195 protein-coding genes, 3 tRNA genes, 1 other RNA gene and 5 pseudogenes are annotated in these 214,674 nt (G+C 48.9%); 173 read left to right on the forward strand and 31 right to left on the reverse strand.

The features are described 5' to 3' along the window. A pseudogene (locus HPT30_RS30715) lies at positions 1-155 on the forward strand (group II intron reverse transcriptase/maturase); the annotation flags it as partial. A gap of 109 nt (positions 156-264) precedes the next feature. Here HPT30_RS30715 and mnmA read toward each other — a convergent pair. Then, positions 265-1,389 (reverse strand): tRNA 2-thiouridine(34) synthase MnmA, encoded by a 1,125-nt coding sequence (gene mnmA / locus HPT30_RS18200; RefSeq protein WP_175372784.1) that lies wholly within the window; start codon positions 1,387-1,389, stop codon positions 265-267. 323 nt (positions 1,390-1,712) lie between these two features. Between mnmA and cymR the strand changes: the two genes are divergently transcribed. Further along, complete coding sequence (gene cymR, locus HPT30_RS18205) at positions 1,713-2,132, forward strand: cysteine metabolism transcriptional regulator CymR (protein WP_175372785.1); 420 nt, start codon at positions 1,713-1,715, stop codon at positions 2,130-2,132. A 150-nt stretch (positions 2,133-2,282) separates the two neighbouring features. Here cymR and HPT30_RS18210 read toward each other — a convergent pair whose 3' ends face one another. Continuing rightward, a complete protein-coding gene (locus tag HPT30_RS18210; protein WP_175372786.1) occupies positions 2,283-2,771 on the reverse strand; it encodes a GNAT family N-acetyltransferase in 489 nt (162 codons plus the stop codon). A gap of 124 nt (positions 2,772-2,895) precedes the next feature. Between HPT30_RS18210 and HPT30_RS18215 the strand changes: the two genes are divergently transcribed. The 8 genes from HPT30_RS18215 (at position 2,896) to leuS (ending at position 12,864) form a co-directional block, all read left to right on the forward strand. Further along, positions 2,896-3,783, forward strand: coding sequence for an AraC family transcriptional regulator (locus HPT30_RS18215; RefSeq protein ID WP_175372787.1), 888 nt, complete (start codon positions 2,896-2,898; stop codon positions 3,781-3,783). Between the two features lie 735 nt (positions 3,784-4,518). Continuing rightward, on the forward strand, positions 4,519-5,793 hold the full coding sequence (locus tag HPT30_RS18220) for an MFS transporter (protein ID WP_175372788.1): 1,275 nt from the start codon (positions 4,519-4,521) through the stop codon (positions 5,791-5,793). Positions 5,794-5,924: 131 nt separating this feature from the next. Next, positions 5,925-6,383, forward strand: a complete 459-nt coding sequence (locus tag HPT30_RS18225) for a 2-thiouracil desulfurase family protein (RefSeq protein ID WP_175372789.1) — start codon at positions 5,925-5,927, stop codon at positions 6,381-6,383. A 131-nt stretch (positions 6,384-6,514) separates the two neighbouring features. Beyond that, complete coding sequence (locus HPT30_RS18230) at positions 6,515-7,666, forward strand: cysteine desulfurase family protein (RefSeq protein ID WP_175372790.1); 1,152 nt, start codon at positions 6,515-6,517, stop codon at positions 7,664-7,666. Positions 7,667-7,762: 96 nt separating this feature from the next. After that, positions 7,763-8,284: a PRC-barrel domain-containing protein gene (locus HPT30_RS18235; RefSeq protein WP_175372791.1), complete on the forward strand. Its 522-nt coding sequence runs from the start codon at positions 7,763-7,765 to the stop codon at positions 8,282-8,284. Positions 8,285-8,298: 14 nt separating this feature from the next. Continuing rightward, a complete protein-coding gene (locus tag HPT30_RS18240; protein WP_066364384.1) occupies positions 8,299-8,508 on the forward strand; it encodes a YrzR-like zinc ribbon domain in 210 nt (69 codons plus the stop codon). Between the two features lie 230 nt (positions 8,509-8,738). Next, positions 8,739-9,806 (forward strand): AI-2E family transporter, encoded by a 1,068-nt coding sequence (locus HPT30_RS18245; protein ID WP_175372792.1) that lies wholly within the window; start codon positions 8,739-8,741, stop codon positions 9,804-9,806. A gap of 610 nt (positions 9,807-10,416) precedes the next feature. After that, a complete protein-coding gene (gene leuS / locus HPT30_RS18250; protein ID WP_175372793.1) occupies positions 10,417-12,864 on the forward strand; it encodes a leucine--tRNA ligase in 2,448 nt (815 codons plus the stop codon). 323 nt (positions 12,865-13,187) lie between these two features. Here leuS and comER read toward each other — a convergent pair whose 3' ends face one another. Continuing rightward, a complete protein-coding gene (gene comER, locus HPT30_RS18255) occupies positions 13,188-14,039 on the reverse strand; it encodes a late competence protein ComER (RefSeq protein WP_175372794.1) in 852 nt (283 codons plus the stop codon). A gap of 186 nt (positions 14,040-14,225) precedes the next feature. Between comER and HPT30_RS30445 the strand changes: the two genes are divergently transcribed. The 8 genes from HPT30_RS30445 to HPT30_RS30455 all read left to right on the forward strand — a co-directional run bounded on the left by HPT30_RS30445 (position 14,226) and on the right by HPT30_RS30455 (position 21,846). Beyond that, positions 14,226-15,047 carry a ComEA family DNA-binding protein gene (locus tag HPT30_RS30445; RefSeq protein WP_217622432.1) on the forward strand — a complete coding sequence of 274 codons (822 nt, stop codon included), beginning with the start codon at positions 14,226-14,228 and terminating at the stop codon, positions 15,045-15,047. A gap of 106 nt (positions 15,048-15,153) precedes the next feature. Next, positions 15,154-15,672 (forward strand): deoxycytidylate deaminase, encoded by a 519-nt coding sequence (locus HPT30_RS18265; RefSeq protein WP_175372795.1) that lies wholly within the window; start codon positions 15,154-15,156, stop codon positions 15,670-15,672. Between the two features lie 215 nt (positions 15,673-15,887). Continuing rightward, complete coding sequence (locus tag HPT30_RS18270) at positions 15,888-18,584, forward strand: ComEC/Rec2 family competence protein (protein ID WP_246317249.1); 2,697 nt, start codon at positions 15,888-15,890, stop codon at positions 18,582-18,584. A gap of 533 nt (positions 18,585-19,117) precedes the next feature. Continuing rightward, positions 19,118-20,374, forward strand: a complete 1,257-nt coding sequence (locus HPT30_RS18275; protein ID WP_175372796.1) for an ISL3 family transposase — start codon at positions 19,118-19,120, stop codon at positions 20,372-20,374. A gap of 8 nt (positions 20,375-20,382) precedes the next feature. Then, entirely contained in the window at positions 20,383-20,865 is a 483-nt protein-coding gene (locus HPT30_RS30995; RefSeq protein ID WP_175372797.1) for a Crp/Fnr family transcriptional regulator, read from the forward strand. A gap of 101 nt (positions 20,866-20,966) precedes the next feature. Beyond that, a complete protein-coding gene (locus HPT30_RS31000) occupies positions 20,967-21,173 on the forward strand; it encodes an aldo/keto reductase (protein WP_217622433.1) in 207 nt (68 codons plus the stop codon). Then, the gene (locus HPT30_RS30450; protein ID WP_217622434.1) at positions 21,170-21,454 is read left to right on the forward strand and encodes an aldo/keto reductase; all 285 of its coding nucleotides are present in this window, start codon (positions 21,170-21,172) and stop codon (positions 21,452-21,454) included. Before HPT30_RS31000 ends, HPT30_RS30450 begins: the two co-directional genes overlap by 4 nt. Before the next feature lie 38 nt (positions 21,455-21,492). Beyond that, positions 21,493-21,846: an aldo/keto reductase gene (locus HPT30_RS30455; RefSeq protein ID WP_281364513.1), complete on the forward strand. Its 354-nt coding sequence runs from the start codon at positions 21,493-21,495 to the stop codon at positions 21,844-21,846. 289 nt (positions 21,847-22,135) lie between these two features. Here the strand turns inward: HPT30_RS30455 and HPT30_RS18290 are convergent, their stop codons facing one another. Next, positions 22,136-22,807: a Crp/Fnr family transcriptional regulator gene (locus HPT30_RS18290; RefSeq protein WP_175372798.1), complete on the reverse strand. Its 672-nt coding sequence runs from the start codon at positions 22,805-22,807 to the stop codon at positions 22,136-22,138. 128 nt (positions 22,808-22,935) lie between these two features. Between HPT30_RS18290 and HPT30_RS18295 the strand changes: the two genes are divergently transcribed. The 13 genes from HPT30_RS18295 (at position 22,936) to HPT30_RS18355 (ending at position 35,816) form a co-directional block, all read left to right on the forward strand. After that, positions 22,936-24,105, forward strand: coding sequence for an adenosylhomocysteinase (locus tag HPT30_RS18295; RefSeq protein WP_246317262.1), 1,170 nt, complete (start codon positions 22,936-22,938; stop codon positions 24,103-24,105). A 41-nt stretch (positions 24,106-24,146) separates the two neighbouring features. Then, on the forward strand, positions 24,147-24,965 hold the full coding sequence (locus HPT30_RS18300) for a purine-nucleoside phosphorylase (RefSeq protein ID WP_175372800.1): 819 nt from the start codon (positions 24,147-24,149) through the stop codon (positions 24,963-24,965). Positions 24,966-25,061: 96 nt separating this feature from the next. After that, positions 25,062-26,339 carry an NCS2 family permease gene (locus tag HPT30_RS18305; RefSeq protein ID WP_066364373.1) on the forward strand — a complete coding sequence of 426 codons (1,278 nt, stop codon included), beginning with the start codon at positions 25,062-25,064 and terminating at the stop codon, positions 26,337-26,339. Between the two features lie 47 nt (positions 26,340-26,386). Then, complete coding sequence (locus HPT30_RS18310) at positions 26,387-27,643, forward strand: nucleoside permease (protein ID WP_066364372.1); 1,257 nt, start codon at positions 26,387-26,389, stop codon at positions 27,641-27,643. A 48-nt stretch (positions 27,644-27,691) separates the two neighbouring features. Further along, positions 27,692-28,684, forward strand: coding sequence for a Gfo/Idh/MocA family protein (locus tag HPT30_RS18315; RefSeq protein WP_175372801.1), 993 nt, complete (start codon positions 27,692-27,694; stop codon positions 28,682-28,684). Positions 28,685-28,731: 47 nt separating this feature from the next. Beyond that, a complete protein-coding gene (locus tag HPT30_RS18320) occupies positions 28,732-29,130 on the forward strand; it encodes a DoxX family protein (RefSeq protein WP_175372932.1) in 399 nt (132 codons plus the stop codon). A gap of 233 nt (positions 29,131-29,363) precedes the next feature. Next, positions 29,364-30,515: a serine hydrolase domain-containing protein gene (locus HPT30_RS18325; protein ID WP_175372802.1), complete on the forward strand. Its 1,152-nt coding sequence runs from the start codon at positions 29,364-29,366 to the stop codon at positions 30,513-30,515. Between the two features lie 685 nt (positions 30,516-31,200). Then, positions 31,201-31,797 (forward strand): helix-turn-helix domain-containing protein, encoded by a 597-nt coding sequence (locus HPT30_RS18330; RefSeq protein WP_175372803.1) that lies wholly within the window; start codon positions 31,201-31,203, stop codon positions 31,795-31,797. Between the two features lie 33 nt (positions 31,798-31,830). Further along, complete coding sequence (locus HPT30_RS18335) at positions 31,831-32,568, forward strand: AzlC family ABC transporter permease (protein ID WP_175372804.1); 738 nt, start codon at positions 31,831-31,833, stop codon at positions 32,566-32,568. Further along, entirely contained in the window at positions 32,559-32,885 is a 327-nt protein-coding gene (locus HPT30_RS18340) for a branched-chain amino acid transport AzlD family protein (RefSeq protein ID WP_175372805.1), read from the forward strand. The genes HPT30_RS18335 and HPT30_RS18340 overlap by 10 nt, the downstream gene beginning before the upstream one ends. Positions 32,886-33,115: 230 nt before the next feature. Continuing rightward, positions 33,116-33,664 carry an RNA polymerase sigma factor gene (locus HPT30_RS18345; protein ID WP_246317250.1) on the forward strand — a complete coding sequence of 183 codons (549 nt, stop codon included), beginning with the start codon at positions 33,116-33,118 and terminating at the stop codon, positions 33,662-33,664. After that, on the forward strand, positions 33,661-34,719 hold the full coding sequence (locus tag HPT30_RS18350; RefSeq protein ID WP_175372806.1) for a hypothetical protein: 1,059 nt from the start codon (positions 33,661-33,663) through the stop codon (positions 34,717-34,719). Before HPT30_RS18345 ends, HPT30_RS18350 begins: the two co-directional genes overlap by 4 nt. Positions 34,720-34,802: 83 nt before the next feature. Continuing rightward, complete coding sequence (locus HPT30_RS18355; protein ID WP_175372807.1) at positions 34,803-35,816, forward strand: LacI family DNA-binding transcriptional regulator; 1,014 nt, start codon at positions 34,803-34,805, stop codon at positions 35,814-35,816. 160 nt (positions 35,817-35,976) lie between these two features. Here the strand turns inward: HPT30_RS18355 and HPT30_RS18360 are convergent, their stop codons facing one another. After that, the gene (locus tag HPT30_RS18360; protein WP_175372808.1) at positions 35,977-36,942 is read right to left on the reverse strand and encodes a sugar kinase; all 966 of its coding nucleotides are present in this window, start codon (positions 36,940-36,942) and stop codon (positions 35,977-35,979) included. A gap of 370 nt (positions 36,943-37,312) precedes the next feature. On the opposite strand from HPT30_RS18360, the gene HPT30_RS18365 reads away from it, so the two are divergent. The 4 genes from HPT30_RS18365 to holA all read left to right on the forward strand — a co-directional run bounded on the left by HPT30_RS18365 (position 37,313) and on the right by holA (position 41,427). Next, entirely contained in the window at positions 37,313-37,954 is a 642-nt protein-coding gene (locus HPT30_RS18365; protein ID WP_175372809.1) for a bifunctional 2-keto-4-hydroxyglutarate aldolase/2-keto-3-deoxy-6-phosphogluconate aldolase, read from the forward strand. A gap of 350 nt (positions 37,955-38,304) precedes the next feature. Further along, on the forward strand, positions 38,305-38,853 hold the full coding sequence (locus HPT30_RS18370) for an RNA polymerase sigma factor (protein WP_175372810.1): 549 nt from the start codon (positions 38,305-38,307) through the stop codon (positions 38,851-38,853). Next, positions 38,850-40,097, forward strand: a complete 1,248-nt coding sequence (locus HPT30_RS18375; RefSeq protein ID WP_175372811.1) for a zf-HC2 domain-containing protein — start codon at positions 38,850-38,852, stop codon at positions 40,095-40,097. The genes HPT30_RS18370 and HPT30_RS18375 overlap by 4 nt, the downstream gene beginning before the upstream one ends. Before the next feature lie 310 nt (positions 40,098-40,407). Further along, the gene (gene holA, locus HPT30_RS18380; protein ID WP_175372812.1) at positions 40,408-41,427 is read left to right on the forward strand and encodes a DNA polymerase III subunit delta; all 1,020 of its coding nucleotides are present in this window, start codon (positions 40,408-40,410) and stop codon (positions 41,425-41,427) included. Positions 41,428-41,590: 163 nt separating this feature from the next. On the opposite strand, the gene rpsT is transcribed toward holA, so the two are convergent. Continuing rightward, positions 41,591-41,863, reverse strand: a complete 273-nt coding sequence (gene rpsT, locus HPT30_RS18385; protein ID WP_066364350.1) for a 30S ribosomal protein S20 — start codon at positions 41,861-41,863, stop codon at positions 41,591-41,593. Between the two features lie 179 nt (positions 41,864-42,042). On the opposite strand from rpsT, the gene gpr reads away from it, so the two are divergent. The 23 genes from gpr (at position 42,043) to HPT30_RS18500 (ending at position 66,761) form a co-directional block, all read left to right on the forward strand. Then, positions 42,043-43,041, forward strand: a complete 999-nt coding sequence (gene gpr / locus HPT30_RS18390; protein ID WP_175372813.1) for a GPR endopeptidase — start codon at positions 42,043-42,045, stop codon at positions 43,039-43,041. Positions 43,042-43,250: 209 nt separating this feature from the next. After that, positions 43,251-44,639, forward strand: coding sequence for a stage II sporulation protein P (locus HPT30_RS18395; protein WP_175372814.1), 1,389 nt, complete (start codon positions 43,251-43,253; stop codon positions 44,637-44,639). A gap of 28 nt (positions 44,640-44,667) precedes the next feature. After that, the gene (locus HPT30_RS18400; RefSeq protein WP_175372815.1) at positions 44,668-45,159 is read left to right on the forward strand and encodes a hypothetical protein; all 492 of its coding nucleotides are present in this window, start codon (positions 44,668-44,670) and stop codon (positions 45,157-45,159) included. 219 nt (positions 45,160-45,378) lie between these two features. Next, positions 45,379-47,193, forward strand: a complete 1,815-nt coding sequence (lepA, locus tag HPT30_RS18405) for a translation elongation factor 4 (RefSeq protein WP_175372816.1) — start codon at positions 45,379-45,381, stop codon at positions 47,191-47,193. A 214-nt stretch (positions 47,194-47,407) separates the two neighbouring features. Beyond that, positions 47,408-48,580 (forward strand): radical SAM family heme chaperone HemW, encoded by a 1,173-nt coding sequence (gene hemW, locus HPT30_RS18410; RefSeq protein ID WP_175372817.1) that lies wholly within the window; start codon positions 47,408-47,410, stop codon positions 48,578-48,580. 95 nt (positions 48,581-48,675) lie between these two features. Beyond that, complete coding sequence (locus HPT30_RS18415; protein ID WP_175372934.1) at positions 48,676-49,164, forward strand: N-acetyltransferase; 489 nt, start codon at positions 48,676-48,678, stop codon at positions 49,162-49,164. A gap of 221 nt (positions 49,165-49,385) precedes the next feature. Continuing rightward, the gene (gene hrcA / locus HPT30_RS18420; protein ID WP_175372818.1) at positions 49,386-50,417 is read left to right on the forward strand and encodes a heat-inducible transcriptional repressor HrcA; all 1,032 of its coding nucleotides are present in this window, start codon (positions 49,386-49,388) and stop codon (positions 50,415-50,417) included. Positions 50,418-50,465: 48 nt separating this feature from the next. Beyond that, on the forward strand, positions 50,466-51,011 hold the full coding sequence (gene grpE, locus HPT30_RS18425) for a nucleotide exchange factor GrpE (protein ID WP_175372819.1): 546 nt from the start codon (positions 50,466-50,468) through the stop codon (positions 51,009-51,011). A 159-nt stretch (positions 51,012-51,170) separates the two neighbouring features. Further along, on the forward strand, positions 51,171-53,015 hold the full coding sequence (gene dnaK, locus HPT30_RS18430) for a molecular chaperone DnaK (RefSeq protein WP_175372820.1): 1,845 nt from the start codon (positions 51,171-51,173) through the stop codon (positions 53,013-53,015). Between the two features lie 162 nt (positions 53,016-53,177). Continuing rightward, entirely contained in the window at positions 53,178-54,302 is a 1,125-nt protein-coding gene (gene dnaJ, locus HPT30_RS18435; RefSeq protein WP_175372821.1) for a molecular chaperone DnaJ, read from the forward strand. Positions 54,303-54,455: 153 nt separating this feature from the next. After that, positions 54,456-54,815, forward strand: coding sequence for a hypothetical protein (locus tag HPT30_RS18440; protein ID WP_175372935.1), 360 nt, complete (start codon positions 54,456-54,458; stop codon positions 54,813-54,815). 45 nt (positions 54,816-54,860) lie between these two features. Then, positions 54,861-55,040 carry a YfhD family protein gene (locus HPT30_RS18445; RefSeq protein ID WP_175372822.1) on the forward strand — a complete coding sequence of 60 codons (180 nt, stop codon included), beginning with the start codon at positions 54,861-54,863 and terminating at the stop codon, positions 55,038-55,040. Positions 55,041-55,143: 103 nt separating this feature from the next. Beyond that, positions 55,144-55,833, forward strand: a complete 690-nt coding sequence (locus tag HPT30_RS18450) for a 4'-phosphopantetheinyl transferase family protein (protein WP_175372823.1) — start codon at positions 55,144-55,146, stop codon at positions 55,831-55,833. 58 nt (positions 55,834-55,891) lie between these two features. Then, on the forward strand, positions 55,892-56,674 hold the full coding sequence (locus HPT30_RS18455; RefSeq protein ID WP_175372824.1) for an N-acetyltransferase: 783 nt from the start codon (positions 55,892-55,894) through the stop codon (positions 56,672-56,674). 54 nt (positions 56,675-56,728) lie between these two features. Next, the gene (locus HPT30_RS18460) at positions 56,729-57,103 is read left to right on the forward strand and encodes a hypothetical protein (RefSeq protein WP_175372825.1); all 375 of its coding nucleotides are present in this window, start codon (positions 56,729-56,731) and stop codon (positions 57,101-57,103) included. Positions 57,104-57,252: 149 nt separating this feature from the next. Further along, positions 57,253-57,813 carry an RNA polymerase sigma factor gene (locus tag HPT30_RS18465; RefSeq protein ID WP_175372826.1) on the forward strand — a complete coding sequence of 187 codons (561 nt, stop codon included), beginning with the start codon at positions 57,253-57,255 and terminating at the stop codon, positions 57,811-57,813. After that, positions 57,773-59,434 carry a DUF4179 domain-containing protein gene (locus HPT30_RS18470; RefSeq protein WP_175372827.1) on the forward strand — a complete coding sequence of 554 codons (1,662 nt, stop codon included), beginning with the start codon at positions 57,773-57,775 and terminating at the stop codon, positions 59,432-59,434. Before HPT30_RS18465 ends, HPT30_RS18470 begins: the two co-directional genes overlap by 41 nt. 157 nt (positions 59,435-59,591) lie before the next feature. Next, the gene (locus HPT30_RS18475; protein WP_175372828.1) at positions 59,592-60,170 is read left to right on the forward strand and encodes a DNA-3-methyladenine glycosylase I; all 579 of its coding nucleotides are present in this window, start codon (positions 59,592-59,594) and stop codon (positions 60,168-60,170) included. Positions 60,171-60,268: 98 nt separating this feature from the next. Next, positions 60,269-61,321, forward strand: coding sequence for a 50S ribosomal protein L11 methyltransferase (gene prmA / locus HPT30_RS18480; RefSeq protein ID WP_175372829.1), 1,053 nt, complete (start codon positions 60,269-60,271; stop codon positions 61,319-61,321). A gap of 2 nt (positions 61,322-61,323) precedes the next feature. Further along, positions 61,324-62,007 carry a site-2 protease family protein gene (locus HPT30_RS18485; RefSeq protein ID WP_175372830.1) on the forward strand — a complete coding sequence of 228 codons (684 nt, stop codon included), beginning with the start codon at positions 61,324-61,326 and terminating at the stop codon, positions 62,005-62,007. A gap of 156 nt (positions 62,008-62,163) precedes the next feature. Beyond that, positions 62,164-62,928, forward strand: a complete 765-nt coding sequence (locus tag HPT30_RS18490; RefSeq protein ID WP_175372831.1) for an RsmE family RNA methyltransferase — start codon at positions 62,164-62,166, stop codon at positions 62,926-62,928. 3 nt (positions 62,929-62,931) lie between these two features. Next, positions 62,932-64,266, forward strand: a complete 1,335-nt coding sequence (gene mtaB / locus HPT30_RS18495) for a tRNA (N(6)-L-threonylcarbamoyladenosine(37)-C(2))-methylthiotransferase MtaB (RefSeq protein WP_066364304.1) — start codon at positions 62,932-62,934, stop codon at positions 64,264-64,266. Positions 64,267-64,538: 272 nt separating this feature from the next. After that, positions 64,539-66,761, forward strand: coding sequence for a translocation/assembly module TamB domain-containing protein (locus HPT30_RS18500; RefSeq protein ID WP_246317251.1), 2,223 nt, complete (start codon positions 64,539-64,541; stop codon positions 66,759-66,761). 184 nt (positions 66,762-66,945) lie between these two features. Here the strand turns inward: HPT30_RS18500 and HPT30_RS18505 are convergent, their stop codons facing one another. Continuing rightward, positions 66,946-67,932 carry a Na/Pi cotransporter family protein gene (locus HPT30_RS18505; RefSeq protein ID WP_175372832.1) on the reverse strand — a complete coding sequence of 329 codons (987 nt, stop codon included), beginning with the start codon at positions 67,930-67,932 and terminating at the stop codon, positions 66,946-66,948. Between the two features lie 93 nt (positions 67,933-68,025). Between HPT30_RS18505 and HPT30_RS18510 the strand changes: the two genes are divergently transcribed. From HPT30_RS18510 to HPT30_RS18565, 12 genes are all read left to right on the forward strand, one after another. Continuing rightward, positions 68,026-69,429 carry a class I SAM-dependent rRNA methyltransferase gene (locus HPT30_RS18510; RefSeq protein WP_175372833.1) on the forward strand — a complete coding sequence of 468 codons (1,404 nt, stop codon included), beginning with the start codon at positions 68,026-68,028 and terminating at the stop codon, positions 69,427-69,429. 690 nt (positions 69,430-70,119) lie between these two features. Beyond that, the gene (locus tag HPT30_RS30080; protein ID WP_175372834.1) at positions 70,120-71,190 is read left to right on the forward strand and encodes a helix-turn-helix domain-containing protein; all 1,071 of its coding nucleotides are present in this window, start codon (positions 70,120-70,122) and stop codon (positions 71,188-71,190) included. A 339-nt stretch (positions 71,191-71,529) separates the two neighbouring features. Beyond that, on the forward strand, positions 71,530-75,057 hold the full coding sequence (gene addB / locus HPT30_RS18520; RefSeq protein WP_175372835.1) for a helicase-exonuclease AddAB subunit AddB: 3,528 nt from the start codon (positions 71,530-71,532) through the stop codon (positions 75,055-75,057). Continuing rightward, entirely contained in the window at positions 75,054-79,319 is a 4,266-nt protein-coding gene (locus HPT30_RS18525) for a UvrD-helicase domain-containing protein (protein WP_175372836.1), read from the forward strand. The genes addB and HPT30_RS18525 overlap by 4 nt, the downstream gene beginning before the upstream one ends. Positions 79,320-79,778: 459 nt before the next feature. Then, complete coding sequence (locus HPT30_RS18530) at positions 79,779-80,960, forward strand: exonuclease SbcCD subunit D (protein ID WP_175372837.1); 1,182 nt, start codon at positions 79,779-79,781, stop codon at positions 80,958-80,960. A gap of 1 nt (position 80,961) precedes the next feature. After that, on the forward strand, positions 80,962-84,390 hold the full coding sequence (locus HPT30_RS18535; protein ID WP_175372838.1) for an AAA family ATPase: 3,429 nt from the start codon (positions 80,962-80,964) through the stop codon (positions 84,388-84,390). A 333-nt stretch (positions 84,391-84,723) separates the two neighbouring features. Then, complete coding sequence (locus tag HPT30_RS18540) at positions 84,724-85,083, forward strand: histidine triad nucleotide-binding protein (protein WP_066364278.1); 360 nt, start codon at positions 84,724-84,726, stop codon at positions 85,081-85,083. Positions 85,084-85,221: 138 nt separating this feature from the next. Continuing rightward, entirely contained in the window at positions 85,222-85,395 is a 174-nt protein-coding gene (rpsU, locus tag HPT30_RS18545) for a 30S ribosomal protein S21 (RefSeq protein WP_005547957.1), read from the forward strand. A 15-nt stretch (positions 85,396-85,410) separates the two neighbouring features. Further along, positions 85,411-85,854 carry a GatB/YqeY domain-containing protein gene (locus HPT30_RS18550; protein ID WP_066364276.1) on the forward strand — a complete coding sequence of 148 codons (444 nt, stop codon included), beginning with the start codon at positions 85,411-85,413 and terminating at the stop codon, positions 85,852-85,854. A gap of 120 nt (positions 85,855-85,974) precedes the next feature. Continuing rightward, positions 85,975-87,360, forward strand: coding sequence for an NfeD family protein (locus HPT30_RS18555; protein ID WP_175372839.1), 1,386 nt, complete (start codon positions 85,975-85,977; stop codon positions 87,358-87,360). Between the two features lie 72 nt (positions 87,361-87,432). Next, on the forward strand, positions 87,433-88,437 hold the full coding sequence (gene floA, locus HPT30_RS18560; protein ID WP_066364272.1) for a flotillin-like protein FloA: 1,005 nt from the start codon (positions 87,433-87,435) through the stop codon (positions 88,435-88,437). A 16-nt stretch (positions 88,438-88,453) separates the two neighbouring features. Beyond that, positions 88,454-89,035: a YqfB family membrane protein gene (locus HPT30_RS18565; protein ID WP_175372840.1), complete on the forward strand. Its 582-nt coding sequence runs from the start codon at positions 88,454-88,456 to the stop codon at positions 89,033-89,035. Between the two features lie 158 nt (positions 89,036-89,193). Here HPT30_RS18565 and HPT30_RS18570 read toward each other — a convergent pair whose 3' ends face one another. Then, positions 89,194-89,394 carry a hypothetical protein gene (locus tag HPT30_RS18570; protein WP_175372841.1) on the reverse strand — a complete coding sequence of 67 codons (201 nt, stop codon included), beginning with the start codon at positions 89,392-89,394 and terminating at the stop codon, positions 89,194-89,196. Between the two features lie 855 nt (positions 89,395-90,249). On the opposite strand from HPT30_RS18570, the gene yqfC reads away from it, so the two are divergent. The 18 genes from yqfC (at position 90,250) to rnpB (ending at position 108,511) form a co-directional block, all read left to right on the forward strand. After that, the gene (gene yqfC, locus HPT30_RS18575) at positions 90,250-90,543 is read left to right on the forward strand and encodes a sporulation protein YqfC (RefSeq protein ID WP_066364263.1); all 294 of its coding nucleotides are present in this window, start codon (positions 90,250-90,252) and stop codon (positions 90,541-90,543) included. Continuing rightward, a complete protein-coding gene (gene yqfD / locus HPT30_RS18580) occupies positions 90,540-91,730 on the forward strand; it encodes a sporulation protein YqfD (RefSeq protein ID WP_175372842.1) in 1,191 nt (396 codons plus the stop codon). Before yqfC ends, yqfD begins: the two co-directional genes overlap by 4 nt. Positions 91,731-91,736: 6 nt before the next feature. After that, on the forward strand, positions 91,737-92,708 hold the full coding sequence (locus HPT30_RS18585) for a PhoH family protein (protein WP_175372843.1): 972 nt from the start codon (positions 91,737-91,739) through the stop codon (positions 92,706-92,708). A gap of 14 nt (positions 92,709-92,722) precedes the next feature. Continuing rightward, positions 92,723-94,978 carry an HD family phosphohydrolase gene (locus tag HPT30_RS18590; RefSeq protein ID WP_175372844.1) on the forward strand — a complete coding sequence of 752 codons (2,256 nt, stop codon included), beginning with the start codon at positions 92,723-92,725 and terminating at the stop codon, positions 94,976-94,978. After that, positions 94,975-95,472 carry an rRNA maturation RNase YbeY gene (gene ybeY, locus HPT30_RS18595; protein ID WP_175372845.1) on the forward strand — a complete coding sequence of 166 codons (498 nt, stop codon included), beginning with the start codon at positions 94,975-94,977 and terminating at the stop codon, positions 95,470-95,472. The genes HPT30_RS18590 and ybeY overlap by 4 nt, the downstream gene beginning before the upstream one ends. Continuing rightward, positions 95,472-95,867: a diacylglycerol kinase gene (locus HPT30_RS18600; RefSeq protein ID WP_175372846.1), complete on the forward strand. Its 396-nt coding sequence runs from the start codon at positions 95,472-95,474 to the stop codon at positions 95,865-95,867. The genes ybeY and HPT30_RS18600 overlap by 1 nt, the downstream gene beginning before the upstream one ends. A gap of 284 nt (positions 95,868-96,151) precedes the next feature. Further along, on the forward strand, positions 96,152-97,048 hold the full coding sequence (era, locus tag HPT30_RS18605) for a GTPase Era (RefSeq protein ID WP_175372847.1): 897 nt from the start codon (positions 96,152-96,154) through the stop codon (positions 97,046-97,048). A 101-nt stretch (positions 97,049-97,149) separates the two neighbouring features. Continuing rightward, positions 97,150-97,293 (forward strand): YqzL family protein, encoded by a 144-nt coding sequence (locus HPT30_RS18610; protein WP_083205032.1) that lies wholly within the window; start codon positions 97,150-97,152, stop codon positions 97,291-97,293. A 36-nt stretch (positions 97,294-97,329) separates the two neighbouring features. Further along, positions 97,330-98,085 carry a DNA repair protein RecO gene (recO, locus tag HPT30_RS18615; protein WP_175372848.1) on the forward strand — a complete coding sequence of 252 codons (756 nt, stop codon included), beginning with the start codon at positions 97,330-97,332 and terminating at the stop codon, positions 98,083-98,085. A gap of 459 nt (positions 98,086-98,544) precedes the next feature. After that, complete coding sequence (gene glyQ, locus HPT30_RS18620) at positions 98,545-99,432, forward strand: glycine--tRNA ligase subunit alpha (RefSeq protein WP_066365582.1); 888 nt, start codon at positions 98,545-98,547, stop codon at positions 99,430-99,432. Continuing rightward, entirely contained in the window at positions 99,425-101,500 is a 2,076-nt protein-coding gene (gene glyS / locus HPT30_RS18625) for a glycine--tRNA ligase subunit beta (RefSeq protein ID WP_175372849.1), read from the forward strand. Before glyQ ends, glyS begins: the two co-directional genes overlap by 8 nt. A 260-nt stretch (positions 101,501-101,760) precedes the next feature. Beyond that, positions 101,761-102,240, forward strand: a complete 480-nt coding sequence (locus tag HPT30_RS18630; RefSeq protein WP_175372850.1) for a YaiI/YqxD family protein — start codon at positions 101,761-101,763, stop codon at positions 102,238-102,240. Positions 102,241-102,279: 39 nt separating this feature from the next. Then, entirely contained in the window at positions 102,280-104,100 is a 1,821-nt protein-coding gene (dnaG, locus tag HPT30_RS18635) for a DNA primase (protein WP_066364231.1), read from the forward strand. 41 nt (positions 104,101-104,141) lie between these two features. Continuing rightward, entirely contained in the window at positions 104,142-105,275 is a 1,134-nt protein-coding gene (rpoD, locus tag HPT30_RS18640; RefSeq protein WP_066364230.1) for an RNA polymerase sigma factor RpoD, read from the forward strand. A gap of 53 nt (positions 105,276-105,328) precedes the next feature. Next, a complete protein-coding gene (locus tag HPT30_RS18645; RefSeq protein ID WP_175372851.1) occupies positions 105,329-106,177 on the forward strand; it encodes a hypothetical protein in 849 nt (282 codons plus the stop codon). Further along, entirely contained in the window at positions 106,174-106,950 is a 777-nt protein-coding gene (locus HPT30_RS18650) for a tRNA (adenine(22)-N(1))-methyltransferase (RefSeq protein WP_175372852.1), read from the forward strand. Before HPT30_RS18645 ends, HPT30_RS18650 begins: the two co-directional genes overlap by 4 nt. Beyond that, on the forward strand, positions 106,926-108,041 hold the full coding sequence (locus tag HPT30_RS18655; RefSeq protein WP_175372853.1) for a Nif3-like dinuclear metal center hexameric protein: 1,116 nt from the start codon (positions 106,926-106,928) through the stop codon (positions 108,039-108,041). The genes HPT30_RS18650 and HPT30_RS18655 overlap by 25 nt, the downstream gene beginning before the upstream one ends. 60 nt (positions 108,042-108,101) lie before the next feature. Continuing rightward, positions 108,102-108,511, forward strand: an RNA gene (rnpB, locus tag HPT30_RS18660) — RNase P RNA component class A. A gap of 131 nt (positions 108,512-108,642) precedes the next feature. Here rnpB and HPT30_RS18665 read toward each other — a convergent pair. Continuing rightward, a complete protein-coding gene (locus tag HPT30_RS18665; protein ID WP_175372854.1) occupies positions 108,643-109,860 on the reverse strand; it encodes an aminotransferase-like domain-containing protein in 1,218 nt (405 codons plus the stop codon). 94 nt (positions 109,861-109,954) lie between these two features. On the opposite strand from HPT30_RS18665, the gene pdxR reads away from it, so the two are divergent. After that, complete coding sequence (gene pdxR, locus HPT30_RS18670; protein ID WP_175372855.1) at positions 109,955-111,412, forward strand: MocR-like pyridoxine biosynthesis transcription factor PdxR; 1,458 nt, start codon at positions 109,955-109,957, stop codon at positions 111,410-111,412. A gap of 89 nt (positions 111,413-111,501) precedes the next feature. On the opposite strand, the gene HPT30_RS18675 is transcribed toward pdxR, so the two are convergent. After that, entirely contained in the window at positions 111,502-113,394 is a 1,893-nt protein-coding gene (locus tag HPT30_RS18675) for a S8 family peptidase (protein WP_175372856.1), read from the reverse strand. A gap of 266 nt (positions 113,395-113,660) precedes the next feature. Between HPT30_RS18675 and HPT30_RS18680 the strand changes: the two genes are divergently transcribed. The 12 genes from HPT30_RS18680 to HPT30_RS18735 all read left to right on the forward strand — a co-directional run bounded on the left by HPT30_RS18680 (position 113,661) and on the right by HPT30_RS18735 (position 124,497). Further along, complete coding sequence (locus HPT30_RS18680; protein WP_066364215.1) at positions 113,661-114,155, forward strand: YpuI family protein; 495 nt, start codon at positions 113,661-113,663, stop codon at positions 114,153-114,155. A gap of 207 nt (positions 114,156-114,362) precedes the next feature. Further along, positions 114,363-114,587 carry a DUF1540 domain-containing protein gene (locus tag HPT30_RS18685; protein ID WP_175372937.1) on the forward strand — a complete coding sequence of 75 codons (225 nt, stop codon included), beginning with the start codon at positions 114,363-114,365 and terminating at the stop codon, positions 114,585-114,587. Between the two features lie 11 nt (positions 114,588-114,598). Further along, the gene (locus tag HPT30_RS18690) at positions 114,599-115,009 is read left to right on the forward strand and encodes a hypothetical protein (protein ID WP_175372857.1); all 411 of its coding nucleotides are present in this window, start codon (positions 114,599-114,601) and stop codon (positions 115,007-115,009) included. Positions 115,010-115,446: 437 nt separating this feature from the next. Beyond that, a complete protein-coding gene (locus HPT30_RS18695) occupies positions 115,447-116,154 on the forward strand; it encodes a lytic transglycosylase domain-containing protein (protein WP_175372858.1) in 708 nt (235 codons plus the stop codon). 207 nt (positions 116,155-116,361) lie between these two features. Beyond that, positions 116,362-117,519, forward strand: a complete 1,158-nt coding sequence (locus HPT30_RS18700; RefSeq protein ID WP_175372859.1) for a cysteine desulfurase family protein — start codon at positions 116,362-116,364, stop codon at positions 117,517-117,519. Continuing rightward, complete coding sequence (thiI, locus tag HPT30_RS18705; protein ID WP_175372860.1) at positions 117,516-118,799, forward strand: tRNA uracil 4-sulfurtransferase ThiI; 1,284 nt, start codon at positions 117,516-117,518, stop codon at positions 118,797-118,799. Before HPT30_RS18700 ends, thiI begins: the two co-directional genes overlap by 4 nt. 98 nt (positions 118,800-118,897) lie before the next feature. Beyond that, complete coding sequence (locus tag HPT30_RS18710) at positions 118,898-119,557, forward strand: TerC family protein (RefSeq protein WP_175372861.1); 660 nt, start codon at positions 118,898-118,900, stop codon at positions 119,555-119,557. A gap of 187 nt (positions 119,558-119,744) precedes the next feature. After that, the gene (locus tag HPT30_RS18715) at positions 119,745-120,278 is read left to right on the forward strand and encodes a hypothetical protein (protein ID WP_312876352.1); all 534 of its coding nucleotides are present in this window, start codon (positions 119,745-119,747) and stop codon (positions 120,276-120,278) included. A gap of 221 nt (positions 120,279-120,499) precedes the next feature. Beyond that, on the forward strand, positions 120,500-122,341 hold the full coding sequence (gene typA / locus HPT30_RS18720) for a translational GTPase TypA (protein WP_175372862.1): 1,842 nt from the start codon (positions 120,500-120,502) through the stop codon (positions 122,339-122,341). Positions 122,342-122,487: 146 nt separating this feature from the next. Beyond that, positions 122,488-122,784, forward strand: a complete 297-nt coding sequence (locus HPT30_RS18725; RefSeq protein WP_175372863.1) for a YlaH-like family protein — start codon at positions 122,488-122,490, stop codon at positions 122,782-122,784. Positions 122,785-122,867: 83 nt separating this feature from the next. Then, on the forward strand, positions 122,868-123,965 hold the full coding sequence (locus HPT30_RS18730; RefSeq protein ID WP_175372864.1) for an LCP family protein: 1,098 nt from the start codon (positions 122,868-122,870) through the stop codon (positions 123,963-123,965). 76 nt (positions 123,966-124,041) lie between these two features. Then, a complete protein-coding gene (locus HPT30_RS18735) occupies positions 124,042-124,497 on the forward strand; it encodes a PNPOx family protein (protein ID WP_066364192.1) in 456 nt (151 codons plus the stop codon). Positions 124,498-124,532: 35 nt separating this feature from the next. On the opposite strand, the gene HPT30_RS18740 is transcribed toward HPT30_RS18735, so the two are convergent. Continuing rightward, a complete protein-coding gene (locus tag HPT30_RS18740; RefSeq protein ID WP_175372865.1) occupies positions 124,533-125,102 on the reverse strand; it encodes a YhcN/YlaJ family sporulation lipoprotein in 570 nt (189 codons plus the stop codon). A gap of 105 nt (positions 125,103-125,207) precedes the next feature. Here HPT30_RS18740 and HPT30_RS18745 point away from each other — a divergent pair, with 105 nt between their 5' ends. Both HPT30_RS18745 and HPT30_RS18750 read left to right on the forward strand, forming a co-directional pair. Further along, complete coding sequence (locus HPT30_RS18745) at positions 125,208-126,539, forward strand: PhoH family protein (RefSeq protein WP_175372866.1); 1,332 nt, start codon at positions 125,208-125,210, stop codon at positions 126,537-126,539. 562 nt (positions 126,540-127,101) lie between these two features. After that, a complete protein-coding gene (locus HPT30_RS18750) occupies positions 127,102-128,325 on the forward strand; it encodes an ABC transporter substrate-binding protein (RefSeq protein ID WP_175372867.1) in 1,224 nt (407 codons plus the stop codon). Here HPT30_RS18750 and HPT30_RS18755 read toward each other — a convergent pair. Both HPT30_RS18755 and HPT30_RS18760 read right to left on the reverse strand, forming a co-directional pair. Continuing rightward, complete coding sequence (locus HPT30_RS18755; protein ID WP_312876353.1) at positions 128,317-129,450, reverse strand: coiled-coil domain-containing protein; 1,134 nt, start codon at positions 129,448-129,450, stop codon at positions 128,317-128,319. The two genes, HPT30_RS18750 and HPT30_RS18755, sit on opposite strands and share 9 nt — an antisense overlap. A 190-nt stretch (positions 129,451-129,640) precedes the next feature. Next, positions 129,641-129,877, reverse strand: coding sequence for a DUF2626 domain-containing protein (locus HPT30_RS18760; protein WP_066364179.1), 237 nt, complete (start codon positions 129,875-129,877; stop codon positions 129,641-129,643). 346 nt (positions 129,878-130,223) lie between these two features. Between HPT30_RS18760 and HPT30_RS18765 the strand changes: the two genes are divergently transcribed. The 34 genes from HPT30_RS18765 (at position 130,224) to HPT30_RS18930 (ending at position 167,303) form a co-directional block, all read left to right on the forward strand. Next, positions 130,224-130,874: an RsfA family transcriptional regulator gene (locus HPT30_RS18765; RefSeq protein WP_175372868.1), complete on the forward strand. Its 651-nt coding sequence runs from the start codon at positions 130,224-130,226 to the stop codon at positions 130,872-130,874. Between the two features lie 133 nt (positions 130,875-131,007). Then, entirely contained in the window at positions 131,008-131,988 is a 981-nt protein-coding gene (locus tag HPT30_RS18770; RefSeq protein WP_246317252.1) for a ketopantoate reductase family protein, read from the forward strand. 7 nt (positions 131,989-131,995) lie between these two features. Continuing rightward, positions 131,996-132,382 carry a DUF3397 domain-containing protein gene (locus HPT30_RS18775; protein ID WP_175372870.1) on the forward strand — a complete coding sequence of 129 codons (387 nt, stop codon included), beginning with the start codon at positions 131,996-131,998 and terminating at the stop codon, positions 132,380-132,382. A gap of 150 nt (positions 132,383-132,532) precedes the next feature. Beyond that, a complete protein-coding gene (locus tag HPT30_RS18780) occupies positions 132,533-134,242 on the forward strand; it encodes a peptide ABC transporter substrate-binding protein (RefSeq protein ID WP_175372871.1) in 1,710 nt (569 codons plus the stop codon). A gap of 216 nt (positions 134,243-134,458) precedes the next feature. Next, positions 134,459-135,391, forward strand: coding sequence for an ABC transporter permease (locus HPT30_RS18785; protein ID WP_066364163.1), 933 nt, complete (start codon positions 134,459-134,461; stop codon positions 135,389-135,391). A 2-nt stretch (positions 135,392-135,393) separates the two neighbouring features. Continuing rightward, complete coding sequence (locus tag HPT30_RS18790) at positions 135,394-136,341, forward strand: ABC transporter permease (RefSeq protein WP_175372872.1); 948 nt, start codon at positions 135,394-135,396, stop codon at positions 136,339-136,341. A gap of 536 nt (positions 136,342-136,877) precedes the next feature. Continuing rightward, on the forward strand, positions 136,878-137,798 hold the full coding sequence (locus tag HPT30_RS18795) for an ABC transporter ATP-binding protein (protein WP_175372873.1): 921 nt from the start codon (positions 136,878-136,880) through the stop codon (positions 137,796-137,798). Between the two features lie 247 nt (positions 137,799-138,045). Next, positions 138,046-139,677 carry a bacillithiol biosynthesis cysteine-adding enzyme BshC gene (gene bshC, locus HPT30_RS18800; RefSeq protein ID WP_175372874.1) on the forward strand — a complete coding sequence of 544 codons (1,632 nt, stop codon included), beginning with the start codon at positions 138,046-138,048 and terminating at the stop codon, positions 139,675-139,677. A gap of 274 nt (positions 139,678-139,951) precedes the next feature. After that, on the forward strand, positions 139,952-140,389 hold the full coding sequence (mraZ, locus tag HPT30_RS18805; protein WP_066364153.1) for a division/cell wall cluster transcriptional repressor MraZ: 438 nt from the start codon (positions 139,952-139,954) through the stop codon (positions 140,387-140,389). 39 nt (positions 140,390-140,428) lie between these two features. Continuing rightward, positions 140,429-141,382 (forward strand): 16S rRNA (cytosine(1402)-N(4))-methyltransferase RsmH, encoded by a 954-nt coding sequence (rsmH, locus tag HPT30_RS18810; RefSeq protein ID WP_175372875.1) that lies wholly within the window; start codon positions 140,429-140,431, stop codon positions 141,380-141,382. Positions 141,383-141,405: 23 nt separating this feature from the next. Continuing rightward, complete coding sequence (locus HPT30_RS18815) at positions 141,406-141,798, forward strand: septum formation initiator family protein (RefSeq protein ID WP_066364151.1); 393 nt, start codon at positions 141,406-141,408, stop codon at positions 141,796-141,798. Between the two features lie 45 nt (positions 141,799-141,843). Next, positions 141,844-144,066, forward strand: coding sequence for a penicillin-binding transpeptidase domain-containing protein (locus HPT30_RS18820; protein ID WP_175372876.1), 2,223 nt, complete (start codon positions 141,844-141,846; stop codon positions 144,064-144,066). 82 nt (positions 144,067-144,148) lie between these two features. After that, a complete protein-coding gene (locus HPT30_RS18825; RefSeq protein ID WP_175372939.1) occupies positions 144,149-146,074 on the forward strand; it encodes a stage V sporulation protein D in 1,926 nt (641 codons plus the stop codon). A 106-nt stretch (positions 146,075-146,180) separates the two neighbouring features. Further along, positions 146,181-147,668, forward strand: a complete 1,488-nt coding sequence (locus HPT30_RS18830) for a UDP-N-acetylmuramoyl-L-alanyl-D-glutamate--2,6-diaminopimelate ligase (protein ID WP_175372877.1) — start codon at positions 146,181-146,183, stop codon at positions 147,666-147,668. After that, on the forward strand, positions 147,665-149,068 hold the full coding sequence (locus HPT30_RS18835; RefSeq protein WP_175372878.1) for a UDP-N-acetylmuramoyl-tripeptide--D-alanyl-D-alanine ligase: 1,404 nt from the start codon (positions 147,665-147,667) through the stop codon (positions 149,066-149,068). Before HPT30_RS18830 ends, HPT30_RS18835 begins: the two co-directional genes overlap by 4 nt. A gap of 21 nt (positions 149,069-149,089) precedes the next feature. Then, positions 149,090-150,055, forward strand: a complete 966-nt coding sequence (gene mraY, locus HPT30_RS18840; protein ID WP_175372879.1) for a phospho-N-acetylmuramoyl-pentapeptide-transferase — start codon at positions 149,090-149,092, stop codon at positions 150,053-150,055. 3 nt (positions 150,056-150,058) lie between these two features. Further along, a complete protein-coding gene (gene murD / locus HPT30_RS18845; protein ID WP_175372880.1) occupies positions 150,059-151,480 on the forward strand; it encodes a UDP-N-acetylmuramoyl-L-alanine--D-glutamate ligase in 1,422 nt (473 codons plus the stop codon). 48 nt (positions 151,481-151,528) lie between these two features. Then, the gene (gene spoVE, locus HPT30_RS18850) at positions 151,529-152,626 is read left to right on the forward strand and encodes a stage V sporulation protein E (protein ID WP_175372881.1); all 1,098 of its coding nucleotides are present in this window, start codon (positions 151,529-151,531) and stop codon (positions 152,624-152,626) included. A gap of 5 nt (positions 152,627-152,631) precedes the next feature. Beyond that, entirely contained in the window at positions 152,632-153,744 is a 1,113-nt protein-coding gene (gene murG, locus HPT30_RS18855; protein ID WP_175372882.1) for an undecaprenyldiphospho-muramoylpentapeptide beta-N-acetylglucosaminyltransferase, read from the forward strand. Between the two features lie 257 nt (positions 153,745-154,001). Continuing rightward, complete coding sequence (gene murA, locus HPT30_RS18860) at positions 154,002-155,285, forward strand: UDP-N-acetylglucosamine 1-carboxyvinyltransferase (protein WP_175372883.1); 1,284 nt, start codon at positions 154,002-154,004, stop codon at positions 155,283-155,285. A 66-nt stretch (positions 155,286-155,351) separates the two neighbouring features. After that, positions 155,352-156,101 (forward strand): cell division protein FtsQ/DivIB, encoded by a 750-nt coding sequence (locus HPT30_RS18865; RefSeq protein WP_175372884.1) that lies wholly within the window; start codon positions 155,352-155,354, stop codon positions 156,099-156,101. Between the two features lie 347 nt (positions 156,102-156,448). After that, complete coding sequence (gene ftsA, locus HPT30_RS18870; protein ID WP_175372885.1) at positions 156,449-157,711, forward strand: cell division protein FtsA; 1,263 nt, start codon at positions 156,449-156,451, stop codon at positions 157,709-157,711. A 63-nt stretch (positions 157,712-157,774) separates the two neighbouring features. After that, complete coding sequence (gene ftsZ, locus HPT30_RS18875; protein ID WP_175372886.1) at positions 157,775-158,896, forward strand: cell division protein FtsZ; 1,122 nt, start codon at positions 157,775-157,777, stop codon at positions 158,894-158,896. A gap of 112 nt (positions 158,897-159,008) precedes the next feature. After that, positions 159,009-159,896, forward strand: a complete 888-nt coding sequence (locus tag HPT30_RS18880) for an Rpn family recombination-promoting nuclease/putative transposase (protein ID WP_175372887.1) — start codon at positions 159,009-159,011, stop codon at positions 159,894-159,896. 258 nt (positions 159,897-160,154) lie between these two features. Next, a complete protein-coding gene (gene spoIIGA / locus HPT30_RS18885) occupies positions 160,155-161,105 on the forward strand; it encodes a sigma-E processing peptidase SpoIIGA (protein WP_175372888.1) in 951 nt (316 codons plus the stop codon). Between the two features lie 82 nt (positions 161,106-161,187). Beyond that, on the forward strand, positions 161,188-161,907 hold the full coding sequence (sigE, locus tag HPT30_RS18890) for an RNA polymerase sporulation sigma factor SigE (protein WP_066364125.1): 720 nt from the start codon (positions 161,188-161,190) through the stop codon (positions 161,905-161,907). A gap of 78 nt (positions 161,908-161,985) precedes the next feature. Beyond that, entirely contained in the window at positions 161,986-162,768 is a 783-nt protein-coding gene (gene sigG, locus HPT30_RS18895) for an RNA polymerase sporulation sigma factor SigG (protein WP_066364124.1), read from the forward strand. Between the two features lie 278 nt (positions 162,769-163,046). Further along, a complete protein-coding gene (locus HPT30_RS18900) occupies positions 163,047-163,391 on the forward strand; it encodes a YlmC/YmxH family sporulation protein (RefSeq protein ID WP_175372889.1) in 345 nt (114 codons plus the stop codon). A gap of 134 nt (positions 163,392-163,525) precedes the next feature. After that, positions 163,526-164,377 carry a peptidoglycan editing factor PgeF gene (gene pgeF, locus HPT30_RS18905; protein ID WP_175372890.1) on the forward strand — a complete coding sequence of 284 codons (852 nt, stop codon included), beginning with the start codon at positions 163,526-163,528 and terminating at the stop codon, positions 164,375-164,377. A 3-nt stretch (positions 164,378-164,380) separates the two neighbouring features. Then, positions 164,381-165,076 carry a YggS family pyridoxal phosphate-dependent enzyme gene (locus HPT30_RS18910; RefSeq protein WP_175372891.1) on the forward strand — a complete coding sequence of 232 codons (696 nt, stop codon included), beginning with the start codon at positions 164,381-164,383 and terminating at the stop codon, positions 165,074-165,076. Between the two features lie 3 nt (positions 165,077-165,079). Then, complete coding sequence (locus HPT30_RS18915) at positions 165,080-165,529, forward strand: cell division protein SepF (protein WP_066364116.1); 450 nt, start codon at positions 165,080-165,082, stop codon at positions 165,527-165,529. A 7-nt stretch (positions 165,530-165,536) separates the two neighbouring features. Further along, positions 165,537-165,806, forward strand: coding sequence for a YggT family protein (locus HPT30_RS18920; RefSeq protein ID WP_139084608.1), 270 nt, complete (start codon positions 165,537-165,539; stop codon positions 165,804-165,806). Positions 165,807-165,812: 6 nt separating this feature from the next. Continuing rightward, positions 165,813-166,595, forward strand: coding sequence for a YlmH family RNA-binding protein (locus HPT30_RS18925; protein WP_175372940.1), 783 nt, complete (start codon positions 165,813-165,815; stop codon positions 166,593-166,595). A gap of 222 nt (positions 166,596-166,817) precedes the next feature. After that, positions 166,818-167,303, forward strand: a complete 486-nt coding sequence (locus HPT30_RS18930) for a DivIVA domain-containing protein (protein ID WP_066364112.1) — start codon at positions 166,818-166,820, stop codon at positions 167,301-167,303. A gap of 404 nt (positions 167,304-167,707) precedes the next feature. Here HPT30_RS18930 and HPT30_RS18935 read toward each other — a convergent pair whose 3' ends face one another. Next, entirely contained in the window at positions 167,708-168,130 is a 423-nt protein-coding gene (locus tag HPT30_RS18935; RefSeq protein WP_175372892.1) for a hypothetical protein, read from the reverse strand. 403 nt (positions 168,131-168,533) lie between these two features. Here HPT30_RS18935 and ileS point away from each other — a divergent pair, with 403 nt between their 5' ends. Then, positions 168,534-171,626, forward strand: a complete 3,093-nt coding sequence (ileS, locus tag HPT30_RS18940; RefSeq protein ID WP_175372893.1) for an isoleucine--tRNA ligase — start codon at positions 168,534-168,536, stop codon at positions 171,624-171,626. A gap of 322 nt (positions 171,627-171,948) precedes the next feature. Beyond that, positions 171,949-172,251 carry a DUF5665 domain-containing protein gene (locus HPT30_RS18945; RefSeq protein WP_175372941.1) on the forward strand — a complete coding sequence of 101 codons (303 nt, stop codon included), beginning with the start codon at positions 171,949-171,951 and terminating at the stop codon, positions 172,249-172,251. Positions 172,252-172,680: 429 nt separating this feature from the next. Here the strand turns inward: HPT30_RS18945 and HPT30_RS18950 are convergent, their stop codons facing one another. Further along, a complete protein-coding gene (locus HPT30_RS18950; RefSeq protein ID WP_175372894.1) occupies positions 172,681-173,415 on the reverse strand; it encodes a TraR/DksA C4-type zinc finger protein in 735 nt (244 codons plus the stop codon). Positions 173,416-173,659: 244 nt separating this feature from the next. Between HPT30_RS18950 and lspA the strand changes: the two genes are divergently transcribed. The 3 genes from lspA (at position 173,660) to HPT30_RS18965 (ending at position 176,477) form a co-directional block, all read left to right on the forward strand. Further along, positions 173,660-174,142 (forward strand): signal peptidase II, encoded by a 483-nt coding sequence (gene lspA / locus HPT30_RS18955; RefSeq protein WP_175372942.1) that lies wholly within the window; start codon positions 173,660-173,662, stop codon positions 174,140-174,142. Between the two features lie 14 nt (positions 174,143-174,156). Next, positions 174,157-175,128, forward strand: a complete 972-nt coding sequence (locus HPT30_RS18960; RefSeq protein WP_175372895.1) for an RluA family pseudouridine synthase — start codon at positions 174,157-174,159, stop codon at positions 175,126-175,128. A gap of 95 nt (positions 175,129-175,223) precedes the next feature. Further along, positions 175,224-176,477 carry an LL-diaminopimelate aminotransferase gene (locus tag HPT30_RS18965; protein WP_175372896.1) on the forward strand — a complete coding sequence of 418 codons (1,254 nt, stop codon included), beginning with the start codon at positions 175,224-175,226 and terminating at the stop codon, positions 176,475-176,477. A gap of 498 nt (positions 176,478-176,975) precedes the next feature. Here HPT30_RS18965 and HPT30_RS18970 read toward each other — a convergent pair whose 3' ends face one another. Continuing rightward, positions 176,976-177,800: a class I SAM-dependent methyltransferase gene (locus tag HPT30_RS18970; protein ID WP_175372897.1), complete on the reverse strand. Its 825-nt coding sequence runs from the start codon at positions 177,798-177,800 to the stop codon at positions 176,976-176,978. Between the two features lie 95 nt (positions 177,801-177,895). Further along, positions 177,896-178,771 (reverse strand): alpha/beta fold hydrolase, encoded by an 876-nt coding sequence (locus tag HPT30_RS18975; protein WP_175372943.1) that lies wholly within the window; start codon positions 178,769-178,771, stop codon positions 177,896-177,898. A gap of 151 nt (positions 178,772-178,922) precedes the next feature. Between HPT30_RS18975 and HPT30_RS18980 the strand changes: the two genes are divergently transcribed. Both HPT30_RS18980 and HPT30_RS18985 read left to right on the forward strand, forming a co-directional pair. Beyond that, complete coding sequence (locus HPT30_RS18980) at positions 178,923-179,630, forward strand: MerR family DNA-binding transcriptional regulator (RefSeq protein WP_175372898.1); 708 nt, start codon at positions 178,923-178,925, stop codon at positions 179,628-179,630. A 247-nt stretch (positions 179,631-179,877) separates the two neighbouring features. Continuing rightward, a pseudogene (locus HPT30_RS18985) lies at positions 179,878-180,036 on the forward strand (NAD(P)H-dependent oxidoreductase); the annotation flags it as partial. A gap of 65 nt (positions 180,037-180,101) precedes the next feature. Here HPT30_RS18985 and HPT30_RS18990 read toward each other — a convergent pair. Further along, positions 180,102-180,449 (reverse strand): winged helix-turn-helix transcriptional regulator, encoded by a 348-nt coding sequence (locus tag HPT30_RS18990; RefSeq protein ID WP_175372899.1) that lies wholly within the window; start codon positions 180,447-180,449, stop codon positions 180,102-180,104. Positions 180,450-180,621: 172 nt separating this feature from the next. Between HPT30_RS18990 and HPT30_RS18995 the strand changes: the two genes are divergently transcribed. From HPT30_RS18995 to HPT30_RS19060, 14 genes and pseudogenes are all read left to right on the forward strand, one after another. After that, positions 180,622-181,626: a sigma-70 family RNA polymerase sigma factor gene (locus tag HPT30_RS18995; RefSeq protein WP_175372900.1), complete on the forward strand. Its 1,005-nt coding sequence runs from the start codon at positions 180,622-180,624 to the stop codon at positions 181,624-181,626. A 148-nt stretch (positions 181,627-181,774) separates the two neighbouring features. Further along, a complete protein-coding gene (locus HPT30_RS19000) occupies positions 181,775-182,908 on the forward strand; it encodes a kanamycin nucleotidyltransferase C-terminal domain-containing protein (RefSeq protein ID WP_175372901.1) in 1,134 nt (377 codons plus the stop codon). Positions 182,909-182,990: 82 nt separating this feature from the next. After that, positions 182,991-183,186 (forward strand): annotated as a pseudogene (locus HPT30_RS19005) (serine/threonine protein kinase); the annotation flags it as partial. A 347-nt stretch (positions 183,187-183,533) separates the two neighbouring features. Beyond that, on the forward strand, positions 183,534-184,118 hold the full coding sequence (pyrR, locus tag HPT30_RS19010; protein WP_175372902.1) for a bifunctional pyr operon transcriptional regulator/uracil phosphoribosyltransferase PyrR: 585 nt from the start codon (positions 183,534-183,536) through the stop codon (positions 184,116-184,118). A 2-nt stretch (positions 184,119-184,120) separates the two neighbouring features. Beyond that, complete coding sequence (locus tag HPT30_RS19015) at positions 184,121-185,029, forward strand: aspartate carbamoyltransferase catalytic subunit (RefSeq protein ID WP_175372903.1); 909 nt, start codon at positions 184,121-184,123, stop codon at positions 185,027-185,029. Between the two features lie 104 nt (positions 185,030-185,133). After that, complete coding sequence (gene pyrC, locus HPT30_RS19020) at positions 185,134-186,417, forward strand: dihydroorotase (RefSeq protein ID WP_175372904.1); 1,284 nt, start codon at positions 185,134-185,136, stop codon at positions 186,415-186,417. A 45-nt stretch (positions 186,418-186,462) separates the two neighbouring features. Beyond that, entirely contained in the window at positions 186,463-187,641 is a 1,179-nt protein-coding gene (carA, locus tag HPT30_RS19025; protein ID WP_175372905.1) for a glutamine-hydrolyzing carbamoyl-phosphate synthase small subunit, read from the forward strand. A gap of 2 nt (positions 187,642-187,643) precedes the next feature. Further along, positions 187,644-190,865 (forward strand): carbamoyl-phosphate synthase large subunit, encoded by a 3,222-nt coding sequence (gene carB, locus HPT30_RS19030; RefSeq protein ID WP_175372906.1) that lies wholly within the window; start codon positions 187,644-187,646, stop codon positions 190,863-190,865. A 138-nt stretch (positions 190,866-191,003) separates the two neighbouring features. Beyond that, on the forward strand, positions 191,004-191,777 hold the full coding sequence (gene pyrF, locus HPT30_RS19035) for an orotidine-5'-phosphate decarboxylase (RefSeq protein WP_175372907.1): 774 nt from the start codon (positions 191,004-191,006) through the stop codon (positions 191,775-191,777). After that, on the forward strand, positions 191,774-192,415 hold the full coding sequence (gene pyrE / locus HPT30_RS19040; RefSeq protein ID WP_175372908.1) for an orotate phosphoribosyltransferase: 642 nt from the start codon (positions 191,774-191,776) through the stop codon (positions 192,413-192,415). The genes pyrF and pyrE overlap by 4 nt, the downstream gene beginning before the upstream one ends. 307 nt (positions 192,416-192,722) lie before the next feature. Continuing rightward, positions 192,723-194,267, forward strand: a complete 1,545-nt coding sequence (locus HPT30_RS19045; RefSeq protein ID WP_175372909.1) for an ABC transporter substrate-binding protein — start codon at positions 192,723-192,725, stop codon at positions 194,265-194,267. Positions 194,268-194,325: 58 nt separating this feature from the next. Then, positions 194,326-194,559, forward strand: coding sequence for a hypothetical protein (locus HPT30_RS19050; RefSeq protein ID WP_175372781.1), 234 nt, complete (start codon positions 194,326-194,328; stop codon positions 194,557-194,559). A gap of 81 nt (positions 194,560-194,640) precedes the next feature. Beyond that, positions 194,641-194,717 (forward strand) — tRNA-Met (locus HPT30_RS19055). Between the two features lie 45 nt (positions 194,718-194,762). Continuing rightward, positions 194,763-194,836 (forward strand) — tRNA-Ile (locus tag HPT30_RS19060). A gap of 298 nt (positions 194,837-195,134) precedes the next feature. Here HPT30_RS19060 and HPT30_RS19065 read toward each other — a convergent pair. Continuing rightward, a complete protein-coding gene (locus HPT30_RS19065; RefSeq protein ID WP_175372910.1) occupies positions 195,135-195,284 on the reverse strand; it encodes a hypothetical protein in 150 nt (49 codons plus the stop codon). Positions 195,285-195,661: 377 nt separating this feature from the next. Here HPT30_RS19065 and HPT30_RS19070 point away from each other — a divergent pair, with 377 nt between their 5' ends. From HPT30_RS19070 to HPT30_RS19080, 3 genes are all read left to right on the forward strand, one after another. After that, a complete protein-coding gene (locus HPT30_RS19070; protein ID WP_175372911.1) occupies positions 195,662-195,946 on the forward strand; it encodes a hypothetical protein in 285 nt (94 codons plus the stop codon). Between the two features lie 90 nt (positions 195,947-196,036). Further along, the gene (locus HPT30_RS19075; RefSeq protein WP_175372912.1) at positions 196,037-196,927 is read left to right on the forward strand and encodes a hypothetical protein; all 891 of its coding nucleotides are present in this window, start codon (positions 196,037-196,039) and stop codon (positions 196,925-196,927) included. Positions 196,928-196,958: 31 nt separating this feature from the next. Beyond that, a complete protein-coding gene (locus tag HPT30_RS19080) occupies positions 196,959-197,207 on the forward strand; it encodes a hypothetical protein (RefSeq protein ID WP_175372913.1) in 249 nt (82 codons plus the stop codon). Positions 197,208-197,353: 146 nt separating this feature from the next. Here the strand turns inward: HPT30_RS19080 and HPT30_RS19085 are convergent. After that, a pseudogene (locus HPT30_RS19085) lies at positions 197,354-197,473 on the reverse strand (YHYH domain-containing protein); the annotation flags it as partial. A 218-nt stretch (positions 197,474-197,691) separates the two neighbouring features. Between HPT30_RS19085 and HPT30_RS19090 the strand changes: the two are divergent. Beyond that, a complete protein-coding gene (locus HPT30_RS19090) occupies positions 197,692-197,937 on the forward strand; it encodes a hypothetical protein (protein ID WP_246317257.1) in 246 nt (81 codons plus the stop codon). Between the two features lie 133 nt (positions 197,938-198,070). Here the strand turns inward: HPT30_RS19090 and HPT30_RS19095 are convergent, their stop codons facing one another. The 4 genes from HPT30_RS19095 to HPT30_RS19110 all read right to left on the reverse strand — a co-directional run bounded on the left by HPT30_RS19095 (position 198,071) and on the right by HPT30_RS19110 (position 199,740). Further along, complete coding sequence (locus HPT30_RS19095; RefSeq protein WP_175372914.1) at positions 198,071-198,433, reverse strand: hypothetical protein; 363 nt, start codon at positions 198,431-198,433, stop codon at positions 198,071-198,073. A 162-nt stretch (positions 198,434-198,595) separates the two neighbouring features. After that, the gene (locus tag HPT30_RS19100) at positions 198,596-198,769 is read right to left on the reverse strand and encodes a hypothetical protein (protein ID WP_175372915.1); all 174 of its coding nucleotides are present in this window, start codon (positions 198,767-198,769) and stop codon (positions 198,596-198,598) included. A gap of 110 nt (positions 198,770-198,879) precedes the next feature. Further along, on the reverse strand, positions 198,880-199,392 hold the full coding sequence (locus HPT30_RS19105) for an ImmA/IrrE family metallo-endopeptidase (RefSeq protein WP_175372916.1): 513 nt from the start codon (positions 199,390-199,392) through the stop codon (positions 198,880-198,882). A 171-nt stretch (positions 199,393-199,563) separates the two neighbouring features. Further along, the gene (locus HPT30_RS19110) at positions 199,564-199,740 is read right to left on the reverse strand and encodes a YjfB family protein (protein WP_175372917.1); all 177 of its coding nucleotides are present in this window, start codon (positions 199,738-199,740) and stop codon (positions 199,564-199,566) included. A gap of 193 nt (positions 199,741-199,933) precedes the next feature. Between HPT30_RS19110 and HPT30_RS19115 the strand changes: the two genes are divergently transcribed. After that, positions 199,934-200,086, forward strand: a complete 153-nt coding sequence (locus HPT30_RS19115; protein ID WP_175372782.1) for a hypothetical protein — start codon at positions 199,934-199,936, stop codon at positions 200,084-200,086. A 46-nt stretch (positions 200,087-200,132) separates the two neighbouring features. On the opposite strand, the gene HPT30_RS30460 is transcribed toward HPT30_RS19115, so the two are convergent. After that, positions 200,133-200,267, reverse strand: a complete 135-nt coding sequence (locus tag HPT30_RS30460; RefSeq protein ID WP_281364515.1) for a hypothetical protein — start codon at positions 200,265-200,267, stop codon at positions 200,133-200,135. Between the two features lie 173 nt (positions 200,268-200,440). Here HPT30_RS30460 and HPT30_RS19120 point away from each other — a divergent pair, with 173 nt between their 5' ends. After that, a complete protein-coding gene (locus tag HPT30_RS19120) occupies positions 200,441-200,776 on the forward strand; it encodes a hypothetical protein (protein WP_175372918.1) in 336 nt (111 codons plus the stop codon). A gap of 36 nt (positions 200,777-200,812) precedes the next feature. Here the strand turns inward: HPT30_RS19120 and HPT30_RS19125 are convergent, their stop codons facing one another. Further along, entirely contained in the window at positions 200,813-201,247 is a 435-nt protein-coding gene (locus HPT30_RS19125) for a NucA/NucB deoxyribonuclease domain-containing protein (protein ID WP_175372919.1), read from the reverse strand. A gap of 136 nt (positions 201,248-201,383) precedes the next feature. Between HPT30_RS19125 and HPT30_RS19130 the strand changes: the two genes are divergently transcribed. Together HPT30_RS19130 and HPT30_RS19135 are read left to right on the forward strand one after the other, a co-directional pair. Continuing rightward, positions 201,384-201,548, forward strand: a complete 165-nt coding sequence (locus HPT30_RS19130) for a hypothetical protein (protein ID WP_175372783.1) — start codon at positions 201,384-201,386, stop codon at positions 201,546-201,548. 89 nt (positions 201,549-201,637) lie between these two features. Further along, a complete protein-coding gene (locus tag HPT30_RS19135) occupies positions 201,638-203,122 on the forward strand; it encodes a glycosyl hydrolase (protein WP_175372920.1) in 1,485 nt (494 codons plus the stop codon). Between the two features lie 96 nt (positions 203,123-203,218). On the opposite strand, the gene HPT30_RS19140 is transcribed toward HPT30_RS19135, so the two are convergent. Next, positions 203,219-203,707, reverse strand: coding sequence for a PH domain-containing protein (locus HPT30_RS19140; protein WP_175372921.1), 489 nt, complete (start codon positions 203,705-203,707; stop codon positions 203,219-203,221). 179 nt (positions 203,708-203,886) lie between these two features. On the opposite strand from HPT30_RS19140, the gene HPT30_RS19145 reads away from it, so the two are divergent. Then, positions 203,887-204,483 (forward strand): hypothetical protein, encoded by a 597-nt coding sequence (locus tag HPT30_RS19145; RefSeq protein WP_175372922.1) that lies wholly within the window; start codon positions 203,887-203,889, stop codon positions 204,481-204,483. 181 nt (positions 204,484-204,664) lie between these two features. After that, positions 204,665-205,000: a YolD-like family protein gene (locus HPT30_RS19150; RefSeq protein WP_175372923.1), complete on the forward strand. Its 336-nt coding sequence runs from the start codon at positions 204,665-204,667 to the stop codon at positions 204,998-205,000. Positions 205,001-205,011: 11 nt separating this feature from the next. Here the strand turns inward: HPT30_RS19150 and HPT30_RS19155 are convergent, their stop codons facing one another. Then, a complete protein-coding gene (locus HPT30_RS19155; protein WP_175372924.1) occupies positions 205,012-205,170 on the reverse strand; it encodes a hypothetical protein in 159 nt (52 codons plus the stop codon). A 279-nt stretch (positions 205,171-205,449) separates the two neighbouring features. On the opposite strand from HPT30_RS19155, the gene HPT30_RS19160 reads away from it, so the two are divergent. Then, positions 205,450-206,133 carry a M15 family metallopeptidase gene (locus tag HPT30_RS19160; protein WP_175372925.1) on the forward strand — a complete coding sequence of 228 codons (684 nt, stop codon included), beginning with the start codon at positions 205,450-205,452 and terminating at the stop codon, positions 206,131-206,133. A 75-nt stretch (positions 206,134-206,208) separates the two neighbouring features. Further along, on the forward strand, positions 206,209-206,604 hold the full coding sequence (locus HPT30_RS19165; protein ID WP_175372926.1) for a WGxxGxxG family protein: 396 nt from the start codon (positions 206,209-206,211) through the stop codon (positions 206,602-206,604). Positions 206,605-207,349: 745 nt separating this feature from the next. Here the strand turns inward: HPT30_RS19165 and HPT30_RS19170 are convergent. Continuing rightward, positions 207,350-207,435, reverse strand: a tRNA-Leu gene (locus tag HPT30_RS19170). Between the two features lie 574 nt (positions 207,436-208,009). Here HPT30_RS19170 and HPT30_RS31195 point away from each other — a divergent pair. Together HPT30_RS31195 and HPT30_RS19175 are read left to right on the forward strand one after the other, a co-directional pair. Further along, positions 208,010-208,265, forward strand: a pseudogene (locus tag HPT30_RS31195) (IS1634 family transposase); the annotation flags it as partial. A gap of 113 nt (positions 208,266-208,378) precedes the next feature. Further along, positions 208,379-210,757, forward strand: coding sequence for a penicillin-binding transpeptidase domain-containing protein (locus HPT30_RS19175; protein ID WP_246317258.1), 2,379 nt, complete (start codon positions 208,379-208,381; stop codon positions 210,755-210,757). 180 nt (positions 210,758-210,937) lie between these two features. On the opposite strand, the gene HPT30_RS19180 is transcribed toward HPT30_RS19175, so the two are convergent. Continuing rightward, the gene (locus HPT30_RS19180) at positions 210,938-212,839 is read right to left on the reverse strand and encodes a winged helix-turn-helix domain-containing protein (RefSeq protein WP_175372927.1); all 1,902 of its coding nucleotides are present in this window, start codon (positions 212,837-212,839) and stop codon (positions 210,938-210,940) included. A 39-nt stretch (positions 212,840-212,878) separates the two neighbouring features. After that, positions 212,879-213,442, reverse strand: a complete 564-nt coding sequence (locus HPT30_RS19185; RefSeq protein WP_175372928.1) for a MalT transcriptional regulator family protein — start codon at positions 213,440-213,442, stop codon at positions 212,879-212,881. Positions 213,443-213,617: 175 nt separating this feature from the next. Here HPT30_RS19185 and HPT30_RS19190 point away from each other — a divergent pair. Next, on the forward strand, positions 213,618-214,674 hold a 1,057-nt coding region (locus tag HPT30_RS19190; protein ID WP_175372929.1), incomplete at its 3' end, for an InlB B-repeat-containing protein.

The raw sequence follows: 214,674 nt of genomic DNA on the forward strand, positions 1-214,674 counted from the left end.
CCCTTGGGGTTCCAGAGTGGGCATGTTTTAAAATGGCTAACTCGAGGCGAGGCGCATGGGAAATGTCCCGGAACACAAATAATGCCCTTCCCACTTCCTATTGGGAAGCGAAAGGGCTGAAGAGTTTGCTTTCACGTTACTTAGAGCTTTGTTAACCTTTTGGAACCGCCGTATGCGGACCCGCATGTACGGTGGTGTGAGAGGACGGGGGTTTACCGCCCCCTCCTACTCGATTCAACACATCTAAAATGTTCTAACTACAAGTTAGGCATTTTGCGCCAAAGGCACAACTTTCTCTGCATATTCAATCGTTCCGCCGCCAAGGCACTCTTCGCCTTGGTAGAAAACAACGGCTTGTCCAGGCGTAATCGCCTTTTGCGGTACGTCAAATGCTACATGCACCGTTCCGTCCTCACGGGCAGTCAATGTTACGCCTTGGTCTGGCTGACGGTAGCGGAACTTCGCTACACATTGCACAGGCTCTGAGCCGAGCTGTGTGCCGTTGATCCAGTTCACTCCGGAGGCTACGAGCCCGGTGGAGTAGAGGCTATGGTGCTTGTCGCCTTGCACTACGTACAGGATGTTGCGGCTCAAGTCCTTCTCAGCCACAAACCATGGCTCGCCATTGCCGGACCCGCCGATGCCAAGTCCTTGGCGTTGCCCCAGTGTGTAGTACATCAGCCCTTCATGACGGCCTTTGACTTCGCCGGTAGCGATGTCGACCATATCGCCCGACTGGGCGGGCAGGTACTGGCTGAGGAATTCACGGAAGTTACGCTCTCCAATGAAGCAAACGCCGGTGCTGTCTTTTTTCTTCGCGGTATATAGACCCGCTTCTTCGGCAATTCTCCGTACTTCCGGCTTCGGCAGATGACCGATCGGGAACATAGCCTTGGAGAGCTGGTATTGATTCAAGGCGTTCAGGAAGTAAGTCTGATCTTTGTTATTGTCGACACCGCGCAGCAGCTTGTACACGCCATCTTCCTCAACCACGCGGGCATAGTGCCCGGTTGCCACATAATCTGCGCCGAGTTGCAGTGCCTTGTTCAGGAATTCCCCGAATTTGATCTCACGGTTGCACATGACATCGGGATTTGGGGTGCGTCCAGCCTTATATTCATCGAGAAAATAGGAAAAGACTTTATCAAAGTATTCCTTCTCGAAGTTTACGGTATAGTAAGGGATATCAATCTGCTCGCAGACGCGGCGAACATCCTCTGCATCCGTTTCTGCCGTGCAAACGCCGAATTCGTCGGTATCGTCCCAGTTCTTCATGAAGATGCCGATGACGTCATAGCCCTGCTGCTTGAGCAGAAGCGCCGTGACGGAGGAATCGACTCCTCCGGACATGCCGACGACGACACGTGTGTCTTGCTTTGCTTTTGTCATCGTAATCACCATTTCTGTGCAAAATATGAAGCGAACGGCCAAAGTATTTATGAAACACCCGGCTCAAATTGTATTATAACATACCTGTCTACCACAGACTGTCCACTTTAGGCTAAATTCAGCCAAAAAAGCCCAAAGTCATGACAATTTGTCCACTGGGAGAGAACATTCTTGCAAAAAGTTACGTTTTGTTCTCCAAATGTGGGCGCAGATATGTTAACATAAACTCATAGGAAACATCGGAATACGTTGAAATGTAAGTTTTGTATTACCCGACTAATGATTATACTATAAACAGCAACTAAACCGAAAGAGGTGCCCCTTTGAAAATATCGACAAAAGGACGTTACGGATTAACAATTATGATGGAGCTTGCCATGAAATTCGGCGAGGGCCCAACATCACTTAAGAGCATTGCTGAGAAAAACGGATTGTCTGAACATTATCTGGAGCAACTGATCGCTCCTCTGCGGAACGCAGGTCTTGTAAAAAGTATTCGCGGAGCTTACGGCGGTTACATTCTGTCCCGCGAAGTTGCTTCCATCACTGCGGGAGATATCATCCGCGTATTGGAAGGTCCTATTTCCCCTGTCGATTTTACGGAAGAAGATGACCCGGCTAAGCGTGACCTGTGGCTTCGTATCCGCGACAGCATTGCCGATGTGCTGGATTCCACCACATTGTCGGATCTGATCAATTTTAAAGAAGAGAATCATGCAGATAACTACATGTTCTATATTTAGAAAAAAATGCAAATTAATTAATTTCAAAGTACTTCACGCATAGCTCTGCTATCCCCTGTTACTGTGGAGCAGATAACCAGCAATAAAAGCCCGTCAACCTTAATTGGTCGGCGGGCTTTTATTCTATTTACATGATAAGCTCTGTGAATATTAACTAAAGTGGAGATACATGATATGCATATCTGAGTACACTCCGCTTTTCAAGCGAAACCCTTCGGGAATGGTTCCTACAGTCTTAAATCCGGCTTTCTGATAAGTGTGAATAGCTGCTGAATTGCCTGAAACTACTGCATTAAATTGCATTCCTCTAAAGCCCAATTCTCTAGCTTGTTCGATCGATTTTTTGACCAGCGGGTCTGCTAATTTACGGCCGCGGTACAATTTGGAGATCGCATAACTCGCGTTTGCTACATGGCTGCATCTGCCAATATTATTAGGGTGCAAAATATAGTAGCCAGCCACTTCATCATCTACCAAGATGCATGTGACAGCAGATTGTTCCTCCAGCATATTTTCGAATTCTTTCTCCTCGTAGTGATCTTCTCCAGGAAATGCGACACCGTCAATTAATATGTCGTTCCAAATATCTTTAAGGAGCGTTATATCTTCTTTTTTATAATCTCGGAATGTAATATGCATTTTACTCTCCTAACTTTAAATGTAATATGGAATTCGGTATGATAATATCATCATTCGTATGGGATATATGCAATTATATTATCGTATAATATAAGAATATCGTCATTTTGAGAGCGGGGGTTATATGAATAAGAATTTGGAGGAAAAGAATGATTATCCAGACACGCTTTTCCCAATCGAAATGTATACGATCACTCGATTGTCGTGTATACCTCGCGGAAGAGGTTTTAATGACTTACACTGGCATGATGAAATTCAACTAACCTTAGTCACTTCCGGTTGGATAAGCATTCAAATTAACGGTGATAATTATAGGCTGAATTCGGGAGAAGCAATTTTTATAAACAAAGGCTTGTTGCATGTAACAACAGAGATGTCCGCTGATGGGCAATATGTAAGTTTCAATTTTCCAGAAAAACTATTATGTTTTTTTTCAGGAAGCCGAATGGAGCTCCAGTATGTCCAACCCTATACAAATAGTTCAGCATTTCCAGCGAAGATTCTCAATAAAGACGTAGATTGGCAAGCCTATTTAATTCAAATGTTATGGGACCTGAAAAAAATATATGAAGAACCCAGATATTTTGGATGGGAGTATGAAGTGGCAAGCAAGATAAACTGTATGTGGCTTAAGTTGATAAGCAATGTTCCCTTACAAAAAAACGAAACAAATAATAAATCCAAGATGCAACAGCTGGAGCGTGTTCAATCCATACTCAGCTTTATCCATCAAAATTACTCGGAAGACATCTCTTTAGCAGATATAGCCAAATCGGCTAGGGTCAGTATCGCAGAATGTGGCAGGTGTTTTCATAAAATTGTTCATACAACTCCGTATAACTACCTTATTGGATATCGGATTAAACGAAGTGTGGAACTACTAGATGCGTCGAGATTCACTATTACTGAAATTGCCACTCGGGTTGGATTCAATCATGTCAATCATTACATTCAATCTTTTAAGAAGTATCATGGAATAACACCTGGAGAATATCGGAAATCTGAACTCTAAAAGTAGACATTACCGACTAAAGAAAATGAACAAAAAGGTAGATGAGCAAACGGGGAACTTTGGAACTGTAAGCGCAAAGTGCGTGCCTGAAGCTTTCTATAGGAAGGCTATTATTGGAACATAGACTATCGCCAATTTCAACTACCAGAACCGTAACAATGAAAATGAGGGGGCATCGCCCCAACTAACGGCATTTTTGTACCTTATTTTTCATTTGAATATATAAATTTAGTAAATAAGGACATTATTGTATCTTGATTATCGAAAAAGCACCCTATAGGGGGCATTCTGGAAGATTTAAGGTACAATATTGCACTTAATCTTCATTAACCCTTAGCTGCAGAGGAATTAAGGTACGAAAATGCCGTTAATTACACTTCGTGACTTCTTAGTAGTGATTCGAATTCTTTTTAAATAATCTACTATATGTGGTTGCAATCGACTCGCCTCCGTAACTCCCATTTCCTATGTTTCTACTATCGGACCCCGCCGGGTACTTTTCAACTATACTCATTCTTTCCCCTGCCTAACTGGTATCCAATGAATATAATTAATCTCAACTAATTTCGGAGGTGTGCTTATATGCGACAGAGAAACTTGGCTGCTTGTTCACTCACAGTACGGAAAGGAAGTACAGACCGGTAGAACTTTCGCACGGCTTAGACTGGAATTCATGAAGCCGGGATGAACGTGTACGGATGATTCTGCCGTGAATAGAGAGGCGGACCCGGTTTAATGAAAAGACAGCTTAATGCAAGACATGTGTATTCCTTTATGGGATTTTGGACATCCCTTGCCAGTGCCACAATGTTTACCACCTATGCGGTGTATCAGGTTATTACTCTCGGTCTGAGTCCGCTGCAGCTGCTGATGGTGGGTGCGGTGCTGGAGCTGACGGTATTGATTTTTGAAGGAATTACCGGTGTGATCGCGGATGTGTACAGCCGCAAATGGTCGGTGATCATCGGTATGTTCATCTTGGGCGTAGGCTTTGTAGTTGAAGGTAGTGTACAGGCACTGGAGAGCAGTGTTCCGTTGCTTTCTGCTTTTGCGTGGCTTTTAGTGTCACAGGTTTTCTTTGGCATTGGTTACACGTTCACGAGCGGTGCTGATATTGCCTGGATTGTAGATGAGGTTGGCGAGCAGGAAGCCGGGCGTGTTTTTCTGACTGCCAAGCGACTGAGCCTGTTCGGAACACTGGCTGGCATCGGCATTAGTGTAGGGCTTTCTACGATCCAGTCAAATCTGCCTTATGTGGCAGCAGGCTTGATGTATTTAGTGCTGGGACTCTTTCTGATCCGCTATATGAGGGAGACGAAGTTTGTCAGACCGGAGAAGAGTGAGGGAACTCCATTTGCACATTTGAAAAATATGAAGGGTGCTTGGCTGTCTGGAGCAGGCATGATTCGCCGTCATCCGGTTCTGCTGATGCTGCTGCTCGTTACCGTGTTTAGTGGTGCAGCCTCGGAAGGGTATGACCGGTTATGGCAGGCGCATCTGATTACAGACATCGGATTTCCTGAAGGGATAACGGCCTCGGTAGCAGTGTGGGTCGGATTGATCGCTTTGCTGTCAACACTGGTCAGTCTGCCGGTTGTCTGGCTCGCGGAGAAAAAGCTGGATATCAACAGCCGGCCGCTGATACTCTTCAGTCTGATAGTGCTGACTGCTTTGCGGATCGGGGCAATCCTGCTCATGGCATTTGCTCCCGGCTTCGGGTGGGCGCTTGCCGCTGTGCTGCTGCACGATACGGTTATGACCCTGAACGGACCGATATACAACACATGGCTCAATCAGCACATCGAGAGTAAGTCACGGGCAACGGTGATTTCGATGATGAGCCAATCCGATGCGCTCGGTCAGTCGGCGGGAGGACCGCTGGTAGGCTGGATCGGCAATCGCTTGTCTGTCCGTGCCTCCATCGTCGCTTCAGCTGTGCTGCTGACACCAGTTCTTGGCCTGTTTGCCAGACAGATTCGGGACCGGGCAGCAGAAAAACAGCGCGAATAAGGCGGTTTTCTGGTATACTTGACAGTATAATGTTACGCAAACAAAACGGGCACCGTCCCTGATGGGGATAGTGCATCCGTTTTTTCTTGTGCCTCGAGGGCATTATAATTTGTGAAGTAGAGGTGTTCCGGGTGATTCTGGTAAGTTCATGTCTGGCAGGAATGAAAGTAAGATATAACGGCACGGATTGCTTGCATGAAAGCATTCAGAAACTTCTGGACGAGGATAAGGCCGTGGCGGTCTGCCCAGAACTTTTGGGCGGTTTTTCTACCCCGCGGGAACCGGCCGAAATCGTTGGCGGAGACGGCTATGATGTGCTGGAAGGAAAGGCCCGGGTGATGGACAGGTCCGGAATCGATGTGACTGAGCTGTACCTTCGTGGCGCGCACATTACGCTGGACAAGGCCCGGGAGATGGGAGCCACCGTGGTTGTACTGAAGGAGAATAGTCCGTCTTGCGGTAGCGCAATGATCTATAACGGCGAGTTTTCAGGTGAAAAGATTACCGGGGATGGCGTCACCTCTGCACTGCTGCGTAAACACGGCATCACCGTGATCTCCGAGGATAATCTAGCCGACATATTGGACTGATTGATAAAACACTAAGTCGAATCTATGCCTTAACATTAATCCATGCAATAACTTTTTTTGGAAAATCAAAGTCTTTGGCGTTATAATCAAATTACCAATTCCCATATCTATAGAAGTGGAGAACTTTAGCTATGAAATCCATCTATTTGGACCATGCTGCCTCAACCCCGATACATCCTGAAGTAGCGAAGGTCATGCTGAATATAATGACAGAAAGCTATGGCAATGCGTCGAGTGTACATCAATTCGGGCGTTCGGCTAAAAGAATTTTGAACGGGGCGCGTGATTCCATCGCGGCCTTTTTAGGCTGTTTCCCCGATGAGTGGGTATTCACTGGCGGAGGGACAGAGAGCGACAATCTGGCACTGTTCGGTGCTGCGGCTGCCTCTACAGACAAAGGTCGTCATATCATTACCACGATGATTGAGCATCATGCTGTGCTGCATACCTGCGAGGAACTGGAGCATCAAGGGTACACGGTTACTTATCTACCCGTTGATGAGACAGGCCTTGTTTCTGTAGCTGATGTAGAGGCCGCTTTGCGTGAAGACACCGTACTGATCAGTGTGATGTACGCCAACAATGAGGTGGGCACTGTTCAGCCGATTACTGAGATCGGCCGTCTGGCTGCGGACCGGGGTATCCTGTTCCACGTCGATGCTGTTCAGGCGCTAGGGGCGCTGCCGATCAAGCTGCATGAGCTTCCTGTGGACTATATGAGCTTCACCGCTCACAAAATAAACGGGCCGCAGGGCATCGGCGGCCTCTATGTACGGCGCGGTGCGCCGGTGCATCCAAGACTGCACGGCGGTCTGCAAGAACGTGGCCGGCGTGCCGGCACAGAGAATCTGGCAGGCGTCGCCGGGTTCGCAAAGGCGGTAGAGCTCGCGGTTCAGGGGCAGGAGCAGCGCAGTGCGACGGCACTGGAACTGCGGAAGCTGCTGCAGGATGAACTGGAGCGTCTGGTTGGGAGCGAGGGATTCTCCGTTAACGGGAACTCTGAGCATTTTTTACCATCGATCTTGAATGCGAGCTTTCCGGGGGTTCGCACCGATGTCATGCTGATGAATCTGGATATGGAGGGAATTGCCGCAGCCAGCGGCTCGGCCTGCACCTCAGGATCACTGGAGATTTCCCATGTGCTGCAAGCGATGAAGCTCTCCGGGAATCTTTTGGACACGGCGATTCGTTTTAGCACGGGTTTGGGTAATACTACTGAAGAAATAGAGTATGTTGCCCAAAAAGTTGCAACCATTTTGAATCGGCTGCGTAATAGAGACTAGGCGCTTTTTCGGTTCTGACATGGAGTGATGGAATTTGGGCATCTGGCTCTTTGGAATTCCAAGTACACTTCACAAGCAGGGGGACCACGAACAGCCATGAAACTTCAGGATATGATCGGCCTCGCTGTATTTGAGGTTGAAGAAGGTCAGGAAGTCGGAAAAATTGTCGATATTCTGGTGGATTCAAACTGGAATATTACGGGTATTGAACTGGAAAGCAAAACTTTTTTCACCAATCATGTGAAAGTTGTGGCATGGAACGAAATAATCGCCTATGGCGAGGATGCTGTCATGATTCGCAGTAAAGAGTCGATTGAAAAGGCAGAAGCTGACCACATACCATATACTTTTCTTCTGGGCAAACGTAAATTGAAGGATTTGCAGGTCATTACTGCAGCCGGAACGATACTGGGCCGGATCTCCGATGTTTATTTTGACCAAAAGATGGGAAACACAATAGTAGCGCTGGAAATCAGTGACGGACTTGTGACTGATTTGATCGAAGGCCGCAAATGGCTGCCTTGTTCTGAAGAGATGTCTATCGGTGAGGATACCGTCATGGTGCCCGCGATGAGCGAAGAACGGCTACAGAAAGCCATTAATATTGTTAACGGATAGGTGGAATATATATTATGAAGTGTCCAAACTGTGGCTCTAAAGATATCGGAAAGATCGGTTCGCATCAATTTTATTGCTGGGGCTGCTTTATTGAACTAACGGTGAACGGGGAGAAAATGTCCGTATACCAGGTGGAGGAAGACGGTACGCTCAGCTCGCTAGACGACCTCTTTCCCGGAGAAGAAATCGCCCAGGATTTCCCCCAGATTCACGCCTCTTCCTGAGTTGTCATTAGGGCCGGTCTGAACAGCGGTACATAGTTTATATAACGTCAATTTCCTTTCAGCAAATCAAAGCTGCAGGGTTATTGGCGTTTTTTGGTTTTGGACACTCCTTTTGGCCGGGCGCGGGAGCCTTATTTTGGCGCTCCTGGAGTAGATGCGATTATTTTACTGCGGTAGAACATATACTTATGTACGTAGCCAGTCCAGTTATACCGCAGGAGGTCACACTCATGGAGCAATGGTCCCAAAGTAAATGGTTTCGCTGGATGATCGGGGTGCTGCTCTCTCTGATCATTTTGTATTTTGTTTGGCTGCTTCGTCCGATGCTGATGGGCATTTGGGTGTTTTTAAAAGCCATTCTGGCGCCTTTTCTGGCAGCCATGATTATATCTTATGTGCTTAATCCCGTAGTCAGCATGCTGGCCGGACGCAAAATGCCGCGAAGTGTCGCTGTTCTGCTTATATATGCCGTATTTCTGACAGCCATTGCCGTCATTGCGATCAATCTGATCCCGATGTTCATCGAGCAGTTGGAAGAATTAAATGAGCATCTGCCGGAAATGACACTCCGTGCCCAGAGCTTAATGAGCGGCATGAACTCCAAGCTGATTCCGCCAGGAGTGGGAATGGGGATGAACAACTGGTTTTTTCAGCTGGAAAATCGTTTGGCCGAAGGGATCTCTAACTTTCTTGATAACATCGGCTCAACTATTAACGTGCTGTTTAATGCCTTTATCGTACCGTTTCTTGTTTTCTATATCCTCAAGGACTTTGAAGTGTTTGAACGGACGATTGTGTCGTGTCTGCCAAGGTCGCGCCGGAAATCGATTGTCACTCTGTTCAAAGATATCGATGAGGCGCTAGGAAACTATATTCGGGGTCAATTTCTGGTCTGTTTAATTATTGGAGTGTTTGCGTATATTGGCTATGCAATCATCGGGATGCCCTATGCGCTGCTGTTCGCCAGTGTCGTTGCGGTATTTAATATCGTGCCTTATATGGGGCCTTTTCTCGGCGCTGCACCGGCCGTTGTGATGGCTTCGACCGTCTCGCTGAAGCTGGTGCTGCTGGTTGCACTGGTGAATACTCTGTGCCAGATTGTGGAGAGCAACATTATTTCTCCTCAGGTCGTAGGGCGGACGCTGCATTTGCATCCACTGCTGATTATTTTTGCCTTGCTGGTCGGGGGCGAGGTTGCCGGGATGCTGGGACTAATTCTGGCAGTGCCGTTTTTCGCGGCGGCAAAGGTCGTCATTCAGCATTTTGTGGCATATTATATTAGAAGAAAGCCGGTGTAGATGTCGTTAATGATTGACTACTGGTGGAGCTATTGTATATAATGTTGTGGAATATTACGATTTACATCGTGAATAGCTGTTCAATGATGAGGAGCATTAGTTCCGGATAGACCGTTATTGCAGAGAGCCGGCACAAGGGTGCGAGCCGGTTGACGGACAGGAATGAACTCACCTCGGAGTAACGATGCAAGCCGCAGAAGAGATGCAATCCCTTGGGAGAACATCACAATGTGTGTGAACCATCGTCGCCTCACCCCCGCTAAAGGGTGCAAAGTGAGTGGCCGGTAAAGCATATCCAGCCGCTAACTAGGGTGGTACCACGGGAATTCAGACCTCTCGTCCCTAGCGATTATACGCTAGGGATGGGAGGTTTTTTTGAAAATATAAGGGTTTATAAGTTTTACGCTTATAAACCATCCTTATATTTCTCGCTGAAACGGATGCCATCCCTTTGAGGACGGATAAGCCGTTTCTACTTGAATATAAGAGTGTATATGCTCTGCGCAGTACATACGGCTTATATTTTTTACGAGAAACGCATGTCTTCCTCTTCCAAGGGGACGGCACAGCCGTTTCTTCTGATTAGTAACACTCCAAGGAGGGGCATAAGATGAGCGATAATAAACCAAACACAGCCACTACAGGCTATCACGCACAAAGCATTGAGCCGAAATGGCAGAAATACTGGGATGAACACAAGACTTTCAAGACTGGTGAAGAACCAGGCAAATCGAAATTTTACGCGCTGGATATGTTCCCGTATCCTTCAGGTGCAGGGCTGCATGTAGGCCATCCGGAAGGCTACACGGCAACAGATATCGTCTCCCGCTACAAGCGTATGCGCGGTTACAATGTACTGCACCCGATGGGCTGGGATGCCTTCGGCCTGCCAGCAGAACAGTACGCGCTGGATACCGGACAGGACCCGCGGGAATTCACTTTCAAGAACATCGACAACTTCCGCCGTCAGATCAAGTCCCTGGGCTTCTCGTATGATTGGGATCGCGAGATCAGCACGACAGATCCGGAATATTACAAATGGACACAGTGGATTTTCATTCAGCTCTACAATCGTGGCCTGGCTTATGTAGCTGAAGTGCCAGTGAACTGGTGTGAGGCGCTGGGAACAGTGCTGGCGAACGAAGAAGTCATCGATGGCAAAAGTGAGCGCGGCGGTCATCCCGTGGTGCGCAAGCCAATGCGTCAGTGGATTCTGAAGATCACCGATTATGCGGAGCGTTTACTTGAGGATTTGGAAGAGCTGGACTGGTCCGAAAGCATCAAGGATATGCAGCGTAACTGGATTGGTAAATCAACTGGTGCGGAAGTGACCTTCGCAATTGAGGGCCATGAGTCCAGCCTGCAGGTATTTACGACCCGTCCGGATACTTTGTTCGGAGCCAGCTACTGCGTATTGGCGCCAGAACATGAACTGGTGGATGTAATTACCACTGACGCACAGCGTGCAGCGATTTCGGAATACCGTGAGAAGGCTTCACGCAAGAGTGACCTGGAACGTACCGATCTGGCAAAAGAGAAGACAGGCGTATTTACCGGAGCTTATGCAGTTAACCCGGTTAATGGTGCGCAAGTGCCAATCTGGATCGCCGACTATGTACTGGCCGGTTATGGAACAGGAGCTATTATGGCCGTGCCGGGTCATGATACACGCGACTGGGAATTTGCGAAGCAATTCGGTCTGAACATCGTAGAAGTCGTGCAAGGTGGCAACATTGAAGAAGAAGCTTACGCTGGAGACGGCCCGCACGTTAATTCCGAGTTCCTGGATGGCCTGAATAATGCAGACGCTATTGCCAAGATGATTTCCTGGCTGGAAGAGCACGGCAAAGGTCAAGGCAAAGTCACATATCGTCTGCGCGACTGGCTGTTCAGCCGTCAGCGGTATTGGGGTGAGCCGATTCCAATTCTGCATTTGGAAGATGGAACGATGAAGACTGTACCGGAAGATCAGCTGCCGCTGATGCTGCCGGATGTTGATGTTATCAAGCCGTCGGGTACAGGCGAATCTCCACTGGCGAACGTGACGGAATGGGTAGAGACTGTAGATCCGGAGACTGGCATGAAGGCGCGCCGCGAGACCAACACCATGCCGCAATGGGCGGGCAGCTGCTGGTACTATCTGCGTTATATTGATCCGCACAATGATGAGGCGCTGTGCTCGCCAGAGAAGCAGAAAGAATGGCTGCCGGTGGACCTGTATATCGGCGGAGCTGAGCATGCGGTACTTCACTTGCTGTATGCCCGTTTCTGGCATAAAGTGCTGTATGATCTGGGTGTAGTACACACCAAGGAGCCGTTCCACAAGCTGGTGAACCAAGGTATGATCTTGGGTAACAACAATGAGAAGATGAGTAAGTCGCGCGGCAATGTTATCAACCCGGATGAGATTGTGGAAGCTTACGGTGCTGATACGCTGCGTGTCTATGAAATGTTCATGGGACCACTGGAAGCCACCAAGCCTTGGAACGAAAAAGGTGTGGAAGGTATCCACCGCTTCTTGTCCCGCGTATGGCGCCTGTTCGTGAACGAGGATGGTAGCCTGACCAGCAAGATTACAGCTGACGGCGGTACTGACGAGTTCAAACGGACTTGGCATAAGACATTGAAGAAGGTTACCGAGGACTTCGAGGCTCTGCGCTTCAATACGGCGATCAGTCAGCTCATGATCTTCATCAACGACGCCTATAAGCAGGAGACGCTGTCTACAGAAGCGGCTGAGAACTTTGTTCAAATGCTGTCTCCTCTGGCGCCTCACCTTGCGGAAGAGCTGTGGCAGCTGTTGGGCCATGAAGGTGGCATCAGTTACGAGGCTTGGCCAGCTTATGATGAAGCATGGACGGTGGATGCCGAGGTTGAGATTGTCGTGCAGGTAAACGGCAAAATCGTACAACGCGCCCTGATCCCGCAGGATATGAACCAAGAAGACATGCAGGCCCACGCGCTTGCGCTCCCGAACGTGAGTGCAGCCGTTGAAGGTAAGACCGTACGCAAGATTATTGCCGTTCCCGGCAAGCTTGTAAATATCGTAGTGGGTTAAGCGAAGAACGCAATTTGCCCGCAGCAACGGAGTGATCCGTGCTGCGGGTTTTGTTTTGCAGAATCAGGGGTGACGCTGTCTGAACGAGGCTTGTTTACGTAGGAGAATTACTAGCTATATAAGCCGAACAAAAGAGAGTAACGAATAGCGAAGAGGAACGAAGGGGGAAGTTTGGAACTGTAGGAGCGAAGCGCTCGCCTTTGTCGCCAGATTTCAACTGCTAAATGGGGTTATAAAGAAGAAATCTGGGGACAACAGCGACCGGAAGTCCAAACATTCCACCGTAGTGACGTCGAGCTTTACGTTCGGTTCTTAAGTTCGTCTTATATATCCAGTGAGTCCTGAGGAGTATCGTTCAATCCGAAAAGCAGATTCAGCTTGTCGACATCCTCATCGTATTTGTCATGGGTTGTAGAGATCAACTTCTCGAAGACACCATCTAAACTGAGGCGCAAATGGTTCAGCGCTTCCGCTGTAATACCGCCGGGAACGGCGACCCGTTCCTGCAGCTCCTGCGGGCTGAAGTTTCCTTCGGTCAGCAGCTTACCTGTGCCAAGTAACATTTCACCGGCCAGGCGACTGATTAAATTTCCGTCAATACCGGTTGCAACGATAGCGGTATTGATCCAGCGCTCTATGAAATAGCTCAGAAAAGCAGGTCCGCAGCTGGAGAAATCAGAAGCAATTCGAGTATGGGCTTCGTTGATCTCTATAGGAACGCCGATAAATGACAGAAGACTGAGCAGCTTCTGCCTGTCTTCCGTATTTAACCGACTGCCAAAGATGCAAAGTGAAGAGCCGCTCTTGACGCTGTGCGTAATGCTGGGAATGACTTTGGCGATTTTGGATGGCAGAACAGTTTCCAGATGATGCAGCTGCACAGGGCTGGTAATGGAGACTACAATTTGCTCTTTCGTCAAGATAGAGCCGATCTCATCCGTTAACGTTTTGAATTCCAGGGGCTTCACGCATATAAAAAGGATATCGCTTCCGCCAGCGGTCTCGCGGTTGCTGCCGCATAGCTCGATACCGGGATGCCGCTCTTGAAGCTGCAACAGCCTGCCCGGGCTGCGGTTGCTGGCCAGTACCTGGCTTGGCTCCAGTGCACCGGAGGAAATGAACGCGTCAATCAATAGACTGCCCATGCTGCCGGTTCCGATAAATCCTATCTTCATCCTAAGGTTCCTCCTTTCCTGTGTTGCTTTTTTGAGGAATGACATGAATTCTCTTCGTTATATGTATGCAGGGTAGCCTTGGACTCATGACAGGTTTTGTATAAAACAACAAGAGTTTATATATCAGAGGTTGTATTAATATTCAAAAAAACGAATAGAAGGATGCAGAGAAAGGAGTGGAGTTAGGTGAATAAAGGAACAATCATTGGTGGAATAGCGGCAGCGCTTATAGGCAGCGCTCTGATCTGGGCTGCGAGTGGCAGTAGTTCCGGTATAGCTGGTTGGGAGACGCTTAACGTAAGCATGGGGGAGGCCATCGGGGTTCCCGTTCATGAGGAAGCAAAAATGCCGGCTGGTGAAAAAGACGGACAGGAGGAGGGGGCTTTGGCGGAGTCTGTTCAGTCAGGGACGGAAGCCGCTGCGGCAAAAGCTCCTGTAACATTGGGGAACGCTGATGCGGCGGGGGCAAACACAGGGGCGGCGCTGCCTGCAGGGGTTGGAAATGCGACAGATGCTGCGAACGTTGCAAATACTGCAAACGCCACAAATGCTATTCCACAGTCAGGGCAGCAGGCTTCGGTCGAGGGACAAGCACAGGGCCAGCCGGGTGCTGTGGGAAGTGCTGGAGCGGGTGCTGGAGTGAATGGTGAAGCAGGTGCTGGAGCAAGTGCTGGAGCGGGTGCTGGAGTGAATGGTGAAGCAGGTGCTGGAGCAAGTGCTGGAGCAAGTGCTGGAGTGAATGGTGAAGCAGGTGCTGGAGCAAGTGCTGGAGTGAGCGCTGGGACAAGCGCAACCGCTCCCCCTGCCCCTGCCTCCGGTCTGATCAATGTCAATATGGCGACTGTAGCGGAATTAATGAATTTACCGGGGATCGGGGAGAAGAAAGCGCAGGCCATTATCGATTATCGTAGCAGCAAAGGTGCTTTCCGGGGTGCGACTGACCTCGGCAAGGTCAAGGGGATCGGCCCCAAGGTACTGGAAAAACTGCGGCCACTGGTGACTTTTTAATGGGAATCTTGAAGCGCAGCAGGCACTTCTTGTTCTAGTGGACACATGCGGTGATGTGTTACAATAGTAAACAAATATTTTGATATAGAGAAGATGGAGATGGAAGATGACTGTAGTCAAACGCAAAAACTGGGATACCTATTTTATGGACATTGCTTGCATGGTCTCGACCCGTTCGCGTTGTAATCGTCGTCATGTCGGTGCCGTGCTGGTGCAGGGCAAGAAGCTGCTGGGTACCGCCTATAATGGCGCACCGATGGGAGTACCGGATTGCTCGGAAGCCGGCTGTATGATCTCGGAGACGGTTGAAATGGAGGTAGTGGACGGTAACGAGAAGATGGTCAAGAAGCAGCGCTGCATTCGCACTATCCATGCGGAGCAGAACCTGCTGCTATTCACCGACCGGATTGACCGTGAAGGCAGTACTGTATATGTCACCGATGAACCTTGCTGGACCTGTGCCAATATGCTGGCCAACAGCGGGATTGTAGAGATCGTGTACTATCGTCCTTACCGGAAGGATATGGAGAAAGTACGGGCCATGATGGCCTCCAAGGGGATTGTTTTCCGTCAGCTGGAGAGCTATGAACCACCGGCGGAGACGATGATTACGGTATCGGAATAGACTGCGAATCAGGAACTAAATAAGTAATGAATCGGGGGAAGAACCTCTGTAGACGCATGAATGGTGCGGATGCAGGGGTCTTTTTTTATTTTTTACGAAAATAGGTGAAGAAGAGGATTCTCGTCTGTTGCCGGTATATTTTTATTGATTCCAATGGCCGAAGGAAGAATTTATTCTTTGCTGCATGATGCAGTGAGGAGAGGGAGGAAGAGAGCTTGAAAGCTAGACCGCTGTTGAGCTTTACCGTATGCTGGGTGATCGGTAGTACTACGGCCCGCTTGTATTCCGGGAATAGATTGCTCCTTGCTGGGGCTGGGTTATTATTGCTGCTCGCGGCCCTGGCCTATATGGGAAGGCTGAGTCTGAAATATGTCACCGTATTGGCAGCAGCCTTGATTTTGTCGGGCGGTTACTGGGAATGGAACGAAGTTCATCATGTCAGTAGGCTCCCCGAAGCCCTTCAGCTGCAGCCTACAGAGACGAGAGAGATCGAGGTGCAGGCAGAGGGGGTCCTGGTTTCTACGGTGGATCGGGACGGAGATCGTGCAGATTTTATAATGAAAGTATCGGAAATTACTCGCAGCGGGGAGGTAGCAGGGCAGGAGGGAGGGGGCGCTAATAGCGGACAGGTCCCTTCTGGATCACAACGCAGTGAGAAGTCTGGCAGCACAGGATCTGGGGAGCAGCTTGCTGTGCAGGTGAAGTTACAGGCTGAATCAGAGATTGAGATAGCTACTGCGTGGAAGCGGGGCGACCTTGTAAAGCTGACAGGTGTGCTGGAGCAGCCCCAGGAAGCCCGGAACTTTGGCGGTTTTGACTATAGAGCCTACCTCCAGACCCGGGATATCTACTGGTTGCTGAAGGTAACGGGAGCAGAGACAGTGGAGACAGCGCCGCCAGCGTCTTGGAGCCTGTCCACGATATTACGCTGGAATGATGGGGTCCGGGCAGCGCTTGGGGCTGAACTGGATCGCTTATTTCAAAAGCTGCATGCGGGGTACATGAAGGGTCTTATTATCGGGATGCAGGATGACCTCGATCCAGAGACGTTCCGGCAATTCTCTCAGCTGGGACTGACGCATATCCTGGCGATTTCAGGAATGCATGTGGCGGTGTACGTGGGGGCTATTCTTTTTATCCTCAAACGCTGCCGCCTGACCCGGGAGACGATGTTAACCATTACGTTCATGCTTGTACCTGTGTATGTGCTCTTGTCAGGGGCAGGGCCTTCGGTGATTCGTGCTGGACTGATGAGTATGATTGCTTTGGCTGCCGCGCGTGCCGGGATTCTGAAAGACGGCCTGAACATTTTATGTGCTTCTGCGCTCGTCATGCTGATCTGGAATCCTTATTTACTCGTAAATGTCAGCTTCCAGTTATCTTTTCTTGTGACGGCTGGGCTGATGATTTATGTGCCTTTGGCTGATGTTTTGCTGCGGAGATTGCCCCAATGGCTCAGGGGTGCTGTATCGGTGACGCTCGTCGCACAGCTCATTTCTTTTCCGTTAACCATTTTTTATTTTAACCAATTCTCACTGATGTCCTTTGTTGCCAATCTTGTACTTGTGCCTTTGATAACCCTTGTTGTTCTGCCGTTAGGGGCTTTCGCTTTGATACTGGGGCGTCTATGGGGGGATGCGGCAAGGTTGCTGGCTACTGTTACAGAGCTTCTGAATAATATCACCTTTGGACTGGTAGAGTGGATCAACGGATTTTTAGGCGGGGTGCTGATTTGGCGTTCACCTTCTCTGGCGTGGATCTGTATCTATTACGCCCTTCTCTTCGGTCTGCTGTACTTCGCTAAGCTGCGAATCGAAGCACGGGATAGAGCAAAGCAGTATACAGAGGATGAAACAAGACCATTGACGGAATTAATGGAGTCTGAGAGAGCCAGAAGTGTAGGTTCAATTAGAGAACTGTCAACAATGTACACCGGATGGAGGTCACCAGCACTGCGCTGGAGTGGAGTAATGCTGTTTACGATGTTTGCAGGATTCAGTTTGCTATTGTATCAGGGCTATCGACCGGAGCAGCTTCCGGGAGGCGGAAGTATTAGTTATCTCGACATTGGACAAGGCGACAGTAGTCTGATTACTACCCCCGGCGGGTCCCACATTCTGGTCGACGGTGGGGGAACAGTCAGTTTTGGAAAAAAAGAGGAGTGGCGTATCCGTCGCAATCCGTTCGAGGTAGGAGCTAAGGTACTGGTCCCGCTCCTTAAAAAGCGCGGCATTCACCGCTTGGACGCGATCATTCTGACCCATGCCGATCAAGATCACGCCGGAGGGTTACAGGCTGTGCTGGAAAATATTCCGGTCTCTGCCTTTTTATTCAACGGGACTATGGCTGAGCAGGATTCTTATAAGAAGCTGATGCGGACCGCACTGGAAGCCGGTGTCCGGCTGTATGCTGTACATCAGGGGATGGAGCTTGCCCCAGATAAGGATACTCGCTTATTTTTCCTGTGGCCGCCGCCGTTAGAGGGAGAAGAGGGCCATCTTCCAGAGACGGATAACCAAAATCATGCCTCCGTAGTCTTTCGCTTGAATATGAATGAGCGGAATTTCCTGTTTACAGGGGATATGGATATGGCAGCGGAAGAAGAGATTGTCGCTCAAGGGGGAGAATTGGGATTACACACTGGACCGCAGATCGATGTACTGAAGGCCGCGCATCATGGCAGCAAGACTTCAACGGGGGAGGATTGGCTGCAATTCTGGCGACCAGCGGCTACCGTCATCTCTGCGGGCGTTAACAACATGTACGGGCATCCAGCGCCAGTGGTGATGGAACGTCTGGCCGACAGCGGTACTGCGGTGTACCGTACGGATCGGCAGGGGGAGATTCAGATGAAGGTTACGAGGGATGAGATCAAGGTGCGGCATAAGCTGGATGGAAAGGCAGGGGAATGAGAAGGAACAGTCACTTTTAGTCATGTTGTCGGACGTGCTAGGGCATTGGCGCTTGCTTGTGGATGTCCAAGTTGAATGAAGCTGTTGGTCATCTCTCTTTCTCGAGCACGCAGCAGTATATAGCATGGTTTCAATTCTTGGACAGCAGGGAGTATGAAAGGACGATGGTGAACAGGGGGAGATATTATTTATTATTAATTAGGAGAAGAAGGCATCATCGAGGATGTGAAGATATTTCTCAACGGGGAGTTACAAAATCATATTAATGGTAAAAAATCTTTTAAAGGCGAAGTCGATATAAAGTGGGAGGAAGTACCTAAAATCCCAAAAAAATTATCTGAATTGGGGCTGCAGTAACTGGGGTTTAATTGATTTTATAATTTTTTTTTAAAAAATATTTTATGTTAATTGGCTCAAAACAGAAATTAGCGGTTGAAGAATTCAAGTGAGCGTAGAACGGAGATAAAAATGGAAAAACATCTGCAAATCCTGTAATGTTGTAAGTCTTACCAAACAACAAAAGGATATGACAGATGCCACTCCAGTATATCAACGAAATGCTCGGATTACCAGAGCTACAACTTCATAAAATTGTCTCCATGGATACCCAGGACATTCATCTGGAGGCATCGCCTATAGCCTACAAACAACCTTGCCCCATCTGCAATTCGGAACAAGATGTGAAGCGTGATGGTCGAAACAAACCACGTAAAATTCGCCATTTAAGTGTCTTTGGTAGAAAGAGCTATTTGCATATCCCATCTCTTCGTTTGGCTTGTACGCGTTGTCGAATCCGCTTCGTTTGGACGTATGGCTTTGTGGGTCCGAAACAGCGGTACAGCCGAGCCTTCCGAGCCCAAACGGTAGAACAAGCGCTTGGCTCCACGTCAGCTCATAGTGCACGAATGCAAGACGCGCCTGCGAGTACGGTACAGCGGATGCATCAAGATGCCCTCCCCATCGAAAGCGAACGCTTGGTGGAGCAGGCTTGGCGAGAAGCCAAGGACAGCAAAGTCCTCGTACTGGGGATCGACGACTTTGCGATCAAAAAGGGCCACACGTACAATACCGGCATTCACAATCTTCGGGGCGAAACGATGCTGGATTTACTGGCTGGCCGCAAGCTCGAAGACCTGCGTGCCTATGCTCGCCAGCATCCCGACTTTCTGGCGCTGAACCCCAAAGCTGTTGCGATGGACTTGGCTCAGGCGTATCATACGTGGATCAGCGAATGCTTTCCGTGTGCCATCCGCATTGCGGATCGATTCCATGTTCACGGCTACGTCATTGAAAGTGTCCAGGAGGTCCGCAAGTCGGTTCAGCAGACCCTATCCCCCAGGGCCAAGGCGATCTTGAAAAGTCACCATCGACTGCTAAATCCACCCGTCGACAGCCTGCCCGAAAAGAACAAAGCTCAGTTAGAAATCCTGCTTGCCTTCTCTCCGCTGTTATGCAGCGTGTGGGAATGGAAGGAAGCCTTTTCTCAGTGGTATGACTGTTCATCGAACGTCTGCATCGCCCGCCTGGGTTTTACACGTTGGCTCAAGCAAGGCGAGAAAATAGACTATAACGCCGTGCGAAGTGCCTTGAAAACCATGCGCAATTGGCAGGATGAGATCGTGAATTACCATCGTTGTCGTTGGACTAACGCAACCGTAGAAGGGCGGCACAATCGTATTAAGGCTTATCAGCGTCGACACTACTTTACTCGTAATCGGGCATGCTACAAAGCTGGCATTTTAATTGAATGTAATCGACCCGTTTACCGAGTTGAAAAGTTCAACCGCTAATTTTTAGATTGAGCCGTGATATTGTAATTCATATTGGCGATGAGCCAACTGAAATTTATTTTGTCGTATCGGGGATATTAAGAAGTTATTACATCAATATTAGCGGAGACGACAAGACACAGTTGTTTATTAACGAAAATTCATTTTATGCAAATGAATACTTCTTGGATATGGAACCTTCAAAATGTTGTGTTGAGGCACTCGAAGATTGTACCGTGTTGGTTGTAGAGTGGAGGGACCTGGTACACCTATTAGAATCCAATGTTTATTGTATGAAGGCTTATATCAAAGCGTTGGAGTATAGTATCAGATATAAAATCGGAAGAGAGAATAGTTTTTTGTTAAAGAGTGCTACGGAACGTTATTTGGATTTTAAAAGGAAATATGTACATTTGGAAAAGCGAGTAAATCAATCTTATATTGCCTCTTATCTTGGAATTACTCCTGTATCGTTAAGTAGAATACGGCGAACAATAAAAGACGAAAATTAAAGATGAAGAAAGCATGGTGACACTTATGAGATATACAAAATTAAAAGACAAAGAAATTCCAGCAATAGCGTTTGGAACATGGTCATGGGGGAACAGGATTTATGGGAGGGAACCGTATTTTTGGGAATGATCTTCAGAAAGATGATCTACTTCCAGTATTTAATAGAGCTTTACAACATGGATTCACATTATGGGATACTGCCCCCATTTACGGTTTGGGGGCATCAGAATCTATCCTCGGCGAATTTATAATGCATGAAAGTGATATCGTTGTCTCCACTAAATTCACGCCTATAGGTATCAATTGAAAAGTAAATTAAGAAAGACTTTAGACAAAAGTTTAATTAGGCTAGGAGTGAGTAGTGCAGACATTTATTGGATTCATAACCCAAAGGATGTGGTCAAATGGACAAAAGAACTTATCCCCTTAATGAAAAGGGGGCTGATCAAACATGCTGGAGTATCTAATCACAATTTGGAAGAAATTAAAGTAGCGGCTAGGATATTAGAAAAAGAAGGTTTGCAACTTTCAGCTGTACAGAACCATTATAGTTTATTATATAGAGCTTCTGAAGAACTGGTATCATAGATTGGTGTCATAGAAACAATGTTGTATTTTTCTCGTACATGACATTGGAACAAGGTGCTTTAACCGGTTGGAATAACGCTAATAATCCATTCAAAAAGAATACCAGAAGAGGAAATGCATTTAATGTAGATGTACTGAAAAAACTTGAAGGTCTGATAAAAACAATGACTGAAATTGGGGATTTATACGGAGTAGAACCAGCTCAGATTGCTATGGCTTGGGCAGTTGCCAAAGGAACGGTACCCATTATTGGTATAACGAAGGTATCTCATGTCGATGGTGCGTTGGCCTCGCTCAATGTAAATCTTAAGCAAACTGAAGTAATTCGTTTAGAGAAAGCTGCAAGAGAAACAGGAATTAACATCAAAGGATTTTGGGAAAAAAGCATGTAGCTAATGTCGTCGGTATCTTCGTGTTGCTGTTCGGAACGAATGGGGGAATAAGGCTACCTGATAATATAGGTAGTTATAAAAGAACTCGAACATTGTGCGAGTTCTTTTTAATTGGAATCAAGTTATTGTCCTGTGCTTTAGTACAAGTATTTGTTTTTTTAAAATGTACAAGGATAAAGCCTTAGTGTTGACTCTTAAACTTAGGGGCTCGACAGTGTAGGGAGCCCTGTTACTTCTTTAAGTTTGTGTGTTTGCGGACGATTCCTTTAGCCAATAAGGTTTTATGATATCAAATAAAAGAGGAATATTTTCTCAATAATTCCATATCCAGGATTGTGAGTTGCTTGCTAATTTTACGAATAATCTCTTCATCTATCAGTTCATTCAGCATTCTCCGTAAGTGTCTCTCCGAGATGCCAATCTCATTAGCTACGTCTTTATGTTTAAAATAAATCGTGTTCGATTTGGAATGCTCAGAAGCTTGAACGATGAATTTACACAGTTTCTGCTGAGGCGGGTAGAGCAGGGATCTTGCATTTTTAATGGAGGATTTCATAAGTTTTTCACTCATGCTTTTGCACATTAATAATAGAAAGTCTGCTGATTTCATCAAGTGGTCATTTACAATTTCAATAGGAATAAGGAGTACACTCGCGGGCTGTGAAGCCATCACCGAATGCACAAAGTTGCTTTTAGTGAAATATTCAAAATCACCCATCATTTCTTTGTTTTCTAAATGCTCTATAAGAGCAAGATCACCTTCCTCTGAAGAATTCATGATTGCTCCTTTCCCTTCAATAACAATATAAAGGTAATTCAGCTTCTCTCCAGAAACAATGATCCATTCATTTTTATTATATTCTTGTACCCTTAAGAAGGGGGTAACTTCTGGTGGCAAAATAGTTGTTAAATCGGCTTTTTTAATCGCTTCTTTAACGTTCAGCAGATTCGATCTCTCCATGACGATATTACCTCCCCATTATATGTAAAAGCAGACAAATGGCCTTATTGTTAGCATTTTAAATTATTATACTGAATGCAGTAACACATAATCAATTTTACATGAATGAGGTGGGTATTTTGAAATCAATGATTGATAATTTTGAATTAGCGGCCATCGGTGAATCTAGAATGCACTGGTTTCGTGAGAGAATGCCTGTTGTAGCAGAAATTAATCAAATTTTCAAAGAGCAGCAGACATTCAAAGGCAAGAAGATTGCTGTGTGTATGCATATTGAGCCCAAAACAGGCTACTGGGTTGAGGGGCTGCTTGGTGGTGGCGCGGAGCATGTTTATCTTGTTGGCTGTCTGGGCACTACAAAAAAAGATACAGCAGCTTATCTGTCTTCGCTTGACAATATTACTGTGTTAGGAAAAGAAGGCGATAGCTATGAAGACCATAAGCACTATTTGAAGCTTGTGATGGAAGATAAAATTGACCTGTTCTTGGATAACGGAGCCAGCTTGATCCTGGCACACAATGAACTAAAGCCAGATTGGACACCAATCGGAGCAAATGAGGAGACACGCACGGGAAAACTGCTCATCGAACAAAAACAGGTACAAACATCCTACCCTATTGTTGTTATTGATGATTCGCCGTTGAAGCAGATTATTGAAAACGCTGTCGGTGTTGGACAGTCTCTGGTTGACGGATTTATGCGGACTACCAGCCTGCTTATTGGGGGGAAAAAGGTTCTGGTTGTTGGTTACGGTTACGTTGGTAGCGGTGTTGCCAAGAAATTCCGTGGCCTGGGAGCTACGACGATGGTATTTGATATTAATCCTATCTATCAATTAAAAGCTAAAGCAGACGGGCATATTGTAGGCGAATTGGAGGAGCTAATTCCTAACGCTGATGTCATCATCACGGTGACGGGAAGATTTAGTGTGATTACAGAAAAGCATATTCCGCTGTTCAAACATAAAGCAATCTTGGCTAACTCCGGACACTACAGATTTGAAATTAATGTTGACGAGATAAAAATGGAAGCGTTATCTGTAGAGCAAGTAAAGGAAGGAATTGAAAAAATCTCTTTCAAGGACAAGAGCATTTACTTGCTTCACCATGCTGACCCGCTGAACTTGGCTGGTGCTGATGGAAATCCGATTGAAGTTATGGATTTGGGTCTTGGTCTGCAATCTTATTCCGCTCTTCGAATTGTAACGGATGCTTCCAGCTTATCTGCTGGTATGCAACCAGTCCCCAATGATATTAATGAGCGTGTCAGTCAATTGTTTATCAAATCCTTAGAGTAGCAGTTTAGTCAGATAGGAACTTATGAAGGGAATTGATTTAAATGAACGTACTGGAAAAAGTAAGAGATACTAAGAAGTATTTAATATCCAAAATGGATCAGTCTCCAACAATCGGCCTTGTGCTTGGTTCCGGGCTTGGTGTGCTGGCAGATGAAATTGAGCAGCCGGTCATTATTCCTTATGATGAAATTCCGCATTTTCCTGTATCTACAGTCACAGGGCATGCAGGGCAATTAGTGATAGGCAGACTCAGAGGTAAAGTTGTCATAGCCATGCAAGGCAGATTTCATTATTACGAGGGGCACTCCATTGAAGCCGTTACCTATCCAATACGGATCATGAAAGCAATTGGCGTAGAACAGCTTATTGTCACAAACGCAGCAGGCGGAATCAATAATAAGTTTCAAGCTGGTGATTTAATGCTGATACAGGATCATCTTAATCTGACAGGTCAAAATCCATTGATTGGTCCTAATCTCGATGAATTCGGTCCAAGGTTTCCTGATATGACAGAGGCATATTCTAAATCGCTGCAGTCACTTGCGAAATCGGTGGCAGTTGAACATGGAGTTAATTTAGTTGAAGGTGTGTACGCCGGAATGCTGGGTCCAAGTTATGAGACGCCTGCTGAAATTCGCTTCTTGAATACTATTGGCGCGAGCGCAGTAGGTATGTCTACTGTACCGGAGGTCATTACTGCACGGCATTCTGGAGTAGAGGTCCTCGGCATTTCATGCATCAGCAATCTTGCGGCGGGTATTTCTCCAAACGTACTAACGCATGATGAAGTGATGGAGACAACAGAAAAAAGCAAACAGCAATTTTTAAAGCTAATAAAAGAAATAATTACTGCTATGTAAGATAGAACCTTGATCTATAGAGCTTTAGATTTGTGATTGTACTAGTTAAATACTAGTGGGTGGCGGCGGGATTGTATTTTGGAGGCAATATTTATTATGTTAAATAAGCTTTTTCAAATAAAGGAGCATGAATCAACATGGCGTAAGGAATTAATGGCAGGCTTAACTTCATTTTTCACATGCTCATACATTATATTGGTAAATCCGCTGATTTTGCGAGATGCTGGAATTCCGATAGAGGCTGGCGTGATTTCATCAATAATCATTTCCATCCTCGGTTGCTTGCTGATGGGGCTTTTTGCTAATGCGCCTATAATCCTTATTCCCGGAATGGGGATTAACGCTTTTTTTAGTTATACAATGGTGCAGTCCATGGGCTTGTCCCCGCAGCAAGGTCTTGCTGTCATAATGGTGTCTGGCCTTGTCTTTTCTGTCATTGCTTTTACTTCATTAAGTACAAAATTGATCAGTGCAGTTCCAAGCTCATTAAAGCATGGGATTACAAGCGGAATTGGGGTATATCTTACTTTTATTGGTTTGCAAAAGGGAGAACTTATTCGGGCAAATCCTTCAACCCTTGTCGAAGTTGGAAATCTGGCCTCCCCCGTAGCTCTTGCAACAATCATCGGCTTAATGGTGACACTTATTCTATTCGCTAGAAATGTTAAAGGCAGCCTATTGATTGGCTTATTGACTACGGCTTGCTTAACAATCATTTCAGGTACTAATTCTGCTCTATCCTCTGAAAGTATTAGTATTGCTACCTATAAAACGATATTTCTGTCCGGTCAATTTAGTTTTAGTACGATCTCATTTTGGATAGCTACTTTTTCAATTACGATGATTGTATTATTTGAAAATGTTGGATTACTTAGCGGGATGCTTCCTGATGTCTCCAAGTTTCCGAAAGCTCTTAAGATAACGGCCATTTCTACTATTTTATCTGGCATTGTAGGAACAAGCCCTACTGTTGCATCAGCAGAAAGCGCTGCTGGAATCGCTGAGGGTGGAAAAACGGGAATTCCGGCACTAGTGACCGCTATCTTGTTTTTAGCATGCATTCCTTTACTGCCTTATGTAGGATATATCCCAGGGAATGCAGTTGCCCCCATCCTCATTCTAATAGGAGCTTTAATGATGAGAAGCTTGGCAGAAATCTCATTTAATGATTTTACAGAGTGGGTCCCTGCTTTTCTGATGGTTGTCTGTATTCCATTGACCTCTAGCATAGCTGAAGGTATTGCATTTGGATTTATTTTCTATCCGATTATGAAGCTGGCTGTCGGCAAATGGAAAGATGTTTCTGTCATCTTATATGTATGCGCTGTCCTTTTTCTATGCAATTTGTTTGCATTACCATTATTCACACATTAACTTGCTTAAAGTGATATTATCAGTTACTCCATAGGGGGAATAGCTAGATGAACATTGTGAATCGGTTAAAAGTGCTATCGTTTTTACAGTATTTTATATGGGGAAGCTGGTTAACAACATTTAGCTCATATATGATAGATACGCTTCACTTTTCTGGAGCGGAAGTAGGGCTTGTTTACAGCGCCAATGGGATTGCCGCATTATTTATGCCAAGTCTTATTGGTATTATTGCCGATAAGTGGATACCGGCCAACCGTGTGTTCATGATATGCCATCTCATTTGTGCAGTGGTTCTTTTCTACACAACTTCGATTTCAGATGCAGGCAGTATGTTCGTATTCATGCTTTTAAATGCTATGCTCTTTATTCCAACAATAGCTTTGTTGAATAGCATCTCTTACTTCTGTCTGGAGCAAAACCATTTTGATACTGTATCAACATTCCCGAAAATTCGCATTTATGGAACAATAGGTTTTATTGTAGCCATGTGGTCAGTTAGCTTGCTCGGTTTCGAGCTTAGCAATATGCAATTGTATTTGGCTGCAGGATCGTCTGTTCTTATTGCTTTATTTTCAATGCTATTACCGAAGGTGTCTTCTAGTAAAAAAGAAAAAAAGAAGAATTGGGCAGAAACGCTTGGACTGGATGCTTTCGTTCTATTTAAACAACCCAAAATGATTGTATTTTTTATATTTGCCATATTACTTGGTGCAACCTTGCAAATTTCGAATACATTCAGCAGCCCCTATTTGCATGATTTTTCCTTACTGCCTGAGTATCAAGATAGTCTGATTGTAAAATATCCTTCTATATTATTATCTGTTTCACAAATGGCAGAGGTGTTCTGTTTATTATTGATCCCTTTTTTCTTAAGAAAATATGGAATCAAACGCATAATGATTATTAGTATGGTGGCATGGTCTCTGCGATTCATACTTCTAGCTTTTGGAGATCCATCACCATTTGGATTTATGCTCTTACTGATAGCGATGCTCGTATACGGTTGTGCATTTGACTTTTTTAATATTTCGGGTTCTCTCTTTATTGAGACAGAAACAAATTCGGATATTCGGGCAAGTGCGCAAGGCCTTTTTATGACAATGGTCAATGGGTTTGGAGCATACTTTGGCTCTGTAATCAGTGGTCATATTGTCGATTATTTCACTGTAAACGGGACAAAAAATTGGACATCCATATGGCTTGTTTTTGCGGTGTATGCCCTAATGCTCGCTGTCATCTTTGTCTTTTCGTTTAAGTATAAACATGAGCCGGAACGTTTCAAAGCTGACATTATAAATCATTAGATTGAAAGGGTTTACTTTTAGATCATAAATGGAATGGAGATAAGTCAAATGGGAACATCTAAACTTTGTTTTATAGGTGCAGGATTTCATGCAACAACGAATATTTATCCTTCAGCTCTTGAAGCTGGAGCAGAAATCGTAGCAATTTCAACACGGAATATAGATCGGACTAAAGCAGCTCTTCAACGATTTGGAAGCAGGGGAAATGCGTATGACAACTATAAGACTATGTTACAAAATGAAGACTGTGACGGAGTAGTGGTCGTAGCTCAACCCCATGATCAGACAGAACTTGTATTGGATTGTATCAAGGCCGGGAAAAATGTGTATGTAGACAAGCCGCTTGGTTGGAATGCTCTGGAAGCTGAACAAGTTGCAAACGCTGCCGAGCAAGCCGGAGTTGTATTAATGGTAGGGTTTATGAAACGTTACGCTCCTGTATATATGAAACTTAAAGAACTGATTGATAGCAGAGCACTCGGCACGGCTCGTTCTTTTGAAGCCAGCTTCGCGGTTGATAGCACACCGTTTTGCAAAAATGATGAAGAATTCATAAAGCTTGCAGCCATTCACATCGTTGATCTGATTCGTTATCTATTCGGGGAAGTAGCTCAAGTAACAGGGTTTAAGAATAGCAACAACGAGTTTATCTCGCAAAGTCTTTCGTTAAAGTTTGACAATGGTATCGTTGGAAGTATTTATTTCTCTGGCATGAGTGCCTGGTCGCGTGAAAGTGAAAATATACGGGTCACTTTTGACGATGGATTTGCGTGCGCGGATGAAATCAATACGCTTACTGTTCATAAATCACTAACGTCAAATCATCCGTCATGGAGATCACTTGGAGAGTCCGATAGCGTTTATACTCCATCTGCCTCAGCGATGTCAGGGTGTTTCAGAGATCTTTATTTGCGCGGCTTTGTAGGTGAAATGGCACATTTTATGGACTGCTGCAGAGATAAAAGCACCCCTGTTACAAGCGGACGTGACAATGTGAATACAATGGATCTCTGCGATCGGATTTTGTCAGCATTACTTTAAATATGTAAAAGGAATTTACATTGTCGAGCGGAAAGGATATGAAATTATTGATAGATTTAGGGTTATTTATGATTCGCGCAGTTATCGGTTTATTGATGATTGGGCATGCAGGAAAAATGCTATTTGGGCTGTTCGGTGGTGGAGGATTGTTAAAGACTGCGGACTTTTTTGAATCCATTGGCATCAGACCGGGTGTGTTCATGGCGATAAGTGCAGGCCTCTTAGAATTGATTGGCGGTTTACTGTTTGCGACTGGTCTTTGGATACAGGTCGGTGCTGTATTGTTGATCATACCGATGGTGGTTGCCATAGCAAAGTTCCATGGAGCAAATGGAATTTGGGGAGAAAAGAACGGATATGAGTATAATTTAGTATTGATTATAACTCTGGTTGGAATTGCTTTTACTGGAGCTGGTGAAATTTCTATTGATGCTTTGTTGAAATAATCTAATTCTTGTAGCGTTACAATGCATACGAAAGTAAGCACTGCCGTTGGAAGTTTGAAATGCTGTAGCCTACAAGATTGTATTACTATTAGGGTTCGCCGAAATGGCGAACCTATTTTTATTGGGAGATAGCCTCCGGCGTATTTTTCAGGTATGTTGTAATCAAAGAATGCTCTATCTTGAATGCGATTTCATAACTTATGCACCTTAACTATCGATTGGAGGAAGGCCAAGTGAATTTCTCAAAACTGGAAGCGTATTTGAATTCATTTTATAAGGAGAAGAATGTCCCTGGTCTGGGGTTTGCGATGTATCACAAGCATCAGCCCGTGTTTGAGCATTATGCCGGGTTTTCTGACGTAGAGAATGGAGTACGGTTTGGACAGGACACGATTTTTCGGTTGTATTCTGCAACGAAGGTAATCACATGTACGGCACTTCTGCAATTGTATGAGGCAGGGAAGTTCCGGTTGGATGATCCATTGTCCGCCTATATCCCGGAATACAAGGATATGACCGTACGGCATACACTTAAGGATGGATCGGAGGAGCTGCGGCCGGCACAACAACCTATCACCATCGAGCATTTGTTCAGTATGACAGCTGGTATCGATCAACGGGATACGAAGGAGACGCTGCGTATTATTGAAGAATCGAACGGGGAAGGCAAGACGCTGGATGTGATCAAGGCGTTAGCTAGTGAACCGCTCATTTTCGAACCGGGTTCACGTTTCAAATACGGTGCTTGTCATGAAGTCATTGGGGCCCTGATTGAAGTGCTGTCGGGACAAACATTCGGGACCTATCTGCAAAATAATATTTTTGATCTGCTTGGGATGAAGGATACTTCTTTCCAGCTAAAGGATGAGAAGCGCTTCTGCAAGCTGTACAATCACTTCAATGGGCAGACGCATACACATGAGAGCATAGGTGAACATTTTAATCTGCAGCCAGGCACTGCTTATGAGAACGGTGGGGGCGGGTTGTATTCGACCGTTCCGGATTATATTTTGTTTGCCGAAGCGCTATGTAATTATGGTCTGGCCTCGAACGGTGAGCGGATTTTGCGCAAAGAGACTGTAAACGAGATGAGAACAAGACGTCTGAACCCGCTGGCGCAGCAGGATTTTGCCCAGTTTGGCGGTGTAAGTAAAAGCGGCTATAGTTACGGTCTTGGTGTACGAACATTGGTCGATCGGGAGGACAACAACTCCCTTAGTTTCAACGGAGAGTTTGGATGGGATGGCGCCCGCGGTTGTTATGTTGTTATAGATCCAGAAGCTGAAGTAGCTTTGTTCTACGCACAGCAAGAGAGTGGTTCTCCGTGGTTCCGTTGGCATGGTACCATTCGCAACTACGCTTATGCAAGTGTGTGGGAAGACTGAGTTTGCTATATAGATAAGGAGCGGGATGAGCGCCTGATCATGCCTAATTCCGCTTCTTGTTGATTGATGTATATCTCCAAAGAGTTCATTTACCCCGTTGTATCATCCTCTGTCCGCATGCCAGCATATATAAGTTAGCAGTTTGCTTCCAGTTTACGGAATTTAATAGAAGCTTTGGCCCCAATAATGTTACTGGCTTGTGCATACGCAAGCGCTCATCCCCCAGCATTTTCAAACCGACTATGATTACAAAAAAAGTTCGGCCTATCATCGTCATCAGTGCTTGCTTAAAGAACCTGGTTAAATCTTCTTAAGAACATACTCCCTTGAGAAGGTTACAGCGTATTTATGCCATCGAACGGACCGTATATCCGCTATTTTCCATAAGAAGTTGTTCTGGGACATGTAGCGGACTCAGATGACGTTATTTCCTACGGAGTAGCGATATTTTAATAGGATCTCTACGCATAAGGTCGCTGGGGTTCGTTAGCTTCTTAAATGGCTGAATTATAGGTAATAAGGTCGCTGGAGCCAGATCCCTGACGAAGAAAGCACTGATTTTGAGATAGGCCCAAAAACTGAACCTAATATTTATATAGCGGCAACTCGCATATTTACCATTGAAGCTGCTTCATCGGCGACAATGGGTATTTACTCATCTCTTTTCGTGCGTTATATTATACAAATGAACGATATAACGACCGGAACCGTAAAGGAGGAAAAAATCATTCATCCGAACAACATCAATATCAGCATAAGCAAGAATGTGTCCAGAATACGCAAGGAACGTAAGCTGAGCCTGGATCAGACTGCGGAACTAACGGGGGTAAGCAAGGCGATGCTTGGTCAAATCGAGCGAGGCGAGACGAATCCTACAGTAACTACGCTGTGGAAAATTGCCAATGGACTGCATGTGTCCTTTTCGTCGCTGATTAAGGAAGAAGCACCGCTTGTAACAGTGGTATCCAAAAAAAATGCCATTACAGAGGATGACGGGAATTACCGTGTCCATTCTTTATTTCCCTTCGACTCCAAGAAGCAGTTTGAAATTTATAGTATTGAGCTTGAGCCGGGCTGTTCTCACGAATCAGAGGCCCATTACGATGGGGTCGAGGAGTATGTGCTGGTCTCTGAGGGGGTATTGGAGCTTTCCATGGAGCGGGAGCAGTACATTATCGAGCCGGAGATGTCGGTTATGTTTCAGGCGAATAGACCGCATACTTACCGGAATGTGGGGACGTCGACGGTCAAGTTTTTTAATATTATTCATTATCCTAACTAGGATATGCCGTACGTAAGAAAGAGAGGTGAGAGCATGAGGGAGAATGTTCAATTACAAGGCACTGGAATAGAGTTAGCCGAATCGGAGGACAGCTTCCTTCAAGGCGTTAAGGATTGCATTCCCACACTGCTAGGGTATTTAAGTATAGGCTTCGCTGCCGGCGTCATTGGTCACACGTCAGGATTGAGCACCGCTGAAATTACATTGATGTCATTACTAATTTATGCAGGCTCGGCACAATTTATTGTGGCCGGGATGATTGCAACTCAAGGCTCGCCCGCAGCGATTATTCTGACTGTATTCATAGTAAACCTTCGCCATCTGCTATTGAGTGCAGCCTTGTCGCCATATTTTCGCCAGCTTACCCCGTTAAAAAATATGCTGATTGGAGCCTTGCTGACCGACGAAAGCTTTGGGGTTGCGATGAACAAGGCGACGAATCGTCAGCACCTCAGTGAACGATGGATGCATGGGCTTAATGTGACGGCATACATCAACTGGATAATCGCCACATTAGCTGGTGCGTACCTGGGCCAGTGGATTGCGAATCCCGAGAAGCTGGGGCTTGATTTTGCCTTGTCTGCGATGTTCATCGGTCTTCTAGTACTACAACTGGTAAGCCGCAGGAAGCTGCTTAAGGATATAATCGTTGTGCTATGCACAGTCGTTAGCGTAATTGGCGCAAGTTATGTATTATCTCCGAGCATGGCTGTAATTGTTGCTACGGTTGTAGCAGCTACGATAGGAATGGTGATTGAAAAGTGGAAATAAGATGGGATGTATTTATGATTATTATAGGGGCTTCCATAGTGACGCTTATTCCCAGGGTACTGCCGATTATGGTGCTTAGCCGTAAGGCTTTGCCGGAATGGCTGATGCGCTGGTTAAGTTATATCCCTGTGGCAGTTATGGCGGCTCTTGTAGCAGAAGAGCTTTTAATATCTGACGGGAAGTTAGCATTTCAATCAAATAACGTTGAGTTGTGGGCGGCGCTGCCTACTTTTTTGACGGCCATTTTTACTAAAAGTCTACTAGGGACGGTTGGAGTTGGCATATTAACGGTTATGGTACTGCGGTTCCTGTTTTAGTGATCTGTATGCATAGCACTTAACTATAAAATAGTTTAAACGCAATACAATGGGCATTCATGCCTGTTGTATTTTTCTTTTTTACGGACGATCGATCTCGTTGCAGCAGAGGAGATATACAGCAAAGAGGGATAACAACGTGTAGATTATTATTTTATAGTATATTTTTATGAGAACAGGGAACTTTTTGCATCCTGAAAAGTCTTATTGGGCAAGAGGTGAGATACATAATGCAAAGTAATGATATGGGATACATGGCCAAATCTAGCTATGCTCCAGCCGTGACGTTGCGGGAAATGATGGAGGAATACGGTTCGGATGTGTGGAACTATGCGTTCTTCCTGACCCGCAGCCGCGAACAGGCGAATGATATCAGTCAGGAGGTATTTCTGAAGGCGTACCGAAACATCGGGAAATTCCGGGGGGACTCTTCGCTCAAAACATGGCTGCTGACGATTACTAGGAACACGGCTTTTAGCTATGGCAAAAGTAACTTTTGGCGCAGATTCATCACACTGGATACGAAGCAGCATCTGCCAAACGAAGTCCGTTCTGCAGAGCAGGAAGCGCTGGGCAATGCGTATGCAAATCGGATTTGGGAGATTATCATGGCGCTTCCGAAGAAGAACAGGGAAGTGCTGGCACTCGATATCCAACATGGATTATCCATTGCTGAAATGGCGAAGCTGCTGGGAGTAGCTGAAGGAACCGTCAAGTCACGCCTGGCGCGAGCCCGGGATAAGGTGCGGATCGCTATAAAGGAGGAGGAGCAGGAATGAAGAGCAAAGCCGACAGTGACATTGTGAAGATTGAAGATACACACTGGTACAGAGATGCAGGGAAGAATCCCTTGCGGGAACAGGGCTTTACGCCGGAACTTATGCTACGAATTGAACAGGCGGCAGTACATCGTAATCCTCAAGATTTTATTAAATTCAACATAGGCAAAAGTAAAGTGCTGACCGGGCTTGCTGCTGCATTGCTGGTTCTCTTTTTATTATGGCCAAAAGATGGAATCCAGCAGGGAGACTTGAACTCGGAATCTACATTAAAGTCCCAGTCAGCCACTGCGTCACAACCGTTCCCATCTCCTGGAGCAACGAAGTATTTGCCTACCTTCAATTCAGCTGACTTTGAATTTAATGGAAAGAACTATTTTATGACTCTTCCCCTTGATCGAGACAGGAATGCTTCCTATGCAGCTGATACCCCGGAAGGGATCCTGTGGTCACCAGCTCCACCGATGAAGAAAAATCAAAAAACAAAGCTTCTGTATCCCACAGAGCCATACACCTTATATCTGAGCTCCAAGGAACAGACGGAGTTGTCGCCCTATTCCGCTCGCAAAGTATATACCTTTCCGCTATACGCTGGGGGGGCTCAGGCCTATAACTTTTTGATAGGTATATATGGTTTTGGAGAGAAGGTATTTTTGGCGACTGGTGCACAAAATGCAAATGAACTTACAGCCTTCCCCTTAAGGATATCTATGCTGAATATGAAGCGAGTGGCGTCCGGGGGATTGGTTGAACCACAGGAATTATTGACATTAGATACTTCGTCTAACGATGAAAGTAAATCGTTTCTCGCCTTTGATCAACAGCATGAGTCCATTTTACTTGTGGATATAGCAACCGGGCAGAATGAGAAGGTTAAAGACAGGGTTAGGCTTTATGACTTGAAGTCTCAAACTATGCGCGAATTGGATACCACGATCCAAATGGGAAAGGAAGGCTCCGTTGCCATAGCACAATATAAATTAGGTGGGGTGAAACGCTCGGCGGAAATCTTCATGAAAATTGGATGGCAATGGTATGCAGACGAAGCTGAGTAATAATCCGGCCTGTAGAAAAATTCCTGAGAAAAAGCTATACTTTTCCTAAAGTGTGTTCTTTAGAGAAGAGTGGAGCGGAATAAATGAAGAAATTAACGATTGATGATGTGGCCCGGAAAGCGGGAGTTTCGAAAAGTACCGTCTCCCAATTTCTAAATCAGCGTTTTAAATATATGAGTGAGGCTACTAAAGACCGGATTGCTGCGGTCATTGAGGAGCTGAACTACCAGCCGAACGGGCTGGCCCGCAGTTTGAAGCAGAACCGGACGCACATGGTCGGCATTATTGTGGCTAATATCGATTATACACTGTCTATTCACTGCATTCGGGCGATCGAAAGCGAACTCCAGCAGCATGGCATACAGGTGATTATTTGCAATGCGGACGAAGATGCTGAAAAAGAAGCGAAGTATGTGGAGACACTGCTTGCACGTCAGGTGGACGGACTGATTATTTTCCCGGCAGGGCAGGACGGGTCCGCTTATGCTCATCTAGTAGATGAAGCCTTCCCGCTTGTCTTTATGGACCGGCTGGTAGAGGGGGTATCCACACAAAGCTTGCTGCTCGACAACGAAATGGCAGTGAAGCTGGCCGTTGGGGAACTCACGCGCCAGCGGCATGAACGAATTGCCCTGCTGACGTTGCCACTGGGTGAACATTCTATCACGCCCCGCAAGGAGCGGCTGGGTGGTTACAAGCGAGCAATGGAGGAAGCCGGACTGGAGCTGCGAGAGGAATACATTGTCAGCGCTGCCCGTGAAAATATCTCTGCCGAGCTGGAGCGTCTTGCAGCACTGCCCCAGCCGCCAACAGCCGTGCTCGCCGCCAATGATATCGTGCTGGCGGAGATTCTGAAATATGCCAACCGGCAGTCTGTTTCCATCCCGGACCAGCTTTCGGTTATCGGGATTGATGATGCAGAATTTGCTCACATCTATAATCCGGTCATTACAACGATTTCCCAGCCTGCTTACGAGATGGGCGTACAGGCTGCCCGGATCATGTTGTCCTGCATAGAAGATAAGGGTGCCAATGTGCCAATTACTTACCGTTTTGTTCCATCTCTGGAGCAAGGGCAGTCGGTCAAGGCGCTGTGAATTGTACGAAACCTTTATAGCTTCATAGGTAAAGCAAGCCCTTGTTGCCAGTTACATTGGTTCGGGGGCTTGCTTTTTTTATAATTTTCGGGCTGGTTCACCAGCGTTTATTGAGTTATCTTCTGAAAAATTCGGTTGTGTAATGACATGTATTTCTGAGCTATCGGGCGTTAGTCTTCACATTCTGCCGCATAAACTGCTCCAGCCTCTCGCGGGTCGGGAGTCCGTCCATGTCCCCCGGGGACAACACGGCCAATGCTCCAATGGCGTTGCCTCGCTTCACGGCTTCAGGGACAGGCAGCTTTTCCAGTAGTCCGCTTATTACACCAACAGCGAACCCATCCCCTGCACCCACGGTATCTATAACCTTATCCACTTTAAAACCCTTCACGTACCCTTCTTCTTGTGCCGACTTATAATATGCGCCTTCTGGTCCCAGCTTAATGACGACGAGTGACACATTGCGCGCCAAATAGTAATCGGCAATCTCTTCGGGTGTATCCAGCCCGGTAAGAATCCGGCCTTCGTTCAGCCCTGGCAGGAACCAGTGACAGCGCGTAGCGAGATCGTTGATTGTGCTAACCATCGTTTCTGTATCTGGCCACAGTGACGGGCGCAGATTGGGATCGAGGGACACAGTTCTGCCCTTGCTTTTCATAAAATCCATAGCGTGCACTGAGAATTCGCGGCAGCTTTGGGACAAAGCAGCTGAAATGCTGGTGGCATGCAGGTGGTCAGCAGCGGCGAAGTAGGACTCATCAAAATCTGTCAGACTGAGCCTGGACGCGGCGGAATGTTTGCGGAAATATTCGACTTTGGGATCGCCGGAGATGACCTTGGACTTGATCAGCATTCCTGTGGATTGTTCCTTAGTAACCGAAATATGGCTCGTATCTATATTTTCTTTGTTTAACGCATCAGCTATAAAAGTGCCAAAGTTATCTTGACCAAGCTTGGTGACGTACCCGGTTGGATGTTCCAGACGGGACAGGCCGACAGCGACATTGCTTTCTGCCCCGGCAAGGCCTTTGGAGAACGAAAATACTTCGTGCAGTGGTCCGGTCTCATTGGCATAGAACATAGCCATCGGTTCACCGAAAGTGACGGCATTTAGATGTTTAGTCATATACTGCTCCTCCTCGGGGGAAGTGGTAAGTTTCTGCAATAACGATTGATAAATTGAAATTATCACATAAATCGGTTTTGTACAATAACTCATTATGTTTAGTCGATTATTTAATAAAGGTATTAGTAATGGGGATTCAATAAAAATCCTTTATTTATAGAGTGTTAAACGAGTATTGTAGTGTCTTTCTAGTTTCCATTCAAAAAAATCATTGACTGTTAGCGCTATTATTATTACTATTTCATTAACGAATTCGGAAAAATATTAGTAAAATTAATAAAATAGTTTATCTAAATGATACTGATTAATTTACTTCTGTAACTGCTGCATTCAGATGCTCTGCTCGCGGAGCAAGGGAGGGAAGTTCGAGATGAAGAAGATCAAAGTGTTGCAGAATATGGCGTCCGTAGGTGTGGTGGCGGTGATTCGGGGTGATCATCCAGAGGATGCTTACAAGATGTCGGCAGCTTGTATCGACGGTGGACTGAACAATATTGAGGTGACGTTCACTACGCCTTCCGCAGATGTTGTCATCAAGAGGCTGGTTGAAGAATACGGAGACCGTGCAGTGATTGGTGCGGGAACGGTGCTGGACCCGCTGACGGCGAGAATCGCGATTTTGGCAGGCGCGGAATTTGTGGTGAGTCCTTCTTTTGAAGAAGAGACGGCGAAAATGTGCAATCTCTACAGCATTCCTTTTATGCCTGGCTGTATGACGCTGAATGAGATGAAGGAAGCGCTGAAGTTTGGTGCGGATGTGCTCAAGCTGTTCCCTGGCAGTGCTTTCGGTCCAGATTATATTAAGGCAGTCAAGGGTCCGATGCCTTATGTGAACATCATGCCGACAGGCGGGGTGGATTTGAATAACATGGACAAATGGATTAACGGTGGCAGTCTCGCTGTTGGTATCGGGGGTAACCTGACGGCTCCAGCGAAGGAAGGGCGCTACGATCTCATTACAGAGCTGGCGGCACAATATGTGGCTAAGTTCAAGGAGATCAAAGGCGCGTAAGCTGTTTTGGAAGATACGCATAACAAGGGGAATCTATCGATAATAAGGCTGGCGGACCGGGTGACGGTGCGGCGGCTTTTTTAATTTTGTTACTTTTGTCCAAGTATGGGGCGTGTTATGGCAACTGGTTTCATTTTTGTAATCGAATTATTGAAAAGAGTATTTGAATGAGGGGCGCTTCCCCTGTATGCTTAGTAAGGATTATCAGATTGTACCGGAAGCAGTAAAGAACGCCGGGTGCAGCATGACGAAGAAAATAAAGTTTGGTATTCTTAAAATAACGATTACAAGGATGCAACATATTCGCAGTCTTGCGCGTCAGTAAGATTGCATAGAGAGGGGGAACCTTCGTGGTGGAGCAGGGACTCATCAGAGCCGCTCAAGCGGGCGATCGCGACGCTCTAATCACCCTATTGCGAGAAATAGAAGGGACTGTATACAAGACAGCCTTTTACATTTTGCATAATGAACAGGATGCGCTGGATGCGTCTCAGGAGGCTTTGATCCGGGTGTATACCAAAATTGGTTCCTACGAGGAAAAAGCCCAGTTCAAAACATGGGTACAGCGTATCGTGACCAATATATGCATTGACAAATTCAGGAGAACCAAGCCTACGGTGTCTATTGATGAGCATGAAATGGTGTTTCAGGATAAGCATAACGTAGAGCGGGAAGTGCTGTCGGGCTATTTAGCCCAGGATATACGTGAAGCGATTGACCAGCTCCCGGAACATCACCGGACGGTCATTGTACTGCGGTATTTGCAGGATTTTTCTTACAACGAGATTGCAGACTGTTTGGACCTGCCTCTGAATACAGTGAAATCCTATCTGTTCAGAGCAAGGCAGCAGCTGCAAAATAGACTTCAGGAGTATCAGAAAGGTGGTGTATCGGGATGAGTTGCGCGGAGGTGATGGAATGGATGCACCGTTATTTGGATCATGATCTCAGTCAGGATGAGATATTAGAGATGTTCCGTCATATCGACAATTGTCCTTCTTGCGCGGAGGTCTTTGACTCACTGTCCACATTGTCCAAGTCACTCGAGCAGATGCCGGATGTGAAGCCTCCTTTCAGTCTAGTGGACTCTATTCTGCCGAAGCTGGCTGAATTGGACCGTGGACTTCATCAGCCAAGCACCATCAAGGCCGAGGATCATCCACGGGATGAACAGGTGGTCGTGCCGTTCTCACGCAAAGTCTCCCATAAGAAGCCCGCAAGGGGTCATTCCATGGCGAGACGGACAGGCATTGGGGCGGCAGCCGCTGCAGTTATATTGGGTATTGCAATTTTTTATGCGCCGCCAAAAATGCCGAGTGCCGAAGTGGACCAGTTATTGAATCGAAGTGCAGATAAGGCTTTAAGTAATAATGCAGCCGTTGGCGATTCTTCCGAATCCTCATTCAAGAGTGCTGAGGTGGGGACCACTGAAGGGGACGATAAGGGAGCCAATTCCAGTGAGAGTGCCAGTACCTTTGGTGCTACGGATGTTACTGCTCAGGATGGAGGCGGTGCCGCTGATCCTTCGCAGGACGCTGCTCCATCCGCTACGCAAAGTGCTACACCGGGGGGTGGCGCTGCACCTGCTCCAGTAAAGACCAAGGAGCCGGTGAGAACAGAAAAACCCAAGAAGAACAGTCGGGTCACTACACCAACCCCGAAGGCCTCTGTTCCGACAGATCAGCTTAAGGTGCAGAGGGATTTGACGAATGACACGGAGGGTTTTGACCAAGGAATGCAAGATTCAGTGAGTTCAGCGGGTGAAGGTGCGCCGTCTCCGGGCGAGGCTGGGGATACTGCGATGGGATTGCTTCCGCCGAGTTCGGCGTTGAACGCCGCGGCACCACAGGCGACCTGGACTTCCCCGGATGGACTTCACAAGGCAGAATTAGCCGGGCAGCAATTGGTTATCTATAGTCTGGCTGCGGGTGAGTCAGGCGGTGAGCAGGCGGTGACTTCCCTGCCGCTGGAAGGAACATGGGTGTCCGGGGAGTGGTCGCCAGATGGTACCCAGTTCACTTATGTGACTTCACAACAAGGAACGAATGTAACCAAGACATTCACTGTGGAGCCTGCTGGCAGTCCTGTTGCTCCTTCGGCTTCACCTACTCCACAGCCGTCTGCGACGCCTACGGGAACCTAAATGTACAAATTGATTCCGGGTTGTCACTTTTTTCAGGGCACTGGAATATACTATGGCAAGAGAGAAGATGGAACCGGAATTTTGCAGGTTCGCAGAACATCGGTATGACCGTCGGCTGTGAGGTTTCTAGGGCCTTGCACACCGTCGTTTATATAGATGCGCCGCTGAAACGGAGGGACTTTGGCACAGGCTGCCAGAGTTCCTCCGTTTTTGCGTTCAGTTTTCATAAAAGGATTTTTTTGTTACAATAAAGCTTCGGGAAAGTTTAAGTGAATGAACGCCAGATGAATGAAGAAAAGGAAGTGGCAAGATGGATGCCAAAGCGGCGGCCAAAGATATCAAACAGGGGAAAATTTCACCGCTGTATGTGCTGTACGGCAGCGAAAAATTCCGGATGAATGAATTTGCGGCCATGCTGGAAGATCAATTGATTGCGAAGGAGGATCGTGACTTCGCGGTCATCCCTTTTGATCTGTCCGAAACGCCGGTGCAGGCGGTGGTGGAAGAGGCGGAGACGGTACCTTTTATGGTGCCGCGCAAACTGCTTCTGGTACGGGACGCCTCGTTATTCACTGCGGGCAAAGAGAATGCAAAGCTCGAGCACAGGGTAGATGTGTTGAATGACTATCTACAGCACCCTGTAGACTATAGTGTGATTGTATTTATGGTTAACAGCGATAAACTCGATGAGCGCAAAAAAATCGTCAAAGCCGTAAAGTCCACCGGAACGGTGCTGGCCTTTAATCCCCTGGGAGCAGAAGAGTTGCTCCGGTGGGTAGAGAAAGGCATTAAGGATCGCGGCTGCATGGCGGCGCCAGGGACAGCTGAAGCGCTGATCGCCAATGCCGGGACCGGGCTGCAGGGCTTGACCGGGGAGATGGACAAGCTCTGCTTGTTCGCTGGTCAAGGTGGAACTGTAGACACGGCGGCCGTGGAGAGCCTTGTACACCGTGGTACAGAGCAGAACGTGTTCACGCTCGTGGAGGATATTGCGAACCTGCGACTTGATAAGGCGCTGAATACATTATACGAGCTGCTGAAGCAGCGGGAGGAGCCGATCAAGATTGCGGCGCTGATCGCCCGGCAGTTCCGGATGATTTTACAAGTGAAGGATTTATCGGCGCTCAGCTATTCGCAGGGGCAGATTGCTTCACAGCTTGGTCTGCATCCTTATGCGGTGAAGATTGCTGGTGAGCAAGCACGCAAGTTCGGCACCGACCGGCTGCGCCAGATCCTCAGCGCCCTCGCTGATCTCGATTACCAAATGAAGACGGGGGCTGTCGATAAGGTGCTTGGGCTTGAAATGTTCATGTTGAAGCTAGGAGCCTGAGTCGTGCGCGTCCGCCTGAACCCAAAAAAGCCTGTCCATTCCTGTTGTTACAGGGCGGACGGGCTTTTTTGGTGTTGAGGAAAAAAGAGTAATGAAGACAAAAAAACCTAACCGTATGCAGCATAACGGTCAGGTTCTTCAATGCTCAATATGAAAGTCGTTCTTAGGCTTGAGCCTTAAGAGCGTTCAATTTCTTCGCCAAGCGGGATTTTTTGCGGGCAGCCGCATTTTTATGAACCAGACCTTTAGTAACGGCCTTGTCCAGCTTTTGAGAAGCAGCTTGGAAAGCAGTTTGAGCATTTTCAACTTCCGTGCCAGTCAGAGCTACATCAGCAGCTTTCACGGCTGTACGAAGCGCGGACTTTTGGGAAGCGTTCAGTGCACGGCGTTTTTCGATCGTTTTTACACGTTTTACCGCGGATTTAATATTTGGCATTGCATTCACCTCCTGTAAGACATTCGAAATCATCAAATGATTCACAACTTAAAATAGTTTAGCATGCTCCATACTAAAATGCAACATAAAAAGCTTTCAAATTAAAGGATGACCTTTGCATAAACGTTGGCTTACACTCGCACACTACCGATAAACGAGCATAGGAGGCTGATATAACAATGGAACTGGATCTGCAACTGTATTCGGTGCGCACGGATTTGGCGCTTGAAGCGAGGGAAATGGCCCAAGGGCCGACAAAATCGCCGATTCCTGGTGTGAACGAGGAAGTCGAAGAATCGGACGGCATTAAAATCACCAGACTTGGTGTAGCGACTCCTGCCGGATCGCAGGCGATCGGACGTGCTATCGGCAATTATGTGACACTGGAAGTTCCGGGTCTGCGCGGCGGGGATACAGGTCTGCAGCAAAAGGTGGCAGAAGCCTTTGCCCGTGAATTTGAGGGTTTTATGACTCGAATCGGCATCGGCAAAGACTCCTCTGCGCTCATTGTCGGCTTGGGGAACTGGAATGTGACACCAGACTCGCTGGGTCCACTGGTGGTCGAGAATGCACTTGTCACACGCCAGTTCTACGAATTGGTCCCGGACCAGGTGTCTCCAGGTTACCGGAAGGTCAGTGCGATTGCCCCGGGTGTACTTGGATTGACGGGAATTGAATCCAGTGAAGTGGTTCAGGGGATTGTGGATCGCACCAAGCCAGATGTTATTATCGCGATTGACGCGCTGGCCTCCCGCTCGCTGGAGCGGATTAATACCACCATCCAGATTGCTGATATTGGGATCCATCCCGGTTCCGGGATTGGCAATAAGCGGCGTGGTCTTACCCGGGAAGTGCTGGGTGTTCCGTGTATCGCCATCGGTGTTCCCACCGTCTGCTATGCCTCAACGATAGTCAACAACGTGCTGGAGATGATGAAAAGTCATTTCGGTCAGGGTGCTCCTACCAAGGAAATTATGGGGATGCTCGATGATATCTCGGAGCAGGATCGGCTTACGCTGGTGAAAGAAGTGCTGGAACCGCTCGGCCATGATCTGATTGTTACACCTAAAGAAATAGATGAGTTCATTGAAGATATCGCCAATATTGTAGCTAGCGGATTGAACGCGGCGCTGCATGAGGCAGTCGATCCCACTAACGTGGGAGCATACACTCACTAGTCCAGAGCAAGACTCGGTGATCTGCTGTGATGGCGGTCCGCCGGGTCCTGTTTTTTTATGCGCCGTATTAATTTCATTCCTATTGATTGGATTTCTATTAAAATGCGGCTCTATTTGTTTGTCTTCTATTTTCGGTTCTAGCAGCACTCTTCTGCTCATAGATTTGAAGTATAAGAGATTACAGAGGGCTGGAGGAGGACATAACAATAATGAATAAAAAATGGTTTCAGCTATGGAACATCGGCCGGCTGCGGGGAAAAGTGCTGGATGTTTTGTCGCTGGGAAGAACGATGCTGCTGCTGGCCGGAGGCTCGCTTGTCTTCTTTATGCTGCTGGGCGCCGGCGGAATTGCCGGACAGAAGTTGAACTCTTCACCCATTCCTTCTATGAAAGGTCTTGCTGCCTCACTATCCAGCGGTTTCTTTATGGAAATCCTGGGGATGGAGGTGCCGCATTTGCCGCAAGGCAAGGAGGCGGAGGAGTTGTCACCTAAAAATGTAACATCATTTGTGTTTCAATTGCTGACCAGTGTGAATCCCGGCGATCCCAAAAGTCTTCTGGCCCGCGAGGTGCCGGGAATGGGCGCGGATGACCCCTTTCTACTACGAAAAGGGTCCGGCGGTGTGGCGGGCGCGCCTGCGGACTATCACCCCGGAACAGATGAGCTAGCCTCAGAAGACGGCGGGCAGGAACATGATCCTCCTGCAATCAACGGGACGGAGGATCCTGGTAGCGACGAAGGCTCTGTGCCAGATGTACCGGTGGCCACCCCGTCGCCGGACACGGGCGGAGACAATGTACCAGAAGACACCTCAATCAAACGTGTCCTGATCTATCACTCGCATCCTCGGGAAGCTTTCAACCCCTTGCTGGGGGCGCAGAGCGATAATCCCAGTTCGTCGCTCCCCTCGAAGAATATTATGCTGGTAGGTTCATATATTGCCAAACGACTCGAAGAGCATGGCGTTGGGACGCTTCATTCCCAGGAGGACTATGCCACCAAGGTGAAGGATTACAAATGGAACTTCTCTTATAAATATTCCCGGATCACGGTTAAGGCGGCACTGGCGGGTAATGATCAGCTGACTGATCTCATTGACATTCACCGTGACTCACAGCGGCATGGCAAAACGACGACAGTCATCGATGGTAAAAGCTATGCCCAGGTTTATTTTATTTTGGGACATGAAAATAAAGATTGGAAGAAAAACGAGGCTTTTGCGAACAAGATTCATCAGGAATTGGAAAAGAGCTACCCTGGCCTTTCAAGAGGCATTTGGGGCAAGACCTCTAGTCAGGGGAACGGGGAATACAACCAGTCGCTTTCCCCCAACAGTGTGCTCATAGAGGTGGGCGGAATTGACAACACCGAGGAGGAGCTGAAACGGACCGCGGAAATTCTCGGGGACATCATTGCGGATGTGTACTGGAAGAATCAGAAGGCGGATAAAGTCGATGCGCCACAGACTGTAACTTCACCTGCCACAACGGCTCCAGCTGCACAGCCTGGGGGTGAACCGTCCGGCGACAGTGCCAAGGCAACAGGTGAAGCTGGTGGCCAAGCGGCAGGTAAAGCCCCAACGAACAAGGCGTCCTAAATTTAACGTAAGGAGAGAAGGTGAGGAAATGTCGCGAGTCGGAAGAAAATTGACAATGGTTGCTATCTGGGCTGGCATTGGTGTTCTGATTGGCATGCAATTCGGAGGGGGCGGGACCAAAATCTCCGATGTGCTTCCGGGCTGGGATTCCGGGACGCAAGCCGCACAGAACATTCCGGCAGCAGCAGGGGCTGGGGGAGTAAGGCAGCAGCCTGCTCCCAGCGCAGGTGCTCCCCAGACCTATGTGTACGTTCCTATGGCGGTCGATCCCGCAACCGGAGCGTACACGCCGCTCCCGGTGCGTACGGAGACGAGCGCGACGGCACAGACACAGAATAATCAGCCGCAGCAGGAGACGGAGGAGTACAACAATACGACTTTGACGCCGGAACAAATCCTGGTCCCGGAGGGGCAGAAGCCCACGGTGGATGTGCTGGCGGACAAGACGGCAGGGCTGCTCCAGGAGGCCTCGCAAAAAGGGATTCGCTGGGTCGTCTCGTTGTTTTCTTCAGCGGAGTGAGGCTCCGATCCGGCATTAGTATTTTTACGCCGCAGGTAAGCTTTCCGCTCGATCTTCACTTACATGGCTCGACTTACGGCAGTGAATGCTCCTTTCAGGGGAGGGCGTTCACTGCTATTTGCACTGTGATTTTATCCCTTGCGTCAGCCCGGGATTGCTGGGGGAAGATTGTACTGTTATAATAAATGGATTAACATAGGCTGTCTGTGGGGGTAAGGAATGACTGACGTACAGAAAAGACAACAACAAATCCGCAATTTCTCGATTATTGCACATATAGACCATGGTAAATCGACCTTGGCTGACCGCATTTTGGAATATACGGGCGCGCTGACCTCCCGTGAAATGCAGGAGCAGGTACTCGATCAGATGGATCTGGAGCGCGAGCGCGGGATTACCATCAAATTGCAGGCCGTTCGTCTGAGCTACAAAGCTGACGACGGTGAGGAATATTTGCTCAATCTGATTGACACACCGGGACACGTCGACTTCACCTATGAGGTCTCCCGCAGTCTTGCCGCCTGTGAAGGTGCGCTGCTGGTTGTGGACGCGGCACAAGGGATTGAGGCTCAGACCCTAGCCAACGTCTATCTGGCGCTGGATAATAATCTCGAGATTCTGCCTGTCATTAACAAGATCGATTTGCCGAGTGCCGACCCTGAGCGGGTCAAGCAGGAAATCGAGGATGTCATCGGCCTGGATGCCAGTGAAGCCGTACTCGCTTCCGCTAAAGCCGGGATCGGTATCAAGGAAATTCTGGAGCAGGTCGTCAAGCAGGTCCCGGCGCCAACAGGCAACTCGGCAGATCCGCTGAAGGCACTGATTTTCGACTCCCATTACGATCCGTACAAAGGCGTTATCGTCTATGTCCGCGTCATTGACGGCAGTATCCGTGCGGGCTCGAAGATCAAGATGATGGCTACCGACAAAACCTTTGAGGTTATTGAGGTGGGCGCGTTTATGCCTCGCATGACTATTGTGAAAGAACTGAATATCGGCGATGTAGGCTTTATCGTGGCTGGTATCAAGCATGTCGGAGATACCCGTGTCGGTGATACGGTAACGGATGCGAAGAATCCGACACCAGAGCCATTACCGGGTTACCGTAGAATCAACCCGATGGTCTATTGCGGTCTTTATCCAATCGAAACATCGGATTACAATGATCTGCGTGAGGCGTTGGAGAAGCTGCAGCTTAATGACGCATCGCTCAGCTTTGAGCCGGAAAGCTCAAGCGCACTTGGCTTCGGCTTCCGTTGCGGCTTCTTGGGTCTGCTCCATATGGAGATCATTCAGGAACGGATTGAGCGCGAGTTCAATCTGCCGCTGATTACGACGGCGCCAAGCGTTATCTACCGGATTATGCTGACAAGCGGGGAAATGATCCAGATTGACAACCCGTCACACTATCCGGAAATTGGCACTATCGATTACGTGGAAGAGCCGTATGTCAAAGCAGCAATCATCGTTCCGAATGATTATGTAGGTACGGTAATGGAGCTTTGCCAGAACAAGCGCGGCGAGTTCGTGAATATGGAGTACCTGGATTCGAATCGGGTTACAATCACTTACCAGATTCCGCTGTCCGAGATTGTATATGACTTCTTCGACCAGCTTAAATCGGGCACGAAGGGTTATGCATCCTTTGACTATGAGATTTCCGGCTACCGCCGTTCGAATCTGGTCAAGATGGATATCCTGCTCAACAACGAGCAAGTCGATGCCTTGTCCTTTATCGTGCACCGCGACCGCGCCTACAACCGCGGACGCATTATCTGTGAGAAGCTGCGCGGCATCATTCCGCGTCAGATGTTCGAGGTGCCGATTCAGGCGACAATCGGAACAAAGGTTGTTGCGCGTGAGACCGTTAAGGCGATGCGTAAGAACGTCCTTGCCAAATGCTACGGCGGTGATATTTCGCGGAAGCGGAAATTGCTGGAGAAGCAGAAGGAAGGTAAGAAGCGCATGAAGCAGGTCGGCAGCGTAGAGGTGCCGCAAGAAGCGTTTATGGCGGTACTCAAGATCGACGAGTAGGCTGCTGTAATCACATCGAAGCTGCTTCATTTATAAGAAAACAATCCTGTAAGGGAAGCCGTCAGGCTTCCCTTTTCTGGAGATTCGAAGGTTTAAACCTATATGAGAAACGGGTACCCACCTCTTCATAGAGGAAGGCGGAGCCGTTTCTTCTTACTTTTTAAGATCAGGCGATCCTGCCCTGACATCATTCGATAGAATAAAGGAGACAGCTATGACAACCCAAACCCACGGCCGTCCCCCTGAGGCTGTATATATTCATATCCCTTTTTGCACGAACAAGTGCTTTTATTGTGATTTCAATTCCTATGTCCTGAAGGACCAGCCCGTAATGGACTATCTTCGTGCACTGGACCAGGAAATGGAGCAGACTGTTGCAATCACTCCGCCCGGCGTGATCCGTTCAATCTTCGTGGGCGGCGGAACGCCGACTGTGCTGAAGCCAGACGAGATGGCTTATTTCCTGGCTTCTGTACGGAGACACTTTCCGAATTGGGCCGATGATATCGAGTTCTCAATGGAAGCCAACCCTGGCACTACCGACATCGACAAGTTAGCCGTGATGAAAGAAGGCGGAGTTAATCGGGTCAGCTTCGGTGTACAGGCTTTCCAGAACGAGCTGCTCACCGGAATCGGCCGCATTCATAATGTAGACGATGTCTATCGCAGTTTGGAGAACGCGCGTGCTGTAGGTCTGAACAATCTTTCCGTAGACCTGATGTTTGGCTTGCCTAACCAAACTGTTGATATGCTGGCTGAAAGTGTCCGCAAAGCACTGGAGCTGAACCTGCCACACTATTCCATCTACAGTCTCAAGGTGGAGGAGAATACGCTTTTCCATACTCTCTTTAACAAGAATAAGCTTCCGCTTCCTAATGAAGAGGATGAGCTGCAAATGTATCTGCTTCTGATGTCGAAGATGGAAGAGGCCGGATACGGGCAGTATGAGATCAGTAACTTTGCTAAGCCGGGTATGGAAAGCCGTCACAATATTACCTACTGGCGTAATCAGGATTACTACGGACTTGGTGCAGGTGCACATGGTTACGTGGGCCGCAACCGGCATATCAACATCAAAGGCGTTAATCCATATGTTGAAGCTGCTAGCAAAGGCCTGCCTCGTCTGGACTCTTATCCGGTAACGCCGGAAGAAGCGATGGAAGACTTTATGATGGTGGGCCTGCGGATGCGCGAAGGAATCTCCGATGCATCATTCCAGGCACAATTTGGGCAATCCATGGAGGACATATTTGCCGGTTCACTGCATAAAATGCTGAATGCAGGTCTGCTTGAGCGAGTGGGCGACGGCTACCGTCTCAGCAAGCAGGGCGTGCTGTTTGGCAACGATGTTTTCGGCGAATTTGTCGGTGCACTGACAGAGGTTTAATTTTAAAATAACTCTTGAATTCAAATTCACCTTGTTGTATATTTATTCATATTATCAACGAGGGGTGAATTAGAGTGCTTGCCAAACCGGAATTAATGCCGAATGTTTCTGCTAAGGCGGAGACAGGGGCTATATGCAGAAGTGCCACAGTGGAAGATGTTGAACCACTGTTTCAGATGATAGAAGAATATGCACAGAGTGGTATTATGCTGCCCCGATCCCGGCAAGCCCTGACCCGCCAGATCGACCAATTCGTCATTGCGGAGATTGATGGCAGATTCGTCGGTTGCGGCTCGCTCTGCAAGCTGGGTAATGACCTCGTGGAGATTCGTTCGCTGGGGCTGCGTCCTGAATGCAAAGGCAAAGGGATCGGTTCCCTGATCGTGGATAAACTGACCGAGGAAGCCAGACGGCAGAAGATTCCCAAGATTATGGCACTGACCTATGCGGTCGATTTCTTCCTGAGAAACGGATTTACCATCGTTGAGAAGGAGATCTTCCCGGAGAAGGTATGGACCGATTGTGTAAATTGTAAAAAGCAGCACGCCTGCGATGAAATAGCCGTTCTTAAAATGCTGAACTGACTTGACTTTTGTCAATGTCGGTTCGGTGTTTTTTTTCAAACCATACATGATCAGTATCATAAAGAAGAATACCATGACGTAGCGAAAAAAAGCGGATGCCCAAGATGCTGAACTGACTTGACAATGTTAATGTCAGTTTGGTATTTTTGTAATAGTGGTTAGCACTCATCTGAGTCGAGTGCTAACGAATCAGAAACCGCAGGCGGACAGGAGGGAATGTCATGTTAACCGATCGCCAGAGAATGATACTGAATGCAATTGTGGACGATTATATCTCTTCGGCTGAGCCGGTAGGCTCACGCAGCATTTCTAAGCGGGGCGATGTAGGATACAGTCCTGCTACCATCCGTAATGAAATGGCCGACCTGGAGGAACTGGGCTATCTTGAACAGCCTCATACATCGGCAGGACGAATTCCATCTCATAAGGGATACCGCTATTATGTGGATCATCTGGTACCTTGGAATTCTGCCGAAATCGCTGAGATGGGGACGATCCGTACATTTTTCGCTGAGAAGCTGAATGCAACGGAACAGGTCATCCAGCATGCGGCTATGATTCTTTCTAATATGACGAATTACACTTCCATCCTTCTGGGACCGGAGGTTTTTCATACTTCACTACGCCATTTTCAATTGCTGCCTCTGGACGACAAGACCGCTGTAGCGATCATTGTCACCAGCACGGGGCAGGTAGAGAACCGTACGGTTAATATTCCGCCGGAGATTTCAATCTCCGAGATCGAGAAGGTCGTTAATCTGCTCAACAGCAAGCTGAAGAATGTGCCGCTTTACAAGCTGAAGACCCAGCTCTACACCGAGCTTGGCCAGGAAATGCAGCGCCATATCTCTCATTATGAAGAGCTGATGAAGATGCTTGATACCGCGCTCGACAGTGAGAATGAGCAGCGGATCTATCTGAGCGGGGCCACGAATATGCTGACCCAGCCAGAATTTAAGGATGTCGACAAGGTTAAGCACATTCTGGATCTGCTGGAGGAGACGCCTACGCTGCTCAAGATGATGTCGCCCGTGCCAGGCGGACCTGGCATTCAAGTGCGGATAGGAACGGAGAACGATCATGAGGCCTTTGCGAATTGCAGTCTTATTACAGCGACTTACTCCCTGGACGGCCAGGCGCTAGGCAGCATTGGTATTCTCGGTCCTACCCGAATGGAATACGCGCGGGTAATGGGCATCTTGGGCATTTTATCCCGAGATTTGACAGCGATGCTGGCACACTGGTATAAGTGAACAGAGCCATATTGATTTTCGTGATGATTTTAAGGAGGTGAAGACAACTTGAAAGAGGAACAAGTTCAAGATCCGAATGAATTGAATGAAGAACAAGCAACTGAGGAAACTGTCTCGGAGGCCGGTACTGTATCGGCAGAAGAAGCCGGGGATGCAGCTCGTCTGCAGACGCTGGCTGATGAATTGCACGGGCGTGTACTTCGTGTACAAGCCGATTTTGACAATTTCCGCCGCCGGACCCTGAAAGAGAAAGAAGAACTGGCTCAGTACGCTACTTCTAAGCTCATCAACGAATTGCTTCCAGTTCTGGACAATTTCGACCGGGCCTTGGCAACAGCACCTACAAGTCCAGAGATTGAGGCGTTCACGAAAGGCGTGAACATGATTTTCCGTCAACTGGATGGGGTATTAAAGTCAGAGGGACTTACAGCGATGGAATCGGTGGGCCAGCCTTTTAACCCTGAATATCATCAAGCTATTATGCAGGTGGAGAGCGAGGAGCACGAAGAGGGTATCGTGACGGAAGAGGTCCAAAAGGGCTATCTCCTGAAGGATAAAGTCCTTCGTCCAGCCATGGTCAAAGTCAGCATGTAGTTTGTCTATATAAGCGGGAAAAGCCTTGGCCCGCGAAGTGAAGCAGCCCGCACCATTTGCGGTCAGCCTGCTTCTTTGAATCAATGGGATTTGGTACACATAAAGAGGAAAATTTAAACGGGGCATAAGCTCCGTTACATTTTGAGGAGGCAAATTACAGTGAGTAAAGTTATCGGTATTGACCTTGGAACCACCAACTCTTGCGTAGCCGTTATGGAAGGCGGCGAAGCCGTTGTTATTCCGAATCCGGAAGGCGCACGCACAACCCCTTCGGTTGTAGGCTTCAAGAAAGACGGCGAGCGTATCGTCGGTGAAACGGCTAAACGCCAAGCGATCACCAACCCTGATCGTACAATCAGTTCGATTAAACGGCATATTGGTACGAACCATAAAGAAAGCATCGATGCTAAAGATTACTCTCCACAAGAAATCTCGGCTATGATTCTGCAAAAGCTGAAATCCGATGCAGAAGCTTATCTTGGCCAAACCGTTACTCAAGCGGTTATCACTGTTCCTGCTTATTTTAATGATAGCCAACGTCAAGCAACCAAAGATGCCGGTAAAATTGCGGGTCTGGAAGTTCTGCGTATCGTGAACGAGCCAACTGCTGCAGCTTTGGCTTATGGCCTGGAGAAATCCGAAGATCAGACAATCCTTGTCTATGACCTTGGTGGTGGTACGTTCGACGTATCTATCCTTGAACTGGGCGATGGTTTCTTCGAAGTAAAAGCTACAAGCGGCGACAACAAGCTTGGTGGCGATGACTTTGACGAAGTAGTTATGAATTACCTCGTAGCTGAATTCAAGAAAGAACAAGGCATCGACCTGAGCAAAGATAAAGCGGCTGTACAACGTCTTAAAGACGCTGCTGAGAAAGCGAAGAAAGAACTGTCCGGCGTACTGACAACTACAGTATCCCTTCCGTTCATCACTGTCGTTGACGGCGTACCTCAGCACTTGGAGGTTAACTTGACCCGTGCTAAGTTCGATGAGTTGACTGCTGGCCTGGTAGAACGTACTTTGGGCCCAACACGTCAAGCATTGAGCGATGCAGGCATGACTCCTGCTGATCTTACAAGAATCGTACTCGTAGGCGGATCTACACGGATTCCTGCCGTACAAGATGCCATTAAGAAACTAACTGGCAAAGAGCCTCACAAAGGCGTTAACCCGGACGAAGTGGTAGCCCTTGGTGCTGCTGTTCAAGCGGGCGTTCTGACAGGTGACGTTAAAGACGTAGTCCTGCTCGACGTAACTCCATTGTCCCTGGGTATCGAAACTGCGGGCGGCGTCTTCACGAAGATGATCGAGCGCAACACAACGATTCCTACAAGCAAATCTCAAGTGTTCTCAACCTTTGCTGACAGCCAGCCAAGCGTAGAAATTCACGTTCTGCAAGGTGAGCGTCAAATGGCGAACGGCAACAAAACACTGGGTCGCTTTACGCTTAACGAGATTCCACCGGCACCACGCGGTGTACCACAAATCGAAGTTACTTTTGACATCGATGCGAACGGTATCGTGAACGTATCGGCTACCGATAAAGGCACCAACAAGAGCCAGAAGATCACCATCACTTCTTCCAGCGGCTTGAGCGATGCTGAAGTTGAACAAATGATGAAGGATGCCGAGCTGCACGCTGAGGAAGACCGTAAGCGTAAGGAACTGGTAGAAGCGAAGAACAACGCTGACCAACTCGTGTACTCCACTGAGAAAGTAATCAAGGATCTTGGTGACAAGGCCGATGCTTCCGAAGTTGAAAAAGCTAATGAAGCTAAAGAAAAGGTAAAAGCGGCTATTCAAACCGACAACCTCGAAGAAATCAATGCAGCTACAGAAGCTTTGAACGAAATCGTTCAACAGTTGTCCGTGAAGCTGTACGAGCAAGCAGCAGCTGAACAAGGCGCTGCCGGCGGAGAAGGTGCTCCTGAAGGCGCGTCTAAGAGAGAAAATGTGGTAGATGCTGATTATGAAGTTGTTGACGACGAGAAGAAACAAGGGTAACCTTAGACGATAAGTGTCGTAAGTGGGGGAAGGTCAAAACCGGGGCATCCCGTGTTTTGGCTTTCCTTTTACATGTAACAGGGATAAGTGTATGCACCGTCTGAAACGATAGAGGAATAGTATGAATTGTCGGGCGGAATTAGAGGTACGGAGGTGAATGCAGTGGCAGATAAACGCGATTATTATGAAGTGCTGGGCCTTGGAAGAGACGCTTCAGACGATGAGGTCAAGAAAGCCTATCGTAAGCTGGCCCGCCAGTATCATCCGGACGTGAACAAAGCCAGCGATGCCGAGGCTAAATTCAAGGAAGTGAAGGAAGCCTATGACGTTCTGAGCGATGGTCAGCAGCGTGCAAGATATGACCAGTACGGCCATATCGATCCTAACCAGGGTATGGGTGGCGGCGGCTTCAGTGGTGGCGGAGACTTCGGAGGCCTGGGCGATATCTTCGATATGTTCTTCGGCGGCGGCGGACGCCGTGATCCTAATGCTCCGCAGCGCGGTAGCGATTTGCAGTATACAATGACCATTGAGTTCAAGGAAGCGGTGTTCGGCAAGGAAACGGATATTACAATTCCACGTACCGAGGACTGCGACACTTGCTTTGGTTCCGGTGCTAAGCCGGGTACGAAGCCTGAGACTTGTTCGGTCTGCCGCGGTAGCGGTCAGCAGGAGTTCGTGCAGAATACCCCACTTGGCCAAATGCGCAACCGTCGTCCATGCTCAAATTGTAGCGGGACCGGTAAAGTCATTAAAGAGAAATGTACCACTTGTGCCGGCAACGGTAAGGTGAAGAAGCAGCGCAAGATTCATGTTCGCATTCCAGCTGGTGTTGATGACGGCGCACAACTGCGTATGACCGGTGAAGGCGAAGGCGGTTTACGGGGCGGCCCTGCGGGCGACCTGTACATTGTCATTCGTGTGAAGCCGCATGATTTCTTTGAGCGCGAGAACGATGATATTCTATGCGAGGTACCGCTTACCTTTGCTCAGGCAGCACTCGGTGACGAGATTGAGATCCCGACTTTGACTGAGAAAGTGAAGCTCAAGATCCCAGCCGGGACGCAAACGGGTACTTTCTTCCGTTTGAAGGGCAAGGGCGTACCACGCTTGCGTGGTAACGGCCAGGGTGATCAGCACGTCAGAGTCATCGTAGTAACGCCAAGCAAGCTGAGCGAAGAGCAGAAAGACTTGCTGCGCCAGTTCGGAGCCCTCAATGGAGAGAATACGCATGAGCAGGAGCAATCTTTCTTTGACCGTGTGAAGCGTGCGTTCCGTGGGGAATAAAGCATATCGTTTCTAATATAAAACAGCAGGCTGGAGGATAACCTCCGGCCTGCTGTTTTTTTGTATTGGAATGGAGGCATAAACTCAAGGGAGTTAAGACAATATAACCTTAGCCGCATGCGGAGCTTGATTACAATGGAAAGCGGGGATATGATGCCGGAACGCTCTATTTTGTCCTATTTTAAAAGCCCGGAGGAAGCTGAGGGGGTCGCCAGAAAGCTACAAGCGCTGCGGGTAATTGAGCTCTCGATCGACCGCTTTAGCAAATATGGCGGGAACGGTCCGGTCCAGAGCATTAATCCGGTCACTGGGAATATTGCCGGCATGGCTTCAATGACTGCCGACCGCAGCCATACCGGCATTCTTGCGGCGGCGGATACCAGCGCCAGCGGGATGAGCCACGGGGGAGATGGCGGCCCCACGGGAAGAGATATTTTATTGACTGTAGTGGTGGATTCGGACTCGTATGACAGGGCGCTGCGTTTGATCGAAGAAGCTGGGGGCTTTATCTAAAACAATAGATAGCACGACTAAACCCGAAAGGATTGTGAGGCCACGATGGATCGAGAGAACTCCAAAATTTTCTCCAAGACAGACAAGCAGAAGATGTTGTACGAAGCTAAATTGGAGGATGTTGAATTCTCAGCCGCAGAAGCAGATCATGATGATTTGGAAGCTCAGGAGCGGTCACTGGAAGCTGATAAACGGCAGCTGCACGAGATTTTGAAGAAAAAGTAAAAGAAAATATTAGAAATTGCCCCACTTGATGGGGCTTTTTTGCGTGTTCGGGGTGTATAATCAAAGGAGTAGTGCTCAATAAACATAAAGCTGGGTGATGATATTGTCGCAAATTGTACTATTGGAAATACCCGGTAAGCTGGACAGTAATACATATGAATTCTGGCAGTCCAAAGTTTCGGTGCAACGCCGTAATGGGATTGGCAGATTTTTACGCCTTGAGGATGCTTACCGCTCCTTGTTCGGAGAAATTCTGGTCCGGACGGTGATTTGCCAGGAACTGGGTATTCCCAATCAGGAAATTCATTTTCAGAAGAATAAGTATGGAAAGCCACATCTGGAAGGCAAAGAGAACTTTTCCTTCAATGTCTCTCATTCGGGCAAGTGGGTGTCCTTAATTTATGGAACAGGCAGGCTTGGAGTAGATATCGAAGAGATCCGGCCTATCGATTTGACGATCGCGGAACGCTTTTTCTCAGACGAGGAATATGAGGATTTAATGCTGCGTCCGGAGGAAGCACGGACAGATTATTTTTACGAGATATGGACGTTGAAGGAGGCGTATGTAAAAGCGCTCGGTAGCGGCTTATCGCATCCCTTGACCTCATTCTCTGTACGTAAGCATCCAGATGGCTCAGTAGGGCTCTCTCCTGACGCTGGAAGCTACTATTTCAAAACCTATGCTATTAACAGTGCTTATAAGTTCTCCGCCTGTTCCAGTCTGGATGATCTGCCGGATCAGTTCGTGCTTCAGGATACCCAGAAACTCCAGCAGTTCTGGTTGAATAATTGAATTCGCTTTCATATTTGGATTTGAAAATCAAGCTATTGTGGGGAGGTGGTTTTTTGAGATGAGTGATACTGCCATTATAACGTTGAATAGTAACAATATTGAGCAGCAGCATATATGCTGTGCGATCTCGGACAAGAAGTGTGCGGAGGGAGTTAGGCTGAAGAAGGAATGGCTACAAGAACGTTTCCAGGAAGGGCTGCGATTCAAAAAACTGGATGTTAGGCAGAAAGTATTTATTGAATATCTTCCGGCGGATTACGCCTGGTGTCCGGTAGAGGCACCTGGTTATTTATTTATCAATTGCTTATGGGTAGCTGGTTCCTTCAAGGGGAAGGGACACGGCGCGCAGTTGCTGGCTGAATGCCTGGAGGAAGCGCAAGGAGCTAACGGCATTGTGGCCGTAACAGGCAGGACGAAGAAGCCGTATCTGTCAGACAAATCCTATTTTCTGCATAACGGTTTTCAGGTTTGTGACCAGGCACCACCTTATTTTGAGCTGGTAGTTCTGAAATTCAACGAGACTGCGCCAACACCGAAATTCAAGGCAACTGTACAGAGTCAAAAGGTGGAATTTTCGGAAGGATTACAACTGTTTTATACCGCACAGTGCCCATATACCAGCTATTATATAGGTGAGCTTGAGACAGGCGCGCAGGAACGCGGAATCCCTCTGCAGGTGCGCCGCATAATGTCTGCAGAAGAAGCGCAGAACGCACCCACTCCATATACCAGCTACAGTCTGTTCTATAAAGGACATTTCATTACGCATGAAATCATGACCCGGAACAAGTTTGAAAAATCGGTGGAGGGCTGGATCGAAAAGTATGGTCTTCCCGGCTAGCGTGCCGTATCCCTTGCTATCAGTGAATTTGTTGCAGAATCTGGAGGAGAGACAATGGACAACATCATATTATGGGGCGGACTCGTGCTGGTGATCGCACTACTCACCTATCTTAATCAAAAGCAGCGCTATTCCTCCAGCGTCAAGTTCGCCTACCGTGAACTGCGTGAGCTGGCGCAAAAGATTGGCGATGGTCAATCCTCTAACACTGATCTCAGCCGCTGGGAAGAGGCTTTGGCGGAGCTGGAGAAGCATCCCAATGAGTTCAACAAGCTGGAAAATGAGCTGGGGCTGCGTAGTACATTCGCTTCTTACCTGGAGCGGCATTATCCGCAAGATACCAGGCTTCCAGCTCTGCAGGAGGCCGCTGCGCACCGCAAGGACAGTGTCTGGGGAATCAGGATCGGCGATTACAATTCCAAGAAATAAGTGGCGGATGCTGTGGCATACATATCCCGGACCGATGGAGGGCAAGCAGACCGCTTGCCCTCTTTATTTTTTCTTTACATATTCTGAATGAACCTTTTGGGCGGCTCAATTGTTATATAGATATCCGAGATCAGAGAGGAGGGGGAACATTGGAGAGCAATCGGGAGCTATTCGAATCCTTTAATAGGGATGTGTATCGAACCTGCTACTACATGGTGCATAATGCGGCAGATGCGGAGGACCTGACACAGGAAGTATTCATTACGGTCTTCCGCAGCAATCGGAAACATATCGAGCATTTACGGGCCTGGATCATGAAAATAACAGTCAACCATTGCCTGAATCATTTGCGGCGGCGGCGCAGCCTGAATGAGAAGGTTGCAGATCATCCGTATATGTTCACTGGTAATGAAGATAAGCCGGTAGACCGGCTGGCGGAGGAACGGGAATCCGCAGTGGAATGGGCAGGGTACATGCGGCGTTTGCCGGATAAAATCAGGGCGGTAGTGACACTGCGTTACATGCATGATTTTAGTCTAGCCGAGATTTCCGGCTTGTTGTCGATCCCCTTGGGAACGACGAAATCCAGACTGCACAAGGGACTGCGATTAATGAAAGGCATTCTGCTGGAAGCAGGGGTGCACATAGAAGACAGGGAGGAAGAATCTTATGGACAAAATAGAGCCTACGCTAAAGCGTCAATTAAATAAGGATGAGAACGTACCTTATCCTGATTTTGAGAACATGTGGAACAGGATGGAAGAAGCCGGGCATACCTCAGTCGCGGTGGATTCTACACCGGCCAGTGTATCCACACGCCGCCACAGAAGCTGGCGCAGAATTGCAATGGCCGCTTCACTCAGTGCACTATTGGCTGCTGCTCCGGTGTATGCCGCCATTCATTACGACTGGGGCAACGTGTTGCGGGATAAAGGGGGACTTCAGGCAGTTCTGGATCAGAATATGGGTCAGCCACTGGGGCAGACAATCAGCAAAGACGGTGTTAAGCTAACGCTACGCACGGCGATTGTGGATGAGAACCGGACGGTCATTTTATACAATCTGGATGTCGGGAAACGTGCGGATACTGAGTTCTGGGATCTTAAGGGCATGAGCTTGAAGGATGAACATGGAAAGAATAGCGAAGGAGAATTTAGCTATTTGCAGTGGGATGAGAAGAATCAGAAATATAACGGTTATTTCGAGAGTGATTGGTCCCCAAAGCAGGATACGGCGAAAGTTAGGCTCACAGCGGATATTCTCCAGTTATACAGCCAGCAGGAAGTGGACTTGCAGCTAGACAGCAGTTCCGAGAAGGCACAGAGCTTCCAGATCGGCAAGGATGGCATGCAAAAAATCGAGGTCAAAGCGTTCAAGCAAGGTGCGGATAAGATCCTTTTCTCCTCGGCGATAATATTCGATCAAGTAGAAGCCAAAACCTGGGCTTATCCGATGATTACGCCGGTTGTGCAAGGAAAGACGCTGCACGCACTGTCTGGAAGTACCTATGGTCAGCCGAATGATAATGGCGATTATACAACCCAGCAATATTTTAAAAGCAGTGACTTGCCTGCGGGGCAGACGACTTACAAACTGCAATATACCAAGGTAGAAAAAAATATAGACGGACCTTGGGCATTTGATCTGCAGTTGAGTAAAAAGCAGATGGAGAGTGGAACGATCAAGACGGCGCTGGATCTTCCGCTAGAGCCTGGCGATGACAATCATATCATTGAGAAAATGGTGGTGACTCCTACCCAAATCCGGGTGGCCGTACGATCTAAGGTTAAAGGGTTCGCGGATATACCATATAAAAAAATGGCTCTTGAAGTAAATGGACGAACGCTTGAGGGCGGGTTGTTCCGTTCGCCCAAGGATGATCCCTATTTGATGAACTACAAGTTCGAGTTACCTTCCGATCTGGTAATCACCAAGGAGACGCCGATTACTTTTGTAGGCAAATATAAAGTTACAACCCATGAAGATGATAAGACACCGGTTCTCTTGACCGACATCTCTACTAAAAAGCAGACGTTGGACAGAGCGGTTGGTGGATATCCTGTTCAGTGGACGTACTATATGCGGGGTAATGACTTGTACGTAGAGACTGGAAGCGAGGATGCCCATTTTGGCGGTATCAACCAGACCCATATTAACCTTGGTAAAGACAGAATTCTTGGCAGACCAGTAACGGTCAACTTCGCCGGTGATGGCAACAACAAGGCTATTGATGTCTATAAGGATTTCAAACAAACAGAAGCCTCGCTATATATGTTCTACTACACGACCGACGAGCCGGACAAAGAGACCCGGGTGCAGCTGCAGCCTTAGTGTATTTAGGGAAAGTAATTCAAAATATTAACCTTATTTTAATGGGGAGAACCTTGTGTTCCTCCCTTTTTTTCGTATACATTAAGAGGACGTTGTCAAGGCAGGGCAAAAGAAGGAGTCTATGAGACACCACGATATTAAAGATAGAGAGGAGGAGATGACGATTAAAAGATGTGATTGGGTCACCGCTGATCCCTTGTATATTGCTTATCACGACACGGAATGGGGACAACCCTTGTATGACGATAGGGCGCTGTTCGAACTGCTGATGCTGGAGGGGATGCAGGCAGGACTAAGCTGGTACACGGTGCTGCAAAAGCGGGAGCGCTTCAGGATCGTGTTCGACGGTTTCGATCCCGAGAAGATTAGTGCTTATGATGAGTCAAAAATTGCCGAACTGATGCAGGATGCCGGGATTATCCGCAATCGGCTGAAGATCCTGTCCGTCATCAATAATGCGCGCGTGTATCAGGAAATTATCCGGGAGGAAGGCAGCTTTTCGAATTATTTATGGAGCTTTGTTGGCGGAACGCCTGTCCTAAATCACTGGAAGAGCAGGGCGGAAGTGCCTGCCAGCACCCCGCAATCTGATGCTATGAGCAGTGCGCTGAAGAAGAAAGGCATGAAATTCGTCGGCACCACCATATGTTATGCCTTTATGCAGGCTTCCGGCATGGTGAATGACCATACCCTGGATTGTTTCTGCAGGAGCCAGGACACGAGCCTACCGTTGTAAAAGTTTAATTCAGCGTCTCTATGCGTGCAGTTTGGCGCTCAGGCAAGGAGAAATGTTATACTGGTAATGTTCGCAAATTTAAGGAGGATTCCAACAAGATGTTATGGCATGAAGTAACGATACATACAACCGAAGAAGCGCAAGAAATGATATCTAATTTTTTATATGAAGCAGGCGCGGGCGGTGTTTCCATCGAGGAATCCGGCATACTGGGCAAAGTGCGGGATACCCGTTACGGCGAACTGTATGATGAGCCGCTGAATGATATCCCCGAAGGGGAAGCAGTAATTAAAGGGTATTACGCTGAGTCTGTGGATATGGATGAAGTGATTGCGGAGCTGACTCCCCGTGTAGAGGAACTGCGGGAATATGGCATTGATCCGGGCAAAGCTCTAATCTCCTGGAAAACTGTGGATGAAGAAGAATGGGCACATGCCTGGAAGCAGTATTTCAAGCCATTGCGCGTATCGGAGCGCTTGACCATCAAGCCGACTTGGGAAGAGTATACGCCGGAAAGTCCGAACGAAAAAATTATCGAGATCGACCCTGGCATGGCCTTTGGTACGGGCACACATCCCACGACAGCTTTATGCTTGCGGGCGCTGGAGAAGAATATCACTGGCGGTGAAGAAGTCATTGATGTCGGCACCGGGTCCGGCATTTTGGCGGTCGGCGCGATGCTGCTGGGCGCAGGTTCTGTGCTGGCGCTGGATCTTGATCCCGTTGCCGTGGAGAGCGCGGTGGAGAATGTGGCGCTAAATCGGCTTGAAGAGTCCATTACTGTAAAAGAAAGTGACCTGCTGTCGCTATTAGGTGGCGAAAAGGCCGCTGATACAGCGGCCGGAGACATGTGGCCATCGGCAAGACCAGAGGCTAATGCTCCTATACAGCCTGAAGTGAATCCTGCCGGGGATAGTCTTGGCGTTACGCTGCCAGTGCAAATTGTGGTGGCTAACATTCTCGCAGAGATTATCGTATTGTTCACAGATGATGTTTACCGGGCGCTGAAGCCGGGCGGCATCTACATTACCTCCGGCATTTACAAGGACAAGGAAGGTCTGGTGTCACAGGCGCTGACGGCGTCCGGCTTTGAGATTATCGAAATTACCCGTGAAGAAGATTGGGTGGCATTTACAGCCGGAAAGAGGTAAAGATGGATTTTTTGCGAAATTTTATTAGTATACCGCTTGAACAGTTACCGTTTTTTTTGATCACACTATTAATCGCATTTACGGTGCATGAATTTGCACATGCTTATTTTGCCAACAAGTTCGGCGATCCCACAGCACGGCTGCTGGGCCGCATGACGCTGAACCCTGCCGTTCATTTTGATTTCCTGGGCGTTATTTTGATGCTGTTGGTCGGTTTCGGTTGGGCGCGGCCCGTTCCGGTTAATCGGGACAACTTCAAAAACCCACGTCTGATGGGGATTATTGTGTCTATTGCAGGACCAATCAGTAACTTGTTGCTGGCGATTCTCGGAACGTTGATCTACGCGGCGCTGCTGGCGACGGGTACGATCGAAGCCATTACCAATGTTCGTTTGCTTCAGGCCGTGTATTTGTTCTTCGGTATGTTCATTCAGTGGAATTTCTTCCTGTTCCTGTTCAACCTGATCCCGCTTCCGCCACTGGACGGCTACCGGATTGTCGAAGATCTGGCCCCGCGTTCGATCCGCGGGCGGCTGCAGCAGTATGAGCAGTGGGGAAGCCTGATTTTCCTGCTGATTCTATTTATTCCGGCATTGAGAGCGTACACCATTACTCCGCTGCATATTTGGGGCGATCAAATGACCCGAAGTTTTCTAAAGATGTTCCTCTGGATGTTCGGCAGCTAAAGCCGGGCAATAAGGCTGGTCACAGCATGGCAAACGTTGTATGATGGTTTTTGGCGTTAAGACGGCTTATCATGTTGCGCCGGATGGCGGGGGCCAGCCTGCAGAGGCAGGACCAATGTCCCCCGGCGCCTGAATAACGGACAGGATGTTGATACGATGCAGCGATATTTTGTGACGCCGGAGCAGTTCAGCGGCGATACCGTAACTATCGGCGGCGAGGATGCTCGCCATATCGCCAAGGTCATGCGCGGCAATGAAGGGGACAAGCTGATTGTCAGCGATGGGTCCTCCCGTGAAGCCTTGGTTGAAATTGTTCATATTGAAATTGGAGAAGTTACAGCGAATGTAGTGGAAGTCCTGGAAATGACGCATGAAGCGCGCGTCAAGATTACAGTAGCCCAAAGCCTTCCTAAAGGTGACAAGATGGAGACTGTGATCCAGAAATGTACTGAGATCGGTGCTGTGTCCTTTCAGCCGTTTCTGTCAGAACGCACCATTGTGCAGTATGACGAACGCAAGGAAGGCAAGCGTCTGGAACGATGGCGCAAAATCTGCAAGGAAGCCGCAGAGCAGGCCCACCGGAACATCATTCCTCCGGTAGAGCCTCCAGTATCCTGGAAGCTTTTGCTGCAATCGTTTGCGGAATATGACGCCGTGTATTTTTGCTATGAGAAGGAAGAGGGTCTGCAATTGCGCAGCGCCGCGGCTCCAAAGCTACAAGCCTTGAAGGACCAGTCTGCTATCAAAATAATGGTGGTGGTTGGACCAGAGGGCGGCTTTACAGTCGAAGAGGCCGCTAAAGCTGAGGCATCCGGTGCCGTGCCTGTGGGTCTTGGACGACGAATCCTGCGCTGCGAGACGGCAGGGATGGTAGCTGCAGCATGCCTGTTATATGAATCCGGAGAAATGGGGGGAGCTTAAGAGATGTCATCCGTAGCGTTTTATACGTTGGGTTGCAAAGTTAATTTCTATGATACCGAAGCCATCTGGCAACTGTTCAAAAATGAAGGTTACGAGCAGGTGGATTTCGAGGGTACCGCCGATGTGTATCTGATCAATACTTGTACTGTTACCAATACTGGTGATAAGAAGAGTCGCCAGATGATCCGCCGCGCTGTACGCCGCAACCCTGAGGCTATCGTAGCCGTTACAGGCTGCTATGCGCAGACGTCCCCAGGGGAGATTCTTGATATTCCGGGTGTCGATCTCGTGATCGGCAACCAGGACAGGGATCAGATCATGACGCATGTGAAGAACATTCAGGAATCGCGCCAGCCGGTGAATGCGGTTCGCAATATCATGAAGACCCGTGAGTTTGAGGAGATGGACGTACCGGCCTTTGCTGACCGGACACGGGCGTTCCTGAAGATTCAAGACGGGTGCAATAACTTCTGCACCTTCTGTATAATTCCCTGGTCGCGCGGACTGTCGCGCAGCCGTGATCCGAAGAGCATTGTGACTCAGGCACATCAGCTTGTGGAATCCGGTTACAAGGAATTCGTTCTGACCGGTATTCATACCGGAGGCTATGGGGATGACCTCGATAACTATCGTCTGTCCGATCTGCTCTGGGAGCTGGACAAGGTGGATGGACTGGAGCGCGTGCGGATTTCTTCCATTGAAGCCAGTCAGATCGATGAGAAGCTGCTAGAAGTGCTGAACCGTTCCTCCAAAATGTGCCGTCATCTGCACATCCCGCTGCAAGCCGGACATAACCATGTGCTGAAGACGATGCGCCGGAAGTATACAACCGAAGAATACTACGCCAAAATGCAGCTGATTCGTCAGGCCATGCCGGATGTCGGCATTACAACTGACGTCATTGTCGGATTCCCGGGAGAAACCGATGAAATGTTCCGTGCCGGCTATGACTTCATGAAGGCGGTCAATTTCTCGGAAATGCACGTATTTCCGTACTCCAAGCGGACAGGTACACCAGCTGCTCGCATGGACAATCAGGTGGATGAAGAGATCAAGAATGCCCGTGTGCAGGAACTGATTGACTTGTCCGAGGAAATGCAACTGGCGTACGCGCAGAAGTTCGTTGGCCAGACGCTGAATGTGATTCCCGAGCGGTCTGCGAAGGATGCTCCGGGCCGGAGTACACAGCATGGCTTCAGCGACAATTATTTGCAGGTCTTCTTTGAAGGTGATGATTCCCTGCAAGGTGAGCTGTGCCAGGTGAAGATCACGCAAGCAGGCGTCAATGAATGCCGCGGCGAGCTGGCTTCAGTGAAACAGGCGAGCCTATCGATATAAAAATTGTAGACACAAAAGCCAAACAGCGATTCCTCAGTTTATTCGGAGTGGCTGCTTGGCTTTTTTATGTTATTGGATTGTCTTCGGCAGTTAAATTTCGCATAAGGCGATGGAACTGCTTTTAACGGAAATTTTATAGTCATAAAGTCCTGAATTGTGAATTTAAGCCTCCATAATTTCAGAAAGAGTAAACACTTCGATGCAAAATGTCGATAGTAGTGGAAGAGTGTGGGAATACATCCCTGGGACAACATTAAAACAGAAGGAGAGAAATGATGACTGTGAATAGAAAAATGACGAAGCTGCTCCTCATCTTTGCATTGCTGGCTACCGTGGTATTCCCGGCAAGCGTCTTTGCGGAGAAGGGAGATATCAACTCGATTGAGTTTGAAAGCTCGGCCAAGCTGGATCTGGTTGTAGGGCAGTCACCGAAACAGTTGAGAGTGTTCGCCAATGTGGAAGGGTCTACCTCCAAAAAGGATGTGACGGGCGCAGTAAGCTGGAGCTCCTCGAATACTGCTGCCGTTAAGGTTGTGAATGGTCTTGTGACCCCGCTCGACAGTGGTACAGCTACAATTACTGCCATTTATAATACTGCGTTGACTACTATTGAGGTCTCGGTTACTCATCCGTTTAAAGACCTGAAGATTGAACATAAAGAGGGCATTTACAAGCTGGGAGACAGTGAAGAGAAACGGACAATCAAAGCAACGGTACTTGGTGGAAAGTCCATTACCGAAGCGACTGATGTTACAAAAGATGTTGAATGGTCCAGCTCTGACAGCAGTGTATTGACGATATCGGAAGGTAAAGTCAATCTTCTGAAAGAGGGCAAGTCCACCATTACAGCAAAATACAAAGGTTTGACAGCTACATATAAGGCTGAAGTAGAAGTTGCTTTTACCGAGATTGAAATTAAGCAGAACGGTAAAGTAGTCAAGGATGTTGAGACCCTGATCGGGGACAGTTCTATCAAATTGACAGCGTTCAGCAAAACGGCTGCGGTATCGGAATCAGAAGATTTGACTACCAAGGGAGACTGGAGTTCCTCCAATCCGGCTGTAGCTACAGTCAAGGATGGAGAACTCAAAGTTCTGGCTACAGGTAAAACAGTGATTACGATCACAAACCTCGGCGTTAAAGCTACAGTAGACGTCTATGTCCGCTCGCCATATGAAGCGATTCTATTGAGTCCTTCCAAGGATCAGACGCTGTTCATGGGCGAAGTGCTGGATGTAAAGGCTGAGGTAAGAGATGCAGCTAACTCTACGCTGAATGTATCCCTGAACGCTACCTGGACATCCAGTGATCAACTGGTAGCTACAGCCAAACCCGAAGCAGACGCTGCGGACATTACGGCTAAGGGTGTGGGAGACTCTACCATCAAAGCGGAGTATAGAGGCGTTAGCAGAGATATTAAGGTAAAAGTGCTGCCAACGATTACTGCATTGTCTATCGAGAAGACCGAGCAAGAGTTGTTCAAGGGCGACACGCTGGGTCTGCCAAAAGTAGACGGAACCAAACTCGACGGCTCCAAGATTGATCTGAGCCAAGAGGTGGAATGGACTTCCGGTAATGCAGAAATCGCTCTGATTAAGGACGGTAAGATTGAAGGTAAATCTGCAGGGACTGTCACTCTGACCGGTAAAATTAAAGAGGGCGGCGTCACCGCTTCCAAAGCAGATATCCGCAACAAGAGCGTGGAACTGAAGCTTACGGTTCAGGATAAAGTGCTGGTACTGATCGGACCTGAGGACAACCTTGTGGTGGTTACCGGTGAAGAGAAGGCTATGCCTTCGGTAAGAGCGGTTATGGAGAACGGCGACGAGCGTGAGACCTCGGATAAGATCAAGTGGGAGATTTCTGGCACGAATGCCGTACTCAAGACAAGCGCAAGCGGTCAAACCATTAAAGGACTTACTAAAGGCAGTGCGAACCTGAAAGGGACGTATGCCAACAAGACTATCACAATCCCGGTAACTATTGAGCAGAAGATTACCAAGATTGTGGTTGAGCCGGCTTCACTGGATTTGAACATCAAGAATAGCAAGACGGTTAAAGTAACGGCTTATTATTCCAACGGAAAAACAGGCAACCTGTCCAGCAGCATCAAATGGGAATCCAGCAATCCTGCAGCGGCTACGGTGACTGGCTCTTCCGTAAAAGCGATCGCTGAAGGCACGACTACACTGAAAGGCTCCTATCAAGGCATTGATATCAGTCTGAAAGTCAACGTGATTCCTAAGCTGACCAAACTGACAGTGAATGAAACACGTCTCCAACTGGCCCCGGGTGCCAAGCAGACGGTAGTGGTTACAGCTCTGTATGATACTGGTAAAACAGTTGATGTGACAGGTCTTGTAGCTTGGACCAACTCGAAGCCATCGGTAGCCAAATGGTCAATTGGCAGTATTACAGGGGTGGCGAAGGGATCGACATCCTTTAAAGGTAAATTCGACGGTAAGACTGTAACGGTCTCTGTAACAGTTAAGTAATTGCAGCATTATGCTAAAAAATAGTTAGAAGACGGAAAGAACTGCAAGCCTATATCGGGCCTTTGCAGTTCTTTTTTGGTAACATGCATTTTTCTTCTTTGTATTAGATGAAAAGGCCCAATTGAAGTATAATAGTACAGCGACAGCAGAAGTGCCGGTAAAGTGTATGTCATGGTACTGCTTGTTAGGACTGGAACCGGGTCTCCAGCCTGGACCATAACTGCAGGTAGCACAGTGGCAGAACAAGTGCCGAGCAGACGATGTTGAAAATAGTCTGGGCGTGTGCAATCTGTGCGCCAGAGCCTCCGCCAATCCAGGCGGAAAGACTCTGCAGCGGGCCGATGAGCGGCAGGAACAGCAGTGCACCGCCTACGTTGAGTGCCACATTCGTCCAGGCAACGAAGGTTCCGGCAATGGAACCGCCGATGGATGCGATCACGGCTGTGACGCATGTGCCGACATTCGCGCCCAGCACAATGGCAATCCCCACCTCGGTTGGCAAGGCCCCTGAGGTGGCAACGCCGATGGCCATGCCAATGACAGCAGCGCTGCTGTGTACAAGCGCGGTCAGGCAGGCGCCGGCAACGATGCCCCACAGGGCGCTTGTGGCCGCATGATCCAGGAACCACCAATACAAGCCGTTCTCCTGCAGTGCTGGGCCAATAGACTGCATGACTTTGATGCCCCATAGGACGAGCGAGAAACCGGTGATAGCCAGGCTAATGTATTGGAGCGGCGTGGATAACCGCCGGAGTGATGACGCTGCAGGATGGTTGGACGACAGCTCGCCCATGATGACCGCAGCCCCCCACAGGCTGAGCGAGACGGCCAACAGTGGCGAAGAATAAGAGCTGATCTGCAGTCCGATCAGTTCTGTAGTCAGGGAGGTGCCGATGTTGCTGCCGAGAATAATGCCCAGTGTGCGGGCATAGGTGAGCAGCCCGGCATTCACCATACCGATCGTCAGCACGGTGACGGCGGTGCTGCTCTGCAGCAGGGCGGACAGCAGACTACTGGCTATCATGCCTTTTAACGGTGTAGCCGTTGCTTTATTCAGGCCGGCCTTCAGCAGCGGACCGGCCAGCCGGGACAAGGACTTCTCCATCAGCTTCATACCGGCTAGAAAAATGACAAGACCATATATGACAGGGAACAACAGATCACGGATCATAACAACATGCTCCTTTGACTGGGGTTGTACACCAATATATGAAAGTAGCGCAGTGGACATGTATAAAACGATAAGATCAAGGAGTTGAAGTCATTGGCATCAGTAATTTTGGAACGCAGCCGTAAAAAAAGACTAGAGCAGGGCCATCCATGGGTATACGGCAGTGAAGTGGCCTCGGTGGAAGGAGAGCCACAAGCTGGCAGCTTGGTCGATATTATGAATCATCAGGGCCGGTTTCTGGCATCAGGATACTATAACCCCGCTTCGCAGATCCGGGTTCGGGTGGTCTCCCACCAGCATCTCGAAGAAATGGACACAGCATTCTTCGTGGAGCGGTTTACGAACTGCCTGCGGCACCGGAATCGCTTCCTTCCCGGCGCAGACGCATACCGGTTAGTCTATGGCGAAGCCGATTTTCTGCCGGGACTGATTGTGGACCGGTTCGGGGACGTTCTGGTCGTGCAACTGCTGACGCTGGGTATGGACAAGCGGCGGGCAGAGATTGTAGAGGCGCTGGTGCAGGTGATGGCACCGCGCGGGATTTATGAGCGCAGCGACGTTAGCGTTCGCGAGCTTGAAGGGCTGGAGCAGGTAACCGGGCTTCTTTACGGGGAATGTCCCCGTCATGTGACGGTTACCGAGAATGGCCTGAAGCTGATCGTAGATATCGTGGAAGGCCAGAAAACGGGCTACTTCTTCGACCAGCGCGAGAACCGGGCCTCCATTGCCCCGCTAATGACAGGCTGGGGGGAACGCAGCGGCATCACGCTGCAGGAAGTTGATGCTGAGGATGGCTCACGCCAGGTGCTGCCGGTTAACAAAAGCGGCAAGACCGTGACCTTCCCATACTGGGACGGGGCTACAGTATTAGAATGCTTCTCGCATACTGGAAGCTTCACCCTTCATGCCTGCAAATACGGCGCTAAGAAGGTGACATGTCTTGACGTGTCCGCCCATGCTATTGAAAGCGCCAAGACTAACGTGGAGCTGAATGGATTCAGTGACCGGGTGGAATTCGTGGTCGACGACGCGTTCCAATACTTGCGCAATCAGGTGAAGGGGCTGGAAGAACGCTCCGAACGTGCCACCGCGGGGGCGGGGCAGGATGCCTCTGGCGCCAAGACGGCCAAGGCTGATACTGCCAAGCCGATGACCGCTGGCGGCGGCCGGACCTTTGACGTGGTCATTCTGGACCCGCCTGCTTTTGCCAAGACAAGAAGCGCCGTAGCAGGAGCTTGCCGCGGATATAAGGACATTAACTTGCATGGCATGAAGCTGGTAAACGAGGGTGGATATCTGGTAACGGCAAGCTGCTCTTATCACATGCAGCCGGATCTGTTCCTGGAAACCATCGGGGAAGCAGCCAAAGATGCCGGTAAAGTGCTCAGACTGGTAGAGTGGCGTGCCGCTGGCAAGGATCACCCGCAAATTCTCGGTGTGGATGAAGGGCATTACCTGAAATTCGCGATCTTTGAGGTGCGGAGCAAGAGTAATTAATTCTCCTGTTAGGTACGTTGGAGGGGTAATCGGACCTTTGACTTGAAAATGGAAGCTGCCCCTGTAGGCAGAATAAGAGTGTCGAGAATGTCTACGGACTTTTCGACACTCTTATTTTTATGTGTGGAGACTTCACACGGAGGAGTGTGCTAAGAGCTAGAAGGAACGAAAGGGAAGAGTTGGAACTGTAGGAGCGAATGCGCCCGCCTGAAAGCTTTTCGTAGAAAAGCTGGCATCGAAAGCATAAGCTTTAGACAGATTTCAACAGCAATATAGTTTGAACTTAAAAATCTAACGTCCTGGGTGGGTGAAATCCTTCGTATACGAGGGCGTAACTTGGTGTATCTTGTGTAACCCGCGTTCGAGCTTAAGAGGAACTTTAATAACAGGAAAATATACCGTTAAAAAGTTCCTTTCACCGTATTTGTCATAAATAAAGGGAATTTCTCCCGTTAAAAAGCTCGTTTATCCCTCAATTAGCTAGTAATGAGGTGATTAACAGGAGTTTTTCCAGTTGTTTGTAGAAAAGGAGCCGTTTTAATGAAAATAACAGGAGTCATTCCCGTTATTCGAATCACTGTAGTGAAGACCGGGGCTTAAGTGAGAATCTTAAGTTCGTTTTATATAATTGATAATAGTTCTCATTTACGTATATAATGAACCCAAAGCAAGAGGAAGTGGGGCTAAGGGATGGAACATAATGCGAATATATACGGATATGAAAGAATAGATGCTAAAAAGACGCTTGCCTGTGAAGGGTTCAGTCATACCTACCGCCTTGATGGAGGTCATTTCGAGATTAAGCCCCCGGAAGAGATTGGAGCTGGGGCCTGCCGCAGCCTGCTCACCCGCGGTAATATTCAGATGACTAACTTCAGCCTTACTTTTAACAGAGACATACAGGCTAACGGAGAGTTCAACTCCCCGCGGACAGAGCTGGTGTTCTGTCTTGGGCACGGAATTGAATGGGGCACTTCGCTGAAGGGAGATAACTTTGGCATTGACACAGGGCAGAGCGCTCTGCTGTATGGCGGAGTACGGGCTGAGAATTGCCAGTATGTGCGGGATGCCAATTATCGTTTTCTCAGCATGGATATGAGCCCGGAGCAGTTCAAGCGGATGACGAGCGGGCTGACCGAGGAGGAACGGCTCCGTTTTACCGGGAATGAGGCCGTGTTTTTCAACAAAAATAAGATTACGCCTGACATCCGGCTTGTTCTGTCACAAATTTGGAAATGCCCCTATAGCGGAGGTGTTAGGGAGCTTTATTTGGAAGCGAAAATGCTGGAACTGTTCGCCGTCTACCTCAATGAATCGCTGTACGAAGCGGAGCGTATTCCGCAAACTGTCCGGCTCTCCAAAGACGATATGGCCAGCTTGCAGAAGGCAAGGGAGATTTTACAGCGGGATTATATCGAACCACCGACACTAGCAGCACTGGCCCGGAGTATTTGTCTCAATGAATTCAAGCTCAAAAAAGGATTTAAGGAGATGTTCGGCTATACTGTGCATGCTTATGTGATTGAACAGCGGATGCAGCAGGCTCGTCATTTGCTGGAGCAAGGCAGCCTGACCGTGACAGAAGCCGCGTACCGGGTAGGATACGGAAATGCCAGCCACTTTGCAGCCGCATTCCGCAAAAAATTCGGGGTTCGGCCCGGAGAATATGCCATTCGTTCCCGAGGTGCAGGTCCGAACAGGACAGGGTGGCTAGCTGACGATGACCAAAATGAGGATTTACCCGGATTGCTCCCTTTTTGATTCATAGTAATTCCATAAGGAGTAGAGCCGTCAGGAATCCAGCAGCTTCCGCATAGAGGTTTGACCACCACCTTGGCCCCGCACCGCGGCCGGGAGGCGCACGCGGTGTGGGTTATCATTTGTTTGTTGTTACAAGAGCTCGCCGTATCTACCAGATGCGGCGGGCTTTAGCGCGTTTTACATAGAAAGCTGGCTGCGATGTGCTGCACAGAACAGTTGTAAAACATTTGAAGATCATCCAAACGTATGTTCCGAATGGAGGGGGATATGGTATAATGTTGGGACGAGTAAGTGACTGTGAGTTACACTTTTGTTTTGCCATGGGAGGAGTCTTTATTTATGTCGATAACCTTTTTAACCGGACGCTCGGGCAGCGGTAAGACAACTAAAATACGGGAGTCGATATCCTCTCAGCTGGCGCAGGAGCCGCTTGGTGCGCCAATCATTGTGCTTGTACCGGAGCAGGGGTCCTTCGGGGCCGAACGGGGCCTGCTCACTGCGGGTGGTGCCAAGGGCAGCATCCGCGCCCAGACCCTGAGCTTTTCGCGGCTGGCCTATCGGGTAAGGCAGGAAACGGGAGGCAGCGCAAGTCTTCCGATTAGTGAAGAAGGCAAGAAGATGCTTATTTATAAAATCATCAGCCGCCGCAAGGAAGAACTGAAACTGTTTGGACCCTCCTCGGACCGTCCGGGCTTTGTGGAACGGTTGAGTCAGCTGCATACCGAATTGAAGCGCTGCTGTATCGGTTCTAATGATCTGAATGAGCAATTGTCCAGTATGCGTGACTCTATCGGTAACAGCCCCATATTGGCAGGCAAGCTGGAGGATTTATATATCGTATTTAGCGATCTGGAGCAGGAGATGTCACAGCTCTATATGGACGAAGAGGACCGGTTGGTTGAACTGGCCGAGCAGATTCCTTTGTCATCCTATGTCCGTGGTGCTGAAATTTGGGTGGACGGCTTTCATGGTTTTACCCCTCAGGAATTCAAGGTGCTGCGGGAACTGATGCTGCACGCCTCCAGCATGACAATATCGCTTACGCTGGACAAGTCCTATCCATCCGGCGGGGGGCTGCATGAGCTCGACCTGTTCCATCCGGCTGCAGTAACGTATATCAAGCTCCGCGGTATGGCTGAGGAACTTGGGCTTGAGGTTTGGGACGAGCCACTGTCGCCTCCTGTGTTGCCCCGCTTCAAAGATAGCCCTGTGCTCGGCCATCTGGAGCAGGGGTATGACCGCCGCTTGGGCTGGAAAGGCCAACAGGATGCCGTACAGTCCATTACCATTGGCGCTGCTGTCTCACACAGGGCTGAAGTGGAGGGGGCCTTGCGAGAGATGCTCAGACTGGCACGGGATGAGGGTGCCAAATACGGTGAAATGGCGGTATTCATGCGAAACATCGGCGATTATGAATCGCTGGTGTCCCCGCTGTTCAACGATTACAAGATCCCTTTCTTCCTCGATCAGAAGGTGAATGAGCTGCATCACCCGCTGGTGGAATTTGTTCGCTCCGCACTAGATGTGGTGAGGCGTCGTTGGCGCTATGAAGATGTGTTTCGCTGTGTGAAGACCGGACTGCTTCTTCCGGACGACGGAAGCCTGACTAACGAAGACATGGACAATCTGGAGAATCATGTGCTGGCCTGCGGTATTCAAGGGTATCGCTGGACGGACGGACGTCCCTGGAGAGGTATTCCCAGCCTTTCGCTTGAAGGCAGTAGGACTGTAGACGAAGAATTGTTGTCCACGATGGAGAGATGTAGAGCAGCCATTGTTGGCCCCCTGGGGGATTTTGAGAAACGGGTGAAGAAAAGCCGTAGCGGAGAAGACCTCTGCCGGGCAGTGTACTCTCTTCTTGAGGATGCAGGTACCGCAGGCAAGCTGGAAGAGATGAGCGCCCAGGCGCTGAAATCGGGAAAGGCAGCTAGTGCTCGTGAGCACAGTCAGATCTGGAGTGCGGTGCTTGATCTGCTGGATCAGATCGTGGAAATGATGGGCCAGGAGAAATTGGAGTTTGCGATGTTCGCGGGTGTGCTGGAGACGGGTCTGGCTGAGCTGAAGATGGGGCTGGTGCCACCGGCTCTGGATCAGGTTCTCGTAGGCAGCATGGACCGGACGCGTACTTCGGGTGTGAAGTATGCTTTTCTCCTTGGGTTCAATGAAGGTGTCGTTCCGGCACAATTCAAAGAAGACGGCATTTTGTCCGAGGGAGAGCGTGGGATACTGGAGAGCGTCGGCCTGGAGCTTGCACCCGGGGCTTCCCGCAAGCTGCTTGACGAGCGCTTCCTGATCTACAATGCACTTACAACAGCAAGCCATAAGCTGTGGATCAGCTATGCGACTGCTGACGAAGAAGGGAAAGCCCTCCTGCCGTCTGAAGTGATTCGTCATTTGCAGCGGATGTTCGAGGGCAAACTGACAGAACGTCAGCTTCCGGTTAGTCCGCCTGCGGTGTCAGATGAAGTAGCCCAGGCTGTGTTACCCCTGCATATGGACTTTATCGGAGATCCGGAACAAAGCCTGCGTATCTTGATGTTGCAACTAAGACAGTGGCGGCAGGGTGCCGACATCCCGTCTTTCTGGTGGGATGTCTATAACTGGTTCGCTTCTGGTACAGAAGGGGAAGCGAAGAAGCTTCGCCTGAAGCGGCTGCTGGGCTCGCTATTCTACCGCAATGAAGGTATTCAACTGAAACGGGGAACCAGCCTCAGACTGTACGGCGGTTCTACGCTGCGTGGTAGCGTATCCCGGATGGAGAAGTTCTCGGCTTGTGCGTTCTCTCATTTTGCCGCGTACGGCTTGCGGCTCAAGGAGCGGCAGATGTACAGGCTCCAGGCCCCGGACATCGGGCAGCTGTTCCATGCCGCCCTTAGTGAAATGGCGCAGCGGCTGCAAGAGCAGGGTCGTGGCTGGGCCAGTCTGACGCCGGAGGAATGCCGGCGCGAAGCCGGGGAGACGGTGGATCGCCTGTCGCCGCTGCTTCAGGGCGAGATTCTCCTCAGTACGAAGCGGTACGGTTATATTACCCGCAAGCTGAAAAGTATTGTGGGCCGGGCTTCCGTAATCCTGGGTGAACATGCCCGCCGGGGCAGCTTTGAGCCGGTCGGTCTGGAGCTTGATTTTGGACCGGGCCAGGATTTGCCTCCCCTGCGGATTACACTGCCCAACGGCTGTGTGATGGAAGTAGTCGGGCGGATTGACCGGGTGGATAAAGCGGAAGGGGAGAACGGCATTCTGCTGCGTGTAATTGACTATAAGTCCAGCCAGAAGGACCTTAAGCTCCACGAAGTTTATTTCGGTCTGTCGCTACAAATGCTGACCTATCTTGAAGTGCTGTTGACCTATTCCGAGGAATGGCTGGGTAAGCCGGCACTCCCGGCAGGCACGCTTTATTTTCATGTCCATGATCCGCTGCTCTCTTCGTCTAACGGCATGAACCGCGAGCAGGCGGAGCAGGAACTGCTGAAGCGGTTCAAAATGAAGGGTCTGCTGCTGGCTGACCGTGAAGTCGTATCCTTGATGGATACTACACTCGACAAGGGGCATTCAGCGATTGTTCCAGTGGCGGTAAAAAGCGACGGCAGCTTTTACAGCAGCGCTTCTGTAGCCACGCCGGAGCAGTGGGGCCAACTGCTGTCCTCTGTAAAAGGGACGATAGCGGAGATTGGTACCCGGATTACAGAAGGGGACGTGGCTATCCAGCCCTATCGGATTCAACAGGAGACGGCGTGCACGTTCTGCTCCTTCAAACCGGTGTGCCAGTTTGATGAGAGTATTGAAGGCAGCGGATATAACCACCTCAGCAAGCCGGGGAAAGATGACATTTGGGACCTGCTGTCCCGCAAAGGAGGATTGACGCCGTGAATAAGAGGCCAGCTATAGACAATAAGCCCGAAGGCAGCATTTGGAGCGATGACCAATGGCGCGCCATTGCGGAGAGCGGCGATGATATCCTGGTCGCGGCTGCGGCAGGTTCCGGAAAAACGGCAGTGCTGGTCGAACGGATTATTCGCAAAATCAGCCGGGAAGAGAATGGCTTCAGCGTAGACAGGCTACTGGTTGCTACGTTCACCAAGGCTGCTGCTTCGGAGATGCGGCAGCGGATTCGTGAGGCGCTGGACCGTGCTCTGGAGGAAGATAGCGGGAATGAGCATTTGCGCCGCCAGCTGGCTTTGCTCGGAAGAGCTTCTATTACGACTCTGCACTCCTTCTGTCTGGAGGTAATCCGGCGTTACTATCAATTGATTCCGATTGATCCAGGCTTCCGCATTCTGAATGAGCATGAAGCCGAGATGATGCGTCAGGAACTGTTGATGGAGCTGCTGGAAGAGAAATATGGCGAGACCGGGGAAGATGGCGGGGACAGTGTGTTCGTGGCACTGGCCGACTGGTTCAGCGGCGAACGCACGGATGACGCAGTACACGCGCTGATCCAGCGGCTGCATGATTTTGCCCGCAGCCATCCGTGGCCGGAGCAGTGGCTGCGCGATACGGCAGCGGATTTCTCGCTGCCGGATACGGAGAGCTTGGGGCACACACCATGGGTGCAAAGCATCCTCGCAGAGGCGAAACTAGCCTTGGACGGTGCGGCTAGCCAATTGCTGCAGGGCCGGGAAATAGCTCTGCAGCCGGGTGGACCTGCCCCATATGCAGAGAATCTTACGGCAGATCTGGACATGGTGCAAGGCTTGCAGGCCGCTTTAAGTGAACGGCCCTGGGCTGAGCTGTATGAGGCGTTCCGCGGCGTAAGCTTCGGAAAGCTGAAGCCGTGCAAGAAGGATGCCACAGATCCCGGGCTTCAGGAGATGGTCAAGGAGCTGCGGGAGAGCGTCAAGAAGACCCTATCCGAACTTCAGAATGCCCTGTTTGGGCGTCCAGCGGAATCCTTTCTTGCCGAGCTACATGAAGCGGCGCCACTGATGAAGGAACTGGCAGAGACGGTTATAGCCTTCGGTGAGCGCTATCGGTTGGAGAAAGCCGGCAAAGGGCTGGTAGATTTCAGCGATCTGGAGCATTATTGCCTGCAAATTCTCCGTCACCCGGACTCGCAGCCGGGCCACTCCATGCCCTCCGATGCGGCGATGGAATACCGTGCCCAGTTCGATGAAGTCCTGCTCGATGAGTATCAGGATACGAACAGCGTGCAGGAAGAGATTGTTCGCTTGATTGCCAGGGAAGCGCCGGGGAACCGCTTCATGGTTGGCGATATGAAGCAAAGTATCTACCGGTTCCGCTTGGCGGAGCCGGGTCTATTCCTGGAGAAATACCGCAGCTTTAGCAGTTCGGGAGGAGCTCCTGTAGGGTTAGCGGACGGATATCCGGCAGATGGGGATCAAGCTGAAGGAGATCCTTCGATCAGTAACTCTGGGGGAATGGTCATTGACCTCGCCCGGAATTTCCGCAGCCGGATGGAGGTCGTGAATGCCGTGAATATGATTTTCCGGCAGATCATGAATGCGACAGTGGCGGAGATCAACTATGATGAGCGGGCCGAGCTAGTCTATGGTGCTGGCTTTCCGGGAACGGAAGGCAAGGAGGCCGATCTGTATTTTGCTCCCGAACTGCTGCTGATTGATCGTGGTGCTTCAGGTGCCAGTAAGTCGGAAGAAGAGCCTGGCGACGGGGAAGCAGCGCCGGAGAGCGAGATCATCGAGAGTGAGACAGCGCAGCTGGAAGCACGGGCTATTGCCCGCAGAATCTCAGTGATGACCGGGATGAGCGGCGGATCGCCAATGCTCATCTACGACAAAGGCCTCAAAATGATGCGCCCGGTGTCATACGGAGATATTGTAATTCTGCTGCGATCAGCTAGAATTTGGACACCACTGATGATTGAGGAGCTTCGGATGGAGGGTATCCCTGCTTATGGCGACCAGAACAAGGGATATTTTGAAGCGACAGAAGTAGAGATTGCGCTCTCGCTATTAAAAGTAGTGGATAATCCGCGGCAGGATATTCCGCTGGCGGGTGTTCTACGCTCGCCTGTAGTGGGTTTAAGTGAAGAAGAGCTGTCCGCAGTACGCCTGTGCAGTCACGGGACATTCTATGAAGCTGTGCAGGCTGCAACAACGCTGCCGATAGCAGGTCAAGCTGAGATTGCCGCAACGATGCTGCCGATGACAGAGTCAGGTCAAGCTGAGATTGCCGCAACGATGCTGCCGATGACAGAGTCAGGTCAAGCTGAGATTGCCGTAACGGCGCTACCGTTGGCAGGGTCAGGTCAATCTGAGATTGCGGACGCTCTCGGCAATCCGGTGGAGCCTAGGGCTTCCGTGGAAAAACTGGACCACGTTGACGATGTGGATAGTCAGTTGACCATTCAGGAATTAGCTGCAAGTCAATCTGTTCGTGACCTGGCTCCGGAGCTTATAGCCAAGCTCAAACATTTTCTGGATCAACTGGAGAGCTGGAGACTGGCCGCCCGTCAAGGTAGCCTCAGCGATCTGATCTGGCGCATCTATGGGGAAAGCGGGTATTTGGAGTGGGTTGGCGGTCTGCCTGGCGGTGCCCAGCGGCAAAACAACCTAAAGGCTCTGTATGACCGGGCTGTTCAGTATGAGCAGGATACTTCGGCACGCGGATTGTTCCGTTTCCTGTTGTATATTTCCCGCCTGAGGGAAAATGGTGGCGATTTAGGAATCGCGGGCGGCAGTGGCGAAGAGGGTAGCGGGGTCAGAATTATGACCATTCACAAGAGTAAAGGGCTGGAGTTTCCGGTTGTTTTCCTGGCTGGTATGAACAAGGCCTTTAACCGCCAGGATTTACATGCCCGGTTTTTGATGCACAAGGAGCTGGGATTTGGTCCGCGTTTTGTGGATCGGGAGACGAGGGTAACTTATCCGACGCTGCCTTATTTAGCGATTAACCGCCGTTCAAGGCTGGAGCTGTTGGCTGAAGAAATGCGTGTACTCTATGTGGGACTAACCCGTCCGCGGGATAAAATGATTCTGGTCGGTACGGTTCGCGACTTGCCGCGCAAAGTTGCGGGCTGGAGTGCTATGCAGGGCCGGGAGGAGCTGCTGCTGGCAGACCATCTGCTGGCCCGGGGGCGCAGCTATCTCGATTGGGTTGGCCCTGCGCTGATCCGCCATCCGGGCGCAGCGATCCTGCGCAAGCTGTCCGGCTCGGAAGGTACAGTATCCACAGTGCTTCATGGCGATACCTCCCACTGGAGTATTCATGTAATGGATTCCAATGGACTCAGTTCAGCTGCATTTTCTGCTAAAGATGAGGACGGTGAAGCGGGGGCAGAGCGTGAGCTGGCGCTTGCGGCATTGCAGGAAGGTCAGCCAATTCCTTCTTTTGGGACAGAGGCGGAAACCGAGATTGCTGGCAGACTTAAATGGACCTATCCATATGCTGCGGCTTCCCGCATACCCGCCAAGACATCGGTTACGGAGCTGAAAACGCTGCTGTCCATGCAAGAACAGCCATCTTATGATTTGTACGAGGACCACAACAGATCTGGCGGTGAAGCAGATGCTGTTGCTAGTTCGCCATACCGGGACAGTTTGCGCTTGCGGCGTCCCAAGTTCATGGAGCGGCGGAGTCTTACCTCTGCTGAACGGGGAACGGCCTATCATACGGTGATGCAGCATATTCCATTGGATGCAGCGGTGACTCGGGCTGTGGTGGAAGAAACATTGGCCCGGCTGCAAGAGGTGGCAATTTTGACGCCGGAACAGGTTGAAATCATCGATGTCGATCAAATTGCAGCGTTTTATGCTACCGAGCTTGGAAGCAGGTTGCTGGCATCGGAGTGGAACCGGAGGGAATTACCGTTCAGTTATATGGTCCCTGCTGATGAGGCTTATCGGGGGCTTGGTCCGCTGGATGAAGCCGTCTCGGGACTCCTGTCATCAGACGCGGATGCGGCATTGCTTGAACGTGAAGAGGTACTGATTCAGGGGGTTATCGACTGCCTGTTTCGTGAGAATGGCAGACTGATTTTGCTGGATTACAAGACGGATTCCGTTCTGGAGCATCGTGGGGGGCTGGAAACACTGAGGGAGAAGTACCGCTTCCAGCTAGAGTTGTATAGCAAAGCCCTGAATGATATTTTGGGAGAAAGCATCAGTGAAATCTGGCTGTATTTCTTCGACGGCGGGCATCCTGTGCGGCTTTGAAATCTAGCAGGAATGAGTGTTGATAGTTATACAAGACAAATAAGAGGGGCTGTCTCCAAATCAGTATCTGCTTCGTCAATTAACGGACCCCAGAGGCTCTATTGCCTATAGCTGTCACCGTTCAGTAAGATAACGGACCTTAGGGGCCCTATGGGCAGAGAACCTGGTCAAAGTCTACTGCTTTTGGGAAAATAGGGTCACCCGAGTCCACTACATGTTCTGGCGAGCGGCTGTATGTGCACATAACGGCTATACGGTCCGCCCGCCTCCATGCGTGTGCTTTTTATCTTATGATCTGGTTGCTTTGACGAAGTTGTTTTTAGTAATTACTGATTCTGGAGAGCCCAGTTTTATATTAATCAGGCCTTTCAGGTTTGATATAAAGCTGCGATTGTCATTACAGACAGAAGTCGTGGTGTTATATCAGATCTGAAGCAAGGCGGGAAAAGAGGACAGAAGATGCGGATATTGCATACAGGGGACTGGCACTTGGGGCGTACGCTGGAGGGAAGAAGCCGCCAGCGGGAGCAAGAACAGTTCATGGATGAACTGGTGGAGATCGCAGATAGCCAAAATGTTGATCTCATATTGATGGCGGGAGACGTCTATGATTCTGTGAATCCTCCGGCTGCTGCTGAGCAGCTGTTCTATGATGCAGCAGCACGCCTGACGGCAGGCGGACGGCCGCTGGTAGTTATCGCGGGCAACCATGACCAGCCGGAACGTGTCTCTTCCGTCTCCCCGCTTGTGCGCAGACAAGGGATTACGCTGGTGGGCCTGCCTACCTCCGATCCGGTGACGGTTCAGGTGGCACGCACCGGGGAAATTGCCAAAATTGCTGCGCTGCCATATCCATCCGAAGCTCGGCTGGGAGAACTGCTGGCGGGAGAAAGCGGCGAAGCAGAGCTACGCCTCGCCTATAGCGCCCGAGTGGGCAGGCTCATGAATCTGCTAGGGCGGGAGTTCACTCCGGAGACCGTCAATTTGGCTATGAGCCACATCTATGTGCTAGGTGGAGTAGAAAGCGATTCTGAGCGGCCAATCCAGGTGGGCGGCGCTTATACGGTCGATCCTTCTGCTCTATATTGCGGAGCGCAGTATACGGCCCTTGGTCATCTGCACCGCGCCCAACGAGTCAAGGGCGATGGAATGATCCGCTATAGCGGTTCACCGCTTGCTTATAGCTTTTCCGAAGCGGGACAGACCAAATCGGTGACCTTAATTGATGTCGCTCCAGGTCAGGAGCCTGCCTATGAAGAAATTTATTTGCGGTGCGGCCGTCCGCTGGTGAACTGGAAATCCAGCGGCGGGCTTGAGGAAGTGTACCGCTGGCTGGATGAAGACAGAGATCCTTCTGCTTTTATTGATCTGGAAATCCGGCTGAACGAAGCCCTCTCAATGAACGATATCCAGCGACTGCGTAAGGCACGGGAAGGAATCGTACATATTCGTCCCGTCTATCCACAAATGGAGCAGGAATTGGAGCAGGTGTCACGTTCCCGCATGCCTGTGCAGGAATTGTTCCGTAAATTCTATCAGCGGCAGACTGGAGGAGCCGAGCCGGATGATAGCCTGATTGAGTTATTCCTGGAGCTTACGGAAGAAGAACGGCGTCAGCCGGAGGAAGGGGAGGAGAACTGACATGAAGCCGATTTCTTTAAAAGTAGCGGGACTTCAAAGTTATAGAGAGCAGCAGGAGATAGATTTTGAGAGTCTGACAGAGACGGGATTATTCGGTATTTTCGGGCCGACAGGCAGCGGAAAATCCAGTTTGCTGGACGGGATTACGTTGGCTATGTACGGAAAGGTGGAGCGCGCCGCAGGCGGAACCCAGGGGATTATGAATCATTCCGAGGATCAGCTGAGCGTGGCCTTTACCTTCGAGCTGACCTCTGCTGCAGGTTCACACCGTTACCGGGTGGAGCGGAAGTTTAAGCGTACCGGTGAGCAGACAGTCAGCAATACGATCAGTCGTTTCATCGAGGTTCTGCCTGACGGTGATCAGGTGCTGGCGGACAAGCTGGCTGATGTGACGCGTTGCGTCGAAGAGAAGATCGGTCTCAAAATGGACGACTTCACCCGGGCGGTCGTGCTCCCGCAAGGGAAATTCGCCGAGTTTCTGTCTCTGCGCGGCGTAGATCGCAGGCAGATGCTCCAGCGGCTCTTCCATCTGGAGCAGTATGGGGATCAGCTTGCCCTGAAGCTTAGCCGCCGGGTCAAAGAGAACGACACGGCGCTGCGTGCGCTGGAGGCGGAACAGCAGGGGCTAGGCAGCGCTGGCGAGCAGGATCTGGAGGCTGCTGCTGAACGCTTGCAGCAGGCAGTGGCTTACGCGGCGGAATGCAGACGCCGCTTGGAAGAAGCGCTGGCCTTGTCGGAGCGCTTCACCAGAATCCGCGAGCTGCAAGGCGAACGCTCCCGGCGGGAACTGCAGCGGGAGCGCCTTCTGGCCCAGGAGGGTGATATTCTCCTCCTGGAACAGCGGCTCGGCAAGGCTGACGAAGCCGAGAAAAGGCTGCCGCTGCTGCAGGCCTGGCGCAGCGCGGAGGGCGCTCTGAAGAGCCGCCAGGCCCGCGCAGAGGAACTGGCGGCCCGTGCCGCCGCCGCCGAAGCCGAGGCGGCGCGCACCGCCACGGCCGACGCAGCCGCGCAGGCTGCGCTGGCCGCGGAAGAGCCGGCCCTCCGCGAGGCGGCCGGCACGTACCGCAGGGCGCTCGAGCTGGAAGCTGAGCGCGACTTGCTGCTGCGCGAGCTCGCTGCGCTACGCGAACGCAGCGAGGAAGCTTCCCGCAGGCTGGACGCCATGCGGGAAGGGATGGCCCGGGAGCGGGAGCTTTTGGCCAAGGGCCAAAAGCGGCAGCACGAGCTGCAGCAGAGCCTGCAGCCGCTCGAGGTCCGCTCCCAGGAGCGCCAGTCTCTGCAGGAAGCCATGCAGAGACTGCAAGGGCTGCGCTCTGCGGAATCCCAGCGGGATGCTGCAGAGCGTGAGCAGCGCGAGCGTGCGATAGCGCTCGCGGACGCCCAGCGCCGCCTGGCCGGGGCCGAGGCCGGGCTGGGGGCGCTGGAGGCGGACCGCGCGGAGCGGGTCCGCGGGGCGGTGCTGCACCTGGAAGAATTGCGGTCGGTAGAGACCGCCGCGGTGCATGCAGCGGAGGCCCTGGAGCATGAGGCCGGTGCGCTGGAAGCCGCGCTGAAGGACCAGGAGGTTCACCGCCTGTCCTTGTCGCTGGCCCGCGATCTGGAGGAGGGTGTCCCTTGTCCGGTCTGCGGCAGCCAGCATCATCCGGCTCCTGCGACACTTCAAGGCAGCGGAGAGCAGGAGGGACAGGAAGCCTTGCTGCAGCAGGTTCGCAGCAGATCCAAGGCTGCGCTGGAACTGCGCCTTGGCTTCCGCAGCCAGCGGGAGCAGGATATAGCCTGGCTGGAGCAGATTTATGGCGGCGAAGCGACCCAGGCTTGGGATCATCCAGCGGCAGCAGGCCGTGAAACGGTGGGCCAAGCAGGTCCGCTGGATCGGGCGACCGCAGAATCCGTAGGAGAGTCAGCAGCGCTGCTGACTTCACTGGAGGGCAGCCTGACCAGCATGAAGCAGCGGTCTGCGGAGCTGCGCCGGACGGCAGCCGAATGGCAGCGTGCCTTGCAGGAAGGCCAGCAGGCCTGTCACAAGGCGGCAGCAGCCGTCCAGTCAGAACAGGCTTGGGTTGAGGGCATAACGGCCAAAGCCGGCGAGCTGGCCCAGCAGGCCGCAAGTCTGCGGCAAAGCTGGAGTGACCAGTTCCCGGATCTGGCTCCTGAGAATACGGAGACCGCATACCGTGAACGGCTCCAAAAAGACGAGCAGGCCGAGGAAATTCGTGGGCGGCTGAATATCAGTGTGAAGTTCCTGGACGACAAAGCAGCAGCTGTTCAGGAACTTCAGGAAAGCATCGCTGTGCTCGACAGGGAACTAGCCCAGTGGAACGCCCAGCTTGAAGGTAAGGAAGCCTTGCTGCGAGAGAAGGAAGCCCGGCTGGTGCAGTGGACGGAAGGGCAACCTGCGGGCCAGTTGCTGGCAACTTGCGAGCAGCGCTTGCAGGAGCTGCTGGCGGCTGTGGAAGACGGTAAGAAGATTTACCGTGCGGCTGCGGATGCAGCGCAGCAGGAAGGCAAAGAGGCGGCTATAGCGCGGCAGGCGGCGGAATCCGCTCATGAGCATTATGTCACTGCGGCCAAGTCCTGGGAGGATAGTCTGGCGTCATCGCCGTTCTCGGAAGCGTCCGAAGTCGAAAGAGCAGCGCTATCGGTGGAAGAGCGGGGTGCTGCGGCAGCCCGTGTGAAGAATCACCGGGACGATGAAGTGCAAGTGAATTTACAGCTTCGTGATATTGAGGAGAAGCTCGCTGGAGCCAATCTCAGCGAAGCGGAATGGGTGGAGAGCCAGGAAACTCTGCGCCGCTGCAAGGAAGAGGATGAAACCTCGCTCCAGAACCGGGCCCGCGGGGAACGCGATCTGGAGGATTTAGGGCATCGTCACATTCGCTGGAAGGAGCTTGAGACTCAGCGGCTGGAGCATGAGGCTCTGCAGGATCGTCTGTCCAAGCTGCAGTCCTGTCTGCGTGGCAATGCTTTTGTGGAATATATTGCCGAGGAGCAACTGATGCAAGTCTGTCAGGCGGCGTCCCAGCGCCTTCGTTACCTGAGCAAACAGCGTTACGCGCTCGAGGTCGACTCCGGCGGCGGGTTCGTCATCCGCGACGATGGCAACGGTGGAGTGAAGCGTCCGGTATCCACACTGTCCGGCGGCGAGACCTTTTTGACCTCACTGTCGCTGGCATTGGCTCTGTCAGCCCAAATTCAGCTGCGCGGCCAGTATCCACTGCAGTTCTTTTTCCTGGATGAAGGCTTCGGTACACTCGACCCTGATTTGCTGGATACTGTGATAACTTCGCTGGAAAGGCTGCATAATGACCAGTTGTCCGTTGGCATTATAAGCCACGTTCCTGAACTGCGGGCGCGCCTGCCGCGCAAGCTGGTTGTTGTTCCTGCCGAACAAGGCGGAGGAGGATCCCGTATTATTTTGGAAAAAATGTGAGGCTTGGTATACAGTGTGATAACAGTCACAGAGACAGCATCAACCCCCTGTTATAATACAGCTAAGCCGACATCATTTTTGAAACACCTCGGCGGACGTATGACCGGGAGCGGGACTCCTTTTCATACGCCCGCCGCCGATCAGCTTTATAAGCTGTGAAGGGTGTTTCTTTTTTTTGCTCTTTTGAGTGGTATATCGAGCTGTAGCAGATACAGTTATTATAATTTATTTCTATCCTGCAGGTTTTACAACCAGCTGGGCCAGTCCGACTTTCGTTAACCATGAATATCCTGTATGATAATAGGACAACCAATTCGGGGAGGAAGTCGCAGTATGGAAACCATATTCAGCAAAATTATTGAGGGCAGTATTCCCTCCAACAAAGTATTTGAGAATGAGCGCATTCTGGCCTTTCATGATATCGCGCCTGCGGCCCCGGTGCATGTGCTGATTATTCCGAAGAAATTCATTGCGTCGATGAATGAGGTTACGCCAGAGGATCTGCCGCTGATTGCCGAGATTCACAGTGTCGCCCAGCAGCTTGCCATTCAGCTTGGGATTGCGGAATCCGGTTACCGGTTGATTAACAATAGCGGACCTGATGGTGGACAGACTGTGCCGCATTTGCATTACCACTTGCTCGGAGGGGCCAAATTAGGCGCTCTGACGGGAATTTCGGATTCCCATAAGTAAGACGGGAAGGTCGATGTGAAAAGCCCGTTACAAAAAAAGACGTTACACTGTTGACACTGTATTTCAGTTTGACCTATAATGAAATTTGATGAACCGTGTTATGCTCTTGGACGGTCTGGTCGGAGGGAGGGAAAACTGGTGTCTGAAACTAAAGTTCGCAAAAACGAGACAATTGATGCTGCACTTCGTCGGTTCAAACGCTCCATCGCTAAAGATGGTGTCTTGGCTGAGGTGAAGAAACGCAAGCATTATGAAAAGCCAAGCGTAAAGCGCAAGAAGAAGTCTGAGGCTGCTCGTAAGAGAAAGTTTTAGGAGGAATACCCACGCATGAATCTTAGCGAACGATTGAACGAAGATATGAAGCAAGCGATGAAGAGTAAGGACAAGTTCGCACTCTCCACCATTCGAATGGTTCGTTCGACGATAAAGTATCTTGAAATAGATTTAAAGAGAACATTAGACGACAACGAAGTGCTTGATATCCTTAGTCGTGAAATCAAACAGCGCAAAGATGCCCTCCAAGAATTTGAGACAGCGGGTCGCGACGATCTTGCCGCGAGTACGAAGGCAGAAATCGAGATTATCATTAAGTATCTTCCCGAGCAACTTTCCGAAGAAGAAATTAAAGTAATTGTACAGCAGACCATCCAGGAAACCGGTGCTTCTTCGAAAAGTGAAATGGGTAAGCTCATGAGCGCGCTGATGCCGAAAGTCAAAGGTCGCGCCGATGGTAAGCTTGTGAACCAAGTGGTTCAGCAATTTCTGCAATAATAGAACGTCAGCACCCCTTTTTATAAGGGGTGTTTTTCTTTGTTTTGAAACGAATCCCCAAAACTTTCGTACTACTGATTATGTGACTATGTCCATTTTTCAAAGAGGGGAGGAGAAGAGATGAAAGGACTTCGTAAAATAGCATATGCCAGCATTGCAGGGTTGCTGTTGCTATTAGTACTTCTGCCGCTGTCTTCCCTGGCAAGTGCTGATGTTGACCCGCCCAGGCAGCCTGAGCGAGCGGCTGGAGAGTCCGTTAAGGGGCCAGTCTTCATCGTTCCGGTTGATCAGGAGATCGAACGGGGGCTTCAGAGCTTTCTGGAGCGGGGTTTTGAGGAAGCGAATAATTATGGTGCAGTGCTGATTGTACTGGATATCAACACGCCGGGCGGCCAGGTTAGTGCGGCCGAACAAATTGGCAAGCTGATCAGAGAAAGCGCTATCCCGGTGCTGGCTTTTATCAAAAGTGATGCGGCTTCTGCCGGTAGTTACATTGCTCTGAACGCCGATAAGATTGTGATGAAGCCGGGCAGCATGATCGGATCAGCTTCGCTGGTGGACAAGGGTGGTACGCATGTCGAGGATCCGAAGCTGATATCCTACTGGAAATCGAAGATGATGGGGGCTGCGGCGCTTAACGGCCGAGACCCGGATATCGCTGCGGGGATGACCGATATCAATCTCGTTGTGGAGAAGCCGAAGCTTGGCGTGAGCAAGGGGAGTGGAGAAATTATTGCCCTAAGCAGCGATCAGGCGCTCAAGGCCGGTTATGCCGATTACATAGCGGATACCCCGGAAGAAGCAGTGGTCTGGATGGGGTACACTACGGACGATATTTTCCGGGTGAAACATACCGGCGCAGAGAAGATGTCGCAATTTCTGACTAATCCGGTTATCATGACGATCTTGCTGTTTGTCGGTATCGCAGGGGTCGTTATTGAATTGATCGTTCCGGGATTTGGAGCGCCCGGCATTATTGGAACATTGGCCTTTACCCTGTATTTCTTCGGAAATTACGTGGCCGGCTTCGCGGGTTCTGAGACCTGGCTACTGTTCATCCTAGGGCTGGTCATGCTGGTGCTGGAGTTATTCATGCCGAGCTTCGGTATTCTGGGACTGTTGGGTTCGGTAAGCCTTGTGGCCGGTGTGGTCAGGGCGGCTTACAGTTACACAAATGCACTGCTTAGCCTTGGCATCGCTTTTGCAGCAGCGACGGTGGTCATTGTTATTGTGGCCGTTGTGTTCAAAGAGCGGGGTATCTGGAACCGGTTCATTTTGAAGGAAAGCCTGACCAAGGAGCAGGGCTATATACCCGTGCTTGAGAAGCTAAATCTGGTCGGCGGTATTGGGGTCAGTCTCACTCCGCTTCGTCCAGCTGGTACTGCTATGGTGAATGGGGAACGGATTGATGTGGTCACCGAGGGCAGTTTTATTGCTGCCGGTGCCGAAATTTCGGTAGTGACTGTGGAAGGTGCACGGATTGTGGTTAAAGAAATAGTGAAATAAGGAACACTAGGGCAAGACAAGTCATTAACTTTACACCAATAAACTTAATTAATGATGGGGGTTTGAACAAGTATGGGTGAGGCTTCTTTGATTCCTATATTACTGATCGCGGTGGTCGTGATCATTGTTTTGAGTGTCTTTTTGAGCTTCTTTCCGGTCATGCTTTGGATTTCAGCCTTAGCTTCCGGAGTTAGAATCAGCATTATTACGCTGGTGGCCATGAGATTGCGCCGGGTTACACCAAGCAGGATCGTTAATCCAATGATTAAGGCAACAAAGGCTGGACTCGGTCTGAATATCAACCAGCTCGAAAGTCACTATCTGGCCGGCGGTAACGTCGACCGTGTCGTTAATGCCCTGATTGCGGCACAGCGTGCCAACATTCCGCTGGAATTCACGCGTGCTGCTGCTATTGATCTGGCAGGCCGTGACGTATTGCAAGCGGTACAGATGAGTGTTAATCCGCGGGTTATTGAGACCCCGACTGTAGCCGCAGTAGCGAAAAACGGGATCGAGGTTAAGGTTAAGGCTCGGGTTACCGTACGTGCGAACATTGATCGTCTCGTCGGTGGTGCCGGTGAAGAAACGATTATTGCCCGTGTAGGTGAAGGGATTGTAACTACTGTTGGTTCCAGTAACTCTCACAAGGACGTTCTGGAGAATCCGGATTCCATTTCCCGTACAGTCTTGTCTAAGGGACTGGATTCCGGTACTGCATTTGAGATTCTGTCCATCGATATCGCGGACGTTGATGTCGGTAAGAACATCGGTGCGTACCTGCAGACAGAGCAAGCTGAAGCCGACAAACGCATAGCACAAGCGAAAGCAGAAGAGCGTAGAGCGATGGCTGTGGCGCATGAACAGGAAATGAAAGCCCGCGTTGTGGAAATGAAGGCGCTTGTCGTAGAATCTGAATCGAAGGTTCCTCTTGCTATGGCTGAAGCGCTGCGCGGCGGCCAGATCGGTGTGATGGACTATATGAACCTCAAGAACATTGAGGCAGATACACAAATGCGCGGTTCTCTAGGCAAAATGAATGACCAGGACGAGAATAACGGTCCGAAAAACAACAAATAAGGGGATGTGATACCCCATGAGCTGGATCTATATCGTTGCTGTAATTATTTTTGCCATCGTCTCGAACGTGAACAAGGCGAATAAAACGAAGGGTAAGGGAGCGCCGCCGGGCGGTATGCCCACCTTCGGAGGCGGGGATGACAGCCCGCTTCGCCGGGTCAAACGTGAGCTGGAGCAGCAGGGCAGGGCATTTCCGCCACCCGGTACTCCGGTTCCAAGGGAGACCCGGGAGCTTGCGCGGGAAGAGCAGGAGCTAGAAGAGAGTTTTCCGGTGGAACGGGAACAGCAATGGATTCCCGGTCCTGATGACGAAGTCAGAAATGGAACAACCCTGGAGCAGGGGGAAGAGCTGGATAGTGTAGATATCCGTACCGAGAAAATGCGGCAGGAACTGGAGCGCATCCATGCTGTCTTTGACGATATGGCTGGTGAGTCCAGCCCAAGCGTGAAGCATTCTTCCGAGGGAGTAAGCTCCGGGAGGGCCTCAAGCCCGGTTCTAGCAACCAGCCGCGAGGATCTGCGCAAAGGCCTCATATGGGCTGAGATTCTCGGCCCTCCGCGTTCTAAGCGTCCGCATGCATATCGTAAAGAAAGCTGAAGGGCCGGTTATATTATTGTCTGACCCTTGGCAGAAGCCGTTTGGTTGATCTAAGCAAGAACATAGGTAAGCTGTTCCATAAGCGGATATTCTGCTGGCGGAGACAGCCCACAATGTTCTCATAAGCTTAACCGTCAAAAGAGCAGCGCTTCCCCCTGTTATGGGTGAAGCGCTGCTCTTAGTTTTGACCAGGTGCTGCTTGTTTCAGGTAAATTATGAGCAGGTGAAAACCAACGGGCCTTGATCGCCACTTTTTCTAGGCATGAAGCAAAAAGCGCCGAAATTCCCCGTCCTTCTTCAGTTGTTTCTTGCGCACGGCTTCGGCGATTTTGCATCCGCAGTATGATCAATGCTGCCAAAAGATCCTGATGCTAAGACCCCGTCCGTAATTTGAAGCTCATTTTTAGGAGTTCGTTTGTTGAAGTTCATTTGTTTAAGCTCATTTTTAGGAGCTAACGGACCGTATAGCCGTTATTTTCCACATGAAGTTGTTTCGGAACGTGTAGCGGACTCAGGGGCCGTTATTTCCTGCTTGATAGTGGAATCTGAACCGGATTTCTGCGCATAGGGTCTCTGGAGTCCGTTAACTTCTTGAATGCACGATTCAATAGACAATAAGGTCACTGGAGTCCGTTAATTCCTGAATGCTCGAATTGTTGACAATTGGGCGTCTGGAGTCCGCTTCTTTGACGTATCAGGCATTGACTTTGATATGTACTCTCTTTCCTTCAAAGATTCTCCCGCTTAGACCATGGAGTGGTTGTACTGATAGTGGGGGAAGTGGTAGCGATGGTCGTATTGATAGTGGGGGAAGTGGTAACAATGGTCGTACTGATAGTGGGGGAAGTGGTAGCGATGGTCGTATTGATAGTGGGATAGTGGTAACAATGGTCGTATTGATAGTGGGGAAGCGGTAGCCGTGGTCGTACTGACCGTAGGGAAGCTGTGGCAGTGGTCCTATTTATTGCGAGAAAGCGATAGCAGTCCCCTTTATTACTGAATTGTTACCGCTAAGAAGAATAAATACAATCCGGGGACCGTAGCGCCTGGAACAACCGGTCTTTTGCGGAGCGCCCTACCCAATAAAAATATCTCTTCACTGATTTGCCCGCCGGGTCGTCACACTATGCGGGCTTTTTTCCATGTCTTCTTCTCATAAAGTGATGTGCTATCGCATATGGTGTACAGAAGGCAGGAAGGGGGAACGTCTACTTATGACCCGTATTGGCCGCAGGCTGCGGGGATGGACAAACGGGGTGCTGGATCTGCCGCAGGATCTGCTGCAGGATATGCCCCGGATCACCCTGATCGGCAACAAGGAGCTGCATATTGAGAATCATCGCGGCGTGCTGCATTTTTCCTCTGAGCAGCTGAAGCTTGCGTTAGCCAAGGGCTCGCTGGAGATCACAGGCGAGGGGCTTATGATCCGGAATATTCTTGGCCAGGAGCTGGCTATAGAGGGGATAATCGGGGAAATCAGGTACAAGGAAAGCGAGGAGAGATCATGAAGGAACCGCCTCTGTCATCACTGCGGGGGTTCGTTACTCTGCAAGTGACGGGACCGCAGGTGGAAGGATTCATTAACGCTGTTGCCGAGGCAGGCATTGTCATCTGGGACGTGAAGCCTGCCGGGAACGGCGCTTCCTTAAGGCTGCTGCTGGACGATTTCTATAACCTCCGGCCGCTCCTGAAGCGGACAGGCTGCCGGATGCATGTCACCGGACGGCATGGGTTGCCTTTTAAGATGCTTCGTCTGTGGAAACGTAAATTTTTTGCCGCGGGTGTGGTACTGTTCGGTGTCTCTCTCCTGCTTCTATGTTCTATGGTCTGGAGTATCAAAGTGGAGGGGAATGACCGCATTGCCTCCGAGGATATTATAGCGGCTGCCCGCAAAGAGGGGCTCTATACTTATCAATGGATCTGGCGTCTGAAGGACCCGGACAAGCTGACTACAGAACTGACTAATCATCTGCCGGGTGTCTCATGGGTAGGCATGGAGCGGACGGGGACTAGTGTAGTCATCCAGGTGGTAGAGGCTGCCCAGCCGGAGCAAAAGCCGCTGCTTAGCAATCGTCATCTGATTAGCCGCACCGATGCGGTGGTAACTAATATATACGCTGAACAGGGTAGACCGGTTGTCGCTCGTAATTCCCGCGTGAAGAAAGGGGACATCCTCATCTCCGGTATTCTCGGTGACGAGGAGTTCTCAAAGGCCGTGGTTGCCAAGGGGGAGGTCAAGGGGCTCGTCTGGCATGAATACAATATCGCGGTTCCACTTGAAACAAAAGGCAGCTCCTACACAGGAGAACGGAAAGATCGCAGCTATCTTGTACTTGGCAAGTGGGCGATCCAACTGTGGGGCTATGGAAAATCGACTTTTGAGGCGTCCAGAACGCTGACAGAAATGGATCCGTTGACCTGGCGGTCTATCGAGCTTCCAGTGGGCTGGATGACAGAGAAGGAGATGGAGGTCCGAGAGACATCCGCCACACGTACGGCAGAGGAGGCCAAGGCGGAGGGGCTGGAGCGGGCTAAAGCTGATATTTTCGCGCGTTATGGCTCCGAAAGCGCCATCAAAAGTCAAAAAATTTTGCATGAGAAGAAAGAGAATGGTAAAGTTTATATGAAAGTGCTTTTTGAAGTAGAAGAGAGTATCGCGGAAGAACTTCCGATAGTAAACAACCAAGGAGAATGAGGCTACTTGTCAGAACAGACTGCAAGCATTCGTATATCTTTGCAAAATGCGGGAGAAGCGCAATCCCTCTTCGGCCCGCAGGATGGATTTCTGAAAATCATCGAGAGTGAAATTCCGGCAACCATTGATTCCCGCGAAGCGGAACTGACGGTACGCGGTGCAGAACAGGAAGTAGACAAGCTGGGTCAACTGTTCAATGTGCTGTTGTCCCTGATCCGCAGCGGATACATACTCAGTGAGCGGGATGTGCAGTACGCTGTGGAGCTTGCGAAAGATTATCGCGCCGACCAGCTGCTCGATTTGTTCAAAGGCGAAATTACAACAACCTTCCGCGGCAAGCCGATCCGCGTGAAGACGGTTGGACAGAAGCATTATGTGACTACGATCAAGAAACGCGATATTGTTTTTGGTATTGGACCGGCGGGTACGGGTAAAACCTATCTGGCCGTAGTACTGGCCGTTGCCGCTCTGAAGGAAGGCTCGGTTAAGCGGATTGTGCTAACCCGTCCGGCTGTGGAAGCAGGAGAGAGCCTGGGCTTCCTCCCGGGAGACCTGCAAGAGAAGGTGGATCCGTATCTCAGACCGCTCTACGACGCCCTGTACGACGTTATGGGGCCCGATCAGGTGGCGAAGGCACTAGAACGGGGATTGATCGAAATCGCCCCTCTGGCCTATATGCGGGGGCGTACGCTGGATGATTCGTTTATCATCCTTGATGAAGCACAGAACACGACACCCGAGCAAATGAAAATGTTCCTGACCCGGCTCGGCTTCGGTTCCAAAATGGTCATCACCGGGGACGTGACCCAGATTGACCTGCCTCGCGGCAAGAAATCCGGCCTGATTGAAGCAAAAGCGATTTTATCCGGTATAGAAGAGCTGGGCTTTGTCTATTTTGCGGAACAGGATGTAGTACGGCATTCATTGGTGCAGAAGATCATTGTCGCCTATGACCGGGCTGCCGAAAACCTTGAATAAAGGGGACTGTCTCCATGGATTCAAAGCAACCTACGAAATTAAGCGGATTTGTATACAGCAATAATGGATGGAAGTATAGCGCGGCGACGCGCTATGCTCTTTTCCTGTTGCTCGGAATTGTGTTCTACTTCACTCTGGCACCTGATCTGCTGCCCAAGCGGTACGATATCAAGGAAGGGACCCAGAGTGCGAAGGAGATTACAGCACCCAAGCGAATTCAGGACAACAAAGCTACACTTAAGGCACAGGAGCAGGCTGCTGAGAATGTGGAGCCACGCTATAAGATCATCCCTATGCGTGCGGACAATTCGGTTACGTCATTGCTGGACCGGATTGACCGGCTTAACCAGGACGACCTGATCTCCCAAAGTGACAAGACGGGCATTTACCGTGAGGAGATTCCGAAGCGGGCCAGCGATTTCATTCTGAACTTTGTAAGCACAAGTCGAAATAACGGTACATACTCAGATCATCTACTGGATGAAATGCAGTCGGTGATCAAGGATCAGACCTATGTCATTCCCGAAGAGACTTTTATCAAAATCCCGCGGCTGACTTCCCAGGATATCATTGAGATGAAGCCTGTGGCTCGTGATATTGTCAACCGGTTGATGAACGACCAGATTACGGACGCTCAGACGGCAAGGGCCAAGGTGGCGGAACAGGTAAGTATCAGTGCGCTCAGCCAGCGTACCGCCCGTGAAGTTGTGCAGGAACTGGTACGTCTCGTTATCACCAGCAACAAATTCTATGATGAGGATGCCACCAAGGATGCTGAGGTTCAGGCCCGTGAAAATGCACCGAAGGTGTTCATTGAGCAGGGGGATGTACTGGTTGCCAAAGGCCAAATGATCACGCCTGAGCTGTACAAGCTTCTGGACGAGAGCGGCCTTCTGAACAACAAAGTCAACTATTGGCCGCAGCTTGGCCTGTTGATGCTCGCTGCGATGTTGTCTGCAGGTCTGCTGATGTTTATTCGCTATTCCGGCGGCCCATCCAAATTCAAGTACAATAATTCCCAGTTGTTGATGCTGGTTCTGGTCTTTGCAATTACGATCGTATTGATGCGTCTCGCTGCGTTTCTCCAGACGGATATGCGTCCTTATATTGGTTTTCTGGCCCCGGTGGCCATTGGGGCTATGCTGGTAGCGATGCTGCTGGATATGACGCTGGCGTACTTCTGCTCGATCCTGTTCGCCATTCTGGCCAGCATTATCCTGAATGTGCAGCAGGATACCATATTTGACTTTACGTTTGGGTTCTTTGCTCTAATCGTGTCTTATGTGGCAATCTTTGCGACTCACCGGGCAGGACAACGCTCCGCCTTGCTTAAAGGCGGAATTATGGTATCATTGTTCGGCAGTGTGACGGTCTTTATGCTTACGCTGTTAAGCGGTGGGGTCTTGAAAGAAATGGATACGCTGTATGCGCTCGGGTTTGCTTTTACCGGGGGGCTTCTGACGGCTGTACTGGTCATTGGTTTGATGCCGTTCTTCGAAGCTACCTTTGGTATTCTATCGGCACTTAAGCTGGTAGAGTTGTCGAATCCTAACCATCCGCTGCTGCGCAAGCTGCTTACAGAAACGCCAGGCACCTATCATCACAGTGTGATGGTCGGCAATCTGTCGGAAGCGGCGGCGGAAGCGATTGGTGCGGATGGACTGCTCTGCCGGGTAGGCTCTTATTACCATGATATCGGTAAGACTAAACGGCCGTTTTATTTCATCGAGAATCAGAACAATATGGAGAATCCACATGACTCTATTGAGCCAATGCTGAGTAAATCCATTATTGTGGCTCATGCCCGGGACGGGGTAGAGATGCTTAAGGAGTACAAGCTCCCGAAACCGATCCGAGATATTGCCGAGCAGCATCATGGAACAACATTTTTGCATTATTTTTATCATAAGGCGCTGCGTCTTGCCGAAGAGAAGGGGACTGCTCCTGATTTCGAAGAAGAGGATTTCCGTTATCCGGGACCCAAAGCCCAGTCGAAGGAATCGGCGGTGGTTGGCATAGCAGACAGTGTGGAAGCTGCTGTTCGTTCCTTGCGCAAACCAACCGTTGAGCAGGTGGAGACGATGATCGAGAAGATCATCAAGAGCCGTCTTGATGACCATCAGTTTGACGAGTGTGATCTCACCATCAAGGAACTGGACATCATTGCACGCACGTTAAAAGAAACGGTGATGGGCATATTCCACTCCCGGATCGAGTATCCGGAGGAAGCGCGGAAGCCGAAAAAAGAGGAAGGGGCTGTTGGTACATGAGCCTGAGTGTGGTATGGAATAATGAACAAGAGCAATTTGAAATCAGTGACAGTCTCATTGCATTGCTGGAAAGCATCCTGCAAAAAGCAGGGGAGGCTGAAGGCATTAATAGTGGCGAGGTCGATTTGACCTTCGTAGACAATGAGCGGATCCATGAATTGAACCGGGAATACCGTGGCATCGATCGCCCGACGGATGTTCTGTCGTTTGCGATGAATGAATCTGCGGAAGACGAACCGGAAATTATATATGAACTGGAAGAAGGCGAGACGCTGGAGGATGTTCCAGAGGTGCTGGGGGATATAATCATTTCTGTCCCGCGGGCTCAGGAGCAGGCACTGGAGTACGGCCATTCTCTTGAACGTGAGCTGGGCTTTCTGTTCGTGCACGGCTTTCTGCACCTGCTAGGTTACGATCATCAGGATGAAGCTTCTGAAGCTGAAATGATGTCCAAGCAGGAACATGTTCTGGCCCAGGTCGGACTGACACGCTAATGGTCAAGAACACGGCAGTAGGGCGCAAAAAGTTCTGGCATTCCTTTCGCTTCGCCGCACAGGGCATCGCTGCGGCATTCAAATCGGAATTGAACATGAAAGTGCACTGCGGTCTGGCTGTGATCGTTATCATCGCTGCAGCGGTATTCCGATTGCCCCCGGGCAGCTGGATGCTGCTGCTGCTGGCGATTACGCTGGTGCTAGCCGCTGAGCTGCTGAATACGGCTATAGAAGCGACGATTGATCTGGTCTCGCCGGAGATTCATCCGCTGGCCAAGAAAGCCAAAGATACCGCCGCAGGAGCCGTGCTTCTATCGGCGGTGTTTGCTGTAATCACGGGGATTTATGTGTTTTATCACCCTGTGATAGACTGGATTGCTGTACTTATGTCATAATCAGTGTACCTCAGAACGTCACGATGGTTTCATAGCATATAGAGATTGCAGGCGTACCCAGGGGCGGATTTCGCGGTTTGCGATTCCGCCCTCTTTGAGTGGGTAAGGATTCTTATGTTTCGTTGTCGGGAATACTAGGGTAGTAAACTTAACTGTAAATATTCCTGTTAATTTAATTTCAGAGTGAATGCTTTTGGCTTTGTATAGCCATGTATAGCAAAGAACTGGCCAACCGTAAGAATAAAGTAAAAGTTAAGATTTTTCATTCAAGGAAGGAAGATTAGATGAAGAAGTTCAAATCAGGTTTTGTTGCCATTATCGGGAGACCTAATGTAGGTAAATCGACGCTTATGAATCAGGTGATTGGACAGAAGATCGCCATCATGTCGGACAAGCCACAAACCACTAGAAATAAAATCCATGGGGTATATACCACAAATGAATCCCAGGTCGTGTTCCTGGACACGCCGGGAATTCACAAGAGACAGTCCAAACTGGGCGATTACATGAATCAGACGGCTATGAGCACACTCGGCGAAGTAGAAGCTGTATTGTTCCTGGTCGATGCTGCGGATGGACTGGGCGGAGGCGACCGTTTTATTGCTGAGCAATTAGGGGGACTGAAGACGCCGGTTATTCTTGTGATGAACAAGATTGACAAGATTGAGCCAGAAGCGCTGCTGCCATTGATCACACAATATCAGAAGCTGCATGACTTTGCCGAGATCGTGCCGATCTCCGCTAAGCTGGGTAACAATGTAAACACGCTGTTAGAGCAGGTGCAAAAGTATCTGCCGGACGGGCCACAGTACTATCCAGAGGATCAGGTTACGGATCACCCTGAGCAGTTTGTCGTTGCTGAACTCGTACGGGAGAAGATTCTGCACTTGACCCGTGAAGAGGTACCGCATTCCATCGCGGTGGCTATTGAGGATATGCGTGTGGAATCCAACGGTGTGGTACACATCTCAGCTGTTATTTTTGTTGAGCGTGATTCGCAGAAGGGAATCATTATCGGTAAGCAAGGGGCCTTGCTGAAGGAAGTCGGCAAGCGGGCTCGTATGGATATTGAGAACCTGCTGGGTTCGAAGATTTTTCTGGAGCTTTGGGTAAAAGTGAAAAAAGACTGGCGCAATCAGGACCGTGTCCTGCGTGACTTAGGTTTTCATAAAGATCAATAATGACTTCGCCACCTTGGCAGGAATTGCAAGGATAGAACCCGGTACATCGCACATCCTAATTTCGAAGAGACATCGTGTTTCCGAAGAAAGGATGAATACGAATGCGAGATTTTTCGTGGAAGTATTTTGCAATGACTGGAGATGTCGATGCTTATCTGCTGTATAGGGAAGCTGCAGGTTCACTCCCCGAGAGCGGACCTGTAACGGCGGAGGAAGAGCAGGTCTATGATGAAGAAGCGCAATAGGGACTGGTTGCTTGCCGAATGGTTGGGGGAAGAGGCATGCTACACAGGGTGGAAGGGATCGTCATCCGCAGCATGGACTACGGCGAAGGGAACGCGATCATTACGCTTTGCACCGAGAACGCGGGCAAAGTAGGTGTGCTCGTACGCGGTGCCAAGAAGGTTAGAAGCCGCCATGCTGCACTGATTCAGCTGTTTACAGTTGGAGAATTTGTTTTTTTCAGAAATAACGGAGGACTGGGTACGCTGAACTCGGGTGAGATTACGCAATCTCATCATCCACTGCGTGAAGATTTAATCAAAGCTGCCTACGCTTCCTATGCCTGCGAGCTGCTGGACCGTGTGCTGCATGATGAAGAAACCGGAAGCTTCTGGTTTCGCCAATTGACGGCCTGCCTGAATGCGCTGGAAGAAGATAAGGAACCCGGTGTGATCATCAATATTTTCGAAATGAAGCTTCTACAGGCAGCAGGATATGCTCCGGAACTGGATGCATGTGTCATCTGCGGCTCGCAAAAACCTGATGATCAGCTTCTGATCAGTCCCCGCCTCGGCGGGGTACTGTGCCGTAGCTGCAAGCATCAGGATCCTCCGGCACTGGCGATTTCACCCCGGGCGCTGAAGCTGCTGCGGTTGTTCGCGGCGCTGGATCTGACCCGGCTTGGCAATGTGGACGTGAAGGAAGGTACCCGTCTGGAACTGAAGAAGATCATGCGATCCTTTATGGATGTGCAGCTTGGGCTGCGGCTGAAATCGCAGAACTTTCTGGACCAGCTGGATAAATACGAGATTTGACGAATCCTGAAATTTCCGTTACTATAGTGGCAGTTTACTTTTATTAATTGTGGTCAGCCGTATTGGCTCCGCTAAGGAGAACGTGCAGCGATCGGGAAAGTAATGGACAGTATTGCCGTATCAGCGAGCCGGGGGCAGTGGAAGCCTGGCAGGGCAAAGTTCATGAACATGGCACCCGGGAGTACGGAAACGGCACCAAGCGAAAAGTGGATTCGTCACCCTGTTATTGGCATTTTTATTACCAGTTATGGGACGGATCAAGTAGGGTGGAACCGCGGGAGAACATGTTAAGCTCTCGTCCCTATGTCTGTTTATCAGGCATGGGGGCGGGAGCTTTTTGACCTGTGGCCGGCCGGGGAGTCTCCCGGTGCGCTGCAAGAATAGAGAAGAGCCGCCTCCATCGCAAGGCCTAAAGAAGGCATCAGGCAGAAAAAACTTGTAAGCGAAGGAGTCGGTAGCATGAACTTTCAGCAGATGATTTTGACGCTGCAGCAGTTTTGGGCAGCACACAACTGTATTATCGTCCAGCCGTACGATACGGAAAAAGGAGCGGGTACGATGAACCCGATGACCTTTTTGCGTTCACTGGGGCCAGAGCCGTGGAAGGTAGCTTATGTAGAGCCTTCACGTCGTCCATCGGACGGACGTTACGGGGAGAACCCTAACCGTTTGTACCAGCATCACCAGTTCCAGGTGATTATTAAGCCATCCCCGGACAATATCCAGGAGATTTATCTGGAGAGTCTGAAGGCGCTTGGCGTAGACCCGCTTCTGCATGACATTCGTTTTGTAGAAGACAACTGGGAGAATCCTTCCCTGGGCTGCGCGGGGCTTGGCTGGGAAGTGTGGCTGGACGGGATGGAAATTACGCAGTTTACGTACTTCCAGCAAGTGGGCGGTATCGAGACCCATCCGGTAGCTGTTGAAATCACTTATGGTATGGAACGTCTCGCCTCCTATATTCAGGAGAAGGAAAATGTATTCGACCTGGAGTGGGTGGACGGAATCAGCTACGGAGATGTGTTCCATCAGCCAGAAGTGGAGCATTCCACATATACCTTTGAAGTTTCCGATGTCAAAATGTTGTTTACACTTTTCAATACGTATGAAGAAGAAGCACGCAGAGCGATGGAGAACCATCTGGTGTTCCCGGCTTACGACTATGTGTTGAAATGCTCCCATACCTTTAACCTGCTTGATGCACGGGGAGCTATCAGTGTAACGGAGCGGACCGGATTTATTACTAGAGTGCGTAATTTGGCTCGTACGGTGGCCGCGACTTATGTGGAGGAACGCGAGAAGCTGGGCTTCCCGCTGCTGAAGAAAGAAGGTGCTGACCGTGGCTAAAGATATCTTGTTCGAAATCGGTCTGGAGGAAGTTCCGGCCCGGTTCATCCGTGCTGCGATGGAGCAGCTTGAAGACAGAATGTCCAAATGGCTGGAGTCTTCGCGTATTTCTCATAGCGGTGTTACTGCCTATGCAACACCTCGTCGTTTGGCTGTTCTGGTGAAAGATGTTGCTGAGAAGCAGACTGATATCAGTGAAGAAGTCAAAGGCCCGTCACGTAAAATTGCCTTGGACGCCAGTGGTGAATGGAGCAAGGCTGCACTTGGTTTTGCCCGTAGTCAAGGAGTATCCCCAGAGCAGTTTACCTTTAAGGAACTGGCAGGCGTTGAATATATTTACGCTACTAAAAGCAGTGCCGGCGTAGAAACATCCACACTGCTGGCACAAGGTCTGTTGGACATCGTTAATGCCATGACGTTCCCGAAAAATATGCGTTGGGGCAGCTATGACTTCAAGTTCGTACGTCCGATCCGCTGGCTGGTTGCCCTGTTCGGCAAGGATATTATTGACTTGGAGATCACGGGTGTCAAAGCCGGCAACAGTAGCCGTGGACATCGTTTCCTTGGAGGCGAGACTGTAATTGCCGAGCCTGCCGCTTATGTGGAGAGTCTGCGCTCACAGCATGTGCTGGCCGATGTGAAGGAACGGGAGAGCCTGATTCTTGATCAGATTCACAAGCTGGCTGCTGAGAAGAACTGGACCATCGCCATCAAAGAAGATTTGCTTGAAGAAGTGCTCTTCCTGGTAGAGACGCCAACGGTTCTGTTCGGCACCTTCGACCCAGCATTCCTGAATATTCCGCAGGACGTACTGATTACTTCGATGCGCGAGCATCAGCGGTATTTCCCTGTGCTTGATACAGAAGGCAAGCTGTTGCCGTTCTTCGTCACTGTCCGTAACGGAAACGCAGAATCACTGGACGTGATTGCGAAAGGGAACGAGAAAGTGCTTCGGGCCCGCTTGTCCGATGCCAAGTTCTTCTACGAAGAGGATCAGAAGCTGCAAATCAGTGACGCGCTGGCCAAGCTGGAAAATATCGTGTATCACGAAGAAATGGGCAGTATCGGCGATAAAGTCCGCCGGATTCGCAAGATCGCGGATCTGCTGGCTGCCAAGCTGAATCTGCCTGCCAATACTGTCTCTGAGGTTAGCCGTACCGCTGATATTTGCAAATTCGATCTGGTTACCCAAATGGTCTATGAGTTCCCTGAGCTGCAAGGCACCATGGGTGAAGATTATGCACGTAAAGCTGGAGAATCAGAGACGGTTGCCAAGGCTATCTTTGAACACTATCAGCCGCGTTTCGCCGGAGATCAAGTTCCATCGACAGATGCAGGTGCGGTAGTCAGCATTGCGGATAAAATGGATACTATTGTCGGCTGCTTCTCCATCGGCATCATTCCGACTGGTTCCCAGGATCCTTATGCTCTGCGCCGTCAGGCTGCAGGAATTGTGCAGATCGTGCTGGAGCGTCAGCTTCCGATCTCCTTGCAGGATATTTTTGCCGCTGCGACTGAAGTTCATGAAAATTCACGAAATCTGAAACATTCGGGTGAGGAACTGCGTAATACTCTTTACGAGTTCTTTGGTCTACGCGTTAAACGACTGCTGTCCGACAATGTTCGTTATGATGTAGTGGATGCTGTCATTGCTGCTGGATTTGATGATGTAGTGAATGTAGTTGCAAGAAGCCGGGCATTGATGGATGCAGTCGCCGGACAAGAGGATTTCAAGATTACTGTGGATTCCTTGACCCGGGTTAGCAACCTTGCCGCCAAGGCAACGGAAGTTACTATCGATCCTGAATTGTTGGTTGAGGCAGCAGAGGCGAAGCTATATGAGACATGGCAGGCACTGCACACGCCTTATCGTGAAGCTCTTGCAAGCAAGCACGCCGAAGAAGCGTTGACTATTCTTTCTGGCTTGAAGGATGATGTCACCGGATTCTTCGATTCCGTCATGGTTATGGCAGAGGATGAGAAGGTGCGCGCTAACCGTCTGGCACTGCTGGCCGGCATTGATGCCGACTCGAAGATTTTTGCTGATTTCGGCAAGCTGGTTTGGTAAACCAGGCCCCTTCCTTTATTCCTGACGATAAAAAAGTTAAGTGTTTTATGGTATAGATTGATGGTTTAGGGTATAAATATACGGAACAGTGCCAAAGCGTCAGCTTGACAACTGTTCCGTATTTATGATTTTGCTAAAATGTCCGCTTACGTTTTATGATTCGAATTATAGATCTTCCAGAGGACAGCAAAACCGTTTCTTTTTGATAAAGAAGGATTTCATACCAGAAGCGCGTATATATATTACACGGGAAATTGGTGATGAAGATGGAGAAGTCCCCGGGGAGAACAATCGTTGTAGACGGAGATGCTTGTCCGGTCAAAAAAGAAATTGCAGCCGTAGGCCGCTCCTTTGGAATTCCGGTGGTTATGGTTTCTTCCTATGACCATGCGCTGAAGGGCGAAAAAGGAGTAACGGTCGTGCAGGTGGACCGGGGTGATCAGAGTGCCGACCTGTATATTGCCAATCATATTTCTGCAGGTGATGTGGTGCTGACGCAGGATTATGGACTGGCCGCACTGGCGCTGGGCAAACGCTGCAGTGTGCTGTCGTTTCGTGGCCAGGATTATAAGGATTCCACCATGGATTTCATGCTGGAAGGCAGGCATGCCAGGGCAGTGGAACGAAGGCGGGGGCATTATTCCAAAGGTCCAAAACCGATCACTGCCGAGGAGAAAAACTTTTTTCAACATAAACTGACAAAACTTTTAACAATTTTGCAGGAGAATGTTCAGCTGTAGCGAATTATATTTATTTGTTAAGAGATGAAGGTGGTTGAAATGGCTAGCGGACAGGGAAGTATCCCGGAAGAGGTCATCGAGAGCGTGCTGGCGCGCCATGATATTGTCGATACCGTCGGTAAAGTTGTCCAGTTGACCAAGCGGGGGAAATATTTATGGGGCCTCTGCCCGTTTCATTCGGAGAAAACCCCTTCCTTCACTGTCACTCCAGAGCGTGGAGTATTTCATTGTTTTAGCTGCGGTATGGGCGGAAATGCCATCAAATTCAGGATGGAAATCGAAGGGTTATCCTTCCCCGAGGCAGTTAGAACGATGGCCGAAGAAAGTGACATTCCCCTTCCGGAAGGAAAAAGCGGGCTATTATCTCCGCCAGACCCCGAACGGGACCGGCTGCTTCAAGCGTATGAATGGTCTGCGAAGTTTTATCATTTTCTGCTGAAGAATACGGAGCACGGCACTGCCGCCATGGAGTATTTAAGATCCCGGAATTTCAGCGATAAAATGATTGATCAGTTCCAGATCGGATATGCGCCGGACCGCTGGGATACGCTCCAGCAATTTTTAGAGAAGCGTCAATTTGATCTCGCCGAGATGGAGCGGGGCGGACTATTGTCCGTCAGAGGCGAGGGTAAGGGCTTCATCGACCGTTTTCGCGGCCGGATTATGTTTCCGATTGCGAGCCGCACAGGCAAGGTGATTGCTTTTGCCGGAAGAATTCTGGGGGATGGCCAGCCGAAGTATCTGAATTCCCCGGACACGAAGCTGTTTAACAAAAGCAGGGTTCTGTACAATCTGCACCAGTCGAAAGCATCCATTCGCAAAACGCGGCAAATCGTTCTGTTAGAAGGATATGGGGATGTCATTTCAGCCTGGGAATCAGGTGTATTGAACGGCGTTGCTACTATGGGAACCTCGCTCACCGAGAATCATGTGGCAATGATGAAAAATCTGGCTGATGAGATTGTGCTGTCGTATGATGGCGACCGGGCGGGACAAGCTGCGGCTATCAAGGCTATTCCGATGCTGGAGGAAGCGGGGTTCCGCGTGAAAGTTGCCGTGCTGCCCAGTGGACTGGACCCGGATGAATTTGTATCCCGTTATGGTGGGGATCGGTTCAGGGAACAGGTAATTGAGTCGGCGGTCTCATCCGTGAAATTTAAGCTTATATATCTGAAAAAAAACCATATACTCCTAGAGGAAGACGGTAAAATTGCTTACGTAAAAGAAGCACTTCAGATTATTGCATCCTTGCATTCCTCCACGGAACGAGAAGTTTATTTGCGGGAAATCGCCTCCGAGCTTGAGCTGTCATATGATAGTTTAAAGCAGGATTGCAATTTACTCCGGGCATCGATGCAAAAAAACATCCCCGAAGGGGATAATAACGATAAAAGGTGGAATAATGGTAGGCATAAAAAAGGGCAAGTGCAGACACCAACGCTGCTACCCGCTTACCATGTCGCGGAACGGCGCCTGTTGTCCTTCATGATTCAGGACCCGGAAGCCGCCACATATGTGGGCGAACGCCTCGGAGAAGATTTCAACATCGATGATCATGCGGCAATTGCCGCTTATCTATACGCCTATTACGCTCAAGGAAAACCACCGGGAATCAGCCGGTTTCTCTCATCTCTTCAGGATGACCGTCTGGAAAAAGCGGCAACTGCTATTTCCATGATGGATACCCCTCCAGACTGGAATACACAGGTGCTGGACGACTACATCCGTGAAGTGCGGAAATACCCCCTGCAGCGCAGGATGGAACAGAAGCGAGAAGAAATGATTCAGGCCGAAAAAACAGGTGACTTTTTGCGTGCGGCACAAATAGCAAGTGAGATTATAGCCCTAGAGAGACAATGAAATGCCTGGCAGGATGTACCTAGGGAGGAGGGAGTCGAATTATGGCGAACGATCAGCATACTGAACTCGAAGCGGAATTTACTTTGGATCAGGTTAAGGATCAACTTATTGAACATGGCAAGAAAAGATCATCACTGAATTACAAAGATATCATGGAGAAATTGTCGCCGTTTGATCAAGACCCCGAGCAAATGGAAGAGTTCTATGAGCAGCTTAGCGATCTGGGGATTGAGGTTGTGAACGAGAATGACGAGGAGGTTACGACTCTTCGGCAAAGTGAGGACAATGAAGGCAGCGATAATGACGACTTCAGCTTCGATGATGATCTGTCATTGCCTCCGGGCATCAAGATCAATGATCCTGTGCGGATGTATTTGAAAGAAATCGGCCGTGTTCCCCTGTTGTCGGCAGACGACGAAGTGGAGCTTGCTATGCGGATCAAGAACGGCGATGAAGAAGCCAAACGCCGTCTTGCAGAAGCGAACCTGCGGCTCGTAGTCAGCATTGCGAAGCGCTATGTGGGCCGTGGCATGCTGTTCCTGGATTTGATTCAGGAAGGTAACATGGGTCTGATCAAAGCGGTGGAGAAGTTCGACCATAATAAAGGCTTCAAATTCAGTACGTATGCTACTTGGTGGATTCGTCAGGCGATTACCCGCGCGATTGCGGACCAAGCCAGAACGATTCGTATTCCGGTGCACATGGTTGAAACAATTAATAAGCTGATCCGCGTCTCCCGTCAACTGTTGCAAGAGCTTGGACGTGAGCCTTCTCCGGAAGAAATTGCAGCAGAGATGGAATTGACAGTAGAAAAGGTCAGAGAAATCATGAAGATTGCTCAAGAGCCGGTATCGCTGGAAACACCGATCGGTGAAGAGGATGATTCCCATCTGGGCGATTTCATTGAGGATCAGGAAGCGTTGGCCCCTGCGGATGCGGCGGCTTACGAATTGCTGAAGGAACAGCTGGAGGATGTGCTGGACACGCTCACCGAGCGTGAAGAGAACGTGCTTCGTCTGCGTTTCGGTCTGGATGATGGCCGGACGAGAACACTGGAGGAGGTTGGTAAGGTCTTCGGCGTAACCCGGGAACGGATCCGTCAGATCGAAGCCAAGGCGCTTAGAAAACTGCGTCATCCTAGCCGCAGTAAACGGCTGAAGGATTTCCTCGAATAGGATGTATGAACTGGACCTTCTGCTGCTCAGTGGCAGGAGGTTCTTTTCGTTTAATGGGCGGAAAGAGGGATGAGCCGGTGAATTTGGAGAAACGCGACACGATCTTGAATGAAATTCAGTATTGGAGAAAGAGCCGATTGTTACCAGAGCAATATTGCGATTTCTTGACTAACCTGTATGACGACGAAAATGCGGTCAAGGACAGTAACCCCATCTCGCTGCAAAATCTGCAGCAGGGCAGCATCAAGATATGGTTGTTTGGTTTTGGCATTATTTCCTTGTTTTTCTTGATTAGTATATATTTTAGCGTTTTTCCCTGGCCTTTGCAAATCGCAACCGCCCTGTCTGTCCTGATTGTTTGCTATGGATATGCAGCAATTTTCAGAAAGCGTAACCGAATGATCAGCCTGATGTTGACAGGAATTGGCAGTTTGTTGACCTTGGGATTCGGCTTGTGGCTCATTTCGCTGCATCATCTTGATCCAGACTTCTGGCAGCCGATTCTGATTGGAACCTGCGGTTTGCTCTGGTGTGTGCTTGGCTTTGTTCTTCGCATCGGGATATTGCAATATTGCGGTTATGCCTTCTGGGCGCTGCTGTATGCGGGCTTCTTCGGCGGGATGCGTCCGGATGCTTCAATGCTTGAGCTGGAACTGCTTTGGCTGCCGCTGTGTGTACTGATGGTCTGGCTGAGCTGGCTGCTGCATTACCGGGTGAGTGGAGTTGCCGGTGTGTATTTTGCAGTGGGAGCCACGCTCTGGCTTCTGCCGGAGCTGGATGCGCTTCTGCTGCGGCATGATTATCCGCAGTGGATTGCCTTCTTGCTGCTAGCGAAGATTGCTGCAGAACTGGCGTTGTTGTTTATTTTCCGAAAAAAATGGATTGCGTGGGTGGCTACATGAACAATACTAAATTATCTGAACGGCTTCAGCTGGTGCTGGAGCAGATTCCACAGGGCAGCCGGCTGGCCGATATTGGCTCCGATCATGCGCTGCTGCCTGTAGCAGCTATACAGAGCGGACGTGCCGTGTTTGCTGTCGCAGGAGAGGTTAATGAAGGACCTTTTGAAGCTGCACGCAGAGGTGTGGCTGAAGCTGGAAAAGGAAAAGTGATCTCGGTTCGCCGGGGAGATGGGCTGGAGGTACTGGAGCCGGGCGAGGTAGACAGTATCACTATCGCCGGTATGGGCGGATCGCTGATTGCGGCGATTCTTGACCGGGGACGGCAGCAAGGGAAGCTGGAAGGCGTGACGACCCTGTCGCTTCAACCGAATGTTGGCGAAGATAATCTTCGTCGTTGGTTGCTGGAGCATGGTTGGGTGCTTACCGCTGAGCATATTTTGGAGGAAGACGGCAAGATCTACGAGATCCTGACCGCGGTGCCAGAAGCTACGGGGACTCACACTAATGATGAGGTGTACAGCGATCTGAAGCTGGCGGGCGGCGAAGTCGTTTGCAGTAAAGATAGATTGATCCAGATGGGTCCTTGGCTGCTGCGGTCGCCGAATGATGTGTTTTTTGACAAGTGGCAGGGCGAGATCCGGAAGCTGGAAAGCATTCTTGCCTCGCTTTCTCGCTCCGAGCTAGCCTCGGCTGAGGACAAGCGGAGAGTCATTACAGGACAGATCAAGGAAATCACGGAGGTGCTGGAATGCTTGCGAAAGGACAAACTGTAATTCAGTATATGGAGCAGCTTGCCCCAAAGCATATCGCCGAGGAGTGGGATAAGGTCGGGCTTCAACTGGGCTCTTTGCAGAAGGAGATTTCAGGGATTCTGGTCGCGCTGGATGTGAACGAGGAGATTGTGGAGGAAGCTATTTCCCTGGGCTGCAATCTGATCATTGCCCACCATGCGATTATTTTCCGTCCCCTGCAGGGTATTCTTACAGATACGCCAGCTGGCCGATTGTATGAGAAGCTCATTAAGCACGACATTGCTGTGTATATCAGCCATACGAATCTGGATGTAGCCGAAGGCGGGATGAACGAATGGATGGCGGAAGCGCTCGGCATTGAGAACAGTGCACCGATTAAGGATATTCATTCGGAGCAATTGTCCAAGCTGGTAGTGTTCGTCCCGAAAGATCATCATCAAAAGGTGCTGGATGCCATTCTGAATGCAGGTGCGGGTTCGATTGGTAACTACAGTCATTGTAGCTTCAATATCGAGGGATACGGCACTTTTCTGCCGGGTGAAGACACTGAGCCTTATATTGGGGAGCCGGGGAAAATGCAGCGTGCTGAGGAAGTACGTATCGAAACGATCGTGCCGCAGGGGATCCGTAACAAAGTGGTGCAGGCCATGCTGAAGGCTCATCCTTATGAAGAAGTAGCCTATGATCTGTATCAGATGGACCTGAAGGGCCGCAGCCTCGGTCTGGGCCGGGTAGGGAAGCTTAAAGAGGCCACCACACTTGGAGCATTCGTGGAGACCGTCAAACAGGGGCTGAAGGTGGATAGGGTGCGTGTGGTTGGCGAACTTGATCGTCCGATCCGTAAGGCAGCTGTTCTGGGCGGTTCCGGTGCTAAATACTACAACAGCGCGATTTTCCGCGGGGCGGACGTGCTGGTTACTGGAGACATTGATTACCACACGGCTCAGGATGCGCTGCTGGCGGGTATTACCTTGATTGATCCGGGGCATAACGCGGAGAAGATCATGAAGGAGAAAGTTGCGGAGTGGATGACCGGGAAGTTGACTGAAGGACGTTATAAGACGGCAGTCCATGCTTCGCAGGTGAATACGGAGCCATTCCGTTTTATGTAGTTCCAAACAATTACACTTGTGCAGGACACCTTAAGTCTGTATAATATAAATGTTGTTCGGAAAGTTTGACAGACAATCGCCGGCGGCGCAAGCCGCGGGAGGAAAGTCCGGGCTCCATAAGGCAGGGTGCTGGATAACGTCCAGTCGGCGCGAGCCGAAGGATAGTGCCACAGAAATGGACCGCCGATGGCCGCCCTTGGGCGGCACAGGCAAGGATGGAACCGAGGTGTAAGAGACCCCGAGGAACACTGGTGACTTTGTTCCTGGTAAACCCCATCTGGAGCAAGACCTAATGAGACGCAGCGCTTCCCTAGCGGAATGTGCAGCCTTCGCCTGAGGCGCGTCTAGGTTGGTCGCTGGAGCTGTGCAGTAATGTATGGCCTAGATAGATGATTGTCGCTTATGGTGGGAGGGTAGTTCCCGTATGAACCACGAAGAGCACAGAACCCGGCTTACGGCAAACTTTCCTAACTGCAACGTTATGTATTAATTTTTCAATCGTCTGATGAACAGCATAGATCAAACGGCGGCGTTTATCCGGTTATCCGGGTAACGCCGCCGTTTTTGTTTTTATAAAAAAGAAGTCCGGTAAACCCGCCCGCTACAAGATAGCAGTCTCAAGTTCCCGCCACTGCACAATGGCTCTCATCAGGCGCTGCACGCCTTCCTGAACAAGCTGAGGCGGCGTGTGGGTGAAATTAAGGCGCATCGTATTCTTCTCTGGATGAGAGGGATAGAAGACCTCACCGGGGACAAAAGCGACACCTTGCTCCATGGCTAACGGCAGGAGCTTTGTCGTATCGATTTCAGCTGGTAGTGTCAGCCAAAGAAACATCCCTCCCAGGGGCTCACGGAAGCGCAATCCTTCCATACCCTGAGCAAGAAGCTCCTGGGACAACAGCTTCATCCGCGAATGATATTCTCGGGAGACACTAGCAATGTGCTGTTCAATATCGAACGTCCGCAGAAGCTGATGCAACGCCCGCTGATCGATTGCGCTGGAATGCAGATCGGCTGTCTGTTTGGCCTTGGCAACCATTCTGACAAGTTCAGGGGTAGCCGCAATCCAGCCTGTACGCAGGGCAGGAGCGACAATTTTAGAAAAGGTGCCAGTATAGATGACGCAATGTTCTTTATTGCTGTTTCGGTCGATGGCCGCTAGTGTAGGCGGAATGCTGCCAGGCTCACTTGTGAATCTCAGTTCGCCATAAGGATTATCCTCCAGAATCAGTGTGCCGTATCGTTGGCACAGCTGTACAATTTGTTGGCGGCGCTCCGTGCTCCAAGTAGCCCCAGAGGGATTATTAAAAGTAGGGACGGTGTATAGCAGCTTTGGCTTCAGCCTCCGTAGCTTCTCTTCCAGATCCTCGGGTAACATCCCTTCACTGTCGTGGTCCACAGTATGGATATTGGCCCGGTAGAAGTTCAGTGATTGCAATGCAGCGAGATAGGTAGGTGTTTCTACGAGCACGACATCGCCGGGGTCTAACAGAATTCTACAAATCAGGTCAATTGCTTGCTGAGAGCCTGTAGTCAACATAATCTCATCCATATTTACGGGAATGCCCTGACGGGCAAGTCGTCCGGCAATTTGTTCACGCAGGGGAGTGAAGCCCTCGGTGATTCCGTACTGAAGTGCGGAGCCGTTGCCTGATAATACCTGGTTGTAAGCAGCCCGGACTGCTTCTACCGGAAACAGCTCTTCAGCGGGCAACCCACCCGCAAGCGAGATCACATCAGACCCTTGTGTGACTTTCAGGATTTCCCGAACGACTGACGATCCTATATTTTGAGCTGCTGTAGAGTACTGGATATTCATAAGATTACTCCCCGCCTTCTTGGTTTGATGGTATCATAACGACATCGCAGTATAACAGTAAAGGTCCGAATATAACAGTTGGGAGATAACGGGTATGCACATAGAACTGAAGCGCGGCAGCAGCCGATCCTTGCCTCAGCAAATCTACGAAAAATTAGGGCAGCGGATCTCCTCTGGTCTTCTGCTTCCCGGAGCGCGTCTGCCCTCCGTACGTGAACTAGCCCTGTCGCTGAAGGTCAGCCAGGTGACAGTGAGCAAGGCTTATGCGGAGCTGGAGAAAAAAGGGCGTATTCTCTGTATTCAGGGGAAGGGTTGTTTTGTAGCAGATATAGAGCATGAGGGAACCGGGGAAGGCGGCGGTTGGCAGGGACGTTATGATGATTATTTGCCGAGAGCGCAGCTCTGGCGTAATTTCAATGAGTCTGAGGCCGACTATTCATTCCATCTGGCGTCGTTGCATCGTGAACTACTGCCGCTGAGATCTATTGGCAGCACCATGGCCGCTCTTGTATCGGAACAGCCTGAATTAATGGCATCTTACGGAAATTTCCAGGGTGATCTGGAACTGCGGGAGGTCATGCGGCGGCATCTGCAGAAGCGAGGCATGGCGCTGGCTTCTTCGGGGCTGATGATTACAAGCGGATCACAGCAGGGTATTGATCTGGTGGCACGTACTTTTGTGGGACCGGGAGATGTTGTCTATCTTGAAGATCCCAGCTATACAGGCGCGATTGATGTCTTTGCCGGCCGCGGGGCAGAGATGATTTTTGTGCCGATGGATCGTGAAGGGATGAGAGTGGATATTCTAACTTCTTTATGTGACGAGCGCCCCCCGAAGCTGATCTATACCAACCCGACCTTTCAAAACCCGAGCGGAGTTACGATGAGCATACGAAGAAGACAGCGGCTGCTGGAGTTGGCTCGCAGTTACCGCTGTCTTATTGTGGAGGATGATCCATTCAGTGATTTGTATTTCCGTGATCCACCCCCGCCTTCCATCAAGTCGATGGATAGAGATGGGCATGTCGTATATTTGAAAAGCTTCAGTAAGGTGCTGGCTCCCGGCTGCCGAATCGCTTGTGTCGCCGCTGAAGGGGACATTCTGTCCCGGCTGATTGCCGCCAAATCCGCCAGTGATCTCGGCAGCCCGCTCCTGACTCAGCGGGCTGTACTGCCCTTCATAGCGGACAGCTACGAACGATATGCCTCAGGTCTCCGTATCGCTTTAAGGGAGCGGATGGAGAGTGCAGGAAGGCTATTGAGGCAATACGCTCCCTCCGGCGTCCGCTGGACGCTGCCTGAGGGCGGGCTCAACATGTGGTTGGAGCTCCCGGCTGCACTCCGGATTGACAAATTGCACACCCTCGCTGAGCAGGAGAGTATTTCTTTCCTGCCTGGTGATGTCTGCCAAGCGGGCGAAGGAAACTCAAGGCATATTCGGCTTTGTTATGCACAAATGAATAAAGCCCGCATGGAGCAAGGGCTGAAATTATTTTTAGAGCTACTGTCCAGGTACATGGCCTCTGAATTACCGGACGAAATGATCCAGTAAAGGCTGTCCTAGGTGGATCCAGCACCGTACTGAGCCGCGATTACATTACCAGATGCAAGTACGTATTACCACGTCATTCGCAAGTTTTATCAAGGGTTAACACCCATTCTCTGCTTCAACTGGTTAAGTTGCTGCCGGACATGCTGTGGCCAGAGCTGTAGCGGGACGGGATTGCCAGAGGCTGCCTGCAGGGTCTTGTAGATATCGACCTGACCCCAGCCGTAATATTTGTCATGACCCGGGGTGCCGAGGTCAATTGCATTTTTCATCAACAGATCCATGACCTCTTGGTTGCTCAGATCGGGATTCAGGGATCGAACCAATGCGGCCAGCGCTGCTACATGGGGGCTTGCCATAGATGTGCCAGACAATGCCGCATACTGGCTGTCCGGATATGTGCTGGCAATGCTTTCCCCAGGAGCGGCAACGTCCACATAATCACCGTAATTGGAGAACGATGCCCGCTGGTGTGAAGCGTTGGTTGCAGCTACAGCTAGCACTTCCGGATAGGCGGCAGGGTATCCCGGCCGCTCCGTATTATCGTTTCCTGAGGCCGAGACAAGGACTACGTCCCGGTCATAAGCATATTTGATGGCATCGTGCAGAAATTGGGAGTCGGCATAGTTCCCGAGACTGAGGTTAATGACCTTGGCCCCGTTGTCGGCGGCCCAAATGATGCCTTCAGCGACCGAGTAGGTGGTTCCCGCCCCGGAGTTATCGAGTGCTTTTACCGGCAAAATCTTGTTGTACCAGCTAATCCCCGCGACACCCTCGCCATTGTTGACCAGCGCTCCGATAATGCCCGTTACATGTGTTCCATGACCCACATCATCATCCGGAGTAGAGCCCTTCGTCACGGCATTGTAGCCGGGCAGAAGCTTGCCCTGCAGATCGGGATGGCTGGCCTGCACGCCGGTATCTACGACTCCGACAATGACATCCTTACTGCCTTTATTTAAATTCCATCCCTGTCCTGTCTCAATCGCCGGTAAATTCCACTGGTAAGTGGAGTAAAGCAAGTCGTTGGGCGTAATAACCTCCGGATTTGTTTCAGAGACGGTATCATTCGTTAAATATAAGTAGTGTGGTTCCGTATACTCCGGATGCCATTTGTTATCGAAATAGGATTTGAGCTGATAAAAACTCATCTTCTCCGAGCGGAAAATATAAGCGTAGCCCAATTTACGCGGTTCTTTGCCGTTGATGTCAGCGACAATTGTCTGCAGCTGCCCTTGAGTGGGATGGCCGTTCGGGAAACGGACTACGATCTCATTTTCATAAAAATGGCTGGCATTCTGATTGTCATGTCCGGTCTTGACTGTCAGTTCACCGAGGGTATCGGTATGCACAGATTCAACACGGAATTTCCCTTCTTTGGGGTAAGGAATGAGGCGAAGGTTCTTGAGCTGATGATCGGCAACTTTGCCCAGGACTTTCTGATTAATCAGCGCAATTACGCCGATACTGCCTTCCTTGTCACGTTGGCCCATAAAATAATATTTTTCCTGGCCGACCACAAAAGTGGGCGATTCGTAGGACTTGTGATTTTTTAAGCTGGACTTGGCTAGCTTCAGGTACTTCTGCAGTGTTTTATTCTCCTGATCGCTGCCTTGAGGAGGGTCGGATTTGAAGGTGGTGGTCTTATTGCTACGGAAATCTAACCATGTCAGCATGGCAAAATGCCCGTGTTCCTGCTTAAGGTGCTCTGCATACACTGAAACATCCTTAAAGGAAGCCCCATGTGCCTTGTTGAGCAAGCTTGTCAGATGTTGGCTTACATCCACCCGGTTCAACCGGTCCGTTGCTGTGACATCTTGGGAAAGTGTAGTTTTCTTCAATATTTTCTCCTGCTTGGGGCCGGGGACTGAGGCTTGTCTAAGCGGCGTATTTCCCTTCTCTGCCGGCCGTAAGGCGAAGGTCAGCAGAACAACCGTAAATATGGCGGTCAGCAGACCAGCAATTCTTAAATTTTTTCGTGACATGATTTCCGTTCCTCCATGGCTTTGTAGTCTCCATAGATTGAGAAACGGAAGCCTGTTTTATGCATTGCAGAAAAGGGATACCGCAGGCTCGTTTTTTATGATAATATCAGAAGATAGAAGACCCCAGGATTGAATTCCTGAACTTGTAAGATTACATCGGAACATCATAACTAATGAAACTTGAACTGTGAACTGTGAACTGTGAAAAGTGTAAATTGAACGTAAGCGACGGCAAGAGTAAGGAATAATAAGGGGGAGCAACCGCCATGTCAGCTAATGTGCAGAAATTATGTGAAACGACGAGAGAAAAGCTTAAGATCGCTATCGATAAAGTGGAGCTGTTCCTGAACCAGCACGCATTACCGCAGCTTGTTACCGAGCAGGATGAGGAAACTGTGCATTTCTATGAAGGGTTTCTGTCCGATCTGCGTCATGTGCTGGTATTCTCCGAGATGTCTTATGAGAAGCTGGGAGTTGCTTTGCGCCGTGCCACATTTGATGAATCATTTGCGCAGAAAGCGCTTTATAATGTGTACCATTATGGTGTGAATAACTTCTTTTATCCCAAGAATGAAAGCTACTCCGAAGACGGTCGTTATGCCTATACAGGGCAGGATGCTATCCGTTTCCGCAAGAAGCCAGTACGTCCAGCCCGTGATATCATTCTGGACATTACCAAATTGTATGAAGAATTGCGCGATGATCTGACTTATTATGAGAATGATTATTTGACTGAGAAGCGCATGCAAAATCAGGTGTAGTCTTATCCAAAACGTTTATTTAGGATCAGTAACCCAATTCATGGGTGCTGATCCTTTTTTGCGTGAACCAGCAGGCCTCGGCTCGGTGTTCAGCGGGGGCGGTCCCTGTGGGCGTTCTCAGGGCCAGCATCGTTCGGGAATCAACTGGAAGCGGTGAATCGCATAGCTAATTGTCTGCTCGGACATAATGAAGCCGAGGTGATGATGATGCCAAACGCTCAAAAGCCGTTCGTAAAGTGCAGTGTCAGCAACTGTCATTATTGGGGAGAAAGCAACATTTGCAGGGCCGAAGAAATCATCATTGAAATTGACAAGCACACGGGTAGTCATTTTAAAGAAGAATTCGCTGAAGAACTGATTCATGGCGATCATAAAGATCATGCCAATACCTCATCCGCAACCTGCTGTCTGACGTTTAAGCCGAACTCTTAGGAGGCCCACTCATGGATAACTATGATAACGAACCTGAACGGTCGGAAGAGACCTCTGATCGTAAAAAAGTCATTCTGCGTCCCCGTAGAGTCGATTATCCGCGCCGGGAACGCGAACATCGTGAGGAATATGCTGCTGAAGTAAGTCCCGTTCCAACGCAACTACAAAATGCTACGGTCAAGGACAGAACTGAAGACGATGAAGTGGATGGAACGGACAGTGGAAGTCGTGTAATGGGCTATACAGGTCTGGCCTTCGGCATCTTGTCCTTGTTCATCTGGTCGATCGTGCTGGGGCCGGCAGCCGCAGTGATTGGTTATTTTGCCTATGCCAGAGGTCAAAAGACGACAGGCGCGTGGGCTATAGGACTGGGAATTGTTGCTGCGCTGAGCTATTTTGTAATGACACCATTTGCACGCTGACAAGCGCTGGTGGAAAACGGAAATATCGACATCGAAACAGGCTTCTAGACCTAAATATACAGGTCTGAAGTCTGTTTTTTGATGCCTCATATAGCAAACATTTCAAATAAAATGTAAGATGAAGGCGTATTTTAAAAATGAAATGTGAAGAATTCAATATAGAGAATATATAAGATGAACAAAAGAAAGTAACGAAGAGCGAAGAGGAACGAAGGGGGAAGTTTGGAACTGTAGGAGCGAAAGCGACCGCCTGAAAGCTTTCCGTAGGAAAGCTCGCATCGGAAGCATTAGCTCACCAGATTTCAACCGCTAAAAGTGGTTAGAAGAAATCTGGGGACAACAGCGGCCGGAAGTCCAAACATTCCGCCGTAGTGACGACCGAGCCTTAAGTTCGATCTTAAGTTCGTCTTATATAGCTAAAAGAAAGGAATGTCAGCATGGGGATTAATCCGGTACAAGCCAACGGGGCTGGTCAATTGAAATGGGTCAATCTGAAAACAGGTGCAGTGACAGGACCTGCAGACAAGGTGAAGGATACTCCGGTTACGGGGAAATCGTCTGCCGTGTTCTCAGCGATGCTGCAGGAAGGGACCGCACAGGGTGATTCGCTGAGGAGTCTTGATAGCGCTGCTGCTCTGGCCGGTATGGCCGCAGACAGCCCGCTTCTCTGGCAGAATCTTGGCGCACAGTCATCGGGAAGCATTTCCGGGGAAATAACGGGAACCAAATCCACCGATTATGAGGATCTTATTCAGGCGGCAAGCGCTAAATACGGTGTACCGGTTGATTTGATCAAAGCTGTAATTGATACGGAATCCTCTTTTAATCCCAATGTGGTATCCTCCGCTGGAGCCAAAGGTTTGATGCAGCTGATGGATGGCACGGCCAGTGGGCTTGGGGTATCCAATCCATTCGATCCGGCGCAAAGCATCGACGGGGGCGTACGGTATTTGTCGTACCAGCTTCAACGCTTCGGCGGTGAAGAAAGAATGGCGCTGGCAGCTTATAATGCCGGTCCGGGCCGGGTGACGAAACTTGGCGTCAGCAATGATCAGGAACTGATGGCCAATTTGTCCCAGCTTCCTAAAGAGACCCAGGCTTATATCTATAAAATAGAACGCGCCCGCGCACAATACGCGGTATAATAAAAAGGATCAAACGGGACTTCCTCCCTGGGCTACATGCCCCGGCAGCCTGTTTGATCCTTTTCTCTGTATCAGGAGCAGAAAGGATTTCTGCTTGCTGATTAAAGGAAGGCTTTTTGAACAAGCTCATATAGTGTAGAATCAGAAGACTGTACTTGTACCGTCTAAAATCCTCAACCTATTAGAAATAAAGGAGACTAACGATATATGCTTTACTGGGATTACGCCGCCGCTGCTCCGCCTTATGAAGAGGTGGTCCAGACGATGGAACAAATCATGAAACTCCACTATGCCAATCCTTCCTCTCTGCACAAAGCGGGCATGGAGGCGGGGAGGCTGGTCAGACGGGCGCGGGAAGTCTGTGCGGCGGCTATTGGAGTCAAGCCAGAGGAGATTCTCTTCACGTCAGGGGCTACAGAGAGCAATAACCTTGCTATCAAGGGTGCGGCTCTCCAATATGAGAGCCGGGGCCGTCACTTGGTGACTACGGAGCTTGAGCATCCGTCTGTCTATGAGAGCTGTCTGCAGCTGCAGCAGCGGGGATGGGAAATCACCTTTATCGCTCCTGATGCCAATGGTATAGTGAATCCTGCTGCTGTTGCTGCTGCTGTGCGCAAAGATACAGTGTTGGTCAGCGTCATGCATGTTAATAATGAGATCGGTACAGTTCAGCCCTTGAAGGAGATCGGGGCGCTGGTAAAATCAGCGAATCCCCGGACGTTATTCCATGTGGATGGAGTACAGGGCTTCGGGAAGCTTCCCGTAGAGCTGAATGTATGGAAGGCCGATCTGTACAGCCTATCCCCCCATAAAGTTCGCGGACCGCGCGGTGCGGGCCTGCTCTACGTTAAGGAAGGCGTTGCGCTTGCACCACTGCTGACCGGTGGCTCCCATGAAGAGGGATTGCGGGCTGGCACGGAGAATGTCCCGGCAATTGTAGCCTCCGCCAAGGCTGTGCGAATGAGCGGGGAAGGACGACAACAATTATATGATCAGCTTGTACCGCTACGTGACAGGTTGTTGCATTTTCTGAGCGGCATTCCGGAATTTGTCGTGAACAGCGGGGAGGAGGGTGCGCCTCATATTGTGCATTTTTCCTATCCCGGTATGAAGGGTGAAGTCATGGCCCGTAAGCTGGAAGAACTGGGCATGGCCGTATCCACCCGTTCCGCTTGTTCTTCCCGGCTAGCTGAGCCGAGCCGCGTGCTTCTATCGATGGGGCGCTCTGCCCGGGAAGCGCTGGGGGGCATTCGGATTAGCTTCGGTGACAAGCATACTTTTGAGGATATTACGGCCTTGGAAAAGGCGTTGATTAAAGCGGTACAGGATTTGAAGATTGCAGAAGGAGGCGTGAATAAATCATGAGTGCCAACAATGAAGTCCAGCCGATTCCCGGCAGCAGTATTGAATACGCCGATATGCTGCTTTTACGTTTCGGAGAGTTTACTTTAAAAGGCAAGAACCGTGCACGGTTTGAACGGACGGTACTACGCCATGTCAAAGAAATTATCAAGCCGTATCCCGGCATTGTACTCAGTAAAGAATTCGGACGCATCTATGCCGAGCTAAATGGGGAGCCTGCTGCTGAGGTTGCTGGTGCCCTGAAAAATGTATTCGGTATCGCCTCCGTTAGTCCAGTGAAATGTGCTCCCTCCGAGCTGGAACAGATTGTAGCAGTAAGCCGTGAGCTATTAGTGAGATTGGCGCCTGCGCCTGGCACGACCTTCAAGGTGAATGCCCGCCGGGTATGGAAAGACTTCCCTTATGGCTCCATCGAGATGAACAAGCTGGTGGCTACTCCGCTCTTGCAGGGTTATCCCGGCCTGACGGTGGATGTCAAATCGCCAAAACTGGAGCTGCGGATAGAGATCCGTCAGAATCATACTTATATTTTCTGTGAAAATATTGAGGGAGTCGGGGGTTTCCCGCTCGGTACCAATGGCAAGGCTTTGCTATTGCTGTCGGGCGGTATCGATAGCCCAGTAGCCGCGTGGTCTTCTATGCGCAGAGGGCTTGAGGTCGAATGCATTCATTTTTACAGCTATCCGTATACCAGTGAACTGGCTCGCCAAAAAGTCGTTGACCTGGCACGAGTACTCTCCAGATATGCAGGGGTAATCAAGCTGCATCTGGTTCCGTTCACAGAGGTTCAGACTTCTTTTACGGGTATCGGACAGGACAATTTAATTATTACGCTGATGCGCCGGGCTATGCTGAGAATCGCCACTGGCATTGCCGAGCGGGAGGGAGCACTGGCTCTGGTAACGGGCGATAGTCTCGGACAGGTCGCCAGCCAGACACTACCGAGCATGAACGTTATCGGACGCGCTACGCAGCTCCCGCTGCTCCGCCCGCTCGTTATGATGGACAAGAGCGAAATTGTGGACCTGTCCAAGCAAATCGGGACCTATGACTTATCCATTCTTCCCTATGAAGATTGCTGCACCTTGTTCGTTCCGAAGTCCCCAACTACCAATCCCAATCTGAGGATTGTAGAGAAGATAGAAGCGACGCTTCCAGGTTATTCGGCGCTGCTGGCAGAAGCTGTGGCGGCTACCGAGACTATTGAAATTACGCCATATGGAGATGAAAAGCCAGCAGAGGTGGTTAGTGTAGAAGCTGGACTGCAGGAGGAATGGTTCTAACAACTTTTTATTCATCACCTCTGAAAAATGGGACAGCAAGCATAGCTTGTCACTTTCGGACATACATGTAATTACATGTAGTTCGAGGGGGTAGAAGTATGGATTCAATTGTGCTGCTAGGTGAAATTTTGATGATCAATCTGGTGCTTAGCGGAGATAATGCTATGGTAATTGCACTGGCCAGCAAGGATCTTCCAGAGCATCATCGTAAAATGGCAGTGTGGTGGGGAGCAGCCGGGGCAGTGCTTCTGCGTTGCCTTTTGACCTTTGCCGCAGTTCTGCTGCTTAAAATTCCCTTTATTCAGGCGGGCGGCGGACTTTTGCTGCTGTGGATTTCCTTTAAGCTGTTGGTGGAGGAAGAGAACACGCTGAGGATATCCGGAGTATCTACGATCTGGAAATCGATTCGGACAATTCTTCTGGCTGATTTCATTATGAGCCTTGATAATGTACTGGCTATTGCAGGTTTAGCCCAAGGAGATTTGTCTCTGATTGTCATTGGTATCGCGCTCAGCATTCCGATTGTCGTCTGGGGCAGTGGAATTATAGTGAATTTGCTGCACCGTTTTCCATTGCTGGTCTTCATCGGCGCTTATATTTTAGCTTATACTGCGGGGGATATGCTGCTGCAGGACACCAAATTAGGACCGATGGTTTCTTTGGCTTTGCCGTCGCTACATTCCTCGCTTCCGCTCTTCTTGGGTATTGTGGTGGTAGTAACTGGAGCGATCAAGCGACGTGCTGCCAGAATCGTTTGAAGCAAGGCGTGCAAGGGTGGTCTCTCAAGAGGCCATCCTTTTTTTGGTTAGAGTACGTAGTATCCTGTCCATAATGAGAAGAGATAGAAGAATGTGGTGTTTTGACCCGTTTTCAGCTAAAATGAAAGTGAATTCTGTCGTAATTCGGGGCTGAAGTGCTCGAAGAAGCAGGAAGTGATGTTGAACCATGAAGGGATGGATGAGAGAGATGTCTTCCAAAAATGACATGAAGCTTGGGATTTTCATTGCCGCTGCCGGCATCGTGATTTTATTCGGGAAGCTGGGAGTCTTCGGATTTTTGGGGCGGGCACTCTGGCCCCTCGTGATTCTGCTTCCGGGCCTTTTGCTGTATGTATTGTTCTTCAATCGCCGGGTGTCTGCTACCCTGCTGATTCCTGCTGGAGTTCTGACCGTGTATGGCATTCTGTTCGGACTCTGTAATATTTGGGGCTGGGGCCTGATGAGACATTTATGGCCGCTGTTACTGATTGGCATTGCGTTAGGACTATATCAATATTCGCTCTATTCTCCTTACCGGAGTAGGGGGCTCGCAGTTGGTTCCGCTGTAATTGGCTTGCTTAGTCTTGTCTTGTTAGTATTCAGCTTACTTGGAACAGGATTCCTCTATGTACTTGGTGCTGTTTTGGTCCTGGCGGGTCTCTGGTTGATTGCCGGACGTGGCAAATCGCGGGGCGGGAAGAAATGGAATGGCGGCTGGTAACCGGCATTTGCACAAACAAGCATATAAATAGGAAAAATTTAAGCGAAAACCAGTGTGTTTTTTTCATAAAAAGACTTGCTTTTCATGGTGCTTTCACTATAAAATTAATGTTATGATAAAGCGTCGGCTTTCCGCCAGGCGCTTCTTTTGTGAGATTGTCGTGACATGCTCAGAATTTGAACAGATTTAATTTGATAAATGAGAGGATTTGGATACAAATCATGCATTCAAGAAAAGACATTCGCAACATTGCGATTATTGCCCACGTTGACCATGGTAAAACAACACTGGTTGACCAGCTTCTGCAGCAGTCCGGTATTTTCAGTGCCCATGAGACCCTTCAGGAACGCGCCATGGACTCCAACGATCTGGAGCGTGAACGCGGAATTACGATCCTTGCCAAAAATACTGCAATTACCTATAAAGAGTTCTTGATCAACATTGTAGATACCCCTGGACACGCCGACTTCGGCGGTGAGGTTGAGCGGATTATGAAGATGGTTGACGGCGTAGTGCTCGTTGTTGACGCTTATGAAGGTTGTATGCCACAAACGAAGTTCGTACTTCGTAAAGCGCTGGAACAGAATTTGAAACCGATCGTCGTTGTGAACAAAATCGACCGTCCGGCTGCCCGTCCTGCGGAAGTTATTGACGAAGTACTTGATTTGTTCATAGAGCTTGAAGCTAGTGACGAGCAGCTGGAATTCCCGGTAGTGTATGCTTCCGGATTGAATGGTACTTCAAGCCTTGATCCAGAGAAACAGGATGACAACATGTTGGCCCTGTACGAAACAATCGTTGAGAAGATTCCTGCTCCAACTGAAAGTGTCGAAGAGCCGCTGCAATTCCTGGTAACTCTGATGGACTACAACGAATATCTTGGCCGTATTGCCATTGGCCGTGTTAACCGCGGTGTGGTTAAACAAGGTCAGTCCGTAACAGTTATTATGCGTGATGGTAAGAGCAAGACTGCACGTGTTGAGAAGCTGTTCGGCTTCCAAGGTCTGAAGCGTGTAGAAGCAGAAGAAGCTGGCGCTGGTGACATCGTTGCTATTGCCGGTATCAAGGACATCAACATTGGTGAGACAATCGCTGATCCTGCACATCCTGAGGCGTTGCCTGTCCTGAAGATTGACGAGCCAACCATGCAAATGACATTCCTCGTTAACAACAGTCCGTTTGCTGGTAAAGAAGGTAAATGGGTAACTTCCCGCAAGCTGCGTGAACGTCTGATGAAAGAGCTGGAGACAGATGTCAGTCTACGCGTACTTGAAACAGATAGCCCGGATGCATTCGTAGTATCGGGACGCGGTGAGCTTCACCTCGGTATCCTGATCGAGAACATGCGCCGTGAAGGTTATGAAATGCAAGTATCCAAGCCTGAGGTTATCGTTAAGGAAGTCGATGGGGTCAAAATGGAGCCGCTTGAGCGCCTGATGATCGACGTACCGGAAGATAGCATGGGTGCTGTTATGGAGAGCCTGGGCAGCCGGAAGGCTGAGATGGTAAACATGATTAACAACGGTACTGGACAGGTTCGTCTGGAATTCTTGATTCCTGCACGTGGTCTGATCGGTTACAATACACACTTCCTGACATTGACACGCGGCTACGGTGTAATGAACCATGCATTCGACAGCTATGCACCACTGATTGGTGGTCAAGTAGGCGGACGTCACCAAGGCGTACTGGTGTCCACTGAGACCGGAACTTCCACGTTCTACGGAATGATGGGTGTTGAAGACCGTGGTATCCTGTTCCTGGAGCCGGGAACCGATATTTATGAAGGTATGATCGTCGGCGAGCATACTCGTGACAATGATATCGTCGTTAATATTTGTAAGGAAAAAGCATTGACTAACGTTCGTTCTGCAACGAAGGACGATACTGTAAAAATGAAAACGCCACGGATGTTCTCTTTGGAACAGGCGCTTGAATATTTGAATGATGATGAATATTGCGAAATCACGCCGAAATCGGTGCGTCTGCGTAAGAAGATCCTTAACAAGAGCGAACGCGAGCGTGCTGAAAAGCAACGTAAACAAGCACAAGCAAGCGTGTAAGCAAGAATCTAATAAGCCGTCGGAATTAAGATTCCGGCGGCTTATTTTTTCACAAAGAGATACATAGAAGGAATTTTGAGGTTAAAATGATAGACTGATGTTATAATGTAAGCGTAACTATATTCGGGAGGGGTGTACTAAAAGCTATGCAAACCTGGTTCGCTAATCATCCTGTTATTGCTTATATTGTTATTTTCGTCTTACTTACTTATGTTTACAATCAGGTATTCCGAGTGAACCAGAAGCTCTCCATCGGCAAGGAAATTGTTCTCTATGTGATGATGGCGCTGGGCTCCGGGATGCTTCTTATTTTTCAGCACGACAAGCTTCCAATTATCCAATGTCTGCTTGTGGCCGTCAGTTTGATGCTGCTTGTGCGGGTGCGGTATTTTGTCGAAGCAAGGCAGAAGCGGAAGGCGGCCAGCGGAGTGAAACGCTCCTAGTCCGCAACTTTTTACTGCTAAAATCGTCTATATAAACAGTATTATCCTGTAATCCAATGAACTGAAAAGGAATTTATTCTATTATGACACGCAACAATAATGAACTACCCCCGAGAAGATCTGCGGGGAATCCTAGCACTAGACCTGAAAACGGCAGGAAGCAGCCTGCCAAAAGGGCTCCTAAAAAGGGTAACAAAAAGAAAGCTAAAAAGAGAGGGTTTGGGGCCAGACTCGGCCGTGCACTTCTTGTTATTCTGATCGTCGCCATTGTTGGTGGTCTAGGTTATGGAGGCTATCTTTACTGGAAGCTGGAGCACGGGATTTTGGATACCGGTATAGACAAGCCAGTTCCGCCTGAGCAGTCTGCCACAGTTAAGCCCTTGACGATACTGCTTCTTGGAACCGACAGCCGGCCGAAGCATGAATCCTTCCTGACAGATGTCATCATGGTAGCATCGCTGAACCCGGAGACCAAATCGGCCACCGTTGTGTCACTCCCGCGTGATACCTATGTGGAGCTGGATGGATACAAAAAAACGAAAATCAATGAGTTCTATACACGTTTCAAGAGCAAGGAAAAGACCTCTGATGGTTCGGCCGAGGAAGAAATGAAGACCATGATGGGCAAGTACTTGAATGTGAAAATAGACTATGTGACAGTTCTCGATTTCCAGGGCTTCCGGGATATCGTTGATACACTCGGCGGCGTCAAAGTGAACGTCAGTGCGGATATGTGCTATAAGGATAGCGCAGATGGAACCAATATTAATCTGAAAAAAGGTCCGGCCGAGCTGAACGGTGATAACGCGCTCGATTATGTGCGCTACCGCAAATCCAATTGCAAGCCAAAAACAAAGGGCTCGGATGACTTTGACCGCAACAGACGGCAAAATGAAGTGTTGAACGCATTGATCGATCAGGTTCAATCATTCGGTGGTGTCATGAAGATTGGCAGCATGCTGGACGCCGTAAATGACAATATGAAGACGGATGTTGAAAACAGCCAGCTGAAGGATTTGATCGCTACCTATTGGAACATTTCCAAGCAGCATGTAGAGTTCAAGCCTGTAACGGGCACATGGAAAAGTCCATATGTATATATTAATGAGAAAGAGCTTGAGGCGGCGAGACAGAGTCTTCATAACCGAATCGCTGGTGTTAGCGAAGAGAATAATAACTAAAATTGAATGCAAGTTTCTCGCTATGTTATAATATACTTAATTGAATGCACTTTTGCGTCATAGGGGGCCTGTACTCATGTCCGAAGCCGTTGCTCAGCTTAATGAATCCCTGCTTTCGATGCTGCAATCTGAGACGTTTGTTCTGCTTAACACTGTCGATGCCGAAACTTCAGGTCCTACGTCCACGGCCATTTCGTGGATTTATGCAGTGAGCCCTTCCGTGTTACGGATCGCAGTGGATCATCGTTCACGGCTGGTGAACAATATGAAGGTTAACCCTATGGTAACAATTACTGTGTTCGGCGAGAGCACGGTTCATGCCATCAACGGACGTGCTGCGGTTAGGCAGGATCGTCTTGACGATGTGCCCTTTAATATTTGCTGCTTTGATGTTGAAATTGAAGCGGTGCGCAACGCGCTTTTTTATGGCGCGAAGCTGGACTCCGCTCCACGATATGTAAAAGTATACGATCAGCGTGCAGCCGAGAAGCTGGACGGACAAGTATTTGCTGCAATGCAAAAAGCCCGGTGAGGTCATCACTGGGCTTTTTTTGTCAACTTATGACGTTATTGCTTTCTGGGCTTGGTATCTTCGGGAATTTGCGGAATGATCCGTCCGACAATGTCTGCCAGCTCTGAGGCGAATCCCGATACAGGGCGGCCTTTAGAGATATGGTTACTCAGCTCGGCAAGTCTGCTGGAAAGGTCCATGTCGGCAGTGACCAGGGCGTTAACGCTTCGCGGATCTTTGCGGATGGCTTCGGCTACGGAATATTTGATGCTTCCGACCCGCGATCTGCTAAGCGAGCCTTTGACATCAAGACCAACAATCGCAGTTTTACCCATAACTACACAGTGTGCATTATCTACGCCGGGTACTCTTTTAGCCAGCTGCTCTAAGTGATCCTTGAGCGCAATCTCGCTTCCCGCTTTGGTCGTATGATTCACTCCGTTCGGAGATGCGGATGAAAGCGGTACGGCAGTGGTATTATTCAGTTTTCGAACTTCGTGGCCCCCTTTGTTGCCTACAGCCTGAGCCGACTGTTTATCCTGAGGAGAGGGTGATGTCTTCTTATTAGCGATACCGCAGCTTGTCAGCAGCAGCAGTACCAGCAACAGACACATTGATTTTCTCATATGTGCTTACTCCTTTCGGTCAAAGATTAGTTCTGGGATTATCTTTTCCCATGACGGAAAGAGTTATGTATGACCAATCAAACCAGGCGCTGTGGAGGGGATAACATGAAAAAAATATTTGTGCTTGATACCAACGTGCTGTTGCACGACCCCAATTCGATTTTTTCTTTCAAGGAGCATGAAGTCATTATTCCTGCAGTTGTATTGGAAGAAATCGACTCCAAGAAGCGCAATGCCGATGAAATTGGCCGTAACGCCCGCACCGTGTCCCGTCTGCTGGACGGACTCCGGGAACTGGGCCACCTGCACAGCGGAGTGGAACTGGAACATGGAGGCATGCTGAAGGTAGAACTGAATCACCGCAGCTTCGTGAAGGTTCAGGAGATGTTCGGTGAGGTATCGAACGACAACCGGATTTTGGCGGTTGCGCTCAATTATTTAATTGAAGAGAATGAGAAGCCTGAGCCGCGTCCTGTCGTGCTGGTGAGTAAAGATGTATTGGTGCGGATTAAGGCGGATGTGCTTGGCATAACGCCTGAGGATTATTTGTCAGACCGTACCGGAGATCTAAATGAGCTGTATACCGGCTATCAGGCGCTGCATGTACATCCTTCATTGATTGATGAATATTACAGCAACCGATATTTATCCATTAAGCAGCTGGAGCTGCCTTATCGTCTGTATCCTAATGAATTTGTAATTCTCAAGGATGAAATCGGCAGCGGGAAATCCGCATTGCTCAAGGTGAATAGTGATGCTTCCCGTCTGGAGCCGCTATATCTCGGGAATGATGCCGTCTGGGGCATCAGCGCTCGGAATGCGCAGCAGCGCATGGCACTGGAACTGCTGCTGAATGACGATATACCGCTGGTAACCATTACTGGCAAAGCGGGAACAGGTAAAACATTATTGGCGCTTGCCGCCGGGTTGTTCAAGGTAGAAGACGAGCATAAATACAAAAAGCTGTTGATCGCCCGCCCGGTCGTACCGATGGGTAAAGACATCGGATATTTGCCTGGCGAGAAGGATGAGAAGCTTCGTCCGTGGATGCAGCCGATTTATGATAACCTCGAGTTTCTGTTCGATACTAAGAAGTCGGGGGATATTGATAAAATTCTGATGGGGCTTGGCAGTATTCAGGTTGAAGCGTTGACCTATATCCGCGGCCGCTCGATCCCTGCACAATTCATTATTATCGATGAAGCGCAGAACCTCTCCCGTCATGAGGTGAAGACTATCGTCTCCCGGGCCGGTGAGGGAAGTAAAGTAATTCTCATGGGCGACCCGGAGCAAATCGATCACCCGTATCTGGATGCAGCGAGCAATGGGCTCAGCTATATTGTAGAAAAATTCAAGCAGCAAGGCATTAGCGGCCATATAACCTTGGAAAAAGGTGAGCGTTCCCGCCTGGCTCAGCTGGCTGCGGATCTTCTGTAACAGCTCATTTGCCCTAATCGTCATTGTTGTCCTAAGTCACTATACCGCACTATTCATCCTAAAAATGGTTCTAAGCGCTCCAACTGCTCTAGCAGCATAATTCTACCTTTAATTGCTTATAGCCTCTCTAATCCGCTCTAATCCGCTCTGGAACCTATGTTTTACCGCCGGGAGTTTAATCACTCCCGGCTTTTTGCTGCTCCTGCCACCTGAAAAGGCAGTGAATCATGTTTTGAGGTGGCAAGCCGTAGCGTAGAGGGCGGAATTATTCTGGAGAAGCGCAGCGTTCGCCTAAAAGCTTTCCATAGGAAAGCTCGCACCGGAAGCATAGGCTATCCTCGGATTTCAATCACTATAGGTGGTTATTCAAATCAGGAAATCCGAGGATAACAGCCGATCGGAAGAATAATCCGCACGCGGAGCGTCCAGGCACTCCGAGAGTTCTTGCATTCCCTGTCTTTTCAAATCTATATAATAGAAAGAGAACGTTTTCACAGATACAGACAAGGGGGAATGGGTCTGGTAGAATAGGGGAAAGGAAATGCCCGGGAGGAGAACAATCGTGCTGAGACGCAAAAACTACTGGCTGCTGTTTGCCATCCTGCTGCTGTCGCTGACAAGTCTGTCACCGAGCATGCAGGTAAATACGAGCAATGGCCCGCTTGAGGTCAATAGAAGGCAGAACCCGTCTGCTTTTCCCGATTCAAGCAAGGTCGGGACAGTGGATAACCTGCAGATTACCGTAGCTCTCAGCCCTGCGGAATTTACGGAACTAAAGGCGCTGAGCAGCAGCTATTCGTTGTCCAGCGGCGTTAAAATAGACTTGAAGAATATTGAGAAGACGGATGCTGAGGAAATCTTGCTGAAGGATTTAACTATCGGCGACAGTCCCGATATTATTATGACCGACGGGCGCAAGATACTTGATCTGGCCAAACACGGCTACCTGCTTCCTATTGATGTATATAGAAGTGTTCCAGGCAGTGCGCCGCTTACCCGGCTAATCCCGCAAATGCAGTGGAATGGATATGACTGGGGCGTGCCGCTAGATATTGATCCTTATGTACTGGTGTATTCCCCGCAGCGGCTAACTGAACTTGGAATGCCTTCATTGCCGCGAAATGTGAATGAGTGGAATCTCATGTTGGAGAACCTTCGTAAACAGCCGGATAAATATCTGCTTGCCTTGGATACCCGTACTCCGTACGGATTTGCTGCTGTACTGGAGTCTATGGGAACCAGCATGACCTCTGTAAAGCCGGAGACGCTAAATTGGTTGCAGCAAGCGTTGGGAGATTTTTATTTGAGCAGCCAACCAGACCATAAGGTCTGGGACAAAATTCAGGATGGTAGTATTGCCATTGCGGCTGTTCCGTACTCGGAATGGAAACGATACGGGAATGCTTCCTTGAAGGCTGAAGGACTGCTTGGTGCGCGCGGTACTAATGGAATTGAGAGTATTTACAGCCGGTCGTTTGCTTTGCCTGCGCAGTCCGAACACCCCGAAGAAGCAGTGAAATGGCTGGCCTTTATCACCGGAACGACTTCGCAGCTGGATTGGCTAGATACAACGGGGGGCCTGCCCGCGCTAGATGAAATCTATCGTTCCGGGCCACCATCGAGTGTAGTACTGCCGTTCGATTCGCAGTTGCTGCTGGCTGAAGAAGCCGCCCCCGATGATGAACCGGAAGGCGGCTGGAAGAAAATGACCGAGGCGGTTGCCTTATTTCTTGAAGGCAAGCTGAATGCTACAGAGCTTCAGAAGCAGCTGCAGACATCAGAATGAGACGGCAAGCTTGACCTGAAGCAGGCCGTCCTTGCTATCAACCTCGGTTGCCCGGAGGAAAGAGATGATTTTTGCCGGATAAAAGCCTAAATCGAATTCTTTTTCCAATGCTTGATTGGTAGTGTCCGGCAGTTCAAGTCCGTTAAAGACAATTTTATCAACATGGAACAACATCGCATTGACCGGTTCATTCTGGATCGTATAGTGTCCGGTTAGAGCCAGTGACAATTTGCCGCTTTTTCCCGAAGCGGTCACAGAGCCTTCATTGAAATGAAAAGCAAAATCGGTGAACAGTTTGTTCTGCGACTGTAAAAAATCATTGAGATCCTCTTCTTTAAGACTTAGCTGATAAGTCATTCCCTGGCGGGTTAGCAGCCCTTCGCGGTTCTGGACAAAGTCTGGTAGATTCTTCATCGCGGAGGCTAATGCTTTAAAGTAGGTTTTTACTTCGTGAAGTCCGATATTCTCCCAATACAATGAGAACTCTTTCAGTAGAGCATTCATGCTTTCCGGATCACTGCTGCCTCGGATTCCTCCTTCAATCTCCTTATGTAGAGCCGTTACCCTGATCTTTTGCTCCTCGAGTGTGCTTTTGAGCGTTGCCAGCTCTTGTGAACTTCGTTTGGCAGCCTGAAGCGTCGCTTTTAAACTTTTGTATTGCTTCTCATACTGCGATAAAATATCGCGGTCCCGCCCGATGATAATTTCGTAGTAATCCCACAGAACAAGCACTCTGCTAATGCTTTTGGCGGACAGAAAAGCTTCCAATAGTCCATCCCGATCTCCCATATAATAAGAACGGATAATGGCACCGGCACGTTCCTGCTGAGCAGCAATTGCTGATTTTTGTTCGGCCGCCTGAGTTTCCAACCCCGCCACTTTGTTCTCAAGAGCTTCCTGCTCACTGCTAATCCGGGCGATTTCTTTCTCAATCTCGGCAGAAGACAAGGTCTGCTCCAGCAGCTTGCGTGTATCTTCATTATCAGTAAGGGAAGCGGGTGGAGGCGCGACGGTACCGACAGGATCGGCAGACAGGTATGCGGAGGGAATCAGTGGCAGGAATACGCAGCAGAATAATATGAGTATGGCTGCAATCATAGGGCGTATAGAAGGACGGGAGAGCACCACACCACCACCTTTGCTTGTATAAAATAGTTCAGGAGCGAAAGATCAATATTACTAATGATATGATTCACCCTGCTAAAATAGCATACTCCGTTTTTAAGTCCATGTCCTATAAAAAAAAGCATGCAAAAAAACGGAAGAGCCCCTTACGATCAGGGGGCATCGTCCGTTCCGTTAGAGTAGATTACGTTTATAACGGGAGACCCATCTGGAATATCGTCCAGTAGCTAAAGCCGGTGAAGGTCACAATCATGTATCCCCAGAAGAGTAGAATGTATGTCTTCTCGGTAAATTTAAGATACCCCAGGATAACGAAGAATGCGGTTTGCAAAAAGAAGAGCAAGGCCATTTCGGTCAAATTTCCGGCAAAAGCCATCAAGCCGATCGCCAGCGTGAAAAACCCCAACACCCGAAACATGCGGTCCAAGAGCGAGTCCCCCTTCAAATATGTATCTTCATTCCATTTATTTTAATTATACCCGCTGCGGAAATGAGTGTAAACGAATTCATCGAAAAAAAGTGCGGATTTGTGAAAAAATGTGATTTTTTTTTTATTGACACCTTTTCTTAAGGGGGGACTGAGAGAATTAATAAAGCATAATGCGTATGAGGTGTACGTAAAATGGAAATACAATTTAGTATCAAATAGATTCTATGAACTCTTTAAGAGGCATAGAAATGGAGTAAGCAGCTTTTATCCCTATTCACTACCCGGCGGAGCTGCCGGTTATGAAGATGGTTATTTCAAGATGTTGTTAGGAGGTTTGGCTTTTATGACAGCCGTTAGACAGGACGCTTGGAGTACAGAGGATGATCTAATCCTGGCAGAAGTAACTTTACGCCACATTCGGGAGGGTAGCACTCAGCTTGCTGCTTTTGAAGAAGTGGGGGAAAAAATCGGCAGAACTTCCGCTGCCTGCGGATTCCGCTGGAACAGCTGTGTCCGTAAGAGTTATGAAGATGCGATCAGTATTGCTAAAGGGCAACGCCAGAAACGCAGTTATTTGAAGAAACAACCGGCCTTAAGAGGCGCACAGGTAGCTGGATTGACCCTGGGAGAAACGGAAGAGGATTACGCTAGAAGTGAAGGGCTAACCGAGAACACATTGTCCATTGATGCGGTAATTCGTTTCTTGAGGCAATGGAAGGGAACTTTTCAAGAGGCCGGCCGGCAGCTAAAGATGCTTGAGCGGGATCTTCGGGAAAAGGAAGAGGAATTGACAGAGCTGCGGACGGAGAATGAACGCCTGTCCAAGGAAGTCAATCTTGCTCAAACGGATTACAGGGTTGTAAATGACGATTATAAAGCATTGATTCAGATTATGGATCGCGCCAGAAGGCTGGCCTTTCTGAACGAAGAAGAAGAGGAACTCAAGACCCGCTTCAAGATGGATGCCAATGGTAATCTGGAGCGAATCGAGTAAGGTTCCTCAACGCTGAGAATCCCGTAATGTGCAGGTGCAATGGCCTGTCTTGCGGGATTTTTGCTTTTGCTTTTGCCGAGGGGGGCGGGATATACTAAGGGGAAACTATGGGGAAATGTGGCAGGGGGCAAGTATGAGAATTGATATTATAGGCGCTGGATCATTGGGGCTGCTGCTGGCCGGACGGCTTATTTCAGCTGGGAATGAGGTCAGACTGTGGTGTCGGGGCAGACAACAGGTCCACGAGCTGCTGCGCAGCGGGATCAACATTAGCTATGAGAATGAAGGAACGCCAATTAGAATGAAAAGCGATCTTTTTCATGCAGGTTTGGTGACCGAATTTACCGAGACCTATTTACGAGAACCTGGTGGCTGTATTGTAATTACTGTTAAACAGAATGTTCTGCATCATGATTTACCTGGGATATTGCAGTCACTTCGCAACGAGCGTCCAAGTATTGTTTGTTTTCAAAATGGGGTCGGACATATAGAGCTGCTGCAAAAACTGCTTCCGGAGAGCAATATTTATGCTGCTGTAACCACGGAAGGCGCTAAAAGGAAAACCTTAACAGAGGTTATTCACGCAGGAAAAGGGGAAGTATGGATAGGGAAGGTACCTCCAGAAGCCTCGCCGGGAGCTCCTTTAATGGAGCCTCAGAACGATATTGAAGTAATTCATTTACTTGAAACACTTTCAGTTGCAGGATTCTCCGCGTTTTTGTCGAATGACATGAATACCATGATTTACCGAAAGCTCTTGATCAATGCTGTTATTAATCCACTTACTGCTCTTTGGCGAATTCCGAACGGGGAACTGCTCGCCTCTGAGGAACGCATACAGGTCATGCGAGATCTGTATAATGAAGCCATTGCAGTATATGAAGCATGCGACATCCCTTATGAAGCCGACTCATGGGAAGTTATCGCTCAGGTATGCCGATCCACTTCGGGTAATACCTCATCTATGCTTGCGGACGTTCTTGCCGGAAGGGCAACAGAAATCCGCTGGATTAATGGCAGTCTTGTAGAAATGGGAGAGCGTTCCGGCCTGGCGGTTCCATTGCACCGCATTATGTGCCGACTGGTAGAGGGTATGATCGCGGAGGAGAGGTGAGGTTGCCTTGGAATTTTTGCAGAATTCATTCGTTACATTAAGTGTTATTCCGGTTGTCCCTTTTTTGCTTGTTTATTTTATTGGAACAGGTATGAAAAAAGACAGGAGGAAGACCTTTTTTCTGGCCATGGATGTTAGCACGATTTTTTTATTGCTATCGGTATCCGCGCTTTTTAATAACATATTCAGTACCAAATTCGGCTTTTATCTTATACTACTTATTGTATTAATATCCGCTGGACTGATTGGTGGAGCGCAAAATCGTATGAAAGGAAAAGTGGACGGTAAACGGATTTTACGGGCAGTTTGGCGGCTCAGTTTTATCGTAATGAGCACTTTTTATGTTTTGTTCATGTTCGTAGGCCTTATAAAGTACATATCACAAGCCATGTAATGTTCCGCTACTTCGGTGAAGCGTCAACGTCACAAAATTTTAAAGTTTTAAAAAAAATGTGTTTTCAGAAAACATTAGTCTAGATTTTTTTGACCACTGGTTGTATAATCATAAACCATATACCACATTCTATTTAGGGGGAACTGCTAGATGAAGAAGAGTAAAAGTCTATTGCTTATGATTGCTCTAGTTCTTGTAATCGGCACAGCACTTGCTGGTTGCGGCGGGAACAAAGCAAACAATGGCAACACAGCCAGCCCAACTAACGCGGCAGGCAACACAAACACAGGTAGCGGTGACGAAAAACTGGCTGCTGACCAAACGCTTAGACTTAATATGAGTGCAGATGTACCGACATTTGATCCTGGTCAAGCTCAGGACAGCCAATCGAATGTGGCTCTTAAGTTAATGTATGAAGGTTTAGTGCGTATTGACAAAGACGGAAAAGAAGGCCCAGGCGTAGCTGAGAAATGGGATATTTCCGCAGACGGATTGGTTTATACCTTCCACTTGCGTGACAGCCAATGGAGCAATGGTGATCCGGTAACTGCAAATGACTTCGTATTTGCATGGAAACGGGTTCTTGATCCAGCAACTGTTCCAGCACCACCATATGCACAACAACTTTACTATTTGAAAAATGCAGAACAGTTCAACAAAGGTGAAATTAAAGATTTCTCTCAAGTAGGTGTTAAGGCAGTTGATGAGCACACTCTTGAAGTAACTTTGAATAACCCGACTGCATACTTCTTGAACTTGATGTCCTTCTACACCTACTTCCCGGTTCACAAATCGGTAGAAGGTAATGAGAAATGGGCAACTGATCCTAAAACAATGATTACAAACGGACCGTTTACCCTTACTAACTGGATTACGGGTCAATCCGTTGAGTACACCAAGAACGATAAGTATTGGGATAAAGACGACATTAAATTGAATAAAATCACTGCTACTATTGTTAACGAAGCTTCTACAGAAGTTCTAAGTTACAAAAACGGCGAAATTGATCGTGCAGGCGCACCAAATGGTGACATTCCACCAGACCAAATCCCTGTATTGAAAAATGAATTGCCGGATGATTTCACACTGAAAGCTATTGCAAGCATTTACTACTATGAATTCAACACAAAAGCTGAGCCATTTGACAACGCGAAAATCCGTAAGGCATTTTCCATGGCAATCAGCCGTCAAGATATCGTAGATAAGGTAACTTTGGCTTCACAAGTTCCAGCATTCGGTTACATTCCACCAGGCATTAAAGGTGCATCCGAAGGTAGCGAATATCGTAACGATTACAAAGATGATTTCTTCAAAGAGGACTACACAGAAGCTAAGAAATTGCTTGAAGAAGGTATGAAAGAAAAAGGATACACTACATTGCCACCAGTTACATTGATCTACAACACAAGCGAAGGTCACAAGAAGATTGCTCTTGCCATCGCTGATATGTGGAAAAAGAACCTTGGTATTGACGTGAAAACTGAAAACCAAGAGTGGGGCGTATTCATCAAAAACCGTCAAAATGGCGATTACCAAGTAGCACGTGCTGGTTGGAACCCAGATTACAACGATCCAATGACATTCTTGGATATGTGGAAAACAGGTAATGGTAACAACGACATTAAGTTCGACAATGCAGAATACAACAAGTTGCTTGATGATGCTTATAAAGAAGTAGACAATACTAAACGTATGGAAAGCTTCCATAAAGCTGAAGAGATTTTGATTAAAGATGAAATGGGCGTTATGCCGATTTACTACTACACTCAAGTCTCGCTTCAAAAGCCGTACCTCAAAGGTCTGGTATCTCAGTATGATGGTACTGTAGATTACTCCAAAGCATATTTGTTGGAACACTAAAAGCTTGCACAAATACTATGTATTAAAAAAAGAGTGCATGTTATAAAGTCTAGGGATATATGTGGTAACACATCATATATATCCCGTTTTTTTGTGTAAGTGCAATGGTGTTGTTTTTTTCCTCCTTATCCATAAACATGCATTGGACAAGAGGCTTAGTTTTTCCTACAATTGAAAAGGATTGTTTTAACTCGAAAAAGGAGGTGCGCAGTAGGAATGGTGCGTTATTTTTTAAATAAATTTTTCTACATGCTAGTATCTATTTTGATTCTAATTACTGCAACATTTTTTCTAATGAAAGCAATACCCGGCGATCCATTTATGTCTGAAAAGAAAGTTCCACCTGAAGTACAAGCCAGACTTTACCAGCAGTATGGTTTGGACCAACCAGTCTGGAAACAGTACCTGAAGTACATGGGTAATATTGCGCAAGGTGATTTAGGGATTTCTATGAAGCAGTTGAACCAAGATGTAAGTGGTTTGATTGGAAAAACATTTTCTGCTTCATTAAAGTTAGGTCTGGTTGCTATTGTGGTGTCAGTTGTAATCGGTGTACTTTTGGGTATGCTTGCTGCCTTATATCATAGGCGCTTAATTGATAATTTAGCAATGGTGATAGCGGTCTTAGGTATTGCGGTACCGGGCTTTTTAGTCGCTGCTTTACTCCAGTATGTCTTCTCTTATAAATTGCATATGTTCAGAGTTATGGGTTTCACAGGACCACTGGATTATGTATTGCCTGTAGCTGCGTTAAGTTTTCAGCCAATTGCGTTTATTGCTCGCTTGACACGTTCCAGTATGCTCGAAGTTTTGCATGCTGAATATATTAAGACAGCAAAAGCTAAAGGCTTAAGCTGGGCTCAAATCATGTTCAAACATGTCATTCGTAACGGAATCATGCCTGTAGTTACTTATGTTGGACCGATGACGGCTAACATTGTAACGGGTTCAGTTGTTATTGAACAAATTTTTGGTATCGGCGGAATCGGAAAACAATTCGTACAAGCTATAGGTGTTCGGGATTATACACTTATTATGGGTATTACTATTTTCTACGGAGTACTACTTATGCTTGCACGTTTTGCAACAGATATTTTGTATGTGTTTATCGATCCTCGAGTTAAACTTGTTGGAAGGAAGGAGGGTTAGTTTTGTCTGTAAATCAAACATTATCATCGCAGAGCACACAACTTAAACCGGAGGATTTTGTACAAGTTAGTACAGATAAGAAGGTTGCCGAAACGATAGAACGTGAAAGTATTTCTGCATGGAGAGATTCCATGTATCGTTTGCGTCAAAATAAAATGGCCATGACAGCTTTAGTTGCGATGATCATCATCATAATCGCAGCGATTGTTGGTCCGCTTATTTCGAAATACAATTACTATTCAAATGATTTGCTGAATACTAATCAGCCTCCTTCGTCAGAGCATTGGTTTGGAACCGATGATTTAGGACGGGATATGTGGGTACGGACTTGGATGGGCGCACGTATTTCACTTATCGTTGGTTTGGCAGCAGCAATGATTGACTTGTTCATCGGTGTTATATACGGTGGAATCATGGGGTATTTTGGCGGTCGTGTAGATGAGATTATGAATAAATTCTCAGAAATCCTTTATTCTATTCCGTACCTGCTTGTTACAATACTATTGCTGGTAGTTTTAGAACCTAGTTTAGGTACAATTATATTGGCGTTAACAATTACAGGCTGGATTAATATGTCATGGATTGTTCGGGGCGAGATTATGCAACTCAAAAACCGCGAATTTGTCCTTGCTTCACGTTCAATGGGTGCAAGCTCTGGTCGTCTATTATTCCGTCACTTGTTACCGAATGCAGTTGGTCCGATTATTGTAACCATTACGCTTTCTGTTCCAAGTGCGATCTTTGCAGAAGCCTTTTTAAGTTTCCTCGGTTTAGGTGTTCAAGCACCAGTTTCATCACTCGGTTCTATGGTTAACGACGCTAGAACAGGCTGGATGACTTATCCTTGGCGCATGATTTTCCCTGCCGCTGCGATTAGTGTGACTATGCTTGCATTTAACATTCTAGGCGATGGTCTTCGGGATGCATTGGATCCTAAATTGAAAAAATAAGGATTTGGGGAAATCAATTTTACAAGTTTAGTGTTTTTCAGCGCAACTGTTTAAATCATGATTTCCTCTGATCTTCTCGTTAACTTAAAAAGAATTCAGAAGGGTCAAAACATTGACATTGAAATCAGTTGTCATCGTTCTGGCCAAATATCAAGCATGATCAGCATTTGAGTCCATCATAAGGTATTGGAGTGCTGAACCTGGTTGATATAAATGATGCAGGTATCCGTTGTAATCAACATTCTCACAATTCTTTCGGGTATGCGATAGTTGTTGGTTACTATCGTGTTATTTTGTGTCCTGAGTGCTGATTAAAGACGAGTAGTGTTATATGCAAGATGACAGGGAAAGTTGCTGTTTTAATTAGCGACACAGTGCCTTATTCTTTTAATCACCGATCGGCTATCTGTTCACTGTAGGTTACAGTGATAAGGTGCATACATGTGAATGGTTCGATTCCGGTGTCACAGGATTCAGTACATGCATTAGGTGCATTGCTGAAATCTGCATTTGATGGCCAAGGAGGTGCGGTTCTTATGAGTAAGAACTTAATTGAAGTAGAAGGTCTTAAAAAATATTTTAATGTAGGTAAAGGCAAAGTACTTAAGGCCGTTGATAACGTCAGCTTTAATATCCGTGAGGGAGAAACGCTAGGTATGGTAGGTGAGTCTGGTTGTGGTAAAACCACAGCAGGACGTACGGTTCTTCGTTTGTATGAGCCTACTGCCGGAAGCGTGAAATATAACGGAACTGACATCTATAAATTATCCTCAAGAAAAATGAAGGCTTTCCGTCGGGATATGCAGATGATTTTTCAGGATCCATATGCATCTCTGAATCCGCGGTTCACTGTTTCGGATATTATTGGTGAAGCGTTGGATATCCATGGAATGGCTGGAAGTAGTAGCGAGCGCAAGAAACGCATTGAAGAATTATTAGATATGGTTGGTCTGAATCATGACCATGCCACCCGGTATGCTCATGAATTCTCCGGTGGACAACGTCAACGGATCGGTATTGCTCGAGCGCTTGCCGTTAATCCGAAATTTATTGTTTGCGACGAGCCTATTTCTGCACTGGACGTGTCCATTCAGGCGCAGGTTGTCAACCTTCTTAAAGAACTTCAGGATCGCATTGGACTGACATACCTCTTTATTGCCCATGATCTCTCTATGGTTAAGCACATCAGTGACAGAGTTGCTGTAATGTATCTGGGGAAAATGGTAGAGCTTGCAGAAAGTGAAGAGCTTTATTCCAACCCGATACACCCTTACACCAAGTCATTGCTGTCTGCAATCCCTGAGCCGGACCCAGAGGTTGAGGCGAACAAGAAGCGGATTCATTTCCATGATGAATTGAAATCGCCGATTTATACGCAAGGCCAGAAGGACTCAGAGGAAGCTTCGCAACTGGTTGAAGTATCCAAAGGGCATTTTGTGTCCAAAGCGTTTGCTTAATATTAAATGAATTCAAAATCAACTCGATAATATCACGAGTATTTTGAAGAGCACCCCTTAGAATAGACATTGGATTAAACCTTCGGGTTTTCCAATGAAATCCTAAGGGGTGCATTTTTATGGTGATTAAAATTTAAGATAAGTGATTCTTTGACGAAACCCCCTCCTTTGGATACAATCAGATAGGGTTTATCACTCTGTAATTTAATTTATATATAGCAGAGATAGCAGACAGGAGGCTACAGCAATGAAGGTTGTAACGGAGCCGCTTGCGGGCGGATCTGCGCTTGCCAGGGACTATATGAACCGTTATGAGACGGTAGAACATTTATACGGTGGTGACTTCCGTAATGAAGGCAGCAGAGCGTTGCGGGCGGAATGGCTGGATAGCCGCGAGGCTTTGCGTGCTGACCGGGCGCAGGTGGCAGCTTGCCTGCGGAGTTATAATGAAGCACACAATCCACATGAGGCGGTAAAGTCTTCGCTTGCACTGTTGGAGCAGCCGGGGACACTGGTAATTTCCGGCGGCCAGCAAAGTGGGTTGTTCACGGGTCCGCTGCTGGTGATATATAAGGCAATGACAACCATAATAGCGGCAAAAGAAGCCGGTGAGCAATTAGGAAGACCTGTTGTTCCATTATTTTGGATTGCCGGGGAAGATCATGACTGGGATGAGGTCAATCATACCTATGTGCTGAACCGCAGCGGGGAAATCAGCAAGATCAAGATTGAGAAATCCGGAGATCTCCGTTCATCGGTCAGCGATATCAAGGTTGAAGACGAAAGCTGGCAGCAAGCCGTAGCTCAACTGGATGAACTGCTGCAGGACAGCGAGTTCAAACCAGGAATTATGGAATTCATCCGTGAAGCCTCTTCTGCTTCCAATAACATGACAGACCTTTTCGCCAAGTTGATGGGGAATCTGTTTGGTAAATTTGGTCTGATTCTGCTTGATTCTGCTGATCCCTGTCTACGCAAGTTGGAGCAGCCGTTTTTTGAAACGCTGATCCGGGAGAATGGAGAACTGGAGACAGCCTATCTAAATGCAGCTACGGTTATTCGTGATAGCGGGTACCAGCTTCAGGCCGATGTGGCGGAAGGCAGTGCCAATCTGTTCTATATTCATGAAGGCACACGCTTGCTGCTGCACAAGAAGGATGGTTTCTTTACGGACCGTAAAGGAACTGTATCTTTTTCAAAGGAAGCACTTCTGGATATACTGTATACCCATCCAGAGCGGTTCAGTAACAATGTGCTGACCCGGCCGCTCATGCAGGACTACCTCTTGCCTACCTTGGCTACAGTGCTTGGTCAGGGAGAGATTGCTTACTGGGCTATCCCGCATAAGGCTTTTAAGACGGTGGGCGGAGCTATGCCGCTGATTATTCCGCGGATGTCCTTCACCCTGGTGGAGGGGACGCTTCAAAAGCATATGGACAAATACGGAATCGGATTCCCTGATGTACATCAGGGACTGGACAGTAAGAGACAGGAATGGCTGACTGCGCAGGACGAGCTTCGTTTGGGAGACCGTTTTGAAGAAACGAAAGCAGCATTCAATGCACTTTATGAGCCTTTGATTGAACAGCTCGGCACCATACAGGCCGGGCTACTAAAGCTGGGAAGCAATAATAAGGACAAGATCCTCGATCAGATCTCTTTCCTGCAGGCCAAAGCCCAGGATGCTCTTGAGAAGCAGAATGAAGCGGCGCTGCGCCAGTGGGAACGGATTGAGCTGTCCCTAATGCCGCAAGGAAAGCTCCAGGAGAGAGTCTACAACATCATGTATTACTTGAACCGCTATGGACCAGATTGGCTTGATAATCTAATGGCTGTTCCTGCTGATTACAGCGGTACCCACCGCATGATATATATGTAACTTTGCATAGTGGATACGATGCAGAAGCCGTTCTGCCGGAAGCATATTCCGGCCGGGCGGTTTCTTGCGTGTTTCTGGTAATTTATACAGGGGTAAACAGGTGTAGAACAGGACCTTGGAACCATATGTATAGGCGCTTAGATGTGATTTTACAATTAGGAAACAATTACCTTGGTCTGGAAAAAGGTTTTTGATTTTTAACGGCGAATCTATTATGCTTAAGTGGTGAAAAGTGGGGTAAAGTGGGGATTTGGGGAGCGGGAGTGGGAAAACTATGTTCATGGGTGAATACCAGCATAGTATCGACGAGAAAGGCCGAATTATTATTCCGGCCAAGTTCCGTGAAATGCTCGGAACTTCCTTCGTGGCGACCCGCGGACTTGACTCCTGCCTTTTTGTTTATCCCATGGAAGAATGGGGCATCATGGAGCAAAAGCTCAAAACCCTATCGTTGATGAAATCGGATGCCCGCGCATTCAGCCGCTTTTTTTTCTCAGGAGCGACAGAATGTGTTTGGGACAAGCAGGGCAGGGTAAACTTGCCGGGCAATTTGCGGCAGTATGCCAAGCTGGACAAGGACTGTGTTATTCTAGGCGTTTCTAACCGGGTGGAGATCTGGAACAAGGAGCTTTGGGAACAGTACTTCGAACAGTCAGAAGAATCATTCAACGAGATTGCCGAGAAATTGGTCGATTTCAACTTTGATCTATAAACCACACAAATATCGAATACTGTCCTGGAGGGATGCAGCTTGTTTCATCACATCACGGTGCTTAAAGAAGAAGCGACAGAAGGGCTGCACATCAAAAAAGACGGAATCTATGTAGATTGCACACTCGGCGGGGCAGGTCACAGCTCACTTATCGCTTCCAAACTCAGCGGAGAAGGCCGGTTAATCTGCCTGGATCAAGATGACTGGGCCCTGAATAACGCCAAGGAAAAACTGGCTGAATACGGGGATAGAGTTGTTCTTGTGAAGACGAATTTCCGCGACTTGGAATATGTGCTTAGAGATGTGCCTTTTGTCCCGAAGAAAGACGGAGTTCCCCAGGTTGATGGGATTCTCTTTGACCTTGGCGTCTCATCGCCCCAGTTCGACGAAGGGGAACGCGGCTTTAGCTACAATCACGATGCGCCGCTGGACATGCGGATGGATCAGTCAGGAATGTTAACTGCAGCGGATATTGTGAACACCTGGTCCGAGCAAGAAATCGCACGCGTGCTTTTCCAATACGGAGAAGAGAAATTCTCTCGTCGGATTGCCGGACGTATTGTAGCGCGGAGAGCCGAGAAGCCTATCGAGAACACTGGCGAATTAGTAGAGTTGATCAAGGAAGGTATTCCTGCGGCTGCGCGCAGAACTGGCGGACATCCTGCCAAACGGAGTTTCCAAGCCCTGCGCATTGCTGTAAATGATGAATTGGGTGCCTTTGAAGAAGGGCTGCATGGGGCGGTTCGCTGCCTGGCGCCTGAAGGAAGAGTATCCGTCATCACCTTCCACTCGTTGGAGGATCGGATTTGCAAGCAGATTCTGAGCAGTTATGTCAGCAAATGCACATGTCCACCTGATTTTCCGTTATGTGTATGCGGTGCTGAAGGCTCGCTCAAGCTGATCAATCGCAAACCACGCTTGCCTTCCGAAGAAGAGCTGGAGCTTAACCCTCGTGCCCGTTCAGCGAAGCTGCGTATTGCAGAGAAATTGTAAATTACGATAAAGGAGAGTCAGAGATGGCCTATACCCGCGGCAACTTGGCAGTCCAGCCCAAAAGAAAAGAAGAAAAGAACCCACTATACCGCGAGAAGACAAAAGTAGTCACCAGGCGAATGGTGCTCCCCATGCAAGAGAAGCTGCTGTACATGCTGACTCTAAGTGTATTTGTCCTGGTAGCCGTCACCCTGATTTGGCGTTACGTTCATATTTACGATTTGAACAAGCAAGCGCAGAAGCTGGATGCTGAAATTGCCAGAGATAAGAAGCAGATCGCTACATACCAGATGGAGAAGCAGACACTGGAGCAGTTGATCCCGCAAAAGGCCAAGGAGCTGGGGTTTGTCCCGCCCAATGAAGATACTACGATATTTGTTCCGAAATCAGGAACATCTACTGACGGAGATAACTAGTAAGCGATTGGCAAGATCGCAATAATAGAGTATGTGAGGTTAGGTATGATTAAAAGAATAAAACTTCGCACGCTGTTTATAGGAGGGTGTATTACCCTCTTTTTTCTTGTTTTGGTCGGAAGGGTGTTCTATATTCAGGTGTTAAACGGGGATTTCTGGCAGGAACGGGCACAAAAGCAGTGGGCGCATACTTCCACAATTAAGGCGACCCGCGGGTTGATCACCGACCGCAATGGAAGCACACTGGCCAGCGACGTCCCTGCTTACACTGTTGTTGTGAACCCTGAGGTGATAAACACGATAGGCATTGGCGATGAGGTGATCGCCGGTCTCAAGGATCTGCTGAAGAAGCCGGAAAATGAGCTGCGGAAGCTGGTGGAAGCCAAGGATGAGAACGGTAATTTTTTAAAGAACCGTGAAATTCGTAACGAAGGCTGGAAAATCGACCAGGATCTTTATGAGAAGGTAGCGGCTTTTCGGGATAAGCTGAAAGAAGAGCATAAGATTCAAGAGACGGGAATCGGATTTGTACGGGAGCAGAAGAGATATTATCCTAAGAATACCCTTGCAGCCCATATTCTCGGTTATACAGACCGTGATGGCAAAGCGGTTATGGGTTTTGAGAAGTATTTTGATGATCAGTTGAAAGGTAAGGACGGGCAGTTACTCTATAAGAGTGACGGTAAGGGAATCAAGCTGCCCAATGCCGAAGAATCCTATCAACCGGTAGTTAATGGCAACAATTTCAAGCTGACGATTGATAGTACTATTCAGTATTATATCGAAGAGGCGATGAAGAAAGCCTTTAACCAGTATAAGCCAAAGAGTATGACTGTCATCGCGGCAGATCCGAATACTATGGAGATTCTGGGGATGGCGAATATGCCTACCTTCAATCCCAATGCTTTTTGGGAAACTAAAGATCAAGGTGCTTTCCGAAACCATGCCATCCAGTCCATTTATGAACCCGGCTCTACATTCAAGATTGCTACACTGGCCGGTGCAGTACAAGAGAAGCTGTTCAAGCCCGATGATACATTCATGTCTGGTTCGATTCGGATTAAGGGCTACAGCAAGGCGCTGCATGATATTAAAAAAGTCGGCTGGGGTCAAATCTCGTTTCTTGAGGGTGTAAAACGCTCCAGTAACGTAGCTTTCGTCAAACTAGGCTATGAAATGCTAGGACAGGACAGACTCTTGAAGTATATTGAAGATTTTGGTTTTAAAGAGAAAACAGGTATAGATTTGCCGGGGGAAGTTACGGGTAGAGTATCGCCCCAATACCCCGTTGAATTTGCCACACTGGCTTATGGTCATGGTAAGGTACAGGTAACCCCGATTGAGCAGTTAACGGCGGTTGCAGCTATTGCCAACGGCGGTAAGCTGATGGTTCCGCATGTGGTCAAGGAAGTAACCAACCCGAATACAGGACAAACGGCGGTTACTAAGCCAGAGGTTGTGCGTCAGGTGATTTCGGAGGAAAGCGCCAGGGAGACCGGGGGTTATCTGGAACAGGTAGTTGCTGACCAGACTATAGGTACTGGACGTCATGCCTATATTGAAGGCTATCGGGTAGCAGGGAAGACGGGAACGGCTATTAAGGTTGAGGGACAAGACTATGTGAAATCCAAGGTGCTTGTATCCTTTATTGGCTATGCACCCGTGAATGATCCGAAAATTGCCGTGATCGTTATCATTGATGAGCCGAACGTCGAGGTAGGTGGCGGTACGGCAGCAGGGCCAGTGTTCAAGGAGATTGTGTCCCAGTCGCTGCAATACATGGGTGTTCCGAAGAACGTCACCAAAGATGATAAAAACAGCAAAGAACCGGTCAAAGCTGCGGCACCAGCTCTGCGCACGGCTCCAGATCTTCAAGGGAAAACGATAAAGGAGGCCCGTGAACTTCTGCTTGCCGGTGGATATGATTTCGAGACTGTTGGCCAAGGTGCTTCTGTGGTCAGTCAGTATCCGCCTGGTGGAACGAAGCTTGCTTCAGGCCAGCGGATTTATCTGCTGAGTCAGGAGGGGGATTCGTCAGTCATTCCGGATCTGAAGGGTCAGTCTTTGCGTGATGCGCTGGAAGTGCTCAGCCTTCTGAAGGTTGGAATCGTTGTGCAGGGTGAAGGTTATGTAACCGAGCAAGTAGAGAGTACGAAGAATGGCAAGAAGCTTATCACCCTCAAATTAAGTCCGCTCAACGAGCCAGGGGGAGATCAGGCAACCGATCCACCTCCGGACGGAGAGAATGAGGCCAAAAGCAATCCATAGGCTTGTTCTAACCCCTGTTTGTCCCGAATAGTCATGAAGGTAAGAGCTCATGTCTATTACCTGGGAAACGGGGGAGAACGGAATGAAGGTATCGAAGGTTACAAGCCGCCGAAGAATGCTGTGGACGCTGCTAGGACTGGCATTGTTGTTTGGTTCGCTGGCGGTTCGGCTGGCTTATGTACAATTGTCTAAAGGCCAGGAGCTAACTGCTAAAGCTGAGGATTCTTGGCGCCGGAATATTCCCTTTACCGCCAAGCGCGGTGAAATATTGGACCGCGAAGGTGTACCGCTGGCATATAACGTCAGCTCGCCTACGATCTACGCTATTCCTGTGCAAGTAAAAGACAAAGAGATGACAGCACAGCAGTTGGCACCCTTGCTTGGCATGACCAAGGAGAAGCTTGTGCCTATGCTGTCCCAAAAGAAAGCCTCGGTGAGACTGCAGCCCGGCGGCCGTAAAATTACGATGGAGCTTGCTGCCGAAATTCGTGATTTGAAGCTGCCGGGCATCGTTGTGGCTGAGGATAGCAAGCGCTATTACCCCTACGGTGATCTTGCAGCGCATATTCTAGGCTTTACAGGGATAGATAACCAGGGCATAACCGGAGTTGAAAGCATCTATGACAAGTTGCTGCAAGGTATTGGCGGTAATATCTCTTATCTCTCCGATGCCGGCGGGCGTTTAATGCCAGGTTCCTCCGAGAAGTATTCCAAGCCTCAGGATGGGCTTAATCTGGAACTGACGATTGACAAGCAGATTCAGTCGATTATGGAACGAGAGCTGGATCAGGCGATGGTGAAGTATCAGGCTCAGGGCAGCTGGGCCATTGCCATGAATCCCAAGAATGGCGAGATCTTGGCGATGGCCAGTAGGCCGGGGTATGAACCCGGGCAATACAAGGAATATAATGCTCAGACCTATAACCGGAACTTGCCAATCTGGATGACCTACGAGCCAGGGTCCACTTTCAAGATTATTACCCTTGCAGCTGCGCTGCAGGAGGGGAAGGTTGATCTGCAGAATGATCACTTCTTTGATCCTGGTTTTATCGAGGTCGGCGGGGCGAGACTCCGCTGCTGGAAGAAAGGCGGCCATGGCAGCCAGACCTTCCTGCAGGTTGTCGAGAACTCTTGCAACCCGGGCTTCGTGGCCCTGGGTCAGCGGCTGGGTAAGGATTCATTGTTCAAATATATCCGGGATTTCGGCTTTGGGAGCAAGACGGGAATTGATTTGAACGGTGAATCGAATGGTATCTTGTTCAAGCCATCGCAGGTGGGTCCTGTCGAGCTGGCAACAACGGCGTTTGGCCAAGGTGTCTCAGTTACACCGATTCAGCAGATCACAGCAGTATCGGCAGCTATCAATGGCGGCAAGTTGTATAAACCGCATGTAGCCAAAGCCTGGATTAACCCGGATACAGGGGAAACCGTCTCAGAGGTAGAGCCTGAACTGGTGCGGGAGGTTATTTCTGAGGAGACCTCGAAGAAGGTTCGGGCTGCGCTGGAGAGTGTGGTTGCCAAGGGCACTGGCCGCCCGGCTTTTATAGATGGATACCGGGTAGGTGGCAAGACGGGTACCGCGCAGAAGGTAATTAACGGCCGCTACTCTCCGACAGAGCACATCGTTTCCTTTGTCGGTTTTGCGCCAGCAGATGATCCGCAAATCGTTGTTTATACGGCGGTGGATAATCCGAAAGGCATTCAGTTCGGGGGTGTTGTCGCCGCACCAATTGTACAGAATATTTTGGAAGACTCCTTGCATTACATGAAGGTGCCGGAACGGACTGACCAGCTAGCCAAGAATTATAAATACGGGGAAACGCCAATTGTGACTGTGCCTGACCTCACCGGCGCCACCGTACAGGATATTTATGAAGATCTGAATATGAACTTTACACTGGCCCGCTCCGGAACGGGCAATACCGTAATCAACCAGGCCCCCAAGCCGGGAGCCAGAGTGGAACGGGGATCCACCATCCGCATTTACATGGGTGCATCACCCGAATAACCAGCAGCGGATGGGTGACAGGCCGCCAGAGCGTCAGTATCAAATATGCATTCCAAGAGGTATACTACTGTATCTCTTATCCGAAAATGTAGAGTGAGGGATTACTATGAAAGTTAACGAATTTGCATCCTGTCTGGCCGTATCGCAGCTATACGGGGCAGGAGATATTGAGATCAAGAATCTGCAGACCGATTCCCGCCGGGTACAGCCCGGCGACTTGTTCATCTGTCTGCCGGGCCACACTGTAGACGGGCATGAGTACGCCTCACAGGCAGTGGCGAACGGGGCTGCTGCTATTGTGGCGGAACGAAGACTTGACCTTGATGTGCCGCAAATCGTAGTAGGCGACAGCCGTTTTGCGATGTCTGTACTGTCTAATGCCTTTTTTGGTTCCCCGAGCAGCCGCATGCGGATGATCGGTATCACGGGCACTAACGGTAAAACTACGACAACCTATCTTATCGAGCGGATCATGGAAGATCATCAGGTGAAGACAGGACTCATTGGAACCATTCAAATGCGCTACGATGGTCAAAGCTATCCGATGTCCGGCACCACGCCTGAATCACTGGAGCTTCAGCGCTCACTGAGCGATATGGCGAGCAAAGGCGTGCAATTATGCGTCATGGAAGTGTCCTCGCATGCGTTGGAACAAGGGCGTGTGAAAGGAACAGATTTCCGCACAGCGATATTTACAAATTTAACCCAGGACCATTTGGATTATCATCATACAATGGAGGAGTACCGGGCAGCCAAGGGGTTATTCTTCTCCCGCCTGGGCAATGTCATCTCCCCTTGGAAGGAAGAGCGCAAATACGCGGTGCTGAATGCAGATGATGGGGCCAGCGCTTATTTTGCTTCCCAGACGGCTGCGGAAGTCATTACATACGGCATTGACAATGAGGCCAATGTCCGTGCTTCTCAAATCTCAATCACCGCAAAAGGAACATTTTTCCATGTTGACACGTTTAAAGGGAAGACGGACATTTCGCTGCGAATGGTCGGCAAGTTCAATGTGTATAATGCGTTGGCTGCCATTACGGCCGCTCTTTTGGAGGATGTGCCGCTAGAGGAGATCAAGGCTAGTCTGGAAGCTGTTCCCGGTGTGGCCGGGCGGGTAGAATCCGTGGACGAAGGCCAGGCGTTTGCGGTGATCGTAGATTATGCCCATACCCCGGATGGTCTGGAGAATGTACTGCGCGCTGTGCAGGAATTTGCGACGGGTAAAGTATTGACCGTATTCGGATGCGGCGGGGACAGAGACCGCACCAAACGTCCGCTGATGGGCAAGATTGCCGCCAAGTACAGTGATGCCATCCTTGTTACCTCTGACAATCCGCGCACCGAAGACCCATTGCTGATTCTGAAGGATATTGAAGCCGGATTGGTGGAGGACGGGGTTGCACGGGAACGCTACGAACTGATCGCAGACCGGAGAGAAGCTATCAGGAAAGCTATTGAAATGGCAAGCCCTGGCGATGTAGTATTGATTGCGGGGAAGGGTCATGAGACCTACCAATTGATCGGCGGAGTGGTTCACGATTTCGATGATCGCGTCGTCGCTAAAGAAGTGATAAGGGGCCGAAGCTATTGATTACTAGTACACTTAAAAATATCGCCGCCATGTGCGGGGGGCAACTCTTGGCCCCTGCTGCTGCCGATATAGAGGTTGCGGGAGTCGTTACGGATTCTCGCAAAATTGTGCCTGCCTGCTTGTTCGTTCCGCTGGTAGGCGAGAAGTTCGATGGACATGACTACGGTGCTGCATCGCTTGCAGCAGGGGCTGCTGGCACACTCTGGCAGCGTGATAGGGGACCTGCTCCCGAGGGTGGAGTCATTCTCGTTGAAGATACGCTCATAGCTCTTCAGAAGCTGTCCGCTTCTTATCTGGATATCGTGAAGCCTCAGGTCGTAGCCATTACGGGTAGTAACGGTAAAACAACGACCAAGGATATCGTTACTGCCTTGTTAGAGAGCCAATATAAAGTTCATAAGACACAAGGTAATTTCAACAATCATATCGGTTTACCGCTAACGATTCTGTCGATGGCATCCGATACCGAGGTTGCCATTCTGGAGATGGGCATGAGCGGTCGGGGAGAAATTGCTCTTCTGGCTTCACTGGCCCCGCCGGATATCGCCATCATTACCAACATTGGCGAGTCCCATCTGCTGCAGCTCGGCTCTCGTAAGGAAATCGCCCGGGCGAAGCTGGAAATTGCTGAAGGCTTGAAGCCTGGCGGTCTGCTTGTTTATAACGGGGATGAGCCACTGCTTGCGGAAGTGATGGGGGAACCGGGATTCCAGGCTCCGCAAGAGATGAGAACCTTCCGTTTCGGCCTGGCCGCAGACAATGATGATTATCCGACAGGCATGATGGCTCACAGTGCGGGAATGAGCTTCACTTCTCATCTCCATGCCGAGCGAGCCTTTACCCTGCCTTTGCCTGGCCGACATAATGTGGTGAATGCTTTGGCTGCACTGGCGGTTGCGCGTCACTTCGGCATTACGGAGGAGCATATCGAGCAGGGCCTCGGCGGACTCCGGCTGACAGGTATGAGAATTGAAGTGATCTCAGTGCCTTGCGGACTAACCCTGCTGAACGATGCCTACAACGCCAGTCCGACATCCATGCGGGCAGCGATTGATGTCATTCAAGCCATGAAGAGCAGTGGCAGCAAAATCGCCGTGCTAGGGGACATGCTGGAACTTGGGCCGGAGGAAGAACGGTATCACCGAGAAATTGGTAGCTACCTGAATGCCGAAGAGCTTGATTTTGTATTTACTTTTGGCCCTCTGTCTACACATATCGCAGAAGCTGCCACCAAGACATTCGGGCCGGACAGAGTATTCGCTTTTACCGATAAAGCGTCTCTGACAGAACTTCTGATCGCTAAAAGCACGCCAAAAGATATTGTGCTCTTCAAGGGCTCACGAGGCATGCGGCTGGAAGAAGTGCTGGGGTCACTGAATGCACATTATCAACAGACATAGAACATTGGAGGGGGTGTACCCATGGATTATCAATTATTGCTGCTTACTATCGCTGTTTCCTTTATCCTTGCGGTCATTGCCGCTCCGCTCTTCATTCCGCTGCTGCGCAGGATGAAATTCGGACAGCAGGTTCGTGACGACGGGCCTCAGAGTCATCTTAAAAAAGCGGGAACGCCTACAATGGGCGGGATCGTGATCATTGTGGCCTTTACCTTGTCTTTTCTTAAGTTTTCCGTAGTAAACTCAGATTTTTATGTCCTTCTTGTGGCTGCGCTCGGCTTCGGTCTGATCGGCTTTTTGGATGATTATATCAAAATCGTCTTCAAACGTTCCCTCGGACTAACAGCGCGCCAGAAGCTGATCGGACAGCTCCTCGTGGGAGCTGTAATGTGCTACCTGTTAATTTCCGCGGGACATAGCACCAGCATCAGTGTACCAGGAACGTCCTGGAGCTTTGATTGGGGTGGCTGGTTCTACTATCCGTTCGTCATCGTCATGATGATGGCCGTCACCAATGCCGTCAATTTTACCGATGGCGTAGATGGTCTGCTGTCTGGGGTTAGTGCAATTGCCCTTGCGGCTTACGCTGTTATTGCCATGCAGACGACTTCCATTGCGGCAGGCGTATGTGCTGCGGCGATGATCGGCGCTGTACTGGGCTTTCTGGTCTTTAACGCCCACCCGGCCAAGGTGTTCATGGGAGACACGGGGTCGTTCGGGATTGGCGGCGCCATTGGTGCCATAGCGATCGTCACGAAGAGTGAGCTGTTGTTCCTGATTATTGGCGGTGTATTTGTAGTGGAAATGCTATCCGTTGTATTGCAGGTAGCTTCCTTTAAAACCCGCGGCAAGCGTATTTTCAAAATGAGCCCAATCCATCACCACTTTGAACTCAGCGGCTGGTCGGAATGGCGGGTCGTCATCTCGTTCTGGGCGGTAAGTCTGGTGCTGGCGGCAGTAGGACTTTATATCAGCAAGGGGTTGTAGACTATGAAACATCCGGATTTGTATCGTGGAGAAGAGGTCGTCGTTCTAGGGCTTGCCAAGAGCGGCGTCCAGGTAGCCAAAGTGCTGCATGAGCGCGGCGCCGTGGTTACGGTCAATGATAAAAAGGAAAGAGAACAAAGTCCCGAAGCTTCCGAATTGGAAACTTTGGGAATTTCTGTTATATGCGGCGGGCATCCAGAAGGATTGATTCATCCTGGCATTAAGCTGGTGGTTAAGAATCCGGGTATTCCTTATTCCGTGCCTCCTGTTCAAAAAGCGCTGGAACTTGGCATAGAAGTAGTGACAGAGGTAGAAGTGGCCTACCGTCTCTGTGCCGCACCGATGATCGGTATCACCGGTTCCAACGGCAAGACGACGACAACGACCTGGGTGGGCCAGATGCTGGATGCGGCAGGCATGAAGCCGATCGTAGCCGGCAACATCGGCACACCGCTCTGTCAGGCGGCACAGGAGGCCACTGAGGGCAACTGGATGGTAGTTGAACTGAGCAGCTTCCAGCTCAAAGGAACGGAGTCTTTCCGCCCGAAGATTGGCTGTCTGCTAAACGTAGCCGAGACGCATCTGGATTATCACGGTGATATGAAGGATTATGTGGACTCCAAAGCGAAGATTTTCGCCAATCAACTGGATAGCGACACAGCAGTGCTGAACTGGGATGACCCCGTTTGTCGCGAACTGGTGCCTTATGTAAAAGCAGAACTGCTGCCTTTCTCTATGACAGAGGAGCTGGTGCAGGGCGTCTTTGTTAGCCCATCCTATGTACCTGATGTTGAAGACGATCTGGAGCGCGTCATTCTCTACCGGAATTCGGCGGGTCAGGAGATAGAGATCGCCCCGGTAGAGTCTATCAGTCTTCTAGGACGCTTCAATGTGGGGAATGCGCTGGCAGCCAGCGCTATTGCCATAGCGGCGGGGGCTGATCCAGCTGGACTGTCAGCGGTACTGAAGTCTTTCCGTGGTGTAGAGCACCGTTTGGAGTACGTTGCAGATAAAAACGGAGCTGCTTATTATAACAATTCCAAGGCTACGAATTCCAAAGCGACTATGATGGCACTGACATCTCTCCGTAGACCGGTAGTGTTGATTGCTGGGGGACTAGACCGCGGGTCTGATTATCTTGAACTGCTGCCTGTCCTGAGCGGCCGTGTTAAGGGACTTGTGGCGCTGGGAGAGACGAAGGACAAGCTGGTGAACGTGGCGAAGCTGGCAGGATTAAACGCGGTGGTCTCCGTCGATAATGGGGAGAGCGCCGCCGCCGTGCTGGAGCAGGCCGTGCGGGAGGCTTCCGCTCTGGCGGAAGAAGGAGACATCGTTCTCCTGTCCCCTGCATGTGCAAGCTGGGACATGTTCACATCCTATGAAGAGCGCGGGCGTATTTTTAAAGAGGCGGTGCATAACCTTTAAGTAGGGGGGCGGATAAGCCCCTACTACGGAAGCAGAGGTGTGCTCCTCATGAACAAATCCCGTCATGCGCCGGATATCTGGCTGCTGATCCCTATTCTTGCCCTGCTGGTTATCGGCATGGTGATGGTATACAGCGCCGGATCCGTCTTGGGCTTTCGCAATTATGGAGACTCGTTTTATTTTGTCAAAAGGCAGCTGTTGTTCGCGGGTCTGGGCCTGGTGGTCATGTTCTTTACCGCCAATACGGATTATCGCGTTCTGAAGAAGTTCGCCAAGCCGCTCTTGATCGTTTGTTTTGTATTACTGGTGATTGTGTTGATCCCTGGAATCGGGGTCGTGCGCGGCGGGGCGCGCAGTTGGCTGGGTATCAGCTCCTTCGGTATTCAGCCCTCGGAGTTCATGAAGATGGGCATGATCCTGTTCCTGGCCAATTGGCTGGGGCGCGATGATTATGATATTTCCACCTTCACCCGTGGACTGCTGCCTCCGCTCGCACTGATTGGCACGGCCTTTGGTCTGATTATGCTTCAGCCTGACCTTGGGACGGGCACCGTCATGTTTGGTGCCGCATTGATGATGGTCTTCACAGCCGGCGCCCGAATGAAGCACCTTGTATCGCTTGGTATTGCGGGCCTGGCCGGATTTGCCGGGCTGATCGCTACGGCACCGTACCGTCTGCAACGGATTACGGCGTTCCTGGACCCTTGGTCCGATCCGCTCGGCGCAGGCTATCAGATTATCCAATCGCTGTACGCCATCGGTCCTGGCGGACTTGGGGGTATGGGACTTGGAATGAGCCGCCAGAAGTATAGTTATGTGCCGGAACCACAGACTGATTTTATTTTTTCTATATTGGCCGAGGAACTGGGCTTTATCGGGGGCTTGGCGGTGCTGACCTTGTTCCTGATTCTGATCTGGCGCGGGATGAGGGTGGCGATGAGCCTGCCTGACCGCTTCGGGAGCTACTTAGCTGTAGGCATCGTCTGTATGGTGGCTGTGCAGGTCGTCATCAACATCGGTGTAGTTATCGGCCTGATGCCGGTAACGGGCATTACGCTTCCGCTGATCAGCTATGGCGGGTCCTCGTTAACTCTCATGCTCACGGCACTCGGCATTCTACTGAATTTATCCCGTTATGCGAGGTGAAAGGCATGCGTATTGTATTAAGTGGCGGCGGTACGGGTGGACATATCTATCCGGCCGTAGCTGTCGCAAGGCAACTGGAAGCAGAGGACGACCAGGCTGCTTTTCTGTATATTGGCGGCACGCGCGGCCTGGAGAGCAAATTGGTTCCCCAGGAGAACATTCCATTCAAATCTATTGATATTACCGGCTTCCGCCGCAAGCTGTCTCTGGATAACGTTAAGACCGTTATACGTTTTCTGAAGGGAGTCAGGGCCTCTAAAGAGATGCTCAAAGAGTTCAAGCCGGATGTAGTGATCGGGACGGGCGGTTATGTCTGCGGTCCTGTCGTGTATGCCGCATCAAGGCTGGGCATCCCAACCCTGATTCATGAGCAGAATGCCATTCCTGGTCTGACTAACCGCTTCCTGAGCCGTTACGCAGATACAGTGGCTGTCAGCTTTGAAGGCACGGAATCCGCATTTCCTGGTGGTAAACGGGTCATTTATACCGGCAACCCGCGGGCTACTACAGTAACCACGGCAAGCGCACAGCGTGGGTATGCATCGCTTGGTATTCCCGAAGACAGCACAGTTGTGCTGGTGGTCGGCGGCAGCCGGGGAGCGAAGGCCATCAATGATGCGATGATTGACATGGCCCCTTTTGTGGGTAAGGGTAATGGAGTTCATTACGTTTATGTGACTGGCGAGCCTTATTTTGAAGAGACCCGCAAAGCGCTGCGGCAAAAATTGGGGAGCCTCCCCAACTGGCTGCATGTGCTTCCTTATATTCACAATATGCCGGAAGTACTGGCGTGCACGTCGCTGATCGTCAACCGTGCGGGCGCATCATTTCTTTCGGAGATTACGGCTTTGGGCATTCCTTCTGTACTTATACCTTCTCCTAATGTAACGAACAATCACCAGGAAGCCAACGCCAGACAGTTGGAGCGGGAAGGCGCCGCCGTGGTAGTGTTGGAGAAGGAACTGAACGGGCAGGCACTGCATGAAGCCATTGCGAAGATTATCGGAGATGAAGGTGTTCGCCGTAAAATGTCTGACTCCTCGCTGCGTCTGGGCAAAAGAGATTCTGCCGCGCTGGTCGTCAGTGAGCTGTACAAACTCGTCGGCAAGCAAAAGTAATTCCTCAGCGGCTATAGTACAGGCCGCACGACAGCGGGAAATAGGTCTTGATTTAGGGCAGCGGTGGCGGAAAATGCCTTATTGGCAGCCACAGTCACACACCCGAGGGATTGAACATAGGATAATCCTATAATCGTGACAATCACCCAGACACTTCCGGTATTGAAATGCGCAGGCGGGCGTTCCTGTTCATTTCACGAAGGCCCTGGTACCGGAAGTGTTTGTGGTGGGTGAGCGGTAATCTCGGAGGTGATACATTGGACAAATTGGTGATTGAGGGTGGGAGTCCCCTGTCCGGCACCATTCGGATCCATGGAGCAAAAAATGCGGCGCTGCCGATCCTGGCGGCAAGTCTGCTGGCCGAAGGAGTTCACTCACTGCATAATGTGCCGAAGCTGCTGGACACCGTGACCATGCTGGATATTTTGGACCGGCTGGGCTGCAAAAGTGTGCATGAAGAGGAGAGGGTGACAATTGACACATCCTCCGTGACTACTTCTCATGTTCCAGAGGATTTAATGCGGCAGATGAGGTCCTCGATCTTTCTGATGGGTCCGCTCCTCGCAAGGTTTGGTGAGGTGAAGATCTATCAGCCCGGTGGCTGTGCTATCGGTGAACGCAAGATTGATCTTCATTTGCAGGGGCTAAAGGCGCTCGGTGCGGTGATCGAGGAAAGTAGTGGCCAAATCTCCTGCAGGGCAGAAAAGCTTACGGGAAGTGATATTCACCTAGACTACCCAAGCGTAGGGGCTACAGAGAATATTATGATGGCTGCGGCTACGGCGGAAGGCACCACAACGATAACCGGTGCGGCCAGGGAACCGGAGATACAGGATCTTCAACATTTTTTGAACAAGATGGGGGCTCAGATCATGGGTGCAGGAACTGATACCATCACAATTCAAGGTGTGAAGAAGCTTTATCCCTGTACGTACGAGGTCATTCCGGACCGGATTGTAGCTGGAACCGTAATGATTGCAGCGGCGGCAACACGGGGGAACGTTACGTTGACGCATACCAACGCAGGGCATTTGACCTCGCTCATTCATGTGCTCAAGCGCGCCGGTGTTCAAATTACAGTCTGCAATGATATAATTAATGTCAGCTGTATGGGGCGTCCGCGGGGGGTAGAACGAATAGTGACTTCTCCATATCCTTCGTTTCCGACGGACCTCCAGTCTCAGGTGATGGTGCTGCTGTCGCTAGCCGACGGTTTTAGTGTGATCAAAGAAACCGTGTTTGAGGGTCGATTCAAGCATGTGGAGGAAATGGCCCGTATGGGTGCGGATATTTCTATTGACCTGAACCGGGCGTTCATTCGCGGTGTGCAGAGGCTCTACGGAGCTACTGTGGAGGCAACAGACCTGCGGGCGGGGGCAGCGCTTGTGATTGCCGGCCTTGCCGCCAACGGGACGACCATTGTCGAGCAGGCGCATCATATTGACCGGGGCTATGACGGTATTGAGAAGTTGTTTCAGAAACTGGGTGCCCGTATTAGCCGCAAGGTACCTGTTCCGGGACCGATTGATTTGGCCAATTAAAGCTCCCTGTCTCCTTCGGAAGAATTGCCCGGGAAGGAGACAGGGCCTTACTACGGAGAAATGAGAATGTCTAAAACCACTGTGCCTCTCTTGAAAGAGGACAAGCCCAAAAAGAAAATGAGCCGCAAGGTTACCTTTATTCTAATCCTGCTGTTCACCGCGCTGCTCGCTGTGATTTTTTTTCGTTCGTCTGCCAGCCGGATTACAGAGATAGATTTTGAGGGAAGTAAGTATTCGACACAAGAAGAATTGTTAGCCCAAAGCGGTTTGCAGACCGGAGGACAGTTCTTTGCTGTCTCCAAGAGCGCTGTGGAGGAATCTCTGATGAAGCTGGATACAGTGCAAAAAGCAACGGTGGATAAAAAGTTCCCAGGTGTAATCTCCATACACATTGAGGAGTACCCGGCGGTGGCTTATGAGCTGGATCAGGATGGCAGCCTCAAGGCCATTCTCTCTAGCGGAGCAGCTGTCAAGGTAAATGAGACCGGAATTGCCGTCGAGAAGCCTATTTTGACCAATTGGAATCCATCCGATCCGTTTAAGGCAAAGCTCTCGCAGGTACTGGCTGGGATTCCTAATGAGCTGACGAGCGATATTTCTGAAATTGTACCTTCGCCGACGCTGTCTTTTCCAGACAGAATCAAGCTGTACACCCGCTCCAAATTCGAGGTGATTACGGCGATTTCGCTGCTAAAGAACAAGGTGGGCTATCTTAATCAGGTCATAGAAACGGAGCAACCCGGATTGATCACGATGCTGGAGGCGGATTCCTACGTTCCATTCCAACCGGAAGACGCAGAAACAGAGGGGAAATAGGTACACAAGAGTAAATAGTCCCTACTAATAGATTTAAAAAAATGCTAAAATAGATTTTATGGGTTATGAGCTCCATCCCTCTTTTTTCTCCGGATTTTTTTGGAATCTGAGCATATTTATGGATATATTTTCACTCTTTTGCTTATATTTCTTGTGTGAAATGGTCTGCTTTTTGCTTTTTAGCAGAGTCATTTGCTTCTGGGATAGCTGTATTATTATTCCACTCAAAAAATTTGTAGAAAAAAGAGGGAAAGGATTAGGTATGTTGAATATGTACAGAAGATGTTTCCCGAGAACGGGAAAGGCTTTGCAATTTACTTTGATTATAACAGGAGGTGCCATAGGGCTTGAGCAACAATGACATCATTGTTAGTTTGGACATCGGTACATCCAAAGTTCGGGCGATCATTGGTGAAGTTACCAATGGAACCTTTAATATTATTGGCGTTGGATCTGCTGATTCGGAAGGAATACGCAAAGGTGCGATTGTAGATATCGACCAGACTGTGCAATCAATCAGAAGCGCTGTAGAACATGCAGAGCAGATGGTTGGTATTCAAATATCCGAGGTCTATGTCGGGATTACCGGCAACCATATCGGCCTGCAATCCAGCCACGGTGTTGTGGCCGTTCAGAATGAAGACCGTGAGATCGGTGAAGACGATATTGATCGCGTGATCAAGGCAGCAGAGGTGCTCGCCTTGCCTCCAGAACGCGAAGTGATCGATGTTGTCGCCAAGCAATATATCGTCGATGGCCTCGAGGGCATTCAGGACCCGCGCGGGATGATAGGCGTCCGTCTGGAAGTTGACGCGACCATTATCACTGGTGCGAAGACGCCAATACATAATTTGCTGCGCTGCGTAGAGAAATCAGGATTGAAAGTTAAGGATCTTGTACTGATGTCTCTTGGCGCTGGTGGATTGGCGCTCTCTAAAGACGAGAAGTCGATGGGATCGGTCTTGGTCGATATCGGAGCAGGATCAACTACAATTGCCGTATATGAAGAGGGTTCCCTCACTGCAACCTCTACGATTCCGATCGGAGGGGAATTTGTAACCAATGATATTGCCTATGGACTTCGGACACTGACCGATCAGGCGGAGAAGGTGAAGCTGAAGTACGGCTGCGCCTGGATCGACGATGCGGCTTCGGATGTGGTCTTCAAAGTGCTGCGTATTGGCAGCAACGTGGAGAAGGAGTTCAACCAGGAGGATCTGGCGGCGATTATTGAACCGCGAGTCCAGGAAATTTTCCATCTAATCCGCAAGGAAGTGAAGCGCCTGGGTTACAGTGAGCTTCCCGGAGGTTATATACTATCGGGCGGCACTGTTTCTATGCCAGGTGTGTTAAAGGTTGCTCAAGCAGAGCTGGCGGCATCTGTACGTATAGCTGTACCCGATTATATCGGTGTGCGCGACCCCGGATTTACCGGTGGTGTCGGCATTCTGCATAATGTGGTCCGCAGATTCCGTGGACGCAGTACCGGCGGAAGCGGCAACAAGAAGACGGCGGCCCGCACGAAGCAGAGTGCCGCACCCAACCAGGATACCGCTCGGAAGCCTGGATTGGTAGAACGTCTGAAGAACATGTTCAGCGAGTTTATATAACTGTAAGACCAGATATACTTGGACCGGGCATCCAAGCACTTTTCTAGGGGGAGATGGAACAATATGTTGGAATTTGATTTTGAAATGGAGAGCTTGGCGCAAATAAAAGTCATTGGCGTGGGTGGCGGCGGAAGCAATGCGGTCAACCGGATGATCGAAAATGGCGTTCAAGGCGTTGAGTTCATTACCGTTAACACGGATGCCCAGGCGCTGCATATGGCCAAATCGGAGCATAAGCTGCAAATTGGGGATAAATTGACTCGTGGACTTGGTGCAGGAGCCAATCCAGAGGTCGGCAAAAAAGCGGCTGAGGAATCCCGTGATTTGATCTCAAATACGCTTAAGGGTGCAGACATGGTATTTGTTACCGCAGGAATGGGCGGCGGCACAGGAACAGGAGCAGCACCGGTAATTGCTGAAATTGCAAGAGAGTGTGGAGCATTGACTGTAGGCGTGGTGACACGCCCGTTTACCTTTGAAGGCAGAAAGCGTTCGAATCAAGCTGATCTTGGTATTGAAGCTTTGAAAGAAAAGGTTGATACCTTAATCGTTATCCCGAATGACCGACTTCTCGAAATCGTCGACAAGAAGACCCCGATGCTTGAAGCTTTCCGCGAAGCGGACAACGTATTGCGCCAAGCAGTACAGGGTATCTCGGATTTGATTCAGGTTCCCGGCTTAATCAACCTTGACTTTGCAGACGTGAAGACGATCATGACTGAACGTGGTTCAGCACTGATGGGTATTGGTATCGCCAACGGTGAGAACCGTGCTGCGGAAGCTGCACGCAAAGCGATTATGAGCCCGCTCCTGGAGACGTCTATTGAAGGCGCACGCGGAGTTATCATGAATATTACCGGTGGCTCTAACCTTTCGCTTTATGAGGTTAATGAAGCGGCGGAAATCGTCACTGAGGCATCGGACCCGGAAGTAAATATGATCTTTGGTGCGATTATCGAAGAGAGTATGAAGGATGAGATCAAAGTTACGGTTATCGCGACTGGCTTTGAACATAAGCCTTCTTCTATGGCTCCTGGTCGTCGTCCGGCAGCTCCGAGTACGAGTACCGAGCCTGCAGCGGCGGATAAGAATGCTAATTTGCGTCCGTTCGGCAATCAGAATACTTCTGATCAGCTCGATATTCCAACGTTCCTCCGGAACCGTACACGTGGCAATAATGACTAAATAGATTTTAATGAGATATACGGAAGCACCGTATTGCTTTAGCTGACAGCTAGGGGCAATGCGGTGTTTTTTTATTGTGCCTGCTGTTATAATAACAATAACGGGAGATGACATGATGGAACTGCTCGATCCCCGGGTGGATTTTGTATTTAAACGGATTTTTGCCAGTAACAACAATAAAGATGTGTTATTGGCCTTTCTTAACAGGATTTTCGCCGAGGCGGGAGAACCTGCCCTGGATGAAGTGGTACTGCTGAATCCATATACGGATAAGGATGATCCGCTGGACAAGCAATCTATCTTCGATATATGGGCCAAGACCGTAGATGGCAGAATGATTGATATTGAGATGCAGCTGTTTAACAAATATGATATTGAAAAACGAACGCTTTATTACTGGAGCAAACGGTATTCCGGACAGCTTCAGGAAAGCGGCAAATATAGAGATCTTAAAAAGTGTGTGACGATCAACATCTTGAATTATAGCTTGTTGCCTGGCGAGCAGTATCATAGTGTTTTTCATTTGCGTGAGGATAATAGCGGCATAGCGCTCACCCAGGATATAGAGATACACTTTCTGGAGCTGCCGAACCTGAAATTGTCCTCACCTCCCGAGCAAGAAGGTTTAGTGAACTGGCTGTTATTTCTCAAGGGTATAGACCAATCTCACTGGGAGGTGCTGAGCATGAATGAACCGGTCATGAAGAAGGCCATGGATACATTGCAGTTTTTAAGTCAGGATTCGGAGGCCCGCCGAATTTATGAAGCCCGCCAAAAATATTTGCATGATGAAGCTTCTCTTCGTGATGCAGCTGAGAATGGCTGGGAAAGAGGTTTGCAAAAGGGCATGCAAGAAGGTTTGAAAGAAGGTTTACATGAAGGACAACTAAAGGCTAAGCTGGAAATCGCCAAGAAACTGTTGGCAATGGGGTTAAACCGGGCAGAAATTCGCGAAGCTACCGGACTGAGTGACGAGGAGATTGAATCTAGTAACCCTTAACATTTAAAGTATTACAAATGCCGCGTAAGCAGACGCTTATGATTTAATATAATAATTAGCTTAGGACCAGCCGGATACGGCTGGTCTTTTTATGCTGCAATGATGGTAGTAGTTCTATAACTCGACAAAAAAACCGCAAGAATGCCCCCCAAGTTTAGACAGACTTTGAATACGAGACTTTCTATACTAATCATATCGTCCAAAAAAGAGAGCCTGCTCTATTGTCCGTTTCGGGAATAGATTGCAGTCTGTAGGCAGGTGAATGTCCTGGTAGTTTATATTGACTTGATATTCGCCGCCAATTTGCTGATTGACGGAGTGCTGCTCTGGCTGACGGGCTGGCTGGTCAAGCTCAAAGTATCTTGGTGGAGGCTTGTACTATCTGCTGTGGTTGGAGCACTGTATGTGGTTATGATGTTTGTACCGGAGCTGACCTTCCTGTATACCTTCCTTATCAAGTTCGGATTGTCAGTGATTATGCTGTGGATTGCCTTTGGGTTCGGGAGCCTTCAGCGCTATCTGCGGACGATGGGCGCTTTTTATATCATCAATTTTGCGGCGGCAGGAGGAATTGTTGGCATTCACTATCTATTGCAGAGCTCAGGTGATATCTGGAATGGCATCATGTTCACGGCGGCAGGCGGGCATGCCTACAGGCTAAAAATCGGCATTTGGTTCGTTATTGCACTTCTGCCGTTGGTGCTGCTCTGCTTCAAGGCGGTACACACGTCTAGGATTAAGCGTGAACAGCTAGAGTCTTATATCGGCGAGGTGACTGTCGAAATTGATGGTGTAACCGTTACCTGCCTTGGCCTCCTGGATACAGGCAACAGACTAAGTGATCCGTTGACTCGTATTCCAGTCATGGTCATGGAGTCGTCGCTCTGGGAGACGCAGCTTCCAGCATCTTGGAAGGGGAGGCTGACACAGAGTAGTGCGGACCATCTTTTACTGGAGACGGACGGGCAGTCCTTTGCTTGGCAAGACAGAATTCGGCTTGTTCCTTACCGGGGAGTGAACCGAAGTGCATCGTTTATGCTCGCCCTGAAGCCTGACCTTGTGACCATAAGGCTAGATGCAGATACCTTTTGCAGTAAGCGGGTGCTAATCGGGCTGGATGGCGGGACACTTTCGGGAGACGGAGCGTACCGGGCTGTGATTCATCCCGATCTGGTTGTGCGGGAAAGCGCCGAGGCGGTGCCTTCCTAATATGGGCATACGACTGACAGACACGTACGTTTCTCAAGGCCATTCTATTACGAGCCAGGCACATCTTGAAGGAGGAACAAGAATGATCAAATGGAAGATTTCGCTGCAGCTACAATATTACCGCATGCTTTTTCTGCTTGGACTGAAAAGCCAGGAAATTTATTATATTGGCGGGAGCGAAGCTCTGCCACCCCCGTTAACGCGCGAGGAGGAAGAGTTTCTGCTGCAGCGGCTGTCTAGCGGTGATGCGGCTGTACGTGCGATGCTGATTGAGCGCAACCTGCGGCTTGTCGTCTACATTGCCCGCAAATTCGAGAACACTGGGATCAACATTGAGGATCTCGTCTCCATCGGGGCGATCGGACTGATTAAGGCAGTTAATACCTTTGACCCGGAGAAAAAGATCAAACTTGCAACCTACGCTTCGCGTTGTATTGAGAATGAGATTCTGATGTATCTGCGGCGCAACAGCAAAACACGCAGCGAGGTCTCCTTCGATGAGCCGCTGAATATTGATTGGGACGGTAATGAACTGCTGCTGTCCGATGTACTGGGAACCGAGAATGATACGATTTACCGGAACATTGAAGAACAGGTGGACCGCAAGCTGCTGCAGAAGGCGCTGGAGAAGCTGAGTGAGCGGGAGCGGCTGATAATGGAGCTGAGATTCGGGCTGCGCGGCGGCGAGGAGAAGACACAAAAAGATGTGGCTGATCTGCTGGGCATCTCCCAATCCTACATCTCGCGTCTGGAAAAAAGAATTATCAAGCGACTGCGTAAGGAGTTCAACAAGATGGTCTGAGGTGAGATCATCAAGGAATAAAATGCCGGACCGGGGAGATAATGTACAGTAATGTTTCTCCTTGGGAGGTTAATCATCATGACCCGTAATAAAGTCGAGATTTGCGGTGTGGACACATCCAAATTGCCCGTTCTAACGAACGTTGAAATGCGTGAATTGTTCACTTCGCTGCAGCAACAGGGGGAGCGATCCGCCAGAGAGAAATTGGTCAACGGCAACCTGAGGTTGGTCCTGAGTGTAATTCAGCGGTTCAACAACCGGGGGGAATTCGTGGACGACCTGTTCCAGGTGGGGTGCATCGGGCTTATGAAAGCCATCGACAATTTTGACTTATCGCAAAATGTTAAGTTCTCCACATATGCGGTTCCCATGATCATCGGTGAGATTCGCAGATACTTGCGCGATAACAATCCGATTCGTGTCTCCAGATCGCTGCGGGATATTGCCTACAAGGCGCTGCAGGTTCGCGACAGTCTGACCAACCAGAACTCGCGGGAACCGACGATTTTCGAAATTTCGCAAGCCCTTGGCGTACCTAAAGAGGATGTTGTCTTTGCCCTAGATGCCATTCAGGATCCAGTGTCCTTGTTCGAGCCGATCTATCATGACGGCGGGGATCCGATTTATGTCATGGACCAGATCAGTGATGACAAGAATAAGGATGTCTCATGGATTGAGGAAATTGCCTTGCGGGAAGCTATGCGGAAGCTAGGTGGCCGGGAGAAGCGAATTCTATCCATGCGCTTTTTTGAAGGGAAGACTCAGATGGAAGTCGCTGATGAAATCGGCATTTCACAGGCCCAAGTCTCACGTCTGGAGAAATCCGCAATTCAGCAAATGCAGAAGCATGTTAAATCGTAATTATTGGCTTCACTAAAAATGGGATGTCCCTTCGGCCGAATTCAAGGCTTGGGGACATCCCATTTTCTATGTGCATTTCTAATCTAGAACTATCCTATGAACGCACAGGCAGTCTCGACTTGGAGTATTCCATGAAATGCTCCATCTCACCGACAAAGCTGCATAGTGCTTCCAAATTATATTTGTCCGAGGGAGGGAGAATAGGGACGAAATAGACATGTTGCCAAGCTTAGGGATCATATATTGGACTATAGGTCTGATGGTACAGGGGTGATGAAATGAATCAGGAAACTATAGGAGCGGGCAAAAAAATGAAGATCTCTGATTTTCAGACTAAGGATGTCATCAATATCGTAGACGGTAAGCGACTGGGACAGATCAGTGACTTGGAGCTGGATCTCCGGCGGGGTGTTATTGATGCTATTGTGGTTCCCGGGTATACCCGGTTCATGGGGTTGTTCGGCGGTGGTGCAGACCTGATCATTCCCTGGAGGAATATTGTGAAGATTGGATCGGATGTTGTCCTCGTGAAAATTGAAGAGAACCGGATGCCCCAGGCTGAGGAAGAACGGCAGACGATGTATTTGGAGCGGGGAGACCGGAGTGAACGGCGCATGTATTAATGATGCGTCTTTTTCTTTGGATCTTCTCTTACAATCTAGGTCAAAATGCCTGGATTTTCAGAATTCGCCCTGAATCAAAGGCATTTCTTTGTGGGGAGTTTTGCCCTGTGTTACACTAAGGCGGAGGTGAGGAAATGGAACCGTTTGTACGGAGCGGGAAGGCTCCTATGCTACTGCGGCTGGAACCGTGGGCTGAGGAGCATCCGGAAATAACTGCGGGATTTACTGGCAGAGAGGGTGGGGCCGGTACGGCACCCTATGATAGTTTTAACTGTGCATTCCATGTCGGGGATGATCCCGACAATGTTATGAATAACCGGACAATGCTGGTCGATAGTCTGGGATTTGCCCTGGAGGACTGGACCTGTGGTGAGCAAACGCATGGTGCTACAGTAGCTGTTGTTACAGAGAATGACCGTGGACGGGGGCGTCTGGATCGGGCCTCTGCTTTTCAGGCTACAGATGCAATGATCACCAACATTCCTGGTGTACTGCTGACTTCATTCTATGCGGATTGTGTGCCGCTGTATTTCTATGATCCCATCAATTGTGCCGTAGGTCTTGCTCATGCAGGCTGGAAAGGGACTGTAGCGGAAATTGCTGCTGCCGTTGTTCAGGCTATGGAGCAAGCATATGGGAGTCGTCCGGAGGATATTCGTGCCGCCATCGGCCCTTCGATTGGTGATTGCTGTTATGAAGTCGACGATTATGTGATGAATCATATCCGGCGTCTGGAAGCAGAGTGTGGGGAGTCACCAGGGCAAGATGAAGTGCTGTATAGTCCTTCTGCTGCAGATAGCAGTAAATGTATGCTGAACTTGAAAGAAATGAATCGACGCATTATGATAAAAGCAGGAATATTGCCGACTCATATCGAATGTACATCATGGTGTACAAGCTGTAATACAGATATTTTCTTTTCATACCGTGCGGAAAATGGGATTACAGGCAGAATGACGAGCTGGATCGGAATAAAGGAGAGTTGAAAGTTGGCTTTAACACTACAGGAGAGAATAGCCGAGGTAGAAGAGCGCATAGCACGTGCCTGCGCAACGAGCGGACGAGACCGCAAGGACGTCAAGGTAATCGCTGTTACAAAATACGTTTCCTTGGAAACGGTATCGGCTGTGCTGGAAGCAGGGCTGGAGCATATCGCCGAGAGCCGCTGGCAGAATGCTGAGCATAAGTGGTTGGTCTTGGGAGAGAAGGGGACCTGGCATTTCATCGGTCACTTGCAAACGAATAAGGTTAAGGATGTTATCGGTAAATTTCAATATATACACTCCCTGGACCGTATTTCGCTGGCCCGGGAGCTGCAGCGAAAGGCCGAGAGCATCGGACAGAAGGTCAATGTTTTTCTGCAGGTTAACATCTCGGGTGAGGATACGAAATTTGGTTTGTCACCTGCAGATGTGCCGGGATTTTTGCAGGAAATCGCTGATCTTGACCGCGTTAACGTGATCGGACTGATGACCATGGCACCTTATGAGATGGAGCCTGAACTGACTCGCCCTGTCTTCCGTGGACTTCGAGAATTGCGTGATGAGCTGAATCGGCAGGGACTGACACCGGAGCCGATTACGGAATTGTCGATGGGAATGTCAAATGATTTTGAAGTGGCGATAGAGGAAGGAGCTACCTGGGTTCGCTTGGGTACGGTGTTGGTAGGTCACAAGGAGGGATAGGTGATGGGTGTTATGAACCGTTTTATGAGTTTTTTTGGCTTGCAGGAGGAAGAGGAGATTGTGGAGCGGGAGCAGATTTCTTCACGTGAGGAAGATGAGTACGAGCCAACCCCTGTAGAAACCCGCAAGAATCAGCGGACCAACAACGTCGTCAGCATCCACTCACAGAAAAATGTCAAGGTTGTGCTGTATGAACCGCGTTCCTATGAGGAGGCGCAGGAAATTGCCGATCATCTCCGGGCACACCGGACCGTTGTAATTAACCTGCAACGGGTGCGCAATGACCAGGCTATGCGAATTATTGATTTTCTAAGCGGAACTGTTTATGCCCTGGGTGGAGGAATATCCAAAATCGGGGGCAATATATTTATGTGCACTCCGGATACGGTTGAAATTCAAGGCTCCATCACCGAGATCCTTGGCGACGAACAAGACTATAACAGAATGAGGTGAACGGGCTTTGTACCAAGAAGTAAGCTCCATTATTGATATCCTGTTTAATATTTACTTCTACATGATTTTTATCTATATCCTGATGTCCTGGGTTCCTAGTGTCCGTGAGAACTTTATTGGGGAACTGCTGGCAAAGCTGGTTGAACCGTATTTGTCACCGTTCCGCAAGATTATTCCGCCACTTTTCGGAATGCTGGATATCTCGCCGATCGTTGCGTTGTTTGTACTCAGATGGGCGGTTTACGGCCTCAAATCTTTGCTGAGTTATGTTCTGTAACCTATGTTGAAGACAGAAATTTACGGGCATTTTCATCCCGACGAGCGGCAGTTTGTGGACAGGGCCTGGGACTGGGTGACGGCTGCGGGGGAATATCATGAGAGTAAACTGACTGATTTCCTCGATCCGCGCCAAGGCCATATTCTGCATAGTCTGGTGAACCGCCATCCTGATGTCATAGTCAGATTGGAAGGTGGCCATGAAGGTGCAGAGCGGTGCAGAGCCCTGATTGCTCCAGATTACCGCGAGCTGGATGGCGAAGACATGGAAATGAAAGTGTTAGCGATTACCTCCGGGGAGCAGAAATTTCTGGCTCTGGAGCATGGGGATTATATGGGCGCCATTCTGGGCCTTGGAATCAAACGAAGCAAAATCGGTGATATTCATGTGCTTGCAGATGGTTGTCATGTCGTAGTAACGGCAGATATCGCCGATTACCTCACCATGAATCTGCATGGCGTGCATAAGGTTAATGTCAGCACTGAAATCTTGCCGCTTTCCTCGCTGCGTTGCAGTGAGACCAAGCTTGAAATGATGGATTTGACTGTGGCCTCCCTGCGGCTTGACGGCATTGCTGCGGATGTGACCCGTCTTAGCCGGAGCAAAATTCTTGCGCCGATCAAAAGTGGACGGGTACGGGTGAACTGGAAGGTGGAGGAGGATCCGTCCACCGCACTCAAGGAAGGCGATGTGGTATCTCTGCAAGGCTTTGGTCGTTTCAAGGTGCTGGAAGTGGGCGGCTTAACGAAAAAAGGCCGATACCGGGTTCAGGTTGGCAAATTTGTGTGAATCCCTTTGCAGGAATCCCGCTTTCCTTGTCGAAAATGATTAACTCGTGGGAAACAAACGAATTTGAAGCTGGACGCCGATAGTGTAGAAGAGGCGGACCCTAGCCGGCAGTGAGTATGAAACAGCAACTTCTGCCTAATACTTGAGTTACAATCTTGCTTCTTTGTCCGCTGCACGGCTGCAGAGGCCAGGAAGGTCCGAAATTTCTAGGAGGTGCACAGCATGCCATTAACGCCGCTCGATATACATAACAAGGAGTTTTCCCGGCGGCTCCGCGGTTATGACGAAGATGAGGTCAATGAGTTTCTGGACCAGGTCATCAAGGATTACGAAAGCGTCATTCGTGAGAACAAGGAACTGCAAAATCAGCTCCTGGCCCTTCAGGAGCGTCTGGACCACTTTGTGAACATCGAGGAGACATTGTCCAAGACGATCATCATTGCTCAGGAAGCAGCTGATGAAGTGAAGAACAACTCCAAGAAGGAATCGCAGCTGATTATCAAGGAAGCGGAGAAGAACGCTGACCGTATCATTAACGAAGCTTTATCCAAATCCCGCAGAATTTCGATTGAGACTGAAGAGCTGCGTAAGCAGGCCTCTATTTACCGGACTCGATTCCGGACGCTGCTTGAAGCCCAGCTGGAGCTGCTCTCTCAGGATGACTGGAATGCACTTGAGAGTCGTGAGGTTACCGAGAACGCATTTTAGGTGTGTTCTGTCCGGTTGACATTTATGCTCAAAGAGGCTATAACTAGAACATATCTTCAACCATGATTATATGTAATTCGATGAAGGGCCAAGTACGACAAGAATCTGTCCCCCAGAGAGTCGGTGATTGCTGAAAGCCGATGTTCAGACCCTGCCGGAAAATCTCCCCTTAGAAGCGACGCTGAAGCGCATTCTTGCGTGTGTAAGCCGAGCCGTCTGCCGGACGTTATACCGGACCCGCGTTATATTTACTTGCGCGGAGCTGAGATTGTGCCTGAATACTCTCCCTCTAAGGAGGTGCTCACGCACTGAATTAGGGTGGTATCGCGAGCGTCGTCTCGCCCCTTGGGGGGCGGGATGGCGCTTCTTTTGTTGTTTCCATCCCCCTAGTGCGTGCTATCCCCCTAAATCCCCCTTTCTAAGGGGGACCCCAAGGGCCGCAGCCCTCTGGACACCCGCAAGTAAATCTCGACGGGAGAAGGTTGGTTAGCGGACAGATGGTTTGGTTCGGCGTGGGAGCGGCCCTTCTTAGGCTCCCCTGGCGGGTTCGCCTGCGGGGCCTCCGCTGCGCTAGCCCCAAGCCCTTGCCCGAGCCCGCGATCCTCCGCAGGAGGCAGCCCAAGGCTCGGAAGCCAGCGACGGGCGAAGCGTCGCAAGCACTCCGCTTTGCCCCCGAGCCTGCGATCCTCCGTAGGAGGCAGCCTAGGCTCGGAAGCCAGCGACGGGCGAAGCGTCGCAAGGTAGTCCGCTTTGCCCCCGAGCCCGCGATCCTCCGTAGGAGGCAGCCCAGGCTCGGAAGCCAGCGACGGGCGAAGCGTCGCAAGCACTCCGTTTTGCCCCCGAGCCTGCGATCCTCCGCAGGAGGCAGCCTAAGGCTCGGAAGCCAGCGACGGGCGAAGCGACGCAAGGCAGTCCGCTTTGCCCCCGAGCCCGCGATCCTCCGTAGGAGGCAGCCCAGGCTCGGAAGCCAGCGACGGGCGAAGCGTCGCAAGCAAGTCCAAAGTCTTTAAAAGCCGAGGCCGCGCAGGCGAACCCGAAGGGGAGCCTAAGAAGGGCCGGTCCTAGCGCCAACGTATCAGTTACTATTCCACCACTGCCACTCCCACCTCGAGCTCTGCTTCCGGGTGTCCAGAGGGCGGCGCCCTCTGGGGCCCTCCCTTGGCGAAGGGAGGGTTTGGGAGGGATCGAAAAAGGTTTTAAGATCAAAACCAAGGAAGGATTTGACCCTAAATGCAAAAAGTAGACGTCAGAGAAAAAGCGCGGGCTAGAGACGTCCGCATCTTGAAGAAATGGAGCGACGAAAATACGTTCCGCAGATCGATGGAGAACCGCGAAGGCCGCAAGAACTATGTGTTCTATGAAGGACCTCCTACAGCGAATGGTGCACCCCATATCGGGCACGTGCTGGGACGCGTAATCAAGGACTTTATCGGCCGTTACCAGACGATGAAGGGCTACCGCGTTGTTCGTAAAGCGGGCTGGGATACACACGGCCTGCCGGTTGAGCTGGGTGTTCAGAAGCAGCTCGGAATCTCCGGGAAACAGGAGATCGAAGAATACGGTGTAGAGAAATTTATCGAGAAATGTAAAGCGAGTGTCTTTGGATACGAGAAGCAATGGCGAGAGTTTACGGAAGCTATCGGTTACTGGACGGATCTGGATAACCCGTACATCACCCTGAACAATACGTACATTGAGAGTGTTTGGAACATCTTGGCGACAGTGCATGAGAAGGGCCTTCTATACCGTGGGCACCGAGTTAGTCCGTACTGTCCGAGCTGCCAAACGACACTGAGCTCCCACGAAGTTGCACAAGGCTACAAGACGGTCAAAGACCTCAGTGCTACCGCCAAGTTCAAGCTGGATGACAGCGGGGAATATGTACTGGCTTGGACGACAACCCCTTGGACACTGCCGGCGCATATGGCGTTGGCGATGAACCCGGACATGGATTATGTGCGGGTACAGCAAGAGGATGGAGTATACATTCTGGCGAAGAATCTGGTGGATGATGTGATGAAGGGTGAGCATACGATCCTTTCCACGCATAAAGGTTCCGACTTTATCGGCAAAACCTATGCGCCTCCATTCAGCTATATTCAGGCTGAGAAGCACAATGTCATTGTTGGCGCCTCTTTCGTTACAGATGCCAGCGGTACAGGGATTGTACACATGGCTCCGGCGCATGGTGAGGATGACTACAAGACTTGCCGCGAGAACGGCATCAGCTTTGTGAATGTGGTCGATGCTTCTGGTAAATATACGGACTTGATTGCTGATTTTGCCGGACGATTCGTGAAGGATTGCGATCTGGACATCGTGAAGACGTTGTCGGAGAAAGGTCTGCTCTACAGCAAGGAAAAATATGAGCACAGTTATCCGTTCTGCTGGCGCTGTGATACCCCGCTTCTGTACTATGCGACAGACAGCTGGTTCATCAGCACGACAGAGATCAAGGATCAACTCATTGCCAACAACAACGGTGTGAGCTGGTACCCTGAACACGTGCGTGATGGACGTTTTGGTAAATTCCTGGAGGAACTGGTGGACTGGAACATCAGCCGTAACCGTTATTGGGGAACACCGCTGAATGTATGGGTTTGTCAGGATACCGGCAAAGAGTTCGCACCGCACAGCATTGCTGAGATGAGAGCGATGGCCGTGGACGAAGTACCAGAGGATATCGAGCTGCACAAGCCGTTCGTGGACAACATCAAGCTGCGCAGTCCGTTCAGCGAGGGTGGAGTGATGGTACGTACATCGGAAGTTATCGACGTTTGGTTCGATAGCGGATCGATGCCATTTGCGCAAAGCCACTATCCATTTGAAAATGCTGACGCGTTAGATGACCAATTCCCGGCGGATATGATCTGTGAAGGAATTGACCAGACTCGTGGCTGGTTCTACAGCCTGCTGGCAGTTTCCACGTTGTTCAAGGGCGTAGCGCCTTACAAAGCGGTTATTGCTACTGGTCATATCCTTGATGAAAATGGCCAAAAAATGTCCAAATCCAAGGGCAACGTCATTGACCCATGGGAAATCATGAACGAATACGGCACCGATGCTTTCCGTTGGGCGATCCTGTCCGACAGCGCACCATGGAACAATAAACGCTTCTCCCGTGGTCTGGTCGGTGAGACCAAATCCAAAATCGTGGATACACTGGTCAACACGCATGCGTTCCTGACCTTGTATGCTGGCATTGACGGTTATGATCCGGCGGATCATCCGTTCAAAGTATCCGAACATAAGCTGGACCGCTGGATTCTTTCCCGTATGAACAGCCTGATCCTCTTAGTAGATAAAGGGCTGGCCGTGAACGATTTCGTCAATACGTCAAAAGCGATTGAGAACTTCATCGACGAGCTCAGCAACTGGTACATCCGTCGTTCCCGTGACCGTTTCTGGGGCAGCGGCTTGGGCGAGGAAAAGCTGGATGCTTACCGTACGCTGACTCATGTACTGTTGACCACAGCACAGCTGATGGCGCCGTTCACACCAATGCTGTCGGAGGATATCTTCACAAACCTGGGTGGCGGCGAGAGCGTACACTTGGCGGATTATCCGGTAGCTGACGAAAGCCTGATCGACAAAGAGCTGGAGCAGGATATGGAAAGTGCTCGAGGCATCGTAGAGCTTGCACGTAACGTGCGTAACGAGACGGGCATTAAGAACCGCCAGCCGTTGTCCGAGCTGATTGTTTCGATTGATCGCAGCTTCCACGTGGCCGACTATGAAGAAATCATCAAGGATGAGATCAACATCAAGAACATTGTGGTGGAGACCAGCGATAGCGGCTTTGTTGATTTTACCTTGAAGATGAATCTGAAGGTTGCTGGTAAAAAATACGGCAAAAATATCGGCTTCCTGCAAGGCTTCCTGAAGAGCCTGGATAGTGAGGCTACACGCAAAGCCGTACAGGACGGAGTAATCGCCATCGTTTCTCCGGAAGGGGAAGAGCTGCAAATCACCGCCGATGAGCTGCTGGTGGAGAAGCAGGCCAAGCCTGGCTTTGCCTCTGCATCTGGCTATGGTATCACTGTAGCGCTGAATACCGAGATCACGCCTGAACTGGTGCAAGAAGGCTGGGTGCGGGAGATCGTACGGGCGGTGCAGGATTACCGCAAACGTCTGGATCTGCCGATCGATAAGCGCATTGCACTGACACTGGATCTTGACGACGAACTGAAGGCGGCGGTTACTGCATTTGAGCATGTGCTACGTGAGAACGTCCTGGTTACCACTGTTGAATTAGGCGGGGCACAATCCTTTGAGACCGTGGAAGCCGGAGGCAAATCTATCGGTATTCACATCGGTGCTTAAAAATGTATCACTTGTCCGTTAATGGCATATACTAGCGTCACAAGCATAGATGAACAGTCTTCGGGCCGTCCGTCTATGCATGAAATATAGTTCCTTATATTTCGGCGCAAAATAACGAGCCCGTGCTAAAGGAAAGATATTTCCTTTGCCGGGCTCGTCTGTTTTGAGACGCCAGGAACATGGGAAGGGACGGGTGACAGTGACGGAACGAAAGGAAGACAGCAAAGGTTCTGGGCCTAGAGGGAGAATCTCTATCAAGACCTCGGACAAGAAAAAGGGGCACAAGGAAACTCCAGCCTGGGATTCCCGAAATCCCGAGGAGATTCCGCTGGAGGAGAAGCTAAATCTCGTCTATCGGATGACTTTCGAACTGGCACAGCAGATGGAGAAGTCTCGGATTGCCCAGTATACAGAGCTTCTCTATTCTCCTTGGCGCTTAATCTGGTTGAATGTGCTCTCGGGAACGTCACGTGGAGTTGGAATTGCAGTGGGCTTCACGTTTTTTGCGGCAACGATTATTTATGTCCTTCAAGTGCTCGGGGCGCTTAATCTGCCGATTATCGGGGATTATATTGCGGATATCGTGCGGATTGTACAACATCAACTGGAACTGAAGACTTTTTAAAAGCCGGGGCCTCTGCGCTGCTCCAAGCGCCTGCTTTGATCGGCTTTCTAAAGCTGTTCCATTCCCTTTTCAACCGCTGCAGCGGGGTGTACTGCTTCTTTTCCGTATAGATAATCCGCAGTTTTCTCATGAGCAGTTGATAACGCCGGTCATCTTGATGACTGAACTGATGAACTTCTTTAAAGTAATTAGGTTTCATTATGCATACTCCTTCTGAGTTGGGTTCGTGATACACATAGACAGAAAAGAATTTGTACAATTATATCGGCCAACAGGTATATAGTTCAACAGAACTATTATACTAGGACATTCTGAACATTTTCTTAAACTTTTCTTTACAAAAAAAAGAGGAGCCGGTCTATAGCGTCCTGCAACCGTCTCCATGCGATTTATTCTGATGTTTTTCTGTGCTTAATTCCTGTATAGCTGTTAGTCTGTCCGGTCATTCTGGCTATGGGGGTCAAGCAGGTAACTACCCTCACCGCTGTCCATATAGTGCTTGTAGCTACGCCCTCGAACGACAGTTACATTGTTGCCTTCGATATCGGTAGCGATGAAATTTTCCCAAGGCTCTACGAAGCCTTCGGTCTCGTCGGCCTCAATTTCCATGTCTTCATAGGCTCCAACCTCATTACTTTCTGCCATGGCCGGAGAATTGGAGGTACCCCAGCTCTCGACAATTTGCCAGGCGTCTTCGCCGTCAAAACCATTCTGCTCTTCATTCTCGTCAAGACTGGTCCTTCCAAAAGGGGGCGTGAGGAATTCCTCTTCGGCGGGACGGTTATTCGGCTTCATTTGTTTGGGATTATGCTCTTTGCAGTAACGGGTAGCGGGGACGACGGCTAACCGCTCGAAGGGAATAGGTTCACCGCCGGCAATACAGGTGCCATAGGTTCCTTCATCCATTGCTTTCAAGGCTGCATCGATATCCTCCAGCTCATGCTCGTCCCGCTCCAGCAGGGAAATGTCCATGGACCGGTGATACAGGTCGGTAGCGGCATCGCCTGGATGATTATCGATTTCCGACAGTTCCCCGGAGTTGTCGCGCATGGATTCCTGCAGCCCGTAATGCTCATTATTCTGCAGTCTGTGGCGGATATCCGCACGTTGCTGGTGCAGATCTGCACGAAGTTCCGAGAGCTGCTCTGCTGTCAGGTGTGTCATTTGATTGTGCTCCTTTCTGATCCTGCTTCAGAACATCATTCCTTCCCCTTCGCCTGTGCGGGAGGGCTCCTTGATAGGTTGACCGGAGAGAAGGGATTTTAGCGATGGAAAATAGTCCCCAAGAGTCCCTGCACGAAAGGGTCTGCAATAGACGGGTCTTTAGGCCTGTGCTACAATATACGAGTCTGTAATCAGTATTTGACCGCGTAGACGCGGGAAAAATAAGAACGGAGTGACAACTTCTGTGGTGTATTATCTGATAGCTCTCATTGCTTTTTTGATCGACCAGGCAACCAAATATGTAATCGCTACGCGTCTGGAGCTCGGGGAACAAATTCCGGTGATTGGGAACTTCTTTCTGATTACCTCCCATCGCAACCGCGGGGCCGCTTTCGGCATTCTGGAGGGACAGCAGTGGTTCTTCATTTTGGTTACCATTGTGGTTGTTGCCGGTATCGTATGGTATCTGAATAAGGTCAAAGCGACACGCAAATTGCTGCCTACCGCATTAGGTCTTGTACTCGGTGGAGCCGTCGGCAATTTCCTGGATCGGATGTTGAACGGCGAGGTTGTCGATTTTCTGCAATTTAATTTTGGAAGCTATACCTTCCCGATCTTCAATGTCGCGGATTCCTGCATCGTTATCGGTGTGGCGCTGATTATTCTGGATTCGCTGCGTGATATGAAGGGCGGAGAAGAGATCACGGAAGTAAAGGAAACAAAGTAAGCTTACAGAAAGGAATGAATGATTTGAATAATGACGTCAATCAGCAACCGGCATCCGGCTACGAAGAAGAGAGGGACGTCACGGAGTGGACGGTCTCCGGCGAGAATGCCCGGGAGCGTATTGATAAGTATATCACCGAGGCTTGGGAGGAAGAGGTGTCCCGTTCACAGGTTCAGCTGTGGATCAACGGCGGACATGTTACTGTGAATGGTGCAACGGTCAAAGCCAATCACAAGCTATGGGAAGGCGACGTGGTGGCTGTTACGGTACCTGAAGCGGAAGTCACGGATCTGATTGCGGAAAATATCCCGCTGGACATTGTGTATGAAGACAGCGATGTGATCGTTGTGAACAAGCCGCGCGGAATGGTCGTGCATCCTGCAGTAGGTCATCCCTCAGGAACGCTGGTCAATGCTCTCATGTATCATTGCAAGGACTTGTCCGGCATTAACGGTGAGATCCGTCCAGGCATTGTACACCGCATTGACAAAGATACCTCTGGCCTTATTATGGCCGCGAAGAACGACGCCAGCCATGCTTCGCTGGCTGCGCAGCTGAAGGAGCACAGTGTGACCCGTCGTTATATTGCTGTAGTTCAGGGCAATCTGAGTCATGACAAAGGAACTGTAGACGCGCCAATCGGCAGAGATCCGCATGATCGCAAGCTGTACACCGTAACGGAGAAGAACAGCAAAAAATCTGTAACTCATTTTACCGTACTGGAACGGTTTGGCGATTGCACGCTTCTGGAGCTGCAACTGGAGACAGGGCGCACCCACCAGATTCGGGTACATATGAAATTCATCGGTCATCCTCTGGCTGGTGATCCGATCTATGGCCGCAGCAAAGGAACGACGATGAAAGGTCAGGCTTTGCATGCAGCTGTCCTCGGATTTGTTCACCCTTCTACTGGAGAGTATATGGAGTACAGTGCACCGCTTCCAGCAGATATGGAAGAATTATTGTTCGCTTTGCGTAGCAGATAAGTACAAATGAAGTGATAATAAATCCATGGTTTTGCATCACGGTTTACGTCATATTTATGATTAGAACTTTGAAAAAAAGCCAGGAGATGACCTTTATGAGTATTGAACAATATCAAGATACATTCATCCAGAGTAACTTTGCAGACCGCATCGGCGGTGCCAATTACGGTAAAGACACCGCGATTTATAAATTCGAGAAAATCAAACGCGCCAAGGCATCCGCGAAGCTGGATTTCCCTGACATCGAACTTATTGACATGGGTGTCGGCGAACCGGACGAAATGGCGGACGCGGGCATTGTTGCCAAGCTGGCCGAAGAAGCATCGAAGGAAGAGAACCGTGGTTATTCGGATAACGGTATTCCTGAGTTCAAGGCTGCAGCCGCACAATACTTGCACGATGTATTCAGCGTGGAAGGCATTGATCCGGTAACCGAGGTTGTGCATTCTATCGGTTCGAAGCCAGCATTGGCCATGTTGCCATCTTGCTTCATTAATCCCGGCGATATCACCATCATGACGGTTCCAGGCTATCCGGTCTTGGGAACACACACCAAATACTTGGGTGGACAAGTCTACACGGTGGAATTGAAAAAAGAGAACAAATTCCTGCCGGATCTGAACGCCATTCCTGAGGACATTGCCAAGAAAGCCAAACTGCTTTATTTGAACTATCCGAACAACCCTACGGGAGCCAGTGCGACGCCTGAGTTCTTCGCTGAGGTAGTAGCTTGGGCCAAGAAATACGATGTTGTCGTGATTCATGATGCACCGTACGCTGCCCTGACCTATGATGGTGTGAAGCCGCTCAGCTTCCTGTCTGTGCCGGGTGCTAAGGATGTTGGTGTTGAGCTTCATTCCCTGTCCAAGTCGTATAACATGACTGGTTGGAGAATTGGCTTTGTGGCCGGCAACCCGCTGATTGTCAAAGCGTTCAGCGATGTGAAGGATAACAATGACTCCGGTCAGTTTATCGCCATCCAAAAAGCCGCAGCCTATGGTCTGGCTAACCCGTCGATCACAGAAGCGATCGCGGACAAATATTCCCGCCGTCATAACTTGTTGGTGGATGCACTGAACAGCCTCGGCTTCCAGGCCGAGAAGCCTAAAGGCTCGTTCTTCCTGTACGTGGCTGCGCCGAAAGGCGTGAAGGGCGGACGCCGTTTTGAGACTGGCGAAGATTTCTCGCAGTTCCTGATCCGTGAGAAGCTGATCTCCACCGTACCTTGGGATGATGCCGGAGCCTTTGTACGCTTCTCCGTAACCTTTGTTGCCAAAGGCGAAGAGGAAGAGCACCGCGTGATCTCTGAGATCAAACGCCGGCTCAGCGATGTTGAATTTGAATTCTAATATAGTGGATATAGTATACCCCGCAGCCGTAATGGCTGCGGGGTATTGTTTTACTCAGGGGAAAATGAAATACATATAACTGGTGGGCAAGCATCCGTTATCAAAACAACCAGTCCAGAAAGTGGAATCTTATCTATGTGAGCTAACGGACCGTATAGTCCTTATTTTCCGGATGAAGTTGCTCCAGGTATATGGAGTGGACTCAGACGACGTTATTTCGTTCCAAACAGAGGATTTTGAACAGGATTTGTGCCCATAAGGTCTCTGGAGTCCTTTATCTTCCTGAATGGTTGATTTTATAGCCAATAAAGCCTCTGGAGTCCATTACGAAGCAAGCACTGGTAGTATGGAAGACATTATGATGGAAAAATTGTTAGTTTATTTTTCAAAAAAGAAAAGGCCATCCCGCAAGGGGTGGCTCTTATACTTACCGTTCCAGTCAACACGGGGAATAGCGTATCTCACTAGTGTTAAAGTACAGAATATTCGAGCACCTTTCTATAAAGGCTTTGTCCCACACGCCATAAAAAATAGCATCATGGCATGAGCTTCCGGAGAACTAACAAAATGGTCATAGGATTTATTTAATTCCTCAAATTCATATGAAGTAATAATGCCATGTTTATAGAAATCAGCAAAGCGGTTGATATCAAATTGTCGTTTGAAGCCTTCGATACTATGTAAATCACTATGTTGGATGATTGCATCCATATCCACGTCTATAAAGCCGGAATCGGATAGAATCCGCGGCAAGCTTCTTCCGATATTCCGGTTGCCACCTCTTGAAGCCTGTAGTTGTGACAGCTTTTTCAATATGGATGGTAAAACATCTAGTTCAGGTTGAATAGCACCAAATACCCCGTCATCGATATCAATAATAATGAGCTTCCCGCCTGGTTTTAAGACACGGCTAAGTTCTTCCGCAGCTTGCAATGGGTTATGTAGATGAAGGAAAATTAATCGTGCAATCACAAAGTCATACTGATGATCGGGGAGTTCGGTATTGTAAATCGATGCTTTAACAAAATTAAGTCTTGATTCAGGGATATGACTTAGCCTCTGTCTAGCTTTTTCAAGCAGAATATCATCAATATCCAATGCGGTAATTTGACTCTGCGGTAATTCCTCCAGTAGTTGTTCAGTAACAAAGCCAGGCCCACTTCCAACTTCCAATACCTTCATCCCATCTTGTAGTCCAAACCATTTCAGGGTGCGGTATTCTTTTTCCCAACCCATCAGAGCTTGTTCTTTTAAGCGCAACAATTCTGCGTCTGCTCCAATACTAACATTCTGAAAGTTATATGTTGATTTGCGTTCTTCCAATGATATTTCCTCCTGTTAGATTATGAATTTAATGGAATAAAATAATCATAACATCGGTTGAAAGAAAAGTGAAAATTACTACAGCGAGAATGCTTTCACTTCGATAATAGATTTTCAATAAACCAAGGTTTAATCAAAGGCAGAACCGTTTCAGGCTGCATCGCTTTTGTATGATCCATGTTCTCCCCGCATAACAGATTAACATCCCAGCCATAGTGCTTTAGTACATCTTCATTTTTCTTTAATAAACCGCTGATATTGACAGTTACATTTCCAAAGTTCTCGCCATAAACAATAGTATCTTTGTCACCAGCGAATGTAAGCTTAGGAAAGTTTAATCCGGCCTGAATTTTGCTATCATCGAAATCTATTAAGTTTTTGTACATGGTGACAAATTGTTTGGTTTGTTTTGGATCTATGGTTACCTGTAAGTTATCCCAATCGAAATCCTCTGCACTGATATTTTCTTCGAATTGATAATTAGAGTTATCATGATTATTTAATGCTTGCTCATAAGTCTTTGTGGTTACTACCATCATTTCTTTATAGGGCCCCTCATAGGGTGGGAATCCTCCCATAACTAAACTTTCCAAACGGTTTGTTCTAATCGCCAATTGTAAGCCAATTAGAGCCAACCAGGAGTAGCCGTAATAACTAAATGTGTTAACCTTCAGTTCATCAGCGATTCGTAATAAATCCTTTGAGATGTTCTCTGGTGTAAGAAGATCTGGTTGAGGATTGCGAAAAAGGTGGCCTTCATAGTCAAAGTACAACACCTGAAATTTATCAGAAAGTCCTTCCACAAAATTTCTTCCTAGTTCAGGATCTACACCCCACAATTTCAACGTTTCAGCTTCTTGACCAAAAACAGATTTTTTAGCGATTGGTAACATAATTACTTTACTAGCAGGATCTCCAGTCAAACCTGCCTCTAATTTTGATCCATCATTTAATGTTACGATTTTGTTCAACATGATCACTCCCCACCGGATATACTAATAACATACAACATTCATGCAATAGTCCGGTTTTTCCCAGCAAAACCTTGGTATTAGTATAGAATTCGGATTTTATGTTAACGCAGCACTTTAAGGTTTTACTTTAAGATTTGGGAGTGGGGAAATGCAAAGTATATTCACACCTACACAAATTGCTAACAAACTGAACGTAAGTACCACTACTTTAAGGAGATATGAAGAACAAGGATTAATCCCTGATGTACCGAGAACGGCAGGAAGTCATAGATCCTATACTCTGGTACATTTTCAGGCTTTTAGTACCATTCGATCATTATTGAAGGGATATGATATACCTGTAGTCTACGATGTCATGAGGCGAATCAAGAATGGTGATATAACGGATGCTCTTTGGCTAGTGAACCATCAGCTGTACCTGACTCAAGAAGAAAAACAGCGGGTTGAAGAAATACTGGGTATGATCAGAAATGCTGATTTCAGCCAATACAGAAATATTAAATTAATACAGCCACTGACTATTGGAAAAGCAGCTGAAATTGCTGGGGTTAACACCTCTGCTATTAGGCATTGGGAGCAGGAGGGGTTGATTTCCTCAGAACGAGACGAAGGTAATGGTTATCGAATTTTCACTATGTCTGAATTGCGGAAGATCTTAGTGATTAGCAGCTTAAGAAAAACAATTTATTACACTGAAAATCTGAAAGACCTTCTAAATGACCTAGAAACACAACATTTTACAACAATAGATCGCTCGTTTCAGTTAGCACTTGAAAAATTAAACGATAAGCTAATAGCGCAATTAAAGGGAATAGTAGAACTAATGAAATATATAGGTTTCTTTAAAGAGGATTAGCGATTCAGCTAAACAATCTCTTGGGTAGGAGAGACCGGATGCAGCAGGTGATAATTTTTATCCGGTTATCATGTATCCCCTATGAGTTTTCCCGTGATCATCCGTGTACATTAGATATTCTACTTTGCCTGCCGGTGTACAGGAGAACTCCAGTTGTTCATGAATCATTTCCGTGATAAAGGTGATCTTGGCGGTATCCTGACGGATAGGGATTAGTTTGAATAATAACAGAAGGGTTCGAAATGAAACGCTTGAGCATTTGTTATCTCCTTTTGAAACAACCTTCAAATACTGCGGTGCGGATTATCGTTCGTTCTATGCGTTTTATGGTACAGAAAGTGAGTATCCTATAAGCGATTTGGAAAAAAGCGTGCAAGATTATTTGAATTTTATTGACAATCTGTAAAATAGAAGCTTTATTAAAACTAAAAGAAAAGAAGTATTTCCTTATGAGGAGATACTTCTTTTCATTTAAACCAGAATGGCTGGCTTGTTGTTATCTCCCCAATCGCACATCATATCTAACAAGGGAATAAGGGAAAGACCACGCTCAGACAGTGAATATTCAACTTTTGGCGGCACCTGGGGATATTCCTTCCGTAGGATAAGGCCATCGGCCTCCAATTCTTTTAACATAATACTTAGCGTTTTAAAAGAAATGGTACCGATATTTCGCTTCAGCTCATTATGCCGCAAAACTTTATTTTCAGACAGCCAATACAAAATAATCATTTTGTATTTACCGCCGATCAAAGACAATGTATATCCAAAGCTAGTATCTTTTAGCGTCACACCAGTAGGAACACAGCTTTCAGGCACAAGTTACACTCTCCTTTAGAATCATACATATTCGAATTATACATACTTCATATATTATAGTGTAGTTGAAGAGAGGAAAACACGGTTATTTCAAATAAATTTATAATAGTTAAGACGGTTTCTTAATTCTTCTTACGTCTAATGTTATGACCTTAATTTGAGGAGGATGAAAGTGGGTTGTACGGATACAGAGCTGGTAAATAGGGTGTGTAAAGGAGAGGTTGATGCATTCGGTGAACTGATCAGCAAATATGCCAATGCAGTTTACGGGGTAGCTTACGGCAAATTGGGTAATTTCCACACTGCACAGGATATTGCACAGGAGGTCTTTGTCAAGATATTCAAGAAGCTGTCCAGCTTAAAGGAACCCGAAAAACTTGGCAGTTGGTTATATGCAGTTACCACAAGGGAATGCATGGATTGGTTCAGGGCTAACAAGCACAAGGAAGTGTACGAATTAGCGGAACAAGTAGATACTCCGCAGCTAGAAAGCACCGAAGATCAATTATTAAAGAAAGAACTTCAGAGTGAGGTATGGAATGCTCTAAACACCCTATCCGAAGCTAACCGTACAGTCACAATTCTGTACTACATTGATGGCTATAAGATTAGGGAAATCAGCGATTTCCTTGGTATATCCGTCGAGGCAGTAGAGAGCAGACTCCGCAGATCAAGAACATCATTAAAGAAGGGGATGTTAAGCATGGTGAATGATAATCTCAGCCAGAACAGATTGAACGAGGAGTTTAAGAAGAAGGTATTTCAAGATGAGAGAATGCCAGAAACGCAATTCCGGCGTGTGGCTATGGGAGGCAGTGATTTTGACGACAGCGATCTGAATACAACACGATTCTATAACATTAATCTGGAGGGCTCCAGTTTTGATGATATCAATATGAGCAAGACCGTCTTTAACAATATAACCTTCCATCTTGCAAAATTTGTTGAGGTTGGACTGTGGGAGATTGAGGTGAGTAATTGTGAACTGGGAGGAGCTTATTTCCACGATATTAAGATGCATGGAGAACCTAACAGGTTCGAAAATTGCGAATTACAGGGGAGCTCCTTCTTAAACTGCAATCTTTCAAACGTCGATATTAAAGACTGCGATATCTCAGGGCTTAAAGTTAATGGGGTGTCCATCGAAACCCTTTTAGAGAGCTATAATAACAAATAAAACTTGTGGGCTGTTTAAATGCAAAGGCCATCCTGTACCCAGGATGGTCTTTGTTAATTACTAATTATAATTAAACTTTACCGAAATAATTCCACAGACTTTAGTATTATGAAATGGGATATCCATTTATATACAAAGGGGAATTGAAATGCTGAAGGTATTTGAGGTTGCCAAGTCACTTTTGAATCATATAGAGAAAGTCTACGCTGAAGAGATTGCGATTGTTGCTTACTACGGGTCATACGCGCAGGGAACGGAGACGAAACGTTCTGACTTGGACTTCTTTTTTATTCCAGCCACACCGAAAGGTTATGACGCAAGTATTCAATTTATTATTGATGACATAAGCTTTGATTTCTGGCCGATTAGTTGGGAACGTGCGGAGAGAATGGCTTCGTTTCAAGAAGATAAAACCACGATTATCACAGATTGTAAGCTACTGTATACCCGTTCGGATGAAGATCGCGCAAGATTTTTGAAGCTTCGGGAGACCACCTCTGCATTGCAGGCCTCTGTGAATGCGCAAAAGATGATAGAGAAGGCTGAAGCCGAACTTCGTGACGTTTATGTGCATTTGTATAAGCTGACCCGCGCTAAAGAGTACGGTTCTTTAACGTTCTATAGAACAGAGGCACATGGTATTTTAACAAAGATATTTCTAAGCCTTGCCCTGTTAAATAGGACGTATTACTCAAAGGGCTTTGGTAAAAACATGGAACAAATATTAAGCCTTCAGATTAAGCCGGTTCGCTTAGAATCTTATATAGAAACGATTACACGAAGCGGCGTGAACGCCGATATTCTTGAGGCATGTGAAGCACTCGTCGCAGATACTCTTGAATTAATTATTGTGCAAAAAGAAAAGCACTACAGCAATCCTGCTTACCCCCATAGAATGAAGGGCTTTTACGAAGAGGAAAAGGGCGTTCTTGATAAAATCATTACCGCTTGTGAGGCGAATGATTTCGATACTGCATTTTTCTCTGCTGTCCATGTGCAGGATGTAATCGCTGCCTTTTTGTTTTACGCTGAAACCGGGCATTGGCCAAGTGATTATACCACTGATTTTAAATACCAGGAGCAGTACCTGCAATTGGGATTCCCGAATCTGGTGTCACTTCTTCACTCACAAGATCTATCGCAATTACAAGCAGCTACTGAACGTTTAAGCACTATGTTAGAGGCTTATCTGCGAAGCAAAGGGGTCGACATCAATCGTTTTGAGGACGTTGAGCAGTTTGTAGTGTTTCTTGAGAAGAAGGAAGCGACCGGCCAAATTTGATTGGGAGGCACTGGAATGGATCAAGAACAACACGATCTTGAATGACTGCGCTCTCTAGGTAAATTGTTCTGACGACGCAGCAGTATTTGAATGGTTCTAAGGTGAATGCCTTCATTCGCATTGGTCCTTCGCTGGAGCAGCAAAACATAACCACCCTGATTTACCGTTCTACAAGTAAGCATTTGCCCCTTGAAAAGCGTCTGGAATCACTGAATGCTATTTTTGAATTTCATACTTTTGTTGAAGCACAAGGGTATGTCGCCGTTGATTTCTACGAGACTGGGTTGCAGAAAGTAGATTCCGGATCGAGAACGAAATTCCGATTGTGAATATGTAACGCCTTTTCTTCCCAAAATCACTTCTCGGAGTTGACATGCTGTGCTCATTCTGTCATACTTCTATTAAATGAATAGCGCCTTTAATTCAGTCCCGTGAGACTGGCAAGGTAACGTGAATCGAGGTTCGCGACTCTAGGAAGGTATCCGTATGACTATACGGAAGTCTTTTCATGTGCGCAGCCGTCATCTTCTTCATGTGTGGATTCCACTCCTTGCCTGTTTCAGGCAAGGAGTTTTTTGTTTTCCAAGGAACTTGAAGTGGCGTTCTAACAGAGAGGATGACAATCATGGTTACTGAAAAAAACGTCATTATGGACGAAACGGCGATTCGCCGGGCGTTATCACGAATTGCACATGAGATTTTGGAGAAGAACAAAGGTATTGAGAACTGCTTGTTAGTGGGCATTCGCACTCGGGGCGTGTATCTGGCCCGCCGGATTGCAGAGCGCATCAAGGAGATTGAAGGGGTAGCCATTCCTTACGGTGAGCTGGATATTACCCATTATCGCGATGACCGTAGTGATGAGGGCAAGAGCAGCAGTGAAGCAGGAGCCTCGGCGGTAGTAAGCAGCAATCTGATGCTGAATGCGGACAGCGCAGGCATCCACGATCAAAAAGTTATTCTATGCGACGATGTACTTTACACCGGACGGACCATCCGGGCGGCGATGGATGCCCTGATGGACTGCGGCAGGCCGCGGATGATTCAACTAGCGGTCCTTGCGGATCGCGGTCACCGTGAGCTGCCGATCCGGCCAGATTATGTCGGCAAGAACGTACCTACCTCCAAACATGAGCAAATCGAAGTGGCGCTGAAGGAATATGACGGTAAAGACGAAGTGTCCATTATTTCGCAATGGGAGGAAAAATAATCATGATGACAGCAACCAAGGTGAAGGAACGCAGCTTGCTCGGCTTAAAGGATCTGGATAGCTCAGAGATCGAACAGCTGCTGGAGAGAACGTCCCATTGGGATAATCAGAGTCAGAAATTAACACCCGTTCTGGAATCGCGGTTTGTGTCCAACATGTTTTTTGAGAATAGTACCCGCACCCGCTTCTCATTCGAAATGGCTGAGAAGCGCCTCGGTGCACAAGTGTTGAACTTCACGGCTGCTGCTTCCAGCGTAGAAAAAGGCGAGTCGATCTACGACACCGTACGGACGCTGGAATCCATGGGGATCGACGCGGGGGTTATTCGCTTGAAGCCGGCAGGGGTGCTGGAGCAGCTTGCGGAGAAAGTAGCTATCCCGCTAATCAACGCGGGTGATGGTAACAACGAACATCCGACACAAGCGCTGCTGGATATGTATACCATGACCAAGCATTTCGGTGCTCTGAAAGGCCTGAAGGTGTCGATCATCGGAGATATCCTGCACAGCCGTGTGGCTCGTTCCAACCTCTGGGGATTGACCAAGATGGGAGCACAGGTGCAGTTCTGCGCACCAGAGAATATGAAGGCTCCCGAGCTTGCGGCTTACGCGCCATATGTTTCCATGGAAGAGGCGATGCAAGCTGATGTGGTGATGATGCTGCGGGTACAGCTCGAGCGTCATGCCAGCGGAATTCTGCAGTCGGCAGAAGAATATCGCCGCCAGTTCGGCCTGACCGAAGAACGCGCTTCGAAGCTTAGTGCAGGCACGATCATCATGCACCCTGCACCGGTGAATCGGAACGTTGAGATTGATGATGCAGTGGTGGAATGCAGCCAGTCGCGCATCTTTCCGCAAATGTCCAACGGGGTACCGGTACGGATGGCTGTACTCGAAAGAGCGCTTCTCTAAAAAAAGCTAACATTAACCGATTAATAAATATACACAATGATGAATTTTTATTATATAATAACGGGGAAGCTTGCGGCAGTGGTCTGCAGGCAAAAAGGAGAATCATGACAGTGATCATTAAAAACGCCAGCGTATTGAACAAGGACGGCAAGCCGGAGCGCAAACACATCGTCATTGAGGACGGAGTGATCTCCGCTCTTATAGATGGAAATGAGGAAGTAACCGGAGCTACTGAGATCGTTGATGCAGAAGGAAAGCTGCTGATTCCCGGCCTGATTGACATGCATGTGCATCTGCGTGAACCAGGATTTGAGCACAAGGAAACGATTGAAACGGGCAGCCGTTCGGCAGCCAAGGGCGGTTTTACCACCATCGCCTGCATGCCGAATACGCGTCCGGTGACAGACAGCCCCGAAGTGGTGCAATTGGTTAAAGACAAGGCTCGTGAAGCCGGTCTGGTAAAGGTCCTGCCTTATGCAGCGATTACGAAGAATGAGCTGGGCAGAGAGCTGACTGATTTTCCAGCGCTGAAGGAAGCCGGAGCGATTGGGTTTACTGATGACGGTGTGGGCGTGCAGAGCGCGCAAATGATGAAAGACGCCATGAAGCTGGCTGCAAAGCTGGATATGCCGGTGATTGCCCACTGTGAGGATAACTCACTGGTGGAGGGCGGCTGTGTGGCTGAAGGAACGTTCGCAGAGAAGCACGGCCTGATCGGGATTCCGAATGAGTCGGAGGCGATCCATGTCGGCCGGGATATTTTGCTAGCGGAAGCGACTGGGGTTCACTATCATGTCTGCCACGTCAGCACAGAACAATCGGTACGTCTGATCCGTCAAGCCAAGGAGATCGGGATTAAGGTAACCGCTGAGGTATGCCCGCATCACCTGCTGCTCTCGGAAGAGGACATTCCAGGGCTGGATGCCAATTGGAAAATGAACCCGCCGCTTCGTTCGCGCCGTGACGTGGAAGCATGTATCGAAGGTCTGCTGGACGGTACGCTTGATATGATCGTTACCGATCACGCTCCGCATAGCGAAGACGAGAAAGCTAAGGGGATGCAGCTTGCGCCATTCGGTATCGTAGGCTTTGAGACAGCCTTCCCGCTGCTCTACACGGCTTTTGTAGACACAGGCAAATGGGACTTGTCCCTGCTGGTCCAGCGGATGACCGCTGATCCGGCTCGCGTATTCCGGTTGAACACCGGGGTATTGGAAGCCGGAGCGCCTGCAGACTTGACACTGATTGATCTGGAACAGGAGAAGGAAGTGAACCCGGCGGATTTTGCGACTAAGGGTCGGAATACTCCTTTTACCGGTTGGAAGCTTAAAGGTTGGCCGGTAAGTACCTGGGTGGATGGCAAGCTGGTCTGGAATGAGACAAACTAACTAACGAACTTTTATAATAGAAACAACAAGAAGGAGTGGAAGGGAATGCAGGCAAGATTGTTGCTGCAGGATGGCACGCTGTTTACAGGTACCGCATTTGGTGCCGAGGGCGAGAAGACAGGCGAGGTTGTATTTAACACAGGAATTACAGGATATCAAGAGGTACTGTCGGATCCTTCTTACTGCGGTCAGATCGTTACCATGACCTATCCGTTGATCGGAAACTACGGCATCACACGTGATGATTTCGAATCGGCACGTCCGTTCGTACACGGATTTGTGGTGCGTCGTCATGAGACGGTGCCAAGTAACTGGCGCGCAGAATACAGCGTAGACGATCTGCTGAAGGAATATGGCATTCCCGGTATCAGCGGGATTGACACCCGGATGCTGACCCGCATCATTCGCCACTATGGAACGATGAAAGCAATCCTGACCACATCCAATAAACGGGTAGAAGAACTGCAGGAAATGATGGGTGACACCAGTATAGAGGAATTGCGCAATCAGGTGGCCCGTACATCGACTCCGAACACGTATATCAGCCCTGGCAACAAGGAAAGAATCGTACTCGTCGATTACGGTGCTAAGACAGGAATTCTGCGTGAGCTGAACAACCGTGGTTGTGACGTTGTAGTCGTACCACATGATGTAACAGCAGATGAGATTCGCCGCTTGAACCCGGATGGTATTCAACTGTCCAACGGCCCTGGGGACCCTAAAGATGTGCCTTACGCAGTGAAGACCATCTCTGAGTTGCTTGGCGAATATCCGATCTTCGGCATTTGCCTGGGCCATCAATTGTTCGCCCTGGCTTGCGGTGCCGATACCGAGAAACTGAAGTTCGGTCACCGTGGTGGTAACCATCCGGTAAAAGAACTGGAGAGCGGACGTTGCTTCATCACTTCGCAGAACCATGGCTACACCGTTAACGAGGACTCCATCAAGAGTACGGAGCTGGAAGTTACACATATCAACAATAACGATAAGACCGTTGAAGGTCTCAAACATAAACGTTACCCTGCTTTCTCGGTGCAATATCACCCGGAAGCAGCGCCAGGACCGCATGACAGCAGTTACCTGTTCGACCGTTTCCTGCAAATGATCGCAGAACACAAGGCAAGTAAACCAGTCAACCCGCGTCAGGCACAACTTGCAGCTAACGCCAGAATCACGGCGCCGCAGCCAAAGCCACAGCTTGAAGCCGTGAAAGGAGCACGATAAGAATGCCTAAGAATGAGAAGCTTAAAAAAATCCTGGTGATCGGCTCCGGTCCGATCGTCATCGGCCAAGCAGCCGAGTTCGACTATGCAGGAACTCAGGCTTGCCAAGCCCTGAAAGAAGAAGGCGTTGAGGTAGTGCTGATCAACAGCAACCCGGCGACCATCATGACCGATACCAATATGGCCGACAAGGTCTATATTGAACCTATCACCCTTGAATTCGTAACCGGCATTATCCGCCAAGAACGTCCTGACGGGTTGCTGCCAACACTTGGCGGACAAACTGGTTTGAATATGGCAGTAGAACTGGCCCGCGCTGGTGTGCTGGAGCAGGAGAATGTGAAACTGCTCGGAACTCAGCTGGATTCCATTGAGAAGGCCGAAGACCGCGACTTGTTCCGTGATCTGATGCGTGAACTGGAACAGCCGGTTCCAGAGAGCACGATCATTACTACACTGGAAGAAGCTCTGAGCTTCGCTGATGAGATCGGCTATCCGCTGATTGTCCGTCCTGCCTACACTTTGGGTGGTACAGGCGGCGGTATCTGTGATAACGAAGAGGAACTGCGTGAGACCGTTAAGGCTGGTATCCGCTACAGCCCGATCGGACAATGTCTGGTTGAGAAGAGCATCGCCGGCATGAAGGAAGTCGAGTATGAAGTTATGCGCGATGCCAACGATAACTGTATCGTGGTCTGCAACATGGAGAACTTTGATCCGGTGGGTGTACATACCGGGGACAGTATCGTTGTGGCGCCAAGCCAGACGCTGTCTGACCGTGAGTACCAAATGCTGCGCAGCGCGTCGCTCAAAATTATCCGTGCGCTGAACATCGAAGGCGGCTGTAACGTACAGTTCGCGCTTGATCCGCAAAGCTATCAATACTATGTCATTGAAGTGAACCCGCGTGTCAGCCGCTCCTCGGCACTGGCTTCCAAGGCAACCGGCTATCCGATTGCGAAGATGGCTGCCAAGATTGCTCTCGGCTACACGCTGGATGAAATCGTCAACCCGGTAACCGGACAGACTTATGCCTGCTTCGAGCCTACCCTTGACTATATCGTGAGCAAAATCCCGCGCTGGCCGTTCGACAAGTTCACATCGGCTAACCGCAAGCTGGGCACACAGATGAAAGCGACCGGAGAGGTTATGGCCATCGGCCGTACTTTCGAAGAGTCCATTCATAAAGCGGTTCGTTCCCTGGAGATCGGCGTTCACCGCTTCCGTCTGCCAGGTGCAGAGAAGCTGGAGGAGCAGGTCCTGAGAGACCGGTTGGCAAAAGCCGATGATGAGCGTCTGTTCCTGATCGCCGAGGCTTTCCGCCGCGGCTACGGATTGCAAGAGGTCCAGGATATCACTAACGTAGACTGGTGGTTCCTCTCCAAGATTGAAGGTTTGGTGAACTTCGAGAGCGTCATTCGCGGGGAAGAAAGCCTCACAGCGGAAACGTTGTACGAAGCTAAGCGCTTTGGCTTCACAGACCGGGCTATCGCCGAGATCCGTGCTGAAGGCGACCCTAACGGCAAGCAAACGAAGGAATCCGAGGTACGGGCATTGCGTCTCAGCCAGGGGCTGAAGCCGGTGTTTAAGATGGTAGATACTTGTGCGGCTGAGTTTGAGGCTTCCACACCTTACTACTACTCCACCTATGAGACCGAGAATGAAGTGACACCTTCCGATAAGCAGAAGGTAATCGTGCTCGGCTCTGGTCCGATCCGTATCGGACAGGGGATTGAATTTGACTACTCCACTGTACACGCAGTATGGGCGATTCAGAAGGCTGGTTACGAAGCGGTAATTATCAATAACAATCCGGAGACCGTATCAACAGACTTCAACACATCAGACCGGTTGTATTTTGAACCACTGTTCTTTGAAGATGTAATGAACGTGGTAGAGCAGGAGAACCCGATTGGGGTAATCGTTCAGTTCGGTGGACAGACCGCGATCAACCTTGCGGCACCGCTGAGTGCTGCCGGGGTGAATATTCTCGGAACAAGTCTGGAAAGCATCGACGAAGCCGAGAACCGCAAGAAGTTCGAAGCATTGCTCTCCCGTCTTGATATTGCACAGCCGAAGGGTAAGACGGTTACGACTGTCGATCAAGCGGTTGAAACCGCACAGTCGCTGGGGTATCCGGTATTGGTTCGCCCGTCTTACGTACTTGGCGGACGCGCGATGGAGATTGTCTACAACGACACTGAACTGCTGAGCTACATGGTCGAAGCTGTCAAGGTGAATCCAGAGCATCCGGTACTGATTGACCGTTACATGCTGGGTAAAGAGGTTGAGGTAGACGCCATCTGCGACGGAGAGACTGTAGTCATTCCGGGCATTATGGAGCATGTGGAACGGGCAGGGGTTCACTCCGGTGACTCTATCGCCGTCTATCCGCCGCAATATCTGGATGAAGGTCTGAAGCAGAAGATTTCCGAAATTACAATCAAGATTGCCAAGGAACTGAAGACCATTGGTCTGGTCAACATCCAGTTCGTTATCTATAAAAATGAAGTCTATGTCATCGAGGTTAACCCGCGCTCCTCGCGTACGGTTCCGTTCTTGAGCAAGGTGACCGGGATTCCTATGGCCCACCTGGCGACTAAAGTTATCCTTGGCGGCAAGCTCAAGGAAGACGGCTACCAAGAAGGACTATGGCCGGAAAGCGATTATGTATCGGTTAAAGTGCCGGTGTTCTCCTTTGCTAAGCTGCGCCGCGTAGAGCCTACACTGGGGCCGGAAATGAAATCCACCGGTGAAGTTATGGGCCGCGACAAGCTGTATGCCAAAGCGCTGTATAAAGGTCTCATCGGAGCGGGTATGAAGATCCCGGCTACGGGAGCCATTATCGTGACGGTGGCTGACAAGGACAAAGCTGAAGCGGTTGAACTGATGAAGGGCTTCCATGCGATGGGTTACAAAATCATTGCTACAGGCGGTACGGCAATCGCACTTGAAGATGCTGGCCTGAACGTGATGAACGTGAACAAGCTGGGCGAAGGGGAGCCGAACATCGTCGACTTGATCCGCAGCGGACAAGCGAACTTTGTCTTCAACACCCTGACTAAGGGCAAAACACCAGAGCGTGACGGATTCCGTATCCGCCGTGAAGCGGTAGAGAATGGCGTGGTCTGCATGACCTCCCTCGACACCGTAGCGGCGCTGCTGAGAATGCTGCAGACAATCAACTTCTCGTCGCAGTCCATGCCTGCATTTGTCGGTCAATAAAGAACTGAATAGACAGCATTGAACATGCTACAGGGACGGTTTGCGGATGATTCGCAGACCGTCCCGCCATGACCGGGCCATGAATAAGATGAATGAGGGTCCTCGTGGACAAGGTGAAACTGGATAGGAGCGGTGGTTATGGCTTACGAACAAGAGCAAGAGGTGAAGGCAGATCACGATGCTGCATGGTCAGATATGGCTAAGCGGCTGATGATTGCCCTGGATTACCCGGATGTAGCGAGTGCAAGACTGCTCATGGAGAAGCTGGAAGGTATCCCATGCTATATGAAAGTAGGCATGCAGTTGTTCTATGCGGCTGGGCCGGAGTTCGTGCGGGAGCTGAAAGAACGAGGCTACTCTGTATTCCTGGATGTCAAAATGCATGATATCCCGAACACGGTAAAAGGCGGAGCAGGCAGCATTACAAGGCTGGGTGCCGATATGTTCAACGTGCATGCCGGAGGCGGCAAGGCTATGATGGCTGCTGCCCGTGAGGGCGCAGCGGCTGCGGTTAGCGCTAATCCGAAGCTTAATATGCCGGTGATTATTGCGGTAACCCAGCTGACCAGTACGAGTCAGGAAGTCATGAACGGGGAGATTGGAATCCCGGGCAATGTAGATGACACGGTGGTTCGGTATGCCAAGCTGGCTGCGGAAGCAGGCCTGGATGGCGTTGTAGCCTCCCCGCAGGAGTCGGCGGCCATTGCGTCCGCCTGTGGCCCGGATTTTCGCACAGTGACCCCTGGCATCCGGCCAGCCGGCTCATCGATGGATGACCAGACGAGAGTCCTGACACCGGGACAAGCGATCCGGCAGGGCAGCCACTATCTCGTCATCGGCCGGCCGATTACGGCAGCATCCGATCCGCGTCAAGCGGCACTAACCATTATTGAGGAGATGATTCAAGCGTGAGCCAATTTTCGAATAAAAGTGAACAGGTCGCTTCGTATTTGCTGGAGATCGGGGCGGTAAACCTGCGTCCGCAAGAGCCTTTTACCTGGACTTCCGGTATTAAGTCGCCCATCTACTGTGATAATCGTCTGACTTTATCGTATCCAGAGGTCCGCAACTATATCGCCGATGCTTTTGCCGAGCTGATTAAGAGCCGTTACCCGGATGCTGAAGTGATTGCCGGAACAGCAACAGCGGGTATCCCGCATGCGGCTTGGGTAGCTGACAAGCTGAATCTGCCTATGGCATATATCCGTGACAAAGCTAAGGGCCATGGCAAACAGAACCAGATTGAGGGCCTGATTGCTCCAGGGCAGAAGGTGATCGTTATTGAGGATCTGATCTCCACTGGGGGCAGCTCCATTAAGGCCGCTCAGGCGGTTCAGGAGGCCGGCGGCGTGCCACTGGCGGTACTGGCTATTTTCAGCTATGAGCTAGATCGGGCTACACAAGCATTCGCTGATGCAGAGATTCCGCTGCTGAGCTTGTCCAATTACACTACGTTGATTGATGTTGCACTGTCTCAGAGTAAAATTGCTGCAAGTGATGTAGATCTTCTGCATTCCTGGAGAAAAGATCCTGCGGCATTTGGAGTATAAATGATGTTTTACAGTCCCTCGCCTTGGTGCGCAGGGACTTTTTTTAATATAAGAATATATATGTTTTCGCTATAAATCACTCCTAAATTTCTCGTTGAAACGGATACCGTTCCTTAGCGGACGAATAATCCGTTTCTATTTGTTCCAATATAAGGGGATTCGATGAAAGATTCGTTGTTTAACTTTAAATTTGCTGTAACTTTCACGATGCTATAAACCTATATAATACATAAAGAAGGAATGGATGATTACTCCAGTAACCAGGCATTCATGACCTAGTGTTTAGTATGTTCGGGAGGGATATATAGTGAAATTTAATAGGAATATAACTGACAAGAAACGTAAGGCTATCCGCCGAGTGAGTCTGGGTCTCAGCGCGGCATTGCTGCTGCCATTGGCGTCATCGAACTTACATACGGCGTGGGCAGAATCAGAGCAAGGCCATGCTCAGCAGAAAGAACGTGTGCTGCGGATCGGCAGCTTGTGGAGCGGAGAAGAGGATACCTATTTTCGCCAACAGTTTACGGATCTGTATGAATTGAAGCATCCAGAGGTCAAGCTTGAGATTGTGCCCGCCATAAACAGTAGTGACACCCGTTTCAATCCTGGCCCGCAAGCACCCGCAGGAGACAACCTGGAGAGCATTCGGAAGCTCATGGGCGGAGACAAGCCTGTGGATGTTATTGTCGGGGACAGCACGCTCATCAAGAGCCTGAGAGACCACAACATGCTCAAACCGCTTCAGCCGCTGATTGATCGTGACCATTATGATATTAGCAATATGGCGCCGACGATGCTGGATGGTATCCGCGAGCTGGGTAACGGCAGTCTGTACGCTCTGGCACCGACCTTTAATTCAAGTGCTTTGTATTATAACAAAGCTATTTTTGACAAGGCAGGTCTGCCTTATCCTACGAATGGAATGATCTGGGATGAAGTCTTCACACTGGCGACGAAGGTTGTCAATGCTTCCAAAATGGCCAAAGTGTCGGGTCATCCAGATAGCCGCGTCTACGGATTCTCCATGAGCCGTTATTCCAGTGATCCATTCTGGGACATGCTGACCTATATATCGCCGCTTCAGCTGACCATGTACGATAACAAAGGCGAGAAGATGACTGTCAACAGTCAGCCATGGAAAAAAGCATGGACAACCTATAGTGAACTTGTGCATAAAGGGATTATTCCCGGGTTTGTCAGCGATGTCGGTAGTCCCGAGAGCAATGGCTTCAACCCGCTTCAGGGAGATCTATTCGCGACAGGTAAGGCTGCAATGGTTATCGGGGAGTACGGCTATGTGAAAGAATTGGCGGATATTGAGCGAAATGCCTCCAAAATCCCCAACTACAAGCTGGCGGATTGGGGCATTGTGAATGTACCTTCACATGCGGAGAAGCCGGGGGTGTCATCCGGCACTTGGCTGGGAAATATGATGGCGATCAGTGCTAACGCGCCCGATCCAGAGGATGCCTGGGACCTGATTAAGTTCGTGAACAGCAACGAAGTGGCGAAAATCAAAGCCCATAACAACTACGAACTGACGTCCCGCACAGACTACATTACTTCCAGTCAGCCGGGCCTGGATTTGCAGCCTTTTTATACACAGAAACCACTGCCTGCCGGTGATCCCGCTATGGATCAATTGGAGGCGCAGAAGCCGGGAATTACCCAAATCAGCGATGCCGGCCGGCAGTTGTTCATCGAAGTGTATAACGGCCGCCAATCTGTGGATCGAGCACTGAAGACCTGGGAATCCCAGGGTAATAAGATGCTTGCGAAGCTGAAAAAATCCCCGGCGTCTACCTTTGATCTGGAGGATGGCTGGATGTCACAAGGTGCTGTGAGGAATTAATCACTATTTATTCCAAATAAAAGGTCCAAAGCCGCCGGGAGTTTCGGCGGCTTATTTTATGAAAACTGGGTATGATAAGCTCATGAAGGAATCCCATTATTTTGCCGACAAAGGAGCCGAATACAGCATGAACTGGATATACTTCGCCAAGTTGTTCCGGACCCGATTTCAAGCCGGATGTCTAGCCAAACGATTAGAGCAGGACGGATGGATTTATGGCTATCATGATCCGCGTTTCGTGGAAATTTACCGTTCCCGTAAGGGAAAGTACGGGGTACGTTTCCTCCCTTGAGAAGTTTTTCTAAATTCTCTTGACTTAGAGGCATCATGTAATGTATATTAATTATTGTCGCTGTTTGAATTTAATGACTGACGCGGGGTGGAGCAGCCCGGTAGCTCGTCGGGCTCATAACCCGAAGGCCGCAGGTTCAAATCCTGCCCCCGCAACCAATTTTATTCATCCTCAGCACTCCTAAATACGGATATTTTAGATCCGGGCCCTTAGCTCAGTTGGTTAGAGCGGTCGGCTCATAACCGATTGGTCGGGGGTTCGAGTCCCTCAGGGCCCACTTCGCCAAAACCCTTACGTTGTAAGGGTTTTTTGCTGTTTATAGACTTAGCGGAGCGAATATGCTTGAGTGTGGGAAGGCCAGGAATACTACAAAATAACTATAGAACTTAAAGCTGCTAATAATATTCCAAAACTGCAGATCCTAAAAGATTAACAAAGCCCCGCGGACCATTGAGGTTCGTGGGGCACCGTAATATGTATATTTTGTGTTTTGATAACAATCAAAGGCCTATCTCTGACTTTCAATCTTGTGCAGTTTTTTTGTCAGGAGCGGCAGTTGATGCTGGGGGAGCTTTTCAGTAGGAGCTTCTGTTATCTCCACTGTGGGGAGCTGGCGTTGGATCTTCTGTAGGTTCTGCTTTCGCTTCAGCTACGACTTCCTTCGTAGGTTCTACGGTAGTTGTAGCTGACAGTGTGGACTCAGCGACCTTCTTATTTCCACCCATATTACCCATAACTCCAAAAACAAGTACCACCAGTAAGCAAAGCCACCACTTCACTCCAAAAATAATTATCACCAGTAACCAAAACCACCACTTTTTTAAAATCGACTTTTCCAATCATTCTTCCCCCTAAATCTGATAATTATTTAAAATTGATTCTATCAGATAAAAGGATGGTAATCTATGCATTTTACTAAGAATGATATATGTAAAGGGCATCTTTCGAGTAAGGTTATACCCCCTTATCTGTAGCATCGCGCAGCCATTTTGGTAGTGAGCAGTTCTTCGTTGGAGCGGTCGGCTCATGTTTTTCCGCAAAGAAGTATAGTTGCCTATAATTAATATGGTAATATATAACTATTGGGAAGGTGGTGATCAGGTTGTTGGAAAGGGAAAATAAAATTTCTGGCGTAATTACTTGGATAGGGATTATTAACATCGCAGCAGGCTTCATTCTGGGTTTGGTATTTGGGAGAGAGAATGTTGGACTCTATAGTGACACATATGAACAAATATGGTCTGTCACTCTGTTGTATTGGGCTGCTGGTTTTGTGTCGGGGATGTTTTTCATCGGTATATCCGAGATTATAGAGCAATTACATAAAATTAATTCAAAATTAGGAAAAGAGCCAGAGGAAGACGATCTACGTTTATTAAGCGATTAAGCGGGGGAATGGAATGTTAGTAAATATCGAATGTCCTGTTGAATGCCTTGATTATGAATTATATGAGAGTAGAAGCACAGGAATAATTCAATGTGGAACAACGATACCTCTTCATCTGAAAAGATTGAACTAGTTTGTAAAAGATGCAGAAGAAACAAAGAGAACGTTCTGACTGATTATAATGAAGAAGAGACAATAATCCGGAATTTGAGGGTTTTTGAAGAAGAAAAGGCAAAAAAGCAGATGGAAGAACGTGAGAAAAATGAACAACAATTAAAAAGAAACAAAGAAAAGCAGAAAAGAATTATCAAAAATTCATCTTACATTGCCGCAATTCTTCTTGTAACAGCTGTAATCAGTTTCGGATTTTTGACTAAGTTTACTTTTTCAATAAAGAACCATCAAGCTTCAACGGATGAGAATAACAATAAGGTAACATTTGAAACTATACCCGCGGTAGAAGCAGAAAAAGAACCAGAACTAGAACCGGAAGAGCAATTAGTCGAAGACTCGCTAAAGGCGGATTTAGTTGAAGAGGTTATCCATACTTCTTTTATGTCAAACGGTGGAAACAATGGTCGGGGAGAATTTGAAGTAGAGTACCGTAAAGAAGGTGTTGTTAAAACTAAACTAATCAGCGACATCTTTGAACCTAAAAGTGTTGATATAGACCACGATGGTGTAAATGAGTTTGTGATTTCATATCGAATAGATGTGGACAATCTTAGTAATGCTCAAATGCCCTATTGGGATGATGTATATGAATTCGATGTAAACAAGGAAGATTTAGTGTTGGTTAGTAATAAATACAGTGAATATTATAAAAATAATTACATACCGTCTTTGAAAAAGAAAGTAACTGAGAGCAGTGATTTAGGAGAAAAACAAGCGCTGTTTGTGTTAATTCAGGCAGCCAATGATTTGATTGAGGGGAACTTTATTCCTGATGTTAATCAGGAGAAGATTGATTCTTTGTTCTAACCCCGACAATTCATTTGAAGTGGACTCTAAAGTGGCAATATGGAATTTAAAAGATAATTTGAAGCTGACTGTCGAGTATGTAATAGACACCATTGATTATCTTAACCTGGGAGAATTTGTTCAATGGACTCAGGATCAAAGCATGAGTGCTTTGGGTAACCCGGAAGAAGTTGGGAAAGAGGAATATTCATATCTTACTTCGACGCAGAGGCTTAGATTCCATACGATGGTTAAATCTGGGGAATTTAGAGTACAGCTTATGGATCCTGAAGTTCTTTAGGCTACGGAACGTAGAATAAAACTATTCTAGTTAATGAGAATATATTGAAGAAAATTTAAGGCTTGTTTTTGCTCTGGCAGCTCATTTGATTTACATAGAGGTGCCAGAGTTATGGGAAATCAGTGTTTTTTCTTTTTGGTTCCACTGTTGTGATAGTGGTATTCCCCCTTTTTCAATCCCCACTTCTCGCAGTTTGTGCGGCAATAATGACCACCTTTTGAATCGGTCCGACCCGGGTGGGCACTGGCCAGTGCAGGTGTGAGCATCAGAATTATCGATAGGAACAAGGGAAGTATTACTTTTTTCACGACAAAAATCCTCCTGAATTGAATGATATTTAGATATAGTCTATCAGAACTAGGTAAATATTACTACAATACTGGAAGGATATTGATATTACTTATTCGGGGATAAGGTGAAAATACTTTTACCTAGTGATATCTGCTTTGTTTTTTACAGGAATCAGACAAACTGGTGAAAGCATATGAGTTACATAAACGCTATAGAGGTGGATGGTGAGCCCATGCTGCATAATCAGGAGTTTAAGGTATATATTATAACCTCCGGGGATATCCTGCGGTTTATTGTCATGGAGATCGTGATCGGAACGATGGCGTATTCCATAGCTTTGAAGTTGTTTCATAACGTGATTTTGGCGAGTGCCGGGAGTTGGGCTGGGACAGAGGGAATTAAGCGGCTGACGGGTGCTTTAAGAACGATAGCAAAGTAGTGGGGAGGCATATGAAAAGCCGCAAAATAAGCACCTTGCCGGTAAGGCGAGGTGCTTTGATGTAGTCAGGCCTATGTATGAGAAGGATGGAGAATGTATGATGTCTGCTTACGGCGGTGTGTCGGTAGAGTGGTTAGTCGTAGATTTTCTTATCCAGATACGTGATTAGAAGCTCCGCCAAGGCTCTCAGTTGCCTGGGGTTATTCTCTTGGGCTATTGCCTCTTGGATGCGGCCGATTGTGATCTGGCTGTCTTTCTCTCTGCTTGCTTCCTGATCCACCGGGGTACCGGTTATATTGTGTTGCAATGTATGGGACACGCTCTCGATCTCCGTAATCGGAACCCAGAGTGATTCTTCCTCCGTCTGTATCTTGATCATTCGGTAGGTCAAGGCTTCGGCTGTGCCCTTCAAATTCCCGCCATTCAATAAAACGAGGTTGATACGTTCGTTGTTTGCCACTGCGGCTTGCAAGTTCTGACGTACGCCTTTATTCATTAAATTGCCCCCATAAATTAGTCTGTGTTAATTATACCCATATTATGATAGGTATAACAACCGTCAACGGGAGGCGGTTCATACTGATGCAGGTCTTATGGATCTTATGGTCTCATGAATCATATGGGCTCCGCCGGTCAATCAACCTAGCGGAGCGTATGATTATAGGACTATATCATCTTCCTTGGGTTCTTGCAGCAGGATGGAGAAGGTCTGAGTCTCGTGGTCCACTTCAATCGTTTCGATTCCGACAAAATCAGGCATTTCGGGGTGTACTGCATCAACATTGTATTCGGGATGGGTCAATAATAAGGCAATGACTTTAGTGGCTTCCATAAGCTCCCTCCAATGAGAACATTCCGCCATGTAACGCGGGTGGGCGGTTAATAGCTTGGCGATTCTGTTATCGCTATTATCCCCGCGAGCCGGACTGAATATCATTGGAATTAATTTGCTGGGGACATTACCGCAAGCAGTTGACCTTGAAATATGCGTCTTTGTATCTGATCAATCCGCTGGACAGCCAATTCGTTCGGGACTTGAAACATAGCTGACAGGTAACGGATCGCCTCTCCACGCTGCTCCGGCAATGGCATGTGCGAGATCATGGAGTAGGGCATGGAGGCGTACAGAATGAAGCGGTCGGATTCATCCTCCTGATCTTGAGTGAAGATTTCGGGCATGAGCGTACGCTTCCCGGAATGGCGCAGCAGATGGCAGAGGGCGTGAAGAAATTCCAGGCGCTGCATGCTTGATGGCAAACGGTTATCAATGAACATGCTATACATCCCGGCAGATGCCTCCACCGCTTTGCTTCTCACATCGAGATAATGAACCCAGATATTCAAACGCTCTGAAATATACTCGATGGAGATTTGGGAAGGCTGCTTTATTTGGAGTCTGTTGTATAAATCCTCTGTCCATTTCTCCAAAACAGTCATTTGATAATATGATTTCACTTCATCCACCTCATTATAGGATCGTATGTTCGTATTTAAAAGTAAAAGAAAAGCCCGGAGGGCTTTGTGAAATACAGATAGGCGGAGAAAGCAGGTGTCTGCTTTCCGCCTGGTGTCTTTTGAATTTTTCGAAAAAGGGAACTAATGTTCTTGTTGATTAGCATAAAACAATCAGACGCGAATATCAAGTGTTTTTCCTAAGCTCGGATGAACGCTTTGTTCAAGCATCTGCACCAGATTCTGGGTCTGAGTTTCTGCCTGGTCCTTAGCAATACTTAATACTTGTATACCCACAGCCTGGGCCAGGGATGCCTGGCTCATTGAAGTAGATAATGCTGCAATATCCATGTCGCACCTCCTCTATAAGCTATATCGACAGGGATATTCTTTTTTATAAGCAGGCAGGGTACACAAAAATAGCTCGGTCAAGGCCTTGATATAATTGTCACGCATTTCTTTACCTGTTGGCCCATACCTCAAGGCGAAATTCCACATATTCTGAGCTGTATTCAATATTCATCATTCTAAGGAGGAAATTTAAATGGGTGCAGGATATGGTTGCGGTTGTGGAAATGTTAGTCCGGTAAATGAAGCTCCGGTTGTCGCTCCGTGTGTAAGTCCTTTTACTTCTACAGGTGCTATTCTGGTTCTCTTCATTCTGTTGGTTATCATCACTAAAGCCTGTTTGTTCTAGGATAGCTTTATCGTACTGTCCCCCCCTGGCCTTAGCCGGGCGGGGGTTATTTCTTTTTTCTGCGAGCAGGCCCAATCTGGCGTTTGATTCTTCCGGTGTTCTGATCCACTTCGACAATGTACAATTCTTTGATCGTTCCCGATAAGGTAAACCATTCCTGCAAGGCCTCGGTTTCAGACATGGGTCCGTATAATCTTTTTCCACGGTAACAAATATAGAACACCTGGCTCTCCGTTTATGGATGAAATTCCATTCTATTTTAAACTAAAATAGAGTATTTTAAACATTGCAATAAGAACATTTGTTCGCTTATAATATAATAAATCGTTAAATTTCGGCAGGGGGACAGACATCATGACCATCAATCCTGGGGATTTCAGCATAGCTGCAAGTCAGGAATTTTGGATGAAGGGCTTACTGGAGCGACTAGAGGTGGAGTGCAGAGACATGGAGTACCGCGGTAAGCCTGAATCAACGGTGGCGCAATGCACGGCGATGATGAAAGATATCTATCGTTCGTTTCAGACCGGATGCAGGATCTCCATGCATACTTGGGACCCTTTTGGAGCTGAAGAATTAAGTGGTATTGTGAGAATTATGAACGTCAAACCGCTGCAAATCAAGTTAGAGTTGAACGATGGCACATTCAAGTGGGTGTGGATGGCGAATATTGTGGACACCTTTACATAATAAGACCCCGGAGGTTATCCGGGGCCGGTTCTTTCATTATTGGAACAAGAACTCCACGCGAACACCGTCCGCATAGCCTTCTAGTTGATTGCCAACCCAACTCCCGGCACCGCGGTTGTCGCTTGGCGATATGTATTCAATATCTGCTCCTTCTCCGCCTTCTTTGCACATCGCCATTGGCCATTCGTCCCGGTCATAGCCCTTCTTGGTAGGGACGCCCTTTAAAGAGAGGCGGCGGTTGTTCTCTGCTTGCTCACGATCGATTGTACATATGGCAGACTCGCCATTCGCAATGGCATCCTGGATATGCTTGGCTGTCTCCGGATAACGATCCGAGGGAAAGACCAACTGAACAATTTCAGAATCGGATGGGGATGATGGCGGAATCTGTCCGTTCTCTTCATACCAGTAAGAACCCAGAGCTAGCAGCGCAACAATGATGAGACTGCCGATTAATTTACGTAATTTCACTTCTGCTCCTCCTTTTTCTGCGCTTCAATCAGTATAGCGCATTTCCAATTATAGCGCGATTCTCTATAATCAGGAGGAGGATGTGGTGTTAGCCACATATAAATGCTTGTAAATCTATGCAATGGAGGGGTTCTTCGTGATGATGACGGGTTTTGGAATCTTTGGTGTTCTGCTTTATTTGTTCTTTTTGGGGTGTGGAGTGTATGCATTCATTCTGTTCATTAAGCTGGCAACTCGCGGGATCAGGGCGCTGGATTTGTATATCGCTGATAAAATCGAGCAGAGAAACAGCAGATTCTAAAGACAGGCTCTCTGTCCTGTAGATTAGCCGCGTCCATGTTCAGGGCCTTTTCATACTATGTACCAAAAGTACAAGGGTGGTGAGGACTAATGGAACAAGGGGTGCTTTGGCAGCTGTTAGATTCTGCATCACGGCTGGTAAACGATGTGCAGTGGCAGACGGCGTTCAGGAATTGGGTCATGACCCCGGCTAATCCGAATTTGACGGTTCCTGCCCGAAATCTTCTGAGGACGTTATATGCTTTACAAGGCAGGGGGATTATTAACGGACAGCATGATTATCTCGAGAGTCCCGATGAATTCAGCAATAAGCTGAAGACGACTGGGGGACAGTATGCCGGGCTCCATGGCTACGAACTGGGAGCCATCAACAACCAGACGCCAGAACTGATCCGCAGCCAAAGAGACGGGGTAGTCGCCAGTGCAATCCGCTGGTATCAATCCGGGGGGATTGTAGCTCTGACCTATCACGCTCATCTGCCTGGAACAGCACCGGCCTGGTCTAATGTATCTATGAATCTGAGCAATGCAGAATTCGATAAATACGTAACGCCCGGCACTCCCCAGAATGCTGCACTGCTTGCCGATCTCGATGATGTTGCATTGTCTTTGCACAAGTTAGCGGATGCTGGTGTTCCTGTACTATGGAGGCCATACCATGAGATGAACGGCGGTTGGTTCTGGTGGGGGCGCAAGAGCAAGTTCATCACACTTTGGAATTTGATGTTCGATCATTTCACGAAGACTCATAAGTTGAACAATATATTGTGGGTATGGAGCCCCAATGCAGATGGTAATGGAGTTGAAGCACAGGAAGCCTATTACCCCGGCGGGGCGAGGGTGGATATTCTGGCGCTAGATATCTATAACGGAGACTTTAAGGATGAGTATCATAATCGGTTGTGGGATCTTGGGCGGGGCAAGCTGATTGCGATAGGGGAGAATGGCAAGCTTCCGTCACCTGCACTACTTGCCAAGTCACAGCGCAGGTGGTCTTACCTGATGACCTGGGGCAAGCTTCTCTATGAGAACAACACGGATGCGGCTATCAAGGATTTTATGAATGCCAGCTTCACTATCAACAGGAGTGAATATACGAAGGCGCTTGCAGTTCAGGCTTCCAAGCCTGAGGGTAGTCCGCCAGTCCCTGTTAGTGGTCTGCGGGGAGAGTATTATAACAATATGGTTCTTAGCGGAATGCCAGCTTTAGTACGGACGGATGCCAATATTAACTTTGTCTGGAGACAAGGCTCGCCGGACCCGGCAATCGGTGTGGACTTCTTCTCTGTACGCTGGATCGGAAGACTCAGTGCGACTTATAGTGAGGGTTACACGGTGTACTCTTCATCCGACGATGGCATTCGAATCTGGATTGATGGGCAACTGGTTATTGACAGCTGGATCAAGCAGAGTGGACAGGAACGGAAAGGTAGTGTTAATCTGATCGCTGGCAAGCTGCATGACATCAAAGTGGAGTTCTATGAGAATCAGGGTGATGCGCGGGCCGTGCTGATGTGGGAGAGTCCCAGTCAGGTCAAGGAGGTCATCCCGGCGGCGGTATTCTTTCTTCCTTAACGCAGGGCGATGTGGAAATCTGTATATGGAAGTGAACGAGGTAACAGCCCCGGAAATGATCCGGGGCTGTTCGATCTGCAACAAAGGCGTATAAGGTCAAATCTGTTCGCGATAGCTGATGTTATTAACAGTCTTCTCATCACGTACTGCTTTGCGCAGCGCATCCTTGACAGTATGGGCACCATGGATCTTGCGGAACCACAGCTCGGGCGATGAAGCATCATCGGAAAAGATTGTCAGTGTCCCGATACCGAGCATGCGATCCAGAATGGATTGGGATACTCCCAGGTCACGAATTCGGAGCAGTTCAATCTCTTCGACATTTTTACCGATCAGGCCTGTCTTTACTATAATTCTCTGGCTTGTAATCGTATAAGTAGTCGTATTAAGGCCCACAAGACCCTTCAGTCGGTCGGATATGCCCGCCGGCTTTCCTTCCCATAGCTTGATTTCCTGAGCAGGCGTCAGGTCTCGCAGCGTGCGCTCGGCTGTCGGTGAAGCTCCACCGTTCAGCGCGGTCCCACATTCTCCGCAAAATTTAGCGGCCTGCTTATATTCTGTTCCACAGGCTGTACAATAAGGCATCGAATGAACCTCCTCTCCCCATAAACATTTGTTATATTTATTATTATACTGCCTTATCCGGTCATTGGTTGCACACATAGCTATGATGTATTTTTTTGCATTTTCCCCCGATTTACATTAATTTCATTTGCACTTTACAATAACCGACATTATTCTGTTATGTGGGGGGAATGTAAACGATGAAACGAGCTTGGCTAATAGGGTTGATTGGGCTGGTTCTAATGCTCTCAGCCTGCAGCTATAATGATTCTGCTTCAACCGCGGCGCTGTCGGAGGAAGAAGTGCAGGAATCTGTGCAAAATTACTACAATGAAATGTCCAAAATTGAACAATTAGGAAAATCGTCGCGCGAGCAATTCAACGAGACGATCGCTGCGTACTCGGCTGGGACAGCTACATCCAAGGAGATGGAGAAAGCCATTGCCCAGTTCAAGGATACGGCTACTGATATTTCATCTCAGGCGAAAAAGGTTGAAATCTCTGACCGTCTGCCGGAGAAAGTCAAGAAGCTGCTGGATGAGGCCCAGATTGCTTTTCAAAGTGCCTATTCTTTAAAGGAAAAAGCTTCAAAAGGTGCCGATTCTGCTGATGTGTCTGCCGACGAATTCAACGAGCTTAATCAGAATGCTGATCTCGCGATGCTGTATGGCATCTCTAAGCTCAACGAAGCCAGAGTGGCTACTGGACTTTTGGAGCCGGACAAGGATGCTGACCCGAAGGCAGCCGCTGATTCCAAGGTGGTAACCGGAACAGATTCGAAAACTGTTAAACCATAAGATACCCTGCCCCTAGGTCTGGGGATGACGATAAAAGGCGCTGCACAGCACAGCTGTGGGCGCTTTTTTGCGTGCAGACTGTCATTTTTTCCATATTGATTAAAGGACTTGAGTATGGATATAATACAAACATACGTTCGTGTTATGTAGAATTATTAATTGAACAGAAGGAGGTTAAGCAATGGGTAAGAAGCTGGAAGGTAACGGATTATGGGAGAGCAGTCGGATGATGCTGCCGGAGCACAAGAACCGGATTATCAGCGATGAACGGGAGACGCTGCGCCGCATCCAGCCGGTACTGGATGAGCAGAAGCAGGAGGAGATTGAAAGCACCCTGGCGCTGTCACTGCGAAGTCATGTGTGCGTCACGGTGATTCTGTTCGATCCGTTCGAGAATGAGACAGTGAGCGGCTTTGTGACCTCCATTCACACCCACTCGCGGGAGATTAAGCTGCAGTGGGCGGAGGAATGGAAGTGGATTCGTGTAGACCAGATTGTGGAGGCCTATATCGTTTAACAAGCTACTGCCTAGGTGTGTCCCCCTGTGCTTTTTTCATAAGCGATCAAGGTTACGGTGGGGTTGCCTGTCAGTTCGGCAAGGGCAGCTTCCGCGTTCCGGATAATCTCAACGGCTTCATCCCGTTCGCTTAATGCTGCGATTTTGTAGCTGTCGGTATGGATGTCCATGACGAATCTCCTTTCACTGTTGTGTAGGATGCCTATTTAGGTTGTCCTTATGGATGGGAAACATCCAGATGGTGAGGCGAGGAACAGGTGTGATATGGATTTCTAGGCATCGCCTAGTGAGGTGCGGATTTCTTAGATGAGGCCCCGGACGGTGTCCGAGGGCTTTTTTCATGGGAAAGCGGTATGCAGAAGCATTGAAATTGCAAACATCCAGGCATAGGGGTATCTGTACAAGCAGAAGAGAAAACTCGGACATCTACTATACCAGGGGGTGAATCTATGCTGACTTTGGATGTGGTAAAAAGCAAATCGGCTACTGCTCTCACCGGGCTGAACCCGGCTGTGTTGGCCGGAGCGAACGCGCTGATCGAGCGCAGCTTCGCCAAGGGCGTGCCGATTATCATTACCCAGGGTCTGAGGACCTTTGCCGAGCAGAATGCTCTCTATGCACAGGGGAGAAGCAAGCCGGGAAATATCGTGACCAATGCGCGCGGGGGATTCAGTTATCATAATTATGGATTGGCGGTTGACTTTGCACTACTGCTGCCTGATGGCAGGGGTATCTCATGGGATATGAAGCGTGACGGAAACGGCAATAAAACCGCGGACTGGCAGGAAGTGGTGCAGGAGGCGAAGAAGCTGGGCTTTGAATGGGGAGGAGACTGGACTTCCTTCAAAGACTATCCCCATCTGCAGAATGCTTATGGCCTTTCAATTGATCAATTGCGGGCAGGCCTCCGCCCGTCGGCAGAGCAGATCAAGGCTGCACTTAACGTGGTTAATGGAGGTGACAACGTGAACAAAGACGTGAAAGTAAGCATCGTCCTGAATGGTAACAAGCTCACAGAGGGTGTTCTGGATACCGGCGTCACCTATGTGCCCGTGCGGGCGCTGGCGGAAGCGTTGGGTGCGAAGGTTACGTATGACGCCGCAAGCAAGACCGTGAATATTGTTACAGGATAAGTAGTTTGGGGTTGCATAGAAAATAAGGGATAAGGGAAAATTATCAGCAACCAAATTACAAGGGGGTAACATATCTTGAATAAGCTGATAACAAGCCTTATCTGTACTGCTGCACTGTCTATAACGCTGCTTGGCACCGGCTATACAGCCGAGGCTGCTGGAGTCGACGGGGTGGGGGATACCACGCGCAATACCGGCACCATTAGGAATGACGCAAACCGACTGCATCCAAATGGCAGCATGATTAATGGCACGACAGGAACGGGCAGAAGCAACAGCAACATCCTGGACAATAACGTTCGGACTGAAGATAATCACAGAGTAGCTCCGTTGTCCACGACGAACCAGAACGGCACCTACCGGGCCACCAGCACTACCAGTACCGGAAACGGGTCAAACTGGGGCTGGTTGGGACTCATCGGCCTGCTCGGTCTGGCTGGCATGAGAAACCGTACTGGAGAGCGTAACTAGGTAGAGAAGGGTAAGCGTCGAGCGGTTACTTGTATGTGGAAATAAAGCTGATTTTATTAACGTTCCTGTCCATACGGCAGGGACGTTTTTTGTTGCATGTCGGGGTTAAAGAATCTCAAGCGATGATTTGGGTATCCGTATAGGCTGAGATAGGAGGGGGAATATAATGGGATAGAACAACAGAGGAGGGATATTAAACCCTTGATTCATGGATCTATCTCGAAATTAGTACTTGCTTCTTATTCTATATGGTAACGGACCCCAGAGGCGTTATTTTCTAATTCACTGACCGTTTCAGAAAATAACGGACTCCAGAGACGCTATGAGCAGAAATCCTGTGTAAAATCCACGGTTTGGGAGGAAATAGCGGAACCTGAGTCCGTTACATGTTCCAGAAGCTGCTTGATGTGCCAATAACGACGATAGGGTCCGTTAGCTCTCATGCATAAGCTTCAACCTTCTGAAGCAGTGGTTTTGGCAAGTACTGATGATGAAGGTGAGCCTAATTTATAAGGCTTTTATAAGGTTATTTCTCATCAACAATCGTAGAGAATGGTGTTTCTCGACAGTCAGCGGTCTGCGGAGCCTGCGTAAGCAGGCTCCGCCTCCTATTACGTGTACAATAATGTGATGACCAGCAATTCATAAAGCACAAGGAGTTTGTCTCGGACAGTTGTTAGCAAACCATCCTTAAAAAACAAACAAGGGTTCCAACTCTAATGAGCTGAAACCCTTGTTTTACTAGTGCCGAGGACCGGGATCGAACCGGTACGGTAGTCACCTACCGCAGGATTTTAAGTCCTGTGCGTCTGCCAATTCCGCCACCCCGGCATGCATATATTACTAAATAGCTGACTTGCAGCAAGTAATTCGTATTATTGGCGACAAGATAGATAATATCATGTTTTGGACAATCATGCAACCCCTAAAAATATGTAAGTTTCCTCAAGCATCTCACCTTGCATCTCCATAAAAGACTAATCCCTCAGTTCCGCACCTCTCCTAGGCAAATGCATACAATAACTCTAAATTGATAGTAGTAACCGGAGGTCAAATACTCATGAGCCTTCAACCATCAGGATATCATCATCCGCAACAACAAGTGTTATACAGAGCGGACAATAACACGATTCATAATTTAACATTTTGCTAACGCCGCTCCTTTTTCGTGTGGATTCGAGGTTTTCGGGTATGCTCGGAATGATGCTTGTACCGACTTTACGACGAGCGGTTCTTTCTTCAGAATCTGCTTTCGAGAAATCTGCCTCGTCACCGGCATGAAAGAGGCTTTAGTAGCGTAGTTACAATAGATTATCAAAAATGGTTGAGTTTACCTTGTTATACATTGTACAATGTATAACAAGGCTGGTGTTCATTATGACGATCATTTATGAAACTAACGAGACCCCTACCAATCACCCGCTTTTAGCGCAGTTTCTACGGCGCATCCTACCTGATAGAAGCAAATCAGACAAGCCGCCGGCGTTGAAACTGATCTCAAGACTTGTTTCCCTGGAACCTATAAGAAGATCTTGTCTATCAGCTTCTATCTGATTCAGGAGGGAAACCACTCACTCAGCCGCTTTTCTTGCTGATAGCGCATACATATTCAGCCCTGTGCAGCAGATATTCCTTTTCAGCGAAGCAGCAAGCCGTTCCAGTAGATTGAAGAGGCTCAGCATATAGCCTACGTCCATATCTATGAACTGAACATACAGATGCAGTGGAAAGTCCAAAGCATTGCCGAGAAGAAAAATAGATTGCTAACTACGAAATGAAAAAGCAAGTCCTGGAGCAGAAGATTGTTCAGCTAGCCAAGGATATGGGATATCAGGAGGAGAATGCCGAAGATACCCTTCATATCAGCGGACAGAACGCGGATGGGAACTATTATGGAGCGATTTCTATATGTTTGTGGGGTTTGCTTATGGTGAAAAGAATAAAACTTCGCACGTTGTTTATAGGAGGGTGTATCACCCTTTTTTTTCTTGTATTGCTCGGCAGAGTATTCTGGATTCAGGTGCTGGAGCGGGAGTTCTGGCAAACCAGGGCCGCAGGGCAATGGGCCCATACCTCGGTGATTAAAGCGGTGCGTGGCACGATCGAGGACCGCAACGGCAAGGTGCTGGCTAGCGATGTGCCTGCTTACACGGTAGTGGTCAATCCGGATGCGATTGCCACACTCGGCATCGGGAAAGAGGTTATCAGCGGTCTGCATGAACTGCTCGGCAAGCCTGAGGATGAGCTTAAGGCGCTCGTAGAAGCCAAAGACGAGAATGGAAAGTATCTGAAGAACCGGGAGATTCGTAATGAAGGCTGGAAGATAGACCGGAAGCTGCGTGACAAGATCGACGAGTTCATTGAGAAACTAAAGGATGAACATGACACTCTGGAGACAGGTGTCGGTGTTATTAGGGAGCAGAAGCGCTATTATCCGCAACAAACACTGGCCGCACATATTTTGGGTTATACTGACCGCGACGGCAATGCGGTGATGGGGTTTGAAAAGTATTTTGACAAGCAGCTTAAGGGTGAGGATGGCAAGCTATTCTACCAGAGCGACGGCAAAGGCATCAAGCTGCCTGACTCGAAGGATGCTTACCAGCCGGTGGTCAATGGAAGTGATTTTAAGCTGACGATTGATAGCACAATCCAGTATTATATCGAACAGGCAATGCAGAAGGCTTATGCAGAATACAAGCCGAAGAGTATTACGGTAATTGCCGCGGATCCCAGTACCATGGAAATATTGGGGCTGGCGAATATGCCGACCTTTAACCCGAATGAGTTCTGGAAATATGCCTCCGATCCAGGGGTATTCTTCAACCATGCCATCAAAACGAGATTTGAACCAGGCTCTACGTTCAAGATTGTACCGCTTGCCGGAGCGGTCGAGGAGAAGTTGTTCGATCCGGAAGCCACCTTCATGTCCGGTTCTATCCGGATCAAGGGGTACGGCAAGCCGCTGTATGACCAGAAGAGAAGTGGTTATGGCGAAATCACCTTCCTGGAAGGCGTGAAGCGTTCAAGTAACGTGGCTTTCGTCAAGCTTGGCTATGAAATGCTCGGTCCGGAAAGGCTGCTGCAATACGTGGGTGATTTCGGATTTAACGATCTTACCGGTATTGACCTCCCAGGCGAAATCAGCGGAATCGTCAATCCGACACCGAACAATGCTTCGGAGAACGCGACGATCGCATACGGGCACGGCAAAGTGCTTGTTACCCCGATTCAGCAGCTTACTGCCATCTCGGTCATCGCGAGCGGTGGCAAACTGATGGTGCCGCACGTGGTCAAGGAGACCACCGATCCTAATACCGGCAAGATTACCGTAACCCAGCCGCAGGTGGTACGTCAGGTTATTTCCGAGGAAAGCGCCAGTGAAACCAGCAGTTATCTGGAGCAGGTCGTTGCAGACCTGGTCCACGGAACCGGGCGTCATGCGTACATTGAAGGCTATAGGGTGGCAGGCAAGACCGGTACGGCGATTAAACCTGACGGTAAGGGCGGGTATGACCGCAACAAGGTGCACTCGTCCTTTCTCGGATACGCGCCGGCTAATAATCCGAAGATAGTGGTCTATGTAGGCATTGACGAACCTGCTAATGCGGCTGGCGGTGGTGCTGCGGCAGGGCCGGTTTTTAAAGAGATTGTATCCGAGGTATTGTCATATAAGGGTGTGCCAAAAGTTACAACGGGAGACGGAGGCAGTGTTTCTGTATTCGTCAAGAATGCACCTTCCGCACAGCGCTCCGCACCCGAACTGACCGGCCAAATGGTGCAGGCGGCCAGAAAATTGCTGATGGATCAGGGCTTTGATTTTGAAACGGTCGGAGGCGGAAGCGAAGTGGTCAGCCAGTATCCGGAGGCGGGCACCTTACTTGCTTCGGGACAAAAGATCTATCTGTTAAGTCAGCAGGGCGACCAGGTATCTATTCCTGACCTCCGGGGAAAGTCTCTGCGTGATGCGCTGGAGGTGCTCAATCTGCTGAAGGTCAAGATTTCCGTCGAAGGCGAAGGGTATATTGCCGAGCAGACAGAATCAACCCAGAACGGCAAAAGGCATGTACAGCTGAAGCTTAGTCCAATGGGGGCATACGGCGAGGATATTCCGGTATCTACGGCGGAAGAGGAGGCTTCGGATCGGGGATAGTGGAGGGTAGCCGGCGCTACCTAACGAACTACCCGACATGTGCAAACTAGGGCAGTTGAACAAAGAGAAGAGAATCTCAAAAAAAGGCACAAGACGGCAGAATACCGGACTTGTGCCCTTTTTATCGTGTCGTTTAACTTAGTATTTCTATAGTTCCATGATGTCATTATTCTTGCTTGTTTATTGTTTCTTGAGCAGAATCGCTTTAGCTCTTGAACTGACACCTAGTTTATTGTAAATGGTGGATAGATAGACACGGATAGTCCCTTCTGATAGGTCAAGCTGCTGTGCAATTTGACGATTTGTAATGCCATCTACTAGCAAATCAAACACTTCTTGTTCCCTGGGTGTCAACAGTTCGTTTTTTTCAGGAATCGTCTTGGTTCCTTCTAAAAGATATTTGAAATAATGCGCTGGTATCGTGCCCCATTGTTCTTCCAGCTTCTCTAGCTTAAAGTACTTATCCAGAAGAGGCAGTATCTCAGGCTCATCCAAGAAAGTACGAATGTAGTAGTAAGGGGCTGCCAGGGTTAACGCCTCATGCAAAATAGCCAGGGCTGTGTCTTGATTATCTAAGCGATGATGGCAAATCACTTCAAGTACCGTTGCTTCCAGGATTGTGGCTATTTGCTCGTCTTGCTGGGCTTTCGTCTTTACTCCAATAAGAACAGTTAAAGCAGCCTCAGGCTGTTCTTTTAATAACAACAAGCGGGCATATACTAACATCCAAAAAGGTTGTTTGGTTGTTGTAGATTGCAAAATGCTCTCAGCATGCTGGATATCACCAGCTACAATGTAACAATACGCTTGCATAATGCGAAGGGATGTAATCCAATGTTTTTCTGAGACTTGTTCAAGCACCCCGCTGAGCATAGCCTGCGCCGAAATCATTTGGTTTTGCTGGGCGTAAATTTTTGCTTTTAATAAATACATCGGAATAAATAAACCCGGATCTTGAAACTGATGCCCTAAGCGGAGGGCTGTTTCTATATCCTGCTGTGCCAGCTCGATTAAATTTCGTTCGTATAAAGATTCTGCGGAGACCCCATAACTAAACGCAGTGACATTCCACGTTTGCAGAAAAGTTCCCCTAAAAAGCTGTGTAATGACAGCGCCTTCTTCTATGAAGGGCAATTTCCCTTTCGAACCCAAACTGGTACGTAAAAGTTTATATTCGAAAATATTATAGGGCATTGGAATGTTATCCCAGCGTGAAGGGATATGACCCTTTGTAATCTGCTTTTTTATAATTTCCGACATAGCCTGCAGATCTCCACCTGCTGCAATAATAGCGTAAGCCTTGGTAGTTTCATATATATAGACTATTGCTGCATGCTCTTCTTGCTCCATCCATCGCTCGGTTAGCTGAAGCTTCTCCAATTCTTGCATGAGGGAAGAAGACAGGCCCACATCTCCTGCTGAGATGGAGGTTATAAAGCCAATAACGAGCATTTCATAGGTTGCTTGATAGGGTGAGGATTGTATCCCTTGGAGCCAGCGTATGAAAGTGACGGCTTGTCCTGATAAATACAATTCAACAAGATGGTGTGTAATCCAGGGAACCGCAATTTCATAGCGTTCATATCGTAATACGAGCTCAATTGCAGATATATAGTCGCCTGTATCATATATAAAATTAGCTGTCTGCTGAACTAATTGCTGTAGCTGCTGTGCTGATATCTCTCTTTTCAATTCGAGTTGTAAAGCATCAGCAAAGAGTTGATGATAACGAAACACCGGCTGCAGTGTTTGAATACGGACAATAAAAAGTCCTTTTCTCTCTAACTCTTCCAGTAGATCCAAACTATCTGTTCGATGGGTTAAATGATCGCAGATGGTTGGTTCCAGTTCATTTAAAAGTGATGTGTATAATAAAAACTTTTGTGTTGGGAGAGGCAAGGTTTCGATTATTTCTTGCAGCACAAATTCAGAAATGTAAGGCTGTGCCTGGGCGATCCCATCCTGTCTCAGTGCGTCTGGCCCGATGGCTAGACTCACTAGTATTAATCCAGCGACCCACCCCTCTGTTTTCTCCATAATATATGGCATAGAATCTTGATATGTTGAAGAGATATCTTTCATAGCGAACAATCGCTCTGCTTCTGTACTGGTAAAACGCAACTATTCTGTGTTGATCTCGTGCACCCACTGTTTGACACGCCATTTGGCAACAGGTAGTGGCAAGGTAGTACGCGTGGTTAGATAAACATGAGCCTGCTCGGGAAGCCGCTCAATGAGCTGTGTCATAAGCCGGTGAATGAATGCATCGTGAATGAAATGATAATCATCAATGACAATGTGTAAAGAATCCTCAAGGGTATAGATTTCCTCTATGAAAGAATGAACGAAGAACTCAAGCGCTGCCGGGTCCTGTGAATGCAAGAGTGGTGCCAGTACTTCTACTATATTGGTTTGGCAAGCTTTCGCCACCGCATGTAAAATATACGACCAGTAACGGATGGGGTCATTGTCACCGGGTTCTATAGATATCCAAGCCATTTTTCCTTGCACCTGTTGAAGCCAATGACTTAAGGTCGTTGTTTTGCCGTAGCCCGCTGGTGCGCGAAGAATAGTTACCTTTTTTAGAGCGCTGTTTTGTAAACTGCGATGTAATGTTGTTCTCTCTACAATGGGTGTTTTGCTATGAGGAATATTTATTTTAGAAGATAACAGCGAGCTGGACATATGTATGGGGCTCCTTAAGCAGAAGAGAGTATATTGACATATTTAGTACTATAAATTTTAATCCTTCAAATGTTAATAGTCCAATCATTAACATTCGTCAGTATTCCATACGGATATTTTATATTAAAATTAAAAAAGAATTGTCTAGTCTATTATAAAGGGAGAGATACTTGAAGTGAGCAAAATACTGAATAAATATATGAAACCGTTAAAGTGGTTTGCCTTTGCATTCATATGTGTTGTTGCCCTATTGGGAGCTCCAGATAAGGTAGCTAATGCAAGCATCCTTCCTCCTGGCAATCCAGAAGTTATTGAGATGGTCAAGGGAGATGTACCTGCGAATATTCCTCCTGGAAAAAAAACTGTTTGTCAGAATGATAGTAACATGTGCCCAACGGTTCAATGGGGAAGAGCTACATATTGGATATATAGCGATATTAATAATGATTACACTATGACAGTTGCGGCGTATAATTCGTCAGGTGCATTGCTTGGGTATAAGACTTTTTCGGGTGCGAGATATATAAATAAGATTACTTTAAATGAAACGGATAGAACAGTAACTTTAATAGGGCAAGACAATAATGAGATAAGTTTTAACTGGGATGAACTTGTTAAATTATTAGCTGTTACAAGAACGACAGTATCTGCTACTAAATCAACTTTTCTTACAGGTGAGACAGTTCATGTTACATTTAAGGTGGATGGTTATAAACCTTCTGGTTCAGTGATGATGAAGTCACAGTGGGGAGATATCCCTCTCCCTTTACCATATGATGGAAGTGGGATATATCTTGTGCAATTAATGGGACTTAGTGCTGGTAACTATACTATTGGTGCGGAATATTTAGGGAACGATGATCTTGAGCCCAGCACAGCGGATAGTATTACTATCACTGTTGTGTCAGGTTCTACTGTGAGCTTTGATGTGGATGGAGGAACAAGTGTCGACCCAATCAGGGAAGAAGTAGGAAAGTTAATTATTAAGCCTACATCGCCAACCAAGTCAGGTTATGCCTTTGCGGGGTGGTATAAGGACGCCCAGTTTAGTCAGGCTTGGGATTTTGGGGTAGACACGGTCCCGGGAAATAATATCACGCTCTATGCCAAGTGGGACATTAACCAATATAAAGTCAACTATGACAGTAACGGCGGATCGGCAGTAGTCAGCGAGACTGTAGAGTATGGAAAGAAAGTAGTAGAGCCTGCTGCGCCGACCAAGTCAGGCTATA

It is taken from the genome of Paenibacillus agri, assembly GCF_013359945.1.
GTDB lineage: Bacteria > Bacillota > Bacilli > Paenibacillales > Paenibacillaceae > Paenibacillus_AQ > Paenibacillus_AQ agri.

What these genes read in the sequence shown, in the direction of transcription:
- mnmA (WP_175372784.1), bottom strand. Translation starts at nt 1,389, where the DNA reads ATGACAAAAGCAAAGCAAGACACACGTGTCGTCGTCGGCATGTCCGGA.
- HPT30_RS18210 (WP_175372786.1), bottom strand. Translation starts at nt 2,771, where the DNA reads ATGCATATTACATTCCGAGATTATAAAAAAGAAGATATAACGCTCCTT.
- HPT30_RS18215 (WP_175372787.1), top strand. Translation starts at nt 2,896, where the DNA reads ATGAATAAGAATTTGGAGGAAAAGAATGATTATCCAGACACGCTTTTC.
- HPT30_RS18220 (WP_175372788.1), top strand. Translation starts at nt 4,519, where the DNA reads ATGAAAAGACAGCTTAATGCAAGACATGTGTATTCCTTTATGGGATTT.
- HPT30_RS18230 (WP_175372790.1), top strand. Translation starts at nt 6,515, where the DNA reads ATGAAATCCATCTATTTGGACCATGCTGCCTCAACCCCGATACATCCT.
- HPT30_RS18235 (WP_175372791.1), top strand. Translation starts at nt 7,763, where the DNA reads ATGAAACTTCAGGATATGATCGGCCTCGCTGTATTTGAGGTTGAAGAA.
- HPT30_RS18240 (WP_066364384.1), top strand. Translation starts at nt 8,299, where the DNA reads ATGAAGTGTCCAAACTGTGGCTCTAAAGATATCGGAAAGATCGGTTCG.
- HPT30_RS18245 (WP_175372792.1), top strand. Translation starts at nt 8,739, where the DNA reads ATGGAGCAATGGTCCCAAAGTAAATGGTTTCGCTGGATGATCGGGGTG.
- leuS (WP_175372793.1), top strand. Translation starts at nt 10,417, where the DNA reads ATGAGCGATAATAAACCAAACACAGCCACTACAGGCTATCACGCACAA.
- comER (WP_175372794.1), bottom strand. Translation starts at nt 14,039, where the DNA reads ATGAAGATAGGATTTATCGGAACCGGCAGCATGGGCAGTCTATTGATT.
- HPT30_RS18265 (WP_175372795.1), top strand. Translation starts at nt 15,154, where the DNA reads ATGACTGTAGTCAAACGCAAAAACTGGGATACCTATTTTATGGACATT.
- HPT30_RS18275 (WP_175372796.1), top strand. Translation starts at nt 19,118, where the DNA reads ATGCCACTCCAGTATATCAACGAAATGCTCGGATTACCAGAGCTACAA.
- HPT30_RS31000 (WP_217622433.1), top strand. Translation starts at nt 20,967, where the DNA reads ATGGGAGGGAACCGTATTTTTGGGAATGATCTTCAGAAAGATGATCTA.
- HPT30_RS30455 (WP_281364513.1), top strand. Translation starts at nt 21,493, where the DNA reads ATGACATTGGAACAAGGTGCTTTAACCGGTTGGAATAACGCTAATAAT.
- HPT30_RS18290 (WP_175372798.1), bottom strand. Translation starts at nt 22,807, where the DNA reads ATGGAGAGATCGAATCTGCTGAACGTTAAAGAAGCGATTAAAAAAGCC.
- HPT30_RS18295 (WP_246317262.1), top strand. Translation starts at nt 22,936, where the DNA reads ATGATTGATAATTTTGAATTAGCGGCCATCGGTGAATCTAGAATGCAC.
- HPT30_RS18300 (WP_175372800.1), top strand. Translation starts at nt 24,147, where the DNA reads ATGAACGTACTGGAAAAAGTAAGAGATACTAAGAAGTATTTAATATCC.
- HPT30_RS18305 (WP_066364373.1), top strand. Translation starts at nt 25,062, where the DNA reads ATGTTAAATAAGCTTTTTCAAATAAAGGAGCATGAATCAACATGGCGT.
- HPT30_RS18310 (WP_066364372.1), top strand. Translation starts at nt 26,387, where the DNA reads ATGAACATTGTGAATCGGTTAAAAGTGCTATCGTTTTTACAGTATTTT.
- HPT30_RS18315 (WP_175372801.1), top strand. Translation starts at nt 27,692, where the DNA reads ATGGGAACATCTAAACTTTGTTTTATAGGTGCAGGATTTCATGCAACA.
- HPT30_RS18330 (WP_175372803.1), top strand. Translation starts at nt 31,201, where the DNA reads ATGAACGATATAACGACCGGAACCGTAAAGGAGGAAAAAATCATTCAT.
- HPT30_RS18335 (WP_175372804.1), top strand. Translation starts at nt 31,831, where the DNA reads ATGAGGGAGAATGTTCAATTACAAGGCACTGGAATAGAGTTAGCCGAA.
- HPT30_RS18345 (WP_246317250.1), top strand. Translation starts at nt 33,116, where the DNA reads ATGCAAAGTAATGATATGGGATACATGGCCAAATCTAGCTATGCTCCA.
- HPT30_RS18350 (WP_175372806.1), top strand. Translation starts at nt 33,661, where the DNA reads ATGAAGAGCAAAGCCGACAGTGACATTGTGAAGATTGAAGATACACAC.
- HPT30_RS18355 (WP_175372807.1), top strand. Translation starts at nt 34,803, where the DNA reads ATGAAGAAATTAACGATTGATGATGTGGCCCGGAAAGCGGGAGTTTCG.
- HPT30_RS18360 (WP_175372808.1), bottom strand. Translation starts at nt 36,942, where the DNA reads ATGACTAAACATCTAAATGCCGTCACTTTCGGTGAACCGATGGCTATG.
- HPT30_RS18365 (WP_175372809.1), top strand. Translation starts at nt 37,313, where the DNA reads ATGAAGAAGATCAAAGTGTTGCAGAATATGGCGTCCGTAGGTGTGGTG.
- HPT30_RS18375 (WP_175372811.1), top strand. Translation starts at nt 38,850, where the DNA reads ATGAGTTGCGCGGAGGTGATGGAATGGATGCACCGTTATTTGGATCAT.
- holA (WP_175372812.1), top strand. Translation starts at nt 40,408, where the DNA reads ATGGATGCCAAAGCGGCGGCCAAAGATATCAAACAGGGGAAAATTTCA.
- rpsT (WP_066364350.1), bottom strand. Translation starts at nt 41,863, where the DNA reads ATGCCAAATATTAAATCCGCGGTAAAACGTGTAAAAACGATCGAAAAA.
- gpr (WP_175372813.1), top strand. Translation starts at nt 42,043, where the DNA reads ATGGAACTGGATCTGCAACTGTATTCGGTGCGCACGGATTTGGCGCTT.
- HPT30_RS18395 (WP_175372814.1), top strand. Translation starts at nt 43,251, where the DNA reads ATGAATAAAAAATGGTTTCAGCTATGGAACATCGGCCGGCTGCGGGGA.
- HPT30_RS18400 (WP_175372815.1), top strand. Translation starts at nt 44,668, where the DNA reads ATGTCGCGAGTCGGAAGAAAATTGACAATGGTTGCTATCTGGGCTGGC.
- lepA (WP_175372816.1), top strand. Translation starts at nt 45,379, where the DNA reads ATGACTGACGTACAGAAAAGACAACAACAAATCCGCAATTTCTCGATT.
- hemW (WP_175372817.1), top strand. Translation starts at nt 47,408, where the DNA reads ATGACAACCCAAACCCACGGCCGTCCCCCTGAGGCTGTATATATTCAT.
- HPT30_RS18415 (WP_175372934.1), top strand. Translation starts at nt 48,676, where the DNA reads ATGCCGAATGTTTCTGCTAAGGCGGAGACAGGGGCTATATGCAGAAGT.
- hrcA (WP_175372818.1), top strand. Translation starts at nt 49,386, where the DNA reads ATGTTAACCGATCGCCAGAGAATGATACTGAATGCAATTGTGGACGAT.
- HPT30_RS18440 (WP_175372935.1), top strand. Translation starts at nt 54,456, where the DNA reads ATGCCGGAACGCTCTATTTTGTCCTATTTTAAAAGCCCGGAGGAAGCT.
- HPT30_RS18445 (WP_175372822.1), top strand. Translation starts at nt 54,861, where the DNA reads ATGGATCGAGAGAACTCCAAAATTTTCTCCAAGACAGACAAGCAGAAG.
- HPT30_RS18455 (WP_175372824.1), top strand. Translation starts at nt 55,892, where the DNA reads ATGAGTGATACTGCCATTATAACGTTGAATAGTAACAATATTGAGCAG.
- HPT30_RS18460 (WP_175372825.1), top strand. Translation starts at nt 56,729, where the DNA reads ATGGACAACATCATATTATGGGGCGGACTCGTGCTGGTGATCGCACTA.
- HPT30_RS18470 (WP_175372827.1), top strand. Translation starts at nt 57,773, where the DNA reads ATGGACAAAATAGAGCCTACGCTAAAGCGTCAATTAAATAAGGATGAG.
- HPT30_RS18475 (WP_175372828.1), top strand. Translation starts at nt 59,592, where the DNA reads ATGACGATTAAAAGATGTGATTGGGTCACCGCTGATCCCTTGTATATT.
- prmA (WP_175372829.1), top strand. Translation starts at nt 60,269, where the DNA reads ATGTTATGGCATGAAGTAACGATACATACAACCGAAGAAGCGCAAGAA.
- HPT30_RS18485 (WP_175372830.1), top strand. Translation starts at nt 61,324, where the DNA reads ATGGATTTTTTGCGAAATTTTATTAGTATACCGCTTGAACAGTTACCG.
- HPT30_RS18490 (WP_175372831.1), top strand. Translation starts at nt 62,164, where the DNA reads ATGCAGCGATATTTTGTGACGCCGGAGCAGTTCAGCGGCGATACCGTA.
- mtaB (WP_066364304.1), top strand. Translation starts at nt 62,932, where the DNA reads ATGTCATCCGTAGCGTTTTATACGTTGGGTTGCAAAGTTAATTTCTAT.
- HPT30_RS18500 (WP_246317251.1), top strand. Translation starts at nt 64,539, where the DNA reads ATGATGACTGTGAATAGAAAAATGACGAAGCTGCTCCTCATCTTTGCA.
- HPT30_RS18505 (WP_175372832.1), bottom strand. Translation starts at nt 67,932, where the DNA reads ATGATCCGTGATCTGTTGTTCCCTGTCATATATGGTCTTGTCATTTTT.
- HPT30_RS30080 (WP_175372834.1), top strand. Translation starts at nt 70,120, where the DNA reads ATGGAACATAATGCGAATATATACGGATATGAAAGAATAGATGCTAAA.
- addB (WP_175372835.1), top strand. Translation starts at nt 71,530, where the DNA reads ATGTCGATAACCTTTTTAACCGGACGCTCGGGCAGCGGTAAGACAACT.
- HPT30_RS18530 (WP_175372837.1), top strand. Translation starts at nt 79,779, where the DNA reads ATGCGGATATTGCATACAGGGGACTGGCACTTGGGGCGTACGCTGGAG.
- HPT30_RS18535 (WP_175372838.1), top strand. Translation starts at nt 80,962, where the DNA reads ATGAAGCCGATTTCTTTAAAAGTAGCGGGACTTCAAAGTTATAGAGAG.
- HPT30_RS18540 (WP_066364278.1), top strand. Translation starts at nt 84,724, where the DNA reads ATGGAAACCATATTCAGCAAAATTATTGAGGGCAGTATTCCCTCCAAC.
- HPT30_RS18550 (WP_066364276.1), top strand. Translation starts at nt 85,411, where the DNA reads ATGAATCTTAGCGAACGATTGAACGAAGATATGAAGCAAGCGATGAAG.
- HPT30_RS18555 (WP_175372839.1), top strand. Translation starts at nt 85,975, where the DNA reads ATGAAAGGACTTCGTAAAATAGCATATGCCAGCATTGCAGGGTTGCTG.
- floA (WP_066364272.1), top strand. Translation starts at nt 87,433, where the DNA reads ATGGGTGAGGCTTCTTTGATTCCTATATTACTGATCGCGGTGGTCGTG.
- HPT30_RS18565 (WP_175372840.1), top strand. Translation starts at nt 88,454, where the DNA reads ATGAGCTGGATCTATATCGTTGCTGTAATTATTTTTGCCATCGTCTCG.
- yqfC (WP_066364263.1), top strand. Translation starts at nt 90,250, where the DNA reads ATGACCCGTATTGGCCGCAGGCTGCGGGGATGGACAAACGGGGTGCTG.
- yqfD (WP_175372842.1), top strand. Translation starts at nt 90,540, where the DNA reads ATGAAGGAACCGCCTCTGTCATCACTGCGGGGGTTCGTTACTCTGCAA.
- HPT30_RS18590 (WP_175372844.1), top strand. Translation starts at nt 92,723, where the DNA reads ATGGATTCAAAGCAACCTACGAAATTAAGCGGATTTGTATACAGCAAT.
- ybeY (WP_175372845.1), top strand. Translation starts at nt 94,975, where the DNA reads ATGAGCCTGAGTGTGGTATGGAATAATGAACAAGAGCAATTTGAAATC.
- HPT30_RS18600 (WP_175372846.1), top strand. Translation starts at nt 95,472, where the DNA reads ATGGTCAAGAACACGGCAGTAGGGCGCAAAAAGTTCTGGCATTCCTTT.
- era (WP_175372847.1), top strand. Translation starts at nt 96,152, where the DNA reads ATGAAGAAGTTCAAATCAGGTTTTGTTGCCATTATCGGGAGACCTAAT.
- HPT30_RS18610 (WP_083205032.1), top strand. Translation starts at nt 97,150, where the DNA reads ATGCGAGATTTTTCGTGGAAGTATTTTGCAATGACTGGAGATGTCGAT.
- recO (WP_175372848.1), top strand. Translation starts at nt 97,330, where the DNA reads ATGCTACACAGGGTGGAAGGGATCGTCATCCGCAGCATGGACTACGGC.
- glyQ (WP_066365582.1), top strand. Translation starts at nt 98,545, where the DNA reads ATGAACTTTCAGCAGATGATTTTGACGCTGCAGCAGTTTTGGGCAGCA.
- HPT30_RS18630 (WP_175372850.1), top strand. Translation starts at nt 101,761, where the DNA reads ATGAAGATGGAGAAGTCCCCGGGGAGAACAATCGTTGTAGACGGAGAT.
- dnaG (WP_066364231.1), top strand. Translation starts at nt 102,280, where the DNA reads ATGGCTAGCGGACAGGGAAGTATCCCGGAAGAGGTCATCGAGAGCGTG.
- rpoD (WP_066364230.1), top strand. Translation starts at nt 104,142, where the DNA reads ATGGCGAACGATCAGCATACTGAACTCGAAGCGGAATTTACTTTGGAT.
- HPT30_RS18645 (WP_175372851.1), top strand. Translation starts at nt 105,329, where the DNA reads ATGGGCGGAAAGAGGGATGAGCCGGTGAATTTGGAGAAACGCGACACG.
- HPT30_RS18650 (WP_175372852.1), top strand. Translation starts at nt 106,174, where the DNA reads ATGAACAATACTAAATTATCTGAACGGCTTCAGCTGGTGCTGGAGCAG.
- HPT30_RS18655 (WP_175372853.1), top strand. Translation starts at nt 106,926, where the DNA reads ATGCTTGCGAAAGGACAAACTGTAATTCAGTATATGGAGCAGCTTGCC.
- HPT30_RS18665 (WP_175372854.1), bottom strand. Translation starts at nt 109,860, where the DNA reads ATGAATATCCAGTACTCTACAGCAGCTCAAAATATAGGATCGTCAGTC.
- pdxR (WP_175372855.1), top strand. Translation starts at nt 109,955, where the DNA reads ATGCACATAGAACTGAAGCGCGGCAGCAGCCGATCCTTGCCTCAGCAA.
- HPT30_RS18675 (WP_175372856.1), bottom strand. Translation starts at nt 113,394, where the DNA reads ATGTCACGAAAAAATTTAAGAATTGCTGGTCTGCTGACCGCCATATTT.
- HPT30_RS18680 (WP_066364215.1), top strand. Translation starts at nt 113,661, where the DNA reads ATGTCAGCTAATGTGCAGAAATTATGTGAAACGACGAGAGAAAAGCTT.
- HPT30_RS18685 (WP_175372937.1), top strand. Translation starts at nt 114,363, where the DNA reads ATGCCAAACGCTCAAAAGCCGTTCGTAAAGTGCAGTGTCAGCAACTGT.
- HPT30_RS18690 (WP_175372857.1), top strand. Translation starts at nt 114,599, where the DNA reads ATGGATAACTATGATAACGAACCTGAACGGTCGGAAGAGACCTCTGAT.
- HPT30_RS18695 (WP_175372858.1), top strand. Translation starts at nt 115,447, where the DNA reads ATGGGGATTAATCCGGTACAAGCCAACGGGGCTGGTCAATTGAAATGG.
- HPT30_RS18700 (WP_175372859.1), top strand. Translation starts at nt 116,362, where the DNA reads ATGCTTTACTGGGATTACGCCGCCGCTGCTCCGCCTTATGAAGAGGTG.
- thiI (WP_175372860.1), top strand. Translation starts at nt 117,516, where the DNA reads ATGAGTGCCAACAATGAAGTCCAGCCGATTCCCGGCAGCAGTATTGAA.
- HPT30_RS18710 (WP_175372861.1), top strand. Translation starts at nt 118,898, where the DNA reads ATGGATTCAATTGTGCTGCTAGGTGAAATTTTGATGATCAATCTGGTG.
- HPT30_RS18715 (WP_312876352.1), top strand. Translation starts at nt 119,745, where the DNA reads ATGAAGGGATGGATGAGAGAGATGTCTTCCAAAAATGACATGAAGCTT.
- typA (WP_175372862.1), top strand. Translation starts at nt 120,500, where the DNA reads ATGCATTCAAGAAAAGACATTCGCAACATTGCGATTATTGCCCACGTT.
- HPT30_RS18725 (WP_175372863.1), top strand. Translation starts at nt 122,488, where the DNA reads ATGCAAACCTGGTTCGCTAATCATCCTGTTATTGCTTATATTGTTATT.
- HPT30_RS18730 (WP_175372864.1), top strand. Translation starts at nt 122,868, where the DNA reads ATGACACGCAACAATAATGAACTACCCCCGAGAAGATCTGCGGGGAAT.
- HPT30_RS18735 (WP_066364192.1), top strand. Translation starts at nt 124,042, where the DNA reads ATGTCCGAAGCCGTTGCTCAGCTTAATGAATCCCTGCTTTCGATGCTG.
- HPT30_RS18740 (WP_175372865.1), bottom strand. Translation starts at nt 125,102, where the DNA reads ATGAGAAAATCAATGTGTCTGTTGCTGGTACTGCTGCTGCTGACAAGC.
- HPT30_RS18745 (WP_175372866.1), top strand. Translation starts at nt 125,208, where the DNA reads ATGAAAAAAATATTTGTGCTTGATACCAACGTGCTGTTGCACGACCCC.
- HPT30_RS18765 (WP_175372868.1), top strand. Translation starts at nt 130,224, where the DNA reads ATGACAGCCGTTAGACAGGACGCTTGGAGTACAGAGGATGATCTAATC.
- HPT30_RS18770 (WP_246317252.1), top strand. Translation starts at nt 131,008, where the DNA reads ATGAGAATTGATATTATAGGCGCTGGATCATTGGGGCTGCTGCTGGCC.
- HPT30_RS18780 (WP_175372871.1), top strand. Translation starts at nt 132,533, where the DNA reads ATGAAGAAGAGTAAAAGTCTATTGCTTATGATTGCTCTAGTTCTTGTA.
- HPT30_RS18785 (WP_066364163.1), top strand. Translation starts at nt 134,459, where the DNA reads ATGGTGCGTTATTTTTTAAATAAATTTTTCTACATGCTAGTATCTATT.
- HPT30_RS18795 (WP_175372873.1), top strand. Translation starts at nt 136,878, where the DNA reads ATGAGTAAGAACTTAATTGAAGTAGAAGGTCTTAAAAAATATTTTAAT.
- bshC (WP_175372874.1), top strand. Translation starts at nt 138,046, where the DNA reads ATGAAGGTTGTAACGGAGCCGCTTGCGGGCGGATCTGCGCTTGCCAGG.
- mraZ (WP_066364153.1), top strand. Translation starts at nt 139,952, where the DNA reads ATGTTCATGGGTGAATACCAGCATAGTATCGACGAGAAAGGCCGAATT.
- HPT30_RS18815 (WP_066364151.1), top strand. Translation starts at nt 141,406, where the DNA reads ATGGCCTATACCCGCGGCAACTTGGCAGTCCAGCCCAAAAGAAAAGAA.
- HPT30_RS18820 (WP_175372876.1), top strand. Translation starts at nt 141,844, where the DNA reads ATGATTAAAAGAATAAAACTTCGCACGCTGTTTATAGGAGGGTGTATT.
- HPT30_RS18825 (WP_175372939.1), top strand. Translation starts at nt 144,149, where the DNA reads ATGAAGGTATCGAAGGTTACAAGCCGCCGAAGAATGCTGTGGACGCTG.
- HPT30_RS18830 (WP_175372877.1), top strand. Translation starts at nt 146,181, where the DNA reads ATGAAAGTTAACGAATTTGCATCCTGTCTGGCCGTATCGCAGCTATAC.
- mraY (WP_175372879.1), top strand. Translation starts at nt 149,090, where the DNA reads ATGGATTATCAATTATTGCTGCTTACTATCGCTGTTTCCTTTATCCTT.
- murD (WP_175372880.1), top strand. Translation starts at nt 150,059, where the DNA reads ATGAAACATCCGGATTTGTATCGTGGAGAAGAGGTCGTCGTTCTAGGG.
- spoVE (WP_175372881.1), top strand. Translation starts at nt 151,529, where the DNA reads ATGAACAAATCCCGTCATGCGCCGGATATCTGGCTGCTGATCCCTATT.
- murG (WP_175372882.1), top strand. Translation starts at nt 152,632, where the DNA reads ATGCGTATTGTATTAAGTGGCGGCGGTACGGGTGGACATATCTATCCG.
- HPT30_RS18865 (WP_175372884.1), top strand. Translation starts at nt 155,352, where the DNA reads ATGTCTAAAACCACTGTGCCTCTCTTGAAAGAGGACAAGCCCAAAAAG.
- ftsZ (WP_175372886.1), top strand. Translation starts at nt 157,775, where the DNA reads ATGTTGGAATTTGATTTTGAAATGGAGAGCTTGGCGCAAATAAAAGTC.
- HPT30_RS18880 (WP_175372887.1), top strand. Translation starts at nt 159,009, where the DNA reads ATGATGGAACTGCTCGATCCCCGGGTGGATTTTGTATTTAAACGGATT.
- sigE (WP_066364125.1), top strand. Translation starts at nt 161,188, where the DNA reads ATGATCAAATGGAAGATTTCGCTGCAGCTACAATATTACCGCATGCTT.
- sigG (WP_066364124.1), top strand. Translation starts at nt 161,986, where the DNA reads ATGACCCGTAATAAAGTCGAGATTTGCGGTGTGGACACATCCAAATTG.
- HPT30_RS18900 (WP_175372889.1), top strand. Translation starts at nt 163,047, where the DNA reads ATGAATCAGGAAACTATAGGAGCGGGCAAAAAAATGAAGATCTCTGAT.
- pgeF (WP_175372890.1), top strand. Translation starts at nt 163,526, where the DNA reads ATGGAACCGTTTGTACGGAGCGGGAAGGCTCCTATGCTACTGCGGCTG.
- HPT30_RS18915 (WP_066364116.1), top strand. Translation starts at nt 165,080, where the DNA reads ATGGGTGTTATGAACCGTTTTATGAGTTTTTTTGGCTTGCAGGAGGAA.
- HPT30_RS18930 (WP_066364112.1), top strand. Translation starts at nt 166,818, where the DNA reads ATGCCATTAACGCCGCTCGATATACATAACAAGGAGTTTTCCCGGCGG.
- ileS (WP_175372893.1), top strand. Translation starts at nt 168,534, where the DNA reads ATGCAAAAAGTAGACGTCAGAGAAAAAGCGCGGGCTAGAGACGTCCGC.
- HPT30_RS18950 (WP_175372894.1), bottom strand. Translation starts at nt 173,415, where the DNA reads ATGACACACCTGACAGCAGAGCAGCTCTCGGAACTTCGTGCAGATCTG.
- HPT30_RS18960 (WP_175372895.1), top strand. Translation starts at nt 174,157, where the DNA reads ATGAATGATTTGAATAATGACGTCAATCAGCAACCGGCATCCGGCTAC.
- HPT30_RS18965 (WP_175372896.1), top strand. Translation starts at nt 175,224, where the DNA reads ATGAGTATTGAACAATATCAAGATACATTCATCCAGAGTAACTTTGCA.
- HPT30_RS18980 (WP_175372898.1), top strand. Translation starts at nt 178,923, where the DNA reads ATGCAAAGTATATTCACACCTACACAAATTGCTAACAAACTGAACGTA.
- HPT30_RS19000 (WP_175372901.1), top strand. Translation starts at nt 181,775, where the DNA reads ATGCTGAAGGTATTTGAGGTTGCCAAGTCACTTTTGAATCATATAGAG.
- pyrR (WP_175372902.1), top strand. Translation starts at nt 183,534, where the DNA reads ATGGTTACTGAAAAAAACGTCATTATGGACGAAACGGCGATTCGCCGG.
- HPT30_RS19015 (WP_175372903.1), top strand. Translation starts at nt 184,121, where the DNA reads ATGATGACAGCAACCAAGGTGAAGGAACGCAGCTTGCTCGGCTTAAAG.
- pyrC (WP_175372904.1), top strand. Translation starts at nt 185,134, where the DNA reads ATGACAGTGATCATTAAAAACGCCAGCGTATTGAACAAGGACGGCAAG.
- carA (WP_175372905.1), top strand. Translation starts at nt 186,463, where the DNA reads ATGCAGGCAAGATTGTTGCTGCAGGATGGCACGCTGTTTACAGGTACC.
- carB (WP_175372906.1), top strand. Translation starts at nt 187,644, where the DNA reads ATGCCTAAGAATGAGAAGCTTAAAAAAATCCTGGTGATCGGCTCCGGT.
- pyrF (WP_175372907.1), top strand. Translation starts at nt 191,004, where the DNA reads ATGGCTTACGAACAAGAGCAAGAGGTGAAGGCAGATCACGATGCTGCA.
- HPT30_RS19050 (WP_175372781.1), top strand. Translation starts at nt 194,326, where the DNA reads ATGAAAACTGGGTATGATAAGCTCATGAAGGAATCCCATTATTTTGCC.
- HPT30_RS19065 (WP_175372910.1), bottom strand. Translation starts at nt 195,284, where the DNA reads ATGGGTGGAAATAAGAAGGTCGCTGAGTCCACACTGTCAGCTACAACT.
- HPT30_RS19075 (WP_175372912.1), top strand. Translation starts at nt 196,037, where the DNA reads ATGTGGAACAACGATACCTCTTCATCTGAAAAGATTGAACTAGTTTGT.
- HPT30_RS19090 (WP_246317257.1), top strand. Translation starts at nt 197,692, where the DNA reads ATGAGTTACATAAACGCTATAGAGGTGGATGGTGAGCCCATGCTGCAT.
- HPT30_RS19095 (WP_175372914.1), bottom strand. Translation starts at nt 198,433, where the DNA reads ATGAATAAAGGCGTACGTCAGAACTTGCAAGCCGCAGTGGCAAACAAC.
- HPT30_RS19100 (WP_175372915.1), bottom strand. Translation starts at nt 198,769, where the DNA reads ATGGAAGCCACTAAAGTCATTGCCTTATTATTGACCCATCCCGAATAC.
- HPT30_RS19110 (WP_175372917.1), bottom strand. Translation starts at nt 199,740, where the DNA reads ATGGATATTGCAGCATTATCTACTTCAATGAGCCAGGCATCCCTGGCC.
- HPT30_RS19115 (WP_175372782.1), top strand. Translation starts at nt 199,934, where the DNA reads ATGGGTGCAGGATATGGTTGCGGTTGTGGAAATGTTAGTCCGGTAAAT.
- HPT30_RS30460 (WP_281364515.1), bottom strand. Translation starts at nt 200,267, where the DNA reads ATGTCTGAAACCGAGGCCTTGCAGGAATGGTTTACCTTATCGGGAACG.
- HPT30_RS19120 (WP_175372918.1), top strand. Translation starts at nt 200,441, where the DNA reads ATGACCATCAATCCTGGGGATTTCAGCATAGCTGCAAGTCAGGAATTT.
- HPT30_RS19135 (WP_175372920.1), top strand. Translation starts at nt 201,638, where the DNA reads ATGGAACAAGGGGTGCTTTGGCAGCTGTTAGATTCTGCATCACGGCTG.
- HPT30_RS19140 (WP_175372921.1), bottom strand. Translation starts at nt 203,707, where the DNA reads ATGCCTTATTGTACAGCCTGTGGAACAGAATATAAGCAGGCCGCTAAA.
- HPT30_RS19145 (WP_175372922.1), top strand. Translation starts at nt 203,887, where the DNA reads ATGAAACGAGCTTGGCTAATAGGGTTGATTGGGCTGGTTCTAATGCTC.
- HPT30_RS19150 (WP_175372923.1), top strand. Translation starts at nt 204,665, where the DNA reads ATGGGTAAGAAGCTGGAAGGTAACGGATTATGGGAGAGCAGTCGGATG.
- HPT30_RS19155 (WP_175372924.1), bottom strand. Translation starts at nt 205,170, where the DNA reads ATGGACATCCATACCGACAGCTACAAAATCGCAGCATTAAGCGAACGG.
- HPT30_RS19160 (WP_175372925.1), top strand. Translation starts at nt 205,450, where the DNA reads ATGCTGACTTTGGATGTGGTAAAAAGCAAATCGGCTACTGCTCTCACC.
- HPT30_RS19175 (WP_246317258.1), top strand. Translation starts at nt 208,379, where the DNA reads ATGAAAAAGCAAGTCCTGGAGCAGAAGATTGTTCAGCTAGCCAAGGAT.
- HPT30_RS19180 (WP_175372927.1), bottom strand. Translation starts at nt 212,839, where the DNA reads ATGAAAGATATCTCTTCAACATATCAAGATTCTATGCCATATATTATG.
- HPT30_RS19185 (WP_175372928.1), bottom strand. Translation starts at nt 213,442, where the DNA reads ATGTCCAGCTCGCTGTTATCTTCTAAAATAAATATTCCTCATAGCAAA.